A 225,619-nucleotide genomic window follows, 5' to 3' on the forward strand; every position below is an offset into this window, starting at 1 on the left:
CAGAACGAGACCCGCGCCGGGCTCTGGGACGCCTCCGCCTACTGGGGGGCCAACGAGGAGCGGCAGCGCGACTTCCTGCTCAGCAACAACGTGATGAGCGAGCAGTGGGTCTTCGTCCACCGCCGGGACAAGGCCCTGACCTGGCGCAAGCTCGGCGACCTCAAGCCCTACACCCTGGGCGTGATCAAGGGCTATACCTACACGCCCGAGTTCTGGAGCCTGGCCCGCAAGGGCGAGCTCAGAACCGACGGCACGCCGGACGACCTCGCCGGCCTGCGCAAGCTGCTGCTGGGCCGCCTGGACGCCATGCCCATGGAGCGGGGCACTGCCTGCTACCTGCTGCTGAGCCATTTCAGCCCCGAGGAAGCCCGGCAGGTCGACTACCACCCCCGCCTGCTCACCGACAGCTTCACCACCCACGTGATCTTCCCCAAGGGCAGGCCCGCCAGCCCCCAGTTGCTGGAAGACTTCAACCGCGGCCTCAAGCAGCTGCAGGCCAGCGGCGAATACCAGCGCCTGCTGCGCAGCGTCGCCTGCCCGCCGCACTGGCAGGAAAGCCCCGGCCGGCACTGAGCGGGGCAGAAGCCGAGTCCGCACGCGGGCATTGGCACACAGCGTAAGCTTTTCGCACGCGGGACGACCAAGACTCGTCACCGATTCAAAAGGACGCGCTGCCATGCATTTCCACCCCGACCGCGGCCACGGCCGCTCGCTGGCTTCTGAAGTCACGCCCCAGGCCCTCTACGAAGGCCGGCGCGAGTGGCTGCGCCTGATGGCCTCCGGCGTGGCCGGCGCCGCCCTGGCCAGCTGGGCCTCGCGCGAGGCCCTGGCCCAATCCGCCGACAAAGCCCGCCTGACCGCAGCGAAGAGCCGGCTGCCCGGCGCGCAGGTGATGGACAAGCCCACCCGCTACGAAGACGCCACCCGCTACAACAACTTCTACGAGTTCAGCACCGACAAGGCCGAGCCCGCCCAGCTGGCCCACACCCTGCAGACCCGGCCCTGGACCGTCAGCATCGAGGGCGAGGTGGCCAAACCCGGCGTCCACGACATCGACGCCCTGCTCAAGCTGGCGCCCCTGGAGGAACGGCTGTACCGCCTGCGCTGCGTCGAGGGCTGGAGCATGGTGATCCCCTGGATCGGCTATTCCCTGGCCGAGCTGATCCGCAAGGTCGAGCCCACGTCCAAGGCCCGCTACGTCGAGTTCACCAGCCTGGCTGACAAGGCCCAGATGCCAGGCCTGCGCTCCGGCGTGCTGGACTGGCCCTATGTCGAGGGCCTGCGCCTGGACGAGGCCATGCACCCGCTGACCCTGCTCGGCTTCGGCATGTATGGCGAGGTGCTGCCCAAGCAGAACGGTGCGCCCGTGCGCCTGGTCGTGCCATGGAAATACGGCTTCAAGTCCGCCAAGTCCCTGGTGCGCATCCGCTTCGTCGAGAAGCAGCCCGTCAGCTCCTGGACCCGGGCCGCCCAGCAGGAGTACGGCTTCTTCTCCAACGTCAACCCGCAGGTCGACCACCCGCGCTGGAGCCAGGCCAGCGAGCGGCGCATTGGCGAGGACGGCTGGTTCAGCAAGAAGCGGCCCACCCTGATGTTCAACGGCTACGGCGAGCAGGTGGCCTCGATGTACAGCGGCATGGACCTGCGCAAGTTCTTCTGAGGGTCGGCCGTGCCAAGACATTTCCTGCTGCATCCGGCCACCAAGCCCCTTCTGTTCATCACCGGCCTCGGGCCCCTGGCCTGGCTGCTGGCGGCCGCCGTGCAGGACGGGCTGGGCGCCAACCCGGCCGAGGCGATGATCCGCGGCCTGGGCGACTGGAGCTTGCGCCTGCTGTGGCTGACTCTGGCCGTGACACCCCTGCGCGAGGCCCTGGGGCTGCCGGCCCTGGCCCGCTTCCGCCGCATGCTGGGCCTCTTCACCGCCTTCTATGCCAGCCTGCACCTGCTGGCCTATGGCTGGCTGGACATGGGGCTAGACCCGGGCGAGATCGCCCATGACATCGCCAAGAGGCCCTTCATTCTGTTGGGCTTCCTGACCTGGCTGGGCCTGCTGCCACTGGCCGCCACCAGCTTCAACCGGGCCATCAAGGCTCTGGGCGCGGCGCGCTGGCAACGCCTGCATCGCCTGGTCTACGGTCTGGCCCTGCTGGCCCTGCTGCACTTCGTCTGGATGCGCGCGGGCAAGCACAACTTCGCCGAACCGGCGGTCTACGGTCTGCTGCTGGCGGCCCTGCTGGGCTGGCGCGTGGGGCGCCGGTGGCGTCGCCAGACCGCGCTGGCGTGAGGTCCTAGACTCCCGTCAACAAAGGCTGTTGCTCAAAAAAAGGGCGGGGCGGCGATAATCGCGGGTTCGGCCGCTGGCAAGGCGGCTGTCCCCGCCTTGTGGCAACCCCACGCCCCGGCCTCCCAAAGTTCCGCCACCACCCCGCCAAAGAGCGCCCATGAGCTCCAACGCCAACGCGTCCGCTGCCCCCTGCGGTGACCCCGCCGCCGACGGCCACACCGACAGCACGACCGACATCGCCATCCTGGGCGGCGGCCCGGCGGGCTGCTCGGCCGCGTCCTGGCTGGCGCAGCTGGGCCTGCGCGTGGCCGTGGTCGAGCGCCAGAGCCAGCTGTGCGCCTCGCTGCAGGCGCTGCAGTTCCCGCAGGACTGGGTGCTGGGCCATGCGGGCGAGGACCTCGCCGCCCTCGGCCGGCAGTTCGCGCGGCAGCTGCAGGCGCAGACGGGCGTGCAGCTCCTGCTGGACCGCAGCCTGCAGCATGCCGACTGGCAGGCGGGCGCGGGCTGGCGCCTCCAGCTCTCGGACGGCGGCTGCCTCGCGGCCCGCGCCCTGATCCTGGCCACAGGCCTGCGCCCCCTGCGCCCCGAGCCCTTCTTCCCGCCGGGCCGCACGCATGAGCGGGTGCTCGATGCCATCGACCTCACCGCCCGGCGCGAGTCCCTGACGCCGGGCCGCATCCTGCTGCTGGGCGGCGGCGACAACGCGGCCGAGAACGCCCTCTTCCTGCAGGCCCGCGGCCACCAGGTCACGCTGTGGTCGCGCTCGGACTGGCGGGCCCAGCAGATGCTGGTGGACCGCATCCAGGCCCAGCCGTCCATCGTGCAGCGTCCGCGCTGCCCCATGCCTGCCGAGTTGCTGCCGGATGCCTCGGGCGTCACGGTGCGCTCGCGCGAGCACGGCGAGGAGCGCTTCGACCACGTGGCCGCGCTGCTGGGCTACGAGGCCGAGCCTTCGGCCTGGCTGATCATCGGCGACGCCCTGCAGCGGGCCGGCATCACCGCGCCTTCGCATCCCTTCCGCGACGAGCCCCGCTTCGCGCCCCTGGGCCTTTTCGTGGCCGGTGATGCCAGCGGCCGCCAGCATCCCTGCGTGCAGACCGCCCTGGGTGATGGCGTCGTGGCTGCCAAGGCCGCCGAGGCCTTCCTGCGGCCGCTGAAGGAAGGCCAGCCCACGCTGGCCCTGCGGCGCAACAACCGCCAGATCATCCATCTGCAGGGCCTGCGCTTCGGCGCCAACCTGGGCGTGCTGGACTTCGAGCGCGAGGGGCCGCAGCCCATCCAGGTCGACGCCGAGGTCAACCTCGGTGCGCAGATGATCGTCTCGCGCGATGCCGACATCGGCCACGTGCTGGACTACCGCCGCGTGCGCCAGATCATCATCGACGAATGCACGGCCGAGCACACGGACCTGCTGGAGGCCCTGCTGGGCAAGCTCTGCACCCGGCTGATGAAGCTGGCCGGCGTGGTGGGCGTGCGCATCAAGGTGACCAAGCTTGAGATTTTTGAGGATTGCCAGGTGGCGATCAGCGCCGAATGTGGCCAGTGGTGACCCCACGGCCAGGAGTTGACGAGGTTGACATGACGAACGAAACGATGGAACTCGACAGCGCGAGCAGCGCTGATGCCGCCGCCCTGGCTGCGGACAAGAAGCACGCCCACGAGATGAACAAGCTCTCCAAGCGCCTGCACCGCCTGGTGGGCCAGGCCATCGGCGACTTCAACATGATCGAGGACGGCGACAAGGTCATGGTCTGCCTCTCCGGCGGCAAGGACAGCTACGCCCTGCTGGACATCCTGATCAACCTGAAGCAGCGCGCGCCGATCAAGTTCGACATCGTCGCCGTCAACCTGGACCAGAAGCAGCCCGGCTTCCCGGCGGAGGTGCTGCCCACTTACCTCAGCGGAATCGGCGTGGACTTCCATATCGAGACGCAGGACACCTACTCCATCGTCAAGAAGCTGGTGCCCGAGGGCAAGACCACCTGCTCGCTGTGCTCGCGCCTGCGCCGCGGCATCCTGTACCGCGTGGCCAAGGAGCTGGGCGCGACCAAGATCGCCCTGGGCCATCACCGCGATGACATCGTCACCACGCTGATGCTCAACATGTTCTTCGGCAGCCGCATGAAGGGCATGCCCCCGAAGCTGGTCAGCGACGACGGCCAGAACGTGGTGATCCGCCCCCTCGCCTATGTGCGCGAGAGCGACCTCGTCACCTGGGCCGAGCACCGCCAGTTCCCCATCATTCCCTGCAACTTGTGCGGCAGCCAGGAGAACCTGCAGCGCGCCTCGGTGAAGGCCATGCTGCAGGACTGGGACCGGAAGTTCCCGGGCCGGGTCGACAATATGTTCACGGCCATGGGCAATATCGTGACCTCGCACATGATGGACCGGAACCTCTTCCCCTTCCAGACCATCAAGGCCACCGGCGTGCCCGACGCCAACGGCGACATCGCCTTCGACGAGGACGAGAGCTGCGCCGAGCCCAAGCCGGCCACCATCAGCATCGTGCGATGAGCCGCTGCCTGGCCGTGCTGCTGGGCCTGCTGGCGACCCATGCCAGCCAGGGCGCCACGCCGCCGGCGCCCTTCCAGCAGCGCTACGGCGACTGGACTATTGCCTGCGACAACGTCCGCGCCTGCTCGGCACAGGGCTACCGGGTCCTGGGCCCGGACGAGGATGAGGGCCAGAGCGACTCGCAGGTGCAGGCCGGCCTCTGGCTGTCCCGTGACGCCGGCCCGCAAGGCGCCGTGCACCTGCAACTGCACCTCGGCAGTCGGGACGGCCAAGAGGTGCCAGAGGGCAGCCGGGTCGACGTGCGCATCGGTGGGCGCGACTTCAGGCGACTGCCACTGGACGCCGACCTGCCGCCGGCCATCGCCCAGGCCCTGGTCAGGGCCATGGTGGAGGCACCCCGCATGCGACTGTCCGGACGGGGCAGCGAGGCCTCGGTATCCCTGCAAGGCCTCAAGGCCGCGCTGCTGAAGATGGACGACACCCAGGGCCGCGTCGGCACGGTGACGGCCTGGGTGGCCAAGGGGCAGGCCACCGCGGCCCGGGTGCCGCTGGCGCCGCCCCTGCCGGTGCTGGTGCCCGCCGCGATGCCCACCAGGCTGCCCGCCGACGCGGAGCTGGTCTTGAGCCGTCAACTGGTCCGCCACCCGGCCGTGATCCAGGATTGCTACCTGCTTCAGGACGACCCTCCCGAGGCGGACAGGCTGCCGGAGACAGCGATCCACCAGATCCGTCCGAAGGAGTACCTGGTGCTGATGGAGTGCGCCCGTGCGGCCTACCAGACCAGCTACCGGCTCTGGCGTGTGAAGCAGGGCGGCAAGGCGCTCGATGTTGCGCCTGAAGTGCTGCCTGACCTCCAGGAGCCGGCGCTGGACCTGATGAATGCGGAATTCAACGCGGGCAAGCTCAGCACCTGGCACAAGGGTCGCGGCCTGGGTGACTGCGGCGGCAACCGGGAGTGGGTCTGGACCGCCTCCGGCTTTGCGCTGCGCCTGGCCAACGAAGCCCCGGACTGCAATGGCATGGATGGCGGCGGCCCTGGCCTGACGCTATGGCAGGCGGAGGTCCAGCCAGTGCCGAAGCCGGCCAGCCGCCCATGACCTGCCGAACACGCCCGCACCGCAGTCACAAGCCGCAATGAAAACGAGCCCCGCGGGGCTCGTATTTCATGGGACTGTGCCCCGCCTTCAGCGCGGGGGCAGACTCACTCGCTCAGCGGCGAGGTCCAGGCGATGTCGTAGTGGTTCAGCGCCAGGATCTTGGTCTCGACTTCCAGGAAGCGGTTGGCTTCTTCCTGGCCGATGGCCTTGACCATCTTGGGGTGGTACTTGCGCAGCAGCTTCAGCTCGGCCTCGGCCAGGGCCAGGGAGTCCTTGGAGGCCTGCTTGGCCTGGGCGCCGGTCAGCTTGTCGCCCTGGTTCACGGATTCCACGACCATGCGGGTGCGCTGGCGGGCCAGCTCGCCGGCTTCCTTGGAGTAGGCCTCGTAGACGGTGTTGAACTTGGCGGTCTGGGCAGCATCCAGCTTCAGGTTGTGCAGCACCACGGCCTTGCGGTCCGTGCGCAGCTTCTCGCGGACGGCCTGGACGCGCGCGGCATCCGGGCCGGGCGTCGATTCAGCCGCCAGGGTGGGCAGGCTCAGGCACAGGGCCAAGCCCAGCAGGGGCAGCGTACGCAGCAGGGGCTTGCGGACCAACATCAGAACTCTCCTCAACTCAAAACAGAAAAACCCGAGCGAGTGTTTCAGTGGAAACGCTCATCGTCAACATGGTTTTCCTCAGCGCGGCCCCAGGGTGGCGGCCCTGCGACGCAGGCGGCGTCCGGAGCTCGCCCAGCACCTTCACCAAGCTTTGCAATGTGGCTGGGTCATCGCTTGCCCGGCTCCCTAGAATGAAGCCATTCGGCCTGAGCCGAGAGAGGAGCCACCATGGACCGCCGTCACTGGATGTTGGGAGTCACCGCCAGCGCCCTGCTGGGCCTCAGCGCCTGCAGCAGCACCTATGTCGTCAGCGCGGACGTCAGCAGCTTTGGCAGCTGGCCGGAGGGCCGCAAGCCGGCAAGTTATGCCTTCGACCGCCTGCCCTCGCAGCAGCAGGAGTCCGAGCGGCAGGCCGCCCTGGAGGCTGCCGCCGCGGCCGCCCTGGGCAAGGCAGGTTTCAGGCCCGCGACCGATGCCAAGAGTGCCGACGTGCTGGTCTCCATCGGCATGAGTGTCAATGCCAATGACCGCGCGCCCTGGGATGATCCGCTGTGGTGGCGCTGGCACGGCAGCTACGGCGGCTGGCGCTACGGCAGCTACTGGCGCGGCGGCCTGGGCCCCCTGTGGATGGAACCCCGCTACGAACGTGGCGTGGCCCTGCTGCTGCGCGACCGCAGCAGCGGCGAGCCGCTCTATGAGGCCCGCGCCAGCAACGAAGGCATGACCCAGGGTGATTCGCGCCTGCCCGGCGCCCTTTTCGATGCCGCGATGAGCGACTTCCCCAGAACCGAGCCCAAGCCCCACCGCGTCAGCGTCCAGGTCAGCCGCGAGGCCCCCTGAACCCGGGCCGGACCGGGCCCCGCCGACAGCCATAATCGCGGCTTCTTTCCAAGACGCGTCGCGATTTTCGACATGGCACTGAACATCGTCATCATGGCTGCCGGCAAGGGCACCCGCATGAAGTCGGCCCTGCCCAAGGTCCTGCACAAGCTGGCCGGCCGCTCCCTGCTCCAGCACGTGCTGGATTGCACCGAGCCCCTGGCCGCCAGCCAGCGCATCGTCATCACCGGCCACGGTGCGGCCCAGGTGGAATCGGCGGTCGCGGCCAGTGGTGCGGCCTTCGTGCGCCAGGAGCCGCAGCTGGGCACCGGCCACGCCATCCAGCAGACGGTGCCCGTGCTGCCGGAGAGCGGCACCACGCTGATCCTCAATGGTGACGTTCCCCTGATCCGCACCGAGACCGCCCGCCGCCTGGCCGAGGCCTGCGACGGCCGCGCCCTGGTGCTGCTGACCATCGACCTGGCCGACCCCACCGGCTACGGCCGCATCGTGCGCGCGGGCGGCCAGCCCGACGGTGCCGTGCAGGCCATCGTCGAACACAAGGACGCCAGCCCTGAGCAGCGCCTGATCCGCGAGGGCTATACCGGCATGATGGCGGCGCCCACGGCCCTGCTGAAGCGCTGGGTCATGGCCCTGTCCAACAACAATGCCCAGGGCGAGTACTACCTGACCGACATCGTCGCCATGGCCGTGGCCGAAGGCGTGCCGGTGCTGGGCGTCAAGGCACCCAACGAGACCGAGGTCCTGGGCGTCAACAGCCCCCTGCAGCTGGCCGACCTGGAGCGCCGCTACCAGCGCCAGCAGGCTGAAGGCCTGATGGAAGCCGGCGTGCGCCTGGCCGATCCGGCGCGCTTCGACGTGCGCGGCACGTTGCGCTGCGGGCAGGACGTCGAGATCGACGTCAACTGCATCTTCGAAGGCCAGGTCAGCCTGGGCGATGGGGTGCGCATCGGCGCCAATTGCGTGATCCGCAACGCCAGCATCGCGGCCGGCGCCCGCATCCATGAATTCACCCACATCGACGGCGAGTCCGCCGGCGCGAGCGTGGGCGAAGGCGCGCTGATCGGCCCCTTTGCCCGCCTGCGCCCGGGCGCGCAACTGGGCGCCGAGGTGCACATCGGCAATTTCGTCGAGGTCAAGAACTCCACCCTGGCACGCGGCGCCAAGGCCAATCACCTGGCCTACCTGGGCGATGCGACGGTGGGCGAGCGCGTCAACTACGGCGCCGGCTCCATCACCGCCAACTACGACGGCGCCAACAAGCACCGCACCGAGATCGGCAACGACGTGCACGTGGGCTCCAACTGCGTGCTCGTGGCCCCGGTCAAGCTGGGGGCTGGCGCCACCATCGGCGGGGGCTCCACCATCACCAAGGACGTGGCCGAGGGCGAGCTGAGCGTGGCGCGCGGCAAACAGGTGGGCATCAGCGGCTGGCAGCGGCCCGTGAAAAAGCGCTGATCCGGCAACAGTTTGCGTGACAAACTTCATCCGCCTGCCTAGGATGGCGCCATGTCCCCCTCTTCAGGGGGCGCCAAATGCGCCGAGCCTGCCTAGCATTGCGTCAGCAGGTGGAAGAAAGCAGTACCCCATGGCACACACGCATCTTGAGCCTTTGATGACCGAACCGCAGCACGCCGAGGCCGACAGCCTGGCCGAGGCGGAGCGCAGCCAGTTGCTCGCTGGCCTGGATCCCATGCTGGACGCCCAGGCCGAAGCCCTGGCCGACGAGCAGGCCCGGGCCGAGGCCCTGGAGCGCATGGCGCTCTACCATGCCCGCTGCGACGACGCTGCCAAGGCCTGCTGGTATCTCTGCCGCAGTCTGGGCCTGGCGCGCCAGGAACCCGGCGAACCCAATCTGGACCTGCTCTTCGACCTGCTGGGCGCCCTCGCCGACCTGCCGGCCGAGGTGGCAGCTGCCCCGCAACCCGAGACCGTGGGCGATGCCGATGGCCTGGGCGTGTTCGAACTCTGCAACCAGCTGGCCGCGGCCCGCGAACTGACCCAGGAAGCGTGGGAAGAGGCGGAGGCGCAGGCCTTTGTCAGCGCGCCCTGCCCGACCGGCGCTGCGCACGCCCTGCACTGAGCGCTGCAGCTCCGCAGAAAGAAGGCACCGTCAAGCGGTGCCTTTTTTTTCATCAATCCAGGGAATGGCCTTGCCATTCAAGCACTTGGCGTCACTACCGCCAGCTTTTGCACGGACTTGTCCACAGCGGACGGGGACAGCCCCTGGCAGGGGTTCGGCGAAGACAGCGGACCGTCGCCCGGCCTTCAGTGCTGGTGCCGCTGGCGCTCGTGCCCCGCGATCAGGCGGCTGACCCGAGACACCGACAGCCCCAGCTCCTTGGCCAGGCCGGTCATGGACAGGCCGCCCTCGGTGTGGGCGCGGTACAGGGCCTCCTCACGGCTGCCGGCTTCGTGCAGCCAGTCGCGCCAGGGCCGGGATTTCAGTGAAACGCCGCCACGGGCGGACTTGCGCGCAGTGGCCCCCACGCCCTTGAGCTGGCCCTTCAGGCGATCGACAAAGGCGGCGTCGCCCAGGTAGATCTGCTGGCGCAGGTGCTTCCACAGGTCCAGGCCACTGGCCTCGGCGACCAGCTTCTCGTAGCGCTGCGCTGCCTTGCGGCGATCGGCAGCGCCTTGCAGGGGCCGACCCATCACATAGGCATGCAGACCTTGCACATCCAGCCACTCCGGCGCCTCGACCTGCCCGATATGGGCGGCATAGCTGGACCAGGGCCACTGAGCCGGCGAGGCCGCCACGCCGCGGCGCACGCCACCCAGTTCGACATAGCGGCAGGCATCCAGCAGCAGCTGTTCGCGGTCCACCAGCACGGCCTTGAAGCGCCCCTGGAACAGATGCCCCACGGTGCCGTGCCGCCTGTTGCTGCCTTGCGTATAGACGCCGTTGATGTGCCGCATCAGGCGCGAGAGATTGGCCTGGCGGGTGAAGAGCAGGAGCTCGTAGGAGTCGGGCTCCAGGCAGTAGGCCAGCACCTGGGCGTCGAAGCGCTCCATGGCCTGCGCGATCACCGCGAGCAGGGCTCGGCGGTCCGCGTCATCGTGGAACACCACCGCGCCCGCCTCGGCCTTGGAGCTGAGGTGGTAGACGGCGCCCGCAAATTCGATCCGCAGTGGTCTGGCCATGCTGCAACTTAGGCCAGCAGCCCGCAAAACGCAAGTGCCAGGCAAGGCCTGACCCCCATGGAAAGGGGACGCCCCCAGGGAAGCCTGTCTCAGTCATGGGGCCAGGTGTTGCGTCCCCGCCAAGGAGCGGGGCACGCAGGGCCGCTGGGGCTCAGTGCTTGAGCCCGTCGAGCACCTTGAGCACGGCGTCGTCGCCCATGTTGCGGGCATCGGCCAGCTCGCCACCGCTGGTGGCGCTGAGCACCTGCCCGTCGCGGCCCAGCACGGCCACCGCGGGGATGCCCTTCTTCAGCGGCACGCCCATCTGGGCCGCCAGGTCGGTGTTCTTGTCGAAGCGACCGACATTGACCTTGAGCACCACGAAGCGCTTGGCCACCGGCCCGGCCAGCGTGCCGCCGGAGAACTTGCGATCCAGAGCCATGCAATCCCCGCACCAGTTGGCGCCGAAGACCACCAGCACATTGCGCTGCTGGGCATTCGCCTGCGCCAGGGCCTGGTTGAGGTCGGCACGGGCATCGGCCTGCTCGTTGTAGACCTGCGGCTTGGGCGCGTCCTCGGCCAGGGCGGGGACCAGGGCGGCTGCCAGGCCCAGGGCCAGCGCCGTGCTGCGGAAGAAGGTGGCGACGGTGTTCATGGGGCGCAGTGTGCCGCAAGTCATTTCACCCTGCCGGAATGCATGCCGGTCCGGCCCTGGCGGGATCCTGATGCGAGATCATGTACAAAGCAGGGTTTTCAACTTCGTGCCCATCATGGCCTCAACCCTTCTCGCCCTGCTCGACGACATCGCCACCCTGCTGGACGACGTCGCCGTCCTCTCCAAGGCTGCCGCCCAGAAGACCACGGGGGTGCTGGGGGATGACCTCGCGCTCAACGCGCAGCAGGTCAGCGGCATCCGCGCCGAGCGCGAGCTGCCGGTGGTGTGGGCCGTCGCCAAGGGCTCGCTGCGCAACAAGGCCATCCTCGTGCCGGCCGCGCTGGCCATCAGCGCTTTCGTGCCCTGGATCGTCACGCCCCTGCTGATGCTGGGTGGCGCCTACCTGTGCTTCGAGGGCGTCGAGAAGCTGGCGCACAAGTTCCTCCACAAGGCCGAGGAGGAGGCCGAGCATGCCCAGCAGGTCCAGGCCCTCAGCGACCCGGCCGTGGACCTGGTCGCCTTCGAGCAGGACAAGATCAAGGGGGCGATCCGCACCGACTTCATCCTGTCCGCCGAGATCATCGTCATCACCCTGGGCCTGGTCGCCGGCTCGTCGCTGACCACGCAGGTTCTGGTGCTCAGCGGCATCGCGGTGCTGATGACGGTGGGCGTCTACGGCCTCGTGGGGGCCATCGTGAAGCTGGACGACCTGGGCCTCTACCTCAGCCGCAAGGCCGAGTCGTGGAAGCAGTCGCTGGGCGGCCTGCTGCTGGTGGCTGCGCCGCGCCTGATGAAGACCCTGGCCGTGGTCGGCACCGCCGCCATGTTCATGGTCGGTGGCGGCATCCTGGTGCATGGCATGCCGCCGGTGCACCATGCCATCGCTCACCTGGCGCAATCCGTGCCCGGCGCTCCTGTGCTGCCCTGGCTGGTCGCGACCCTGGGCGATGTGCTGGTGGGCATTGCCTGCGGCGCCGCGGTGCTGGCCGTGGTCGAGGGCTTCGGCAAGCTGCGCGGCCGCTGATCAGATGGCGTCGCGCTGGTAGGGCGGCAGGGGCGCGCCGCAGTCGCGGCAGTAGCGCGCCTCGGCCAGATGGCCTTCGCTGAGGCATTGCGGGCAGCTGCGGGTGGTGGGCGTGCCGCTGCGACGCTGGGCCGTCATCTCGGCCGTCACGATGCCCGTGGGCACGGCCAGCACGCCCCAGCCCAGCAGCATCATGGCCGAGGCGATCAGGCGGCCCAGGTCCGTCTTGGGCGTGATGTCGCCGAAGCCCACCGTGGTCATGGTGGTCACGGCCCAGTACATGGCGGTGGGGATGTTGACGAAGCCATGGGCCGGCCCCTCGACCACATACATCACCGTCCCCATGATCAGCACGGCCATGATCACCACCGACAGGAAGACCAGGATCTTGCGCGCACTGGCCTGCAGCGCGCTGCCCAGACTGCGGAACTCGTGCAGGTAGGCGCTGAGCTTGAAGATGCGGAAGATGCGCAGCAGGCGCAGCACGCGAACGTCCACCAGGGCATAGGCCCCGGGCAGGAACAGCGCCAGGTAGGTGGGCAGCACCGCCAGCAGATCGACGACTCCATAGAAGCTGCGCACATAGCGCCAGGGCTGCGGCACGCAGGCCACGCGCAGCAGGTACTCGACGGTGAACAGCGCGGTGAAGAAATACTCGGCGACGTCGAAGGCACGGCCATGGCGCAGGCGCCAGTCGGCGACGCTCTCGGCGATCACCAGGGCCACGCTCAGCAGCACGGCCACGACCAGGGCCACGTCGAAGGCCTTGCCGGCGCGCGTGTCCGCCTCGAAGATGATGGTGTAGCAGCGGGCCCGCCAGCCGCTCAGCGCGGCGGGGCCTTGGGCAGGGGCTGGATGCGTCATCCCGCCAGCCTAGCATCCGCCGCTGCGCCGCGACGAGGGACAATCAAGGCATGAAGACACACACCATCGAAGTCCAGAAGTTCAAGGCCGCCGGCAATGCGCACGGCCTGATCATGCTCAAGGTGGACGCATTGGTCGCTCCCAAGGCCAATGTGGAGGGCATCGAGCCCAGCTCCATCCTGAGCATGACCGAAGCCAATGCCCGCGTGCTGATGTCGCTGCTGAAGGCTCAGATCGCCGAGCTGGACACCAAGAAACCCAAGAGCCGGCACGGCCGCCACGGCTGAGCCCTCACTGAAGCCCCACCATGGAATATCCCAGCTACAACCCCGCCTCCGACTACCTGCCGCTCAGCGACGAGGAGCTGTCGACCCTCGACGACATGCTGAGCAAGCTGTCCAGCGACGCCGCGATGAACATCGAGGCCCTGGACGGCTACCTGACCGCCCTGCTGCTGAGCCCGCAGCCCCTGGCCGGCCTGCCCGGCGCGGCCTGGCTGCCCGAGGTCTGGGGCGGCGATGGCGCCGATGGCATCGCCCCCTTCGTCAGCGGCAAGCAGAAGAAGCGCGTGATGATGCTGGTGCTGCGCCACGTGCACAGCATTGCCGTGCAGCTCAAGAACCGGCCCGACGCCTGGGAGCCGATCTTCAGCATTGCCGTCGATGAGGACGGCACCGAGCTGACCGACGCCGAGGACTGGTGCATCGGCTTCATGCTGGGCGTGGACCTGGCCGCCGACGACTGGGCCACGCGCTTCGAGGACGAGACCCAGGGCGCCCTGCTCTCCCCCATCGCCCTGCTGGGCGGCGACGAGAGCCAGCAGGACCCGCAAGACCTGGCACAGCTGGCCAATGCCCAGCTCAAGGATGCCCTCAGCCGCGAGATCCCCGACGCCGTGCTGGCCCTGGCCGGGCACGGTGGGAACGGCTGACACAGCCCTCGTGCCCATGAAAAAAGGCGACCCGCGGGTCGCCTTTCTCTTGGCCGGGACCGCTTACTGCGCGCGGCCCAGGTGCTGCAGCCAGAAGGCCTCGTACTTGCGATGCCAGCCGGCGGTCTTCACCACGCCGCCCATGCCGTGCTCGCCGTCCGGGTCCAGGAAGAGCTCGACCAGCGACTCCTTGCCCGAGCCCAGCAATGCGCGGTAGACGTTGACCGTGTCCTGGTAGAGCACGTTCGGATCCATCATGCCGTGCACCAGCATCAGCGGCTTGCGCAGGCCACGGGCCATGGGCAGCAGCGAGTACTTGCGCAGCACGGGCTTGCTGCGGTCCACCTTGCCGATGGTGCGGCCGCTGTACCAGCTGTTGTAGTTCTCCCATTCGGTGGGGCCGGCACCGGCGATGCCGGCGGCGAACACATCGGGCTGGGTGTACATCGTGTACTGCGTCTGGAAGCCGCCGAAGCTCCAGCCATTGAGGCCGATGCGCTGGGCGTCCACGCCGAAGTTGGCCTTCATGTGGGCGACCAGGTCCAGCAGGTCCTCGGTCTGGGGCAGGCCGACCTGCTCCCAGTTGGCGTCGGCAAAGCGGCGGCCGTAGTTGGAGTGACCGCGGGTGTCGATGGACACCGTCACATAGCCATGCTTGGCCGCCATGTACATGCCGAACATGTAGCCGGTGGGCTGGAAGCTGTCGGTCTCGATGGTGTGGCGGTCGTTGAGCGGGCCCCCGTAGACATAGACCACGGCCGGGCGGCGGTCGCTGGCCTGCCAGCCCTTGGGCTTGAAGACGTAGGCGCTGAGCACGTCGCCATGGCGGTTCTTGAAGCTGAAGCGCTCGGGGCGCAGCACGTGCACGGCGTCGAAGGCCGGGTCATAGCTCTGCGTCAGCACCTTGGGCGCCCGGGCCTCGCCCTGGCCCGCGATCAGCTTGAGCTCGGGGCGCTGCGACCAGTGCCCGGCGTTGGCCGCCAGCCAGCGCCCGTCGTCGGAGACCACGGCATTGCGGTGGTAGTCGGGCGACTGGCCCAGGGCCTGCATGTGGCCCGTGGCCATGTCCACGCGCCAGAGGTTCATGGCGGCAAGGTCGTCCCGGTTGCTGGCCACGAACATCTGCTTGCTGTCAGGCGTGAAGCCCAGCACGCGGTGGGCCTCGAACTCACCCTGCACCAGGCGCTTGAGCCGCTTGCTGGCGAGCTCGTAGGCATAGGGCTGGCGCCAGTCGTGGTCGGCCAGGACCAGGACCAGGGTCTTGCCGTCCGGCGTGAAGTCCGGGGCCATGACGTTGACCAGCTCGTGGTGCACATCGCCGCGGCGCTCCAGGATCATCTCGGGCTTGGCGCTCTCGTCGGCCTTGCCCAGGTAGACGCGCAGCAGCTCCTTCTCGCGCTCGAAGGTCACGAAGGCGTAGTGACTGCCGTCGCGAGCCCAGGCCACGGGGCTCATCTCGAACCAGACGTCACCGCCCTTGTGGGTGAACACCGGCTGCGGCTGGGCCGTGGGCGCTGCGCCCTCGGCCGCGACCTTGCGGATGTACAGCGCCAGCGGCTGCTCCATGCGCTTGTCGTCCGAGACCTCGCGCTCGACCTTCTTGGCCGTGGCGAAGCGGGTGTTGTAGTCCATGATCTCGACCATGCGGCCGGGCTTGGGCGCCGGGCCCTTGCCGTCGGCGGCCGTCAGCGGCGCCTGGGCCAGCAGGGACATCCAGCGGCCGTTCTCGCTCAGGCGGGTGTCGCTGATGCGGTACTTCTTCTCGGCGTCATCGTCATGGATCAGCTCGCGGTTGAGCACCTGCACGCCGGCGGCGTTGAAGCGGCTGCGCAGCACGCGGGTCTCGTCCTGGTAGATGAAGCCCTGGTCGTCAGGCGTGTAGGCCACCATGCGCAGCGAGCGCTGCGTGCCCAGCAGGGGCTGGACCTTGCCGTCCGCGGCCTGCCAGCGGAACAGACTGCCGCGGTACTGGAAGACCAGCTCCTCGCGATGGTTGGCCCAGACCACCTGGCTGACGCCGGGGTAGAGGTCGCCCGGCTTTAGCTTGTTCTTGGCTTCCTTCTTCTTCAGCTCGTCGCGCAGCTCCCAGAGTTCCTTGTCCTTGTCCTTGTCCTTTTCGGCGGACTTCGCGGCGGCGCTGGCCGCCGAGGCTGCCGGAGTCGCCGCATCGGCCACGGGCTTGCCGCTGCGCTTCGCGGCCAGTGCCTCAGCGGCTTTCTTCTCGGCCTCGGCCTCGGCCTTGTCGGCGGCCTTCTCGGCTTCGTCCTTCGCCTTCTTCTCGGCCAGCTCCTTCTTCAGCTGCTCCAGGGCGCGGGCCTCGAACTGGCCCAGGTCCACGTTCTCGCCGCGCAGATAGGCCTGCTGCAGTTCCTCGCGCTGCTGGCGCTCGTTCCACTCGGTCTGGCGCTGCTGGGCCTTGCGGGCGAAGCGGGCCAGGTCTTCCGGCGCCTCGAAGGCGGCCATGGCGGCCGGCGAGGTCACGCGCAGGGTCTTGCCGGTCTGGGTGTCGTGGATGTAGAGGTCGGTCCCCGGCTCGCCGAAGGGGTTCCACAGATAGGCCAGGTAGCGGCCACTGTGGCTGAACTGGAGCTCGCGCGCCGATTCACCACGGTAGGGCTGGGCGCGGAACAGGCTTTCCAGGCTCAGGGAGGGGGCGGCCACAGGGGTGGTGGCGGTGGCGGCCTGCGTCTGCAGGCTGGTCGCGGCGGCACTGAGGGCCAGCGCAATGGCGCAGGCGACCGAGGCGGGTTTCCAGGCTTTCAAAGGGGATCTCCTCAACGCCTCCGGGCTCTGGAGGCGGCGGGATTCTAGGGAGCGGGACCGGGCTTGGATCAGCCCCGGCAGGGCTGATGCGCTGGACGACGGAATCGAGCCCCCCAAGTGCGGAGCAACAGGGCGGTAAACGCCGGGAATGCGCAGAAATACGGGTTTTGTTCGAAGCCATGATGACAGGGGCTGCGCTACCATCGAAGCACCGATGCGCCAGGGTCAAGCCTTGCGCGAGGCAACCGGGGGCCCATCGTGGCTGTCACGCTCCAGAAGATCATCGCTGCGTTCGGACTGCTCTGCGTGCTGTGGATGGCCGCGCACATGATGCTCGGCGCCCGCCAGCGACAGGCCCTGGAACGCTGGCCCCGCGCCAGCTGGCGCTGGCTGCAGCGCTACTTCCTGTGGCGCTTCAACACCCGCGAACGCCGCCGCCTGGCCCGCGAGGAAGCCCTGGGCGCCATCCAGCGCGCGAAGCGGGCCGCCAATGACGATGGCCTCTGGGAAGGCAACGTCTACCGGCCCAAGAAATTCGAGAAGCCGAACAAGCCGCACTGAAGGCGGCCGGCGTCACAGCAGGCGGTCCACGGCCTGCAGGCCCTCCAGCGCGCCGCAGGCCAGGCCGACATCCAGCCGGCCGGGCACCTGCCACTCGCGGGGGTTGATGCGCAGCAGCCGTCCTTTCAGCCGCTGCAGCACATGCTGGCTGAACATCCGTACCGAGGGCACCGCCGTACCGGCGCCCAGCTCGATCACCAGCGGCCGGCGCGCCGCCGCCAGCTGCGGGGCCACGCGATGGGCCTGCGCGCGCTCGCGGGTGTCCACCCAGGCCTCGTCGCCGAACATCAGCACATTGGGCCGGGCCAGCGCGCCACAGTGCGGGCACAGGGGCCAGGTGTTGCGCAGCTCGCAGCGCTCCTCGTCGACATCGGGCAGGAAGTCGTCCGCCGACCAGACCGAATCCCCGCACGGCCGGCTGCACTGCAGGTGGCGCAGCGAGCCGTGGCATTCCCAGACCTGCGCCTCGTCGACACCCGCCTGCTGGAACTGCCCGTCCACATTGCTGGTGTAGACCACGCCGCCCAGATCGGTCCGCGCCATCCAGCGCTGCAGCAGGGCGAAGCCCTCGTGCGGGACCGTGCGCCGGTACAGCGCCAGGCGATGGCCATAAAAGCCCCAGGCCTGGCGCGGCGCTTCGCTGAAGCGCGCCGGGTTGGCGGCTTCGTAGAAATCGATGCCGCTGCGCGCCAGGGCCGGGTAGGCCTGCCAGAAGCCCTCGCGTCCGCGGAAGTCCGGCAGGCCGGAGTCCACGCCCATGCCGGCGCCGGCGGCGACGACGATCAGGTCGGCCTGCTCGACCAGCTCGGCCGCGTGCTGCAGCAGCGCAGGCTCAAGCACGCTGGAGCACCGGCGCCAGCGCGCGGCCCGTGTGGCTGCCGGAGGCCACCACCGCTTCGGGCGTGCCCGCCACCACGACGCGGCCGCCGCCCGTGCCGCCCTCGGGGCCCAGGTCCAGGATCCAGTCGGCCTCGGCGATCACGTCGAGGTCGTGCTCGATCACCACCACCGAATGCCCGCCCGCCACCAGACGGTGCAGCACGCGGATCAGCTTTTCGACGTCGGCCATGTGCAGGCCCACGGTGGGCTCGTCCAGCACGTACAGCGTGTGCGGCGCCTTCTGGCCGCGCCGCGTGACGTCGTCCCGCACCTTGACCAGCTCGCTGACCAGCTTGATGCGCTGCGCCTCGCCGCCCGACAACGTGGGGCTGGGCTGACCCAGCGTGAGATAGCCCAGGCCCACGTCCTGCAGCAGCTTCAGCGGATGGGCGATGGAGGGCATGGCCGCGAAGAACTCCACAGCCTCGTCCACCTCCATGGCCAGCACGTCGCCGATGCTCTTGCCGCGCCAGCTCACGCCCAGGGTCTCCGGGTTGAAGCGCTGGCCGTGGCATTGGTCGCACAGCACCTTCACATCCGGCAGGAAGCTCATCTCGATGGTCTTCATGCCCTGCCCCTCGCAGCCGGGGCAGCGGCCCTCGCCGGTGTTGAAGCTGAAGCGGCCGGCAGCATAGCCGCGCGCCTTGGACTCCAGGGTCTCGGCGAAGAGCTTGCGGATGGCGTCCCAGAAGCCGATATAGGTGGCCGGGCAGGAGCGCGGGGTCTTGCCGATGGGGGTCTGGTCGACCTCCAGCACGCGGTCCACCTGCTCGTGCCCCGTGACCGACTCGCAGCCGATCCAGCGCGAGGGCGACTTGCGCAGCGGCACAGCCATGGCCATATTGGCCAGCAGCACGTCGCGCGCCAGCGTGGACTTGCCCGAGCCCGAGACCCCCGTCACTGCGACCAGGCGCTGCAGCGGCACGTCCACCGTCACGCCCTGCAGATTGTGCAGGGTCGCGCCCTGCACCACCAGCTTGGGGCCCTCGCCCGTCCAGGGGCGACGCTCCTGCAGCGGGTGGCGCAGGGGATGAGCCAGGAAGCGGCCCGTCAGCGAATCCGCATGCTGCGCCAGCTCGGCCGCCGTGCCCTGGGCGATCACGCGGCCACCGCGCTTGCCGGCGCCCGGGCCGATGTCGATGATGTGGTCGGCGCGGCGGATGGTGTCCTCGTCATGCTCGACCACGACCAGGGTGTTGCCCTTGTCGCCCAGCGTGGCCAGGGCGTCGAGCAGGATCTGGTTGTCCCGCGGGTGCAGGCCGATGGTGGGCTCGTCCAGCACATAGCAGACGCCCTGCAGATGGCTGCCCAGCTGGGCCGCCAGCCGGATGCGCTGCGCCTCGCCGCCGGACAGCGTGGGCGCCGCGCGCTCCAGCGTGAGGTAGCCCAGGCCCACCTGCTCCAGGAACTCCAGGCGGCCGCGGATCTCGCTGACCACGTCGCGGGCGATCTCGGCATCACGCCCGCTCAGGGCAAGACCTGACACCCATTCGCGCGCCTGGCTGACGCTCCAGCTGGCGACCGCCGCAATGCCCTCGCCCTCGAAGGTGACGGCCCGCGCGGTGGGGTTCAGGCGGGCGCCGTGGCAGTCGGGGCAGGCCTCGTCGGCCAGGCCCTCGACCTCCACCTCGGCGTTGAAGCTCTGCTCGCGGCCGCGGTTGTCCTTGTCCTGCTGGGAGTCGTCCAGCAGCTTGCGCTGCTCCTTGCTCAGCGCCAGGCCCGTGCCCACGCAGCTGCTGCACCAGCCGTGCTTGGAGTTGTAGCTGAACAGGCGCGGGTCGAGCTCGGGATAGCTCTCGCCGCAGGTGGGGCAGGCGCGCTTGGTGGAGAACACGCGCACCGCGCCCAGGCCGGCCGTGGAGCTGCCGCTCTTCAACGCGGCCTCCAGCCCGTCCAGCGGGCTCAGCACATGCAGCACGCCCTTGCCGTGATCCAGCGCCTTGAGCAGCAGCTCGCGCAGCGCGCCTTCCTTCTCCGGCGAAACGACGAGATCACCCACCGGCAGCTCCAGCGTGTGCTCCTTGAAGCGGTCCAGCTTGGGCCAGGGCGCCACGGGCAGGAACTCGCCGTCCACGCGCAGATGGCTGTGGCCGCGGCCCTTGGCCCATTTGGCGAGGTCGGTGTAGAGGCCCTTGCGGTTCATCACCAGGGGCGCCAGCAGGCCGATGTGCTGGCCGCGGTAGTCCCGCATCAGCTGCGCGAGGATGGACTCCACGCTCTGCGGCTTCACCGGCGTGCCGTCATGGCGGCAGTGCTGCACGCCCAGCTTCACGTAGAGCAGGCGCAGGAAGTGCCAGACCTCGGTGGTGGTGGCCACCGTGCTCTTGCGGCCGCCGCGCGAGAGGCGCTGCTCGATGGCCACCGTGGGCGGGATGCCCCACACCGCGTCCACCTCCGGCCGCCCTGCCGGCTGCACGATGGAGCGCGCATAGGCATTGAGCGATTCGAGGTAGCGGCGCTGGCCCTCGTTGAAGAGGATGTCGAAGGCCAGGGTGGACTTGCCCGAGCCCGAGACGCCGGTGATCACATTGAACTTGCCACGCGGGATGGCCACGTCGACCGACTTCAGGTTGTGCTCGCGCGCGTTGACGATGCGGATGGCCTCCTCGGCCTGTGCACGCCGGGCACGCACCACGCTCTGCAGCGGGCGGCCCTCCTCCACCTTCATGGCCGGGCGGTCCATGTGCAGCGCGTACTCGCGCAGGGCCTCGGCGGTGTGCGACGTCGGGTGCTCGCGCACCTCCTCGGGCGTGCCCTGGCAGACGAGCAGGCCGCCGTCCTCGCCGCCCTCGGGGCCCAGGTCGATCAGCCAGTCGGCCGCGCGGATGACGTCGAGGTTGTGCTCGATCAGGATCAGCGAATGCCCGGCGCTCAGCAGCTTGCGCAGGGCGCGCATGAGCTTGGCGATGTCGTCGAAGTGCAGGCCGGTGGTGGGCTCGTCGAAGAGGAAGAGCGTGCCCTTCTTCGCGACCGCCTGGCGGCTCTTGCTGGCGCTGGTGGCTGCCTCGGCCAGGAAGCCGGCCAGCTTCAGGCGCTGGGCCTCGCCGCCGGACAGCGTGGGCACGGGCTGGCCCAGGCGCACGTATTCCAGGCCCACGTCGAGGATGGGCTGCAGCTTGAGCAGCACCTCGCGGTCGTAGCGGAACTGGTGCACGGCCTCGCTGACCGTGAGCTCCAGCACCTCGGAAACCGACAGCTCGCGCTCATCACGAATGATCTTCACGTCGAGGATCTCGGCACGGAAGCGGCGGCCGTCGCAGTCCGGGCAGCGCAGGTAGACGTCGGAGAGGAACTGCATCTCGACGTGCTCGAAGCCCGAGCCGCCGCAGGTGGGGCAGCGGCCGTCGCCCGCGTTGAAGCTGAACATGCCCGGACCGTAGCTGCGCTCCTGGGCCATGGGCGTGGCGGCGAAGAGCTTGCGGATCTCGTCGAAGGCGCCCACATAGCTGGCCGGGTTGGAGCGCGCCGTCTTGCCGATGGGGGACTGGTCCACGAAGACCGCGTCAGCCAGCCAGTCCGCGCCCAGCAGGCGGTCATGCGCGCCCGGCGCCTCGGTGGCCTGGCCGAAGTGGCGGGCCAGCGCGGGGTAGAGCACGTCCTGCATCAGCGTGCTCTTGCCCGAGCCCGAGACGCCGGTGACCACCACCATGCGCTGCAGCGGGAACTCCACGCTGACGTTCTTCAGGTTGTGCTCGCGCGCGCCCTCGAGGATGAGCCGCGGCGTCGAAGCATCGACCAGGCGCTTGAGCCCCATGCCCACCTGCTTGCGCGCGCCCAGGTAGGCGCCGGTGAGCGTGTCGGCCGAGCGGATGGCCTCGGGCGTGCCGTCGAAGACGATGCTGCCGCCCTTCTCGCCGGGGCCCGGGCCCATGTCGATGAGGCGGTCGGCGGCCAGCATCACGGCGGGGTCGTGCTCGACCACCACCAGCGTGTTGCCCGCGTCGCGCAGGCGGTGCATGGCCTGCACGATGCGGTTCATGTCCCGCGGGTGCAGGCCGATGCTGGGCTCGTCCAGCACGAACAGCGTGTTGACCAGGGAGGTGCCCAGGGCCGTGGTGAGGTTGATGCGCTGCACCTCGCCGCCGGAGAGCGTGCGGCTCTGGCGGTCCAGGGTGAGGTAGCCCAGGCCCACGTCGCAGAGGTACTTGAGGCGGTTGCGGATCTCCTCCAGCAGCAGCTTCAGGGCCTCGTCCAGCATCGTGGAAGGCAGCTGCAGCTCGTCCATGAAGCGGCGCAGGCGGTGCATGGGCAGCTGCATCAGGTCATGCAGGTGCAGGCCGGGCAGGGACTCCAGCTGCGCGCGGCTCCAGGCCGTGCCGCTGGGCAGGAAGCGCTGCTCGCGCGGCAGGGCGGCATCCGCCAGCGCGGCCGAGCCCACGCGCCACAGCAGGGCCTCGGTCTTGAGGCGCGCGCCGCGGCAGTCCGGGCATTCGGTGTAGCTGCGGTACTTGGACAAGAGCACGCGGATGTGCATCTTGTAGGCCTTGCTCTCCAGGTACTCGAAGAAGCGGTGCACGCCGTACCACTGCTGGTTCCACTTGCCCTTCCAGTTGGGCGAGCCGTTGATGACCCAGTCCTTCTGCGCGGGTGTGAGCTGGCTCCAGGCGGTGTCGCGCGGGATGCCGGCATCGCCCGCATGACGCATGAGGTCGTCCTGGCACTCGGCCCAGGCCGGCGTCTGCAGGGGCTTGATGGCGCCGGCGCGCAGGGTCTTCTTGTCATCGGGGATGACCAGGCCCAGGTCCACGCCGATCACGCGGCCGAAGCCCCGGCAGGTCTCGCAGGCGCCCATGGCCGAGTTGAAGGAGAACAGCGCGGGCTGCGGGTCCTGGTAGCGCAGGTCGCTGTCCGGGCAGTGCAGGCCGGTGGAGTAGCGCCAGATCTCCGGCGCCTGCTCCTCGCTGCCACCCGCATAGACATTGAGACGGCCGCTGCCGCGCTTCAAGGCCAGCTCGATGGCCTCCATGGCGCGCTGGGTGTCGACGCCCTGCATGCGGAAGCGGTCCGCGACCACATCGAGCACCTTGCGATCCCCGAGCTCGCGCTCCGCCTGCACGCGCGTGAAGCCGCTGGCGGCCAGCCACTGCTGCACCTGCTCGGCGCTGGTGTTGGCCGGCAGCTCGACCGGGAAGGTCAGCACCAGGCGGGGATCATCGGCCAGCGTGCGGGCCTTGAGCTCCGCGAAGATGGTCTGGGCCGTGTCATGGCGCACCGGCTGCGCGGTCTGGCGGTCATAGAGCTGTGCCGCGCGTGCGAACAGGAGCTTCAGGTGGTCATTCAGCTCCGTCATCGTGCCGACCGTGGAGCGCGAGGTGCGCACCGGGTTGGTCTGGTCGATGGCGATGGCGGGCGGCACACCCTCGACCTTGTCCACCGCCGGCCGGTCCATGCGGTCCAGGAACTGGCGCGCATAAGCTGAGAACGTTTCCACGTAACGCCGCTGGCCCTCGGCATAGAGGGTGTCGAAGACCAGGCTGGACTTGCCCGAACCGCTGGGGCCCGTCACCACCGTCAGCTCGTGCGTGGCGATGTCCAGATCGAGGTTCTTGAGGTTGTGCTGGCGGGCACCGCGAATCTTGATATGACCGTCGGACATCGTGGCGGGTCTCTGACTGAAGGAGGCGGTCATTCTAGGGAGCGCGATGACATGAATCTGTCAGCAGACGGCGAAGGCCCTGATGGCGCATCCGGCTCCCCCTTCCGGGAGCAATGGATTGCGGTGTATCAAGACCTGGCCCCGTATCGGCCTGTTCAGGAACGTAAATGAAAGCGGCGGGCATTGCGCCGCCGCGAATCCGGGTGCAACATCACGCCCCGAACGAGCCGCAAATCAAGAATGCGGGTTAACCCGTGGCTTGTTCACCTGCTGGTGCGGGGATGTCCATCCTGCCCCCTCAGGGAGGTGCCGACGCGTTGGGCGGCACACGGAAGTCCGGCTCCAGGGCCAGGGGCTCCGCCAGGCACAGCGCGAGGCGAATGGATCTTGGCCAACAGCAGGTGGGCAGTTCATGATGACAACGGGCACGAACAGTATTTCCATGGGCGCCATCGGGGCGGCAGCCGCAAGGGCGCAAGTGCTGCTGGTCGAGGACAACCCCATCAACCAGGTCGTGGCCCTGGAGTTCCTGTCCCTCATGGGCCTGCGCAGCCGCCTGGCCAGCAACGGCCTGGAGGCCGTCGACGCCTGCATGCAGGCCGCCCCCGACCTGGTGCTGATGGACATCCAGATGCCCGGCATGGACGGCCTGGAATGCGCCCGCCGCCTGCGCGAGCTGCAGGCACGCGCCGAGCTGCCGCATTTCCCCATCCTCGCCCTGACCGCCCATGCCCTGGAGAGTGACGTGAAGGCCAGCCTGGCCGCCGGCATGGACGAGCACCTCACCAAGCCCCTGGACTTCACCGCCCTTCGCGGCCGTCTGGACCACTGGCTGGGCCGCCTGCCCGCGCAGTAAGCGCTTCGTCGCGATTCCCCTGCGCCTGCCCCTGGGCTCGCCATAATGCGCGGCCAAGGAGAGGCCATGATCGAGATTCCCAAGCTGAGCAAGCCCGCGGGCGAGGACAAGGCGCCGCGCTGGTTCCACGTGGCCGTGGCCCTGAGCATGCTGCTGAGCGCGGGCGCCGCGCTGGTGTCGGCGCTCAAGACCAGCGCCACCATGCAGGCCCTGGTCGAGCAGAACGCGCGCCTGGTGAAGGCGGGGTCCACCCCCATCCTGCAGTTCTATGCCGCCAACATCAATGCGAGCGACAAGTCGGAGATCCAGCTCGCCGTGGAGAACGCCGGCACCGGCCCGGCGCGCGTGGTCTGGCTGGAAATGCGCTACGACGGCAAGCCGCTCCAGAGCAGCCATGCCCTGCCCGTCGTGGTGGCGCGTGAGCACCGGTTGGAGGTCGACAAGAGCGCCCTGCTGCACACGCGCAGCGGCTCCCTGGCCGGCGACGTGCTGATGGCCGGCAAGCGCCAGATGATCTTCAGCTGGCGCGCCGAGGACGTCCACGACGAAGCCGTCAAGACGCTGTTCGAGACGGTGGACCGGGACCGCACCAAGCTGAGCCTCGCCGCCTGCTATTGCTCCGTCTTCGATGAATGCTGGGAGACCGACTTCGGCCCGGACCTCCCGAAGGCCGTGCAGCGCTGCGAGCGCCAGGGCCATGTGAGCGTCAACGGCGGCTGAGCCTCAGTTCCCTTCGAGGAAGCGACGCACCAGCTCCAGCTGCGCCGGCACATTCAGCGCCGGGGCATGGCCGCAGCCCGCAATGGTGGCCACCGCCGCGCAGGGCCCGCGCACCCGCATGGCTTCGGCGGTCTCGACCAGCAGGAGGTCGGAGTCCTCGCCGCGCAGGCACAGCACGGGCAGGCTGAGGCTGTCCCACTCGGTCCAGCGCTCGTAGTCATCGGGCCGGGTGACGAACTGGCGCACCATGGCCGGGTCGTAGTGCGGCGTCACGCGGCCGTCGGGCAGGCGCCGCAGGGAGGTCTCGGTCAACAGGCGCCACTGCGCGTCGCTCAGCCAGCCATAGGGCTTGTAGACCTGGCGGAAGTACTGCTCCAGCTCGGTGACGGTGTCGAAGGCCTGCGGGTTGCCGGCATAGGCGCGGATGCGCGCGATGGCCGGCGCAGCCAGCGAGGGACCGTTGTCGTTCAGCACCAGTCGCTCGATGCGGCCGCGCAGCGTGGTCGCCGCGGCCAGCGTGCCGATGGCGCCGCCCATGGAGGTGCCCACCCAGTGGAAGCGCGTCAGCTGCAGCTGATCCACGAGTTCGGTGGCCAGCTGCACGTAGAACTCGAGGCAGTACTCGCGGTCCGGGTCGGGGCTCCATTGCGAGAGGCCGCGGCCCAGGGTGTCCGGGCAGATCACGCGGTAGCCGTCGCTGAGGAAGGCGGCCAGCGCGTCCATGTCCCGCCCCGTGCGGGCCAGGCCGTGCCAGGCAATCACCACGGGCGCACCGGCCGGCCCCCAGTCGGTGTAGTGGATCTCGCGGCCGGCGCAGCGCAGGTAGTGGGAGGTGAATCCCGGGGAGGTGACGCTCATGCCTGCTCCTTGCTCAGGGCCGCCAGCGCGCGGCGCGCGGCCCGCAGCCGCAGGCCGCCGACGATGCCGGCCGGGAAGTGATAGACCGCCAGCACGAAAAGCAGGCCCAGCCACAGCAGCCAGCGGTCCGGCGAGACCAGCTGCGCCAGCACGGGCACGCCCTCCACCGCCGTGGCGCCCAGGCGCATCAGGTCCTGCAGATAGGCTTGCGCGCCCATGAAGAGCACGCTGCCCACGACCGCGCCGTAGACGCTGCCCATGCCGCCGATCACGCAGATCAGCAGCACGTCCAGCATCAGCTCCAGGGAGAGCGAGGTGTCCGGCCCGTTGTAGCGCAGCCAGACGGCCAGCATGGCGCCGGCCAGGGTCGCGAACAGCGCCGCCAGCACATTGGCCCAGACACGGTAGACCACGGTCCGGTAGCCGATGGCCTCGGCCCGGAAGTCGTTCTCGCGGATGGCCTGCAGCACGCGGCCGAAGGGCGAGTTGACGATGCGCAGCAGCAGCAGGGTCAGCGCGAGGGTGCAGGCGCACAGCAGGTAGTAGGCCGCGAAGCGCCCGTCGATGCTGGCCCCGAGGAAGGGCTCTTCCAGGAACTCCGTGCCTGGCTGCAGCAGCTCGGGCACCTGGAAGCTGAGGCCGTCCTCGCCGCCGGTGAACTCGGACAGCTGCGAGGCCAGGCCCAGGAAGGCCGAGGCCACGGCCATGGTGATCATCGCGAAGAACAGCGCCTTGACCCGCAGCGAGAACAGCCCGACCAGCAGGGACAAGAGCAGGCTCAGGCCCAGGGCCGCGCCCACGCCCGCAGCCAGCGCCGGCCAGCCCGGCCCCATCTGGTTGCTGGCGATGGCCACGCCATAGGCCCCGATGCCGAAGAACAGCGTATGAGCGAAGCTGACGATGCCCGTGTAGCCCAGCAGCAGGTCGTAGCTGGCCACCAGCACGATGAACACGAGGATCTTGGCCGCCACGTTCAGCGCCTTGATGCCGGGAAAGAGAAAGGGCGTCAGCAGCAGGCCCAGCACGCAGGCCACCAGCAGCGCGGCCAGCAGGCGGCTGCGCGGCAGGTCATGGGAAAGCAGGGCGTGAATGAGGCTCATGCCTGTACTCCGAGTCGATCATCTGCACGGCGCCAACGCAACCATGCGGAGTCCGTGGATCCGGCTTTGCCGGGCCATCGGGCTCGCCCCCTTGAGGGGGCGCGCGAAGCGCGCAGGGGGTGGGTCATCGTGCCCCCACCGGATAGAGCCCCTGAGGCCGCCACATCAGCACCGCCACCATGAGCCCGATGCTGGAGAACAGCGCCGCCTTGGGGAACAGGAAGCCGCAGTAGTTGGCCATCAGCCCCACGGCCAGCGCGCCGACGAAGCAGCCCAGGGTCGAGCCCAGGCCGCCGATGATGATGACGATGAAGATCAGCGTGTTGACCTGCGCCCCGATCTGCGGCGTGACACCCTGCTGGTAAAGCCCCCACATCACCCCGCCCAGACCAGCCAGCGCCGAACCCGCGACGAAGACGGCCACGAAGAGCCGGCGGATGCGGTAGCCCAGGCTCTCCACCATCTCGCGGTCCTGCACGCCGGCGCGGATCAGCAGCCCGAGCTTGGTCCGGTTGAGCACCCACAGCAGGCCCGCGAACACCGCCAGGCCCAGCACCACGGCCAGCAGCCGGAACTTCTCGATGGCGACGTCACCCAGCAGCAGCGAACCGCGCAGACCCTCCGGCACCGGCAGCGGCACCAGCTGCGCGCCCCACAGCAGCTTGATGCATTCCTCGCCGATGATCATGCCGCCCATGGTGATCAGGATCTGCTTGAGATGCATGCCGTAGACCGGCCGCACCAGCACGCGCTCGAAGACCAGGCCCGCCGCGCCGGCCACCGCCATGCCGGCCAGGCTGGCCAGGCCCACGGCCACGAGGTTGGCGGCCAGACTGCTGCCCTCGCCCGTCCAGGCGCTCATGCCGCCCATCACCGTGGTGGCCATGAAGGCGCCCAGGGCGATGAACACGCCGTGGCCGAAGTTCAGCACGTCCATCAGGCCGAAGACCAGGGTCAGGCCCGAGGCGATGATGAAGATGATCAGGCCCATGGCCAGGCCAGCCAGGGTCAGGGTGGCCCAGCTGGAGGCGCTGCCCATCAGCGGCAGGGCCAGGGCCATCAGGCCCAGCAGCAGGACCAGCGGCTGCCAGTCCACGTTCAGGCGCGGGCCGGCCGCGCGCGCGGGCGCACCCGCGGTCGTCATGGGGATGCTCATGCGTCCCTCCTCATTGATGCGCCGCCAGCGACAGCCCCAGCAGCCGCTGCTGCAGGGCCTCGTCGGCGGCCAGGTCGGCCATGCGGCCGGCGTGGACCACGCGGCCGTCGTCCATCACCGCCACGCTGTCACCCAGCTGGCGGGCCATGTGGAAGTTCTGCTCCACCAGCAGCACCGTCGTGCGGCTGCGCTTGAGCGCCTGCAGGGATTCGATCAGGTTCTGCACGATGGCCGGCGCCAGCCCCTTGGAAGGCTCGTCGATCAGCAGCAGGCGGCGCGGCTCGATCAGGGCACGGGCGATGGCCAGCATCTGCTTCTGCCCGCCCGAGAGCTTGCCCGCCGGGTAGTGCCAGAACTTCTTCAGCGCCGGGAAGAGGCCGAAGAGCCAGTCCAGGCGCTCGCCGTCCAGCTGCTCGATGCGGCGGGCCTCGCGGGCCGCCAGCAGCAGGTTCTCCGCCACGCTGAGCGCGCCGAAGATGCCCATGTTCTCGGGCACGTAGGCAATGCTGCGGCGGGCGATCTCCGGCGTGGCCAGCTGCGCGCCGGGGCCGCCGATGGCCTGGCCGTCCAGCAAGACCTGACCCTTGCTCGCCTGCCACAGGCCCATGATGCTGCGCAGCGTGGTGGTCTTGCCGGCGCCGTTGCGGCCCAGCAGCAGGGTCAGCTCGCCCTCGGGCACCACCAGGTCCACGCCATGCAGGATGTGATACGCGCCGATGTGGGTCTGCACCCCGCGCAGTTCGAGCAGGGCCTTCATGCCGCGACCTCCTCGGCACCGTCCGCCACCACCGCTGCGGCCACGCCCAGGTAGGCCTCCTGCACCACCGGCAGGGCCATGACCTCGGCCGGCGCGCCGTCCGCCACCAGGGCGCCCTGGTGCAGCACGATGACGCGGTCCGCCAGCTCGCGCACCACGTCCATCTTGTGCTCGACCAGCAGGATGGTGTGCCGCCCTTCCCGCTTGAGCTCGCGGATCAGGTCCAGCACCACCGGCACCTCGTCCACGCTCATCCCGGCGGTGGGCTCGTCGAACATGAAGACCTTGGGCTGCAGCGCCATCAGCACCGCCACCTCGAGCTTGCGCTGGTCGCCATGCGGCAGGCTGGCGGCCAGGGCGCCCGATTTGGACGCCAGCCGCACCCGCTCCAGCAGCGCCATCGACTCCTCGATCAGCGCCCTGTGATTCACCCACACCGACAGCATCTTCAGGCCCAGGCCCTGGCGCGCCTGCACCGCCAGCCGCACGTTCTCCAGCACCGGCAGGTGCGGGAACAGCTGCGTCAGCTGAAAGGCCCGCCCCAGCCCCTTGCGCGTGCGCAGCGGCGCCGACAGCGCGCTCAGATCCTCGCCATCAAGCAAGACCTGACCCTCACTCGCCGGCAACTGCCCCGAGATCAGGTTGAAATAGGTCGTCTTGCCCGCCCCGTTGGGCCCCACGATGGCCGTCAGCGAGCCCGGCGCGAACGCGCAGGAGACGTGATCGACAGCCACATGCCCGCCGAACCGTATCGTCAGATTCCGAGTTTCAAGCACAAACACAGCTCCAATTCCGAAGTGCACCATCCCCAGCTTCCAGAGCCCGAGGCGTAGCGAGCGGACGCTGGACTAGGCGCGGGGGGGTCCCAAAGACCGGAGCGACCTTGAGGGTCGTGAGGATCTTTGGGAGGACCCGCAACGACGGCCAGCGTTCGCGCAGTAGCCGAGCCGCGAGCGGACGCTGGACTAGGCGCGGGGGGCCCCAAGACCGGAGCGACCTTGAGGGTCGTGAGGATCTTTGGGAGGACCCGCAACGACGGCCAGCGTTCGCGCAGCAGCCGAGCGCAGCGCAGCTGCCGAGCGAGTCAGCGTTTATTGCGCAGGGGGACGTTCATTTCCTCCGGCTTGATCTCCCGCACCAGCTCCGGCACCCCCCACTCAAACGCCTTGTCCACCTTGATGCGGAAGTGGTACATGGACTGCATCGCCTGATGGTCTTCTGGCCTGAAAGTCATGCGGCCCTTGGGCGTCTCGAAGCTCATGCCTTCCATGGCCTTGATCAGCTTGTTGGTGCCGGTCTCGCCGCCCGTCTTCTTGAGGGCTTCCACGAGGGCGATGGCCGCCGTCATGCCGCCCGCAGTGAAGAAGTCCGGCGGCGACTTGAACTGCTTGTAATGGTTGGCCACCAGCCATTCATTGACCGGGTTCTTGGGCATGCCGAAGTAGTAGTAGCTGGCGCCCTCCATGCCGGGGAACTGCTTGTAGGCCACCATGGCCGGCAGGATGTTGCCGCCCGTGGCGATCTCGATGCCGTAGCGCTTCAGGTCCAGGTCGGCGATCTTGAACGGATTGCCGCCGCCGGCCCAGATGATGAAGATCACCTTGCGGCCGGGCTGGTCCTTGAGCTTGTCGATCAGGCGCTGGGCGCCGGCGGTGAAGTCCGTCGTGTTGGTGGGCAGGTACTCCTCGTGCACCAGCCTGGCCTTCTTGATCGCGTCCTTGAAGGCCTTCACGCCGTCGCGGCCGAAGGCGTAGTCCTGGGCCAGGGTGGCGATCACGGTGCCGGGCTTGTCCAGGGCGACCGCGTTGGCGATGGCGTCCTGCGAGCTGTTGCGGCCGGTGCGGAAGATGTACTTGTTCCACTTCTCGCCGGTGATGGCGTCGGCCACCGCGGGCTCCACCAGCAGGATCTTCTTGTACTCCTCGGCCACGGGCAGCAGGGCCAGGGCCACGCCGCTGGACGAGGGGCCGACGGCGATGTCGGCCTTGTCGTCGCCGTAGGCCGCGGCCAGCAGGCTCTTGCCCACGTCGGGCTTGCCCTGGTCGTCCTTCTCGATCACCACCAGCTTCTTCCCGTTGACGGTCATGGTGCCGCCGGTGGCGTAGTCCAGGCCCATCATCAGGCCGGTCTGCGTCTGCTTGCCGTAGGCCTCCAGCGGGCCGGTCTTGGAGTAGACGTGGGCGATGCGGATCTCGTTGCCGGCGGCCTGCGCAGGCAGGGCCAGCAGGGCACAGGCGCCGATCAGGGCAAGGCTCGCCGCACGGCGGTGGATGAGGGGCATGTCGTGTCTCCTGTTGTGGTGCTGCCCGAAGTCTGCGCCCGGGCCTGGCCATCATGGTGCAAGGCCCGTGCCTGACGCAGCCCCGGAGACGCCACAGCCCGCACAAACTCGCGTAAACCCCGAGCGGCAGCCCCCGCAGGGGCCCTGCCCTGCGCCCTACCATCCGGGCCGGCGGCTGCGTCATGGGCCGTGGACCCGCGCCCACCGGGCGCACCCAGGCTGGACCATGACCGATTCATGGACAGCGCTGTTCAATCTTCAAACACAAGACCCTGGCTGTCTGCCTCGCAGACAGCAGGGCCCCAGCGGGAGGCGTGGCGATGAATGCAACGGTGCCGAGGCGTCAGGTCTTGCGTCAGGGGCTGGCCGCCGGACTGGGCCTGGGCGCAGGACTGGGGCTCGGGCTGGGCAGCGCGCAGGCGGCCCCCGCGCGTACCCCCGCATCCCTGGACAGGATGGACCGCTATGCCCGGCAGTGGCTGAAGGACCAGCAGATGCCCGGCCTGGCGCTGGCTCTGCTGCAGGACGGCGAACCCCTCTACGCCCGCGGCCTGGGCTGGGGCGACGTGGGGCACCAGCGCCCCGTCACCGAAGACCTGCGCTTCGACATCTGCTCCCTCTCCAAGCCCCTGCTGTGCTGCGCCGCACAGCTGATGGTGGAGGAGGGGCAGCTGCGCCTGGAGCAGCGCCTGGCCGATCTCATCGAGGACCTGCCCGCGTCCTGGCAGGCCATCACGCTGCAGCAGCTGATGCAGCACACAGCCGGCCTGCCCAAGAACGTCGACTTCAGCGACCCCGAGGTGCAGGCCCTCTTCCCACGCAACTATGGCGAGCAGGAGTGGCTGCCCATCGTCCGGCGCCAGCCCCTGCTGAGCCCGCCCGGGCAGCGCTGCCACTACAGCAACATCGGCTACAACCTGCTGGCCAGCGCCCTCGGCCGCCTGGCGGGCCGCCCCTATGAGCAGGTGCTGGCGCAGCGGCTCTTCGAACCGCTGGGCATGACGAGCGCACGGCTGATGGCGCCCACCCCCGGCTTCGCGGACATGGCCGCCCCCCACCAGCGCCGCCCCGGTGGCATCGTCGACATCGGTGCCGAGCAGCCGCCCGGCGTGCGCAGCTGGATGGCGGCCGGCTGCGGCGGCTTCGAGATGAGCCTGCGGGACATGATCCAGTGGGAGCGCGCGCTGCAGGGCTGGGGCCCCTACAAGCCTTACCGGGCCGTGTTCGAGAAGCTCTGGGCCCAGGGCGTGCCCACCGAGCAGGGTCATGCCTACGGCCTGGGCTGGAACTTCCAGCGCGACCCGGCCGGCCGGCTGCAGGTCTGGCACGAGGGCCAGAGCGAGGGCTTCTCGGTGCGCTTCGAGCGCTTCCCCGAGCAGGGCCGGGCCCTCATCCTGCTGGGCAACCTGGGCGACTTCAAACCCGAGGACCTGGGCCGCGCGCTCCGGGACATGGTGTGGAAGGCTCGCGCGTGAGCCGCCCCATGACCCTTGGCCGCGCCGCCCGGCTTCACTAGAGTCGCCCCATGAGCCTCCTCCACACCCCCCGACTGCGCCTGGAACCCATGGTCCCCGCCCATCGCCTGGGCCTGAACCGCCTGAACAGCGACCCGGTGGTGATGCGCTACCTCAGCGGCCGCCCCGAGACGCAGGAGGAGACCGACGCCGTCATCGAGCGCGTGCAGGCCCGCTGGGCGGCGCACGGCTTCTCGTGGTGGAGCTTCATCGAGCTGGACAGCGGGGAGATCATCGGCGCCGGCTGCATCCAGCACCTGGGCCGCATCGTGGGCGAGCCCCTGGAGATCGGCTGGCGGCTGCGTCAGGACCGCTGGGGCCGCGGCCTGGCCAGCGAGGCCGCGCAGGCCATGGGCGACTTCGCCTTCCGCACCCAGCCCATCGAGCTGCTGGTCTCGGTCTGCCATCCCGACAACGAGAACTCCTGGCGCGTGATGGAGCGGCTCGGCATGCGCGACGTGGGCCTGAGTCGCGCCTATGACATGGACGTGCGCCGCTACGAGATCAGCCGCGCGGAGTGGGCGGTGCGGGCTGCCGCACGGCTCGCGCGCTGAGCCCCATCAGGCGTCCCCGAGCAACGGCAGCTTGTCGTACAGCGAGGCGCGGGACATGCGCAGCAGCTTGGCCGCGGCGAGCTTGTTGCCGCCGGTCGCGCGCAGGGCCGCGCGCAGGGCGGCTCGCTCCAGTTCGGCGATCTGTTCGGAGAGGGGGCGCAGCAGGCGCGGGTCGTCCGGACTGGGCTCGGCCAGCAACGCGGCACCGGGACGATCGCCGGGAGCGGCGGCCACGCTGCGTGCCGCGGCGCCGGCGGCATGCTTCAGATAGGGCGCCAGCTGCGCGGACTGCAGCAGCATCTCGTCCCCCATGAGGCAGGCCTGCTCCAGCACATTGCGCAGCTCGCGGATGTTGCCGGGCCAGTCCTGGCGCATCAGCAGCTCCAGGGCGTCGGGCGCCAGGCTGCGCGAGGCCATGCCGGCGCGGCGGACGATGTCCTCCAGCAGGGCCTCGGCGAGGGCCTCGATGTCGTCCAGGCGCTCGCGCAGGGGCGGCACGCGCAGGGGCAGCACATTGAGGCGGTAGAAGAGGTCGGCGCGGAACTCGCCGCGCGCCACCATGGCCGGCAGGTCGCGGCTGGTGGCGGCGATCACGCGCACGTCGACACGGATCACGGTATTGCTGCCCAGCGGCTCCAGTTCCTGCTCCTGCAGCACGCGCAGCAGCTTGCTCTGCAGCGGCAGGGGCATGTCGCCGATCTCGTCCAGGAACAGCGTGCCGCCGTCCGCCAGCTTGAACTTGCCCTCGCGGCCCTTGCGGTCGGCGCCGGTGTAGGCGCCCGGCGCCACGCCGAAGAACTCGGCCTCCAGCAGGGTCTCGGGCACGGCGGCGATGTTGAGGCTCACCAGCGGCTTGGCCGCGCGCGGCGAGGCCGTGTGGATGGCATGGGCCAGCAGCTCCTTGCCGGTGCCGGTCTCGCCCAGCAGCAGCACGGTGGCGTCGGACAGGGCCGCGCGGCGCGCCTGGCGCTTGATCTCCAGCGCAGGCCCGCTGCTGCCCACGAAGCTGGCGATGCTGTACTTGGGCCGGCGGTTGCGCACCTGCTCGGCGGCCAGCTGGCGGCGGGTCTCGTCCAGCTCCTGCTGCAGGCGGCTGAACTTGGCGATCAGCGGCTGCATGGTGGTCTCGGGATGGTCCAGCAGGACCATGCCCACCGCGCCGATCACCGCGCCGGAATCGTCACGCAGGGGCAGGCGGCTGACCAGAAAGGTGCCGGCCTTGTTGGTCAGCAGGTCCACCAGCATGGGCTGGCCCTGGTCCACCACCTGGGCCATCAGGGTGTTGGGCACCACCTCCTCGACGCGGCGGCCCACGAACTCGGTCTCGTCGCCAAAGCCCAGGGCGGGCAGGAAGCGCTTGTAGCCGTCGGAGATCCAGACGATGCGGTGCTGGCGGTCCACCACCATCATGCCCTCCACCGCCTGGGCGAAGACCTCGAACATGGACTGCGCGGCGAGGCGCAGCACGCCATCGGCGTCTTGGGGCAGAAGGGGCAGGTTCATCGGGTGCGGTACTGCTGCAACGGGACCAGCGGGGGACTGTAGCGCCCGGGCCGGCGCTTGACGGCGCCGGCGGGCACGGGGTTTACCCGGCCGGCCGCTGCGCCAGGGCAAGGCGGGTGCCGGGCGCCCGTTGCACAATGCCGCCCCATGAGTACCGCCGCCCCTTCGGACAACGCCAACCTCTTCAGCGCCCTGCGCGCCGCCTTCCCCGCGGACCTCGACGCCTGCGCCATCGAATGCGCCGACGGCGAGCACCTCCGCTACAGCTGGCGGGACCTGGAGCGTGGCACGGCCATGATGGCCAATCTGCTGGACTCGCTGGACCTGCCGCCCGCCAGCCGCATCGCCGTGCAGACCGAGAAGAGCGTCGAGGCCCTGATGCTCTACCTGGCCGTGCTGCGCGCCGGCCACGTCTACCTGCCGCTCAACACCGCCTACCAGGCCGCGGAGCTCGAGTACTTCATCGGCAACGCGGAGCCGGCCGTGGTGGTCTGCGCCGGGCGGCATTTCGGCTGGGTGTCCAAGCTGGCCTTCCTGGCCGGCACGCAGCGGGTCTTCACCCTCAACGAGGACCGCACCGGCACCCTGCTGGACCGGGCCTCGCAGATGAGCGACGTGCACACGCCGGTGGCCAGGCAGGCCGGCGACCTGGCCGCCATCCTCTACACCAGCGGCACCACCGGCCGCAGCAAGGGCGCCATGCTGAGCCATGGCAACCTGCTCTCCAATGCTCGCGTGCTGCAGCAGGCCTGGGGCTGGCGCACGGGGGATGTGCTGATCCACGCCCTGCCCATCTTCCATGTGCACGGCCTCTTCGTGGCCTCGCACGGCGCCCTGCTCAACGGCAGCAAGATGATCTGGTTCAGCCGCTTCGAGCCGCGCGCCGTGATCCAGCGCCTGCCGGAGGCCACCGTCTTCATGGGCGTGCCCACGCTCTATGTCCGCCTGCTCGCCGAGGCCTCGCTCACGCGCGAGGCCTGTGCCCGCATGCGGCTCTTCATCAGCGGCTCCGCGCCCCTGCTGATCGAGACCTTCCGCGACTGGCAGCAGCGCACCGGCCACACCATCCTGGAACGCTACGGCATGAGCGAGACCATCATGCTGACGTCCAACCCCTGGGAGGGCGGCGAACGCGTCGGCGGCACCGTGGGGCCGGCCCTGCCCGGCGTGGGCCTGCGCATCATCGACGACGCCGGTCGGCCCTGCGCGCCCGGCGAGATCGGCCACATCCAGGTGCGCGGCCCCAACGTCTTCGCCGGCTACTGGCGCATGCCCGAGAAGACGGCCGAGGAGTTCACCCCCGACGGCTGGTTCAAGACCGGTGACGTCGGCCAGCAGGACGCCGCGGGCTATGTGCGCATCGTGGGCCGCAGCAAGGACCTCATCATCACGGGCGGCTACAACGTCTACCCGGCGGAGGTCGAGGGCTTTCTCAACGAGCTGCCCGGCGTACTGGAGTCCGCCGTGGTGGGCGTGCCCCACCCGGACTTCGGCGAGGGCGTGATCGCGATCGTCGTGCCGCGCCCCGGCCGGCCGCCCGAGCCGCAGGCCCTGATCGATGCGCTGAAGGCCCGCATCGCCAACTTCAAGGTACCCAAGGCCGTGTTCGTGCAGTCCGAGCTGCCGCGCAATGCCATGGGCAAGGTGCAGAAGAACCTGCTGCGGGCCCAGCACCAGGCCCTGTTCGGCAAGACCTGACCCCGCGCTGCCGGCGCCAGGCGCTCAGCGCTTCTTGAAGAGCTTGCCCAGGGCCTCGCCAGCCTGGCGCGCGGTCTCGCCGGTGGACTCCAGCGCGCGGTCAAAGAAGAAGGAGGCCTTGAGCCGCTGCTGCAGGGCCTTGGCCACCTGGGCGCCCAGCTCGCCGCCGCTCAGCCCGCCCTCGGCACGGCCGAGATCGCGCAGGTCCATCTCCGGCAGCTTGAGGCTCACCGTCCGCCCCTGCATGAAGGCCGCGCTGGCCTGGGCCTGGGGCCGCAGCAGCTGGAAGCGCTCGACGATGAACTTCTTCGGCGCGGCGCCCGAGGCCGAGGGCTGCGGCGCACCGCTCTGCAGCTGGCGCGCCAGATGGGTCTGCAGCGCCTCGATATTGGTCTGGGTGGCGCCCTTCTCGTAGATCACGTCCGGTGCCTCGATCTCCACGGCGTTGATCAGGATCACCGGCTGCGTCAGCGTGCTGACGTCCACCTGCACCCGCACCCGCCGGACCTGCAGCAGGTGCGGCGTCCTGAAGCCCGGCGGATTGCCGATGACCAGGCCGCGCAGCTCACCGGCACCCGTGCGCGGATCGATGTGCACGCCCTGCAGCTCGATGGGGGCGCCGATCAGGGCGCTGCCCTGCTCCACGATGGCCCGGTGCACCAGGCGGTCCAGATTGCCATGCAGCCACCAAAGGCCTGCCGCGATCGCCAGGGCCAGCAGCACCAGCAGGGCGAAGCCGCCCAGGATCCATTTCTTCAAGCTCATACCTCGCGCGTCGCGGCCCTTGCCTTCACTGGCGCTCATGCTAGCGGGTCGACGGCCTCCAGGCGGGAAGGCAGGGTCTGCAGCGACAGCCAGGGCGCCTCGAGCTGCCAGTCCAGCAGCCAGCCGGCCAGCGCCTCCGCCGGCATGGGCCGCCCGATGCCGTAGCCCTGCATCAGCCGGCAGCCCTGCTGCAGCAGGATGCGGCCATGCTCCAGGGTCTCGACGCCCTCGGCCACCACGTCCATGCGGAAGGCACGGGCCATGCGGATCACGCCCTCGACGATGCCCATGTCATCGGCGTTGCCCAGCATGCCGCGCACGAAGCTCTGGTCGATCTTGAGGGTCTGCACCGGCAGCTTGCGCAGGTAGGTGAGCGAGGAGTAGCCGGTGCCGAAATCGTCCAGCGCGAAGCGCACGCCCAGATCGCCGCAGCGCTTCAGGATGGCGACGGCCGCGTCCATGTCCTCGATCTGCGCCGTCTCCAGCACCTCCAGCTCGAACTGCCGGGGCGGCTGGCCCGGATGGCGCTGCAGGGCCTCGGCCAGCTTGTCGTGGAAATCGGGCTGCTGCAGATGGGCTGCGCTGACGTTCACGCTCACCCGCAGGTCCAGGCCCTGCTCGCGCCAGCGCTGGGCCTGGCTCAGCGCCTCCTCGATCACCCACTCGCCCACGGCCAGCTCCAGGCTGCTGGACTGCAGCTGGGGCAGGAACTCACCCGGCGGCACCAGGCCGCGGCCCGGGCAGTTCCAGCGGATCAGGGCCTCCACGCCCAGCAGGCGGCCGTCCACCAGGTCCACCTTGGGCTGGTAGTGCAGCACGAACTCGCGCGCCTCCAGGGCCTGCTGCAGACGCAGCAGGAACTCGCGGTGGGACTGGGCGCGGCGGTCGCTGACCGGGTCGAAGAGCTGGTAGCGGTTCTTGCCGGCTTCCTTGGCCAGGTACATGGCCTGGTCGGCGTGGCGCATCAGGGTGTCGGCATCGGCGTTGTCATTCGGGAAGAGGCTCACGCCGATGCTCACCGTCACCCGCAGCTCCAGGCCCTCGATGCGCAGGGGCTGCTGGACGGTCTGCAGCAGGCGGTCCAGCACCAGGGTGCAGTCCAGCTCGCTGCTGATGTCGGTGAGCAGGATCACGAATTCGTCGCCGCCCAGCCGGGCCAGGGTGTCCTCGGCGCGCAGCACCTGGGTCATGCGCTGCGTCACCTCGATCAGCAGCCGGTCGCCCACGGCATGGCCATGGGCGTCATTGACGACCTTGAAGCCGTCCAGGTCCAGGAAGCAGACGGCCAGGCTGCTCTCGCTGCGGGCGGCGCGCGCCAGGGCCTGGTGAAGGCGGTCCACCAGCAGGCGGCGGTTGGGCACGCCGGTGAGCGGGTCGAAGTGGGCGATGCGGTGCAGCTCGGCCTCGTGGCTCTTGATCTGGCTGATGTCGGAGAACACGCCGATGTAGTGCTGCACCACGCCCTTGGCGTCGCGCACGCAGGAGATGGTCAGCAGCTCGGCATAGATCTCGCCGTTGCGGCGGCGGTTCCAGATCTCGCCGCGCCAGACGTCGTGCGCGGCGAGGGCGCGCCACATCTCGCGGTAGAACTCGGGGCCCTGGCGGCCCGAAGACAGAATCCGGGGGCTCTGCCCCTGCGCCTCCTCCGCGCTGTAGCCGGTGATGTGGCAGAAGGCGGCGTTGACCTTGGTGATGCGCATCTGGGGGTCCACCATCATGATGCCCTCCAGGCTGCTGTCGAAGACCATGGCGGCCTCCCGCAGCGCCAGCTCCAGCTGCTTGCGCTCGGTGATGTCCGTGTGCGTGCCCGACATCATCAACGGCCGGCCCTCGGCATCGCGGCTGACCACGCGGCCCGAGGTGCGGATCCATCGCCATTCGCCCTCCCTGGTGCGGCAGCGCATTTCCATCTCGTGGGCGTGCGTCTCGCCGGCCAGGTGCTGCTGCACGGAGGCCATCACCTGCGGGAAGTCGTCGGGATGCACCAGCCGGGGCCAGTTCTCCACCGAGACGTCGACCTCGCCCGGCTCGTAGCCCAGCATGGTCTCCCAGCGCGCGCTGACCTGGAACTCGTTGGTCTGCACGTTCCAGTCCCAGTAGCCAAGGTCCGAGCCTTCGAGCACGCGGCTGAGCTGGGCCTCGCGCAGCGCCAGGGCCAGCTCGGCGCGCTTGCGATCGCCGATGTCCTGCACCGTGCCGACCAGGCGGATCACCGCGCCGTCCTCGTCGAGAATCGCCCGCCCGCGGGCGGTGATCCATGTCCGGCTGCCGTCCGTCCTCAGGACTTCGGCGTCCACCTCATAGGGCGTGCCGTCCGAGAGCGCTCGGCGCACCGCCGCCTCGATGGCCGCCCATCCCGGGGGCGTGAAATAGTGGGAGACCTCCGGCACGACGGCAGGCCCCAGTGCCGGGTCCCGCCCGTAGATGCGGAAGACTTCCGGCGACCATTGGTGCTGGTCCCGGGTCACGTCCCAGGACCAGTTGCCCACATGGGCCAGCGCCTGGGCCTCCCGCATGGCGGCGGCCGCCTCGCTCAGGGCCTGCTCACGACGCGCCTCGCCGCTGACGTCCCGCGAGATGCCGAAGAGCCCGCGCACCGCGCCGGCCTCATCGCGCCAGGGCCCCTTGGTCACATGGAAGACCAGGGCCTCGCCCGCCTGGGTGCGCAAGGACTCCTCATGGTTGCTGGTCAGGCCCGAGGCCATGACCGCCTCGTCCCGGGCGCGGATCATGCGGGCGGACTCCGCCGGGAAGATGTCGGCATCCGTGCGCCCCTGGATGGCGTCGCGGGGCAGGCCCACAAAGCCCGCGGCGGCCTCGTTGACCATCAGATAGCGGCCCTGCGCGTCCTTCACGAAGACGGCGTCGGTGGTGCCGTCCACCACCGCGGCCAGCAGCTGACGGTTGGCCGCCATGGCCTGCAGGCTGGCGCGCAGGCGCCCCGCCAGGAGGCTCACGGCCAGGTTGTTGCCCAGCAGGAACATCAGCTGCAGCCCGTCCAGCGCCTGCAGCTGGGCCCAGCCGCCGCGCAGCTTCCACAGGGTCAGCAGGGCGGCCAGCAGGGATGTGAGGGTCGCGAAGAGGCCCGGCCCCAGGCCGCCCAGCATGGCGCTGAGCATCACAGGCAGCATGAAGAGCCCGACCAGAAGCCGCCCGTCCAGCGCGGGGCCCAGGGCCAGGTACGCCCCCATCGCCGACAGGCTCAGCACCAGGGCCAGCAGGTACCAGGGCACCGCGGACTGCGCGCCGGCCCGCATCGCCCAGGAGGTCTCGCGTTCCTGCGCCCCGATCATGGGCACGGTGCGCAGTGCCAGGTACAGCAGGGCGGCCGTCACGAAGACGAAGAAGAAACCCTTGGCTGTGGCGGCGGCGAGACGCTGCGGCTCGTCGACCAGCAGCTCCAGCGCACGGTCCGAGAAGAAGATCCACAGCAGGGCGAAGGCAAGGTAGGCCAGACAGACCAGTCCTGCGTGGCGCGCTTGCACCGGCGACGCCCGGAGCGCACGCCTGAACCATCCCGTCATTGCCTGAAGCCTCCCACCGGTCGGGTCATGACTTGAGAGACCATGGTCTCACGAAGTGGCTGGAACCAGGCAATAGCCGGTGCCCAGGACTGGGCAAGACAGCACGGCGTCAGCGACTTGCGCCTCGGGGCGCCGGTGCCTCAGCCCCGCAGGCGGCAGAGCTGGGCGGCCACCATCTCCGACATGACGAGGGCCACGGCTTCGGCGTCCAGACTGGGATCGTCGAACAGCAGCTCCTGGGCGGCATACAGGGCGTCGATGGCCAGGCGTATGGTCAGCTTGGCCCGGACGGCGTCGGCCCCGGGATGGGCGCTCATGAAGGGCAGCAGCAGCAGGTCCGTCACCTGATCATGCGAGAGGTTGCGCACCGACTGCAGCGAGGGCACGGCCCGCAGCGCCCGCGTCACCCACACGCCGGCCGGCATGCGCTCGGTGAGGGCCAGGGTCTTGAGGAAGAGCTCGGCCACGCTGGCCGCGAACTCCGGCTCCGGCAGCTGGAAGGTGGCCGGCACCGCCCAGGGCATCAGCAGCTCGTTCTGCACCTGCATCAGCCGCGTGCCCAGCTCGTGGAGGATGGCGTACTTGTTCGGAAAGTACTGGTACAGCGCCGGCGGCGAAATGCCCGCCCGCTGACAGACCAGGTTGGTCGACAGCCGCTCGATGCCCACCTCGCCCAGCAGATCCGCACAGGCCGCGAGGATGCGCTCGTAGGTCTCCACCGCCCGGGCCTGGGTGGGGGCCTTCTTCACTTCGAGGTCGGGGGCGGCGGGGCGGGTGGCGGGCATGGGCGGGAGTCTATGCGAGCAGGCGCGCACGCCTGCGCTGAAAAAAGGAAATGGCCCTTGACGGGCCATTTCAAGCCGGCCTGGGCCGGGACGGACCGCAAGCCGGCCGCAAATCAGCGGCCGGCATGAACGCGTCACGCCATGGTCGAGACCCCCAGCTGTGGCAGCTGATGCAACGCGGGCCTGTCGCCCTCGAAGTGCACCGCCGGGCCGCTGGAGAAACCTGCCATGGCCGACACCAAGGCCTGGACCTGGGTGTTGGTCAGCACGTCACCGTTGGCAAAACGTAACTCCTCGACCTGGTTGGCTGCGTTGAGATACCAGTCCTGCAGGGTCAGGCTGTCCGTCGTGCCATTGACCGAGGCCACGAGGTGGTTGCCGCTGCGGCTGAACGTCAGGTCGGCGGCCGACAGGCCTGCGCCCAGCTGGACCACGTCCTTGACCCCTGCCGTGGCGTCGTTCTCCACGATGCGGTCACTGCCATAGCCCCTGTCGAAGACATAGGTGTCAGCGCCCGCACCGCCGGTCAGCAGGTCGTTGCCCAGGCCACCGTTCAGTGTGTCCTGGCCGCTGTCGCCGGTGAGCGAGTCGTTGCCCGCGTCGCCCAGCATGCGGTTGGCATAGCCGGCCAGGGCCTTGAGCGTGTCGTCGCCGGAGCCGCCCGCGACCAGCGCCACCGTCTTGGCACGAATCGCGGTCTGGTCCCAGTTCACGCCGTCGGCAAACTGGATCTGGTTGATCCGCGCTTGCCACCAGGTGTCACTGTTGTAGTAGTTCGTCAAGCTCAGGCTGTCACCCGTCTTGAAGGTGATCACCAGGTGGGCGCCTACACGCTCGAAGCTCTTCAGGTCCGTGCTGGCCAGGTCGGTGAACTTCACCACGTCCCAGCGGCCGCTGCTGCCGTCGTTCTGGTTCAGCACGTCCTGCCCGAAGCCGGAGGCGAAGACGAAGGTGTCCTTGCCGAGACCACCGTCCAGCGTGTCATTGCCGGTGCCGCCCTGGAGCACGTCGTCACCGTCGTCGCCATACAGCGCATCGGCTCCTTCGCCACCATGCAAGGTGTCAGCGCCAAAGCCGCCACCCAGGGTGTCATTGCCTGCCCCTCCGTCCAGCGTGTCGTCGTCATTGCCGCCGAACAGGACGTCATTCCCCTGGTCGCCGGTCAGCAGATCAGAGCCGTTGCCGCCCAGGACGGTGTCGTTGCCATTGCCACCCGACAGCACGTCATTGCCGTCGCGCCCGTCAATGGATTGGTCTTGATCATTGCCCACCATCAGGTCAGGTCGCGAACCACCGATGAGGTTGCCGTCGGCCGCTGAGGCGAAACGCACAGTCCAGCTGCTCAGCTCTTCTGTGAATGCACTGACCTTGGCGGCGTCGGGGATGGCAATCAACTTAGCGTGCAGGTATGCAATGCTGTCCCACCCTTGCAACAACGCCTTCTTTTCGCCAAAGGCGCTGATGAACTCCGTCAGCGCGACGATGCCGTCTACGGGGTACACCTCAATGTAGGCATCAAAGAAGGCTTGCAAACGCGCGTAGTCATAGCGTCCATCCTTCTTGGCAGGATCGACAAGGAAGCTGGCGTACCGGGTCGGCAGCAGCAGTGATTCGTACACGTCCGTCTTGAAGCGCTCGTAGGCCAAGCTGATGTTCGCCACCTGCTCCGCCGACAGGGAGACGCTCATCAGTCCTTCGCTACCGGTCAACGCGGTGAATCGCGGCTGTCCGCCGGCACCACCATAGGTAAACCCCATGAAGCGCTCGACCACGCCAAGCTTGCGCAGGAATTCCTCATATGCCGGGGTGCCTGCGGTGAGTCCTGCCAAGTTGTAGGCGAGCTTGACACCGCGCGAAGCCAGCGCTTCCGCCTGGCTCTTTAGCGGCTGGAGGTCAGACGTCTTGGCCCAGGATTCCAGCAAAGCGTCCAGGCGATCCGCCTGCATCCCCCTAGTGGCCAGCCGGGAGTATTCGCCCAGCAGTCGACCAAGTTCAGGAGACAGGCTCACAGCCTCGTTGAGATCCCGCACCCGTCCGGAACCGCGAAGCGACGGGAGGCGCTTGGCCAGATCCGTAAGAGGAATGCGGTCAGTGAACTTTCGATAGAAAGTATTGACCAGCAAATCCAGGTTGGCCGCCGCACCGTTGGTTTCGCCCGCCACCCCGGCGGCCCCATCAGCTCGAGTGAAGACGCCGGCCGCAGTTTGAATATTGCCGTTGCCTAGATCCACTCGAACTGCCTTGGGATTGACCCCAATCGAAGAAATACCCAAGGAGGCCAGACCGATCAATTCTTCAGCCTGGCTCACGCCATCCTGATTCAAGTCACGCCAGACCTTCAGCTGGGCAAAAGCTGCGTCAAGCGCATCGATCTTCCCATCGCCGTTGTCATCCAGATCACCGAGAGCATCAAAGCCATCTGTGGCGAACTTTCCATCTTTCTTGAGCGTATCAACGCCAAAGAGCTCGCGCCCGGAGTTGATGGCGCCGTCGCCATTGCGATCCAGTGTCAGCCAGCCGTCGTCAGGCAGCACCCAGCCCGTGCCGGTCTTGACTCCGTCACCATCATGATCAAAGAGGACCACGGCGCCCGTCCTGGTGCCGGTGGTTTCAATGCCGTCACCGTCCAGATCCAGCACCAGGGGATCCCTGCGAGGGGGCGTACTGCCGGCAGAGCCAGCTCCTGCGCCGCCCGCGCCTGTACCGCCAGCGGAGCCATGCCCGCCGCCATCGCCACCGGCACCGCTGCCGGCGCCTGCGCCACCCGAGCCACCCGAGCCACCATCGCCGCCGTCGCCGCCCGAGCCGCCGTCGCCGCCCGAGCCGCCACCGCCGTCTGATCCGCCGTCATCAGGAAGCGAAAGATCGCCGTCCGTGTCATACAGATCAGTTTCAACAGCTGTTTCTGGCATCGTCTGAATGTTCTTCTCACCAGGCCGGCGGCCGTACAAATGTTCAAGCGCCCGAACTTGAATAGCTCGCATAGTATCCGGCTGCTTCTGCATTTGCCTCTTATATGCAGCCGCCAGCCCATTCATAAACGAATCATAAGTTTCCGCAGGACCCGGCTTCGAAGCAAACTCCAGGTATATTCTTTCCGCATCGCTATATCTTATATACCCCATTTCACCTGGGGCAGACAAGCCAGAAGTATATTGAAATGCGACAGCCATAGCCTCTCGACTAGCAATCGCATCAGCCAACCCTGCAAGATCCCTATCCGATTCCGCGCGCGTCAATTCAGCCTTCTTGTATCTCCTAAACAGGACGTGTCCAATTTCATGAGAGAAATCAGATAGCAGTCGACCATCGTTCTGATCTGGTCGCATTGAAATTGTAAAATTTCCGCACCCATCTTCACGCGTCTCAGAATATTTACCGGGCTCACCCCAAACCACTCTAATTGGAGCACCCTTCAACTATTCAATCAGCGCACGAATGTACTGCCGCTGATACTCAGTCGTAGCTCCGTCGAGCAGTCTTTGAAGAAACTCAATTGGTGTCTCAATTGCCATTTACATCACCCTCCATGTCAATCCCATAATTAAACTGAAAGCCGCGCAACGTGCCAGTACATAAATAGCCATCTCTTATTGAGTCAATTTCGATAGAAAAGCCCCACGCGCCCATCCCGTCGGGCTTTGATTCAGAAGTACCACATGGAGTTCTGTAGAATTTTTTCTGATGATTACTCAGTATCGAAGTCCACCCCTCCATCTCGCGGTACATTTCATGCAAATGGACGGGAGCATCGGCTTTGTATAGAAAATACATCCGAAAGCCAGAATATTGAGAATACCTTCGGTGCTCGTAAAATACTGCCCGCCAGCTCACTCGATATTTATGCCGCCCCACCTCCACATCACATTCCTGAGAACTAGGAATAGAGCCTTCGGACTTTTCAGGATCGAAGCCACAGTCAACAGGCGACCCGAACAAATCCTCAAAAAACAATCGACTAGGCACGCCTTTTAGATTACCAATCCTTATAAACTCTCTGAGTACAACATTCGGTGCAGAACGGTCCGCATCGCCAGCTGATAAGCAGCTGGATGCGCAAAAAGCAAGCAGTAGACAAAATATATATTTCACAACACCCTCTGATTAATTTGAATCACAAAAAATCTTAAAGAAAGATCTCCCGTATTTTCTTGCAGTAGCAACCGATCGCAGTTGCTGGCCTCCGGTGCCTTGACTAATAGGCGGTATCTGCGCCAGGCCGCCCCCTATTGCCTCCGGCCTGAGCCCATCCACCAGCATCCCGCGGTGCCCTTCCGCTTCCGGATCCAGCACCTCCCTCACCGGCGCCGTATCTGAGCCCACTAGATAGCACCCTGTCGCCATCGCCTCCAAACACGACCAACTCAGCACAAACGGGTAGGTCAAATACACATGCGCTGACGACACCTGCAGCACCCGCTTGTAGTCCGCATAAGGCACTTTGCCGAGGAAGTGCGTGCGCGTCGGGTCCAGCTGGTTCCCCACCTCGGCGAGCATCTTTTCGCGCCAGTGCTTGGCGTCCTTGGGCCGCGCGCCATAGCTGACGTCGTCGCCCCCCACGATCACCACATGCGCATTCCTATGCTCCCGCTGCACCGCCGGCAGCGCCCGCATGAAGGTGTGGAAGCCGCGGTAGGGCTCCAGGTTGCGCGCCACATAGGTGATGACCGGCTTGTCGGGATCGTTGGCACGCAAAACCTCGCCGCTGGGGGTCTTGATGACGGCGTTGGGGTCCGGGCCCAGGTTTTCGGTATCGATACCCTCGTGCGCCACCGTGATCTTGTCCAGATAGGCCGCGGGATGCTGGGCCTTCTGCCAGTGGGTGGGGCTGATGCCGGCATCGCAGTTCTGCAGGTTCAGCAGGTGCAGGGCGTTCCAGCTGCGGATGCGGGCGAGGTCATCGAAGGTGACGGGGAACTCGGGGTCGAAGCCCACGTCGGCATAGGGCCAGGTGGCGCGGTCGAGCTGGTCCAGGCCGTCCAGCGGCGGGGTGTTGTAGAACCACTCGCAGTAGTGCACGAGGCGGGTGTGGGGGAAGACGTCCTTGGCGTAGAGCGTCTCGCCCCAGCCGGGGTGGGCCAGGATCACGTCGGGCGTGAAGCCCTCCTTCTTGAGCTGCAGCAGCACGCGCGCCACGGCCTGGCCGTGCAGCACGGCGTCTTCCATGCGGCGCAGGTAGTGGTGCTGCTCGCGGTGCACGCCGCGATGGGGCTTGTAGCGGATCAGGCGCAGGGCGCCGGCGCCGGTACCGATGTCGGTCAGGCCAGGCAGGCCCGGCGCGGTGTCCCGCCCGATGCCGACGACCTGCCAGCCCGGGCGGCGGGCCCACTCCGCCGCCACATGGCGGAACTGGCCGGGGAAGTTCTGGTGGATGAGCAGGATGCGCATGCGTGAGGCAGACAGGAGGGCCCGCGGGAGGCGGGCCAGGCATAGGAAAAGTGAGGGGGCGTGGGGGCGCGCTCAGCGCTCTCCCAGGCTTTCCTGCACATGCTGCTGCAGCGGACTCAGCAGGTAGTCGATCACGCGGCGCCTGCCGGTCTTGATCTCGGCCGTGAGGTTCATGCCCGGGGCCAGTTTGATGGTCTTGCCGTCCACGTTCAGCTGGTGGCGTTTGAGCACCAGCGTGGCGGGAAAGATGGCGCCGCGCTTCTCGTCGTTGACCGCATCGGCGCTGATGTGCCGCACCTGCGCCTCCACCGTGCCGTAGCGGGTGTAGGGGAAGGTCTCGAGCTTGATCTCGGCCACCTGGCCTTCGCGCACAAAGCCCACGTCCTTGTTCTCCAGCACCACCTCGGCGGTGACTTCCGAGTCGTCCGGCACCAGCACCAGCAAGACCTGCGCAGGCGTCACCACGCCACCGGGCGTGTGCACGGCCAGCTGCTGCACGGTGCCGGCCACGGGCGCGGTGAGCCGCGTCAAGGCATCGCGCTTCTGGGCCTTGACGGCTTCCTCGCCCAGCTCGCGGGTCTTGAGGTCAGCCTGCGCCAGGCGGTCGCGCCAGCTGCGCTCGGTCTCGGCGACGAAGCTCAGCCGGCCGTGCTCGCTCTCCTTCAGCGCGGCTTGCGCCTCCTGCAGCCGGGCCTGCGCAGTGGCCAGGTCCCGCTCCAGCTCGATGCGCTCGCGCGTGCGGTCCTGCCCCGCGTGACTGGACATGAAGCCCTGCGTGGAGAGCTGCTGGTAGTCCTTCTCCCGGGCCTGGGCCAGGGGCAGCGTGGTCTGCAGCTTGGCCACGGTCTGCTCGGCGGTGCGGATCTCGGCCTGGCGGCGCGCGAGCTCGGCCTGCAGCCGCGCCTGCTTGGCGGCGATGTCCGACCAGTCGCTGCGCAGCTGGGTGCGCGCGGCGGCGAGCTCGGCGGTGCTCAGTTCGGGGACCGGGCTGAGCGTGGGCAGCGGCCCGCCGCCCAGCGCCTGTAGCACGGCCTGCGCCCGCAGCTTCTCGGACCACGCAGCGGCGCGCTCCTGGGCCACGCGGCTGGCGTCGGCCGCGGTGAGCGTGGCGTCCAGCTCGATCAGCAGCTGCCCGGCCTGCACCTTGGCGCCGTCCTGCACATGGATGGCCTTGACCACGCTGGTCTCCAGCGGCTGCAGGGTCTTGCTGCGCTGGCTGACGATGATGCGGCCTTGCGCCACGGCCACGATGTCCAGCTGGCCCAGGCAGGCCCACAGCAGGGCGATGAGGAAGAGCCCGCACAGCACCCAGGCCGCGCGGCGCGGCGCGGGGTGCGGGGGCGTCTCCTGCAGGGCCATCGCGGCGGGCAGGAAGGCGCGCTCGTCAGCCAGGCGTTTGGGGCCGGCCAGCTCCTCGCGCATGGCCCAGGCGGCGCGGAAGATGGCGGCGTAGCGGGCGAGCAGTTCGCGCACGGGGTGGCGTGGGGTGTTGTTGGCCTGGGCTGGCGTAGCAGCGTTCACGGTGGTCTCCGGTGCCGTGCTCATGCCGTCCTCCCGGCCGTTTGCAAGGGATGCGGCTGCTCCACGACGGGTGCCTCCTCGGCATCCACCCCGCCCTGCGCCTGCATGCGCCACAGATGCGCGTAAAGCCCTTGGGGGCGCTGCAGCAGCTGCTCATGCGAGCCCATCTCCACGATGCGGCCGCGCTCCATCGCGATGATGCGGTCGGCGTGACGCACCGCGCTGAGCCGGTGGGCGATGATGAAGACCGTGCGCCCCTGGCAGATCTGGCGCATGTTGTGCTGGATGATGGCCTCGCTCTCGTAGTCCAGCGCGCTGGTGGCCTCGTCGAAGATCAGGATGCGCGGCTGCGCAAAGAGCGCCCGCGCGATGGCGATGCGCTGGCGCTGCCCGCCCGAGAGCCCCGCGCCCTGCTCGCCCACCACCGTGTCATAGCCCTCGGGCAGCTCGCTGATGAACTCGTGCGCCCCGGCCAGCTGCGCCGCGCGCATCACCAGTTCCAGCGGTGCAGCCGGGTCGGCGATGGCGATGTTCTCGCGCACGCTGCGGTTGAAGAGCATGTTGTCCTGCAGCACCACGCCCACCTGGCGGCGCAGCTGCGCGGCGTCGATCAGGGCGATGTCCTGCCCGTCCACCAGCACGCGGCCGGCCTCGGGCACATAGAGGCGCTGGATGAGCTTGGTCAGCGTGCTCTTGCCCGAGCCGCTGCGGCCCACGATGCCGATCACCTCACCGGGCTTCACCTCCAGGCTCAGCTCCTGCAGCACCGGCGGCGCGTCGGGCCGGTAGCGGAACGTGACGCGCTCCAGCGCCACGCGCCCCTGCAGGCGCGGCAGCGGGCTGGCGCTGTGCGCCGGGAGTTCGGTGCGGGTGTTGAGGATGTCGCCCAGGCGGGCCATGGAGAGGCCCGTCTGCTGGAACTCGGTCCACATATTGGCCAGGCGCATGATGGGCTGCGCCACGCGGCCCGCGAACATATTGAAGGCGATGAACATGCCCAGGGTCAGTTGGCCGTCCATCACCAGGTGCGCACCCCACCACAGCGTGGCGGCGTTGACCAGCTTGCCGATGAGGTTCACGGCCTCGTTGGCGTACTGGGCCAGAGTCTGGGTGCGGAAGCTCGCGGCCACGTAGGCCGCCAGCTGCTCGTCCCAGCGCCGCGCCATCTGCGGCTCCAGGGCGCTGGCCTTGACCGTCTGGATGCCCGTGATGGTCTCCACCAGCAGGCTCTGGTTCTCCGCGCTGCGGGCGAACTTCTCGTTGAGCCGCGCACGCAGCACCGGCACCACCACCAGGCTTACCGCGGCATACAGCGGCAGCGAGAGCAGCACGATGAGCGTCAGCGTGCCGCTGTAGGCCAGCATCATCGCGATGAAGATCACCGAGAACAGCACGTCCAGCAGCAGGGTCAGCGCATTGCCGGTGAGGAACTGGCGGATGTTCTCCAGCTCGCGCACCCGCGCCACCGAGTCCCCCACGCGGCGGGCCTGGAAGTAGGCCAGCGGCAGGTGCATCAGGTGGCGGAAGAGGCGCGCGCCCAGCTCCACGTCGATGCGGCTCGTGGTGTGGCTGAACACATAGCTGCGCAGCACGGTGAGCGTGCTCTCGAACAGCATGATCACCACCAGGCCGATCACCAGCACGTCCAGCGTCGAGAGGCCCTTGTGCACCAGCACCTTGTCCATCACCACCTGGAAGAACAGCGGGCTCACCAGCGCGAAGAGCTGCAGGAACAGCGACACCAGCAGCACCTCGCCCAGCAGCCGGCGGTGCTTGACGATGCTGGGGACGAACCAGCTGAAGTCGAACTTGGCCAGCGCCCCGGCGAGGCTCGCGCGGCTGCTGATGAGGATGAGCTCGCCGGACCAGGCGGCGGCGAAGTCGGCCAGCGGCTCGATGGTGGGCCGGGCGCCGGCGTCAACGCCCGCACCGGCGGCGCCTTGCGCCGGGTCCATGAACAGCACCCGCTGGCCGTCCGTCTGCGCCAGCACCACCACCCGGCCGTCCTTCATCAGGGCCAGCGCCGGCAGGGGCACCAGGCCCAGCCGCTCGGCGCTGCTGCGGCTCAGCTTGGCGCTCAAGCCGAGGTGCTTGGCGGCCAGCAGCAGGTCCTGCGTGGAGCCCGCCTGATGCTCGCCCAGGCCCAGCTGATGGCGCAGGGCCTGCGGCTCTGCCGGCACCTGGTGCAGGCGGGCGATGATGGCCAGGGCCTGGAGGCAGGCATGCGGCGGCGGAACTTCCCCCCCTGTGGAACTCATATCCAGCAATTTCCTCGCTTTGACGGCAGCTCTTGTGTCAGTTGGCACCGTCTTTGAATTCGATAGCGACGCGCCGCCCTTCAGGGCTGCGTCGCAAAGTCGCAAATTGTTCCAGCCGCTGTTCGCCCTCGCCTCCCACTTTTGGGGGTATCCAGCAATAGAACTCAACAAATCGGCTGAAAACTACCGCCGAATTGATCCAAGTCGAGACAGTACGCAGCCCTCCCCCCGCGCATCCATGCGCATTTGCCCCAGAGCGGAAGTCTTTCTCATTAAATATAGTCATAACTACATTAAGGAGCCACCCCGGCCACCAGGAGACTGCCCATGCCCACGATCCACCGGCGCCTGCAGCGGCGTCAGACCTTGCTGCCCCACGCCCTGTGCCTGGCCATCGGCGCGCTGGCGGCCCAGCAGGCGGGTGCGAAGGCCGCCGAGCCGGCCGAGAGCGCGGACAAGGCCAAGCTGGAGGCGGTGGTGGTCTCCGGCCAGGGCCGGGTGCAGCAGCTGCAGAGCGTGCCCATCCCCATCCAGGTGCTGGGCGCCGAGCAGCTGAAGAAGAGCGGGGCGGCCAATCTGGGCGACATCGCCGCCACGGTGCCAGGTCTTGCCATGGACACCACCCAGGCCACCCAGCCCAGCCTGAGCCTGCGCGGCATCGGCACGCTGGACTTCGGCATCGGCACCGATTCGCCGGTGGGGATGTATGTGGACGGCGTCTATGCCGGCAAGACCGGCGGTGCCCTGCTCAACTTCAACGACGTCAAGCGCATCGAGGTGCTCAAGGGGCCGCAGGGCACGCTCTTCGGCCGCAACAGCGCCGGCGGCGCGATCAGCATCGTGACGAACGAGCCCGAGTTCGAGCGCAAGGGCAGCGCCCTGCTGCGCCTGGGCGAGCGCGGCCAGCGGGATGTGCAGCTGCTGGTGAACGAACCGCTCAACGCCGACCTCGCCCTGCGCGCCACCCTGGTCAGCCAGCGCAGCGACGGCTTCACGCAGGACGCCGGCACGGGCCAGCGCTTTGGTGGCGACCACAGCTGGGGCCTGCGCGCCAGCCTGCTGTGGCAGGGCGAGTCCGCCCGCGCCGTGCTGAGCCTGGAGCAGGAGACGCTGAAGCAGAACGCGCGTCCGGCCATCGGCCTGGTCCCGCTGCAATCGGGCGTGCCGCCCTTTCCTGCCGACCCGACGAGCTATGCCAACCCGCTCACCACGCCCTGGCGCAACGACGTCGCCGACCAGGGCGAATCCCGCGACTACCAGGGCGCCACCCTGCGCCTGAGCTGGCCCCTGGGCGGCTGGCTGGCGGGCGCGGAGCTGCAGTCGCTCACCGCCTGGCGCCACTTCAACAGCCGCAACCGCCAGGACAACGACGGCACCGCCAACCCCGCCCTCTACCTGGCCACCACCAACCGCGAGGGCAACACCAGCTGGCAGCAGGAGTTCCGCCTCAGCGGCAAGAACAGCCTCGTGGACTGGATGGCCGGCCTGAGCTTCTACCGCGAGCAGGCCCGCCAGGGCGCGGACGTGGACAGCAGCACCACCGCCCTGGACACCCTCTCCGGCAATGTTCTGGGCCTGCCGCTGTTCAGCACGGTCAACGGCCTGATCGACGCCGTGGGCATCCCCGGCCTGAACCTGCGCGAGCAGGCCTGGCACGAGCAGATGGACAACCGCGGCGCCTTCCGCGCCGTGGCCGTCTATGGCGACCTGATCTGGACGCTCGCCCCCGCCACCCGCCTCACCACGGGTCTGCGCCTGACGCAGGACCGCAAGACCTTCAGCTGGTCCAACCCGCTGCGCAGCGCGCCGGGGCTGGATGCGCAGCTGGCGGCGCTGGACGCCGCCGGCTTCTTCCCCGGCCTGGTCGCGGCCGGCGCCCTGAGCGAGGAGCAGGCCGCGCAGCTGCAGGGCGCCATGGCGGGCAATGTGCTGATCGCCACCAGCGGCGCCAGCACCGCACCGGTGGAGCGCCGCCAGCGCTGGCATGACGCCAGCCCGCGCCTGGTGCTGGATCACCGCCTGAGCCAGGACCTGATGGTCTACGGATCCTGGAGCAAGGGCTACCAGGCCGGCGGCTTCAACAGCCTGCAGGTCAATTCGGTCTACGAGCCCGAGCATGTGCGCAACATCGAGCTGGGCGCCAAGGGCCGGTGGGCAGACGCGGGCCTGAGCTATGCGGCCTCGCTGTTCCAGTACCGCTTCGACAACCTCCAGACCCTGCAGCTGGTGCCCAACGCCGGCGGCGGCATTCCCGCCTACCAGGTCACGATCAGCGACCAGCAGGCCCACGGCGCCGACCTGGACCTGCGCTGGCAGCCCGCCCGCAGCTGGCAGCTCTTCGCCAATGTGCAGTGGCTGGACCAGACCTACCGCCACGGCCAGAGCAGCCTGGGCCATGCGCTGGACGGCCAGCCCGCGGGCGCGCCCAAGGTCCAGGCCAGCGCCGGCTTCGAACATGGCTGGGCCATGAGCGGCGGCCTGGCGAGCCTGCGCCTGCAGTGGAGCCACCAGAGCGCCACGCGCTGCAGCGAGGAGTCCTATGTGCAGGGCCTGTGCCTGCAGGGCCAGGGCTGGCGCGTGGGCGGCAGCCGGCAGCGCCTGGACGGCCGCCTGGCCTGGGAATCGGCCGATGCCCGCTGGGGCCTGGCCCTGGTCGGCCGCAATCTGCTGGACCGGCGCGAGATCCAGCGGGTCTGGTACGAGGCCACGCCGCTGGGCGCCGCCTACGCCACCCTCGCCCGGCCCCGCAGCCTGGCCCTGGAAGCGCGGGTGAGCTACTGATGGGCAAGACCTGGCCCCACGGCCTGGCGCTGCTGGCCGCGGCCCTGCTGTGCGCCTGCGGGCAGGCGCCGCAGCCGCCCGGCCCCGCTGACGTCGAGCGTGCCGAACGGGCCCGCCCCGCCGACGCCCGCCTGGCCCAGCGCTACGAGCAGGCCTGCGTGCTGTGCCATGCGCGGCCCGACAGCGGCGCCCCGCTGAGCCACCATGCGCCCAGCTGGTCCGCCCGCCTGGAGCGCGGCCTGCCCGCGCTGGTACAAAGCGTGCAGGCCGGCAAGGGCGGCATGCCCGCTGGCGGCCTCTGCGCCGACTGCAGTCCGCAGGACCTCGAATCCCTGACCCGTTTCATGAGTGGCCCCTCGCCATGACTTCACGACGCGATTGCCTCAAGACCGCGGCCGCCCTGGGCGGCGGCCTGGCCCTGCCCGCGCTGGCACAGACGGAGGCGGCTTCCGCGGCCCCCGCGGCCAGCGCCGCTGCTGCACCCCGCCCCCGTGCACCCCAGCGTCCGGCCGTGCCGGCTGCCGGCACGGCGGCCTCCGCCGCGCCTGCCGCCCCTGCCATCCCGCCGCTGGCCGCCCAGCCTGCGCGCGCCTGGCAGAACTGGTCCGGCCTGCAGCGCTGCGAGGCCGCCTGGCTGCTGCCCACGTCCGAGGAGCAGCTGGCCGCCAGCCTGCCCGCGCTCCAGGGCCCGATTCGCTGCGTGGGCGCCGGCCACAGCTTCACCGCCCTGGTGCCCACGCCGGGCACCCTGATCTCCCTGGACCGCCTCAGCGGCATCGTCGAGGTGGACAAGGCCGCGATGACCGTGCGCGTGAAGGCCGGCACCCGGCTGGGCACGCTGGCCCGCGAGCTGGACGCGCAAGGCCTGGCCCTGCACAACCAGCCGGACATCGACGTGCAGACCCTGGCCGGCGCGCTGTCCACCGGCACCCATGGCACCGGCCTCACCCTGCCGGCCCTGCATGCCGAGGTCCAGGCCCTGCGCCTGCTCACGCCCCAGGGCGAACTGAAGGAGGCCAGCCGGCTCAAGGAGCCCGAGCTCTTCGATGCCGCCCGCGTCTCCCTGGGAGCCCTGGGCGTGATCACCGAGTACACCCTGCGCGTGCGGCCCCGCTACATGCTGCGCCGCAAGGTCTGGCTGGAGCGCACCGAATCCCTGCTGGAGCGCGCGCCGACCCTGGCCCGCGAGAGCCGGCATTTCGAGCTCTATGTGCTGCCCTTCACCGGCTACGCGGCCGGCATCACCCACATCGAGGTGCCGCCAGGCGCGCCCGAGCGCCCGCACAGCGCCGACGAAAACGTGCTGGCCGACCTGCAGAAGCTGCGCGACTGGCTGGGCCGCTGGCCGCAGCTGCGGCGCTGGGCCGCCGCCAAGCTCATCGACCCGGCGCAGACCGAGCACGCGCTGGACTGGTCCCACAAGCTGCTGTCCACCGCGCGCCCCACGCGCTTCAACGAGACGGAGTACCACCTGCCGCGCGAGCAGGGCCTGCCCTGCCTGCGGGCCGTGGTGGCGCAGCTCGAGAAGCGCAACGAGGTCTTCTTCCCGCTGGAGTTCCGCTGGGTGCGGGCCGACCACGCCTGGCTGAGCCCCTTCTTCGAGCGCGACAGCTGCTCGGTGGCCGTGCATGCCAAGGCCGGCGAGGCCCATGACTACCTGCTCGGCGAGATCGGCCCGATCTTCCAGCGCCACGGCGGCCGCCCGCACTGGGGCAAGCTGCACACGCTGGGCGCGCGCGAGCTCGCCGCGCTGTATCCGCGCTTCAAGGACTTTCAGCAGCTGCGCGAGCAGCTGGACCCGCGCGGCCGCCTGCTCAACAGCCATCTGCAGCAGATCTTCGCAGGAGCCCCCCGTGCCTGAGACGCCCCCGCCCCAACGCTGGAACCGCCGCTGGAGCCGCCGCCGCTGGCTGGGCACCGGCGCCCTGCTGGCCGCCGGGAGCGCCTGGCTGGCCCGCCCTGCCGACCGCGGCGGCCCCGCCGAGCCCTACTTCCAGGGCCTGTCCCATGCCCTGCAGGCTGAGGGCCTGGCCCAGGCCCGCCTGGTGGTGGACCTGCCCCGGCTGCGCGCCAACCTTGCCCGCATCGGCGCCCATCAGCAGAAGACCGGCATGGCCCTGCGCGCCGTGCTGAAGTCCCTGCCCTGCCTGCCCCTGATGGATGAGGTCGCCAGCGCCTGGGGCAGCCGCAAGGTCATGGCCTTCAACGCCGCCCAGACCGCCGCCTTGCTGCAGGCCCGCCCGGACGCCCAGGTGCTGCTGGGCAAGCCCTTCCCCGTGGCCGCCGCCGCGCAGCTGCTGGACCAGCTGCCGCCGCCGCGCGTCGCCGCCATCGAATGGCTGGTCGACACCGAGGCGCGACTGGCCCAGTACCGCCAGCTCGCGCAGGCCCGGGGTCAGGTCTTGCGCATCAACCTCGAGATCGACGTAGGCCTGCACCGCGGCGGCTTCGAGGACGAAGCCAGCCTGGGACGCGCCCTGGCTAGTTTCAAGTCCTCTCCCGGCCTGCAGTGGCGTGGCTTCATGGGCTATGACGCCCACGTGGCCGCACTGCCGGACGTCGCGGGCATGCGCAGCACGGCCTGGGCGACGGCCCGCCAGCGCTACGAGCGCGCCTGGGCGCTGGCGCAGCAGCTGCTGGGCCCGCAGCGCCGGCAAGACCTGACCCTCAACACCGCCGGCTCGCCCACCTTCCGCCTGCATGACGGCCAGGGCGTGCCCAACGAGGTCTCGGTGGGCTCCGCGGCCGTGCTGCCCTCGGACTTCGACAAGCCCCTGCTGTCCGACCTGCAGCCCGCCCTCTTCATCGCCACGCCCGTGCTCAAGGCCTGGCCGCGCTTTCGCCTGCCCGAGGGCGCGACCTGGCTGAGCCGCGCGGCCCAGGCCTGGGACCGCAACCAGGAACGCGGCTACGCCATCCACGGCGGCCACTGGCTGGCCGACCCGGTCTCCCCGCCGGGGCTGCAGGCCAGCGGGCTCTACGGCCCCAGCTCCAACCAGCAGGTGATGGTGGCCAGCGACTCGGTGGAGCTGCAGGCCGACCAGCTGGTCTTCTGGCGGCCCCGCCAGAGCGAGGCCCTGCTGCTGCAGTTCGGGGACCTGCTGGTCTTCGACGGCCAGCGCATCACCGGCGCCTGGCCCGTCCTGCCCGCCTCCGCCTGATCCCCCGATGGGGTGTGGCGCCGGCGCCGATGACTTCAGTCATGCCTCTCCCGGGCATGCCTAGAATGCGCGCACTTTGCATTCGGCCCCGTCCCGGGGCGGCATGCCAAGACTGGCCGGCGGCACAGCCCGCCGGCAAGACAAGCATTCAACTCAAGAGGGAAAACTCATGAAGAAACTGATGGCCCTGGCCATGGCCGCCGCATTCGCCGCTCCCGCCTTCGCTGGCGACTTCTACGCTGGCGCCGACATCGGCCGCGGCAAGATCGACGGTCACACCGAAGTCATCGGCGGCACCACCGTCACCATGGCCGACTGGAAGGACACGACCTACTCCATCTTCGGCGGCTACCAGCTCAACGAGACCCTCTCGTTCGAACTGGGCTATCGCGGCATGGGCAAGAACACGGTCTCCGTGGGCACCAAGTCCGTTGAAGTGAAGGGCTCGGCCATCCAGGCTTCGATGCTGGCTTCCCTGCCCGTGGGCAATGACTTCAGCGTCTTCGGCCGCCTGGGCGTGAGCTCCTTCAAGGCCAAGGCCAGCTACAACGGCAACAGCAACAGCAGCAGCGAGTCCAAGGCCCTGGTGGGCTTCGGCGTCCGCTACGCCGTGAGCAAGGAAACCAACATCCGCGCCGAATTCCAGAAGCTGGCCTCCGACGCCAGCGCCCTGACCGTGGGCGTGGACTTCAAGTTCTGATGTCCTGAATCAGCATCGCTGATTTGAAAGCCGGGCCTGGTGCCCGGCTTTTTCATTTGACGATCAGCACCGCCACCGGCGACAGCGTCAGCACCTTCTGCGCCACGCTGCCCAGGATCACCGCATCAAGCCCGCGGCGGCCATGCGAGCCCATGATGATGAGGTCCGCCCCGCTGGCCCGTGCCTGCTCCACCACCGCCACCGCCGGGCCGTGTTCGCGCAGGATCAGGCTCTCGAAGGGCACGCCGGCCGCCTCGGCCTGCTGGCGGGCCTGGGCGATGCCCTCGTTCGCCGCCTGCTCCGCGGCCTCCAGGTAGTAGGCCAGGGCCTCGCCGCCGCCTTCCGGGAAGGCCACGAAGGGCACCGGGTCGATGACGCTGACGACCTGCAGGGTGGCGCCGTAGCGGCGCGCCATGTCCACGGCCACGCCGCAGGCCTTGAGGGCGGTGGAGGAACCGTCGGTCGGGAAGAGGATGCGCTGGAACATGGGGAGCTCCTGGATCTGTGCAGAGGGTTCGGGGTGCCGGCCGCAGCGGGCGCGTGCCAGGCCGAGCTTAGCCCTGCCGCGGCTCGCGCCCAAGCAGGCCAGGGCCGCAAGCCCGCTTCGATTGATTCAGCTCAAGCCTGGCCCGGCAGCGGTGCCGCGCGCACGCGCTGCACGCACAGCTGCAGCAGACGGGCATCGCTGCTGGCACGGTGGCGATCAGGGCGCAGCTCCTCGCGCAGGGCGCGCAGGCTGTGGTCCCAGCCGCCCAGTTCCCGCTCGCTGAGCAGGGTGCGCACGTCCTCCAGGCGGAAGGCCGGGTTCAGCTCAGCCTCGTCAAAGAGCCGGGCGACCCAGGGATAGTCATGGGCCCAGCCGTCGCAGTAGACGGTCTGGCCGGCCAGGCGGCGGTTCAGTTCCGCGGCCACCCAGTCCACCGGCCGGCCGTGGCGCTGCAGCAGCTCGCGGCTGATGCCGTGAAGGGTCTCGGCGGCAGGGTCCCAGTGCAGCCAGGCCGGCGCGGGCCGGACCAGGGTGCAGAACAGGGCGCCGGCGGGCTCCACGAAGCCGATCTCGATGGGATAGCTGCCACGGCCGAAGCCGGAGGCTTCCACGTCGAGCACGGTGGGCAGCAGCATGGGCGGGTGGGCAGGAGGGATGGGCACAGTGTAGGCCGCCTGCCGGGCGCGCACAGCGTGTGGAGTCACCGGATCCGGGGGCGCTCGGGGCAAGCCAGGACCCCCGGCCGTGGCGCGGCGGTGTCCAATGGCCTTTTCCCAGCAAGGGCTCAGGCAGGCCCGGCAAGACCATGCACGACTTTCCCCTGACCGGACTGGTCCTCAGCGGAGGCGGTGCCCGTGCGGCCTACCAGGTCGGCGTGCTGCAGACCCTCATGCGGCTGCGGCGCGAGGCCCAGGGCGAGGGCAGCGGCCGCAGCAACCCCTTCGGCGTGATCGTGGGCACCTCGGCCGGTGCCATCAACGGCACGGCCCTGGCCTGCGGGGCGGACCAGTTCGACGGCGCGGTGGAGCGACTCGCCCACGTGTGGCGCCACTTCCGCGCCGAGCAGGTCTACCGCAGCGATTCGCTGGGCGTGGCCGGCAGCGGCGCGCGCTGGCTGACCATGATGTCCTTCGGCTGGGCCATGGCGCGGCTGCGACCGCAGTCCCTGCTCAACAACGACCCGCTGCAGGACCTGCTGCACGAGCTCGTGCCCATGGACCGCCTGCCGGCCATCCTGGGGCGGCGCCACCTGCACGCCCTGGCCGTCACCGCCTCCAGCTACAGCAGCGGCGAGCACGTGACCTTCTATCAAAGCGCCCGGCCCATCGAGCCCTGGGTGCGCTCGCAGCGCCTGGCCGTGCCGGCGCAGCTGAACCACCAGCACCTGCTGGCGAGCGCGGCCATCCCCTTCATCTTCCCGGCCAAGCAGCTGGGCAGCGAGACCGACCGCGGCTGGTTCGGCGACGGCTCCATGCGCCAGAGCGCGCCGCTGTCCCCCGCCATCCACCTGGGCGCCAAGCGCCTGCTGGTGATCGGCGCCGGGCGCATGCACGAGCCGCAGGGCCGCCGGACGCCCGACCAGGGCTATCCCAGCCTGGCCCAGATCGCGGGCCATGCGCTGTCCAGCATCTTCCTGGACGCGCTGGCGGTGGACATCGAACGCATGCAGCGCATCAACCGCACGCTCTCCCTGATGCCCGCCGAGAGCCGCAAGTACAGCCCGCTGCAGCCCATTGAATGCCTGGTGATCTCGCCCAGCCAGCGCCTGGACGACCTCGCTGCGAAGCATGTGGAGGACCTGCCCAAGCCCATCCGCCTGCTGCTGCGGGCCGTGGGCGTGCAGCAAGGCCAGGGCCAGGGCGCGGCCCTGGCCAGCTACCTGCTCTTCGAGGCCCCCTACACCCAGGCCCTGATGGACCTGGGGGAGCAGGACACGCTGGCCCAGAAGGAGCGCGTGCTGGCCTTCTTCGGCTGGGACCAGGCCCCGCAGCGCGCGGGGCAGACGCAGACGCAGACGCAGGCGGCGCTGGCCGCCGGGCGCTGAGTCAGTCCGGCAGCGAGGCGAACAGCGCCTGTGCGCTGCGCCCGACCTGCCGGGTGTCCCACCAGGCATAGGCCCCCACACCGGCCGCACCCGCCAGGGGCACCCAGCGCGCCACGGCGCTGCCCAGGCTGCGCTCGCCCAGCTTGACGCCGATGGCCTGCAGCACCCGCTGCAGCACCGCCTGGCCGGCACGCTCGCCGGCTCGCACGGCCAGGTCGCGCACGGCCTGCGCCGCGGTGTGGCGGAAGAGGCAGTAGAGCATCTGGTCCCGGCCGAGTTCGGCACTGTGGCCGTGCAGGGCGGCCACGTCGGCCACCAGCTGGGACTGGATGCGCCAGACAGCCAGCAGCTCGGGCAGGACCGTCAGCCAGCCCAGGGGCCCGGGAGGCAAGGCCAGGCCGGCCGCGGTGGCGGCGGCCTTGCGCGCCGCAGCCTCGGTCAGCGCGCGGGCCCGGGCCTCGCGCTCGGCCAGCGGGCGCTGCGCCTCGTCCGACGCGGGCTTGCGCGCCACCAGCTCCAGCAGGGCATCCGACCAGGCCCGATGGGCCTCCGGCAGGGCAGGCAGGGTGTTCATGGGGCCATTGTGGCGTCTCCAGCCCCGGCCCGAGGCCTGGCGTGGATTTAGGCGGGAGACTCTATCTACGCGTGCACCCTCTTGGTGTGCCCGGCCTCTTGCGACTAGGCTGAGCCCAACTTGGATACACACGGCCCGTGCCGGCGCGCCAGACCGGTGCGCCGCGGGCCCTCGCCGACCGCCATGCAACGTCGAACCCTCATGAAGCTGGGCCTGGGCAGCGGACTCCTGCTGACCCTGGCCGGCCTCGGCCTGCGCGGCATCGAGCCCGGCCTCCAGACGCCGGCCGACGGCCCCGTCCGCCAGAGCCCCCGCAGCCGCGCGCTGATGGGCGCCATCGCCCTGGCCGTGCTGGACAGCGCCTGGCCTGCCGATGCCACCCAGCGCAGCCGCGCCCTGCAGGCCCATCTGGACCTGGTGGATGGCGCCATCGCCGGCTTCCCGCCGGCCATGCAGGCCGAACTGGGCCAGCTGCTGACGGTGCTCAGCAGCGCCGCCGGCCGCCGCGGCCTGGCGGGCCTCGGCACGGACTGGCCCGAGGCCGCCACGCCCGCCGTGCAGGCGGCCCTGCAGTCGATGCGCGACTCGCGCCTCAGCCTGCGCGAGCAGGCCTACCAGGCCCTGCGCGACCTGCACTGCGCCGTCTTCTTCAGTGCCCCGCAGCACTGGTCCCTGATGGGCTATCCCGGCCCGAAGTCCTTCGAATGAGGCCGCGCCCATGAGCATGTTCCAAGACCCCATCCGCGAGGGGCTGGCCCAGGGCTGGCGTGTGCTGGGCGGCGGCCACGCGCCCCTGCCCGCGCAGCTCGACTGCGACGTCGCCATCGTGGGCAGCGGTGCGGGTGCCGGCATCAGCGCCGAGCTGCTGGTCCAGGCCGGGCTGAAGGTCGTGATCATCGAGGCCGGCCCCCTGCGCTCCAGCAGCGACTTCAAGCAGCGCGAGGCCGATGCCTACACCACGCTCTACCAGGAAGGCGCCGCCCGCAAGACCGCCGACAAGGCCTTCAACATCCTGCAGGGTCGCTGCGTGGGCGGCTCCACCACGGTCAACTGGACCAGCAGCTTCCGCACCCCGGCCGACACCCTGGCCTTCTGGGGCCGCGAGTTCGGCCTCACGGACCTCGGCGAGGCCGCCATGGCGCCCTGGTTCGCCCGGGCCGAGGCCCGGCTCAACGTGCACGACTGGGAAGGCACCCCCAATGCCAACAACAGCGCCCTGGAGCGCGGCCTGCAGGTGCTGAAGCTGGAGGCCAAGCGCATCCCGCGCAATGTGAAGGGCTGCTGGAACCTGGGCTCCTGCGGCCTGGGCTGCCCCACCAACGCCAAGCAGTCCATGCTGCTGACGACGATTCCTGCGGCCCTGGCCGGCGGCGCCACGCTGCTGGTGCAGACCCGCGCCGAGCGCCTGGAATGGTCGGGCGACACGGTGCAGGCCATCGTCTGCCGCCCCGTGGCGCTCAACGACGCCCCCGCCGGCCCCGAGCTGCGCGTGCGGGCCCGGCACTACCTCGTGGCCGGCGGCGCGATCAACTCGCCCGCCCTGCTGCTGCGCTCACAGGCGCCCGACCCCCACCAGCGCCTGGGCCGCCGCACCTTCCTGCACCCGGTGGTGATCTCGGCGGCGATGTTCGACGAAGCCATCGAGGGCTGGGCCGGCGCGCCGCAGAGCGTCTACACCGACCACTACCTGCACACCGACCCCATCGACGGCCCCCTGGGCTTCAAGCTGGAGGTGCCGCCCCTGCACCCGGCCCTGATGGCCTCCACCCTGGTGGGCCTGGGCGAGGGCTATGTGCAGACCCTGAAGCAGTTCCCGCATGCCCAGGCGGTGCTGGCCCTGCTGCGCGACGGCTTCCATCCGGAGTCGCCCGGCGGCCGCGTGCAACTGCGTGGCGACGGCAGCCCGGTGCTGGACTATCCCATCAACGCGACCCTGCTGGACGGTGCCCGCCGCGCCCTGCTGGCGATGGCCGAGCTGCAGTTCGCGGCCGGCGCCCGCACCGTGATGCCTCTGCACGAGCAGGGCCGCTTCGTGAAGAGCTGGGCCGAGGCCCGGGCGCAGATCCAGGCCCTGCCCCTGGGCGCGCAGCAGCTGCGCCTGGTCAGCGCCCACGTCATGGGCGGCTGCGGCATGGCGGCCGACGCCTCGCGCGGCGTGGTGCGCCCGGACGGCCGGCACTGGCAGCTGCGCAATCTCTCGGTGCATGACGGCTCCCTCTTCCCGACCAGCATCGGCGCGAATCCGCAGCTGTCCATCTACGGCCTGGCCACGCGCTTGACGGTGGGACTGGCCCGCGAGCTGGGCGGCCGGGACCTGAGCCACCCGGGCGCCGCCTGACGCCAAATCACAAGCCCCGCGTCGCCAAAGACCAAGCCAGGCGGCCCGCCGCTCCTTAAGCTTCAAGCCCATCTGATCATGAGGGGAAGACGCGATGCGACGCTGGAACGGCTGGGGCGAAGAATCCATCCACGCGACCATTGACGAGGGCGCCCGGGGCTTTCTGGAGGAGGCCCTGGGGTCGGGCGCGCCGCCGCAGGACGCGAGTCTCGCGGCGGCGCTGGCACGGCTGCCGGCCTCGCGCCTGAGCGCCGCGCAGCTGCATGGCGCCCCCGTGCCCCTGAGCATCGAGGCCGAGGACCGCCTGCGCGCCAGCTTCGGCCAGAGCCTGGGGGACTGGCTGCGCCTGCGCTTCGGCCAGATCGGCCCGGTCTGCGACGCCGTGGCCTCGCCGGACGCCGTCGAGCAGGTCCGCCCGCTGCTGGACTGGGCCCGCCAGCAGGGGCTGGTGGTGATCCCCGTGGGCGGCGCCACCAGCGTCGTTGGCCACCTCACGCCGCCGGCCGGCGAACGGCCCGTGCTGATGCTGTCGATGCAGCGCCTGCGCCGCCTGCTGAGCCTGGATGCCGCTTCGCAGCTGGCCCGCTTCGAAGCCGGCGTGCTGGGCCCGGACCTGGAGGCGCAGCTGCGCGCCGAGGGCTGGATGCTGGGGCACTATCCGCAGAGCTTCGAGTACGCCTCGCTGGGCGGCTGGATCGCCACCCGATCCTCGGGCCAGCAGTCGGCCCGCTACGGGCGCATCGAGGCGCTCTTTGCCGGCGGCCGCGTGGAGCTGCCGTCGTCCACGCTGGACATCCCCACCCTGCCCGCCACCGCCGCCGGCCCTGACCTGCGCGAATGGGTGCTGGGCTCGGAAGGCCGCCTGGGCGTGATCACCGAGGCCAGCGTGCGCATCAGCCGCGTGCCCGAGCGCGAGGACTTCGTCGCCTGGTTCCTGCCCAGCTGGGAGCGCGGCCAGGCCGCCGTGCAGGCGCTGGCCCAGGCCCGCCTGGGCCTCTCGATGATGCGCCTGGCCAATGCCACCGAGACCCTCACCACGCTGAAGCTGGCCGGCCACGCTGGCGCGATCGCCTGGCTGGAGCGCTACCTGGCGCTGCGCGGCTGCGCCGAGGGCAAGGTCCTGCTGATGCTGGGCTTCACAGGCGGTGCCGCGCAGGTGCGCGCGATGCAGGCGCTGGCGAGGCCGCTGCTGCGCGCGCAGGGCGGCGTCTCCACCGGCACCCTGCTGGGCCGCAAGTGGGCCGCCAAGCGCTTCCGCGGTGTCTACCTGCGCAATGCGCTGTGGGAGGCCGGCTATGCGGTCGACACCATGGAGACGGCCTGCGACTGGCCGCGCGTCACGCCCATGATGCAGGCCATGGAGCACGCCGGCCGCAGCGCGCTGGCGGGCCATGGCGAGCGCTGCCATGCCTACACGCATCTCTCGCACGTCTACCCGCAGGGCTCCAGCGTCTACAGCACCTTCGTCTTTCGCATCGGGCCGGACTTCGACGGCGCCTGGGCGCGCTGGCAATCGCTCAAGGCGGCGGTCAGCGAGGCCATCGTGCGCGAGGGCGGCACCATCAGCCACCAGCATGGCGTGGGCAAGGACCACGCGCCCTACCTCGGCGCCGAGAAGGGCGCGACGGGCCTGCGCCTGATCGACGGCCTGATCCGCGAGGCGGATCCGGGCGGCCTGCTGGACTCCGGCAATCTGCGGCCCTCGACGGCCCGCGCCCAGCCATGAAGCGCGCCGACAGCTGGGCCGCCCTGCGCCTGCACGAGACCGAGCCGCTGGACCTGCTGGTCATCGGCGGCGGCATCGCCGGGGCCGGCGTGGCGCTGGAGGCCGCGCGCTGCGGCGCCCGCGTGGCCCTGGTCGAGGCGCGGGACTTCGCGGGCGGCACCTCGTCCAAATCGTCCAAGCTCGTGCACGGCGGCCTGCGCTACCTGGCTCAGGGGCAGATCGGCCTGACCCGCGAATCCGTGCGCGAACGCAAGGCCCTGCTGCGCGACATGCCGGGCCTGGTGACGCCTCTGCGCTTCCTGCTGCCGGTGCGCCGCGGGGATCGCAAGGGCCGGCGCATCCTGGGCCTGGGTCTCGCGATGTACGACTTCTTCGCCGGCCGCCGCACGCGCCAGTGGCACGCGCCCGCCGCGGTGCTGGCGCAGGCGCCGCATCTGCAGGAGCAGGACCTCGCGGGCGGCTGGTCCTACCTTGACGCCCAGACCGACGACGCCCGCCTCGTGCTGCGCGTGCTCGCCGAGGCCCGGCTGCACGGCGCGCTGACGCTCAACCACGTGGCCGCCGAGAGCCTCATCGAGGCCGAGGGCCGCGTGCAGGGCGCCTGCCTGCGCGATGCGGCCAGCGGCGAGACCCGCGTGGTGCAGGCCCGCGTGGTCGTCAACGCCACCGGCGCCTGGGCCGACCGCCTGCGCCAGAACCTGGGCGAGGGCCCCAAGCTGCGGCCCCTGCGCGGCAGCCACCTCGTCTTCGAGGCCTGGCGCCTGCCCGTGGCCCAGGCCCTGGCCTTCTTCCATCCGAGGGACGGCCGGCCCGTGTTCGCCCTGCCCTGGGAGGGACGCACCCTGCTGGGTACCACGGACCTGGACCACCGCGACCCGCTGGACCGTGAGCCCGGCATCAGCGCCGCGGAATTCGACTACCTGATGCAGGCGGTGCGTGCCGCCTTCCCCAGCCTCGACCTCGGCCTGGAAGACGTGGTCTCGACGTTCTCAGGCGTGCGGCCGGTGCTGGACTCCGGGGACCAGCGTGACCCGTCCAAGGAAGCGCGCGAGCACCTGATCCTCGCCGAGCGCGGCCTGCTGACCGTCAGCGGCGGCAAGCTCACCACCTTCCGCGCCAGCGCCATCCAGGCGCTGCGCCGCGTGCAGGGCCGGGTGCCCGCCCTGCAGCGCCTGCGCCCCGATGCGCCCCTGCTGCGCACGCCCGGCATCGCCAGCCTGCAGGCCGCGCGTGCGCTGCCGCCGGCCCTGCGCGAGCGCCTGCTGGCCCGCTATGGCGACGCCACCGCCACCCTGCTGGCCGAGGCCCGGCCGGGCGAGCTGCAGGACATCCCGCATGCCCAGTGCTGCCTGGCCGAGCTGCGCTACGCCTGCCGCCACGAGGCCGTGCTGCATCTGGACGACCTGCTGCTGCGCCGCAGCCGCATCGGTCTGCTGCTGCGTGACGGCGGCGCGGCCCTGCTGCACACGCTGAGGCCCCTGGTGCAGGAGACCCTGGGCTGGAACGACGAGCGCTGGGACGACGAGTGCCACCGCTACCGCGACCGCGTGTTGCGCTGCTACGGCATTCCCACAGAATGGCGCCCATGACTGCCGAGACTACCCCCGCCCACCCGGATGAACTGATCCTCAGCCTGGACTGCGGCACGCAGAGCGTGCGCGCCCTGCTCTTCGACCTGCAGGGCCGGCTGCTGGCCAAGTGCCAGCAGTCGCTGGACGATTACGTGAGCCTGCAGGAAGGCTGGCTGGAGCATGACGCCGAGGCCTTCTGGCAGGCCGCGTCCGGTGTCTGCCGCGGCCTGTGGCAGACGCACCCGCAGCTGAAGGCCGCGGTGAAGGGCCTGGTGGTCACCACGCAGCGGGGCAGCCTGGTGCCGGTGGATGCCGGGGGTCAGGCCTTGCGCCCCTTCATCATCTGGCTGGACCAGCGCCGCGCCAGCCGTGCGCGCCCCATGGCGCCATGGTGGCGCCTGGCCTTCAAGGCCGCGCGGGTCGACGGCACCATCGACTACTTCAGCCGCGAGGCCGAGATCAACTGGATCGCCGAGCACGAGCCCGAGGTCGCGCGCCGCACGCACAAGCTGCTGCTGCTCTCGGGCTGGTTCCACTACAAGCTGACCGGGCGCTTCGCCGACTCCGTGGCCTGCCAGGTGGGCTATCTGCCCTTCGACTTCAAGCGCCAGGACTGGGCGGCCAGCTGGGACTGGAAATGGCAGGCCCTGGCCACCACGCCCGAGCAGATGCCCGAGCTGCTGCCGGTGGGCTCCACCATTGGCGGCCTGACCCGCGAGGCCGCCGCCGCCTGCGGCCTGCCCGAGGGCCTGCCGGTGATCGCCGGGGCCGCGGACAAGGCCTGCGAGATCGTCGGTGCCGGCGCCATCACGCCGGACATCGGCGCGCTGAGCTATGGCACCACGGCCACCATCGACATCACGACGCCGCGCTATGTCGAGGCCCTGCCCTTCATCCCGCCCTACCCGGCCCTGCTGCCGGGCCAGTACAACACCGAGGTGCAGATCTTCCGCGGCTACTGGATGGTCAGCTGGTTCAAGGAGCAGTTCGGCCACCCCGAATGCGTGGCGGCCGGCGAGCAGGGCGTGATGCCCGAGGTGCTCTTCGACCAGCTGGTGCGCGCCGTGCCACCCGGCAGCGAGGGCCTGATGCTGCAGCCCTACTGGACGCCGGGCATCCGCCACCCGGGGCCGGATGCGCGCGGGGCGGTGATCGGCTTCTCCGATGTGCACACCCGCGCCCACCTCTACCGCGCCATCCTCGAGGGCCTGGCCTACGCGCTGCGCGAGGGCGCCGAGCGCATCCAGCGCCGCGGCAAGACGGCCATCACCAGCCTGCGGGTCTCGGGCGGGGGCTCGCAGTCCGACGCCGCGCTGCAGCTGACGGCCGACATCTTCAACCTCCCCACCTCGCGCCCGCACACCTACGAGACCTCGGGCCTCGGGGCCGCCATCGCCGGCGCCGTGGGCCTGGGCCTGCACCGCGACCACGCCAGCGCCGTGGCCGCCATGACGCGCCTGGGGCAGACCTTCGAGCCCGTGCCCGCGCACGCCGAGCGCTACGAGGCGCTCTACCAGCGCGTCTACAAGCGCATGTACGAGCCGCTGCGGCCCTTGTACGCCGAGCTGCAGGACATCCTCCACCCGCGCTGAGGCCGGACCGGGCGAAGGGCCGCCGCGCTTGCGGCACACTTCGGCCCATGCCCGACCATTCGGCCCTCGCCTCCGCGGAGTCCCACCCGCTGCAACGCCTGCCTGGCGCCGCCCACGCCCGCGTGGTGGGTGCCTACGCACGCACCGCGGTGGAGACGGCCCAGTCGCTGGGCGTGGACCTGACCGCCCTCGCCCAGGCCTGCGACTGGCCGGCCCTTGCGGCCCAGCCTCTGCAGCTGCCCGAGGCGCTGCCCGTGGACCGCTACATCGCCTTTCTGCACGAGGCCGCGCTGCAGCTGGGCCACCGCCGCTTCGGCCTGGAAGTGGGCCGGCGCATGCAGCTCTCCACCTTCGCCAGCTACGGCCTGGTGCTGTGCGCCTGCCCCGACGTGCGCTCGGCCCTGGTCCAGACCCAGCGTTTCGAGGGCCTGGCCCACGACCTGGGCCGCAGCGAGCTGAGCGTGGAGGGCGACACGGCCGTCTACCGCTGGCACAGCCCCTGGCTGGACCGCCCCGGCGCGGACCAGCTCGTGGAGAGCGTGATGATGGGCATCTACAGCTTCGGCCACTGGCTGGTGGGCCGCCAGCTGCCCCTGAGCCAGCTGCGCTTCGCCCATGTGCCTTCCGAGGCGGACACGGCCGCGTGGTACGGCCAGCTGCTGGGCGTGCCGGTCGAGTTCGGCGCCGCGATCACCGAGGCCCGCTTCCCCGCCGCCCTGCTGGACCTGCCCCTGGCCAATGCCGACGCCAGCATGTTCCCCGCCCTCGCCCAGGCCGCGGAGGCGCGGCTCTCGGCCCGCCTGCGCGAGACCCAGGAGCCCGCCCTGGTCCAGGCCCTGCGCCAGGACATCGCCGCCCAGCTGATGCAGGGTCGCGCCACCCTGGCCCTGCTGGCCGAGAGCCGCCAGCTCTCCGCGCGCAGCCTGCAGCGGCGGCTGGCGGAATCGGGCCACAGCTTCAGCCAGCTGCTGGACGAGGTCCGCAAGGAGCTGGCCCAGCGCTACCTGCGCCAGCCCGAGCTCTCGCTGACCGACGTGGCCTTCCTGCTGGGCTTCAGCGAGCAGAGCAATTTCAACCACGCCTTTAAGCTGTGGTTCGGCGCCTCGCCCGCGGCCTGGCGGGCGCAGCAGCGCTGACGCGCCGGCTCACTCCCGCGACGTTCGCAGCCAGCCGGGGGCCGGGTCCCCGGGCACATGGATGCGTGCCTTGATGTGCTTGAGCTGCGCCACCAGGGTGAAGCTCATCAGCACCAGCAGGCTCCAGGCACTCCACTTGCTGACATGCACCGTGGCCCAAGCGCCCAGCTGGTTGGGGTAGCGCCACAGGCCCAGGAAGGTGCCCAGGTTCTCGGCCAGCCAGATGAAGAAGCCGATCAGCACGAGCGCCAGCGGCAGCGGCATGCGCAGGTCGCGCTGCCAGGGGCGGAAGACTACGGTCGAGCGCGCGTAGAGGCCCAGCGCGCCAGCGGCCAGGTACCAGCGCCAGTCGCCGATGTAGTGCTGGGTGAAGAAGTTCAGGTAGAGCGCGCCCGCCATCGCACCGGCCATCCAGTACGGTGGGTGATGAAGGATGCGCAGGTCGAAGAGCCGCCAGGCCTGGATGATGTAGCTGCCCACCGCGGCATACATGAAACCCGAGAACAGCGGCACGCCGAAGAGCTTGGTGTAGGCCGCTTCCGGATAGCTCCAGGACCCGATGGCCGAGGAGGTCTTGAACAGCTCCAGCGCCAGGCCCAGCAGGTGGAAGGCCGCGATGGCCTTGATCTCGTCCAGCGTCTCCAGGCCCAGGCGCCACAGGCCCCATTGCAGGGCCAGGGCGATGCCCAGCAGCAGGTCGTAGCGCGGCACGCCCAGCACGCCGCCACGGGGCACCAGGAAGACGGCCAGGAAGAAGAGCCCGGCGAAGATGCAGGCCTGGGCTTCCTTGCGGGTGAAGTGCCAGAGTTCAAGGGCCGGCACGCGCCAGCCTTCAGCGCTCATCTGTGCGTGACTCCAGAGCCTTGATCTTCACACCCAGCAGGGAGCGCACCAGCTTGAGCTCGTCCTGCGCCTGGATGTGCATCTCCGGCAGGTTGGGCGCGGTCAGCGTGATGTTGGCGGTGTAGCGCAGCTTCGCCTCGGTCCAGGGGAAACCGCCGCGCTGGACGGAGAAATCGGCAAACTCGGTGTGCACCGAGGCGCCCAGCAGCACATAGGCGGCCGAGGCGTGGCGGTAGTAGTCGCAGAGCTCCGCCTTGCCGCCCTCGACTTCCCAATGGCCCTTGCGCTCCTCCGCCCACAGCGTGACCTCGACGTCGTCGGTGTAGGCATCACAGGCGGTGGAGTCACCGGCATAGATCTGCATCTGGTGACGCATGACCCAGGGAATCAGCCGGGACTGCGCAAACAGCTGCTGGCCATGCACGAACCAGGCCGCGAGCAGGAACAGCGGCCAAAACAGTTTCTTCAAGGGGACCCTCCTCAGGCAATCCGGGGCATGTGCTGTGGATGGCGAGGCCTGCCCATGCCATGGCGGCCACGCTGCGGCCGGCATGGTAGCGGGTCTGTCACCCGATGGGATGGGCAGCGCTCCCCAGCACGCAGGCGGGGGATCTCAAGCCTTAAGCCCCAAACCTCAGGCCTCAGGCAAGGGCAGCGGCCCCAGCCCCTGCGCGCAGCGCGGGCACAGGCAGGCCTGCATGCGCAGCTCGGGCGGCACGCGGGCCAGGGCCTCGGGGCTGATGGGCGCGGTGCGGCACCAGCAGTCGCCCTCGAAGCTGCCGGTGCGGGCCGGCGTGCACTCGTTGTTCCCGCCGCACAGGGGGCAGCGGGTGTTGGGCAGGGGCATCGGGGCTGAGCTCATAGCGGGATCCATCGTGTGGCGCGGCGGCGCAGGCGCTCGTCCAGGGCCTCGCCGTCGAAGCTCACCTCGGCGCGCTGCAGCAGGGCGGGGTCGACACCATCGAAGGCGTTGACGCTGACGACGGCATAGCGGCGCCCCTCGATCTCGCTGACCACCCAGGGCGCGACGCCGCAGCGCGTGCACAGGTGGAAGTCCGCCGTGCGGGTCTCGAAGGCATAAAGGGTCAGGTCTTGCGGATGTTGGACCTGCAGGTCCAGCTGCGCGCCCGGATGGGCCGTCCACACCCCGCCGTGCTTGCAGCAGAAGCTGCAGCCGCAGGCGCGCGCGGGGATGGGCAGGGCGTCATCCGGCCACTGCAGGCGAAAGCGCAGGTTCTGGCAATGGCAGCTGCCGTGGATGAGCATGGCGAGGGCACTCCTGCAGTCGGGCGTCAGGGCTGGACGGGGTGGACATCGGCAGCGGCGCGCGCCGCGGCTGGGGCCGGCCCGGGCATTGGTCGAAGCCGACCTCGGCCTCGTACTGGGCCTCCAGGCGGTCGGCCTCTGCGGCCTCCGCCGGATCCAGGGGACGATAGTAGCGCCCGTAGGCCCAGCCATAGCCCCAGCGGAAGCCGGTGGGCCACAGGGCGCTGCCGCCCATGCGCACGCCTTGGAACATCGTCGCGGCACGGGCTGGGTCGTCCGTGCGCTCCAGCACGCAGGCGCGCAGGGCCTCGTCGGCCTTCAGGCGTTCGGCCTCGGTGCCGCCGCGCCAGTAGGCCCGGTCATGGGCCACGCAGCAGGTGCACCAGTCCTTGCCCGTGCTCGCGGAGCGGTCGGGGTAGAGGCTGCAGCCATCGGTGGTGAAGGGGCGCAGGGTGTTCGGTGAGGCGCAGCCGGCCAGCAGGCTGGACAGCGCCAGCAAGCCCATCAGGCCGCGACGATTTCTCCGTGGAACTTCTGCGCAACTCACGGCTGATCCTCCTCTTCAAAGACTGGGGCCAGGTCTTGCCTGGCCCGCGTGCTTACGGCGGCGGGGTGCGGAGTCTTGCGCAGACAGGGACGCGGGCCAATCACAACAGCTCCAGCACGGCTTGCGGTTCCTGGCCGGTCGACGCCACATGGCGCACCTTGAAACGGCAGCGAGCCTTCGGCAGGCCCTGCGCAGGGATGTCAACGTCCAGGCGCCCATTGGCCTCGGCGTGCAGCTCCAGGTGCGTCAACTGTCCATCCGCCAGCGCGAAGACCAGGGCCTGGTGCCCCGCAGGCACCGCCTCGAAGCGCACGACGCGCCCGCACTGGTTCCGCTTGGCGCCGATGAACCGGCACAAGGCGCTGCGAGGAGTCCCCGCCTTGAGCACGAAGAGGCGGTCCCACCCGAAGCTCGTGAGGACCGCCAAGTCCAGCTCCCGACTGTCGGGCGAGCGGGCGATGCCCCCGATGCGCTCGCTGATCTGCCCCGCCGAGTCGGCCGCCAGGCCGCAACTGGACAAGGCCCCGCAAGCAAGGACCCAGCCTGCCAGGCTGCGGATGCCTCGAGCGTTGCTCATGGCAAAACCTCGTCGAAGCACGCGGCCAGCCGCCGTGCCGCCGCCTCGCTGAGCCCCACGATCTTGTCCGTGGCCTGGAGATCGACGGTCAGGCTCACACGGGGTGTCTGGCGTGCCAGGCCCGGACGCGGCGGGCAGGCGCTCACCGCACGGACGTCGCCGCGCGCCACCCGGCCGCGTCCGCCGCTGTTCTCGCTGGCAAAGAGGTAGACCACGTCCCCCGCGGCGATGTGCTGGCCGCCGTACATGGTCTTCTGCGCCCCAAAGTGCCCGCTGGCAGCGCCAGCGTCCGGCAGCGCTGCCTTGAGCGCATACGCAACCCTCGCGGCTGGCGCGGGGTCAGGTCTTGCGCCGTGCGTGGCCATCAGAAGCTGGACCCCGGCTGCTGCAGGAAGGCCAGCTCCTCTGGCGTCGACTCGCGCCCGAGGATGGCATTGCGATGCGGGTAGCGGCCGAAGCGGTCGATGATGGCCTTGTGGCGCCGCTCGAAGTCGAGATTGCTTGCGGGCGCCCATTGCTCGAAGAGGCGCTCGGCGGTCTCATGGATCCGGCGCGACTCGCTGTGCATGAAGGGCATCAGCAGGAAGTTGCGCTCGTCCGGCGACAGCGCCTCCAGCGCGCCCGCGGCCACGGCCTCCTGCGACAGCGCCAGGGCCAGCGGGTCCTGGGCGAAGGCGCGTGGCGTGCCGCGGAAGATGTTGCGGGAGAACTGGTCCAGCACGATCACCTCGGCGAGGCGACCCTGCGGCGTGTGGCGCCAGTCCTGCAGCTCCGCCTGCGCGGCCCGCTCCAGCAGGGGCAGGAAGCGCTCGCGCAGCTGCGCATCGAAGGCGGGGTCGACGGCCCACCACTGGCGGGGTTCGATCTCCCGGAACCAGAAATCCAGAATCTGCTGAGGCATGTGAGTTCCTGTGAGTGGCGCGACGGTCGGGGCCAGGCCCTGCGGCGGTCCGGCCGTCAGTGACGGGTGTCGAGCAAGGCCAGCAGGACGCTCACCCCGCTCGCCAATGCGGTGAGGGCCAGCAGCACGGCGACAGCGATCAGGACCGGCTCCACCCACCCCTTGCGCGGATAGCCCCGCCCGAAACGTGCCAGCACGCGGGTGGTCTGCGCCTTGCCCGAACCGTAGTACCAGGCCACCAGCAGCGTCAGGCTGGCCAGATTGCACAGCAGGTCCATGGCTCGGTTCCCCACAGCGAACAGGCTCACGAGCAGCAGCAGGCCCATCGCCACCGCCATGCCCACGGCCCACTGGCGGGACTGCGCGGCGCGGGCGTGCTCGCCCATCGCCTCCCAGTTCTTCATGTGCAGGATGGCTCCGAAGACGGGGCTGAAGAACAGGCTCCAGGCGGCCGCGGCGTTGGGATTCCAGAGCCTGGGCGGGCGGGTGGGCGGGGGTGTGGCGCCTTGCTGGGTCGCTTGTGTTGCATCCATTTGCTTCTCCCTCTTGCTTGTCTTCAGGGGGTGGGCGCGGCCACCTCGGTGGGAGGGCTGCGCCGGCGCAGCCGCTGCCAGCCCGCGCCTGCCAACATGGCCAGGGGCAGCACGATGGGCGCCAGGAACCAGACGGCCAGCGCGGCGCAGTAGAAGCCGGCCTCGAAGCCCGGTCTGGCGGAGCCGTGCAGGAAGGTGAAACCGAACAGGAAGCCGTAGACGAAGGGCAGCAGCAAGACCAGCACGACGCCGGCGGCCAGGCCGCCCATCGCTGCACGGCGGTATCGCGAATGCCAGAGCCGCCAGCCCAGCCAGGCCAGGCCCGCAAGCAGGAGCGCCATCAGCAGGAGATACATCAGCCGCCGGCCCCCGACGGTGTGGGCACCAGGCGCTCGGCCACCACCGCAGTGCCGCAGGCCGTGACCATCAGCAGGCTGCCTTGCGGCCCCACGGTCTCGTGGTCCAGCTTCACGCCGACGACGGCATTGCCGCCCAGCTCCATGGCCTGGGTCTGCATCTGCCGCAGGGCCTGGCTGCGGGCCTGCGCGAGCTTGCGCTCGTAGCCTCCCGCGCGGCCGCCGTAGCGGTCCCGGAAATCGGCCACCATGTCCTCGAACAGGTTCGTGCCCAGCACCACCTCGCCGGTGACGATGCCCAGGTAGCGGGTGATGACGGCGCCATCAATACCCGTCGTGGTGGTGGTGATCATGCCCTGCCCTCTCCTGGCCGCTGTCTGCAGCAGCCGTCTCATGTATGGACTGCATGGTAGCGGAAGGCCTTGCCCCGCCGCTCAGGCGGGGCGATGCTCCGTGCCCTCGCCCCAGGTGATGAAGAGCAGGCGGCTGGGTGCGGCGACCTTGGCGGTATGCCAGCAGCCGCGCGGCACGATCACCGCGCCCCGCCCGCTGAGGCGCGTGCGCTGCAGCCCGCCGGCCTGCTCGATGAGCATCTCCACCTCGCCGTCCAGCAGGTAGACGAACTCATCGCCGCCGGGATGGCGCTCCCAGCTGGACCAGTCCTCGCTGCAGCAGAACTCGGAGACCAGCCAGGCCCGGCCCAGCGCGTCCAGCTCCTGCGGGAGCCGGGACCAGAAGGCCGCGCCACCGGGCATGGCCTCGATGGCGCCTCCGGCCCGCAGAAGTGCGTAAAGCTGTTCAGGATCAATGGACATGGGGACGCTCCAGGGGTCAGGTCTTGCCTGATGGGTCTGCGGCGACGCCATGCCCCAGCATCCGCTGGTGCAGGCGCCGCCAGGCCGAGGCACCGGTCTGCTCGATGAGGGAGACGCTTGCCAGCGTGAGCCGCAAGGGCGGGGCCTTCGCGCAGGCGGCGAAGGCCGGCTCGTCATTCCCCGCGGCGACCGGGTTGCGGGGATGGGCCAGTGTCAGGTGGGCCGGATGCATGCGTACCGACTCGTTGCGCAGCACCCAGCGGCGCAGGGCCTGGAAGCCGTCCGCGCCCGCCGTGCAGGGTCGCAGGAGGCCATGCCCCTGGAATCGCTCGGCCGGGCCGAACACCAGGACCAGGGCACCGAAGGGCCAGCAGTCCAGCCGCTCCTGCAGCTGCGGCCAGCCCATCGCCTGGATCTCGTCCTCGCGGCACAGGGTGACATGGGCCGCGATCAGGCCGGCCTGGACCGGGTCGAGCCGCGCGCGCAGCGCATCGAGCGCCGGCCCCTCGGGAGGCGGGACGAAGAGCGTCAGCTGGCGGCGCACACAGGGGGCATCATTCATGGAGATGGGGGGGCTTGGCGATCAACGCAGGCGGCCCACGAAGCCCTCGGCAGCCTGTCGCGCTGGCGCGATACTGCCCGGACTCGCGGTCCGCGTCCACCAAACCCGGCCCTGCCCCGTTGAGGGCTGGGCATGCGGGCCGCGCCCATGAGCCCCAGCCCCGGAGAAGAACCATGAACTACAGAAGACAGCTGCTGCAGGCCAGCCTCGCCACCGCCCTGCTGGGCCCCTTCGCCCGCCCGGCCCTGGCCGACCGCGACGACGGCGACTACAAGATCCTGCAGGCCCGCTACGGCACGGCCGATCGCAATGTGGACGTCACGCCCCGCCTGCGCGAACTGGCCCGCGAGGACCGCCGCGTGCGCATCACCAACGACCTCTTCGGTGTCGACCCCGCACCGGGCCATCGCAAGACCCTGCGCATCATCGCCCAGGGCCCGGACGGCCGCACCCGGACCTTCGACTACGAGGAGTTCAGCCACATCGACGGCAACCAGTTCATCGGCTGGGGCCGCGGCAACTGGGGGCATGACAACTGGAACGGCGGCTGGAACGGCGACCGCCGCGATCCCGAGGTGCCCCGCCGCAACGGCGACGACGGCGACTACCAGATCCTCCAGGCCCGCTACGGCACCTCCGAGCGCAACATGGACGTGACGCCGCGCCTCAGGGAGCTGGCGCGCAGCGACGCCCGCGTGCGCATCACCAACGACCTCTTCGGCGCCGACCCCGACCCTGGTCACCGCAAGACCCTGCGCATCTATGCCCGCGGCCGCGGCGGCGACGTCCGGACCTTCGAGTACGAGGAGTTCAGCCATATCGACGGCAATCAGTTCACCGGCTGGGGCGGCGGCAACTGGGGTGACAGCAACTGGCGCGGCGGCTGGCATGGCCGCGAGGAGCGCGGCAATCTGCGCATCCTGCGCGCCACCTACGGCGCCAGCGGCCGCGACTGGGACATCACCGACCGCCTGCGCAAGCTGGTCCGCAACGGCCAGAGCCTCGAGGTCTACGTGGACAACCAGCTGGGCGGGGGCGACCCCTACCCCGGCCAGCGCAAGATCCTCATCGTCAGCTACAGCTTCGGCAACGGGCCCGCGCAGGAGCTGCGCGTGGAAGAGCGCGAGACGCTGCGCCTGCCCTGATCTGACCCTGTGAAGGCAGTCTCCAAGGGCTGCCTTCCTGTCGTCAGCCCCGCCTGGCCGGCGCCCCCTATTGGCGCCGCAGCCCTCCCATCCTGCCCGCCGCCGGCGTGCGCCCAGGACCCACTTCTGCCGCGAGCCGGTGCCAGGCGGGCCTCTCCCGTGACGGCTTTCACGCGGCCACCGGCCCGGCGCTGACCCCCTTCGCTTGACAACTGACCGCCGGTCATTTCAAATTCACGCATCAACTGACCGCCGGTCATTTACAGATGGAGCAAGCGATGAGCAAGAAGAGCGAGTGGTCCGGCCAATGGGCCCTGGTGACGGGCGCGTCCAGCGGCTTCGGCGTGGATTTCGCCACCCTGCTGGCCGAACAGGGCGTGAACCTGGTGCTGGCGGCGCGTCGCACCGAGCCCATGGAGGCGCTGGCCGCCGAACTGCGGGCCCGGCATGGTGTCGAGGTGGTGGTGGAAGGCGTGGACCTGGCCCAGCCGGGCGCGGGCAGCGCGCTGAAACGCCGCCTGGACGGGCATGGCCTCCCCATCGACATCCTGGTCAACAACGCCGGCTACGGTCTCTATGGCCCCTTGCTGGCGCAGCCCCTGGATCGCACCCTGGACATGCTGCAGCTCAACACGGCCAGCCTCACCGAGCTGACCCACGTCTTTGGCGCCGACATGGCGCGCCGCGGCCACGGCCACATCCTGCTGGTGGCCAGCATCGGCGGCTACCAGGCCACGCCCACCTATGCAGCCTATTCGGCCAGCAAGGCCTATGTGCTGCTCTTCGGCGAGGCGCTCAATGCCGAGCTGGCGCCGCAGGGCGTGAAGGTGAGCGTGCTCTCGCCCGGCATCACCGCCACGAACTTTCTGGCGGTATCCGGCCAGCGGCCGACGCTCTACCAGCGCCTGCTGATGATGAAGTCCCGCCCCGTGGCGGCCACCGGCCTGCGGGCGCTGAAGGCGGGCACACCCAGCGTGGTGCCGGGCCTGGGCAACAAGCTGACGGTCTGGAGCGCCCGCCTGGTGCCGCGCCGCGTGCAGACCTGGATGGCCCAGCGCCTGATGGCCAACTGAGGCCGAGCGCCCGGCTACCATCGGGCCTCCCGCACCGTACCGCCTTCCCTGCAGCAGCATCCCGGCCATGAGCACCCTCCTCCTCCTCGGCAGCACCGGCCTGGTCGGCCAGCAGCTGCTGGCCCTGGCCCTGGCCGACCCCGCCGTGCGCCAGGTCGTGGCACCCACGCGCCGGCCCCTGCCTGCGCAGGAGCGGCTGCTCAACCCGCAGGTCGACTTCGACCAGCTGCCCGCCGACGCGCCCTGGTGGCGGGCCGACGCCGTGCTCTGCGCCCTGGGCACCACCCTGCGCCTGGCCGGCTCGCCCGAGGCCTTCCGGCGCGTGGACCACGACTACGTGCTGGCTGCCTGCCGCCTGGCCCGCGGGGCCGGCACGCCCCGCTGCGGCTTCGTGTCCTCGCTGGGCGCCGATGCGCACAGCCGCGGCCTCTACCTGCGCGTCAAGGGCGAGACGGAACGCGACCTCCAGGCCCTGGGCTTCGAATCGCTCGCCTGCATCCGCCCCTCCTTGCTGGACGGCGGCCCGCGGCCGGACAAGCGCACCGGCGAGGCCCTGGCCCTGGCCCTCAGCCGCGGCCTCATGCCCCTGCTGCCGCGCCGCTGGCGGCCGGTCAGCACGGCGCGCGTGGCGCAGGCTCTCTATGACGCCGTCCGTGAGGGCCGCCCCGGGCTGCACCTCATCCCCTCGGAGGCCCTGCAGCCATGAGCAAGCCCCGGACACCACCGCCGCCCGCCGCCCCGGCCCGCCTGCAGAAGGCGCGCGCCCTGGATGGCGAGGACAAGGCCGTCCGCCGCGCCGACATCCTGGCCGCCGCCCGCGCCCTGTTCATCGCCGACAGCCGCCAGCTGCCCTCCGCCGCCCAGATCGCGCAGGCGGCGGGCCTGGCCAAGGGCACGGTCTACCTGTACTTCAAGACCAAGGAGGAGATCTTCGTCGCCCTCCTGGCCGAGGACTTCGCCGGCCTGCTGCAGGCCGTGCAGGAGGCCTTTGCCGCGCCAGCCTCGCCGGCCCTCGCCCTGGCGCATTTCGTCGACGGCTTCGTGGCCTACCTTGACGCGCGGCCCGAGCTGCTGCGCCTGGACGCCATGGCCTACAGCGTGCTGGAGCAGAACCTCAGCGACGCGCAGCTGCGCCAGTTCAAGATGGACCTGGTGCAGGGCCTGACCCGCGTGGGCGCCACCCTGGAGGCGGCGCTGCAGCTGCCCGCCGGGCGCGGCGTGAGCCTGCTGATGCGCAGCTACGCCCTCACCCGCGGCCTGTGGCAGACCCTGGACTACCCGCCGCAGCTGCGCTCGCTGCTCAGCGAACCTGACTTCGCACCCATCCGCCCCGACTTCCGCCAGGAGCTGCGGGCCGCGCTGGCAGAGTACTGGCGGGGCGCCCTGTCCGCCTGACCGCGGCTCAGTCGACGTTGCCGGCCTGCGAGGAGGAGGCCTCGCGCCGGTCCAGCTGCAGCACCACCATGGCGATCACGACCAGGCGCTCATCGCCCGCCAGCACCTCGATGGTGTGCCGGTCGCGCAGTGTCAAGACCTGACCCTGCGCTCGGGCCAGCAGCCGGCCATGCTGCGCGAGCTCGAAGCTGTAGTCGAAGAAGCTGCCCTTGAGCGCCGCGCCATCGGCCGGGCCGCCCAGCACACGGTACTGGCGCGTCCAGGACAGCAGCTTGCGCTGGATGAGAAAGGGCCCCAGCTCGCCGTCCACCTCCCAGGTCGGCCGCCAGCTGAGCAGCCGGCGCCGCACCTGGGCGACCTCCCGACCGGCCGCCTCGATGCGCCAGGTCGGCGACCACAGGGCGAACTCGCCGCGGGCCTCGTAGGCAAGGCCCCCCGCTTCATCGGTGATGGCGATGCGGCCGCGCAGGGACAGCAAGGTGTTGGCAAGGCTGAGGGTACGGGGCATGGGCGAAGGGGCAGAAGCTGCGCAAGGGTCGAGCCGCGCATCTTCGCAGAGTGGCGAGCGAGCGGCGGCGGGGCTGCGGGCAGGCAGGGACCCCGAGGTCTCTTTGCCGACGCTCCCGTTCACCGGGCCAGATGGCGGCTCAGGAAGTCCCGCAGGCGCGCGCCCACGAGGTCTGCGGCGCTGCCGAAGTCGGCATGCCCGGCGTCCGGAATCACCCACAGCTCGGCGGGAACGCCCAGGCGCCGGGCCTCGGCATGCAGTTGGCGGGACTGCGCCACCGGGACCACGGCATCGCGCTGCCCGTGCACGAGAAACAGGGGCGGTGCATCCGCCCGCAACCAGCGCAGCGGGCTGAGCGCGGACTGATGCGCCGCATCCGGGGCCCGCCCCAGCAGGGCTCGCAGGTTTTCGTGCTGCCCCTGGCTGAAGGCCGACGGAGCCCCGGGCGGTTCCCGCAGCTCATAGCCGCCCCCGTGCAGGATCAGGGCCTGCACGGACTCGTCCTCCCCGGCCCAGGGCGCATCGGCGCTCAGGGGCGTCCGTGGCTGCAGCGCCACCAGCGCCGCCAGATGGGCCCCGGCCGAGCCGCCCAGCAGGGCGAGACGATGGCCGCGACCGCTCCACTGCGCCGCATGGTGGCGCATCCAGCGCAGGGCGCAGCGGATGTCCTCGCCCTGGGCGGGCCAGTGCGCCTGCGGGGCCAGCCGGTAGTCCAGGCTGGCCGCCACCAGGCCCCAGCGGGCCAGGCTGCGGATCAGCGGCGCATAGTCCTGGCGGGAGCCGGCCACCCAGCCGCCGCCGTGCACCAGCAGGATCATGGGGCGCCCGCCCGGCGGGGCTGGCGCCCCGGGCACGGCCAGGTCCAGGTGCAGGGGCTCGACGCCCGCCCGAGGGCAGTACTCGATCCCCTCCTGGACCCGGGGCTCCGGCGTAGCCGCGTCCGCCTGGGCCGGGCGCCCGGCCCCCAGCAGTGCCCACAGCAACGCCCCCAGCAGCACCACACCGCCCAGGGTGCCGCCCAGGGTGCCGCCCCAGGACCCGAACGGGCCGGACCATCGCTGTGGCATGCGGATTGAAGTCACTCCCTCTCCCTGGACAACACGGCGCAGACGCTGCCCGCCTGCGCACGATACACGGCCCCCCGGCTGCCGGTGCATTCGCCTGCTGCGGAGCCTGCCCTGCCAGCTGGCGCTGAGCGGCCCGTCCCACCCGCCCTACGATGCATGCCCACGCCCCTTCACCCTCGGGGGCAGGAGCCAGCCCATGACAACGCTCATCACCCGTGAGCCAGCCCAGGACCTGCAGGGCTACGAAACCACCTTCGTCGCCGCCCAGTCCATCCACCTCGACGCCGCCGCCCGCCAGCACCAGGCCTATCGCGACACACTGGCCAGCAGCGGCATCGAGGTGATCGCCCTGCCCGCCCAGCCCGGCCTGCCGGACAGCCTCTTCGTCGAGGATGTGGTGCTGGCCCTGCCGGAGTGCGTGGTCCTGACCCGCCCCGGCGCCGCCTCACGTCAGGCCGAGGTCGCGCTCTTCGCGGCCGACCTGGCCCGCCACGGCCTGTTCGACGGGCGCCCCGTCCACGTGCTGCAGGCGCCTGCCACCCTGGAGGGCGGCGACGTGCTGCGCCTGGGGCGCACGCTCTATGTCGGCCTGTCCTCGCGCACCAACGCCGCGGGCGTCGCCCAGCTGCGGGACTGGCTCGCCCCCATGGGCTACACAGTGCAGGCCGTGCCGGTGATGGGCTGCCTGCATCTCAAGACCGGCGTCACGGCCCTGGACGAGCACACCGTGCTGGCCCAGCCGGACTGGGTGGACCTGTCCGCCATGCCCGGCCTGACGGTGCTGCACGCCGCGCCCGGCGAGCCCTGGGCGGCCAATGTGCTGAAGATCGGCCCGCGGCTGTTCATGAATGCGGCCAGCCCGCGCACGGCCGAGACCCTGCGCGCCCGCGGTCATGCCGTGCAGTCGATCGACATCGGCGAGTTCATGAAGATGGAGGCCGGTCTCACGTGCATGCACGTGCTGTGGCGGGACTGAGCGGCGGGTGACGGGGCGGCGGAAGACCTACCAGGCCTTGACCGGCTTGCCGACGACGGTGGCAATGCGTGCGGCGGCGATCGACGCATCCACGTCGTACTCGCTGGAACCCACGCGGACATCGGCGAACCATCCCTTCACGTGCAGGTCCACGGACCAATACGCCGGATGGTCGTCGCCCCCCCGGTGGTGCGCAAGCCGGACCTGGCTGATCGCCTCGAAGCTCGCGACCACACGCCCGGCCTTCTTCACAACGTGACGGCGGCGCTCGAAGCACAGGACGCCATCACAGCCCCGGATCAAGAGCTGTTCCTCATCGAACCGCAGGATCTCTAGTGGGGGCTGCGCAGGCTGCTGGGCCGTTTGCGGCGTCAGGGCTCGCGCCAGCTGCGCCAGTCGTGCAAGAAGCCGTTCCATGGTGGACCGCATGGTAGCGCGCCCTCCGGAGAAAGCTCCCGGGAGGCGTCACCTCCGGCAGGCCCTGTGCTGACACCTACACTGCGCGCTCCCGAATCCGAGCCTTCCAGCCCATGCCCGCGGTGCCCCCCTCTGCCGATGCCTCTTCCGCCCTGACACCGCCGTCATTCTGGCAACGCGCGGGCCGCCGCACGGTCCTGCTGCTGGCGGTGGTGGCAGCGGTCGCGGGCCTGCTGGTCTGGGCGATCCCTTCCCCGCCGACGCAGCTCACCATCGCCACGGGTTTCAAGGGCGGCGCCTACGAGCACTTCGGCCAGCGCTATGCCCAGGCCCTCGCCGCCTCCAAGGTGCGGGCCACGCTGCGTCCGACGCAGGGCACGCTGGAGAACCTGGCCCTGCTGAGCCGCGCCGACCACCCCGTGCAGGCGGCCTTCGTGCAGGGCGGCGTCGGCGATGCCGCGGCCTATCCGGGCCTGGTCTCGCTGGGCCGCGTCAACCGCCAGGTGCTGTGGATCTTCCAGCGCCCCGGCCTGCAGCTGCAGCGGCTGCAGGACCTCGCCGGCCTGCGCCTGGCCCTGGGCCCCTCGGGCAGCGGCACCCGCATGCTGGCCGAACGGCTGCTGTCGCTGTACGACCTCGACGACCAGCGCACGCGGCTGCTTCCCCTGGCCGGGGACGAGGCCGCGCAGGCCCTGGTCGACGGTCGCGTGGACGTGGTCTTCATGGCTTTCGCGGCCGACGCTCCGGTGGTCCAGCGCCTGCTGCACCGGCCCGACATCGCACTGATGAGCGTGCCCCAGGCCGAGGCCATCAGCCGCCGCCTGCCCTTCCTGGAGCGCGTGACCCTGCCGCAGGGCGTGGTCGACCTGGCGCGCTCGCTGCCGAAGCAGGACATCGAGCTGCTGTCCACCAGCAACGCCGTGCTGGTGCACGAGGACCTGCATGAGGACCTGGTCCAGGAGCTGGTGGAGGTGCTGCGCCGCGAGCACGGGCAGCCCAGCTGGCTGGACCGTCCCGGCGAGTTCCCCAAGGCCAGCGACCCCGAATACCCGATGTCTGGCGCCGCCCTGCGCTACTACCGCCAGGGCCCCAGCCTGCTGCAACGCCTGCTGCCCTACTGGCTCACCGCCCATGCCGAGCGCCTGCTGGCCCTGCTGGCCGCCAGCGCGGCCTTGCTGCCCCTGCTGAGCCAGGGGCCGCGCCTGTATCGCTGGTATCTGCGCGAGCGCATGCGGGGCCTCTACAAGCGCCTGCGCGGCCTGGAGGCGCAGCTGGACGCCCTGCCCGGCCCCGCGGCGCAGCAGACCCTGCGCCAGGAGCTGGACGCCCTGCACCGGGCCGTGCGCCTGCTGCAGGTGCCCATCCGCCACTCCGACCTGTTCTTCGAGCTGCTGCACGGCATCCAGCTGGTGCGCCGGCGGCTTGACGAGCTGGGCATGGTGGCGCATCCTGCCGCCGCAAGTAACAGTAGGTGACGGTGGCCCATTCAGCGGATTCCATCGCGGTTTTCGCTGGCAATCACCCGGGAGGGCTGCTGCATGTCCTCAGCGGGCCAGGGGCGAGCTAGGATGCCCGGCGAGTGCCGCGGCAGCGCCGCCGCGCCCCTACAGATCACCGCCACGCCAGCCCTTCGCGCCCGGCGCGGCGCCCCGACGGAGACGCCTCATGAAACTGACCCGCCGCCCCCGGCTCCAAGCCCTTGCATCGACCTTTCTGCTGGCCTCGGCCCTGGCCTGCGCGCCCGTGCGTGCCGACATCGTGGTCGGGCAGACCATCGGCGTCACCGGCCAGGCGGCTGCCACGGTCAAGGAGGCGCTCAACGGCGCGCAGCTGTGGATCGAGCACATCAACGCCCAGGGCGGGATCAAGGGCGAGAAGATCCAGCTGCTGACGCTGGACGACGAGTTCGACGTGCAGAAGGCTGCAGCCAACGCGCGCGTGCTCATCGAGCAGAAGAAGGCCGTGGTGCTGTTCATGAACCGCGGCACGCCGCACACCGAGGCCATCCTGCCCCTGCTGCAGCAGCATGGCATCGCGCTGGTCGCCCCCTCCACCGGCGCCATGCTGCTGCACAATCCGGTGCAGCGCTACGTCTTCAATGTGCGCGCGCCCTATCAGCGCGAGGCCGAGAAGGCCATCGAGCATCTGCACTCCACGGGCACCACCCGCATTGCGGTGGTCCATGTGGACGACTCCTTCGGGCGCGATGCCATGGAAGGCGCTTCCAAGGGCTTTGCCAAGACCCGGCTGCAGCCCGTGGCCGTGCTCAAGGCCGATCGCGAGAAGCCCGCCTATGCCAGCCTGGTGCCCGCGCTGGTCAAGGCCGAGGCCCAGGCCGTGCTGTGGGTCGGCTCCAGCCAGGTCGTCGCCGAGGGGGTCAAGGCCCTGCGGGCCGCCGGCTCCAGCGCCCAGGTGGTCACGCTGTCCAACAACGCCTCGGCCGGTTTCGTCAGGCAGCTGGGCGATGCCAGCCGCGGCGTCATCGTGAGCCAGGTCTACCCCGGTGAGCGTGCCGTCAAGTACCCCCTGGTGCAGGAGGCCCTGAAGCTGGCCAAGGCCAAGGGCTACGACGAGCTCACGCCCGCGATGCTGGAGGGCTTTGCCGCGGCCAAGGTGCTGGCCGAGGCCCTGCGCCAGGCCGCGCCGCAGTTCACCCGCGAGAAGGTGCTGGCGGCCCTGGAGGGCCTGCGCCGCTTCGACCTGGGCGGCCTGGAGATCAGCTACGGTCCGGGCGACCACAGCGGCCTGGACTTCGCCGACCTGGCCATCATCGGAGCGGACGGGCGCTTCGTGCGCTGAGGCCGCGGCCCAGGCGTGAACAGAGGCACGGCAGCTGGGCTCACCAACGCCCAGGTGACGCAGCCGTGCGCCCTCTCTTGCCCACGGCCACCACCTGCCCGAAGGCCCCCACGGTGGTGAGATCCCGGTCGTGCCGCGTCCAGGACAGCAGCCCAACGCTGTGATAGCTCACCGGCAGATCCGCCAGCTCCTGTGCGCCGAAGCCCGCAGCCACCGGATGCTGCGCGTCGATGGCCTGGCGCAGGGCCTCGCGGTGGCGCGCCTCGTCCGGATTGAGCAGCAGGGCAAGCGGCAGCAACAGAGCGGGCAGGCCCCAGTTCCACAGCTTGCGCCATGGCGGCCGCCTGCCGCCAGAGCCGCCTGAGCCGGGCGCTGCGCTGCTGTCCGGAGGGGCCATCAGGGCGCTCCGCTCAAGCTCGTCATGCATGGGGCTGGGCCCGGCAGGGTCGGCACGATGCCCGCTGCCGGCGGCACGCAGCACGGCAAGCGATGGCGATGGAGGGGAAGCAGGGAAGCTGGGTCATGACAGGGCCTCGGGCGCCAAGCATACGACTCCAGCACAGGGCGGGCGCCAGGACAGCGCAGGATAGGCGCCTGGGCCCGCCAACCGGCGCATGCCATGCCCCGCGCGCCCACCGGTGTCAGCCGGGATGCGCGCGGGGCCGGGTCAGCGCCTGGCAGCGCGGCCGCGGAGCGCTCGGCCCCTCAGGGCTTGGGCAGGATGACGGTGTCCAGCACGTGGATCACCCCATTGCTGGCCAGCACGTCGGTGGCCGTGATGCCGGCCTTGCGGCCCCGGCCATCGGTGATGGCCAGCGAGCCGTCGACGGTGAAGGTCTGCCCCTGCAGCGTGGTGATGGCGGCGCCCACGGGCACCTCGGCCTTCAGCACGCGCCCCGGCACCACGTGATACGTCAGCACCTGGGTCAGCAGCGCCTTGTTGGCCAGCAGCTGCTCCTTGCTCACGCCCAGCTCGGCCAGCAGCTTGGCAAAGGCGGCGTTCGTGGGGGCGAACACGGTGTAGGGACCGGCGCCGTTGAGCGCGTCCACCAGCCCGGCCGCCGCCACGGCTTCGACCAGGATGCTGAAGTCCGGCAGGGCCTGCGCCGTGGCCACGATCGTCCGGTTGGCCGGCAGCAGGACCTTGTCGATCACATGCACCACGCCGTTGGAGGCCATGACATCCGTGGCCAGGATCCTGGCCTGCCGGTTGCGGCCGTCCGTCACGACCAGGCCGCCAGGCGTGCTGTCGATCTTGAAGATGCCCCCCTGCAGCGTCGTGATGGCCTTGCCCACCGGCACGCTGGCCTTGGGCACCTGCGCGCCCAGCACGTGGTACTGCAGCACCGTGCGCAGGAGCGCCTTGTCGGCGAGCAGCTGCTGCTTAGTCATGCCCAGCTCGGCCAGCAGGGCCGTGAAGGCGTCGTCCGTCGGTGCGAACACCGTGAACGGGCCGGTCGCGGACAGCGTGCCGGCCAGGTCGGCCGCCACGACGGCCTCGGCGAGCACGCTGAAGCGCGGATCGCCCTGGGCAACGCCCACCACCGTGGGCTCCGAATCGTCACTGCCACTGCCGCAGGCGCTGAGCAGGCCGGCAACGCACACCGCGGCGAGCCAACGCCACCAACTGGTTTTACGCATCGTCTTCTCCTTGATCCTGAATGTCCGACGGGACGGAAGGTGCCGGTCTGCCCCTCCCGGACGGATCCGCCGAGGGGGGAAAGACTGGTCAGGCCGCAATTTGAACTGCTCAGTTCATTTTGTCAACACGTCAGTTCTTTCACGAACCAATTGGTTCATTTGCATACAGTCAAGTCTTCGTTGGCATCAGGGTCATAGAATCCGCGGCATGCAACGTCCACGGTTTCGCGATCAGGTGCTTCAGGCCCGGGAGGACGCCATCGTGGCCTCCGTCAACCGGCTGCTGGCCGAGAAAGGCTTCGAGGCCATGACGGTCGACGAGGTCGTGGCCGAGGTGGGCATCGCGAAGGCGAGCCTCTACAAGCACTTCACGTCCAAGGAAGACCTGGCGGCGGCGGCCATGGTGCGCGTGCTGGACCGGGCCCTTGAGGAATGCCGGCGCCTGCAGGCCCTGCCGCTGGACAGCAAGGCCCGGCTGAAGGCGCTCATGCAGTGGACCTATGGCGAGCAGCTGGGCGGCCGCATGCCGGCCCTCCCCGCGCAGAATTCGAGCCTGCGAGCCGCCCTGATGGTCAACCCGGCCTACATGGACCGGCTGAACAGCCTGTCGGAGCTGCTGGGCGAATGGATCGTCGAGGCCCAGAAGGCGGGGCAGCTGGATGTCAGCCTGCCGCCCGAGCTGGTGCTCTACACCGTCTTTGCCCGCGCCTGCGACCCCGTCCTGCCCGTCATGCGCGCCACAGGCGCCCACACCGACGCGCAGATCGTCGACTGGCTGGTGCTGACCTGCCTGCGAGGGCTCGGCGGCTGAGCCGTTTGCAGAGCGCCCTCAGAGGGTCAGGTCTTGAGGGGCTGGTGTGCCGGCCGCTCAGCGCAGCCGCGGCGCGCAGCTCAGGCCGGCGCGCAGGCCCAGCTGTTCCAGGCCGGCGCGGTCGTTGCGCAGGGCCATGCTCTTGACCCGCTCGAAGTCGCTGAGCGAGTTGTCGGCCACACATTCGCAGAAGTCGCGGAACTTGCCGGGCTGGCTGGCGGCCAGGCGGCGCAGGGTGGCGTCCCCCCGGGTGTTCACGCTGCTGGCACAGGCGGACACCAGGGCCTGGCGCATCTCGCCCGGCGTCACCGAAGGGGAGAAGTTCGCCGAGCCGGTCAGGCTGGGCAGGGCCGATGAGGTCCAGCGCAGGTCCAGCTCCGCGCTCTTGGTCGACTCCGGGCAGGGCTGGGACTGATAGGCCGTCTTGCCGCTGCTGTCGGTGCATTTGAACACCTGGGCGGAGGCTGGCACGGCGGCGGCCAGCAGGCAGACCAGGGCCAGGTGACGTGGGCGCGGGAGCAGGGATTGGAGCAGCATGGATGACAGCCAAGACGCCCGGTCATGCCGTGACCAGCTGCGTTTCTGGATGCTGGATTGTGCCGCTGCCGCCACGAGCCGTGCACCGGCGACGGGCCGCTGATGGCGGGACGCGACACTCGCGTCTGCCACCGGCCCCCTCGTCCGGCCCCGCCCGCGCAGCGCCCTTACTTCAGGCTCAGCACCTCGCCAAATCGATCGGCGGCCTCGGTGCCCGCCAGGCGCAGGGACTCGAGCGCCGGCAGACGCAGTCGCGGCAAGACCTCGGCCAGGCCGTCGGCAGGCAGGCCCGTATGACTGAGGTCCAGCCGCTTCAGCCTGGGGAAGGCTTCGGCCGTGAGCAGGACGTCGAGCGCCTGGGTCGTGAGCGGATTGCTGGAGAGGTCCAGCGCCTCGACCACGCGGGCCAGGGGACAGGCCGCCAGCGCCACCAGGTCAGCGGAGGCCAGATCGGCCGAGTTCAGCTGCAGTGACTTCAGCGCCACCAGGCCAGCGCCGCCCAGGGCCTCGCTCACGCCGCCGGCGAGGCGGATGCCGGACAGCTCGAGCGACTCCAGCCGGCCCAGCGACTCGCTGCGCGTGAGCGGGGCCAGGCCTTGCGCAAGGGTCTCGACCCTGTGCAGGCGCAGCCCGCGCAGGCCAGCGATGTAGGGGTGCTCGCACAGGGCGCGAACGGTGAATCCGTGCAGGTCCTCCATGCGGTGCAGGACCAGCATCCCCACGAGGGCCAGGGCCACGCCCCGGTCACGCGCCAGCACGGCGGCATTGTGGTCCAGCCGGCGGATGCGCCAGTCCCACTGCCCCAGCGGTGCGGCGGCACGAGCCACGACGGGCTCGATGGACTCGCCCGTGGGCCAGTGGAAGAGCAGTTCCAGCCAGGCGCCCCAGGCCGCCCTGGAGGCAGGCACCGTGAGCAGCCTCTCCAGAAGGGTCCTGCGGTCATCGGGGGACCAGCGCTTCAGGGCTGCCGCGTCGGCAAAGCCTGCCAGGTATTCGGAGTGCGACAAGACGTCCATGGTGCACGAAACCTCCAGATTGCCAGTCAAGCCTGGGGCAGCGGGCCTGTGCCCCCGCCACCCACCGGGCATGACTTGCGGCCCGTCGAGGGCTGCCTGCCATTGTGGGACCTGCCGGCCAGGCACTGCCGCGGGCAGGGAGATGCGCAGCGGCGGCCGCCTTCTCGCTGGAAGCTGGCCGGCTCCCGGTCATTTGTCTTCGTCCTTCTTGGTCCGGCGCTTCTTGTCCTTGACCGCTGTATCTTTCACGACCTTCTTTTCCTTCTCCGCGTCCTTCCGGGCCCCCTTCTCGGCGCTCTTCAGGGGGCGCTCGCCACTCCCCCGCCCCTCGGCCTTGCGCTCCTTGCCAAGGCTGCGCTTGCGTTCCTTCTCCCCGGAGGCCTTGCGCTTCCCCTCCCGGGCCTTCTTCTCTTTGCCCCCCTCGGGCGGGCCATCCTTGCCGCCGCCGATCAGCTTTCTCGCCGCCTCGTCCTCCTTCTCGAAGTGGGTCAATGCGGCTTCGAGCACGATCAGGTCGCCGTCGGTATAGCGCCGCTGGTGCGGGGCAGGCTCGGCGCCCTCGGCCGCGGCTTCCTTGAGGGTCTTCGCGGGCGTGAGGAAGCCTTCTTCTTGCAGGAGACCGCCCAGCTGCTTCGACAGGCCCATGTTCCGGCTTCGCAGCCACCAGATCCTGTCCTGGACCTTCTGGAGCCGGTCGCCGAGCCCGACCTTTCGACGGGCCTCGGTGACGTCGCCGTGACTGCCGATGTCGACGTCGGACACATTGGTGGCGCGGATGAAGACCTCGAAGGGATCCGACTTGTCCACCCCCGCAATCTCGCCTTCGCCGGAGGCCTTGGCCCCTTTCTCCTCGGGCAGCAGGCCCGCCATGGCGTTGTTCACCGCAGCCTCGAAGGAGCGAAGCGGGGGAATCTTCTCGCTCTTCACGCTGCCGCGGTCGACCGCCGCCCCAGCGCTGATGGCATACACGGCCAGGGGCGGCGCGTCGAGGTTGGCGTCGATGTCGAACTTCTCGGGCATGAAGCGGATGTACTGCTTCGGCGCGCTCTTGTAGCCCTTGGCCAGGCTGCCGATGTAGTCGAGGTCCCCCAGCATCCTGGGATTCATGTAGCTCAGCCCCTCTTCCCGCTTGCCCGTCATCCACGCCTCGATCTGAGGCCTGTAGGTGCTCCACAAGCTGCCCAGACGCTCGTTGACGGCCTGGACCGAGGCCCACCAGCGATCGCGCCAGATCGCCTCGCCCTGCTCGCTGCGAGCTCCCTGGACGTGCCCCTGAGCCAGGGCGGCGAGCGCGCCGCCACCGCTCGGGGCTGAGTGCGCGAGCATTTCCTTGCTCAGGGCCTCCACCTTCACGGTCACTTCCCTGAGCTGGCCGAAGTACACGTCCTGCAGGGCGCTGACCTCCTCGGTCACTTCGAAACTCCGCACCTGCTTCTTGTAGGCCAGCGAATGGGCCTTCACCTCGCCGGCATAGTCCAGCAGCCGGTCGCCGTAGTGGTGCTCGGCATTGAACTGCGCGAAGGCCGGCCAGTCCCGCTCCAGCGCCAGCTTGATGTTGTGCGCCTCGTGGAAGGCCTTGCGGAAGGGCTGGTAGAGCGGCGGGTCCTCCGGCCGCGCCGAGCCCTCGCGCCTGGATGGACGCCAGATCCCGACGTCCTTGCTGATGTCCGCCCTACCCTTCTTGCCGTCCTTGTCCGTCGTCTCTCTGAGGTCGATGCCCATGCGTTGCGCATCGTCCTCGTCCTCCACGAACTCCCGCAGCTTGTTGGGGTCGAGGCGATGGAGGCGGTTGCGGTCGCCGAAGGCCTCCATGTCGATCACGCGCCGGTTCTTGCGCGTCCCGTCGCGACCGTAGTAGCCGAACTCCTTGCTGTTGACGTCGTCCCGCCCGAGCTGGGCCGGCATCGTGCCGCCGCTGCCTGGGGCGCTCGTCGTGGTCGACGCCGTGGCCGCCTTGCGCTGCGCCGGTCCGGCGGCCGCCTTGGCCCCCATCACGTCGGCCTCACGCTCCAGACCGGCGTTGTCGTTGACCGCCGTGCCGGCGACCTGCGTCGTGGCCTTCACCCGTCCCTGGCGCTGCTGCACCAGATGCCAGGCCTCGTGCGGCAGGTGCCGCTCCTGCCCAGGTCCGAGGTGGATGTCATTGCCCTGCGCATAGGCCGACGCGTTGAGCTGAGCAGGCTTGCCCGAGGCCCGATGCACGCGGACGCCCGACATGTCCAGGCCGGACAGCGATTCGATGCCCGCCTTGAGCGAGTCCGGCAGGCCCGTGCGGTTGACGTCCGGCGCGGCCTGGGCCGGCGCCGCCTCGCTGCCATCGGGCTGGCGCTGCGCGGGCACCTGGGGCGATGCATAGCCCTGCACGACGCGCCGCTGCGCCTGCATCTGCGGCGACTGCGCGATGGAGGCCTGCAGCTGGGCGAGCCGTCCATCCGCGACGGCGGCATCGGGCCGCGCGGCGTCGCGCTCGCCGGCCGCGGCGGCGGGCTGGCCGCGCCGATGCCGGTCTGGCGTTTGGGGAATCTTCATCTCGCGTCTCCCGAGGTCGGCATCCAGCCGCCACCAAGCGCGAGCGTATCGACATCGCCTGCCCGCAACCATCAGCAGAATGCTGAGAAACGCCTGGGAGCCGGGCCGCGCGAACGGCCCGGCTTCGCTGAAGCCTGCGCACAGCGGCCGGGCGCCTGGCCCGACATCGCGGATCCGGCCGCGCAGCGCTCCTACACTGCAGGGCGGACGGCCGCCTGGACCGGCGCTTGCGCTCCTGCCTGTCCCGCGCCCCACGCCCATCAGGACCCCGTGAACCTCTACAGCCGAACAGCCGTCATCCTTGCCGCATGCACGGCAAGCCTCGCCGCCTTTGCCGCAAGGCCGACGCCCCTCAAGCAGCTGTTCGTCCTGGTCGCACTCATCCTGCTGGCCGCGATCTTCTTCAGAGGCAGCTGGCAAGCGTTCAGGTCGTGGAAGGTCCGCCGTGTTGCCGCGCTTGTCGTTCCCCTCTTGGCGGCCTGCGCCATCCCTGCCGGCCTCGGACTGGGCCAGGCATGGCGGGCCTGGGCGTTTTCACTGGATCAGCCCATGTATGCCCAAGCCGCCCAGTGGGCCGTGTCGAAGGCGAATGGCGGCAGTGACGTGCTCCTGCAACTGCCCACGGAATTCCAGGATCTCGCGTATGCCGTTCATGTGCAGGACGACCCCCTGTGCGGCACCGTCGTGGACTTCGTGTGGGGCAGCGGCTTTCCCGTCAGACACATCATCCGCCGCACTGTGCCGGCGTCATCGCCAGCCAGCTGCCGCTCCCCGCACGGCCACGCTCACCCGATTGGCGAGCACTGGTACGAGTACGTCCACTGAATGCGCCCTACGTCCATGCAGCGCCGGCAGCGGCCACTCGGGGTTCATTCGCACCCATCGGCACCGGAACGCCATCAATGCAAGGCTCAGCGGAATCAGCCCTTGCCAGCGTGACCTCAAACCACCAGCTGCCCTCGCGTCCGCGCCACGCAGACCGTCACCTCCACGCCTGCCGTGAAGCGGAGGAAGTCGGCCTCCATGCCGTCCGAGAAGATGACGCCGTGCTCCGGCATTCTGGACCGCAACCTCAGCGGCGCAGCGGCCGTCACCTGGCCGTAGACCATGGTGGCTTGCGTGCGTTGCGTGGGAAAGGGCTCGCGCACGGCAAAGGTAAGGTGATCGGTGTCCCAGCTCATGGGCGTGTAAGCCCCGCCCCCCTGAGCGCCGGCCGCCGAGGCCAGCGCCAGGGACCCGGTCATCACGCTCTTGAGCCAGGCCGTGGAGCCCAGCCCGGTCGACACGATGACGCCCGACGACGACTGCTGCTCCTGCCGCTCACCCAGCGCGATGTCGTACAGCGCCGACGTATGGCTGCGCGGCCCGATGAACAGGTCGTTGACGGCCCGCAGGGTCTGCCCATCGGACAAGCGGGCCTCGGCCATGGTGACGGTCTTGGTCGGGCGCCGCTCGCGCGCCACATCGCGCAGCAGGGCATCGAGATGCCCGGGCTCGAAGGGCAGCAGCACGCCGTCCCAGCGCGAGGGCTCGGGATTCACGCCGATCAGCGGCTGCCCCTCCAGGTACTTCATCGTGTTGGCCACCAGGCCATCCTGGCCCAGCGCGATCACGATGTCGTCCGGCGCAAAGACGAAGTTCGGCAGCAGCGATCGATCCAGCACCTGGTGCCGCCCCCAGTCCCGCAAGACGGCGCTGACCCGCTGCAGGCTCTGCGCATAGGCCATGTTCTCCTGGACGTAATCGGTGAAGTCCGCGCCCAGGTGCTCGAGGTAGAAGCGGGCCTGCTGCAGCGTGTGGTACTTAGCGACCAGCTCCTCCAGCCGGGTCTTGCGGGTCACCAGCACCACCTTGCGGTCAGCGGGCGCGTTCACGCTGGCCCCCTTGCGGCTCCGAGCTCGTGTGCCCCAGCAAGGCCTGCAGCAGCTCTGGCGCCATATTGAACTGGCCGATGCGCTCGGCGTTCTCGGCAATGCCGCCGAAGGCCTGCGCAATGAGCTGGGCCGGCTGCATGCCCACGGCGGCCAGGGCCTGCACGACACGCGTGTCGGCCTGGCTCAGCGCACTCATCACGCTGGCGACGCGGTGCGCTTCGGCCTCGGCCAGCGTGCGGCTGTTGGCCGCCTGGCCGGAGACAAAGGCCTTGCGGCTTTCCTCCAGCTCGATGTCTGCCGTCATCTGCTCGGCGCGCAGGCCGTTGTCCTTGCGCATGAGCGCGGCCTTGGCCTCCAGCTTGGTCTCGCTGATCTCGCGGCGCTTGTGCTCGACGGCGATCTCGGTGTCCAGCTCGTTCTGGCGGATGGCGCGTTCCTTCTCGACGGCAGACATGCGGCGCGCATACACGGCGTCATCGGCTGCACGCAGATTGGACTCGCGCGCCTCCGCCTCCAGCGCACGGGCGATGTCGGGCGTGGGCTTCACGCTGAGGATGGACACGCCCAGGATCTCCAGCCCCAGCGCCTGGATCTCGGGCTGCACGCCCAGCTCGCGCTGCGCGGTGCGCGCGATCAGGGCCGAGGAGCGCAGCGCCTGCTTCAGGTCCAGCGCCTGCACAGCCTGCTGCACGATGACCTCGGCCTGCTGCGCCACGCGATCCGCCAGGCGGGCCGGGTCTTCAGAGGCATAGGTCTTGCCGTCCGGCCTCAGCGAGAAATCCATCAGGGCCGCGGTGCGCTGCGGCTCGCTGATGCGGTAGGTCACCTGCCCCTGCACCGTGACGCTCTGGAAGTCCGAGGTCACCAGGTCCAGCATGAAAGGCCGGTCGTGGCTGGCCACGGGCACCGCGACGAGCGTGGTGGTCGGGGCGTAGTAGTAGAAGGACAGGCCCGCACCCTGGCGCGCCAGCTTGCCGCCGCGGAACTGCATCAGGTGCGTGGTGGGTTGGGACTTGATGAAGCGAATGCCGAACATGTGGAACCTCCTTCTCCTATAAGTTGCTCAGTACATCTTGCATAAGGTGTACAGTACAACCTACATTACGGAGCGTCAAGAGGCCAAGCAAAAATGACCCGCAAGATTTCCTCCAGCCACGCAAGCAAGTCGGCAGGCGCTGCAGCCGCCAATGACTTTCCTCGGCCCTTCACCACGGTGGACGTGGTGATCTTCACCGTGCTGAACGACGCTCTGCAGGTGCTGCTGGTGCAGCGCCCCTCGGACGCCGCCGACCCCTTCCCCGGGCACTGGGCCTTGCCCGGCGGCTTCGTCAACGTGAGCCTCGATGACAGCCTGCTGGCCTGTGCGCGCCGCAAGCTGCTGGAAAAGACCGGCGTGGCCTCGCCCTATCTGGAGCAGCTGGGAAGCTGGGGCGGCGCCTCGCGGGACCCGCGCGGCTGGTCCGCCACGCATGCCTACTTCGCGCTCATCCCTGCGCAAGACCTGGCCCTGGCCAAGGGCGCCAATGCGGCGGACGTCGCCTGGTTCCGGGTCGACGAGGTGCTGCAGGCGCCGCAGCTGGCCTTTGACCATGGCGAGATCCTGCAGGCGGCGGTGGAACGCTTGCGCAGCAAGGTCGAGTACACCTCGCTGCCGGCCTTCCTGCTGCCGGAGCCCTTCACGCTGCCGCAGCTGCAGCGCATGTATGAGGTCGTGCTCGGCCGGCCCGTCGACAAGAGCGGCTTTCGCACGCGCATGCTGGCCGCGGACTTCCTGGAAGAGGTGGGCCACATCGAGAGCGAGTCCAACCGGCCGCCGATGGGCTACCGGCTGAAGGATCGATCCGCGCCCGTTTACTTCCCGCGCACCTTCAGCCCACGCCATGGGAGCTGAGCCCGGCATGGGTCTCAAGCCTGACGTCGAATCCTCAAGGAGTTGTTCATGAGCCCACTGCGAGCCCTTCGCGCCGACATCACCACCCTGGCCGTGGATGCCATCGTCAACGCGGCCAACTCATCGCTGCTGGGCGGAGGTGGCGTCGACGGCGCCATCCATCGTGCCGCAGGACCGGAGCTGCTGGAGGCCTGCCGGGCGCTGGCCGGTTGCAAGACGGGGCAGGCCAAGATCACGCCCGGGTTCAGGCTGCCGGCGTCGTACGTGATCCACACCGTGGGCCCGGTCTGGCAAGGGGGTCACAAAGGAGAGGCGGCCCTGCTCGAGAGTTGCTACCTCAGCTGCCTGCGCATCGCCCGAGAGAAGCGCTTGCGTTCGCTGGCCTTCCCGAGCATCAGCACGGGCGCCTATGGCTACCCCATCCAGCAGGCAGCCCGGATTGCCGTGGCCTGCGTCCGTCAGGGCTTGAGTGCCGAGGATGGGCCGCTGGACGTCACCTTCTGCTGCTTCTCTGCGGCGGATCTGGCGATCTACGAAGCGCTGCTCGGCACCGCCCCCCAGGCCGAGAGCGGCCCGCGCTGAGCACGACCCAGGGCACGGCGTCTGAGCACGGGCCCGGGCGAATCGCTCAGGAAATGCCAGGCCGGGCGGGCACCGGGACTCCAAAGAAGAAAGACCCGGAGGCCGGGGCTTTCAGGGCGCGTTGTCAGCCGCACTGCCCCACGTACCCGCAGGCCGTGCAGAAATCGCAGCCGTCCTTGTGGATCATGGTGGCATTGCCGCATTCCGGACAGGGCTTGCCGGCCATGGCGGGGACGGTGGCGCCGCCGCCGCTGAGCTTAGGGGCAGGCGCCTGCAGCAGGCCCATCTCGACCAGGGGCATGCCATGCTCGTCCAGGATGCCCAGCATGGCGTAGCGGTGGATCACCAGGCGAGCCACATAGGCCACGGTGGAGGGCCAGATCTGCTGGCGTCGCTCACCGCTGAGGGTAGGCACCGGCGCCATGAAGTGGCCCAGGGGCTCGCCCACATTGAGCAGCTTGCGCAGCTTCATGCCGATCCAGGCCGGATCCATCACGCGCATGTCCAGGGACAGCAGGCGCGCCATGCCGTCCAGGGCCTTGGGATAGTTGCCCGAGAAGCCCATGGCGCAGGGGCGGGTGATGTGGCCGCCGTCCGGCGTGGGCAGGGTCACCTCCTTGAGCGTGAGGGTGAACTGCTCGCCGGTGGCGGGATTCTCGACGTCCACGGCCCAGGCCAGGGTGCCCATGGTGCTGGTGCGGGGTTCCTCCCGGCTGAACATGGCATCCAGCACGGGCGTGGGGCCGCCTTCCTGCAGAGCGCCCAGCTGCTCGCAGCGCCAGCGGATCACGGCCGCGGTGGCAGCGACCACACCGGGGAAGAGGCGACGCTCGCCGCCCGGCGGCACGGGCATCTCGAAGGAGCGCTCCTCGGCCACGGTGGCCAGCGCGTCCAGCTTGAGACGCAGCCAGGCCGCGTCATTGGTGCGCAGGTCCATGGACAGGGTCTTGGCCACGGCAGACAAGCCGCGCGGCTGCTCGGCGCCGTTGACCCACACCTCGAAGGGCAGGTTCTTGCCGAAGAGGCCAGCATCCGGGCCTTCGGCGGGCAGCTCGCCCACGAAGAGCGCGAAGTCGCCATGCGGGTGGCGGATCATGTAGCTCCAGGCCGGGTTGCCGTTGGGCAGCTCGGGCCGGCTGGGCCAGCGCAGCGAGGCCAGCACCGCATTGGGCAGGCGTTCCAGGCGCAGGCGGCGGTTGGTGCCGTCCTCCTCGGACACGGGCTTGAGCGGCTCCGGCGTGGCCGTGGGCTCCACGCTCAGCACGGAACCGAGCACGCTGTTGGGGCGGTAGGTGGCCAGGCCCTTGAGCCCGCTCTTCCAGGCCTGGGTGTAGAGGTCCTGGAAGTCGGCATAGGGATAGTCGGCCGGCACGTTCACCGTCTTGGAGATGGCCGTGTCCACATAGGGCGCCACCGCGGCGACCATGGAGGCATGGTCCGAGGCGGAGAGCTCCAGCGCGGTCACGAAGGCGTCCGACAGCGGGGCGTCCTTGCCGAAGAGGTGCCGGTACAGGCGCCAGGCATGGTCCTCGACGGCGTATTCCTTGAAGCTGCCATCGGGCATGCGCTTCTTGCGGGTGTAGCTCCAGCTGAAGGCGGGCTCGATGCCGTTGGAGGCGTTGTCCGCGAAAGCCAGGCTGATGGTGCCGGTGGGCGCGATCGACAGCAGGTGCGAATTGCGCAGACCCTGGGCACGGATCTTGTCCTTCAGGCCTTGCGGCAGTCGCGAGGCGAAGTTGCCGCCCGACAGGTACAGGTCCGCATTGAACAGCGGGAAGGCGCCGCGCTCCAAGGCCAGGTCCGCGCTGGCGTCATAGGCAGCATTGCGCATGACCTCGCTGATGCGGCGGGCCATCTCGCGGGCGGCCTCGGTGTCATAGCGCAGATTCAGCATGACGAGGGTATCCCCCAGGCCAGTGAAGCCCAGGCCCACGCGGCGCTTGTTGCTGGCCTCATGGGCCTGCGCGGGCAGGGGCCAGGGCGTCACGTCCAGGACGTTGTCCAGCATGCGCGTGGCCGTGCGGCAGACCTCGGCAAAGCCTTCCTCGTCGAAGCGGGCATCGGGGCCGAAGGCGTCCTGCACGAAGAGCGTGAGGTTCACCGAGCCCAGGCAGCAGCAGCCGTAGGGCGGCAGGGGCTGTTCGGCGCAGGGGTTGGTGGCGTCGATGCGCTCGCAGTAGTAGAGGTTGTTGTCGTTGTTGATGCGGTCCAGGAAGAGCACGCCTGGCTCGGCGTGGTCATAGGTGGACTGCATGACCTGGTCCCACAGCTCGCGGGCGCGCAGCTTGCGGTAGACCCACAGGCCGTCACCGCGCTGGTAGGCACCGGCCTTCTTGAGCTTCTTGCCGGGCTCGGCCTTGTGGGTGAGTTCGACCTCGGCATCGGCCTCCACGGCCTCCATGAAGGCGTCAGTCACGCCGATGGAGATGTTGAAGTTGCGCAGGTCGCCCTGGTCCTTGGCGTGGATGAATTCCTCGATGTCCGGATGGTCGCATCGCAGCACGCCCATCTGGGCGCCACGGCGGGCGCCGGCGGATTCCACGGTCTCGCAGCTGCGGTCGAACACGCGCATGTAGCTCACCGGACCGGAGGCACTGCTCTGGGTGGAGCCCACCCAGGCGCCCTTGGGGCGGATGCGGGAGAAGTCATAGCCCACGCCACCGCCACGGCGCATGGTCTCGGCGGCTTCGGTCAGCGCGGTGTAGATGCCGGGCACACCGTCATCGGCCAGGGCGATGGAGTCGCCCACCGGCTGCACGAAACAATTGATCAGCGTGGCGCTGAGCTCGGTGCCGGCAGCGGAGTTGATGCGGCCGGCCGGCACAAAGCCTCGGCGCTGGGCTTCGAGGAACTTGGCTTCCCACTGGGCGCGGGCCTCGGGCGCCTCGGCCTGGGCCAGGGCTCGGGCCACGCGGGCGCGGAGTTCGTCCAGGGTCTGCTCGTCGCCCTTGGCGTATTTCTCCAGCAGCACCTCGGCGCTGATGTCCTGGGCCGGCAGCGATGCCGCGGCAGCCAGGGGCATGAGAGAGGTGGTGGGCAAGTCGAGGGAGGCCTGGTTGGGCGGGGGCATGGAATCTCTCCGGATTTCTGATCGGTGATCGTTCGAATATGGCAGCGAATGCTCGTCGCAGGGGCTGCCGCGGGTTTTGACCCTGATCACTGAGCATGCATCCGGGCACCGCCCCGGGCAAGCCCCCAAAAATGCTTGTGAGTGGCCACTCGCGCTGGGTGCATTGTCCACCCGGAGCTCATCGAAAACCCCGAGAGCCCGGGGCTTGACGGACACCCCCGCAGGGGTGAGGGCTGCAGGGGCAGGCACAGAGATTGATATACCGGCCCGCCATACCCGGCATGCAGCCACTCCAGGCCTGCAAGCGCGGCGGCCGAGCTTGCGCGGCATCGCCCGCAAGAATCGGGGATCCCCCGAAAGACGCCGAAAGCGCCCGGCCGCAGATCGGCCGCGGGTCGGCCGATCGCCCTCGCCTCAGAAGGGGTTGTAGGACTTCTCGCGCCGGTAGTGGATGTAGCCCACGCTGGCCCCGGTGCGCAGGCCCACGCCGAGGCGGATCGGGGCCAGGGTGACCCCGTTGAGCCGCTGGTAGTTGATGCCGGCGCCGCCGATGTAGTACAGACTGCCCTCGACGCCGGGGAAGCGCTGGAAGATGGCCGCGGTATTGGGCAGGTGGTAGCACAGGGTGAAGACCTTGGACGCATTCGCGCCGAAGTCGAAGCCGATGGAGGGCCCGGCCCAGTAGACACGGGCACCGCCGCCGCCCTTCATGATCAGCTGGCCGTCGCCGTAGCGCAGACCCACGGTCACCGCGGCCCCGGCTTCCTCGCCCTTGATGTAGGCATTGGGCCGGCCCTGCTCCTTGAAGGCCTTCTCGATGACCTTGGCCAGGCCCTCGGTGGTGCTGCCGAAGAACTCGGTGGCGGCCGTCAGGATGGAATCCTCGTCATAGGTGTCTTCCTTCTTGTCAGCGGCCAGGGCCAGGCCCGGCAGCAGCAGGCCGGCCCCCAGCGTGCCCAAGCCCTGCAGGGCCTCGCGGCGCGCCGGGTCTGGCAAGGTTTGCAGGGATGCGTGGTGTCGGTTTCCGCTCATCTAGGCCTCCTCGGCGAATTGGATTGCGCAACAATAGCGCAGACTTTGGCGCCGGGAAAACCATCAGCCGTGCCACACACAAACCGTGACAAAGCACCAGCCCCGGCACTCGCGGCCGGGCAAGGGGCAGACCTACACTGCCGGGCACAAAAGTACAGGAGAGAGGGCACAAGATGTCCGGAGGGATACTGCTTGCCGAGCGACCGTCAGCCACGCGAAGTGCTGCACCGTCGCCCATCCCATTTGCCACCCCACCGCGCGCACGCACCATGAACGCTGACATGCCCAAGCTGGCCCTGGCGCTTGAATATGCAGACATCGCGGCCGGCCTCTACATCGACGGCGGCAGCGATCACGCGGCGCGCCTGCTGGCGGGTGCGGCGGAAAAGCTCCTGGGTGACCTGGGGCGTCTGGTGATGTCCATGCCGGCCAAGGAGGAGGTCCAGCATCTGCTGACCGAGGTGGCACTGAGCCACGAGGCCCCGGTGGAGCTGCCGCGCAGCCACCTGAGCTCGCGCAACCGCCAGCCCTCGCTGGACCGCGTGAGCGAGCTGGGGGCCCTGCTGGACAGCGAGGCTCGCCAGGAGACCAGCGCCCTGCTGCGCGCCTGCTGGTACACCCTGGAATCCCTGGGCCTGGAGGCGGTCGCCCCCGACCGACTCGAGGAAGCCATTGAAATGAGCACGATCTACGCGCCGGATTGAGCCGGGCGCAAGGCACACGGGCCCAGGCCCCTGCTAGCATGGTCTCATTGAAGTGCCACGGTCGGAGACCGCCATGAACAAGCCCCAGGAACGCCGTCAGTTCGCCCGTGTCAGCTTCGACGCGCCGGCCGAGCTGGTCACCGTCGACGCCCGGCTCAGCGTGGGCGTGCTGGACCTTTCGCTCAAGGGCGCACTGCTGAAGCTCTCGGGCACCGACCTCGTCGGCATGGGCGAGCCCTGCCTGCTGTGCGTGCGCCTGGACGGCGGCGACCAGCGCATCGTGATGGGCGCCGAGGTCGCCCACCTCGAAGGCGATCGGGCCGGCCTCATCCTTCGCAGCATCGACATCGAGAGCGTCACCCATCTGCGCCGCCTCATCGAGGTCAACCTGGGCGAGGCCTACCTGCTGGAGCGCGAGCTCAAGGCCCTGCTGGCCACCTGAGCGCGCGCCACGCCATGGCTGCCACGCTCCATGGCTCCTGCCTGTGCCGGGGCGTGCGCTTCGCGCTGGACAGCCCGCCCCTCTTCATCAACCTCTGCCATTGCAGCCTGTGCCGCAAGCTCAGCGGCAGTGCCTTCGGCAGCTTTGTGCATGCCGATGGCCTGGGCTTTCCCTGGCTGGAGGGTCAGGCCCTGGTGCGCAGCTATGAGTCCTCGCCCGGCAACTGGCGCGCCTTCTGCACGCGCTGCGGCAGCCTGATGCCCGTGCTGGAGGACGAGGGTCGCCACGCCATCGTGCCGGCAGGCAGCCTGGACGACGACCCGGGCCTCAGGCCGCTCGTGCACATCCACTGCGCGTCCAAGGCCCCCTGGTACGCGCTGCCCGAGGACGGCCTGCCGCGCTTCGAGGCCTTTCCGCCCCCGGACTTCTGGCCTGCCACCCCAGGCGCGGAGGGCTGAGCGCCGCGTTCACTCCAGGATGAAGCGCCGCAGCCGCTCGAAGGCGGCGGCGGGTTCATCGCGCCACACCCCATGGCCACAGGCCGGGAAGCGGGCCAGCTGCATGCAACGCGAAGGCAGGGCCTCCGCGATCTCCAGCGCATCCTGGAGCGGGCAGACGGGGTCTTCCTCGCCGGCCACCACGAGCACGGGGCAGCGGGCCCGGCTCAGGCCGGGCAGCAGCTGCATGTCCTGCATCTCGCCGCGGATGAAGTGCAGCAGGATGTCCAGCTTCAGCAGCGTGCGCTGCGCGGCCATGGGGTCGGTCTGCGGGGTCGCTGTGTAGAGGTCGCGGCAGGCCTCCCAGTAGGCCGCAAAGGTCAGCGGCGTGGGCTCGGTCCAGAGGCCGCGCACCTTTTCGCGCACGCCCTCACCCCCGCGGCGCACGAAGCCCTCGATCTTGCGGTCCAGGCCCATGTGGTGCGAGGTGCTGGACAGGATCACCTTGCCCGGATGCTCCGGATGACGCTCGATGTAGCGCTGGGCCACGAAGCCGCCGAAACTCTGACCCAGCACGATGGGCTTGACGATGCCCAGGGCGTCGCAGAGCCGGACGATGTCGTCGGCCCAGGTGTCCAGGGTCCATTCGCTGCTGGGGCGGGGGTCGCTGCGGCCATGGCCGCGGTGGTCGTAATAGACGATCTGCGCCACATCGGCCAGGGCACTGAAGGCCGGCTTGAAGGCACTGTGGTCAAAGCCGGGCCCGCCATGCAGCAGGATCAGCGTGGGCTTCTCCCGCATCCAGGCGCCATCGGGCACCAGGCCTTCTCCCTCGATATCCACGAACAGGTGGACACCGGGTTCAATCTCGATTCTCATGCTTCTCCTACTTCTCCGGGGGCGGGAGTCTATGCAAGTTCGACGACATCCGGCGCCCTCTGCACCGCACTTACATCTGCTTGCACTCCCAACCCCAGCCTCTCATGGTTGATCCTGAGCCGCTGCTGTCGCCTGGATGACGCTCGCGCGGCCTTCGCTGACCACAATGCATCCAGGCCCCATCCGGATGACTGCCCCAGAGGAAACCCCGATGAACACGCGTGAAACGAACGCACCGCGCGGACACTACCGCATCTGCCCCCTGTGCGAAGCCTGCTGCGGTTTACAGGTGCAGACGGCCGGCGGCCGTGTCACAGGCATCCGCGGTGCCCAGGACGACCCGTTCAGCCAGGGATTCCTGTGCCCCAAGGGCATCTCGCTGAAAGACCTCCATGAGGACCCCGACCGCCTGCGCCAGCCACTGCTCAAGCGCGATGGCCGCCACGAGCCCGTCAGCTGGGAGCAGGCCTTCGAGGAGATCGAGCGCCGCCTGCGCCCGCTGATCGAGGCCCATGGACCAGACGCCGTGGCCCTCAGCTTCGGCAACCCGGCCGCGCACAAGGTGGGCCTGCTGGCCTACACGCCCCGCCTGGCCCGGGCCCTGGGCACGCGCAATGTCTTCTCGGCCTCCACCCTGGACCAGATGCCCAAGCAGCTCTCCAGCGCGCTGATGTACGGCCACTGGCTCAGCATCCCCGTGCCGGACCTGCCGCGCACGGACCTGCTGGTGGTGCTGGGCGCCAACCCCATGGTCAGCAACGGCAGCCTCTGGACGGTGCCGGACTTCCGCGGCAAGGCCCGGGCCCTGCGCGAGCGTGGCGGCCGGCTGATCGTCATCGACCCACGGCGCACCGAAACCGCGGCGGCGGCCGACGAGCATCTCTTCATCCGCCCCGGCAGCGACGTCTGGCTGTTGTTGGGCCTCGTCCACACCCTGTTCGACGAAGGCCTGGTGCGCAGCAGCCCGCTGGATGCCTGGGTTCAGGGGATTGAGGAGATCCGCTCGGCGGTCAAAGCCTACCCGCCCGAGTCAACAGCCCGGCATTGCGGCATTCCAGCGCCCGAGCAGCGCCGGATCGCCCGACTGCTGGCCACCACGCCGCGGGCCTCGCTCTATGCGCGCATCGGCAGCTGCACGCAGCGCCACGGCACGCTCAACAGCTGGCTGGTCGACGTCGTCAACATCCTGTGCGGTCAGCTGGACCAGCCCGGCGGCGCCATGTTCCCCAAGGCCGCGGCCTTCGCCGTCAACACCCAGGGGCGGCCGGGCAGTGGCCGCGGCGTGAGCCTGGGCCGGCGCAAGAGCCGGGTCAGCGGCGCGCCGGAGGTCTTCGGTGAGCTGCCCATGGTCTGCCTGGCCGAGGAGATCGAGACCCCGGGAGAAGGCCAGGTGCGGGCCCTGATCACGGTGGCCAGCAACCCGGTGCTTTCGGCGCCGAACGGCCCCCGCCTCGCGCAGGCGCTGGACGGCCTCGACTTCATGCTCAGCCTGGACATCTACCTCAACGAGACCACGCGCCACGCCGACCTCATCCTGCCCGCCCCCTCGCCTCTGGAGGACCTGCACTACGACATCGCCTTCGGCCAGCTCTCCTGGCGCAACCATGCGCGCTACAGCGCCCCGGTCTTCGAGCGCCCGGCCGACATGCCCGAGGAATGGGAGACCCTGACCCGGCTCGCCGCCCTGGCCGCTGGCGCGGACTGGCGCCAGCCCGTGGACCAGCTCGACACCGCGGCCCTGCGCCAGGAGCTGCGCCATCAGCTCAAGGACAGCGAGGGCACGCAGAGCGAGGCCCTGCTCGCTGCCCTCGCACCGCGGGTGGGGCCGCAGCGCCTGATCGACCTGGCCCTGCGCAGCGGCCCCTATGGCGACCAGTTCGGCCGCAAGCCGGACGGGCTCACGCTGGACCGCGTGCAGGCCGCGCCCCATGGCATCGACCTCGGCGAGCTGCAGCCCCGGGTGCCCGAGCTGCTGCGCACGCCCTCGGGTTGCATCGAGCTGGCTCCGGCGCCCTTCATGGCGGCGCTCGGCGCACTGGCCGGCGACGCGCCGCCCTCCTGCGCGCCGGACGAGCTGCTGCTGATCGGCCGGCGCGACACGCGCTCGGGCAACAGCTGGATGCACAACCTGCCCGTGCTGGCCAAGGGGCCGGACCGCAGCGCGCTGATCGTCCACCCGGACGATGCCCGCCAGCGCGGCCTGCGCGACGGCGACCGCGCCCTGCTGCGCAATGCGGCGGGCACCAGCCTGGAGGTGCTGCTGCAATGCTCGGACGAGATGATGCCCGGCGTGGCCAGCCTGCCGCACGGCTGGGGCCACGACCTGCCGGGCACCCGCTTGAGCGTGGCCCAGCTGCGCCCGGGCGCCAACCTCAATGCCCTGCTGGATGAGCGGCCGCGAGATCCACTGTCCGGCAACGCCGTGCTCTCGGGCCAGCCCGTGACCCTGAGCGCCCTGCCTGCCTGAGCAAAAAAGAGACCGGCCACTCCGCATGGAGTGCCGGTCGCAAGGCCGGCGTTCGGTGGACTGCGCCGGGGAGGAGAAGATCGGTCCTCAGAACTTGTAGCTGACCCCCACGCTGAGGGTCCGCGGTGCGCCGTAGAAGCCGGTCAGCACGCCCAGGGCGGCGATGTTGTAGCCATCGGTGCGGTAGGCCTTGTTGGTGAGGTTGCTGCCCTGCAGGGAGAAGCTCAGGTGCTCGTCGCGCTCCCAGATCAGGCCAGCGTTGAGCAGGGCGTAGGCGTCCTGGGCGATGGCCTCGCTGAGGTCCGTCGTCGGATAGACCTTGGTGCGGTAGCTCACCCCCACCCGCGAGCGCAGCGTGCCGCTGCCCAGCGCCGTGCGGTTCTCCAGATTGAAGGCGGCCTGGAACTTGGGCGCGTTGGTGAACTTCTTCTGGTCCGCCACGTTCACGCCCTTGTCCAGGTACTCGTCGTAGCGTGCATGCAGGGCGGAGACGTTGCCGCTGAAGGTCCAGCTGCTGCTGGGGCGCCAGACGAATTCCAGCTCGGCACCGTCCACCGTGGCGCGGCCGGCGTTGGTGAAGTCGCCGAAGAATCCGGGCGTGCCATTGGCCTGGGTGTAGGAGGTGAACACCGAGAGCTGCACGTTCTTGTACTTGTTGTGGAAGACGGCGGTGTTGAGCTCCAGACGCCCGCCGTCCAGCACCATCTTGGCGCCGCCCTCGATGGAATCGAGCACCTCGTCCTCGAAGGGCTTGCTGGAGATGGGCACCGCCGCGGTGTTGGCGCGGATGTTGAAGCCGCCCGACTTGAAGCCGCGCGAGGCGCTGGCGTACAGCGAGGTGGCGCTGGAGAGCTTGTAGTCCAGCGAGACCTTGGGCGAGGTGTTGCTGACCTCGCGGGTCTTGTCGAAGTCGGCCAGCGTGGCGATGGGCTTGCTGAAGGTGGCATCGCTGAAGGCCTGGTTCAGCACCACGGCGCGCTTGCTCTCCTTGGTGTAGCGCAGGCCGGCGCTGAGACTGAAGCCCTGCGCCAGGCGCCAGCTCCAGTCGGCATAGGCCGCCTTGCCGCGCGTGTGGACCGTGCCGTTGGTCGTGCCGAAGGAGAGGTTGAAGAAGTTGTTGGAGACCTTGCCGCCCGCCTCGCCATTGAAGAAGTAGACACCCATCACGCCCGAGGAGCCGGCGCCATCGAAGGCCAGCTGGGCCTCGGCGCTGTTCTGGGTGTCCTGGTAGATGGCCAGCACGTCGGCGATCTTGTTGGGCAGGCCGTCGAAGTCGATGCCCGTGCTGGTGTCGTTGCTGCGGTGGGCGGCGATGAACTTGGCCGTCCACTGCGAGTCCACGTTCCAGCTGAGGCTCAGCGAGCTGCCGCCGGTCTCGGTGCGGTTCTGGTTGGGCATGCCGCTGGCGATGTCGTAGCGGCTCTCGCCGGGTGGCGTCTTGGCGGGGTCGAACTTGTTGACGTCCAGGCGCTGGAAGCCGCGCATATTGGATTCGTCATAGGTCTTGTCCGTCGTGAACTGCACGTTGAAGGGCTGGCCGCTGGGATAGAACCCCAGGCTCAGCCGGCCGGCCTTGGTCTTCTGGTTGCTGACCTCGCTGCCATCGGTGAGGTTCTTGCCGTAGCCATCGCGGTTCAGCGTGGCCAGGGCCAGGCGGGCACGGAACTGGCCGTCGCTGCTGGCCCCGCCGACCGAGCCCTTGGCGTCCATCTGGCCGTAGCTGCCGAAGGTCAGGCTGGCGCTGCCCTCGGTCCGGGTGCCCAGGGGGCGAGACACATACTTCACCGCGCCACCGATCGTGTTCTTGCCGTAAAGCGTGCCCTGCGGCCCCCGCAGCACCTCGATGCGCTGGGTGTCGAAGACGTCCAGCAGCGCGCCCTGGGGCCGCGCCACATAGACGTCATCCAGGTAGATGCCCACGCCCGGGTCCACACCCCACAACGGGTCGGCCTGGCCCACGCCGCGGATGAAGGTGGTGATGGTGGAGTTGCTGCCGCGGGCGGCGTAGATGGTCAGGTTGGGCACCTGCGACTGCAGGTCGCCCAGATTCTTGACGTTGAGGCTTTCGAGCGCCCCGGCACCGAAGGCCGTGACCGCGACCGGCACATCCTTCAGCGATTCCTCGCGACGGCGAGCGGTCACCGTCACGGCTTCGAGCTTCTGCGTGTCGGCCGCAGGCGCGGGCTCGTCGGCCGGCGCCGGGCCGGGCTCGGCCCAGGCAGGCGCTCCGGCGGCCAGGGCGGCCAGCAGGGCCAGGGTCAGGGGCGTACGGCGCAGGGCCGCGCCAGGATGGGCGGCGGCGATGGGGGTCAGGCTCATGCGTTGTCTCCGTGATTCTTTGAGGTGTCGACGCGGACGTCGCCCCAAGGGAGTGCAAGTGCCATGCCCGTGGGCGTGCCAGACCCGCCTTCTACGTGCAAACCATGAGAGCGGCGCGCGCAGGCCGGGTCCTCGGCGGCCTGTCAGGCCGGCATCGGGGGATGTTCGAGCGTCTTGCGGCCGCTCAGGGGCGTCCGGGCCTGCGCTTGCTGTCTGATTGGCACACAGCCCGGGGAGCGCTGATGTCCACGGATCGGGCATTGCCTGAAGCCCGGACACCGCTTTCCCACCGCAGCCAGCCCAGCAGGCGCAGCGCCCAGCCGCCCATGCACAGGGCCCACAGCAGGGCCGCCAGGACCAGCGTCACCGCCGGGGCCGTCTGTCCCAGGGCGGCCCATAGCCGCAGGATCACGGCCGTTTGCATCAGAAGAAAGAGCGCCAGCAAGGGGCGGTCCGCCGCCAGCGGCCGGCCCGCATGCGCGCTGCTGACACGGCTGACCTGGGCCATCATCAGGCTGCCCAGGCCCCCTGCCAGCACGGCATGCAGCGGCGCCAGCCCAAGCCCGGCACGTCCAAGCGCCAGCAGCCCCGAGGACAAGGCCGACAGCCCGGCACCCGCAGCCAGCCACAGACCGCCGGCCAGCATCATCGCCATCAACGGCAGCCGGGCCATGCGCCGCCAATGCCAGGCCTGCCTCAGCAGCAGGAGGGCCGCACAGCCCTCAAGCCCCGCTCGCAGCGCCCAGGCCCACGCGGGCAGGGCCGCGGGCGCCAGCACCTGCCAGGCGCCCCCCCAGGCACAGCCCGCCAGCCCGGCCCACAGCAGGGCGCGCTCGGGCGCTGGCAGGCGCCCGGCCACCCGCAGCCAGACCGCGGGTTCGGCAAACATGGGCACCATGCGATGCAGGGCGATCAGGAACACGGGCAGCAGCCCCCACCACAGCACCGCCTGAAGGGCGTAGCGGGCCAGTTCCTCATGCCCCGCCATCAGGCCGGCGCCCATGACGGCCATGCCGCACAGGCCCAGCAGCCAGGCCCCTTGCACGCCGCGCAGGTGCAGCCGGTCCGGCACCTCGCTGGCGGCCAGCAGGCGCCCGGCCTGCCACCAGGAGAGGCCCCAGGACAGCGCCACCAGCATCAGGCCCAGCCCGGTCAGCCGCGCGTCGACATGCACGCCCGGCAGGGCCAGGGCCCAGCCCAGGCCGGCCAGCCACAGCGAGGGCCACACGGCTCGCCCGGCCGGGCCCGGCACGCGCAACCAGCGCGGCCCGGCGGTGAAGAAGAAGCCGGCGATGAACTGCGGCATCGCACCCAGTCCGAAGAGCAGGCCGTGCGCCAGCCCCGGCGACACCGCCCAGGGCAGCGCCCAGGTCCTCCAGCGGGCCAGCAGGACCAGGCACCACCACAGGCCTGACAGGGCCAGCACCAGCAGGCCCAGCTGGAAGAAGGGGCGGTGCGGCTGCGGTGCCGGCGCGGCGGCGCTGCTGCGGCGGTCTGGCATGTCAGGGTCCGGCATGGGGGAGATCTTGCCGCCCTGACGGGCATGGGCGCTTGCTCAACGACAAGTCCCGGCGTCCCTCGTGGGCGCGATGACAGTCATGGTGCTACAATTCATTCCCATACATTCGCTCAAGACCGTTTCTTCAAGGTCTTTGCAGTGGTCTCCGGCGTCAGATCTCACACGATGCCGGCTCGCCCATCAGCCTCCAGCGCCATCACTCGGGATCCGCCGATTCCGTATCCGGGCCCCGCCCGAAGCGCCCGCCCCCAAGCGATCCGCTGGGTGGCTTCAATCACCGGCTTGATCTCTCTTGCGTGTCTGTACGTCCCCCGTGTGTCGCCGCTCGCGCACACGGTTTCCACATATTTTCGGAAAGAAAACACCATGAGCAGCATTCAGAACGGCATCGTCAAGTGGTTCGACGACGGCAAGGGCTTCGGTTTCATCACCCCCGCCGACGGCAGCAAGGACCTCTTCGCCCACCACAGCGAAATCCGCAACGGTGGCGGCTTCCGCAGCCTGGCTGAAGGCCAGCAGGTCGAATTCGAAGTCAAGCAAGGCCCCAAGGGTCTGCAGGCTTCGAACATCAAGCCCCTGTAAAGCACTTCATCCGGGCCTGGGAAGGCCTGGGGTGTCCGTGTGGACGCCCCACTCCAGACGGCAGTGATCTCCGCAGATCACTGCTTCGGGCGCCCCCTCTCACGGGGCGCCCACTCCCGAGCCAGGCCCTGCGCCTGCCCTCGACCTTCATCACCATCCGCGCCAAGACGGCTCTCTGGACCTCCAAGCAGGGACGGCTCCTTCAAGGCGCACACCTCGAGATAACCATGCAAAAGAAAAGCATCGAGGTGGGGCGATTCCTTGTCTCACCTTTCATCAAGACTTCCGACGACGGCGGCTTCTACGCCAGCGTCTCCATCCGCTCCGGCCAGGGTTCGGCCAATCACGATCGCGTGGTGCGCTTCGCCCCGCGCTTCAGCGGGCACCGACAGGCCCTGAACTACGCCTGGTCGCAAGGCCGGGCGTGGGCTGAAGCGATGTAATCGAACAAACGGGGCCACCCCCTACCCGCTTCACCGCCTTGCAGGCCGTGCCAGGCCAGAGGCCTGACCCCTCGGGCAGGAGGCCTGCCCCTTCAGCAGGCACAAACGGCTCGCCGTTTGTGTCCGGCCGCAGCCCCCTCAAGAGGGCACAGCCGCCGGGCCGGCGACGCCGGATCCGCGGCGGTCGCGCGGGGCGTGTGCCGGCTTTGCCGAGCACTCTTTGTGATGGCGCTTCAGAAAAAAAGCCCACCGGCTTGCACCGGTGGGCTTTCTTGTTTGTGGGCTCTGTCAGCGCCCGTGGCCGGCCCTGCTGGCGGGCCGCTCAGGCTGCCTGGGACACCAGCGCCTGCGGCTTGTCGCGGGCAAAGAAGTCAGGGGCCAGCAGGCCCGGTGCGCCGCGGCGGGGCGCATTGCCGATCAGCACGTCAGCCAGGGCATCGGCGATGGGCAGGCCGGGGTGCTGCTCCAGCCACATGAATTCGCCGGCCGGGTTGAGTTCGAGGAAGACATGGCGGCCGTCGGGGGTCAGGATGAGGTCGATCGCGCCGTAGTTGAGGCCGAAGGCGTCCATCAGGGCCAGCAGCTTGGCCTGGATGTCCGCCGGCAGGGTGTGGTGCTGCCAGTCCTGCAGCATGCGCCGGCCCTCGCGGCGCCAGTCGGTCCGTGCGCGCTCGTTGGCCTGGGAGTCGATGGCCGCGGCAAAGACCTGCTCGCCCACGATGGTCACCCGCAGCTCCAGGGCCTTGGGCACCAGGGCCTGGAAGGTCATCGGGCCATGACGGAGGGCATCCAGGTGGTCCAGGTCCTCGGGCTGGATGCGGTTGGTGAACATCACCTTTTCCTGCCCCTGCTCATAGATGGCGAAGGAACTGAGCATCTTGCCCACGATGCCTTGCGGATGTGCCGCGAAGAACTCGCGCACGGCCTGCGGATCGTTGGTGGAGAGGCTGTCCGGGATCTCCAGACCCAGGTGGGCCGCCGTCTTGAGCTGCAGCTGCTTGTGATCGGCGCGGCGCACCTTCTCGTAGCCGTCCAGCTGGAAGCAGTCCAGGCTGTGCAGCAGGCCCAGGACCTGGGCCCGGCTCTCCTTCTGGGCGGCCTCGCGGTAGGCGCCGGGCACGGTGTCCGGGATGCCACCGCCGATGCGCAGGCGGCGGTAGTAGCAGGACTGGAGCTCGGCCATGTCCAGCTGTCCCAGGGGCGTCTTGAGCAGCAGGGTCTGCTGCCGGCTGTCGGCATGCAGGCTCAGCTGCACGGACGAGGGGAAGAGGTCAGTCTCGAAGCACCAGGCCGTGGCACCGCGGGCCATCAGGGCACGGGTGATCAGGGGGGTGCAATGGTGGTCGCGGGAGTGGGTGACGATCAGGACGTTCATGGGATCAGGGCATCAATCTCAAAGATTCCGGCTCAGGGATCAGGCAGCCGGCGCGGCAGCAACAGGGGGCGGGGCATCAGCCAGCAGGGCGGCGGCCAGCGCATCGGCAATGGGCAGGCCCAGCTCGCGCTGGAGCATGCCCCACTCGCCGCAGGCATTGACTTCCAGGAAGACCCAGTCGTCATCCGGGGTGTGGATGAAGTCCGCTGCACCGTAGCGCAAGCCGAGACGGCGCATCAGGGCGAGGAACGGCCGGACCACCGCTGCAGGGAGTTGGGCCGGCTGCCAGGACAGGCCCGCCTGCGGACGCCAGTCGTCCACCCGCCCTGCCCCGGCCTGCGGACGGATGGCGCCGCAGAACAGCTGATCGTCGACCGCGATGACCCGCAGCTCCTCGGCCTTGGGGATGCGCTCCTGGAACAGCGGCGGGCACAGGGCAAGGCCGTGATCGTCCTGCAGGTCGGCGGCCTCGATGACGGTGGTGTAGAGATTGCCGCCACCGCCGCTCATGCCCGGCGCCAGCACCGTCTGCATCTTCATCACCACGCCCTGCGTCTGGCGGGCGTGGAAGGCGCGGACGGCCTCGGGGTCGTTGCTGCAGAGCGTGTCCGGCACGCGCAGGCCGGCCTCGCGGGCCAGGCGCAGCTGCCGCAGCTTGGCCGCGGCGCGCTCCACCTGCGGGAGACCGTTGATCCAGCGAGCCTGCTCCAGGCGGTCCCACAGGGCACGCAGGACATGGCGGCATTCCTGGACGCAGCTAGCCCGGAAGCGTTCATCGACGGCATCGGACAGGGCCGGCGGCTGGAGCTGGCGCAGCCAGACGGCCTGTACGGCGTCCAGGGCGTGCGTGCGCCCCTGCAGGCGCAGGAAGCCGGCGTCCACGCCGCCCTCCAGGCTCAGGCCCAGCTGCCAGTGCAGCGGGAAGCGGTCGCTGTCCACACGCAGAGGCTCGGCGCCACGGCGGCGCAGGGCCTCGGCCACCCAGTCCACGGTCGTGTGGTCGGCGGCGTGGGTCAGCAGGAGTACAAGGGGCGACACATCGAATCCAGACGGTCAAGCAATGCCGCCCCGCTCACCCGGAGACAAACGAGGGCGAAGGGGGCGGACAGGAAAGGCAGGCGCCGGCCCCGGGGCACGGCGCCCGGAGAGGATCAGACCTCGTTGCCGAGGTGATCGTCGCCGTCGGAGGGGTACTTCAGGGTGACGACGATGTCATCCTTGAGCGGGCTGGTGCCGGTGGCAGCGGCCGAGACCGTCTCGGGCAGGTGGTCATCCCCGTCGGAGGGGTACTTCAGGGTGTGCTCGGGCTGGTCCAGAGTCTTGGAGGTGGCAGAGGCGCCACCACCGCTGACGGCGTCCAGTTCCTGGGCTTCCAGGAAGCGGGCGAAGAAAGGCAGTTTTTCGGACATGGTTCATTCCTCCATCGGTTGCTGAAATCAGCGGCCGGCACCGGACCTCCCGATCCGTGCGTGACAGCCGCTGCGCATCATAGGAGCGATGTCACCCATGGATAACCGTTATTCCTCAGTGCCAACCCCGAATTGACACGAACACCGCCCAGGGATTGTGTCGGCATGAAAAAGGGCAGGCCGATGGGCCTGCCCTTGTCATGGTCCTGACACGCCCGGCCAGCGCCGGGACGCACAGGCTGACTCAGCGCTGTGCGCGCAGCTCGGCTGCAGCACCGCCGCCCAGCACCTTGTAGAGCTGAACGCCGGACTGCAGCGCCGCCAGCCGCACCTGCAGCGCGGCCTGCTGCGCGGCGAAGCTGCCGCGCTGGGCATCCAGCAGCTCCAGGCTGCTGGAGGCGCCGTTGGCGAAGCGCAGCTCGACCAGGCGCAGGCGCTCGGCCTCTGCCGCGGCCTGCGCTTCCTGGGCACGCAACTGCTCGGTCAGCGTGCTGCGGGCAGCCAGCGCATCGGCCACCTCGCGGAAGGCCTGCTGGATGGACTTCTCGTACTGCGCCACCGCGATCTCGCGGGCGGCCTGGGTGGCCTTGAGGTTGGCGCTGTTGCGGCCCGCATCGAAGATCGGCATCAGCGCCTGGCTGGCAAAGCTCCAGGCCGTGTTCTTGAACAGGCTCGAGAGCTCCGAGCTGGCGCTGCCGACGCTGGTGCTCAGCGTGATGCTGGGGAAGAAGGCCGCGCGGGCCGCGCCCACATTGGCCTCGGCGGCCACGAGCAGGGCCTCCGACTGCCGCACATCCGGACGCTCCAGCAGCACGCTGGACTTCACGCCCGCGGCCAGCGGCGCCAGGGCCTGGCTGGCCAGCGGCGCAGAGGCCGGCAGATCCTGTGGCAGGGGCTGGCCCAGCAGCAGCACCAGGGCGTTCTCGTCCTGGGCGCGCTGGCGCTGGGCCTGGGCCTGGGCGGCACGGGCCGCTTCCAGCGCCGAGATCGCGCCCTGCAGCTCCAGGCTGGAGGCCGCGCCCTGGTCGAAGCGCAGGCGGGTCAGGCGGTGGCTGTCCTCGCGGCTGACCAGGGTCTTGCGGGCGTAGTCCAGCAGCGCGTCGTCGACCTGCAGCGCATAGTGGGCCGAGGCCACGCCGGCGACGAGGCTCAGCTGGGCGGCACGGGCGCCGTCCTCGCTGGCCAGGTAGCGGGCCTGGGCGGCGTCGCTCTGGTTGCGCAGCTTGCCCCAGAGGTCCAGCTCATAGGCCGTCACCTGCAGGCCGGCCTGGTAGCTGGCGGTGATGGTGTCGTCCTTGGCATTGGGCTGGCGGTTGCTGATGAGGCCGGCGGCCACCGTGGGCCAGCGGTTGGCATCGCTGACGCGGGCCAGGGCCGCAGCCTGATCCACGCTGCGCAGCGCGACGCGCAGGTCGCGGTTGTTGCGCAGGGCGATGTCCACCAGGGCCTGCAGGCGCGCGTCGGCGTAGAAGTCGCGCCAGGCCGGCAGGGTCAGGTCTTGCCCGGCGGGCTGGCCCGCCTGCTCGGCCACCGGCAGCGCCGGCCGTTCATGCCTGGGGGCCAGGTTCATGCAGGCCGACAACGCGGCCAGGGCCACGACGCTGAGGCCGAGGCGCAGTCGAGAAAGTTGTGTCTGATTCATATCGCTTGCTCCGTTGCTTGCGCAACCCCTCGCAGTGCCCCCTGCGACCGAGTGACATCCGAGGATCCGGCTTCGCCGGGTCTGCGGATGTGCCCTCTCGAGGGGGCCGGCGAAGCCGGTAGGGGGTGGGTGCTCCGTCAGTGGCCCTCTGCAGCGTGACCGATACCGTGCGCATGGTGCGCATCGAATGCCTTCTGACGCTCGCTCGGCTTGAACAGCTTGCGCACCACCAGGAAGAACACCGGCACGAAGAGCACCGCGAGCACCGTGGCCGAGATCATCCCGGACATCACGCCCGTGCCGATGGCCCGCTGGCTGGCGGAACCGGCGCCGCTGGCGAACACCAGGGGCAGCACGCCCAGGATGAAGGCCATGGAGGTCATGATGATGGGACGGAAGCGCAGGTGGCAGGCCTCCAGGATCGCATCCACCAGGCTGCGGCCTTCGGCCTGCAGGTCCTTGGCGAACTCGATGATCAGGATGGCGTTCTTCGCCGACAGGCCGATGATGGTGATCAGGCCCACCTTGAAGAAGACGTCGTTGGGCATGCCCCGCATCGTGGCCCCCAGCAGCGCGCCGAACAGGCCCAGGGGCACCACCAGCAGCACGGCAAAGGGAATGGACCAGCTCTCGTACAGCGCGGCCAGGCACAGGAACACGGCCAGCAGCGAGAACAGCAGCAGCACGGTGGCTTGCGAGCCGGAGATCTTCTCCTCGCGCGAGAGGCCCGTCCATTCGTAGCCGATGCCCGGCGGCAGCTGGGCCACCATCTTCTCCAGCTCGGCCATGGCGGCGCCGGTCGAGGCACCGGGCGCGGCATCACCGGCCAGGCGCATCGCGGGGTAGCCGTTGTAGCGCACGGCCTGCATCTGGCCCGTGATCCACTTGGTCGTCGCGAAGCTCGAGAGCGGCACGCTCTGGCCCTTGTTGTTGACCACGTTCAGGCGCAGCAGGTCCTCGGGCTGCATGCGGGCGCCGGCCTCGGCCTGCACCACGACACGCTGCAGGCGGCCGTTGCTGGGGAAGTCGTTCACATAGGCCGAGCCCAGCTGGGTGCCGATGACGGTGCCCAGGTTGTCGAAGCTCACGCCCAGGGCGTTGGCCTTGTCGCGGTCGATGTCCAGCTGCAGCTGGGGCGCGTCTTCCAGGCCGTCCGGGCGCATGCCGGTGATGACCTTGCTCTGGCTGGCCATGCCCATCAGCTGGTTGCGGGCGTTCAGCAGGGCCTCGTGGCCCAGGCCGCCGCGGTCCTGCAGGCGCAGGGCGAAGCCGGTGGCCGTGCCCAGCTCGGGGATGGGCGGGGGCGAGAGCGGGAAGATGAAGGCGTCGCGCACGGCCATGAAGGCACCGAAGGCGCGGCCGGCCACGGCCTGGGCGCTGTGCTCCTTGCCCTTGCGCTCGTCCCAGGGCTTGAGCGGCACGAACACCAGCGCGGCGTTCTGGCCCTGGCCCGAGAAGGAGAAGCCGATCACGCCCACGGTGTTCTGCACCTCGGGCTGCTTGAGCATGAAGTCCTCGACCTGCTTGACGGCGGCCTCGGTGCGGTTGGCCGTGGCGCCCGGCGGCAGCTGCACGTTGACGATCAGGTAGCCCTGGTCTTCATTGGGCAGGAAGGAGGTGGGCATGCGCACATAGAGCAGGCCCACCACGGCGATCACCGCCACGTAGACGAAGAGCATGCGGCCGCTGCGCTTGAGCAGCTTGCCCACCCAGCCTTCGTAGCCCTTGGCCGTGGCCGAGAAGCCGCGATTGAACCAGCCGAAGAAGCCGCTCTTGGAATGCGCCTCGCCCTGCTTGACGGGCCGCAGCAGCGTCGCGCACAGCGCGGGGGTGAGGCTCAGCGCCATGAAGGCTGACAGCAGCATGGACGCCACCATCGCCAGCGAGAACTGACGGTAGATATTGCCCACCGAGCCGGCGAAGAAGGCCATGGGCACGAAGACCGAGACCAGCACCACGGTGATGCCGATGATGGCGCCGGAGATCTGGCTCATCGCCTTCTTGGTGGCTTCCAGGGGCGAGCGCCCCTCCTCGTTCATGATGCGCTCGACGTTCTCGACCACCACGATGGCGTCATCGACCAGGATACCGATAGCCAGCACCATGCCGAACAGCGTCAGCACGTTGATCGAGAAGCCCATCCACAACATGATGGCGAAGGTGCCCAGCAGGGCGATCGGCACCACGATGGTGGGGATGAGGGTGTAGCGCCAGTTCTGCAGGAACAGGAACATCACCAGGAACACGAGGATGATGGCCTCGACCAGGGTCTCGACGACCTGCTCGATGGAGATCTTCACGAACTTCGAGGAGTCGTAGGGGATCTCGTAGACCACGCCTTCGGGGAAGAAGCGCTGCAGCTCGACCATGCGGTCCTTGACAGCCTGCGCGGACGCGAGCGCATTGCCGCTAGGCGAGAGCTGGATGCCGATGCCGGTGCTGGGCTTGCCGTTCAGGCGCGAGTAGGAGCCGTAGCCCTGCCCGCCCAGTTCCACGCGGGCGACGTCCTTCAGGCGCACGGTGGAGCCGTCCGGATTGGCGCGCAGCACGATGGACTTGAACTGCTCCACCGATTCCAGCTGACCCTTGACCACCACGGTGGCCGACATGGTCTGCGTGCTCAGATTGGGCAGCTCACCGATGGAGCCGGCCGGCACCAGCGCGTTCTGTGCGCGGATGGCAACGTTGACCTCGGCCGGGCTGATGTTGAAGGACTGCAGCTTGGCCGGATCCAGCCAGATGCGCATCGCGCGCTCGGTACCGAAGAGCTGGGCCTGGCCGATGCCGGGCAGGCGCTGCAGTTCGGGAATGATGGCGCGCGAGGCGTAGTCGCCCAGCGCGATGGGGTCCATGCTGCCGTTCTTGCTGGACAGGGTCACGAACAGCAGGAAGTTGTTGCGCGCCTTGTCCACGCGCACGCCCTGCTGCACCACCGAAGCGGGCAGGCGCGGCGCGGCACGCGAGATGCGGTTCTGCACCTCGACCTGGGCCAGGTCGATATTGGTGCCGGGCTCGAAGGTCACGGTGATGGCGCCCGTGCCGTTGGCCTGCGAGACGGACTCGATGTAGGCCAGGTTGGGCGAGCCGTTGAGCTCCTGCTCCAGCACGGAGATGACGCTCTCGTCCAGGGTCTGGGCGGAGGCGCCGGGATAGGCGGCGCTGACCACCAGGGAGGGCGGCGCCACCGTGGGGTACTGCGCCACCGGCAGCTTGGTGATGGACACGGCGCCGAACACCAGGATGAACAGTGCGATCACCCAGGCAAAGATCGGCCGGTCGATGAAGAAGCGTGACATGCCTTCTCCTTGGGATCAGTGGGCCGCGGCGGACGCCGAGGAGGCGGGCGCGGACGCCGGGGCGGGAGCAGCAGGCGCGGACGCCGCGCTGGCCGACCACGGCACCGGCGACACCGGCGCGCCCGGTACGAACATCTTCTGGAAGCCGTCGACGATGACCTGCTCACCCGGCTTCAGGCCGTCCAGCACCACCCAGTGGCTGCCCTGGGCGCCGCCCAGCTTGACCGTGCGGGGCTCGGGCTTGTTGCCGGCGCCGACCACCAGGACGGTGTCGCCCTGCGTGCCGCGCTTGACGCCCTGCTGGGGCACCAGCATGCCGGCCGGCATCTCGCCCTGGGCCAGGCGCACGCGCACGTACTGGCCGGGCAGGAGCTGGCCGTCGTCATTGGGCATCTCGGCGCGCAGCAGGACCTGGCCGGAGCCGGGGTCCACGCTCAGGTCGGTGAACAGCAGCTTGCCGGCCTTGGCCGATTCATGGCCGTCGTCCATCACGGCGCGGACCTGGGCGGCCGCGCCGTCCTTGCCGGCGGCGCGCAGCTGGCCCGAGGCCAGGGCGCGGCGCAGGCCCTGCACTTCGTTGGCGCTCTGGGTGAAATTGACGTAGACCTTGTCGGTCTGCTGGATCAGGGCCAGCTGGGTCGCCTCGACGGCGCTGACCAGGGCGCCCTCGGTCACCAGGGCGCGGCCGATGCGGCCGGAGATGGGCGCGCGCACGCTGGCGTACTCCAGGTTCAGGCGGGCGGTCTGCACGGCGGCCTTGGCGGCGGCCACGTCAGCCTCGGCGGCCTTGGCGGCGGCCACGGATGCCAGGTATTCCTGCTGGCTGATGGCCTTGGCCTCCACCAGTGGCTTGTTGCGCTCGGCCTGGGCCGCGGCCTGGCTGACATTGGCCTGGGCCTTGGCCAGCTGGGCATTGGCGCTGTCCAGCGCGGCCTGGTAGGGCGCGGCGTCGATCTGGAACAGGGGCTGCCCTTCCTTCACCAGGCTGCCCTCGGTGAACAGGCGCTTCTGCACCACGCCGTTGACGCGGGCACGGACCTGCGCCGTGCGCAGGGCTTCCACCCGGCCCGGCAGTTCCACCTGCAGGGTCACGGCCTGAGGCTCCACCTTGATCACGCCGACCTGGGGCGGCGGCATGCCGCCCGGGCCGCCCTGGGCGCCGGCCTGGCCGCCCCCGCAGCCCACCAGGGCCGCGGCCAGGGCCACTGCCAGAGGCATCAGGTACAGGGCACGCGCCCGGGGGGAAATCGAAAGATTCGAGGCCGTCACGGCGGCCATCTTGTTCTGGGACATCACGAGCAGTCCTTTCTGAGGCAATCACGGCCCCCAGTGTCGGAGGCAGCAAACACAAAACTGTCAGGAGCGCTGCCGGCACGGCGGGTGCAGGCACGGCCAGAGGCGAAAGCGCAGCATCTTGCTGCAGATCAAGCCTCAAGACCATGACGAAGAAGCCATGGCCATTTCGACAGCAGTGCGGCGCAGTATACATACATTCGTGTATGTATGTTTCATGGCGTGTGATCTACAATCCGCACATCATGGTCCGCAAAACCAAGCAAGAAGCCCTCGAAACCCGCCACCGCCTGCTGGACGCAGCGGAGCAGCTTTTCCATGAGCGCGGCGTTTCCCGCACCTCCTTGCAGGACATCGCCAGCGCCGCCGGCGTCACCCGCGGCGCCGTCTACTGGCACTTCCAGGACAAGGTGGAGCTCTTCACCGCCATGATGGACCGGGCCACCATGCCCCTGGAGGAAGGCCTGCTGCCCCAGGAGGCCTCCAGCCAGCCCATCACCCTCACCGACCTGCGCTGGGGCCTGCTCAACGTCTTCCACAGCTGCAGCCACAGCGAGCGCACGCGCCGCGTCTTCGAGATCGCGATGAAGAAGGTGGAGTTCAGCGGCGAGATGCAGGCGCTGCAAGCCCGCAAGCTGGCCAACCACCGCGCCTGGCGCAGCCAGAACGAGGATTGCTTCCGCGCCGCGCAGGCCACCGGCCAGCTGCCGCAGAGGCTGGACGTCTCGGCCGCCGCCATCGCCCTCGTCGCCCTGGTGGACGGCCTGATCCACCAGTGGATCATGGACCCCGCCGCCTTCGACCTCATGGCCATGGGCGAGGCCGCCATCGACCGCTTCATGGACAGCCTGGGCCAGAGCGGCACCCGGCTGCTGCCTCCCGTCACGGCCGAGGAACGCGCCCGCCTGGGCACCCAGGCCATCTGCCGCCCCACGCAGGACGGCCTGCACATCGCCCCTCCCGGCGCCGAAAAAGCCGTCCGCTGAGCCAGATTCACGCCCGCAATCTCCGGCAGCACATGGGGCCATGCCCCGGATCCCGCCTTGACCCGCGACAATAGCGGGTTGCCCGCGAGGGCTGTTACCTGCCCGCTCCTCGCCAGCCTCTCCAAGAACGCATCCGATGTCCGCCCACGCCACCCTCACCCCACCGAAGCCCGCCAAGCCGCTCAGCGGCTACAAGCCCTTCTGGGCCAAGCGCTTCGGACCGGCCCCCTTCCTGCCCATGAGCCGGCAGGAGATGGAGCAGCTCGGCTGGGATTCCTGCGACATCATCATCGTCACCGGCGACGCCTATGTGGACCACCCCAGCTTCGGCATGGCGGTGATCGGGCGCACGCTGGAGGCGCAGGGCTTTCGCGTGGGCATCATCGCCCAGCCCGAGTGGAACTCGGCCGAGCCGTTCAAGGCCCTGGGCAAGCCCAATCTGTTCTTCGGCGTGGCGGCCGGGAACATGGATTCCATGATCAACCACTACACCGCGGACCGGAAGATCCGCAGTGACGACGCCTACACCCCCGGCGGCGAAGCCGGCAAGCGGCCCGACCGCGCCAGCCTGGTCTACACCCAGCGCTGCCGCGAGGCCTACAAGGACGTGCCCGTGGTGATCGGCGGCATCGAGGCCTCGCTGCGCCGCATCGCCCACTACGACTACTGGCAGGACAAGGTCCGCCGCTCGGTGCTGGTCGACTCCAAGGCCGACCTGCTGGTCTACGGCAATGCCGAGCGCGCCATCGTCGAGATCGCCCATCGCCTGGCGCGGCGCCAGCCCATCGAGTCCATCACCGATGTGCGCGGCACCGCCTTCATGCGCCACCCGGACGATCCGGCCCTCGCCGGCTGGTACGAGCTGGACTCCACGACGGTGGACGCCCCCGGCCGCATCGACGAGATCCTCAACCCCTACGCCACGACCGAGGAAACGGCCGAGGCCAAGGGCGCGAGCTGTGCCAAGAGCGAAGGCACGGCTGACGCGGCCGTCCCGGCCGTCCAGCCCATCCAGATCGTGCGCCGCACCGTCTCGCGCGATGACGGCCGCGCCGTCACCACCCCGCGCGATCGCACCGTGATCCGCCTGCCCGCCTTCGAGCAGGTCAAGAGCGACCCGGTGCTCTACGCCCACGCCAACCGCGTGCTGCACCTGGAGACCAACCCGGGCAACGCCCGCGCCCTCGTGCAGCGCCACGGCGAGCGCGATGTCTGGCTGAACCCGCCGCCCCTGCCCCTCTCGACGCCCGAGATGGACCTGGTCTTCGACCTGCCCTACGCCCGCAGCCCGCACCCGCGCTACGCCGACGAGAACGGCAGCCACGACCACAGCACCAAGATTCCCGCCTGGGAGATGATCCGCTTCAGCGTGAACATCATGCGCGGCTGCTTCGGTGGCTGCACCTTCTGCTCCATCACCGAGCACGAGGGCCGCATCATCCAGAGCCGCTCGGAGGACTCCGTGATCCGCGAGATCGAGGAGATGCGCGACAAGGTCAAGGGCTTCACCGGCATCGTCTCCGACCTCGGCGGCCCGACGGCCAATATGTACCGCATCGGCTGCAAGTCGCCCGAGATCGAGGCAGCCTGCCGCAAGCCCAGCTGCGTCTACCCCGGCATCTGCCAGAACCTCAACACCAACCACGACCCGCTGATCAAGATGTACCGCCGGGCGCGTGCGCTGCCGGGCGTCAAGAAGATCCTGATCGGCTCGGGCCTGCGCTACGACCTGGCCATCCAGAGCCCCGAGTACATCCAGGAGCTGGTCACGCACCATGTGGGCGGCTACCTGAAGATCGCGCCGGAGCACACCGAGTCCGGCCCGCTGTCCAAGATGATGAAGCCGGGCATCGGCACCTACGACCGCTTCAAGCAGCTCTTCGAGGCCGCCAGCGAGGCCGCGGGCAAGAAGCAGTTCCTGATCCCCTACTTCATCGCCGCCCACCCGGGCACCTCCGACGAAGACATGATGAACCTGGCCGTCTGGCTCAAGCGCAATGGCTTCCGCGCCGACCAGGTCCAGACCTTCTATCCCAGCCCGATGGCCACCGCGACGGCCATGTACCACTCCAGCAAGAACCCGCTGAAGAAGGTGACCCGGGACAGCGAGGCCGTGGACATCGTGCGCGGCGAGCGCCGCCGCCGCCTGCACAAGGCCTTCCTGCGCTACCACGACCCCAACAACTGGCCCCTGCTGCGCGAGGCGCTCAAGGAGATGGGCCGGGCCGACCTCATCGGCAATGGCAAGCACCACCTGATCCCGACCTTCCAGCCGGCGACCGATGGCAGCTACCAGAGCGCGCGGCGCAAGAACTCCACGCCGACCTGCGGCAAGACCTCGGTGACCAAGCCCCTGGCCAAGGCAGCGAGCCCGCATGGGGCCTCGCCGCGCGGCGCCGCCGCCTCGGCCCCTCGCAAAGGCCAGATCCTGACCCAGCACACGGGCCTGCCGCCGCGGGTGACCGGCGCCGCCAAGCCCGGCGTGAGTCGCACGACGGGCGTCAAGCCAGCAGCAGCGCCAGGCACCCGGGCCGGCGCCAAGCCGGCCGGCCGCCCCGGCATGCCGTCAGCCCGCCCCGCAGGCAAGAAGCCGCGCTGAGGCGCTGCGCCCCCGGGCCCGGAGATCGCGTCGCGATGAGGGCCGGCTCAGGCCCCAGGCGCCTGGTTCGGCGCGGCGTTCGCCGCCGCCGGTGACTCGGCAGGCGCCGCATCGTGCCCGCCCGTGGGGCCCGCAGCAGGGTCCGCGGCGGGTCCGGCATCGCTTCCTGCGCCACGGCCCTGCGTCCCCGCGCCCCAGGCCCGCCACAGCCCGTAGGCCGTGCGCCCCAGCCTCAGCCAGGGCAGCCAGCGGCGCCAGCGCCTCTGCGCCGAGCGGGCACCCAGACCTGCGAGCAGACCCAGGCCCATCGCGCTCCAGCGGCCGGCGGGCGCCTGGGTCCAGGAGCGCCAGCGTTGCCACAGGCCCAGGCCCAGATCACCAACCGCCAGGGCGGGACGCAGCCGTGCGGCATCAGCGGCCAGCTCGGCACGCAGCTCGGCCTGGCGCAGGCGCAGCTCGAGCTGGCGCTGCTTCAGGGCGAGCCGACGGGCCTCAAACATCGGGACCTCCACGCAGCAGGGCGCGGTCACGCTGGAGCTCGGCCAGGCTCTGCTCGAACAGGCTGCTGGGTGCCGAGAGCCTGGCCAGGGCCCAGCGCCAGGCAGCCCAGGCGCCAAGCCCATAGAGCAGGGCCAGCCCCAGGGCCATCAGCCACTGCCAGGGCGCCGGCAGCACCCACACGAGGGCCAGGCTCAGCAGCCCCAGGGCCACCGCGCCCAGCACCAGGCACATCAGCAGGCCGGCGAGCCCGGAGAACAGGCGCAGCTTCTCCGCTTCCCACTCCGTGCCCAGCAGGGCCAGTCGCAGCTGCAGGCTCTCCAGCACACGGTCCAGGCTGCGGCGCAGCTGGCTCTCGAGGCCGGTGGCAGGGTTCTCGGGTGGGGCGTCCTGGGACATGCGGGCGGCGGGCGCAAGGGGCCCGCAGGATTGGCAACGATGTCATTGTGCGCCGCCCTCGGGCGGGCCCGCCCACAGTGTGGCGCGCAGGACGCAGGAGGCCCCGCCGGAGGCACCGGACAAACCCTGAAGCCGGGCGCGCACAGGGCGGCGTCCCTGGGGCGATCCCCGAGGCCGATCCGCTTTGCAGCCCCCGTGCTTTGCGAGATAGTCCGGGCTATGTGGTCTGTCGACTCCTCGCCGAATGCGGCACAACTCCACGCGCCACGGATGCCGGAAGCGCGGCCTTCGCGTGTAAGCTCAGGCCAGCCGTCGCTGCAAGCTGCCCGACCAGGCTGCTCCACCCATTGCGGGATTCGGGGCTGGCAGCGCAGCGACATCGTTTCCGCCGTACAGGATCCGCTTCATGCCTGAGAACCACAGCCTGGCACCAGCAACCGGCGTCCCCGAGGACGACGATGACCTGCTCGAGTTTCTGGACGGTCCCGAACATCACGACGAACATGAGGCCGGCAATGACCTGCCCCCCTGGCGCATCCTGATCGTCGACGACGACGCCGACGTCCACAAGGCCACCGAGCTGGCCATGCAGGGCCTGCGCGTCGAGGGGGTGCCCCTGAGCTTCCTGCATGCCGACTCGGCCGCCGCTGCGCGTGACATGCTGGCCCGCGAGCCCGACCTGGCCGTGGTGCTGCTGGACGTGGTGATGGAATCCGAGGATGCCGGCCTGCAGCTGGTGCGCTTCATCCGCGACGATCTCAAGCTGCGCGCCGTGCGCATCGTGCTGCGCACGGGCCAGCCGGGCTATGCCCCCGAGATCGAGACCGTCCAGTCCTACGACATCAACGACTACAAGACCAAGTCCGAGCTGACCCGCACCCGCCTCTACACGGTGCTGACGGCCGCGATCCGCTCCTACCGCCAGATCCGCGCGCTGGAGTCCAACCGCAAGGGCCTGGAGCTGATCGTCGAGGCCAGCACCGAGCTGAGCCGCCTGCATGGCATCAACCGTTTCGCCGAGGGCGTGGTCACCCAGCTCTGCGCCTTGCTGGGCATCCTGCCCGAGGGCCTGGTCTGCGCCCACATGAGCAGCGACGAGCGCCAGCCTGCACGCGTCATCGGCGCCGCGGGCCAGTACAGCAGCCTGATCAACTCCCCGCTGAGCGCCGTGAAGGTCAGCCGCATCCGCGAGATGCTGGAGCGCTGCCTGCATGAAAAGCGCAGCCTCTACGAAGACGTCACCTGCCTCTACTTCGGGCTCAGCGAAGGCCGGGCCATGGCGGCCATGGTCGACGTCGGCCGGCCCCTGGAGGAACTGGACCAGCAGCTGCTGCGGGCCTTCTGCTCCAACATCGCCGTGGGCTTCGAGAACGTCGTGCTCTACGGCCAGCTGCTGGACCATGCCTACAACGACCAGCTGCTGCACTTGCCCAACCGCACCCGCTTCATCGAGGTGCTGGAGCAGAACCTCAAGGCCCCCGAGGGCGTGACCCTGGCCCTGATCGACCTCGACGACTTCGCCGAGATCAACGACGCCTTCGGCCACCGCTTCGGCGATCAGGTCCTGCAGGCCGTGGTGCAGCGCATGAGCGACCAGCTCGGCTTCAACACCTCCATGGCCCGCATCTCCTCCGACGCCTTCGGCCTGCTGGGGCCGGAGGGCATGGTCAATGGCGATCGCATCCGCGCGCTGTTCGTCGAGCCCTTCGTGGTCGCCGGCGAGCGGCTGCAGCTGTCCGCCACCACCGGCCTGGTACGGCTGACCGAATCCGAATCCATCGGTTCCGAGCTGCTGCTGGACGCGCAGATCGCGCTCAAGCGTGCCAAGGTGCAGCACCGCGGCTCCTCGCAGTACTTCTCCTCCGCGATGGGCGTCGATGCCCGCGAGCGCTTCAAGCTGCTCAAGGGCCTGCGTGCCAGTTTCGAGGAGCGCCGCCTCTTCGTGGTCTACCAGCCGCAGGTGGACCTGGCCACCGGCCGGCCCATTGCCGCAGAGGCCCTGCTGCGCTGGCGCACGGCCGAGGGTCAGTTCGTGCCCCCGGACCAGTTCATCCCGCTGGCCGAGCAATCGGGCCTGATCATCAGCATCGGCGACTTCGTGCTGCGCACCTCCTGCCACCAGGTGCGCCGCCTGATCGACCAGGGCCACCGCGACTTCCGCATCGCGGTGAACATCTCGCTGGCCCAGTTCCGCCATGCCAGCTTCATCGACACGCTGAAGGCCGCGCTGACCGACGCCGGCATCAAGGGCAGCAGCCTGGAGCTGGAGATCACCGAGTCCATGGCCATGGAGGACATCGCGACCGTGCTGCGTGTGCTGGCCGAGATCCGCGAGACCGGTGCCTCGGTGGCCATCGACGACTTCGGCACCGGCTTCTCCTCGCTGAGCCAGCTGCGCCAGCTCCAGGTGGAGCGCCTCAAGATCGACCGCGCCTTCGTGCGCGAGGCCCAGCATTCCAGCGCCGGCAACACCATCGCACAGATGGTGGTGAACCTGGGCTGCGGCCTCGGCATGCGGGTGATCGCCGAGGGCATCGAGACCGAGGAGCAGCGCCAGCAGCTGCTGGCACTGGGCTGCCACGAGGGCCAGGGCTGGCTCTTCGCCAAGCCCATGCTCTCGGACGACCTCGAGCGCTGGCTGCAGCAGCCGCGCTGACATCGCCCGCCAGCCCTCCCGGGCCGTGAAGCGGCAGCGCCCTCGCGGCGCTGCCGTCCCCGTTCAGCGCCGCGCGATCAGCATGCCCAGCAGCAGGCCCACGCCGGCGGCCACGCCGATGACATGCCAGGGCTTCTCGTGCACGTAGGCGTCGGCGGCCTTCGCCTTCTCGACGGCCGTGGCCTGCAGGTCCTGCAGGCCGCGCCGCGCACGCTCCAGCGTGGCCTGCACCTTGGCGCGCAGCTCGGCTGAGCCTGCGCCCGTCTCGTTGACGGTGGCCCGCAGCAGGGACTCGGCCTCGGCAACCACCGCATGCAGATCCGCCATCAGGCGTTCCTTCTGGCCTTGACTCATTTCGCTCATCGTCGGCTCCTCATGAATCCCGTGGGACTGTGTTTGTACACCCGGTGCCAGGCTTGCGGTAGCCCGATGCCTCGGCGCCGGCAGGGCCTCTTGCTCTGGCTCAAGTCAGGTCCAGACGGTAGCCCACGCCGTAGACCGCGCTGAGGGGCTCCTGCGGCGGGCTCAGCTGGGCCAGCTTGCGGCGGATGTTCTTCACGTGGCTGTCGATGACGCGGTCGCTGACGTCGCGGAAGTCCTCATGCAGCTGCTCCAGCAGCTGGGCCCGGCTGAAGACCCGCCCGGGCTGGCGCAGCAGCAGGCGCAGCAGGCGGAACTCCAGCGGCGTCAGGTGCAGGGCCTGGCCCTGCCAGAAGAGGCGCTGCCCGGCTTCGTCCACCGCATAGCCGCCGTCCAGTGCCTGCGGTCCCGCCGCAGCCAGGCCTGGCAGACGGCCCTGGGCGCGGCGCAGCAGAGCCTTGACCCGCGCCACCGCCTCGCGCGGACTGAAGGGCTTGCAGAGATAGTCATCGGCCCCCAGCTCCAGGCCCAGCAGGCGGTCCAGCTCGTCCACCCGCGCGCTGACCATCAGCACCGGCAGAGCCGAGAACTGGCGCAGTTCCCGGCACAGGCTGAGTCCGTCCAGGCCGGGCAGCATGAGGTCCAGCACCAGCAGGGCCGGCGGCGACTGGCGAAGGAGGGTCAGGGCTTGCGCGCCGTCGCCGAGGATCCGGGTCGCGTAACCCGCGGCCTGCAGATAGTCCGCGAGCAGGGCCGCGATCTTGGCCTCGTCCTCGACGATGAGAATGCGCTGCGGATCCAGTCCCGGCGCGTTCATGCCCGCTCTCCGCCACCGGCCACCAGGGGCAGGCTCAGGCATTGAGCCAGGCCGCCCAGGGCCGAGGCTTCGGCATGGAGGCGGCCGCCGTGGCTCAGCGCCAGCGCGCGCGCGATGCTCAGCCCCAGGCCGCTGCCCCCGCTGGCGCGGCTGCGCGAGGCCTCGGCACGGAACAGGGGGTCGAAGAGCTGGCGCAGCTGCTGCGGCGGCAGGCCCGGCGCGCTGTCCTCGACCACGATCTGCACCTCCTCGCCACGCCGCCGCGCCCGCAGCAGCACGCGCCCCGGCGCATCGGTGTAGCGCAGGCTGTTCTCCAGCAGATTGCCCAGCAGCTGGGCGATGCGTTCGCCGTCCCAGCGTGCCGTGCCCAGCGAATCGTCGAGGTCCAGCTGCAGCTGCAGGCCCTTGGCCCGCAGGCGTTCCTCGACACGCTGGCCCGCCTGGCGCAGCAGGGCCGCCACGTCCACCGGCTCGAACTGGCAGGGCAGGCGGCGCAGGTCGGACATGGCCAGCAGGTGAAAGTCCTCGATCAGCCGGTGCAAGCGTTGCACCTCGTCCTGCAGCGAGGCCAGCGCCGCGGCGCTCCAGGGCCGCACACCATCGGCCAGGGCCTCCAGCTCGCCGCGCAGGATGGCCAGCGGCGTGCGCAGCTCGTGCGAGAGCTGGGCGATCCAGCGCCGGCGCTCGGTCTCCGTCTGCTGGAGAGAGGCGGCCATGGCGTTGAGGTCCCGCATCAGGGCGCCGATCTCGTCGGCCCGGTCTTGGGGCACGCGCACCGCCAGCTCGCCCAAGGCCATGCGACGGGCCGCCTGCTGGGCCTGCTGCAGGGGGCGCAGCCAGCGCCGCGCCAGCAGCAGCGCAAGGCTCAGCGCGACCAGCAGGCTGAGGCCGGCGACGGCCGCGATGCCCAGGGTCTGGCGGCGCAGGAACTGGCCGTCGATGTCATCGGAGACCTCGCTTCGGTCGGCCAGGAACAGGTAGGCCTGCGTCACCCCCTGGCGCTTCAAGGCGCGCCGCTGCCCGGCCTGCTGCAGCGCCTCGGGGCGCCCGGCCAGCCACTGCCCCTGGGCATCCAGCAGGACCAGGCGCTGGCCCAGGCGGGCGGGATCCCGCGGGGGGCGCGGCGGGCGGGGCGGTGGTGGCAGGGCCTGCGGCGGCCGCGGGCGGCGCAGCTGGGCGGGGGGCGCCTGGGCGTCGGGGGGGCCTGCCGGCCGGGCCTCGGGCGCTCGCGCGGCCGGGTCCTCGCCCAGGGGATCGGCGTCCTGCTGGGGCGCCGTGCGCTCCAGCCACTGGTGCATGAAGGCCCGCAGCTCGCGGGGCGGGAGGCCGTCCAGCCGGCCGAGGTCCGCCTCGGCCGCCACCATCAGGCGGTCCAGGACCAGGCCGTCCTGCACGCGCAGGTAGTCGCTGAAGCCGCGCCTCAGGTTCCAGACCTGCAGGGTGGCCATGGCACCGACCGCCAGCAGCACGGTCAGCGCCATCAGCAGGGCCAGCTGGTGCACGAGTCGCAATCGCATGGCCTCATCTTAGGCGGGTGGCCCGGCCGAATTGTGGAGCCCGTCTCCACAGTTTCTCCATGCTCGCTGCCCAATCGGCGCGCAGGCTGGAGGCCTTGCACACCACGGAGGAACGACCATGTCCCCACGCCCTCTCCTGCACGCCGTGCGGTCGGCACTGCTGCCCTTGCTGGCCCTGTGGCCCCTGCTCCCGGCGCAGGCCCAGACAGCGCCCGCCAGCCAGGCGTCCAGCCCGCGGGACGTCCCCCCCGCGCATTGCGGCACGCTGCCGCATCCGCCGCGACCGCCACGGTTGACGGAGCAGCAGCGCGAACGGCATCTGCAGAAGGCCCTGGGCCTGAACGCCGATCAGGCGCATCAGCTCGACGCCCTGCTGAGCCAGGCCCATGAGCAGCACCAGCCCCCCGACGAAGCCCGCCTGGCCCGCCTCCTGAATGCCGAACAGCTCAAGCGCCTGCATGAGCTCCAGCCTCCGCCGCCCCCGGAGCCCCCTGCCCCGCCGCCGCTGCCGGAGGCCCCTGCCTGCCAGGGCTGCGACAAGCCGACACGTTCCGCTCCGCCGGCCCGCCCGGCGGGCTGAACGCCTGCCCCGCGCCGGCCCTCAAGCTCCCCTACCTCGACAGGAGTCCCCCATGTTCAGCCTGCCCCTTGCCTTGCGCCCTCTCACGCTGGCCCTCGTCACCACCCTGCTTGCCGCCTGTGGCGGCGGCAGCCCGGGCACCGTGTCAAGCCCGGACAGCAGCGGCACCGCGGCCCGCGAGCAGGCCGAGGCCCTGCGCAGCCCGCCGCCCAGCCTCGCCAGCGTGGGCGAGCGGCTGTTCAACGAGACCCGGCTCTCGGCCAGCGGTCAGCTGTCTTGCGCCGGCTGCCACGTGGCGGCCCAGGCCCATGCCGACAAGGCCGGCGGCTTCCTGCCCGTCGGCGGGCTGGCCATGGACCAGCAGGGACTGCGCAGCAGCCCCAGCCTGCGCTACCTCAATGGCACGCCGGCCTTCAGCATCGACGACCAGGGGCGTGCCCATGGCGGCCTGTTCTGGGACGGCCGCGCCAATGACCGCGTGGCCCAGGCCCGCGGCCCGCTTTTTGCCGCCAAGGAGATGGCCAACGCTGACGTGGCCAGTTATGTGCGCAGGCTCCGCACGGCCGCGGCCTTCGCCGACCTCCTCGCCGCGAGCGGTCTGCCCGCTTCGGCCAGCGATGCCCAGCTGCTGGACGCCAGCCTGCAGGCCCTCGCCCGCTACCAGCAGCAGGACCCGGCCTTCGCGCCCTTCAGCAGCAAGTTCGACGCGGTACAGGACGGACGGGCCCGCTTCAGCGAGCAGGAAGCGCGCGGCTTCGCAGCCTTCACCGATCCCCGCAAGGGCAATTGCGCGGCCTGCCACAGCGCCAGCCCACCCGCCAATGCGCCGGCCGGCGCCCGGGCGCTGTTCACCAACCATGCCTACTTCGCGCTGGGCGTGCCGCGCAATCGCAGCGCCGCCACCCAGGATCCGGCCTTCCACGACCTGGGACTGTGCGGACCGCAGCGCAGCGACCTCAGTGCGCAGGCCTCGCTCTGCGGCAAGTTCCGCGTCCCCAGCCTGCGCAATGTGGCCCTGACGGCGCCCTACTTCCACAACGCCCGCTTCCAGACGCTGGAGGAGGTGGTAGGCTTCTACGCGACGCGAGACCTGGACCCGGCGCGCTGGTACCCCGTCGTCAATGGGCAGGTGCAGCGCTTCGACGACCTGCCGGCGGTCTACCAGGCCAATGTGCACCGCGGCCCGCCCTTTGACCGGCGGCCAGGCCAGCTGCCGGCCCTGAGCCCGCAGGAGGTCAGCGACATCGTCAGCTTCCTGAAGACACTCAGCGACGGCTTCCAGGTCCCGGCAGGACCGCAGAGCTGAACCCCGGGGCCGGGCGGGGCGGCTCAGCTGGACTTGGTGGCCTTCTCAGCCTTGGCACCCCTGGCGGCAGCTCGCCGCGCGCGCCAGCCCTTCAGGGCCTGGTGCCAGCCCTTGGCCCGCTCCAGCCACTCGCCGAACAGGCGCTCGGCCAGGCACAGGGCCGAAGTCCGCAGGCTGGCCTTGTACAGCAGCAAATGGCCGCGGATCTCGACCCGGTTGGAGGACTGGTGGCTGTGCGAGGGCGAGCTGTAGCCGAGGTCGATGGCGCTGAAGCGCCCCTCGCTGCTCAGGTCCTCGATGGCCAGGTACAGGATGGACGTGCCGATCGAGAAGCGCAGCATGGCCGGATCAGTCAGCACATTGTGCAGATGCAGGGTCTCGCCGTACTGCGTGGCGATCAGTGCCGCCACCGGCACGCCGCCCGACTGCAGCACATAGCAGCGCAGCATTCCCAGGCGGGCCATGGCCGCGAACTTCTCATGCGAGATCAGCACCGCCTTGACCTCGGGCGGCGCCAGGCGCTCGATGGCCGCGGCCAGCTGATCCAGGGACCCGGGCTGGTCGATGCGCAGCAGCTCCAGGGGCGCGTGCTCGCGCAGCAGACGGATCTGGCGCTTGAGGTTGTAGCGGTGCTTGCTGCCGAACTGGGCCAGGTAGGCGTTGAAGTCACCGGGCAGCGGGATCTTGTGGCATTCGCGCCAGCCGTTGAGCACGCAGATGCCGAGGTCGCGCTGGCTGGCCGCCAGCTGGTGCAGACTCTGCTGGCTGAGGCTTTGCTGCGGCAGGGCCGGCAGGGACAGCGCCACCACCCGCGGACGCTCGGCCAGCAGGAAGCGCACCATGCTCTCCAGCACGGCCGGCGATTCCTCGCCCAGCACGCCGCTGCCCATCACGGTGCCCACATGCAGGGAGCCCAGCTTCATCCGCCAGTACCGGACCTGCAGGCCCATGGCCAGGTCGCGGTAGCGGATCGGCGTGAGGGCCAGCAGGCGGCCGTCCGCGGCGTCGCGCACGGTGAGGATCTCGACCTCCGCACGGTCCTGGCTGGTGGCCCGGATGTATTGCAGGAACTCGGGGGACTGGTAGATGGGTTCCGGGCCGCTGCTGGCCGCCATCAGGGCCTGCCATTCACGCAGGAAGACGGGGTCGTGCTCGCGCTCGGTTTCCCACTGGACGCGATAGGGCTGCAGCCGTGCAGTGTCGCTCGCGCCCGGCCGGCGAGGAACGGCCGGCGACGCCGCAGGCGCATCTGTGCGGCACGCCCAGGCGCCCACTTCCGCACTTGAGATGTCGACCTGCTTCAGCACCTTTGCCCCACCCATTGCCATCTTCCGCCCTGCAGCCTCGCTCTTGCGAGCCGGCCGCGCCTCCCCTGTCCTTGAGCCATCGGCCTCGAAGGCCGGCACTGCCGTCGTCACCCAGAAACAAAGTGCAACGCTCTCGCAGTGGCGGCGATGATATGCGCGCCGACCACGCCGGCAGACCCTGCCAACGGCCTGTCCCTCCATTCGAGGGGACCCCACGATGTGCAGGTCCGCACACTTGATGCGGGATTGCGTCGGGGCTGCTTACGAGGAGGCCTTCGAGGGACCTTAGCACCCTGGAGAGAGGCAAACTTTCAAAGAGCTTTCAGCCGCGGAAAAATGAAAAAAGCCGGGCGGGCCCGGCTTTCGTTCGAGGGCAGCAAGCTGCTCAGGCAAGCAGTGCATCGGCCGCCACATAGTCGTAGCCCAGGTCGCGGGCCACGGCTTCGTAAGTGACCTGGCCCTGGGCCACGTTGAGGCCCGCCTTGAGGTGGGCGTTGTCCTTGAGGGCCTGGCGCCAGCCCTTGTCGGCCAGGGCCACGGCGTGGCCGATGGTGGCGTTGTTCAGCGCAAAGGTGGAGGTGCGGGCCACGGCACCGGGCATGTTGGCCACGCAGTAGTGCACCACGCCATCAACAAGGTAGGTGGGCTCGGCATGGGTGGTGGCATGCGAGGTCTCGAAGCAGCCGCCCTGGTCGATGGCCACATCGACCACGACGGCGCCCTTCTTCATGCGGGAGACCATGTCGCGGGTCACCAGCTTGGGGGCCGCGGCGCCGGGGATCAGCACGCCGCCGATGACGAGATCCGCCGCCAGCACGGACTCCTCCACGCTCTGCGCATTGGAGTACAGCGTGGTGATGCGGTTGCCGAAGACCAGGTCCAGCTGGCGCAGGCGGTCCACGCTCTTGTCCAGCACGGTGACGCGGGCGCCCAGGCCCACGGCCATCTGCAGGGCATGCGTGCCGACCACGCCGGCGCCGATGACGGTGACATGCGCCGGGGCCACGCCAGGCACGCCGCCCAGCAGCACGCCCATGCCGCCCTTGCTCTTCTCCAGGTGGGCCGCGCCGGCCTGGATGGACATGCGACCGGCGACCTCGCTCATCGGAGCCAGCAGGGGCAGGCCACCGCCAGGGCCGGTAATGGTTTCGTAGGCGATGCAGATGGCACCGCTCTTGACCAGGGCCGCGGTCTGCTCGGGATCCGGCGCCAGGTGCAGGTAGGTGTAGAGGATCTGGCCTTCGCGCAGCATGGCGCATTCCTGCGGCTGCGGCTCCTTGACCTTGACGATCATGTCGCTCTGGGCGAAGACGGTCGCGGCGTCCGGGGCGATCTGCGCGCCGGCGGCAACGTACTGCTCGTCGCTCAGGCCGATGGCGGCGCCGGCCTGCGTCTGCACCAGCACGCGGTGACCACGGCTGGTCAGCTCGCGCACGCTGGCCGGCGTCAGGCCGACGCGGTACTCATGGTTCTTGATTTCCTTCGGGCATCCGATCTGCATGGCTTGTCTCCTTGGTTGGCCTTGTGAGCCGTGATTCAGAAGCCATGGGTTTTACGACCGCCGCCCGCGCCCCCGCAAGCGCCATTCACCGATCTCGGCCCTTATTAGCCGCGCTTATGGCGCAGCGCAGCATGACCGGCGCGCCCTCTGCCGGCCCTCAGGCCGGTGTCCAGGACTCGATCTGCAGCAGCCCGCTTTCCAGCTGGCGCGCCCGGACCTGCAGGCGCTGCCCGAGCAGCGGCTCCAGCACCTCGTCACGGAAGTCATTGCCGCCCAGGCGGCGCACGGGCAAGACCTGACCCTCATCCAGGCGCAGCACCAGCCCCTGGCGCTCGCTCTTGCTGCCCGCGGCGAGCAGGCGGCGTTCCAGCCGGCCGGTCCAGGTCTGCAGGGGCAGGCTCATGCGGCGCCCTCACAAGCCGCGGGCGTGCAGGCGGCGCACATGCAGCAGCTCGCCGTCCTGCTCCGTGGCCACCAGGGTGACGAGCTGGCCGTTGCTGCGCCGGCCCTTGAGCACATGGATGCTGCGCGCTGGCATCCGGGGTCCCTGCTTGGCCGCCTGCAGCACGTAGCTGCGCCGGCGTACCTGGCGGAGATCCAGGCCGCTTTCCTTCGCCATGGCGCGCAGCACCTTCTCCACCGGCGCGGCGGGCTCCTGCTGGCTGTCACGCAGCTGGGGCAGCGATCGGCCCAGGTTCAGGCCCTCACGCTCCAGCCGCTCGCGACGCAGGCCCCGCACGCCGCGGTCCTGCACCTTGGCGAAGGCCGTCTTGAAGGCGCGGGTCTTGGCCAGGGCGTGGCTGGCAAAGCCCACCGGCTGCAGCGAGGGATCGCCCAGCAGGTAGAACTGCGCCAGGGTCTTGAGGTCCACCGGGTCGAGGTGGGTGCGCTCCCCCGCGAACTTCTGCCGCGCCTCCAGGGCCGCGCGGCCCAGCGAGGCGCCGGCCAGCACGCGCTGCAGAAAGTACTGGCAGATCAGGTCCGCGGAGCCGTTGCCCTCGCTGGGACCGTAGGCGATGGTGGTGCTGCCGAAGAAGCCGGCAGCGCCATCGGCCAGGTAGCTCAGTGCAATGCCCAGATGGCCTCCTGCGTCTTCGGGGTCGTAGAGTTGCGCGCCGTAGCAGCACTCGGCGGCAATCACCGTGCCCGCGCTGATGCGGTCGCGCAGCAGGCTGGCGCGGTGGGCCACCGGGTAGGCGTCTCCCTGCTGGCCGAGGTACTCGGGGCTGGTGTCGCCGCCATGGCAGTTGATGAAATGAACCCGCGGCGCCAGCTCGGCCTTGCTCCAGCGTGGGCCCTGGGGCGGCGCGATCTTCAGTTGCTCGCCCTGCCCGAACAGGTTGCTGAGGCTCAGCCGCGTGGAGGCCTGCCACTCGGCGGCGCTCAGGCCGAAGTAGGCATGGAACTGCTCCCGCGGCAGGGGCTTGGCCCGCGCCGCGGCGCGGATCAGCTGCAGCAGCAGGTCCGGCTTGCTGGCGCCGGGGATGTCCGGCAGGCGGCCCACCACGCGGCTGGGCCCCTGGAAGCGCGCGGGGTCCGTGCTGTAGGGCGCCTCGCAGGCATAGGGCAGGTCGCTGGGCACGGTCTTGTCGGTGTCGCCGTCATCGCCGGTGTAGGCCGGATTGAGCAGGGGCACCAGGGGCAGCACGTCCTGGGCGCCCAGCAGCAGGAAGTAGTGCGGCGCCAGCGTGCCGGCCAGGCCGTCGATGGCGGCCTTGAGGGCCTTCGCATCCGTGCGGGCCACGGGGGCCAGGCCATGGGCCTTCATCGCCGCCGTCTCGTCCACGCTCAGCACCTGGGTGTCGATGCCTCGGCGCCGGTCGGCCGTCACCAGGGTCTTGAGGGCCGCATCGATGCGTTCGAGGCCGGCCTTGCCGTACTTGCTCTTCAACGCGGCGCCGTGACGAAGAATCAGCTTGTCCATTCGATGAACTCCTGGTGAGTCGAAGCGCGCATTGTTGCGGTCGCGTGCCTGTCAGGACAAGGGCCTCTCCCTAGTTCATCCGGCCGCCCCATCCCGACGGGGGGCCGCCGCACGGCCACATGGCGCAGGGCCTGTCACCGGGGCATCAAAGTCGCTGGGCATCATCCAGGCTCCGACGACCCGCCCCGCGCGGTTTGCCACCGACCTTCGCCCTGGAGCCCCCATGAGACTGCAAAAGACCGATCTGGCCCGCCAGATGCTGGGCAGCCCCCGCCGCGACCTGCCGGCCGGCCATCGCATGCTGCTCATCACTGTGGACGGCCGCCGTGACCTGCGCCAGCTGCGCGAGCTGGCCCGCAACATGGGCCTGGACGCCAGCGTCGTCGAAGACCTCTACGGTCGCGGCCTGATCGCACCGATGGAGGCTGATCTGCAGGCACAGCAGGAGGCGCACCGCGCGGCCGAGCGCGAGCGCGCCCATCGCGAGGCCCTGGCCCGTCAGCAGGCCGCGACGCAGCAGGCACGGCAGCTCGCGCGGGCCAAGCTCTACGCCCTGGACCTGGTGGCGCGCATGCTGGTCGGCCAGGACGGCGAGCTGCGGGCCCTGGCCCGCCACATCGACAGCGAGGACGGCCTGCAGCTGTGGATCGAGGCCGCCGCCCAGCAGATCCGCGAGCGCTCCAGCGACGAGCGTGCCGAACGCTTCAAGGCGCGTGTGCAGGAGGAGATGGGCTTGGCGCTGGCCTGAGGGCGCGCGCCAGCCAGCGCAGGGTGCTCAACGCCCCGCTGCCCGGGCCTGTGCGGCACGGTCCTGCAGGGTCTTGAGCTCGCCCGAGCTGCGCAGCGCCTCGAAGGCCGCGGCAAAGCGCTGGAACAGCGCCTCGTTGACCTGGCGGTTGAAGGCGAAATAGCAGCCATAGCCCTTCTGCAGCACGTGAGCCACCATCAGCTGGCCCGCGTCCAGGCCCAGGCGGGCCGCCTGGTGCTGGTAAGGCAGGGACAGGCCCGCGACCATGTCCAGGTGACCGGCGTAGAGCATGCGCGTGGAGGTCTCGCTGCCGGGGGTCTGGTAGATGCTGCGCTCCGGCATGCCGGCCTCGCGCACCATCTTGCCGGCGGGCGAGCCCTTGATCACGCCGATGCGCAGGGCCCGGGCGTCCGGCGCATGGGGGCTGAAGTCCACGCCGCTGCTGCGCAGCGTCATCACCACCAGATCGCAGTCGTCCAGCGGCCCGACCCAGCGGTACAGCGGCTCGCGGGCCGGCGTGCGCACGACGACGTAGAGAAAGCTGTTGGGCAGGTCCTCCACCGTCTTCAGGCCGCGGGCGAAGGGCTGGATGCTGCGCTGCACGCGCAGCCCGCTCTGCGCGGCCACGCGGTCCAGGACCTCGTTGGCCAGGCCGACAAAACGCCCGCGCTCGAGATAGGTGAAGGGCGGCACATCCTCGGTGATGCCCAGGAGATCACCGGCCCGCGCGGCCGGGATCGCGCCAGGCATCAGCGCCGCGGCTGACGCCAGCGCAGCGAGGCTCCGACGCCATGCAGGGACTTCCATCATTGCCTCCCGGACGTCCGCACGCGCCCACGGGGCCGCATTGGGCGTCAGCGGACGCCTGCGGTCAAGCGCGGGACTGCCCCAGTGGCCGGCCCGCGGCACGTGGCGCCTGAGCCCTCAGCCCTGGCGCTTGGCCAGCAGCGCGCGCGCCACGCGCGAGACCGGCGGGCGGCCCAGCTGCTCGGAGATGTAGGCGCCAGCGTCGACCAGCTTGTCCAGATCGATGCCGGTCTCGATGCCCAGGCCATGGAGCAGGAAGACCACGTCCTCGGTGGCCACATTGCCCGTGGCGCCCTTGGCATAGGGGCAGCCGCCCAGGCCCGCCACGCTGCTGTCGAAGGTGTGGATGCCCATCTCCAGGCAGGCGTAGATGTTGGACAGGGCCTGGCCGTAGGTGTCGTGGAAATGGCCACTGACCTCGTGCAGTGGGTAGTGCTTCAGCGCCCGCTCCATCGCAGCCTGCACCCGCCGGGGCGTGCCCACGCCGATGGTGTCGGCCACGCCGAGGTGGTCCACGCCGATGTCCTTCATCAGCTGCACGACGCGCTCGACCTGGTCCGGCGAGATCTCGCCCTCGTAGGGGCAGCCCAGCGCGCAGGACAGGGCGCCGCGCACCTTGAGCCCGGCCGCATGCGCGGCTTCCACCACAGGCGCGAAGCGCTCGATGCTCTCGGCCACGCTGCAGTTGATGTTCTTCTGGCTGAAGGCCTCGGAGGCCGCGCCGAAGACCACGATCTCGTCGGGCTTCGTGGGCAGCGCCGCTTCCAGGCCCTTCATGTTCGGCGTCAGCACGCTGTAGCGCACGCCGGGGCGGCGCTCGATGGCGGCCATCACCGCCGTGTTGTCGCCCATCTGCGGCACCCACTTGGGGCTGACGAAGCTGGTGACCTCGATGTTCTTCAGGCCGGCGTCCTGCAGCATCGAGACCAGACGGGCCTTGTGCTCGGTGGCGACGGGCTGCTTCTCGTTCTGCAGGCCGTCGCGGGGGCCCACATCGACGAGGGTGACACGGTGAGGCAGGGTGCTCATGAAGGACTCCTTTGCAGACTTACTCGGCGGCCTTGAGCTTCAGCAGCTCGGCGCCATCGCCCACCTGGTCGCCCACGGAGAACAGCAGCTCGGCGACCACGCCATCACGCGGGGCGGTGATGGTGTGCTCCATCTTCATGGCCTCCATCACGGCCAGAGGCTGACCCTTGGTGACGGCGTCGCCGGGCTGGGCCAGGAAGGCCACCAGCTTGCCGGGCATGGGGGCCGTCAGGCGGCCGCCCTCGCCCTGCCCTTCGCCGGCATGGGCGATCACGTCGACCTCGGTCAGCAGGGCCGAGCCGGTGTCGGCGAACACCGCCACCTGCTCGCCCTGCTTGTAGGTCTTCACGGTGACGCGCTGCAGGCCCAGGCCTTCGCCCAGCAGCAGCTCGTGCTGCTCGGTGCCCGTGGAGCGCACGGCAAAGGCGATCGACTCACCGCCCACCGTCAGCGCCATGCCGCCCTGGTGATGGCGCGAAAGCAGCACCTCGTGATGCGCGTCGCCCTCCGCCAGGTCGAAGCGGCGGGCCGAGGCGCCGAAGAGGCGCCAGCCGTCGCGGCGGCTCCAGGGGTCGCTGCCCACGGTGGTGGCCTCCTCGGCCAGGGTGTGGGCCACGACGGCCGCGGCAGCCACGCGCAGGGGCAGACCCGGCTGGCCGAAGAGGGCGGCCTTCTCGCGCTCGATCAGCGCGGTGTCCAGGTCCGCACGGGCGAAGGAGGCGGTGGCCGCGCAGCGACGCAGGAAGGCGACGTTGGTCTGGAGGCCGACGATGTGGGTGTCACGCAGGCTGGCATCCAGGCGGGCCAGGGCCTGCTCGCGGGTCTCTCCCCAGACGATGAGCTTGGCCACCATGGAGTCGTAGAAGGGGCTGATCTCGTCGCCCTCGTCCACGCCCGAATCGATGCGGACATCACCACGCTGGAACTTCACATGGGCGGGCCAGCGGGCCACGCCCAGACGGCCGGTGGCGGGCAGGAAGCCGGCCTCCGGGTTCTCGGCGCAGATGCGGGCCTCGATGGCGTGGCCGTGCATGCGCAGCTCGTGCTGCTGGAGCGGCAGGGGCTCGCCCGCAGCCACGCGCAGCTGCCACTCGACCAGGTCCTGCCCGGTGATGGCCTCGGTGACGGGATGCTCCACCTGCAGGCGGGTGTTCATCTCCATGAAATAGAAGCGCCCGTCCTGTTCGGCGATGAACTCGACGGTACCGGCGCCCACATAGCCCACGGCCATGGCGGCGGCCACGGCGGCCTCGCCCATCTCGCGGCGGCGGGCCTCGCTCATGCCGGGGGCCGGCGCCTCTTCCAGCACCTTCTGGTGGCGGCGCTGCACGGAGCAGTCGCGCTCGAAGAGGTAGACGCACTGGCCGTGGGTGTCACCGAAGACCTGGATCTCGATGTGGCGCGGGCGCTGGACATAACGCTCGATCAGCACGGCATCGTCACCGAAGCTGTTGATGGCCTCGCGCTTGCAGGAGGCCAGGGCCGCGTCGAATTCCTCGGCCGCGTGCACCGCGCGCATGCCCTTGCCGCCGCCGCCGGCGCTGGCCTTGATCAGCACGGGATAGCCGATGCGGTCGGCCTCCTTCTTCAGCAGAGCGGGGTCCTGGTCCGCACCGTGGTAACCGGGCACCAGGGGCACGCCGGCCTGCTCCATCAGGCGCTTGGACTCGGCCTTCAGGCCCATGGCCTGGATGGCCGAGGCCGGCGGGCCGATGAACACGAGGCCCGCGGCGGCGCAGGCCTGGGCGAAGTCCTCGTTCTCGGACAGAAAGCCATAGCCCGGATGGATGGCCTCGGCGCCGGTGGCCTTCGCGGCCTCGATGATGCGCTGCCACTGCAGGTAGGAGTCCTTGGGCGCCGGGCCGCCGATCAGCACCGCCTCGTCGCAGGCCTGCACATGGCGGGCGCGCGCATCGGCCTCGGAATAGACCGCCACGGTCTTGACGCCCAGCCGGCGTGCGGTGGCCGCGACGCGGCAGGCGATTTCGCCGCGATTGGCGATGAGGATCTTCTTGAACATGGCGGTGACTCCGGTTTTCTTTTGATCAGCGGGCGGCCGGTAAGCCGCAGTGTGCATCTGAAGGGCTGGATGGCCTCTTGGATCCAAAGACTCAGTTCGAGTGGCAGAACGGCTTGCAAAGCGCTGACTTGAGTCCAGCGGCGCCCGAGGATCCGGCTTTGCCGGGCCTGCGGGCTCAGCCCCTTCGTGGGGCCGGCGAAGCCGGTAGGGGGAGGGTCAAGCCGCGGCGCTGCAGCCGCGCAGGGTGCCGACAGGGGCCGGCTCCGCGGCATTGAGGCGGATCTTGGCTTCCTTGCCGTGGCCCTCGGACAGCTCGGCCTCGGTCGCGCAGTGCATGCCCAGGCGGTCCAGCAGCGCGCGGTCCTTCTCGGCCTGCGGGTTGGAGGTGGTCAGGAGCTTGTCGCCGTAGAACATGCTGTTGGCGCCAGCCAGGAAGCACAGGGCCTGCAGGCTCTCCGGCATCTCCTCGCGGCCGGCCGACAGGCGGACCATGGCGCGCGGCATGATGATGCGGGCCACGGCGATGGTGCGCACGAACTCGAAGGGATCGAGCTGGGCCGTGCCCGACAGCGGCGTGCCCTCGACCTGCACCAGGTTGTTGATGGGCACGGACTCCGGATACGGGTCCAGATTGGCCAGCTGCACCAGCAGGCCGGCACGCTCGCGGCGCGTCTCGCCCAGGCCGACGATGCCGCCGGAGCAGACCTTCAGGCCCTGCGCGCGCACACGCTCCAGCGTGTCCAGGCGGTCCTGGTAGGTGCGGGTGGTGATGATCTGGCCATAGAACTCGGGCGAGGTGTCGAGGTTGTGGTTGTAGTAGTCGAGGCCCGCACTCTTCAGCTTCTCGGCCTGGCCATCCGCCAGCATGCCGGCGGTGAGGCAGGTCTCCAGCCCCAAGGCCTTGACCTCGCTGATCATCTCGCCGATCGCCTCGATGTGGCGCTCCTTGGGCGAGCGCCAGGCGGCGCCCATGCAGAAGCGGGTCGCGCCGTTGGCCTTGGCGGCGCGGGCAGCTTCCATCACCTCCTGCAGTGGGATCAGCTTCTCGGCCTTGAGGCCGGTGTCGAAGTGGGCCGACTGCGGGCAGTAGGCGCAGTCCTCCTCGCAGCCGCCGGTCTTGATGGACAGCAGCGTCGAGAGCTGGATCGCGTTGGCATCGAAGTGCTCGCGGTGCACCTGCTGGGCGCGGAAGAGCAGGTCGTTGAAGGGCAGCTCGAAGAGCGCCGCGACCTCGTTGACCGTCCAGGGCTTGGCGTTGCGGCGCTCGGCGTCGGTGGTGGGCGTCAGCGACTGGATCTGGTTGGTGGTCTGGGTCATGGTCAGGGTTCCTGGACTTGCCGCACAGCCTGCAGCAGGGCCGCTGGCGTCAGCGAGAAATGCGCGGCGACGGCCGCGGGAGAAGGATCGGGAAGGCGGGGCACGTGGCCCCAGCAAGGCGCCCCAAGGCGGGCGGCCAGCGCGGCGACATTGTCGGCCACATGCGGCTGATGCGGATCGGCCGTGTTGGCCACCCAGCCGGCCAGGCGCAGGCCGCGGGCGCGGACGGCCTCGGCCGTCAGCAGCGCGTGGTTGATGCAGCCCAGGCGCAGGCCCACGACCAGCAGCACGGGCAGGGCGAGGTCCACGGCGAGGTCGGCGGTGTCGTAGGCGTCGTTGAGGGGCACGCGGAAGCCGCCCACGCCTTCGACCAGGGCCAGCTCGCCGAGCCGTGCGCTGGCGCGGATGGCAGCCAGCAGCGGTTCGCGGTCCAGCGTCTTGCCTTCGAGACGTGCCGCGATGTGCGGCGCGCAGGGCTCACGGAACTGCACGGGGCCCACCTGCGCGGGCGTCAGGCCCAGGCGTTGGGCGGCGTGCAGCTGCTGCACATCCTCGTTGACCCACTGGCCTTGCGCGTCCTGCACCTGGCCCGCGGCCAGGGACTTCACCGGCACCACGCGCGCACCGGCCTCGGCCAGGGCGTGGGTGAGCCCCGCGGTGATGCAGGTCTTGCCGATCTCGGTGTCGGTGCCGGTGATGAACAGGCCCTGGAAGCGGACGCTCATGCCGCCGCCCTTTCCATGTCGGCCGCTGCAGTTTCGAGCGCGGCCAGCAGGCGATCGACGTCGGCCGCGGTATGCGTCGCGCACAGCGTGATGCGCAGGCGCGCCTCGCCCACGGCGACGGTCGGCGGACGGATGCCGGGCACCCGCAGGCCTTCGCGCTCCAGGCGCGCGGCCAGCTGCATCACCTCGGCGTTGCCGCCCACGATCAGCGGGCGCACGGGTGTCTCGCTGGGCGCCAGGCGCCAGGGCAGGCCGCGGTGGCGCTTGAGCAGGGCCTTGATGCCCTGGGCCAGCTGCTGCTGCAGGGCCTTCAGGTGCTCACGGCGCGCCTGGCCGATCTCGCTCTCGATGAGGTCGAAGCTGGTCAGCAGCGCATGCTCCACGGCGGGCGGCGAGGCGGTCGAGAAGATGTAGTTGCGCGCCGCCTGCAGCAGGTACTCGGTGATGGTCTCGTGAGCGACGACGAAGGCGCCGGCCAGGCCCGCGGCCTTGCCCAGGGTGCCGACGAGGATCAGGCGCTCGCTGCGCAGGTCGAAGTGCTCCAGCGAGCCCCGGCCCTTCGCACCCAGCACGCCGAAGCCATGGGCGTCATCGACGATCAGCCAGGCGTCGAACTCCTCGGCCAGTGCCAGCAGCGCGGGCAGCGGGGCGATGTCGCCGTCCATGCTGAAGACGGCATCGGTGACGATCAGCTTGACCTTGGCCGTGCTGGCCGCCAGCAGGTCGCGCAGGCCGGCGACATCGGCATGGCCGTAGCGCGTGGTCCTGGCGCGGGCCAGGCGCGTGCCGTCGATCAGGGAGGCGTGGTTGAGGCTCTCGGAGAAGATCTCTGCCTCGACGTCGCCCAGCGCCGTCACCACGGCCAGATTGGCCATGTAGCCGGTGCAGAAGCCCAGCGCGCGAGCGTGGGGGATGTGGGGCGAGAACCAGTCGGCCAGGGTGTCGGTCACGCGCTTGTGCGCGACCGAATGGCCGCTGACCAGGGGCGAGGCCCCGCTGCCGCCGCCATAGAGCCGCGCGCCTTCGGCCAGGGCCTCGGCAATGCGCGGATGGGCGGCCAGGCCCAGGTAGTCATTGCTGCAGAACATCAGCAGCTCGCGGGCAATGCCATCGGCGCCGCGCACGGTCTGGTGCGGCGCGGTGGGGCTTTCCGCCTCGCGCAGGAAACGGGTCAGGGACTGCGCTTCAATGGCGCGCAGCTTGGATTGCAGGTGATCAAGCAACATCGGATTCAGGGAAGAGATCGGCCAGGGTGCGACGCACCGCCTCCGCCAGCCAGCGCGCCACGGAGGCGTCGATCAGGTAGGGCGGCATCAGGTAGACCGTGCGGCCAATGGGGCGGATCAGCAGCTCATGCCGCCGCGCGGCCAGGTGGAAGGCCTCGGCAAAGCCCGCAGGCGCCTCCTCCACGTCAAAGGCCAGAATCATGCCCTGCTGGCGCAGATGGGCCACGCGCGCATGCTTCGCCAGCGGGGCAAAGGCCTCGGCCAATTGCGAAGCCTGTTCTGCGTTGTGCTGGAGCTGGCCGGCATCGAAGCGGTCCAGCACGGCGTTGGCCGCGGCGCAGGCAAGCGCATTGCCGGTGTAGGAGTGCGAATGCAGGAAGCCGCGGGTGACGTCCTCGGACCAGAAGGCGCGGTAGATGGCGTCGGTGGTGAGCACCAGCGACAAGGGCAGCGTGCCGGCGGTGATGCCCTTCGAGAGCAGGATGAAGTCAGGCCACCGGGACTGCTCGCCCCCACGCTCGCTCGCAAGCGAGCTGCTCCCCACGGGGGCTTCGCCAGCTTGGGACGGCCCGGCGCTGGCGAGCTCGCCGGCTGTCAGCGTGTGCTGCCACGCAAAGAACTGCCCCGTCCGCCCGCAGCCCACGGCGATCTCGTCGGCGATCAGGTGCACGCCGAATTCGCGGGTCATCGCCCGCACCTGGCGCAGGTAGTGCGGCGAATGCATCACCATGCCGGCCGCGCCCTGCACCAGGGGCTCGAGGATCACGGCGGCGATGTGGGCATGGCGCTCGGCCAGCAGCGTGCGCAGCGCGGTCAGTGCCGCGGCCTCGTTGCCCAGGCGGCTGTCGGGCGAGTCCACGATGTGGGCGCGCATCAGCAGGGGGTCGTAGGCATCGCGGAAGATGGCGACGTCGGTCACGGCCAGCGCACCGATGGTCTCGCCGTGGTAGCCGTTCCTGAGGCACACGAACTCGCGCTTCTCGGCCTGGCCCAGGTTGCGCCAGCTGTGGAAGCTCTGCTTCAGCGCGATCTCCACCGCGCTGGCGCCGTCGCTGCCGAAGAAGACGTGGCCCAGCGCGCCGCCCGTGCGTGCGCTCAGGCGCTCGGCCAGGCGGATGGCGGGCTCATGCGTGCAGCCAGCCAGCATCACGTGCGGCAGGGTGTCCAGCTGCTGCTTGATGGCGGCGTTGATGCCGGCGTCCGCATGACCGAAGAGGTTGACCCACCAGGAGCTGTTGGCGTCGAAGTAGCGCTGGCCGTCGAAGTCGAAGAGCCAGGCCCCCTCGCCACGGGCGATGGGCAGGGGCGGCACGCGCTCGGCGCGCGCCATCTGCGTGCAGGGGTGCCACACCGCGTCGAGGCTGCGGCGTTGCAAGGCGGCGGTGGAGCGGTCGTCAGCCATGGTCCGGGGTCAGGCGAGCCACGACGGCTTGGACTTGTTCAGGAAGCTCTGCACGCCTTCACGGCCCTCGGCGGACGCTCGGATGTCGGCGATGCGGCGCGCGGTGTCGTCGCGCAGCTGCGGCGTGATCTCATGATGGGCGACGTCCTGGACCAGCCGCTTGCAGGCGCGCACGGCGGCCGGGCCGTTGGCGCACAGCGCGTCGACCAGCGACTGCACCTTGGCGTCCAGCGTCTCGGGCGTGGCCAGCTCATGCACCAGACCCAGCCGGTGGGCCTCGGCGGCGCCGAAGCGCTCGGCGGTCACGAAGTAGCGGCGCGAGGCCTGCTCGCCCAGCGCACGCACGACGTACGGGCCGATGGTGGCCGGCAGCAGCCCCAGCTTGGCCTCGGACAGGCAGAAGCCCGCGCCCTCCACCGCCACGACCATGTCGCACACCGAAACCAGACCCACGCCGCCGGCGTAGACATCGCCCTGCACGCGGGCGATCACGGGCACGGGGCAGCTGTAGATCGTCCAGAGCATCTCGGCCAGGCGGCTGGCATCGGCGTGGTTCTCGTCCCAGCTATAGCCTGCCATGGCCTTCATCCAGTTGAGATCGGCCCCGGCGCAGAAGGCCTTGCCCTCGGCGGCGAGCACGATGGCGCGCAGGGCCAGGTCTTGCCCCAGCGTGGCGAAGGCCGCGGTCAGCTCGGCGATGACGCCCTCGTTGAAGGCGTTGCGCACATCGGGGCGGTTGAGGGTGACGCGCGCCACGTGGCCCTCGCGTTCGATCTTGAGCGTGCTCGTCATGGGGTTCTCTCGTCAGTGCTTCCAGACCTTGAGGCCGCGGTGGACCTCCAGGGCGTCGAAGTCGCGGTCCTTGTGCAGCAGGGCGTAGTCGTTCTCGATGCAGAAGGTGGCCAGCAGGACGTCGATGGGGCTGCGCACCGTGTAGCCCTGGGCGCGCAGATTGCGGTAATGGTCGACAGCGGCCATGGCCAGCGCCTCGCCGCCGGTGGTCTCGACGGCCAGGCTCTGCATCAGCAGCGTGGCCTGGCGCAGTTCGCGCGGGTGGCGGAAGCCGCGCAGGACCTCGAACAGCACCAGGTCCGGCACCACGAGGCGCAGCTCGCCCTGCTCCAGCAGCGCGGACAGCTGATCGACGGCCGGGTGCGCGGCACCCGAGAAGAAGTCGATCCAGACGCTGGAATCAACGACGAGCACGGCGCTCCCCCGGAGCCGGTTCGTGGACGGCCAGCGGCGCGGACTCGGGCGCGGCGGCCCAGTCGACGTCATCACCGCCTTCCCACTTGAGCTTGCCGCGCCACTTGAGCAGCTCGCGGTAGGCCGCCTGGCGCGCCAGCAGCTTCAGCCCGGCCTCGACCGCTTCCTTCTTGGTCTTGAAGGGGCCGGCCTGCAGGGCCTTCGCCATCAGCTCGTCATCGATCTCGATATTCGTGCGCATGATGTGTACGTTTTCCTGAAGGAGCACACATTGTATACATCACATGCGGAAGACGCCGAACTTGGCGTCCGGGATGGGCGCGTTCAGCGAGGCGGAAAGACCCAGGGCCAGCACGCGGCGGGTGTCGGCCGGGTCGATGACGCCGTCGTCCCAGAGGCGGGCGCTGGCGTAGTAGGGGTGGCCCTGGTCCTCGTACTGCTGGCGGATGGGGGCCTTGAAGGCCTCTTCCTCGTCGGCGCTCCACTGGCCGCCCTTGGCCTCGATGCCGTCGCGCTTGACCGTGGCCAGCACGCTGGCCGCCTGCTCGCCGCCCATCACCGAAATGCGGGCGTTGGGCCACATCCAGAGGAAGCGGGGCGAGTAGGCGCGGCCGCACATGCCGTAGTTCCCGGCGCCGAACGAGCCGCCGATGATCACGGTGAACTTCGGCACGTTGGCGCAGGCCACGGCCGTCACCATCTTGGCGCCGGCGCGGGCGATGCCCTCGTTCTCGTACTTGCGGCCCACCATGAAGCCCGTGATGTTCTGCAGGAAGACCAGCGGGATCTTGCGCTGGCAGCACAGCTCGATGAAGTGCGCGCCCTTGTTGGCGCTCTCGGCGAAGAGGATGCCGTTGTTGGCCACGATGCCCACGGGCATGCCCTCGATGTGGGCAAAGCCGCAGACCAGGGTGTTGCCGTAGCGGGCCTTGAACTCGTCGAAGGCGGAGCCGTCCACGATGCGGGCGATGACCTCGCGCACGTCGAAGGGCTTGCGGGTGTCCGTGGGGATCACGCCGTGCAGCTCGGCCGGGTCGAACAGCGGGGCCTGGGGCGCCTGCAGACGCAGGGGCTGGGGCTTGGTGCGGTTCAGGCTGGCGACCACGTTGCGGGCCAGGGCCAGGGCGTGGGTGTCGTTTTCGGCCAGGTGGTCGGCCACGCCGGAGAGGCGGGTGTGGACGTCGCCGCCGCCCAGGTCCTCAGCGCTCACCACCTCGCCGGTGGCAGCCTTCACCAGGGGCGGGCCGCCCAGGAAGATGGTGCCCTGGTTCTTGACGATGATGGTCTCGTCGCTCATGGCCGGCACATAGGCGCCGCCGGCGGTGCAGGAGCCCATCACCACGGCGATCTGCGGGATGCCCTGGGCCGAGAGATTGGCCTGGTTGTAGAAGATGCGGCCGAAGTGGTCGCGGTCCGGGAAGACCTCGTCCTGGTTGGGCAGGTTGGCGCCGCCGGAGTCCACCAGGTAGACGCAAGGCAGCTTGTTCTGCTCGGCGATCTCCTGGGCGCGCAGGTGCTTCTTGACGGTGACGGGGTAGTAGGTACCGCCCTTGACCGTGGCGTCATTGCAGACGATCACGCACTCCACGCCGTTGACGCGGCCGATGCCGGCGATCATGCCGCCGCCCGGCGCGGCGTTGTCGTACATATTCAGGCCGGCCAGGGGCGCGATCTCCAGGAAGGGCGTGCCGGGGTCCAGCAGCATCTCCACGCGGTCGCGCGGCAGCAGCTTGCCGCGGGCCGTGTGCTTGGCGCGGGCCGCCTCGCCGCCACCCTCGGCGATCTTGGCCAGGCGGGCGTTGAGGTCGGCGATCAAGGCCTGCATGGCCTCGGCATTGGCCTTGAAATCGGCGGAGCGCGCGTTGAGCTTGCTGTGCAGCACGGACATGGTGTCTCCTGGCGGGCGGGGTGCGGAGCCTGATCTGAGTCAAGCTCAATTCATCATGTGAAACCCATTGAATCGTGTTCGCCGGGTTCGCGAAGCCAAGAGGATACGACAGAGGAACGACCCCCAGCAAGCAAGACTTGAGTTCAACTCAGAATTTCGGGGAGAATGGCCCGCATGAGCTCCCCCGCCCACAGCGCCATCCCCCTCGCCCCCGCGGCGCCGCCTGCCATGCAGCGCCGCGCGCCCGCCGGCGCCAAGGCCGAGCAGCGGGTGCGGGACATCCTGCGCGTGGGCCGCGAGGTCTTCGCCGCCAAGGGCTACGAGCGGGCCACCACCATCGAGATCGCCAAGCGCCTGGGCATCTCCGAGGCCACCGTCTTCACCTACTTCCGCGGCAAGCGCGAGCTGTGCATGCGGGTGATCGCCGACTGGTACGACGAGATCATCGAGGCCATCGAGCAGGGCCTGCCCCGCGAGGCGCCCATCCGCGAGCAGCTGGAGTTCGTGGTCCACACCCATCTGCGGCTGTTCCTGATCCAGGGCACGGGCCTGTGCGAGCTGGTGCTTTCCGAAGGCCGCAAGCGCGAGGCCGACATCACCGGCGGCAGCGAGTTCGGCGAGGCCTTCATCGAGCTGCAGCGCCGCTACACCGCGCCGCTGATGGAGCTGCTCTCGCGCGGCCAGCAGCGCGGGCAGGTGCGTCAGGACATCCCCCTGCGCATGCTGCGCTCCCTGGTCTTCGGCCCCATGGAGCACATGCTGTGGGAGGTGATCATCGCCGGGCGGCAGATCAATGTGGATCAGAGCGCGCGCGACCTCGTCGCCCTGCTGTGGCCCGCCCTGCAGGCGCCGGACGAGGAGCTGCTGCGCCTGCGCGGCCTGAAGGACGCACTGCAGCGCGCCCTCGAACAGGCTTGATCGGCCCCATGAAAAAACGCCCCGGCGGGGCGTCTGTGGGGCGAGGCGGCCGAGGGCTCAGCCTTCGAGCTTGGTGAGGCCCAGCAGCCCCTCGCGGGTGGAGTCGCGCACCTTGGGGCCGATCCACACCTTCATCATCATCGGGAAGAAGGCTTCGCCGGCAATCGGGTCACCCAGGCGCTTGCCATTGAGCGAGAACTCGGTGTTCTTCTCCACCGGGTTGTAGTCGATCACCACGAGGTCGCCCTTGCTGACCTTGCTGCGCTGGCCGAAGACGGCGCCCAGCTGCGAGGTGGCGATCACATTGGCCGAGAACTCCTCGGTCGTCACGTTCTGGCGGATGCGGTCCAGCATGGCATTGGCCAGGTCCTTGGCGGACACGGCACGCAGCATGTAGAACTGGATGCGCTTGGGGCCCTTGACGCCGGTGGCGCCATCCATGGTCGTCTGCTTGCTGGGCAGGTAGAAGGCCACGACGGTGGAACGCGTCGAGAGAATGCTGGACGCCGCCACGCCGTTGAGCACCAGGGTCTGGTTGCCCACGGCGGCGGTGGCCGGGAATTCGAAGCCTTCGAACTTGACATCGCTCGCCTGTGCGGCACCGGCCAGCAGGAGCAGGCCCATCGCGAGGGGTCGCAGGTATTGCAGCATCTTGTCTCCTTGACATGCGGCAGCGCCACATCGGGAAGGTACTGCCAGGGCGCGGATTATGAAGAAGTGCGCCTCGACGCGCAGCAGGCCGGGGCGGCAAGATTGCGCAAGACGCCGCGATTCGGCAGTCCTCTCTAGCCGGATCGCTGTGCATTTCACGCCAAGGCTGGCAGCATCCGCCCCATTCCCCCGTGTTGCCGCTCGACGCCGATTCCCCCGGCGTCTGCGGCCGCATGCTTTCCAAACCCGGCTTTCAGGACCACCCATGAAGAAGTACACCCTGGCCCTCCTCGCTGCCCTGGCCCCCATGGGCTCTGCGCTGGCCACCGAAAACGGCCAGCTGCGCGCGCTGCTGGGCGCCCCCAGCTACGAGCTCGCCACGCCCCAGTTCCCCGGCTGGTACGGCCAGCTCTGGCTGCAGCACTACAGCGCCCGCCGCCTCAAGGGCGACGACGGCCAGGCCCTGCAGACGCAGGCCGCCACCCCGCTGGGCACGCTGCCGGTGCAGATCCAGGGCGAGATCGAGGCCGATGTCTTCGTGGCCCGCGGCACCTGGGTCACCGAGAAGCTGGTGGCCGACGGCCGCCTGGGCTTCTCCGCCACCCTGCCCCTGGTGCGCCAGCGCAATGACATCCACCTGAGCGCCACCCTGCCCGCCGGCGCGCCGGCCGGTGCCGCCGCCGCCGTGCAGAACCTGCTGGACCAGCAGGGCGCCCAACGCTCCGGCAGCAAGAGCGGCCAGGGCGACCTGGACCTCGCCGGCTTCGTGGACTGGCAGCAGGACGACAGCCGCCTGGTCCTGGGCCTCAGCGTGGTCGCCCCCACCGGCGCCTACGACGCCCAGCGGGCCGTGAACCCCGGTGCCGGCAAGTTCTGGACGGTGCGCCCGCTGGTGCTGGCGTCCAAGGTCTGGGAGAACGGCCTGGAGCTGGGCCTGCGCGCCACCTATTCGGTCAACACCCGCAACACCGACACCGAGGTGCGCTCCGGCCAGTACCTGCATGCCGACTACGCCGCCATGTACCGCGTCAACGACGCCTGGCGCCTGGGCCTGCAGGGCTATCTGGTCGAGCAGACCACGAACGACAACGGCCCCGGCGTGGCCGCCGGCGGCAACAAGGCCCGCGTGCGCGCCCTGGGCCCCATGCTGGCCTACGTGTCCGAAGACGGCGTGTGGTCGGCCGACGTGAAGGTGCTGAAGGAATTCGCCGTGCGCAACCGCCCCCAGGGCACGACCACCTGGGTGCGCCTGAACCTGCGACTGGACTGAACCCCGGGCGCGCGCCACTGAGGCGCCGTGAACGAAAAAAGGCCGGGCATCTGCCCGGCCTTTTGCTTGGGAGAGCCGCGAAACCGCGGCCGCCCTCAGCAGGATCAATAGAAGGTGTACTCGGCGCTCAGGCGCAGCATGCGGCCCTGCACGTCCTCGCGGTCCGGCGGAATGATGCCGCCAACACCGAAGCCGCGGTAGTCCACCGGCGGACGGGTGTCGAGCAGGTTGCGGACGTTGGCACTCAGGCGCAGCGCCTTGATGGGGCTGTAGCTGATGTTGTAGTCCACGCGCGAGTAGGCGCCATAGCGGCACTGGTCTTCAGCCAGGCCCTTGGTCTTGGCGCAGTCCGCCACGGTCCATGCGGCCGAGTTGAAGTCGCTGTTGAGGGCCGTGCTGTTCTGGTAGTGGAAGCTCAGCTGCTGAGCCACCTTGCCCAGGCTGTGCGACAGCGCCAGCTTGGACTTCCAGCGCGGGTAGGTGTAGCGGCCCGCCAGGTTGTCGCCGTAGCCACCGTTCGTGCCCAGCAGCGGGCTCCAGTTCTTCAGCTGGATCAGGTAGGTCAGGTCCAGGTCCAGGCCCAGGGTGCCGATGTCGGTCGAGCGCTGCGCCTTGAAGCCCAGGTCGATGCCCGAGGTCTTGGTGCGGAACAGGTTCTCGAAGCTGGCCACCACCGAGGACAGACGGCCGGCGGTCACGCCGTACTTGGCCTGCGCTGCGGCGTCGAAGATGGGATCGTTGGCCAGGCTGTCGCGGTTGACGATGCCGGGCGCCAGGGTGTCCTCGACGTTCAGCAGGTCATTGGTGGACTTGCGGCCGATCTCGTCCTTGCGAACGATGTGCCAGTAGTCGACGGTCACCGACACGTCCTTGGCCGGCGAGAAGGCCATGCCCAGGGTGCGGCTGACCGAGGTCTCGGGCTTCAGGTCCGGGTTGTGGGCCACGATGCTGGCGACGCCGCGCGAGCACTCGCCCACCACGTTGTCAGCCTTGGCGATCAGCAGCTGCTTGTTCGGATCGCTGTTGGGCAGCTTGGCGGCATCGGCCTTCAGGTCGCGGGCGTAGTCCGTGGCGGCCTTGCAGCGCTTCGGGTCGTTGACGCCGTTGTTGAAGGCGAACTTGGTCGAGGGGGCGCTCTCGGTCAGGTTCGGGGCGCGGAAGCCGCTTTCGATCGTGCCGCGGAACAGCAGGTCACGCATCGGCTGGAAGCGGGCGCTCAGCTTGGGCGAGAAGTGGGCCGAGATGCCGGGGAACTTGTCCACGCGGCCGGCGGCCTGCAGCTCCAGGGACTTGAACACCGGGATGTTCGCCTCGCCGAAGAAGGCCGAGAAGCTGCGCGAGGCATTGGCGCTGACCGAGCCGTAGCCGACGATGTCGCCGTTCTGCAGGCCACCGGTCGGGGTGATCTTCATTTCCTCGCGGCGCACTTCGGCACCGGCGGCGAAGCCGATCGGGCCGGCCGGCAGGTTGCCCACTTCACCCGACACGCGGGCGTCGGCGAAGTACTGCGTGATGCGGGCGTCGTAGCCGAACACCGGGAAGAGCTTGTTCAGCACTTCGGCGCTGTTCTGCTGGCCGATCTTGTAGCCGTTGGGCTTGTTGAAGAAGTCAGCATCCAGCACCGGCTTGGTGTAGTCACCGATGACTTCCTTGAAGCCCTTCACGCTGAAGGAGCCGCGCTGGTCCGAACGGGTCTTGCCACCCATGGCGCCGACGGCGGTCTCCCAGTCGTAGTTGCCCGTCGTGCCCTTCAGGCCGGCCAGCACGCGGTACTGGTCGGTGGTGGAGCGCTTGCTGGCGTCGGAGTCGACGAAGCGATAGCGGAATTCGGCCTCGGCACCCGTGTTGTTCAGCGGGTGGCCGGCGGGCAGGCCGCGGTCACGGTAGCTCAACAGGCCGTTGGTGCTGGGATCCCCCCACACCGTGGCGCCCAGGGCCGAGCCATAGGCCGGGTGCGCGCTCTGGTAGCTGGTCTTGTTGCGGGCGAACACGGCCTCGGCGAAGCCTTGCAGGTCCGCGTTGAACTGGTACTTGCCAGAAACGATGCCCGTCACGCGGTCCGACGAGGGCTGGGCCTCGAAGCGCTCGTAGCGGTTGTACTGGCACAGGCCGTTGATGATGCTGGACTCGGCGCAGCCAGTCACCGGCACCAGGCCCAGCTTGCCGTTGGGCAGCTTGGACATCACGTTGCCCGGATAGGAATAGCTCGAGGGGGTGCCGTAGCCGCTGGAGTACTTGCCGTAGGCCGGGTTCACGTCGTCCAGCACCTCGTTCCACATCACCGTCTCGCGGGTGTAGACGTCGACGTTGGCCAGCACGTTGAAGCGGTCCTTGGCCAGATCGCCAAAGCCGGCGGTCAGGGTGACGGCCTTGTTGTCGAAGCGCTGGTTCTGCAGCGAGGTCTCGGACGTGACCTTGCCGATCAGACCCTGGAAGTCGCGGCGGGTGATGATGTTGATCACACCGGCCACGGCATCCGAACCGTACAGCGAGGAGCCGCCGCTGCGCAGGATTTCCACGCGCTCCACGGCTTCCACCGGCAGGGTGTCGATGTTGGTGAAGACCTGGTTGTAGTCGGCCAGCGGGTAGGAGGCCACGCGGCGGAAGTTCAGCAGGATCAGGGTGGACTGCTTGCCCAGGTTGCGCAGCGAGGCCGAGCTGGCGCCGCCGGCGAAGTTGTTGCTGCCACCGAGGTCGCTGAGGCTGCCGGTGCTGGCGGCGAGCTGACCGATCAGCTCACGGACGGTGCCGGCACCGCTCTTGGCGATGTCCTCACGACGCACCACTTGCACCGGAGACGAACCCTCGGCATCCACACGCTTGATGTGGCTGCCGATGATTTCAACCCGTTCCAGCTGTTGCGGCTCAGCGGCGCTGGCTGCACCACAGCTCAGGCTGCTGGCGATGGCAATGCTGGTCAGGGCCAGCTTGCCCTGACGATCGATATAGCGAGACATGGGAAACCCTCTGTTCAACGAGCCCCTCACTGCGGCGAGGGGCGTTCTTGGTGTTGCGCCCGCCGGAACCGCAAAGGGCCCCCACAGCTGAGCGAGGGGCAATTGTTTCACCAGCTTTACAAACAACGCAGCACATCGGCACAAAGAGCCGCATTTCGATGCGTGTTAGCTACAGGCAAACCCTGTGCTTCACAGTACGAACATCAAATCAAGGGCAAACCCTGATTCCTCAGGGCGGCGCGCTCAGCCAGCAGCGGGTGGGTAGCCCGCCTCGCTCAGCAGGGCGGCCAGGCGGGCGTCGTCCAGACGGCTCTGAACCTGCACCGTGCGGGCCTCGCGCTGGAACTCCAGGCGGACCTCGGGATCGGCGGCCTTCAGGGCCTCGGTGATGGCGGCCACGCAATGGCCGCAGCTCATGTCGGGAAGGTGGAAGCTGCTCATGATGGGTTCCTCACGGGTTCGATGACGGCCGCAGCTTAATCATTCCCATCATGGCAAGGTCAAGCCGCTGGCGGCTTTCCTCACTGCCCGAACGGGCATCGTCGGGCGCTTGACCTTACCATCAGGTGAAGCTTGAGACTGCAGCCATGAACACATCCGCCACCCTGAGCCTGCCCGTCACGGGCATGAGCTGCGCGTCCTGCGTCAAACGTGTTGAGCGCCTGCTGGGACAGGTGCCCGGCGTCAGCGCCGTCACGGTCAATCTGGCCACCGAACAGGCCGACCTCAGCGGCCAGCCCAGTCTGCAGGACCTGGCCCAGGCCCTGCGCAAGGGGGGCTACGGCCTGCGCGAGAGGCAATGGCAGCTGCACATCACGGGCATGACCTGCGCGTCCTGCGTCGGCCGCATCGAGAAGGTGCTGCGCAAGCTGCCGGGGGTGCTGGAGGCCAGCGTCAACCTGGCGACAGAGACCGCCAGCGTGCGTGCCCTGTCCAACACCGACAGCGACGCCCTCATCGCCGCCATCACCCAGGCCGGCTATGGGGCCCGCCTGCTGGACGACGGCAGCGAGCCGGCGGGCGAGGAGCCACAAAGCCTCTGGCAGTCCCTGCAGGAGGGGCGGCTGGGCCTGGTCCTCGCCGTGCTGCTGAGCCTGCCCCTGGTCCTGCCCATGGTGGGCATGCTCTGGGGCGCCCACTGGATGCTCAACGGCTGGATCCAGCTGGTCCTGGCCACGCCGGTGCAGTTCCTGATGGGCGCGCGCTTCTATCGCAAGGGCTGGGCCGCACTGAAGGCCGGCAGCGGCACCATGGACCTGCTGGTCGCCCTGGGCACCAGCGCAGCCTACGGACTCTCGGTCTACGAGCTGCTGCGCCACGGCCCCATGAGCATGTCGCTGTACTTCGAATCCGCTGCCGTGGTCATCACGCTCGTGCTGCTGGGCAAGCACCTGGAGGCCCGCGCCAAGCACCGCACCACCGAGGCCATCCGCGCCCTGCGCCAGCTGCGCCCCGAGACCGCCCGCAAGCGCCGCGCCGACGGCAGCGAGCAGGAGCTGCCCGTGGCCGCCCTGATGCTGGGCGACCGCGTGGTGGTGCGGCCGGGCGAGCGCATCCCGGTCGACGGCACCGTGCTGGAAGGCGCCAGTCATGTGGATGAGTCCCTGATCACGGGCGAGAGCCTGCCCGTGCCGAGGGGCGTGGGCGAGGCCGTCATCGGCGGCGCCGTCAATGGCGAGGGCCTGCTGCTGCTGGAGGTGCGTGCGCTGGGTGCGGAGTCGACGCTGTCGCGCATCGTGCGCCTGGTTGAATCGGCGCAGGCGGGCAAGGCGCCCATCCAGCGTCTGGTCGACCAGGTCAGCGCCGTCTTCGTGCCGGTGGTGGTGGTCCTGGCCGTCCTGACCCTGCTGGCCTGGGGCTTCGGCACCGGCGACTGGGAACGCGCCCTGCTGCATGCCGTGGCGGTGCTGGTCATCGCCTGCCCCTGCGCCCTGGGCCTGGCGACGCCTGCCGCGCTGATGGCCGGCACCGGCGTGGCGGCACGCCGCGGCCTGCTGATCAAGGACGCAGAGGCGCTGGAGCTGGCCCGCAAGCTGCAGGTCGTCGCCTTCGACAAGACCGGCACGCTCACCGAAGGTCACCCCAGGCTGCTGGACCTGCAGGCCAGCCCCCTCATCGACGACACCGGCCTGCTGCGCCTGGCGGCCATCCTGCAGCAGGGCAGCGAGCACCCGCTGGCCAAGGCGGTGCTGGCCTCGTGGCAGGCACGCCCGGAAGGCGGGGGTCAGGTCTTGCCAAAGCCCACCGATTTCCGTGCCGTGGCCGGCCGCGGGCTGGAGGCCATGCTCGAGAACGAGCGCTTGATGCTCGGCAGCAGCCGCTACATGCAGGAGCTGGGCGTGGACCTCGGCGCCCTGCAGGACCGCGCGCAGGCCCTGCAGTCGCAGGGGCGGACCCTCTCCTGGCTGGCTCGCCGCACGGAGGCGGCTGCGGCGCCCGAGCTGCTGGGCCTGCTGGCCTTCGGCGACCCGGTCAAGCCGAGCTCCCGCGAGGCCATCGCGCAGCTGCGCCGGCTGGGGGTGCGCACCGTGCTGCTGAGCGGAGACAACCGCGGTGCCGCCGAAGCCGTGGGGCGCGAGCTGGGCCTGGACGAAGTGCACGCCGAGGTGCTGCCTGAGCACAAGGCCCAGCAGGTGACCGCGCTCAAGGCCGGTGGCCAGTGCGTGGCCATGGTGGGCGACGGCATCAACGACGCGCCGGCGCTGGCCGCCGCCGACGTGGGCCTGGCCATGGGCAGCGGCACCGACGTCGCCATGCACGCCGCCGGCATCACCCTGATGCGCTCGGATCCGCGTCTGGTGGCCGAGGCCATTGCCCTGTCGCGGCGCACCGTGGCCAAGATCCGCCAGAACCTCTTCTGGGCCTTTGCCTACAACGTCGTGGGCATCCCGCTGGCGGCACTGGGCCTGCTCAGCCCCGTGATCGCGGGCGCGGCCATGGCGCTGTCCAGTGTCACCGTGATCAGCAATGCGCTGCTGCTGCAGCGCTGGAGGCCGCGCGAATGAACGGACTGCTCAACATCGGCGAAGCCGCGGCCCGCTCTGGCGTGTCGGCCAAGATGCTGCGCCATTACGAGAGCCTGGGGCTGCTGGGCGAGGTCTCGCGCACCGACGCCGGCTACCGCCAGTACAGCGAGCGCGAGGTCCACATCCTGCGCTTCATCCGCCGCGGGCGGGACCTCGGCTTCTCCATGGCCGAGATCGCCGAGCTGCTGAAGCTGTGGCAGGACCGGCGCCGTGCCAGCAGCCAGGTCAAGAAGATCGCGCAGGCCCACATCGCCGACCTGGACCGCCGACTGGCAGAGATGCAGGCCATGCGCCAGACCCTGCTGCAGCTGACCCAGTGCTGCCATGGGGACGAGCGCCCCGACTGCCCCATCCTGGACGGCCTGGCAGGAGGGCCGGCCGCCGAGTGAAGCGGCCGGGGGCAGCCGCTGACTCAGGCCGCCAGCGCCGCCAGCAGGGTGTTCTTGAGATCCTGCCGTCCCAGGCGCGCCGGGCGTGAGCCGTCGGGCACGCCGATGTCGAAGCGGAAGTCCTCGTCCACCAGCTCGATCCAGCGGCGCAGGCCGTAGCGCTCCCGCAGGCGGGCGGCGAAGTCGGTCATGCCGGACGCGTCGGCGGGAATGCCAGAGACCAGCGCATTCCAGCCCGGATCGGCGCCGGCAAGCAGCTCACGCGCCTGGTCCAGGTTGGCCAGGCAATCACAGGCCAGGCCGGCCTGGCCCAGCAGGCGGGCGCTCTCGACGCGGCTGGGCTCATGCGGATCCAGGACCAGCACCCGCAGGGCCCGGTCCAGGCGGCGGCGCGGCAGGCGTTCGTCCTCGACGCTCTCGGGCTCGGCGTCGAGATGTCCCAGGTGCAGTGTCAGGTCCACCGTGCCGGCGTGCTGACCTTCGCGCCGCTCCAGGGCCCAGCCTCGCGCCCGGGCCAGCAGGCGCAGCAGCTGCCAGTGGAGCTCGTCCTCGCTGGCCGCCTGGCCCACGCCCGACAGGCGCAACACCTGGCGCGACTCGTCGAGGGCCGCCACACCGAGGCGCACATCGCGCCCGCCCGACAGACCATGGCCCAGCATCAGGTCCAGGGCGTGCTGCAGAAGACCGGCGTCCAGCGACTGGACCAGGGCGGGCCCAGCCTGCAGCTCGGCCTGCAACCCGGCCTTCTGCCAGGCCGGTTGCCACTGCTGCAGGGCCTGGGCGGCCGCGGCCTGCAGGTCCACGGGCTCGGCTGCTGCCGGCCGGGTGCCCCGCAAGGCATGGACCAGGGCCTGCATCTCCAGGCCCAGCTGCTCCAGCTCGGTGCCTGCCTGCAGGACGAGCCCCGGATCACCGGCCGCGGCCTGGAGCCGCAGGGCATGGCGGGCCAGCCATTCGCCCAGGCTGCTCAGCAGAAGGGCCGGCACTTCGAGGCTCAGGGGGCCGGCCAGGAGGGCGGAGGCGGGTGTCGGCTTCATCGGGGGCTCCTTCAGGTCACAGGTGATTCACTGGTTGCTGGCGGCCAGCACCTCGGGGAGGTCGGTCAGGCCGGCCAGCACCTTCTCGATGCCGTCCTGGCGCAGGGTGCGCATGCCCGACTGCAGGGCCAGCTGGAACATCTCGGCGGCCGGGGCGCGGCGCCGCACCAGGATGCGCAGCGCGTCGTCGGCCACCAGCAGCTCGTGGATGCCCAGGCGCCCGCGGTAGCCCGTGCCGCCGCAGGCATCGCAGCCATGGTGGCGGTACTGCATCAGCTGGCCGCCGACGCCGAAGCGATCGCGCCAATGGGCCAGCAGGGCATCGGGAGACAGGCCCGGCGGGGGCGTCTGCAGGTAGAGCTGGGCCAGGGAGTGCGCGGCCCGCTCGTCCAGGGGCTCCACCACGCGGCAGTCGCGGCACAGGCGGCGCACCAGGCGCTGGGCCAGCACGGCCAGCAGCGAGTCCGAGAACATGAAGGGGTCCAGGCCGATCTCCAGCAGCCGCGTCACACTCTCGGGCGCCGAGTTGGTGTGCAGGGTGGACATCACCAGGTGGCCGGTCAGCGAGGCCTCGATGGCGATGCGCGCGGTCTCCTCGTCGCGCATCTCGCCGATCATGATCACGTCCGGATCGGCCCGCAGAAAGGTGCGCATGGCCGCCGCGAAGGTCCAGCCGATGCGGGCATTGACCTGCACCTGGCGCAGGCCCTCCTGGGTGATCTCGATGGGGTCCTCGGCCGTCCAGATCTTGCGCTTGTCCTCGTTGAGCTCGCGCATCACCGAGTGCAGGGTGGTGGTCTTGCCGCAGCCCGTGGGGCCGCAGATCAGCAGCAGGCCGTAGGACTTGCTCATCACCCGCCGCAGCCCCTCCAGATTGCTCAGGGAGAGCCCGATCTCGTCCAGCGGCAGCGGCTTCATGCCGCCCAGCAGGCGCAGCACCACGTCTTCCAGGCCGGTGTTGGTGGGCACCGTCACCAGGCGCAGCTCGACGGGCGGACCGCCGAAGCGGCTGAAGTCGATCTTGCCGTCCTGGGGGCGGCGGTGCTCGGAGATGTCCAGGTCCGCCATGATCTTCAGGCGGGCGACCAGCGCGAAGCGCACGCGGCTGGGCAGCTCCAGATAGCGCAGCAGGTCACCGTCGATGCGCAGGCGGATGCGCACGGGGCGCGGCGCATCGGAGGCTTCGATGTGGATGTCCGAGGCGCCCAGCTCGATGGCATCGGCGATGAGGCGGTTGACCAGGCGCACCAGCGTGTTGTCCGACTCGGCCACCACGCCCACCTCGGTGTCGCCCGACACGTTCTCGGCCTCCGCCAGCTGCTGGGCCAGCTCGCGGATGGTGGCGGCCTGGGCGGCCGGCGCGATGGCCCTGTCCGGCATCTCGCCCGATGATTTGGCGATGCCGGCCAGGTCCTGCTGGTAGGCCCGGGCAATGGCGGGGAGCAGGGTGCCAGGCCGCGCCAGCACCGGCTTCACATGCAGCTCGGAGACGAAGCGCAGCACCTCCAGCAGGTGCTGGTCCCAGGGGTCCGCCACGGCGACCACCAGCACGTCGGCCCGCACCATCAGCGGGCAGACCGACTCTCGCAGCGCGATCATGCGCGGGATCTGGGCCAGGGCATCGGGCTCGGGCCGCACGCAGCCCAGGTCCACGGTGGGCACGCCCTGCCAGGCGGCCAGCATCTGGCGCAGCTGGGCCGGGGTCAGCACGCCGTCCTTGACCAGCTGCTCGCCGAGGGGCACATGGGGCACGGCGCCCAGCTGCCGGCCCAGGGCCCGCTGCAGCTGCGGGCGGCTCAGCAGACCGGCCTCGATCAAGGCCTCGCCCAGGCGCGCGGCGCGGGCCACGGGGCCGCCCTGCATCTGCTGCCAGAGCTGGTCCAGATCGGTGTGGACCTGTGTGCTGGTCCGGGCGCCGCCGGGCGAGGCGGCATGGGCCAGGGCGTCCAGAGCGGCGGGGACGGTGTCGTGCTCGTACTGCAAATTCGTGCTCATGCAACAAAGTGTGAACGCACGGGCGCACGTCGCACAATGTGCAAATTGCGCCGGCGCCACGACTCGCTGCACTAGCCTCGCAGTTCTTGAGCAATGTCAATCGAGGCGGACCGCCCCCGGAGCGGGCCTCAGGCCAGGCGGCCGCTCTGGAAGTCGCGCACCGCCTGCATGAGCTCCGCCTCGGTGTTCATCACGAAGGGGCCGTACTGCGCGATGGGCTCGCCCAGGGGCCGGCCGGCGATCAGCAACAGCCGCGCGCCCTCCTCGCCCGCCTGCAGGCGCACGCCGTCGCTGCCCGGCGTGTTGGCCATGATGGCCATGCGCTGCTGCGGCACGGTGCAGCCGCTGTCGAAGCGCACGGCGCCGCGGTAGACGTAGACAAACGCGTTGTGGCTGTCCGGCAGGGCGTGCTCGAAGCGGGCGCCGGGCGGCAGGTGCACGTCCAGATAGACGGGCTCGGTGTGCTCGCGCTGTACCGCGCCCGCCACGCCGCGGTGCTCGCCGGCGATGACGCGCACCACCACGCCCTCGCCTTCCCACTGCGGGATCTCGCTGCTCGGGATGTCGCGGTACCAGGGCTCGCAGAGCTTGTTGCGGCCCGGCAGGTTGAGCCACAGCTGGAAGCCCTCCATGCGGCCCGCTTCCTGCTCCGGCAGCTCGGAATGGATCACCCCGCGACCCGCCGTCATCCACTGCACGCCGCCGCTCTGCAGCAGGCCCTCGTGGCCGGCCGAATCGCGATGGCGCATGCGGCCTTCCAGCATGTAGGTGATGGTCTCGAAGCCGCGGTGCGGGTGGTCGGGGAAGCCGGCGATGTAGTCGTCGGCCTGGTCGGAGCCGAAGGCGTCCAGCATCAGGAAGGGGTCCAGGCGCTGCTGCAGGGGGTGGGTCAGCACCCGGGTCAGCTTGACGCCCGCGCCATCGCTGGTGGGCTGGCCGGTGACCAGGCGTTCGACCTGGCGCGGCTGGTTCAAGGTCTGCTGCAGGGTTTGCAGGCTGGCTTGCATGAGGACTCTCCTTTCGATGCGGGCCGCGGCTCAGGGGCCGCGGCGCCGGGGCCAGTGGGCCCAGGCGACGGCAAGGAGGCAGCTGATCATCAGCACGCTGAACTCCATGCCGCCCTCTCCCGGGCCAACGACGTACCAGCCCAGGGGGTAGTGAAACACCACGATCCCGGTCAGGAGCACCACCACGTGGGCTGCGCAGGCCGGCACCACCAGGCGGCCCGCCAGCATCAGCAGGCTCGCGGCCGTCTGGGTCAGCAGCACCGCCCAGGCCAGGGCCCCGCCGAAGGGGAAGCCCAGCGAGGACAGGTACTCGCCGAAACGCGGAATGTTCTCCGCGTGAAAGTAACCGTGCAGCGGGTGCATCAGGATGACGAGCGCCACCGCCCATCGCACCAGCGTCACGCTCACCTGAGCCTGTGTGGGCTCGCTTCTGATCCAGGCTGCCAGCATCTTGCGCTCCTCCTCGCGGACCTCGGGGCCCCGTTGAAATGCGCGCGATGGTGACATGCCCCGCGTCAGCAGACCGCCTTCGCAGGCCAGGACTTACCCTCAGGCAGGCTGGGCCTCTGCCTGGAACAGGGCGGCGATCTGCTCACGGGCGCCGGCCAGGCCGCGGGCCTCGGCTTCGGGACCCATGGCCAGGCCCTCGGCGTAGATGAAGTGCAGGTCCGTCATGCCCAGGAAGCCCAGCACGGTCTTCAGGTAGGGCACCATGGTGTCGGCCGGCTGGTCGCGGTAGATGCCGCCGCGGGTCAGCACGATGTAGACCTTCTTGCCCGACAGCAGGCCCTCGGGGCCGTTGGCGGTGTAGCGGAAGGTGACGCCGGCCTTGGCGATGGCGTCGATCCAGTGCTTCAGCTGCGTGGGGATGCCGAAGTTGATCATGGGCACGGCCAGCACCAGCACGTCCTGGGCCTTGACCTGCTCGATCAGGGCCATGTCCTGGGCCACGCGGGCGGCCTGGGCCTCGCTGCGCTGCTCGACCGGGGTGAACAGGGCCTGGAGTGTGGCTTCGTCGAGCTCGGGCAGGGACTGCTGGCCCAGGTCCAGCACATTCAGCTGGGCAGCGGGCTGGTGCTCGCGCAGGGCCGCGACCAGCTCATTGGCCAGGCGGGTGGAGTGGGAGCCCTGGCCGTTGTCTTGCAGGCGGCGGGCGCTGGTGTTGATTTGCAGAATGTTCATACCGGGCTCCTTGGTCGCCGCGGCGCGGCGTGTTGATGGCATGGCTGAACTTTATTGATCGCACAGGAGCACCGGAAGATCGCGAAATGGATAAGATTGTTCCACCAAAGGAACAATCCCGATGAGCCTGGAAGCCGACGACCTGCTGCTCTTTGCCCGCGTGATGGAGGCCGGCAGCTTCAGCCGGGCGGCTGAGCGCCTGCATCTGCCCAAGTCCACGGTGTCGCGCCGCATGGCCGCGCTGGAGGAGCGCCTGGGGGAGAAACTGCTGCAGCGCTCCACCCGGCGGCTGGCGCTCACCGAGTTCGGCCAGGGCGTGCTGGAGCATGCGCGGGTGGTGGCCTCGGAGGTCGACGGCGCGCTGGCGCTGGCCCTGCACCGCCAGCAACGGCCGCGCGGGCGGCTCAAGGTGTCCATGCCCGGGGACTTCGCCCAGCAGGCCCTGCCCGACATGCTCGCCCGCTTCGTGCGCGACAACCCCGAGGTGCAGCTGGAGCTGGACCTCTCACCCCGGCGCGTGGACCTGATCGCCGAGGGCTTCGACCTGGCCATCCGCATGGGCACGCTGCCCGAAGACTCGCAGCTGGCCGCGCGGCGCCTGGCCCTCATCGGCACCGGGCTCTATGCCTCGCCGGGCTATCTGGCGCTGCATGGCGAGCCGCAGCTGCCCGAGGCACTCAGCAGCATGCACGGGCTGATGATCCTCAGCCGCCATGGCGACGCCCAGCCCTGGAAGCTGCGCCGAGGCGAGGACCCGACGCGGGAGCACTGGGAAGGCCTGCCGCAGCTCAAGACCCTGGTCAACGCGCCCGACATGCTGCTGCGCATGGCCTGCGCCGACGTGGGCATCACCGCCGTGGGCTCGCACTTTGCGCAGCCCTTCGTGGACCGGGGCGAACTGGTGCGGGTGCTGCCCGACTGGGAGCTGCCGCCGGTGCCCTGCTGGGCCGTCTTCCCGGAGCGCCGCCTGATGCCGCTGCGCACCCGGGCCTTCCTGGACGCCATGGTGGAGGTGCTCAGCCGCTGCCCCAAGGCGGTGGCCGGCTGAGGCGCCGGCCGAGCCGGCTCAGTCCAGCTTGAAGCCGATCTCCACGGTGGCTTCGCGCTGCTTGGGGATGGGCGCGAACTTCCATTGCTGGACCGCCGCGATGGCGCTGGAGGCCAGGCGCTTGTTGGCGTTGCCCAGGCTCTCGACCTTGGTGGTCGTGCCATCCGGCTTGACCTGGAAGCGCACCATCACCGAACCACTGCGGATATTGCTGGCCAGCTGGCGGGGGATGTCGGGGTCGACCTTCTGGATCAGGCGCAGGGCCACCTCTTCCTCCGGCTCGGGCGCGGGCGCGGCGCGGGTGGGCTCGGTGGCCGGCGGTGCAGGCGGTGTGGCCGGGGCTGCGGCCACCAGCTCGGGCTTGGGCGCCGGCGCCTCGGGCTCACGGCTGGCAGCGAGCTGCTGCTCCTGGCTGGCCGCCGGGGCGGGCGCGGAAGCTGCCGCCTGAGCGGTCGGCGCCGCGGCGGCGGGCGTCGGGGCCGGCGCCGTGGCGACGGCGGGCTTGGGTGCCGGCGCCTTGGCGGCCGGCGCCGGCTTGGGTGCCGGGGCCGGCGCCTCAGGCTTGGCGGAATGCGTGGCGTGGAACTTGATCCATTGCAGGACCTTGTCGGCGTCCCGCTTGGCACGGTCGGAGTCGCTGATGCCCGAGGCGGACCCCGCCTTGCCGGCCGGCTCGGCCGTCTGGGCAGACGCAGGAACGCTGAACAGCAACTGGCAGGCCAGCGCCAACGCGGTGGCGGAATACAGCTTGGTGGACATGCTCATTGCAACCCTAAGACCCCTGGCACGGCGTCGTGCCATCCCACGAACGGCGGCACCTCTGTGGGTGCGTCCGCTGTTCTGATTCAACAAAGCAGGCGGTCTCTAGCGCCTATGACTTTCAGTAACAAGTGTCTCGCACCGGTCTGCAAGCGGCACTGCGGGATTCCCCCGAGCCGGCGTGCAGATCGCACGCTTGCTTCTATACTCGCGGCTTGCTCCGGGGAGCCCTGATGCGCCAAGGCGATGGCTTTGGCGTCGGGCTGAGACGTGGTGGAAGCCATGGACCCGCTGAACTTGATCCGGTTCGTACCGGCGTAAGAAGAGCCTGCCAGCCCGTGCTTCCTGCCGGGGCTGCGGGCCCTGGACCCAGGGCCGCCATCCACCCTCGATGGCGTACCGCGGCATCCATGGCCCCACCCCCTGAACGCCTCGCTGGCGCCCTCGCGCCCCGACCCGTCCTGCTCGGCCTCCGGACCTCACCTGGAGACCGCGCATGAACAGCATCACCGACCCCGGCCTGGACGCCGACAGCCCCCTGGCTCAATCCCTGAGCCAGTCCCTGCAACTCACGCGCGAGCCCCTGCCGGCCTCGCGCAAGATCCACCTGCCTGGCCAGCTCCATCCGGACCTGCGCGTGCCGCTGCGCGAGATCGCGCTGACCAATGGCGAGCGCATCAGCGTCTACGATCCCTCCGGCCCCTACACCGATCCCGGCGCCGCCATCGACGTCAAGAAAGGCCTGCCCACGCCGCGTGCAGCCTGGGTCGAGGCACGCGGAGACACGCAGGCCTACGAGGGCCGCCCCCTCCAGCTGATCGACGACGGCCTGCGCGACCAGGAACAGCAGCTGCGCCTGCGCGAGCTCAGCGCCGGGCTGCAGCGTCAGCCGCGCCGGGCCAAGGCGGGCGCGAACGTCAGCCAGATGCACTACGCGCGTCGCGGCCTCATCACGCCCGAGATGGAGTTCGTGGCCATCCGCGAGAACCAGCGCCTCGAATGGATGCGCGAGTACGAGGCCGACGCCGAGCGCCAGCAGCGCCTGGCCGGCAACCCCTTCGGGGCCAGCATCCCGGACGTCATCACGCCGGAATTCGTGCGCGACGAGATCGCCCGCGGCCGCGCCATCATCCCCGCCAACATCAACCACCCGGAGCTGGAGCCGATGATCATCGGCCGCAACTTCCTGGTGAAGGTCAACGCCAACATCGGCAACTCGGCGGTCAGCTCCTCCATCGAGGAAGAGGTCGAGAAGCTGGTCTGGGCCACGCGCTGGGGCGCGGACACGGTCATGGACCTCAGCACCGGCCGCAACATCCACACCACCCGCGACTGGATCATCCGCAACAGCCCCGTGCCCATCGGCACCGTGCCGATCTACCAGGCGCTGGAGAAGGTCGGCGGCGTGGCCGAGGAGCTGACCTGGGAGCTCTTCCGCGACACGCTGATCGAGCAGGCCGAGCAGGGGGTGGACTACTTCACCATCCACGCCGGCGTGCGCCTGCCCTTCGTGCCGATGACGGTCAAGCGCCGCACGGGCATCGTCTCGCGCGGGGGCTCCATCCTGGCCAAGTGGTGCATCGCGCATCACCGCGAGAACTTCCTCTACACGCACTTCGAGGAGATCTGCGAAATCATGAAGGCCTACGACGTCAGCTTCTCGCTGGGCGACGGCCTTCGCCCCGGCTCGCTGGCGGACGCCAATGACGAGGCCCAGTTCGCCGAGCTGCGCACCCTGGGCGAGCTGACCAAGATCGCCTGGAAGCACGAGGTCCAGACCATGATCGAAGGCCCCGGCCATGTGCCCATGCACATGATCCAGGCCAACATGACCGAGCAGCTCAAGCACTGCGATGAAGCGCCCTTCTACACCCTGGGCCCGCTGACCACCGACATCGCCCCCGGCTACGACCACATCACCAGCGGCATCGGCGCCGCGATGATCGGCTGGTTCGGCTGCGCCATGCTGTGCTACGTGACGCCCAAGGAGCACCTGGGCCTGCCCGACCGCGAGGACGTCAAGCAGGGCCTGATGGCCTACAAGATCGCCGCCCACGCGGCCGACATCGCCAAGGGCCACCCCGGCGCGCGGGCCCGCGACGATGCGCTCTCCAAGGCCCGCTTCGAGTTCCGCTGGGAAGACCAGTTCAACCTCGGCCTGGACCCCGAGACGGCGCGCGAATTCCATGACGAGACCCTGCCCAAGGACAGCGCCAAGGTCGCCCACTTCTGCTCCATGTGCGGCCCCAAGTTCTGCTCCATGAAGATCACGCAGGACGTGCGCGACTACTCGGCCAAGCTGGAGCAGGAGGCCGGCATGCAGGCCAAGAGCGAGGAGTTCAAGGCCCAGGGCGGCGAGCTCTACATCCCCATCCAGAAGGCCTGAGGCCGCACCGGGAGCACGCATGAGCGCCACCATCGCCATCGCGGGCGCCGGCCTGGCCGGGCGCCTCTTCGCCTGGGCCCTCGCCCGGGCCGGCCACCGCGTGCAGGTCTTCGACGCAAGACCTGGCCCCGAGCCCCTGTTCGACGGCCAGGGTGCGGCCGCCTTCACCGCCGCCGGCATGCTGAGCCCGCTGGCCGAACTGGAGAAGGCCGAGCCGGCCATCGCGGCGGCGGGCTGGCGCTCCCTGGCGCTGTGGCCTGCCGTCGTTCGCCAGCTGGCCGCGCGCCAGCCGGTGGGCCTGCAGCTGAACGGCAGCCTGCTGCTCGCCCAGCGCAGCGACGCCGGCGCCGCGCAACGGGTGCTGGATCGCCTGCAGCAGCCCGGCCTGGAGGCCTTCCCGCAGCCCCAGCCGCTGGATCCCCAGGCCCTGGCCGCGCTGGAGCCCGCCCTGCGGCGCAGCCCGGGCCTGCTGGCCTGGCTGCTGCCGGGCGAGGGCCTGGTCCATCCGCTGGAGGCCATGGCCGCGCTGCACGCCGATGCGCCCGATGGCGCCTGGCACTGGTCGCAGCCGGTGGCCCGTTGCGAGCCCGGCTGGCTGCAGCTGGCCGACCACCGCCGCATCGATGCAGACTGGGTCATCGACTGCCGCGGCCTGGGCGCCCAGGCCCAGCTGCCGGCGCTGCGCGGCGTGCGTGGCGAGGTCATCGCCCTGGACGCTGCAGGCCACGGCCTGACGCGGCCGGTGCGCCTGCTGCATCCGCGCCACCGCGTCTACCTCGTGCCACGCACCGCCGACCAGCTGCTGATCGGCGCGACCGAGGTCGAGAGCGAGGACCGCAGCCCGGTGAGCCTGCAAAGCGCCGTCGAGCTGATGGCCGCGGCCCACAGCGTGATGCCGCAACTGTGCGAAGCCCGCATCGTGCGCCTGGACCGCAACCTGCGCCCCGCCTTCCCCGACCACCAGCCCCACCTGCACCACGAGCCCGGCCTGCTGCGCCTCAACGGCCTGTACCGCCACGGCTGGCTGCTGGCGCCCGCGCTGGTCGACCAACTGCTGAAGGGCAGCGGCCTCGGCGCGCTGCCGCACATGTCATGAACACTGCCAACAGTCCCCGCATCGACCACTACGCCACCACCGTGCCCAGCAGCCTGCGCGTGCACCTGGACGGCCAGGCCATGGACGTTCCCGAAGGCTGCAGCCTGGCCCAGCTCCTGAGCCTGCTGGGCCAGTCGCCCGAGGCCGTGGCGACCGCCGTCAACGGCCAGCACATCCCGCGCGAGGCGCGTGCCGGGCACGCGCTGGAGGCGGGCGACCAGATCCTGCTGTTCCGCCCCATCGTGGGCGGTTGAGGACATGCCCATGGACGATCTGCTCCACATCGACGGCCGCGCCCTGCGCAGCCGCTTCTTCATCGGCTCCGCGGGCTATCCCAGCCCGCAGGTGCTGGGCGAGGCCATCCGCGCCTCGCAAAGCCAGGTGCTCACGGTCGGGCTCAAGCGCAGCCTGCAGGGCGCGGGCGACAACGGCGTCGTGGCCCTGGCCCTGCAGGCCATCCAGGCCCAGGGCGGCCACCTGCTGCCCAACACCGCCGGCTGCCGCAGCGCCCGCGAAGCGGTGACGCTCGCGCAGATGGCCCGCGAACTCTATGGCACGGCCTGGATCAAGCTGGAGGTGACCGGCGACGAGCACACCCTGCAACCCGATCCCTTCGAGCTGCTCAGCGCCGCCGAGCAGCTGGTGCGCCAGGGCTTCACCGTCTTCCCCTACTGCACCGAGGACCTGGTGCTGTGCCGGCGCCTGCTGGACGCCGGCTGCGAGGTCCTGATGCCCTGGGGTGCGCCCATCGGCTCGGGCCAGGGCCTGCTGCACCGCCATGGTCTGCGCACGCTGCGCGAGCGACTGCCGGACGCCGTGCTGATCGTCGACGCCGGCCTGGGCGCGCCGTCGCATGCGGCCGAGGCGCTGGAGCTGGGCTTCGACGCCGTGCTGCTGAACTCGGCCGTGGCCCAGGCCCGCGACCCGGTGCGCATGGCCGCAGCCTTCCGCGACGCCGTCAGCGCCGGCCGGTCGGCCTGGCGCGCCGGGCTGATGGCGCCGCAGGACTTCGCCGTGGCCAGCACGCCGGTGGGCGACCACGCCTTCCTGCTCGGATGACACCCATGGCCCATCCCCTGCCCCACCCCTGCCTGCCCTCGCCCTGGTTCGAGGCACCGGACCCCGCGCTGGCGTGTCTGCCTGCCTGGCATGAGGACCCGGCGCCTCCCGTCGTCTGGAGCATCGCGGGCCATGACAGCGGCGGCGCGGCCGGCATCAGCGCCGACGCCCGCGCCGCCGCCGCGCTGGGCGTGCACCTGTGCCCCGTGCTGGCCGCCGTCACGGCGCAGAACTCCCTGGGCGTGCAGGCCGTGCTTGCGCTGCCGGGCGCCCAGATCCGTGCGCAGCTCGCGGCGCTGAGGCAAGACCTGACCCCGAGGGTGATCAAGACCGGCCTGCTGGGCAGCGTGGACGCCGTCGAGGCCCTGCTGGAGGTGCTGGCCCAGCTGCGCGCGCAGGGCCAGCGCGTGGACCTGGTCGTCGACCCGGTGCTGGGCGCCAGCGCCGGCGGGGCGGCCTTCTGCGACGAGGCCCTGCTGCAGACCCTGCGCGAGCGCCTGCTGCCCGCCGCCACGCTGATCACCCCCAACCGCCGCGAGGCCCTGCGACTGCTGCAGCACCTGCCCGGCGCCGAGGCGCGCGCCGGCCTGGACGTGCCCGCGCTTGCCGCCGCGCTGCGCCATCACCTGGCCCCGCAGGCCGGCGTGTGCATCACCGGCGGCGACGACGCCCTGCCCGTGCCCGGTGCGCAAGACCTGGCCCTGGACTGGCTGGACCTGCCCGACCAGGGCAGCGGCCCCGCCCTGCGCGGCTGGCTGGCCCTGCCCCGCCTGCGGCAGGCGCCGCTGCATCACCATGGCAGCGGCTGCACCTTCGCCAGCGCCGCCGCGGCTGCCCTGGCCCGCGGCTTCCCGGTGGGCGACGCCCTGGTGCTGGCCAAGATGTGCAGCTGGCACGGCCTGCGCCAGGGCCATGCCGCCGGCGCGGGCCCCGGCCCGCTGCGCCCGACGCCGGACTTCATCCACAACCCCGAGGCCCTGCCCGTGATGGGCTTCGGCGACGAAACCCGGCCCGACGCCACCACGCTGGCGCGCTGGACGGCCGTGCTCTCGGGCACGGCCGGTGCAGCGGACGTGGGCACAGGGCTCTACGGCATCGTGGACGACGAGCAAGGGCTGGCCACGGTGGCGGGCGCCGGCCTCGCGCATCTGCAGCTGCGCAGCAAGGCCGCGCCGGACCAGGACAGCGCCGCGCTGCGCCGGCGCATCGCCACCGCCGTGCAGTGCATGCGCGACCATCCCGGCACCCGCTTCTGGGTCAACGACCACTGGCAGCTGGCCCTCGAGCTGGGCGCCGGCGGCATCCACCTGGGCCAGGAAGACTGGGCCTGCCTGGACGCCGCCCAGCGCCGGCGCATCCTGGACAGCGGCACCGCCCTGGGCCTCTCCAGCCACAGCCTGTGGGAGCTGGCCCGGGCCCGCGGCCTGGCGCCCGCCTACATCGCCTGCGGCCCCGTCTGGGCGACGACGACCAAGCGCATGCCCTGGCTGGCTCAGGGCCTGAGCCAGCTGGCCTGGTGGGCGCGCATGGCCGGGCGGCCGGTGGTGGCGATCGGGGGCGTGCTGGCGCCGGCGCAGGTCGAGGCGGCCGCCCGTGCGGGTGCGTCCGCCGTGTGCCTGGTGCGCGGGCTCGCTCCAGAGCGCCTGGAGGCCTACCGCGCGGCCTGGCGGGCCGGTCGCCGGGACGTCAGCGGCTGAGTCCCCGGGCCTCGATGGCCCAGACCGCCTCGACGCGGCCGGCACGGTGCGCCACGATCGCATCGTGCAGGTTCAGCGTGGGATCGCAGTGCCCCGGCACCAGCAGGACCTGCTCGCCCAGGCGCGGCTTGGCGCCGCCGGGCGTGCGGCACTGCAGGATGCCGTGCTCGTCATTGGCCGAGACATAGTCCCAGCGCTCGCTGGGGCTGCCGGCCTCCCAGACCCAGGGCATGCCCGACTCGGCAGACAGCGACTTGAGCCCGGCATCCAGCACCGCGCGGTCGCCCGTGCCCTCGCTCATCACCCTGCTGGCCAGCAGCAGGCTGTGCTCGAAGCGCAGGCCGTCGTCGGCCGTCTCGTTGCGGCCGTAGTCCGCATCCATGAAGACATAGGAGCCGGGCTGCAGCTCGGTGTAGAGACCCAGGCCCAGGTCGAAGGCGGCGCTGCCGGTGCCGCCGCCGGTGACGGTCTCGCAGGCAATGCCCTCGCCCAGCAGGTCCTGCACCACGAGGCGAGCGCGCTCGGTGGCGCGCAGCACGGCCTCGCGGCGGGCCTCCGCGCCGCGCACATGCTGCAGGCCGCCCTGGTAGGCCTGCAGGCCCTTGAAGCACAGCTGGCCGGCGTACTGCGCGATCACCTCGACCAGGCGCAGCACCGCCGGCGCGTCGGCCACGCCGCAGCGGTCCTGGCCGATATTGATCTCGACCAGCAGCTCCAGCCGACTGCCGGCCTGCTCGCAGGCCTGGGCCAGCTGCTCCACCTGCTGCTCGTGGTCCACGCAGACGCTCATGCGCGCATGGCCGGCCAGCGCGGCCAGCAGCCGGGCCTTGGCCTCGCCCATGAGCTCGTTGCTGACGAGGATGTCCGGGATGCCCGCCGCCACGAAGGGGATGGCCTCGCTGACCTTCTGGCAGCAGATGCCCACCGCGCCCGCCTGCATCTGGGCCTGGGCGATGGCCACGCACTTGTGCGCCTTGGCATGCGGGCGCAGGGCCAGGCCTGCAGAGTCGGCCGCGGCCTGCATCTGGCGCACATTGCGCTCGAAGGCGTCCAGGTCCAGCAGCAGGGCCGGGCTGTCCACGGCACTCAGCAGATCACCGGGCCTGGCGGCCGGCGGCAGCAGCGAAGAGAGGAGGTCGGACGGTTTCATCGCGCCATTGTGACCCAGCCTGCTAGCGCTTCAAGCCCGCGCCCGCATCCCCAAGTCGTACAGGTTGACGGGATGAAAGCCCCGCGCAAAGCCCCTGTTCATCCACAAAAAGTGGGATGCTCAGCCTTCACAGCGGCGAAACACTGCCGGCTCAACCTTGCTTCACTGAGGAGAGCGCCATGGCCCAGACCCGTCTCTATTCGCACCAGCAGCTGATGAACGACCCCACGCTCTTCATGGGGCAGGTGCCGCTCATCGCCCACGGGGATTCCTGGTTTTCCTTCGGGGACTTCTTCCCGACCAAGACGCGTTCCCTGCTGGACTTCTTCCAGTTCGGCCGTGACGCCGGCATCGTGAACTACGCCATGCCGGGGCAGAAGCTCAAGGACTACCCCGAGCCGCAGCGCTATGCCAAGTTCCACCTGGCCATGACCTTGCGCGGCATGCCGCGCTGGGGCGCGCTGCTGCTCTCGGGCGGCGGCAACGACATGATCGCCTGGCTGCGCCGCGGCCCGGGCACCGACCTCAGCCAGCGCCTGCTGCGCGCACCGGCCGAGTGGCTGCCTGAGCATTTCGGGCCGCTGCGCTATGTCTCGGAGCATGGCTGGAGCAATCTCTGCGCCGAGCTGCTGCAGGCCTACACCGAGCTGGACACCCTGCGCGACCAGTGCGCCAACCCCCAGGCCTCCATGGTCACCCATGTCTACGACTACATGGTCCCGCGCTTCGCCTACGCCGCCGGAGGGCTGGCCGGACCCTGGTGCGCGCCCAGCCTGCAGACCTTCCAGATTCCCGCCGAGGCCTGGGCGCCGATCATGCGCGTCCTGGTGGACTGGAACCACAGCTTCCTCACGCACACCGTGCAGAACTGCATCGGCAACTTCGTGGTGCTGGACACGCGCGGCGTCAGCCAGCCCGCGGAGGCCGGCAGCACCGGCCGCAGCGGCGACTGGCAGAACGAGATCCACCTGACGCCCGAGGGCTACGACAAGCTGGCCCGCCGCAGCTGCAATGACACCCTGGCCAGCCTGGTGGCGGGCTACGAGATCTGAGGCGCCGCTGCGAGGGGGCAGGCGCAGCGCGCAGCTCGCGCGGCCGCGATCGCCCGGCGCAGGCTGGCGGGCATACTGCGCGCTCGCCACCGTGGGCCCCTCGGCCCGTCACGGTGAAGCCCCTGCCGCCCGCCCTGCCCGCCGATGTCCACCCTTGCCCTGCTGCTCGTCCTGGCCGCCGCCCTGTGCCATGCCCTCTGGAACCTGGTCGCCAAGCGCCAGGGCGGGGGCAGCGAGCTGGTGCTGATCAGCGCGATCCTGGTCAGCGTGGTCTGGGCGCCGCTGGCCGTCTGGCAGGGCTGGGACACGCTGCCGACGCTGGGCCGGGTGGAGTGGGGCGCCCTGGTCGCCAGCACCGTGCTGCACCTGGTCTATTTCCGCTGCCTGCTGCATGGCTACCAGGTCTCGGACCTCACCGTGGTCTACCCCGTGGCGCGCGGCAGCGGCCCCCTGCTGAGCACGGCCGGCGCCGTGCTGGTGCTGGGCGAGCGCCTCAGCCTGGCCGGCGGCCTGGGCGCGCTGATGGTGGTGGGCGGCGTCTTCCTGATCGCCGGCGGCCCGGCCCTGTGGCGCCAGGCCCATGACGCCGCGCGCCGCGAGCGCACGCTGCGCGGCCTGCGCTGGGGCGCGCTGACGGGGGTCTGCATTGCCGGCTACACCCTGCTGGACGGCTATTCGGTCAAGGTGCTGATGATCTCGCCCATCGTGCTGGACTACGTCGCCAACGTGCTGCGCGTCCCGATGATGCTGCCGGTGGCCCTGCGCGACCCGGCGGCTTTCAAGGCGGCCTGGCGCCGGCTGTGGAAGGCCGGCCTGGCCATCGCCGTCCTGAGCCCCGCGAGCTATGTGATGGTGCTGTACGCCATGCGCATCGCCCCGCTGAGCCATGTGGCGCCGGCACGCGAGCTGTCCATGCTGTTCGCGGCCCTGGCCGGCGGCAGCCTGCTGGGCGAGGGCGACCGCCTGCTGCGCCTGCTGGGCGCGGCCTGCATCGCCCTGGGCGTGATGGGGCTGGCGCTGGCCTGAGTCCCGCGCAGGCCCGGCAGCCGGCTGGAACTCAGGGCGAGGCGAAGTCCTGCGTCCAGGTCAGGCGGCCCGTGCCGCCGTTGGCGCGCAGGCAGGCGAGGCCCATGTCCTTGAAGCGGGCATTCATGAGGTTGCGGCAGTGGCCCTCGCTGCCCATCCAGGCCTGCACCACCGATTCCACCGTGGGCTGGCCGGCGGCGATGTTCTCGCCCCAGGACGTCCAGCGGTAGCCCGCCTCGCTGATGCGCTGGCCGGCATTGCTGCCGTCCGAGCCGGTGTGGTCGAAGAAGTTGTGGTCCACCATGTCCTGCGAATGGCGGCGGGCGGCGTCGGTGAGGGCGGCGCTCCAGCGCAGGGCCGTGACCGGCGGCATGGCCTGGCTGCCGCACACGGCCCCGCGCTGGCGCTGCTCGTTCACCAGGCGCAGCGCCGTGGCCTGGAAGTCGGGCAGGCCGCAATCGGCAGCGGTGGGGCCGGGCGTGGGGGTGGGGGCCGGCGAGGGGATCGGCGTGGGCGTGGGCGTGGGCGTGGGCGTGGGCGTGGGCGTAGGCGTAGGCGTAGGCGCCGGTGCTGGTGCTGGTGCTAGTGCGGGCGCAGGGCTCGGTGCAGGCGCGCTGGCGGAGCCGCCACCCCCGCAGGCCTGCAGCAGCAAGGTGGCGCCCAGCAGGCAGGAGGCGGCAAGGGTCGGGCGCTTGAGGGCGGGCATGGGCGGGGCAATTCGTCGTGACAGGCGGCGCATTGTGCGGGGCCGGCCGGCGCCCGGGGCACCGGCGCAACATCTGCACACGCTCGCTCGCAGCTTGTTGCCGCGCCCGGCCCCGGCCCGGCAGCGCCGCAAGCGGTGAAGTCCCCAGGCGTCAAGGCGGCGGCCGGGTGCTAGGCTGCCAGCCTTCTCCGCCCGGTCCCCTTCCATGATTCCCATGCCTCCGCCCGGCACGGTCCTGCCGCCCATTCCTCCCACCGCTCCGCGTCTGGCCGACGACGGCCTGGAGCAGGGCCGCAACTACTGGGTCTGCGACGACATCCTCCCCAATGCCGCCGAGATCCGCGAGCGCTGCCTGCGCCACCAGGGCTGGCACTACGGCTTCCCGCATGCGAAGGAGAGCTGGCCGGGCATGCGCTTCCATGGCGCGCTGGACGCCGCCGAGCTGGCGCAGATCGAAAGCCGCGTGCGCGAGCTCACCGGCGCCCGTCGCCTGTGGGTGGGCACCGCGCCCAACGGCGCCACGCTGGACTTCAACGTCGCGCAGCTGGTGGGCGAGAAGGAATGCGGCGCCCGCCCCCACACCGACCGCCGCGACCTCTGCACCTACGCCGCCGTGCTCTACCTGCATCCCGATCCGCCGGCCGACAGTGGCACCAGCTTCTACCGCCTGCGCTATCCCAACGGCGCCATGGGCGGCAACCTGGTGGGCGCGCCGCACAAGAACCTGGTCGACGCCCTCAATGTGCGCAGCCTGCCGCCACAGGCCTGGTACGAGGAGCGCCGCGTGGACAACCGCTTCAACCGCCTGCTGGTCTACAAGGCCGCCCTGGTCCACAGCGCGACCCGCTACTTCGGCGAGGCCCTCGAGGACAAGCGCCTGACCGCCGTCTTCTTCTGGCTCGCGGAGCATTGAGCGCACCGGGGCACGGACTTCTTCACGCTCTGCGCGCCCCTGCAGCACCCACCTTGCCCGCCGGGCTTGCCAGTGCCCGGGCGCTGGGCTAGCGTTCGTCAACGCCCCGGAATGCCACCATGAAAAAGATACTGATCGTCGATGACCAGCACGAGATCCGCGAGCTGCTGCGCATGACGCTGGAGCTCGCGCAGAGCTTCAGCATCAGCGAGGCCGGCACGGCGGCCGAGGCGCTGGAGCGGGTCCGCCTCGACGGCCCCGAGCTGGTCTTGATGGATGTCATGCTGCCGGGCGGCATGAGCGGCCTGGAGGCCTGCCGCCTGATCAAGCAGATGCCCGAGGCGCGCCCGACCCCCAAGGTGATCATCGTCAGCGCCCGCCCCTTCGAGGACCTGCGCGCGGAGTTCGAGGCCTCGGGCGCCGACCTCTTCATCGCCAAGCCCTTCGGGCCCATGCAGCTGGTGCAGGGCATCAGCAAGCTCTACAGCCAGCCCCCCGGCTGAGCTGCTGCGCGGGCCTGCCGGCCGGCATTGCCCGCACCACACCGCCTCTTCACGGCCTGCCGCAGCGCAGGCCTGTCTCTTTCAAGCGCTCCCTGCGCCTTGCTCATTCCACGCCATGCCCGTTCTACTCCATCGCCACGCCCTCATTGCCCACAGCCTGCTGGTGGCGGGCGCCTTCAGCCTCAGCCCTGTCCTGGCCGCGGTGGCTGACGCGGCCGCCTCGCACCCACCCTCGCCCTCGACCGCTCCCGCCACCCAGGCCGCCGCCAGCCTTGCCCGGCGGGCCATCGTCCACAGCGACTACGCCCACTGGCGCAGCGTGCAGGGCGCCGCCCTCTCGCGCGACGGCCGCTTCGCCGCCTATGCCCTCGTGGGCCAGGAGAGCGACGGCGAGCTGGTGGTGCGGCGCCTGGCGGACGGCCAGGAATGGCGCGTGCCGCGCGGCCTGCAGCCGCAGTTCAGCGCCGACGGCCGCTTCCTCGCCTTCGCCCAGGCCCCCACGCGCGCCGCGCAGGACCAGGCCAGGAAGGACAAGAAGAAGGGCGACGACGCCCCCAAGCCGGGCGCCGGCTGGATGGACCTGGCCAGCGGCCAGTTCGAGACCGTGGACCGCGTCAAGCGCTTCGCCTTCGCCGAGGACGGCGGCACCCGTCTGGCACTGTGGCTGGAGCCCCCCGCCAAGCTCGACAAGCAGGCCGACAAGAAGGCGGCCGGCAGCGGCGCCAGGACCGATCAGGTCATGCAGGACAGCGACCAGACGGCGCCCAACGAGCACGGCTTCTTCGGCGCCAGCCATGCCAGCGCCGAAGCCGGCAAGAAGAAGGAAACGGGCAGCCCCTTGCTGCTGGTGAATCCGGCGGACGGCCAGCGCCAGCGCCTGGAGGACGTCAGCGGCTTCGCCTGGAGCCGTGACGGCCGCTGGCTGGCCTTTGCGGTCAGCACGGCCCCCGCCAAGGACAGCAAGGACAGCAAGCCGGCTGCGCCCACGCGCGACGGCGCCTACCTGCTGCCCGCCGAAGGTGGCGAACCCCGGCTGCTGCTGGGCGGCGCCGGCGTGTACAAGCAGCTGCAGTTCGACGAGGCCGGGCAGCAGCTGGCCTTCGTCAGCAACCGCGATCACCTCAGCCAGCATCCCGAGGCCAAGGACACCAAGGACGCCGGCAAGGACGCTGGCAAGGACGAGGCCAAGCCCCCCGCCACGCCCTTCAAGCTCTACCTCTGGCAGGCCGCCGGCAAGCCCGGCGCCGTGGAGCTGCTGGCCGCCGGCAGCCCGGGCCTGCGCGAGGGCTACGCGCCCAGCGAGCATGCCAGCCTGCGCTTCAGCAAGGATGGCCAGCGCCTCTTCCTGGGCACCGCCGCCCTGCCCAAGGAGGCGGCGAAGGACGCGCCCGAGCCGCTGAAGGTGGACCTCTGGCACTGGAAGGACCCCGAGCTGCAGTCCATGCAGAAGGTCCGCGCCGAGAAGGAGAAGCTGCGCAGCTACCGCGCCGTCATCCACCTGGGCGAGCCAGCCGGCCCGCGCTTCGTGCAGCTGGCCACGCCCGAGCTGCCCGAAGTCGTGGTCAATGACAACGCCGACTTCGCGCTGGGCTTCGACGAGCAGCCCTACCGCGCCCTGCAGTCCTGGGACGATCTGTACCGCGACGCCTACGCCGTGAACCTGCAGGACGGCAGCACGCGCCTGCTGGCCCGCAAGCTGCGCGGCATGCCCCTGCTCTCGCCCGGCGGCCGCTATGTGACGGCCTTCCTGCCCGAGCGCAAGCAGTGGATGGCCTGGCGCACGCGCGACGGCAGCGAGCGCGCCCTGACGGCGGCCATCAAGGGCGAGCACTTCGAGAACGTGGAGCGCGACGTCGTCGAGCCCGCCGGCGCCTACGGCCAGGTCGGCTGGATGGACGAGGACCGCGCCGTGGTGCTCAATGCGCAATACCACCTCTGGTCCGTGGACCCCGAGAGCCTGCAGGCCCGGCGCCTGACGGGCGGCCTGGCCCAGCCCCGGATCCAGCTGCGTCTGCAGCGCGTGGACGAGGACGCCGCCGACCGCGAAGAGCGGCATCACAAGCCCCTGCCCGCCGGCCCCTGGATCCTGCTGGGTACCGACGAGCAGGACAAGTCCACCGCCTTCTACCGCCTGGACCCGGCCACCGGCAGCGCGCCCGAGCGCCTGCTGCACAAGCCGCAGCTGCTGGGCGGCCTGGTGAAGGCCCGCAATGCCGAGGTCTGGCTGCACACCGCCCAGGACTTCCGCACCTTCCCCGACCTCTGGCTCAGCCAGGGCCCACTGGGGCAGCAGGGCCAGCCCCAGCGCCTGTCCGACGCCAACCCGCAGCAGGCCGAGCTGCGCTGGGGCACGCAGGAGATCATCGGCTACACCTCGGCCAAGGGCCGCAAGCTGCGCGCCCTGCTGGCCAGGCCCGATGACTTCGACCCGAAGAAGAAGTACCCGCTGATGGTCTACATCTACGAGAAGATGACGGACAACCTGCACCGCTACGTGCCGCCGGCACCAGGGCAGAACATCAACGTCAGCCGCTACGTCAGCAATGGCTACCTGGTGCTGCGGCCGGACATCGTCTACACCATCGGCCACCCGGGCCAGAGTGCGATGGACACGGTGATTCCCGCCATCCAGCAGCTGGTGAAGCAGGGCTTCGTGGACGAGAAGCGCATCGGCATCCAGGGCCATAGCTGGGGCGCCTACCAGATCAACTACCTGCTGACGCGCACGACGATGTTCCGCGCCGCGGAGGCCGGCGCGTCGATGGCCAATATGGTCAGCGGCTACGGCGGCATCCGCTGGGGCACGGGCAAGAGCCGGGCCTTCCAGTACGAGCAGCAGCAGAGCCGCATCGGCGCCACGCCCTGGCAGCGGCCCGATCTGTACGTGGAGAACTCGCCCATCTTCCGCATCGACCGCGTCACCACGCCCTACCTCACCGTGCACAACGACGAGGACGATGCCGTGCCCTACTACCAGGCCATCGAGTTCTTCACCGCCTTGCGCCGCCTGGGCAAGGAGGCCTACTGGTTCAACTACAACGGCGAGAAGCACGGCCTGCGGGACCGCGACGCCCTCAAGCACTTCACCGTGCACATGGGCGAATTCTTCGACCACCACCTGCTGAACGCGCCCCGCCCCGCCTGGATGGACCAGCCCGTGCCCTATCTGGAGCGCGGCAAGCGCGACGTGATGCCGCTGTTCAGGCCGGCCGGCGTGAAGTCCCCTGAACGGGCGCCGGTGATCGAGGACCCGACGGCGCCGCCGCAGCAGCCGCTGCAGACGCGTTGAGCGCCGCCAGCCGCCGCGGCGGCCCCGTCAGTGGGCCGCCTGCGCCGGCTGCTGCCGTGCCAGGGTCTCGAAGAAGCTCTCGCTCATGGTGCCGGCGCTGAGCCGGTGCACCAGGGCCATCATGAAGCGGCGCTTGGCCGCGAGGGTCAGGTCTTGCTCGGACCAGGCCTTGACCCGGCCGGCGTAGCCCGGTGTCATCAGCCAGCCGAAGACCTCGGCCTTGTCCTCCTCGGGACCGTACTGCGCATAGCGGCTGACCAGGCCGGGCGCCGGGTGGCCCAGGTTGTGGAAGACGCCGCCATAGGCCGTGGCGCCGCCCTGACCGTAGTCCAGGCCCTCGGGATTGAGGGCCAGCCAGGCGGGGTCGCGGTAGTAGAAGTCGCCGAAGAGCCGCTCCTCGACCAGGTGGTAGAGCTCGTGGTGCACCCGCAGCTCCATGCCGGCGGCGCACAGCGGGTTGCCATTGTCGGCATAGACCACGGCCGAGCGGTCCGGTGCCGGCATGGCCAGGCGCATCTGGGTGTCACCCACGACCAGGTCCTTGACCAGGCCCACCTCCTGCAGTCCGGCGCGCTGGAAGAAGCCGGGCTGGTAGCGCTCCAGGGCCGGCAGCACCACGGCCAGCAGGCGGCGCAGGCGGGCCAGATCAGCGGCCTGGGGGCTGAACTGCTGGGTCTGCGCATGCGCCCAGGGGCCGTCCCAGTTCACCCGCAAGCCCAGGGCCTGCAGGCGCTGGACGGCATGGGCCTGCAGCGCGTCCAGGCCCGCGCCGGCGGGCAGGGGCAGCTCGTAGCGGAACTCCGAGGGGCACTCCATGGCCAGGCTGTCCGGGCCCTGCGCGGGACGGCCGGGCGCCCCGCCCGTCCCCGGGCCCAGCGCGGCGCAGGCGCCCAGGCCCAGCATCAGCCCGGCCAGCCCGGCGCGGATTCCCATGCGCACGCTGGCGCTCCCCATTCGATGCAGCATCTCGTCGTCCTGTCTGTCCTGGTGTCGGTCGGTGCGGGTCAGCGCCGCATGGTAGCGGCCTGCGCATGGGATGATGGCGTCGCGGCGCGACTGCCGCACGCCCTTCATGCCCCGTCACGCCCGGTTCCCGCTGGCCCCCCACCATGCTCGACACCATCGAACTCCAGACCCAGGCCGAGCCCCGTGCCAGCCTCATCGTGCTGCACGGCCTGGGCGCCAGCGGCGACGACTTCGTGCCCGTCTGCCAGGCCATGGACCTGCGCAGCGTCGGCGGCCTGCGGGTGCTGCTGCCCCAGGCGCCGGAGCGGCCGGTGTCCATCAATGGCGGCTACCGCATGCCGGCCTGGTACGACATCGGCCTGGATGCCAGCGGCCAGCGGGTGGAGGACGAACGCGGCCTGCGTGAGTCGCAGCGCGCGATCGAGGCCCTGATCGCACAGGAGGTCGAGCGCGGCATCCCGGCGTCTCGCATCGTGCTGATGGGCTTCTCGCAGGGCGCCGCCATGACCCTGATGACCGGCCTGCGCCATGCCCAGCGCCTGGCGGGGCTGGTGGCGCTCTCGGGCTATCTGCCCCTGGCGGGCACGACCGAAGCCGAGCGCCACGCGGCCAATGCCGACGTGCCCCTGTTCCTGGCCCATGGGGACAGCGACGAGGTCGTGCTGCCCGCCCGCGGCCTGGCCAGCAGGGCCGAGCTGGAGCGCCTGGGCTTTGCCGTGCAATGGCACGGCTACCCCATGGGCCATGAGGTCAGCATGGAGGAGATCGCCGACGTGGCCGGCTTCATCCGCCAGTGCCTGGCCTGAGGGTCGCCAGCCGCCGCTTCAGAAGCTCAGCACGAAGCAGGCCCCGCCCTCCGCGCGGCGCTGCAGGCGCACGCTGCCGCCCATGCCGTGCACCAGCTGGCGCACCACCGCCAGGCCGATGCCGCGCGCGCCGCTGCCGGGCTCGCGCTCGCGGGTGCTGAAGAAGGGCAGGAAAATGTCCCGCTCCAGGCCGGGCGGCACGCCAGGGCCGTTGTCCCGTACCTCCAGGCTCAGCCGCCCGCCGCGGCCCAGCCGCGCCTGCACCCAGGCCTGGGGCTGCGCCAGCGCCTGCGTGGCCTGCTCGGCATTGCGCAGCAGGTTCAGCAGGGCCTGCTCCAGCTGGCCCGCGTCCGCCTGCAGCAGCAGGCCCGGTGAGTCGAGCTCGAAGTGCAGCGCCCCGCCGCGGGCCTGCCAGCGCGCGGACTGCAGCGCGGCCAGGCGCTCGAACAGGGCCTGCAGGGGCACGGGCTCCAGGCGGGGCGCCGGCCAGTCGCTGATGTGGCGGTAGTCGGCCACGAAGCGGGACAGGGCCTCGGCACGGCGCGCGATGGCCTCCAGCGCCACGGCCAGGTCGGCGGCGTCCTCGCCAACCGGCGCGCCCGCCTCCGCCTGCAGCTCCTGCGCGCTGCGCGCCAGCGAGGCGATGGGGGTCAGCGAGTTCATGATCTCGTGCGTCAGCACCTGCACCAGCTGGCGCCAGGCGCGCAGGGTCTCGGCCTCCAGCGCCGACTCCAGCGGCAGCAGGGCCAGCAGCCAGCCCGGCCGGCCTTCGCGCACCCAGGGCCGCGAGGCCAGCAGGCAGCGCTCCTCACCGCGTTCGGCGTCCACGCGCAGCCAGCTGCGCTGGCGGCTGGCGGGCTCGGCCTGCTCGCGCAGCTGGTCCAGCAGGGCTGCCGCGTCGCGTGCACCGCCGGGCGCCAGCCAGCGCCGCGCAGCACCGTTCAGGGCCTCGGGCTGCCCGCCCTCCTGGCACAGCCACAGGGCGACGGGCGCCTGGTCCAGCAGGGACTCGCTCAGCGCTGCGGCGCGTTCGCGGTGCCGCAGGACAGCCTCGGCGCCCTCGCCGGCCCGGCCTCGCCGGCCCAGTACGCGGGCTTCACGCCACAGAGGCAAGACCTGACCCCACATGAGGGCCAGCACCAGCAGCAGGCCCAGCGCCGCCGCCACGCGGGCCCGCTGGCCGTCCACCCAACCCCACGCCCCGCCCCACGCCCAGGCGGCGGCCAGCGCCAGCGCGAGCAGGGGCAGCAGCCGCCAGGCGGTGCGGCGCATCAAGGCGTCGAGGTCCGGGCCTTCAGAGTCCATGCTTCTCCAGCCGGCGGTACAGCGCCGCGCGCGAAACGCCCAGGCGCCGCGCCGCCTCGCTGATATTGCCCTGGGCCTCGCGCAGGGCCTCGTCCAGGGCGGCGCGTTCGCGCTCGGCCAGGGTCAGGCCCGGGGCCGACGCAGGTGTGGCGGCCAGGGCCTGCAGCTGGAAATCGCCGGGCTCGAACTGCGGCCCCGGCGCCAGGATCACGGCGCGCTCGCAGGCCTGGCGCAGGTCGCGCACATTGCCAGGCCAGTCATGCGCCTGCAGAGCCTGCAGGGCCGCCGCCGCCAGCGGCCGGGGCGCGCGGCCGTGCTCGGCGGCATAGCGGGCCAGGAAATGCGTGGCGAGCTGCGGGATGTCCTCGCGCCGCGCGCGCAGCGGCGGCACACGCAGCACGATGGTGTTGAGGCGGTACAGCAGGTCGGGGCGGAAGCGCTGGGGGTCGAAGAGCGCCGTCTCGTCCAGATTGGTCGCGCTGATGATGCGGGCCTGCAGCGGCAGGGGCGCATCGGCACCCAGCGGCGTGAACTCGCGCCGCTCCAGCACCGCCAGCAGGCGGGCCTGGCCGGCCATGGAGAGGTTGCCGATCTCGTCCAGCAGCAGGGTGCCGCCGGCCGCCGACAGGAAGCGGCCCGGGCGGTCCTGGCGAGCGTCGGTGTAGCTGCCACGGCGGTGGCCGAAGAGCTCGCTCTCCAGCAGGGTGTCGGGCAGGGAACCGAGATCCACCGCCAGCAGAGGCCCGCCGCTGCGCTTCGAGCGCGCATGCAGCTCGCGCGCCACCAGCTCCTTGCCCGCGCCCATCTCGCCCAGCACCAGCACGTGGGCGTCCGTGGCGGCCACGGCGGCGATCAGGCGACGCAGCTCCTGCATGGGCGGCGACTGGCCAAGCAAGGCGCTGGCCGGCTCATCGTCCAGCGCCTCGGCGGCCGGCTGGCGCAGGGCCAGGGCGGCGGCCACCGCGGCCAGCAGGCGCGGGTGGTCCCAGGGCTTGGTGATGAAGTCCAGCGCGCCCGCCTTGAGGGCCTGCACCGCCAGCTCCACGCCCGCATGGGCCGTCATCACGATCACCTGGGGCGCGCCGGGACGCTGGCGCAGCTGCTGCAGCAGGGTCAGGCCTTGCGCGCCGTCACTGTGGCCGGGCAGGAAGTTCATGTCCAGCAGCAGCAGGTCCGGCCGCCATTGCGCCAGCGCCGCGTCCAGCTCGGCCGGGCGCTGCAGGCAGCGCACCTCGCCGAAGCGGCGCTGCAGCAGCAGGCGCGCGGCCACGCCGACGTCGGGGTCGTCGTCGAGCACGAGCAGGCGGGCCGGGTTCTTCAGCATGGGCGCGACCATACCAGCCCGGCCGGCGAGGCGGCCAGCCCGTGTCCGGATCCGGACAGGGCCTGGCCCCGGCTGTGCCGCGGCCGGACAGGCCCGGTGCTGCCGGCCCCCTCGGCACGGGGCTCGCGCCGCTGGCATGCGGCTTGCGTTGTCCGGCGCATGACTGTCCCACCGACCCTTCATCTGCAGGCGCTGTCCGGCGCCGGCATGGACCGCGCCCTGCCGCCCAGCCACTGGAAGCGCTGGCGCCGTGCCGCCTGGCTGCTGCTGCCCGCCAGCGCCGCCCTGGCCTGGGCGCTGGCGCCGGAGGGCTTGCGCGTGCCGGCCGAGGGTCTGCAGCTGGCGACCGTGCAGCAGGGCCCCTTCCGCGATGACATCGCCCTGCGCGCCCAGGTGCAGCCGCAGCACCAGCTGATGATCGACGCCACCGAGGGCGGGCGCGTCGAGGCTGTGCTCGTGAGGGATGGCCAGGCCGTGAGCGCGGGGCAGCCGCTGGTGCAGCTGTCCAGCCCGCAGCGGGAGCAGGAGGTGCTGGCGCGCACGGCCGAGGTGGCGCAGCAGCTGGCCAATCTCTCGACCCTGCGCGCCGCGCAGGCCGGCGCACAGGCGCAGTGGCGGCGCGAGCTGGCCCAGCGGCGCCACGAGCTGGCCCTGGCCGGCGAGGAGGCCGAGCGCCAGCAGGTGCTGGCGGCGCAGGGATTTGTCTCGCCCCTGGCAGAGCGCAACGCGCGCCGCCAGGCCGAGCTGCAACGCCAGCTGCTGCTGCAGGCCGAGCAGGACAGCCAGGCCGAGCTGCAGGTGCGGGCCCAGACCGTCAGCGAGATGGAGCGTGCGGTGCAGGGCCTCTCCGCCGGCCTCACCCTGGTCCGCCAGGCCGCGGAGCGCCTGACGGTGCGTGCGCCGGCCGATGGCCAGCTCAGCGGCTTCAGCCTGCAGCCGGGGAGCGTGATCCGCGCCGGGGAGCGCCTGGGCCGCATCGACGACCTCCGCAGCTGGCTGCTGAGCGCCGAGGTCGACGAGTTCTACGACGCCCGCATCCAGCCCGGCCTGACCGGGCAGCTGCTGCAGGGAGGCAAGACCTGGCCCCTGCTGCTGCGCGAGCGCCAGGCCACCGTGCAGCAGGGCCGCTTCAAGGTGGAGCTGGCCTTTGCCGGCAATGCGCCCGAGGGCCTGCGGCCAGGTCAGGGCTTCGAGCTCAGCCTGCGCCTGGGCGCACCGGCGCAGGCGCTCTGGCTGCCTACCGGTGCCTATCTGGCCGACGGCGGCGGTGCCAGCGTCTATGTGCTGGACCCCGACGGCCGCCATGCTCGCCGCCGCCCCGTGCAGCTGGGCCGGCGCAGCAGCGCACAGGTGGAGGTACTGGGGGGACTGCGCGCCGGCGAGCAGGTGCTGGTGGGCCCCACCGCCGCCTACGAGGGCCATGCCGTGCTGCGCCTGGCCGGCCCCGCCACGGGCGGCACGCCGCAGCCATTACATTGATCCACGGAGACCGCGATGATCCATTTGAAATCCCTCAGCAAGCACCACCGCAGCGGCGACATCGAGACCACGGCACTGGACCGCGTCGACCTGCAGATCGAGGCCGGCGAGTACCTGGCGATCACCGGCCCCTCGGGCTGCGGCAAGACCACGCTGCTGTCCCTGCTGGGCCTGCTGGACCGCCCCAGCGCCGGCGAGTACTGGTTCGAGGGCCGCGAGCTCTCGCGCTGCACGGAGCGCGAGCTGGCGGGCCTGCGCCGGGGCCAGATCGGCTTCGTGTTCCAGAGCTTCAACCTGATCGACGAGCTCAGCGTCGAGGAGAACGTGGGCCTGGCCCTGGACCACGCCGGCCTGCCCCGGCGCGAGCAGCGCCAGCGCGTGGCCGCGGTGCTGGACCGCCTGGGCCTGGCCCACCGCGCCGGGCACAGGCCCTCGCAGCTCTCGGGGGGGCAGCAGCAGCGCGTGGCCATCGCCCGGGCCATCGTGCGGCGCCCCAGCCTGCTGCTGGCCGATGAGCCCACCGGCAACCTGGACAGCGCCCAGGGCCAGGAGGTCATGCGCCTGCTGCGCGAGCTCAACGAGGAGGGCACGACGCTGGTGATGGTCACCCACTCCTCCGCCCATGCCGCCCTGGCCCCGCGCAGCGTGCGCCTGCTGGACGGCCGCGTGCTGGTCGACGCCCTGGCGGCCTGAGGAGTCACGCATGAGCTTCCTCGACCTCCGCGTGGCGCGGCGCCAGATGGCGGCCGCCCCCCTGCACACCCTGGCCAGCCTGGGCGGCCTGGCGCTGGCGCTGGCGGCCTGCCTGCTGCTGGCCACCCTGATTGCCGAGCGCCTGCTGCCGGACCGGCTGCTGCAGGACCCCGACCGCATCGTGCTGATCGATTTCAAGGGCAATATGCCCGGCCGCCAGGAGGACTGGTTCCTGCGCACGCCCTTTGCCTTCCATGACGCCCTGCAGCAGGCGCATGCCCCGCTGACGGACCTGGGCCGCTACACCGAGGTCCGCCGCACCCTGCGGCTCAACGAGCGCGGCCCGCTCGACGAAGGCCGCGAGGTACGGGTCGCCGCCATGGACCCCGCCCTGGCCCGGCTCTTCGCGCTGCGCTCGGTGCAGGGCGACGCGCTGGCGGCGCTGTCGCGGCCGGACCGCGTCGCCGTCACGGAAGCCTTTGCCCGCCGCAGCTTTGGCCGCGCCGAGGTGCTGGATCAGCCGGTGAGCCTGGGCCGGCACACGCTCACCATCGGTGCGGTGGTGGCCTCGCCTTCGCCGCGGCATCCGGTGCAGGCGGAGCTGATGGTCAATTTCGACAGTCCGGCCGCGGGCCTGAGCCAGGAGCTCAAGACCGCCTGGTTCTTCATGAACGGCCAGGTCTGGGGCCGGCTCGCGCCCGGCGCCAGCGCGGCGCAGGTCGGAACGCTGGCGCAGTCCCTGCTGGACCGCAGCCCGGTGATCGCCCAGCTGCCGCCGGACTGGGTGGCCGACGGGCGCAAGGCCGCCTTCATGCGCGCCCTGCCGCTGAGCGAACGGGCCTTCGAGGGCCGTGTCGGCCAGACGCAGCGGCAGGTGCTGACAGCCCTGATGGGGGCCGCTGTGCTGCTGTGCGTGCTGGCCCTGGTCAATGCCGTCAACCTGGGCGGCGTGCGCATGCTGCAGCGCCAGCGCGAGATCGCCATCCGCAAGAGCCTGGGCGCCAGCCCGGCCTCGCTGCTGGGCCTGAGCCTGGCCGAGGCCGGCCTGCAGGCCCTGCTGGCGGGTGGCCTGGGGCTGCTGCTGGCCTGGCTGCTGGCGCCGTGGATGGCCGATGCGCTGGAGCTGCCGGTGCCGGAGATCGCCTCCTGGCCGGGCCTGCTGCTATGCGGCGGCCTGGTCGGACTGAGCACCCTGGCCATCGCCGCCTACCCCGCCTGGCTGACCTGGCGGCTGCGCAGCGCCGAGGCCCTGCAGGGTCGCCTGGCCGGCGAGGGCCGCTCGGGCCCCTGGCTGCGCCGGCTGTTCGGCGGCCTGCAGTTCGGCAGCGCCCTGCTGGTCCTGGCCCTGTCCCTCACGGTCTGGGGCCAGAACCACCACGTCCTGGGGCGCGAGCTGGGCTACCAGCCAGAGGGGCTGCTGGCCCTGACCCTGCCGGCCGGCACCACCCGGACGCAGCAGCAAGCCCTGCGCCAGTCCCTGACCCAGCTGCCTGGCGTCCAGGGCACGGCCTGGACGGAATGGATCCTGGGTTCCGGTCGCGAGGTGCAGGAAGCCCTGCTGGAGCGCCCGCCCCAGCAGGCCGCGGTGCGCGTCCAGCCGGTCGATGCGGACTTCTTCGAGCTCTACCAGGTGCGGCCGCTGGCAGGCCGCCTTGAGCCCGCCTCGACGGCCGAGCAGCGCCTGGTGATCGACAGCCTGGCCGCGCAGGCCCTGGGCTGGGCGGCGCCACAGGACGCCATCGGGCAGCGGGTCCAGGAACAGGCCCGCGGCCTGGGCCAGCTGCCGCAGTACAGCCGCGTCGTGGCCGTGGTCCCTCACCTGGCGTTGGAGAACACGCGGGAGGCGCGCCTGCCTCAAGCCTTCCGCCTGCAGGCACCGCCGGAGCAGGCGGGTGAGCGCGAGGCCGGCGTGCTCAGCATCCGCACGGGGGCGCCCCTGGACGAGGCCTCGCTGAAAGCCGTCTGGTCGCGCCACTTTCCCCAGCAGCCTCTGCCGCTGGAGCGCCTCGCCGACACCCTCATGGAGCCCTACACGCAGGACCTGCGCCTGGGCCGCCTGGTGGCGCTGTGCGCCGTGCTGGCCCTGGCCATCGCGGGCTTCGGCATCTACGCGCTGTCGGCCCATCTGGTGCAGCGCCATGCCCGCGAGATCGTGCTGCGCAAGCTGCATGGCGCCGGCCCCTGGCAGGCCCTGGGCCGGCTGGGCCGGGAGATGGCCCTGCTGCTGCTGGCCGGCTCGACGCTCGGCGTGCCCCTGTCCTGGATGCTGGGCCAGCTCTACCTGGGCGGCTTTGCCGACCGCGCGGCCCTGGGCGCATGGCCGCAGGTGCTGGCCCTCGCCGGCCTGCTGGCGGTGGCGGCGCTGGCCTGCCTGCGTCATGCCCGGCAGGCGATGGCCCTGAAGCCCATCGCCGCCCTGCGCGGCTGACAACGGGCCGCCGAGCGCTCAGCGCTGTGCCAGCAGGGCGCGGCAGCGCTCCTCGTGCTGGCTGATCTCCTCCAGCGTCACCTCGATGTCCTCCAGCTGCTGCTCCAGCTGGCGGCGGTGCTGGGCCAGCACTTCGAGAAAGGCCTTGAGCTGGGGGGCGGTGTCGGCGCCGGCGGCGTCGTACATGTCCACCAGCTGCTTGATCTCCTGCAGCGAAAGGCCCAGGCGCTTGCCGCGCAGGGTCAGCTTGAGGCGCGTGCGGTCGCGGTGGGTGTAGACGCGGTTGCGGCCCTCGCGAGCGGGGCTCAGCAGGCCCATGTCCTCGTAGAAGCGGATGGCGCGGGGGGTGATGTCGAACTCCGCCGCCAGCTCGGTGATGGTGAACAGGCGGGAGCCGCTGTCCATGGAGGCATCCGCGGCGGCATCGGCCGCGTCCTCGGTCCCCGCGAGGGCTTTTGCTGGGGAACTCAGGTCGGACGAGGGGCTCATGGCTACACTGCGCTGAATGACGTTTACGTTAACGTTAGTCTAAGCCCTTGCAGTCCATGGCCAATCCACGCGAATCCGAGCTGAGCTATCCCTGGGGCGAGTCCCTCCCTGAATCCGGCGGTCTGCTGCCGCTGGAGCCGGGCCTGGCCTGGGTGCGCATGGGCCTGCCCTTTGCGCTGGACCACATCAACCTCTGGCTGCTGCGCGACGAGATCGACGGCCGCCGCGGCTGGACCCTGGTGGACTGCGGCGTGGCCAATGACGCCACGCGCGGCCTGTGGGAGCAGGTGCTGAGCGAGGGCCTGCAGGGCGAGCCCCTGCTGCGGGTGCTGGTCACGCATTTCCACCCCGACCACCTGGGCCTGGCCGCCTGGCTCACCGAGCGCTTCAGCACGCCCGAGCAGCCCTGCCGCCTGTGGATGAGCGCGCCGGACTACCACCTCGCCCGCATCGCCAGCAGCTCCACCGTGGGCATGGGCGGCGAGGCGGCAGCGGCCTTCTTCGCCAGCCACGGCCTGACCGACCCCGAAGCCCAGGCCAAGATCCGCGGCCGGGCCAGCTACTACCCCAGCATGGTGCCGGCCGTGCCTGCCAGCTACCGGCGCCTGATGCCTGGCCAGACGGTGACGATCGGCGGCGCGCGCTGGCGCTGCATCGGCGGCTACGGCCATGCGCCGGAGCACCTGAGCTTCTTCCGCGAGGACGGCCCGCCGGTGCTGATCTCGGGCGACATGCTGCTGCCGCGCATCTCCACCAACGTCAGCGTGGTGGATGTGGAGCCGGAGGCCAATCCCCTGCAGCTCTATCTGGATTCGCTGGCGACCCTGCTGGACCTGCCACCCGACACCCTGGTGCTGCCCTCGCATGGCCGCCCCTTCCGCGGCGTGCAGGCGCGCGTGGCCCAGCTGCAGGAGCATCACCAGGAGCGCCTGGACGAGGTGCTGCAGGCCTGCACGGAGCGCCCCTGCCATGCGGCGGAGCTGCTGCCCCTGCTCTTCAAGCGCCCGCTGGACCTGCACCAGACCACCTTCGCGATGGGCGAGTCCATTGCCCATCTCAACGCCCTGTGGCTGCAGGGCCGGCTGCGGCGCGAGCGCGGCAGCGACGGCGTGCTGCGCTTCAGCGCCTGAGCCGCGCCCGCAAGACCTGCCCCCAGAAAAGAAAAACCGCCGACGCTTGCGCGCCGGCGGAGTCCTTTTTGTTGTCGATCGGGCCGGGCGGAACCCTGGCTCGAAGACCCTTTGCTGATCCCAGTCGAATCAGCTGGGATCCCCTGAACACAGCCCGGGCAGAGCGGCCGCGATGGTGGCGGGTCCTGACTCTGCTGGTGGCAGCCCTGTTCCTCTCAGGGCTGCCGGGACCGTGTCGTGATGACAGCTTGTAGACCAGAGTGTGCGTTTGGCGGTCCAGCGGCGCCTATCCTCCTTAAGGGGGAGATCGGTATCGGGCCGGTATCACTCGCTGAAATCGGGCAGGGCAGCACGGCGCAATTGCTGCCGAGCCTGCTCGTAATCGGGCAGCACGGCGCCCACCACGGCCCAGAAGCGCGGGCTGTGGTTCATCTCGTGCAGATGGGCCAGCTCATGCACCACGACGTAGTCGATGGTGGCGGGCTCGAAATGGATCAGCCGCCAGTTGAGGCGCACCGAGCCGTCGATGCTGGCACTGCCCCAGCGGGTCTGGGCCGAGGACAGGCGCAGGCGGCTGATGCGCACGCCCATCTGGGCCGCGAAATGCGCACAGCGCTGGGTGAAGAGGCTGCGCGCCTGGGCCTGCAGCCAGCTCAGCACGGCGTCGCGGATCTGTGCCGGCGCGGCCTCCTGGGGCAGGCCCAGGTAGAGGGTCTGGCGCGGCACGCTGGCCAGGCTGGGCTGGGGATCTGCCAGGCCGGAATCCAGGCGGGCCTTGAGCGGCAGGCGGGCGGCCGAAGGGTCCAGCACGATGATGAGATCCTGACCCAGATAGGGCACCACGCAGCCGTCGGCCCAGCGGATCTGGGCGGCCGCCAGGCGCTCGCTGCGGTCCTGCTGCTCCTGCAGCTTGCGCAGGATCCAGCCTGCCTTGTGCTGCAGGGCGCGTTCGATCTCGCCCACGGGCACCCACTTGGGCGCGCTGACCCGCAGGCCGGCCTCGCTGATGGTGAAGCCGATGCTGCGGCGCCGCGCCCGGCGCAGCTCATAGGCGACCTGCGCCGTGCCCAGTTGCACGCTGCGTGCGGGCGCGGTGGGGATGGCGGGCGCAGGAGGCGGGGACTGCAAGGGCGAAGGCGGCATGCTGGAGCGGCGCGGCGGCCTGCGCACGGGCGGCGCCGGCTCCTGGGGCGCCGACGCTGAAGGCGGCTCAGGCTCCCGCTCGAACAGCGAGAGCTGGACGTACTGAAAGAGGCCAGCCAGGCGATGCAGCATGGCCGCCAAGTTTACGGGCGGAACGCCGGCCCGGCGAGTGCCATCAGGGCGCCGGGGTCGGGTCTTGATAGGCCTCGGGATCCAGGCGGCGCATCTCCGACTCGATCCAGTCCTCGACCTGCTTCATCAGTTCGACAGGCTCGCGTCCCACCGAGGGGATGGGCTGGCCGATGGAGATGTCCACCACGCCGGGGCGCAGCAGGAAGCTCTTGCGCGGCCAGCAGCGGGCCGAGGTGGCGGCGATGGGCACGACCGGCACGCCGGTGGCCACGGCCAGGCGGGTGCCGCCGCTCTTGTACTCGCCCTTCTGGCCACGGGCGATGCGGGTGCCCTCGGGGAACATGATCACCCAGTTGCCCAGCTCGGCCATGCGCTTGCCCTGCTTGAGCACCTTGGCCCAGGCCTCGGAGCGGCGACCGCGGTCGATGTGGATCATGTCCATGGCTGCCATGGCCCAGCCGAAGAAGGGCACGTAGAGCAGCTCGCGCTTGAACACATAGGCCATGGGGTGGGTCATGATGGCCGGGTAGGCGAAGGTCTCCCAGGTGCTCTGGTGCTTGGACAGCAGGATCACCGCGCTGCGGCGGTCGGCACGGCTGGGCAGGTGCTCCATGCCCTGCACGCGGTACTTCACGCCGCAGATCACCTTGGCGCCCCAGATGGCCAGTGCCAGCCAGCGCGCGCAGGTCCAGTAGACCTTGTCACCCCGCACGAACAGGGACAGCAGGACCGCGAACAGGGCCCAGGGGATGACGGTGACGATCAGGAAGAGGACAAAGATCAGCGAGCGGATCGCCGACAGCAGCAGGCTCAATTCAAGTCTCCGGGGACGGTGTTGGGGGACAGCTGCTCACCGCGGGCATCGGCCCGCGCGCGCCGTTCTTCTTGGATCAGGTGATCGGCGAAGCTCGCCAGGGTGTCATGCAGCCGTGCGCCCGGCACCTGGGCCAGCTGGGTCTGGATCTGGCCTTCGTCAGCCAGGCCCAGGCGCTCGCCGCGCAGCAGGTGGGGGATGCAGCCGGCAGCCTGCGCCGTCTGCAGGTCCTTGAGGCTGGCGCCCACCATGTGCACCTGGGCCAGGTCCACATTGAAGCGCTCGGCGATCTGGGTCACCAGGCCCGGCAGGGGCTTGCGGCAGGTGCAGCCCTCATCGGGCGCATGGGGGCAGAAGAAGACGGCGTCCAGGCGGCCGCCCTTCTCCGCCAGCAGCTGGTTGAGGCGCAGGTGCACGGCGTTGAGCGAGGCCATGTCCAGCAGGCCGCGGCCGATGCCGGGCTGGTTGGTGGCCATCACCGTGTGCCAGCCCGCATGGTTGAGCCGCGCCACCGCCTCCAGGGCCCCGGGCAGGGGCTCGAGCTCGTCGACCGACTTGACGTGGTCGTCGCGGAAGCGGTTGATCGTCCCGTCTCGCCCCAGGATGACGAGTTTCATGCTGTGGCTGTGGTCGGAACGGGCGGGCATGGCGTGCTCCTCAGGAAGCCAGACGGGAGAGGTCGGCCACGCGGTTCATGGCCCCGTGCAGGCGGTTCAGCAATGCCTGGCGGTTGGCGCGCAGGGCGGCATCCTCGGCATTGACCATCACGCCGTCGAAGAAGGCATCGACCGGGCCTTTCAGCGCGGCCAGGGCCTTCAGCGAGCCGGCGTAGTCGTGCTGCTCGAACAGGGTGTCGGCCTGCGGCTGGACCTCGGCCAGCGCGGCGGCCAGGGCCTGCTCGGCGGGCTCCGTCAGCAGGGCGGCGTCCACGGCCGTGGGCAGCTCACCCTCGATCTTCTTGAGGATGTTGCTGACGCGCTTGTTGGCGGCGGCCAGCGAGGCGGCCTCGGGCAACGCGGCGAAGGCGCGCACGGCCTCCAGGCGGCGGGGCACGTCGCCCAGGCGGCTGGGGTTCAGGGCCAGCACGGCGTCCACTTCCTGGGCGCTGTAGCCCTGGTCGCGCAGCGAGACGGCCACGCGGTCCGCGAAGAAGCCCAGCAGGGCCTCGCGCGGGTTGGTGATCAGCTCGCCAAAGGCCGGCACGGCGGTGTCGATCAGCGCGGGCAGATCCAGCGGCAGGTTCTTCTCGACCAGGATGCGGATCACACCCAGCGCATGGCGGCGCAGCGCGAAGGGGTCCTTGTCGCCCGTGGGCAGCTGACCGATGCCGAAGAGGCCCACCAGGGTCTCGAGCTTGTCGGCCAGGGCCAGCACGGTGCCGGTGTGGTTGCGCGGCAGGGCGTCGCCGGCGAAGCGCGGCTTGTAGTGGTCCTCGATGGCGATGGCCACGCCGTCACGCAGGCCCTCGTGGCGCGCGTAGTAGGCGCCCATGATGCCCTGCAGCTCGGGGAACTCGCCGACCATGTCGGTCAGCAGGTCCGCCTTGGCGAGCATCGCGGCCTGCTGCACCTTGCTGTCCAGCACCTCGAACTCGTCGCGGGCCTCGACCGTGTAAGGCACGGTGGCCATGCGCAGCATGTTGACGAGGCCGTGGGCGATGGCGCGCACGCGCTCGGCGCGGTCGCCCTGGCTGCCCAGCTTGCCGTGGTAGACCACCTTGGCAAGACCTGGCACCCGCTCGGCCAGGGTCTTCTTGCGGTCCTGGTCGTAGAAGAACTTGGCGTCCGACAGACGCGGGCGCACCACGCGCTCGTTGCCGCCGATCACCGCGCTGGCGTCGGCCGGGCGGATGTTGGAGACGACGAGGAACTTGTGCGTCAGCTTGCCCGCGGCATCCAGCAGCGGGAAGTACTTCTGATTGGCCTTCATCGTCAGGATGAGGCATTCCTGCGGCACGGCCAGGAACTCGGGCTCGAACTGGCAGGTGAGCACATTGGGGCGCTCGACCAGCGCGCAGACCTCGTCCAGCAGGGCCTCGTCCTCGATGGGCTTGAGGCCTTCCTTGGCCGCAGCAGCATTGAGCTGGGCCAGGATCTCGGCCCGGCGCTCGGTGAAGCTGGCAATGACGGCGCCCTGCTCGCGCAGTTGTTGGCCATAGCTGTCGGCGCTCTCGATGGACAGCCGCGGCTGCGCGGCCTCGAAGCGGTGGCCCAGCGTCTCGCGGCCGGACTGCAGGCCCAGCGTGGCCACGGGCACGACGGTCGAGCCATGCAGCGCAAGCAGGCCGTGGGCCGGGCGCACGAAGTTGACGCTGCTCCAGCCGTCGGCCAGCTGGTAGCTCATCACCTTGGGGATGGGCAGCTTGGCCAGGGCCTCGTCCAGGGCTTTCTGCAGGCCTTCGGCCAGGGTGGCGCCGGCGACCATGGAGTCCAGGAACAGCGCTTCGGCCTTGCCGTCCGGCAGGCGCTTGAGCTGGGGCACGACGCTGGCGTCGGCGCCCAGGCTGGCCAGCTTCTTCAGCAGGGCCGGCGTGGGCTGGCCATCGGCGGCCAGGGCCACGGCGACGGGCATGAGCTTTTGCTGGACGGCGCGGTCGGCGGCCTTGGCGGCCACGCCCGTCACGTGCACGGCCAGGCGGCGCGGCGAGGCGAAGGGCGTGACGGCGGCATCAGCGCCTGCCAGGCCCTGGGCCTTCAGGCTGTCCGCCAGCACGGTGGCGAAGGACTCGCCCAGCTTCTTGAGCGCCTTGGGCGGCAGCTCTTCGACAAACAGTTCGACGAGGAGGTTCTGCGGAGTGCTCATACGGTTCAGGCCGCCTTCTTTGCGTTCTTTTCAGCTTGCTTGGCGAGGTTCGCCAGCACTTCCTCGCTCCAGGCCTTGGGCGCCATGGGGAAGCCCAGGCGGGCCCGGCTGTCCACATAGGCCTGCGCCACGGCACGGGCCAGGTTGCGGATGCGGCCGATGTAGGCAGCGCGCTCCGTCACCGAGATCGCGCCGCGGGCGTCCAGCAGGTTGAAGGTGTGGCCGGCCTTGAGCAGCTGCTCGTAGGCCGGCAGCGCCAGCTGCTGCGTCATCAGGTGCTGGGACTGCTTCTCATGCGCGGCGAAGGCCTGCAGCAGGAAGTCGACGTCGCTGTGCTCGAAGTTGTAGGTCGACTGCTCGACCTCGTTCTGGTGGAAGACGTCCCCGTACTTGATGTCCGGGGCACCATTCTTGCCCTCGACATAGACCAGGTCGTACACCGACTCCTTGCCCTGCAGATACATGGCCAGGCGCTCCAGGCCGTAGGTGATCTCGCCGGTAATGGGCTTGCAGTCGATGCCGCCGACCTGCTGGAAGTAGGTGAACTGCGTCACCTCCATGCCATTGAGCCAGACCTCCCAGCCCAGGCCCCAGCAGCCGAGGGTGGGGTTCTCCCAGTCGTCCTCGACGAAGCGGACGTCGTTCTTCTTCAGGTCGAAGCCCAGGGCCTCCAGAGAGCCGAGGTACAGCTCCAGGATGTTGGCCGGTGCGGGCTTCAGGACCACCTGGAACTGGTAGTAGTGCTGCAGGCGGTTGGGGTTCTCGCCGTAGCGGCCGTCCTTGGGACGGCGGCTGGGCTGCACATACGCCGCATTCCAGGGCTCTGGGCCCAGGGCGCGCAGGAAGGTGGCGGTGTGGCTGGTGCCGGCGCCGACCTCCATGTCATAGGGCTGCAGCAGGGCGCAGCCTTGGGCGGACCAGTATTCCTGAAGTTTCAGAATGATTTGCTGGAAGCTCAGCATGGTGGTGTACGGCGGTAAGGCCCGTTTGCAGCCGCGACGGCGGCACGGGCGTTGAAGGAAGCGGCCCATTCTACGGGTGCCCATGGCGGGCACCGGCCGCGGTGGATCAAGCGCGCCGCGCAGGCCGGCGCAGAGCCAGCACGGCGGCAAGGGCCAGGACCCAGGCGGGCCACAGCCCCAGAGCGGCCAGCCAGCGCGCATAGGGCGTGGCGCCGGTCCGGCCCTGGACCTGCACCTCCAGCACGCCCGGCACCTCGGCGGGCAGGCGGGCGGTCACGCGGCCTTGGTGGTCGATGGCGGCGGTGGCGCCGGTGTTGGTGGAACGCACCAGGGGGCGCTGGAACTCCAGCGAGCGCATCTGCGAGAACTGCAGGTGCTGGTCCTGCACCATGCGCGGGCCGAACCAGGCCAGGTTGCTGACATTGGCCAGCACCGTGGCGGCCTCGGGGCCCACGAGGCTCTGGGCGAAGTCCTCGCCGAAGAGGTCCTCGTAGCAGATCAGGGGGCGGATGCGCTGCCCGCCCAGCACCAGGGCGCGCTGGTGCGTGCCCGTGGCCTGGTCGTCCAGGGGAATGCGCAGGGCCTGCACGAACCAGTGGAAGCCGGGCGGGATGAACTCGCCGAAGGGCAGCAGGTGGCGCTTGCCGTAGCTGTAGGCATTGCCATCCGGCTGGACCGGCGCGCCGACGGCCACCAGGGAGTTGATGAAGCCGGTCCTGTCGTCCCCCAGGAAGCTGCCCAGCAGCAGCGGGCGCTCCTTGCCGATGGCAGCGATGCGCTGCACCACCTCGGGCTCCAGGTAGGCCAGGGGCAGGGGCACGACGGATTCCGGCGTCAGCACCAGCTGGCCGCGGGCACTCTCGGCCTGCCTGAGCAGGGCATCGAGGTTGCGGTCCCAGAGCTCGCGATCGAATTTCTGGTCCTGGGCCACATCGGGCTGCAGGAGCGACAGGTGGATCTCGCCGCTGGCCTGGGTAAAGGAAGACGGCAGCAGGGCCGGCAGCCCGGCCAGCAGCAGCACCGCCACCAGCGGAGCCCAGGCCCGCGCCAGCGTCAGCGCCGCCAGGGCCGCTGCCAGGCCTGCCGCCAGGGCCGTGATGCCGTAGACGCCGATCCAGGGTGCCCAGCCCGCCAGCGGACCGACGGCATGCGCGTAGCCACTGGCGATCCAGGGAAAGCCGGTCAGCCATTGCGCCCGGGCCAGCTCGGCCATCAGCCACAGCGCCGCGAACAGGCCCACCCGGGCGGCCGCCCCGGGCCGACGCCAGCGGGCAAAGGCCCACAAGGAGCCAGCGTAGTAGAGGGAGAGAAAGGCCGCGAGCAGCAGCACCGCCGCGACGGCGAAAGGCGCCGCCAGATGGCCGTAGTCATGCAGGCTGATGTAGAGCCACCACAGGCCGCTGGCCAGCCAGCCCAGGCCGAAGAAGAAGCCGGCCCAGGCCGCGCGGCGCGGCGAAGCGTCCCAGGCCAGGGCCACCAGCAGGGCGAGGGCCAGGGGCTGCAGCCACCAGGCCTCGGTGGGGGCGAAGGCGGCCGTCTGCAGCGCGCCGGCCCCCACGGCCAGCAGCAGCACGGCGCCCGGCACCAGCCGCTCCGTCCAGCGGGCCAGGCGCGTCACAGGCCTCATGCAGCCGGCTCGGCCGGCGTCGCGGCGGGCAGCCGGGTGACCTTGAACCAGCGCACCGAACCGCCCCGCGTCAGCATCACGCTGAAGCTCAGGCCGCCCAGCTCCACCACCTCGCCGCGGCGCGGCACACGGCCGTGCTCGTGGGCCAGCAGGCCGCCGATGGTGTCGAAGTCCTCGCTGGCCAGGTGCAGGCCGAAGGCCTCGTTGACGGCTTCGATGTGGGTGTCGCCGGCGACGCGCTGGCTGCCGTCGGCCAGGGTGTAGATGCCGGCGTCACTGGCTTCGTCCACATCGAACTCGTCCTCGATTTCGCCGACGATCTCTTCCAGCACATCCTCGATGGTGATCAGGCCGGCCGTGTTGCCGAACTCGTCGATCACGATGGCCAGATGGCTGCGGTTCGCGCGGAAGTCGCGCAGCAGCTCGTTCAGGCCCTTGCTTTCCGGCACGAAGACGGCCGGTCGCAGCAGGGTGCGCAGATTGAGCTCGGGCGCCCGCTGCAGCTTGAGCAGGTCCTTGGCCATGAGGATGCCGATGATGTTGTCGCGCTGGCCCTCGTAGACCGGGAAGCGCGAGTGGCCGGTGCCGATCACCATGGCCAGCAGCTCGTCGTAGCTCGCATCGATGGAGAGCAGGTCCATGCGCGGCGCGGCCACCATGACGTCGCCCGCGCTGAGCTCGGCCATGCGCAGCACGCCTTCCAGCATCTGGCGCGACTCGGGGGCGATCAGGGCGCGCTCTTCGGCGTCCGCCAGGGTCTCGATCAGCTCGCGGGTGGAGTCCGGCCCGGGGTGGAGGAATTCCAGCAGGCGTTCGAGCAGATTTCTCTTGGCCGCGGGCGATTCCGCTCCGGGCCTCGTACCCCCACTCTTGGCATGGGGGTATCGACTAGGCTGTGGTTCAGACACAGGCACTCGTGTCGTAGTTGGGGGACGCAAAGAATAACCGATTGACTTTGACAGGGACTTGAAAGACAGTCGGCCGCCTCCATTTGTTGGGGCCTCTGTCTATTTTTCTCCGGGCGGCTGCCGTCGCCTGCGCCAGCCATGTCTCAAGGTAACTCCCCTGGTTTGATCCCCGCCACCATCCTCACCGGCTTCCTGGGCTCGGGCAAGACCACCCTGCTCAAGCGCGTGCTGTCGGAGGCCCATGGGCAGAAGATCGCCGTGATCGAGAACGAGTTCGGCGAGGAGAACATCGACAACGACATCCTGCTCACCGAGACCAAGGAGCAGATCATCCAGATGAGCAACGGCTGCGTCTGCTGCACCATCCGCGAGGACCTGCGCACGACGCTGTCGGACCTGGCGGCCAAGCGCCGCAAGGGCGAGGTCGAGTTCGACCGGGTGGTCATCGAGACCACCGGCCTGGCCGACCCCGGCCCTGTCGCCCAGACCTTCTTCATGGACGACGAGATCGCCGAGAGCTACCTGCTGGACTCCGTCCTGACCCTGGTGGACGCCAAGCATGCCGAGGAGCAGCTCAACACCCGCCAGGAGGCGCGCCGCCAGATCGGCTTCGCGGACCAGATCTTCCTGTCCAAGACCGACCTCTGCGACCCGGCCGCCGTGGACGCCCTGGCCCACCGCATCAAGCACATGAACCCGCGCGCACCGCAGCAGCGCGTGCATTTCGGCGAGGTGGAGCTGGCCCGCGTCTTCGACCTGCGCGGCTTCAATCTGAATGCCAAGCTGGAGATCGACCCTGACTTCCTCAAGGCCGACGACCACGACCACCACCATCATCACCATGATCACGACCATGAGCATGGCGAGCACTGCGACCATCCGCACCACCACGCCCATGACGATGACGTGAAGTCCTTCGTCTACCGCGCCGAGAAGCCCTTCAACCCGGCCAAGCTGGAAGAGTTCCTGGGCGCCATCGTGCAGGTCTACGGTCCCAAGATGCTGCGCTACAAGGGCGTGCTCTACATGAAGGGCACCGACAAGAAGGTGATCTTCCAGGGCGTGCACCAGCTGATGGGCTCGGATCTGGGCCCGCGCTGGATGCCCGGCGAGAAGAAGCAGAGCAAGATGGTCTTCATTGGCATCGACCTGCCCAAGGAGATCCTGCTGCAGGGACTGGAAGGCTGTCTCGCCTAGTGACACACTCTGTCAGTTGGGTGCCACTCCCTATGGCTACAATCCGCGGCGCCCAAAACTGACAGAAGCGCTGGCTCAGGGGATGACCTCCCGTCACCCCCTGGCACCGGCCCTGATCCCCCAGGGGATCGCCCTGCCCCACAAAGGCAGGACAGCAGGATTGGCAAAAGTTTGGCGAAGCTGGTCCCCAGAACTGGTCCCGTTGGCGAAGTGCCCTTTGAAGCAGGTATAAACACCCTGCGAGGAGACTGAAAGTGAGCAAGACCCAGGCCCCGAAATCCACCGCTGCCCCGGCTCCGGCCGCTGCGCGGTCGGCACCCAAGGCCAGCAAATCTGCCGCCAAGGCCAGTGCCGCCCCTTCCGGCGATGCCGACACCGTGGTGACGGAGGCTCCGGCCGCCGCCAGCCGCTTTGCCGATCGCTTCGCCCCCCCCAAGCCGCCTGCGCGGTCCTCGAGTAGTCCCTTGATTGAAACGCCCCGCCCTGCCGTGAAAGCCGACCCCAAGCTCGCGAACGCCTGGAAATCCAAGCCTGGCAACGAACTGACCGACGCCGAAGTCCTGGCCATGCCGGACAGCGAGTACATGAATGACAAGCAGATTGAGTTCTTCCGCGCCAAGCTGAACGAACTCAAGGAGAGCCTGCTCTCCAATGCCGGCGAAACCACCGAGCATCTGCGCGAAGACACCTCCATCGTCCCCGATCCGGCCGACCGCGCCACCATCGAGGAAGAGCACGCCCTGGAACTGCGCACCCGTGACCGCGAGCGCAAGCTGCTGAAGAAGATCATGCAGTCGCTGCAGCGCCTGGACAGCGGCGAGTACGGCTATTGCGACGAGACCGGCGAGCCCATCGGCCTCGGCCGCCTGATCGCCCGCCCGACGGCCACGCTGTCGCTGGAAGCCCAGCAGCGCCGCGAGCTGAAACAGAAGATGTTCGGCGACTGAGTCGCCGCGACCCGCCCTTGCCGGCCCCCCGTCCCAGCCCATCAGGAACCGCATGACCGACCCCAAGGACAGCGAGAGCTTCTTCCGCAAGGTCGCGCGCTTTGTCGCCAACCCGACCACCGACTGGGCTGAGATCAATTCGCGCCAGGACGACCCGCAGGCCGACGCCGCCAAGGCCGAGCTGCGGGCCATGGTGGAGCGCAAGCGGCGCAATGACTTCGTCCGCAAGCGCGAGCTGGACATGCTGCGCCGCATCCGCCGCGAGGGCCTCTCGCCCGAGCAGCTGGCCGCCCTGGGCGCCTCCTCGTCACGCATGGACGAGGTTGAGCGCATGAACAGCGACATGGGCCAGCGGGTGGACCTGCAGGTCAAGGCCAAGATCGACGAGATCGAGCAGCAGATGGTGGGCGAGAGCTTCGCCCGTGCGCCCTCGCCGCCCTCTTCCGGCTTCTTCGAGACCAGCACCCGGGCGGCGGCCTTCGCGCCGACCATGCCCGCAGTCCCCAACACCGAGATTCCCAGAGGCGGCGCCGCCCCTGCGGCCGCCTCGCCCGCGCCCACCTCGGCCGCACCGGCGCCTGGCCGCGAGCGGCCCAGCAATACGCCGGTCCCCGCGGCCGCCGTGGTCGACACCAAGCTCCCGCCGCCCGCCGAGGGCGCGCCCAGCGAGCTGCCCGAGCTGATGCCCATGAACCCGGGCCTCAGCTTCCGCATGACGGAGAGCGCGGCCATCGAGGTGAACGAGGTCGTGCACGACGCCGAGCTGGACGAAGCCGTGATCGCCTTCGCCAACGCGGACAACGAAAGCTGCGAGCGCAGCCTCACGGAGCTCACCCAACCCGGCGGCAGCCGCAATCTGCATGCCGAGACCTGGCTGGTGCTCTTCGACTTCTACCGCGCCACCGGCCAGCAGAGCAAGTTCGAGGCCCTGGCGCTGGAGTACGCGCAGCAGTTCGGGCTGTCGGCGCCGCAGTGGTTCTCCATGCCCAAGATGGTGGCCGAGCAGCAGCGCAAGGTGCGCCCGCCCAAGGGCAGCCCCGGCGCCGTCTGCTGGTCCGCCCCGGCCTACCTCGACGCCGAGGCCGTGCAGCAGATGCGCTCGCGCTGCGAGTCCTCGCCCATGCCCTGGGTGCTGGACTGGAAGGACCTCCAGCAACTGGACACCGAAGGCTGCGCCAAGCTGCAGTCCGTGTTCAAGGACTGGTCCAAGCAGGCGCTGGACATCCGCTGGCTGGCCGGCGACCAGTTCCTGCAGGTGATCAAGGACATGGCGCCCGTGGGCGTCCGCGATGTCGATCCGGCCCTCTGGATGCTGCGCATGGAAGCGCTGCGCCTGGTCAACCGGCCAGACCAGTTCGACGAAGCTGCCATCGACTACTGCGTCACCTACGAGGTCTCGCCGCCGTCCTGGGAGAAGGCCAAGTGCCTGGTGCGGGTCAGCGGCAACAGCCTGTCCACGCAGGGCCCCACCTCCACCACGCAGCAGCAGGCCCTGGACGCGCAGAGCACCTTCCTCGAGACCAGCCTGGGCGAACAGACCAAGCTGGGCCAGGCCGTGCAGCTGGAGCTCAGCGGCCAACTGCATGGCGACATCAGCGAGACGCTCAATCTGATGAGCAGCGAGCTGGGCGCGGCCTCATTGATCGAGGTGTCCTGCCCGGCCCTGATCCGCCTGGACTTCCTGGCCGCCGGCGACCTGCTCAACTGGGTGCTCAGCCGCCGCAGCGAGAACCGCAACGTCGTCTTCAAGGACACCCACCGCCTGGTGGCCCTGTTCTTCGGTGCGATGGGCATCAACGAGCACGCGCGGGTCAAAGTCAGAACGGTCTGATTGACCACCCCCTACGGCCTTCGGCCGCCCCCTCAAGGGGGCACGCCTGGCGGCCCGGCAAAGCCGGATCCGCAGGCGTCGTGCGGGGCGAGCACCGGCTGCGCCGAGTGCTCTTGGTTTGGAGCCGTGCAGGGGTAGGGGCCCTGGGGCTCTATCAGCACCGGCTGCGCCGAGTGCTCTTGGTTTGGATCTGTGCAGGGGCGTGGGCCCTGGGGCTCCATCAGCACCGGCTGCGCCGAGTGCTCTTGGTTTGGAGCCGTGCAGGGGTAGGGGCCCTGGGGGCTCTATCAGCACCGGCTGCGCCGAGTGCTCTTGGTTTGGAGCCGTGCAGGGGCGAGGAGGGCGCTTCGCACAGCGGGACTGGCTCCTGAGCCGGGATGCGCCGCCCTAGCCCTTCCTCTGCGCTCAGGCACTGACGGGCCTCGAGGCATCGGCTTGAAAATGCCCTTCCCGCCCTCAGCTGGAATGGCTATGACTGCATCCGCTTCCCAAGATCCGGTGTTCCATGGGACCACCATCGTCAGCGTGCGCCGCAACGGCCAGGTCGCCATCGGGGGTGACGGCCAGGTGACGCTGGGCCATATCGTCGTGAAGGCGAGCGCGCGCAAGGTGCGCAAGCTCTACAAGGAGCGCGTGCTGGCCGGCTTTGCCGGCGCCACGGCCGATGCCTTCACGCTGTTCGAACGCTTCGAGTCCAAGCTGGAGAAGCACCAGGGGCACCTGGTGCGGGCCGCCGTGGAGCTCACGCGGGACTGGCGCACGGACCGCGTGCTGCGCCGCCTGGAGGCCATGCTGGCCGTGGCGGACGCCGAGACCTCGCTGATCATCACCGGCAATGGCGACGTGCTGGAGCCCGAGATGGGCATCGTGGCCATCGGCTCCGGCGGGGCCTATGCGCAGGCCGCCGCGCGCGCCCTGCTGCAGCACAGCGAGCTGGGCGCGGCGGACATCGTCAAGCGATCCCTGGAGATCGCCGGTGACCTCTGCATCTACACCAACCAGACCCACACCCTCGAGACGCTGGACGGCGTCGCCCGCGCCTGAGCGCACGCCATCGCACCGAACGAGGACGCCCATGTCCATGACTCCGCAAGAAATCGTTTCCGAACTCGACCGCCACATCGTGGGCCAGCAGGAGGCCAAGCGCGCCGTGGCCATCGCCATGCGCAACCGCTGGCGCCGCCAGCAGGTCGAGGAGAAGCTGCGTGGCGAGATCACGCCCAAGAACATCCTGATGATCGGCCCCACCGGCGTGGGCAAGACCGAGATCGCCCGCCGCCTGGCCAAGCTCAGCGACGCGCCCTTCATCAAGGTCGAGGCCACCAAGTTCACCGAGGTGGGCTATGTGGGCAAGGACGTGGACAGCATCGTGCGCGACCTGGTCGAGATCGCCGTCAAGCAGGAGCGCGAGCTGCAGATGCGCCGCCTGCGCACCCGCGCCGAGGACGCCGCCGAGGAGCGCATCCTCGACGCGCTCGTGCCACCGCCCCGCTCCGCCAGCGGCAGCGAGTTCGGCTTCACTGCCACGCCCAGCGCCCCGGCGCCGGACAACACCGCCCGCCAGGTCATGCGCAAGCGCCTGCGCGAAGGTCAGCTGGACGACAAGGAAATCGAGCTGGAACTGGCCGAGCCCAAGCCCAGCATGGAGATCCTCGGCCCCCAGGGCATGGAGGAGATGACCGAGCAGCTGAAGGGCCTGTTCTCGCAGATGGGCGCCGGCAGGAAGCGCAGCCGCAAGCTCAGGATCGGCGAGGCCATGAAGCTGCTGGTCGAGGAGGAAGCGGCCAAGCTGGTCAACGAGGAAGAGATCCGCGCCGCGGCCCTGCTCAATGCGCAGGAGAACGGCATCGTCTTCATCGACGAGATCGACAAGGTGACCAGCCGCTCCGAGGGCAGTGGCGCCGAGGTCTCGCGCCAGGGTGTGCAGCGTGACCTCCTGCCCCTCGTGGAAGGCAGCACCGTCTCCACCAAGTACGGCATGGTCAAGACCGACCACATGCTCTTCATCGCCTCGGGCGCCTTCCACCTGGCCAAGCCCAGCGATCTCATCCCCGAGCTGCAGGGCCGCTTCCCCATCCGCGTGGAATTGAGCTCGCTGAGCGTGGATGACTTCGAAGCCATCCTCTCCAGCACCCACGCCAGCCTGGTCAAGCAGTACCAGGCCCTGCTGGCCACCGAGGGCGTGACGCTGGAGCTGCTGCCCGACGGCATCCGCCGCCTCGCCCAGATCGCCTGCGAGGTCAACGAGCGCACCGAGAACATCGGCGCGCGCCGCCTGGCCACGGTGATGGAGCGCCTGCTGGATCCGATCAGCTTCGACGCGCCGAACATGGGCGGGCAGACCGTGCGCATCGACGCCGCGGCCGTGGACGAGCGCCTGGCGGCGCTGGCAGCCAACGAGGACCTGTCGCGCTTCATCCTCTGAGGCCGGCTGCTTGACGGACATCAAGACAGCAAGACCTGGCACGGCTTAGGCTTGCCGGATGCCGCATCGCATCAGCACCCGCAGCTGGGGCCTCTCCCGGCCCAGCCAGCTCAACACCGCCGCCACGCACGCGGAGCAGCGCTGGCGCTGGCCGGTGCTGATCGCCCTGCTGTGCACCATTCCGGCCTTCTACATCGAGCTGATCGAGAGCCTGCCCACGCCGCTGGCCATCGCCATCTACCTGGTTGCGGCGGGCCTCGTGGGCCTGTCGCTGTGGCGCGTGGGGCGGCTGTGCTCGCATCCGCAGCAGTACTGGCGCAGCAATATGCTGGACCTGGTGCTGATGGCCGGCCTGCTGGCCTCCGCGCTGCTGCCGCCCAGCGCCGAGTCGGGCCTGGCGCTGGCGGGGCGGCTCTTCGTCTCGCTGCTGACCCTGCTGAGGATGGTCTGGGCCATCAAGAGCTGGGTCACGCGCGGCGGCCTGGGCTACCTCCTGCTGCTGGCCCTGATGGTGCTGCTGTTCTGCGGCGTGGGCTTCTGGGTGCTGGAGCCGCGCGTCAAGACGCCGGCCGACGGCATGTGGCTGGCCTTCACCACCGCCGCCACCGTGGGCTATGGCGACATCGTGCCCACCACGGCTGCCGCCAAGATCTTCTCGGTCTTCGTGGTGCTGCTGGGCTATGCGGTGCTCTCCCTGGTCACCGCCGCCATCGCGGCCATGTGGGTGGAAAGCACCGAACGGGAGGTCGAGAAGGACATCCTGCGCGACCTGCACGCCCAGCTGCGCTCCGTGCATGAGGAGCTCGGCGCCGTGCGCGAGGAGCTCCGCCAGCTCAAGCGTCCCGACTAGGCGCGCCGCGCGTCCCCACGCCCCACGCCCGGCGCTTCTCACGCCACGGCCACGGCTGCGCCGGTGCAGCCTGTCCGCCCGCCGCGCCACTCTGTCTGAATCCCCGTGCCCCGCCGGGGTCGCCTCGCTACGCTGCGCGCCAGATTCATGAGGAGGCGGCATGCTGAGCATTCAAGAGCTGGTCAAGACATTCGGAGACCACCGGGCCATCGATGGCCTCAACCTGGAACTGGGCGCCGGCCTGGTGGGCCTGGTCGGCCATAACGGTGCGGGCAAGACCACGCTGATGCAGATGCTGGCCACGCTCAGCCGGCCCAGCCAGGGGCGCATCCTGCTGGACGGCCAGGACATCGTCGCCCGCCCCGAGCTGATGCGCCGCCGCCTGGGCTATCTGCCGCAGGACTTCGGCGTCTACCCGCAGCTGACGGCGCGCGAATTCCTGCAGTACTTCGCCGCGCTCAAGGGCGTGCGCGATGGCCGCCGCATCCAGCAACTGCTGGAGCTGGTCAACCTTCACGAGCAGGCCGACCGCATGGCCGCCGGCTTCTCGGGCGGCATGCGCCAGCGCCTGGGCATCGCGCAGGCCCTGCTCAACGACCCGGACGTGCTGATCGTCGATGAGCCCACCGCCGGCCTGGACCCCGAGGAGCGCCTGCGATTCCGCCAGCTGCTGTCCGAGCTGGGCTTCTCGCGCCTGGTGATCGTCTCCACCCACATCGTCTCGGACATCGAGAACATGGCCACCCACCTGGCCATCCTGCGCCGCGGCCGCCTGCTGGCCTTCAGCAGCCCCGAGGCCCTGATGGCACGGGCCGAGGGTCAGGTCTGGACCGCCCTGCTGGAGCCCGGCCACTACGAATCCCTGCGCCAGCAGGTGCACGTGCTGCAGGCCCAGCGCCAGGGTGGCCTGATCCAGGTCCGCATGGCCCACACGGAACGCCCCTGCGCCGAGGCCCAGGCCGCCCTGCCCAGCCTCGAGGAGGCTCTGATGGCACAGCGTTATGCGGACACGCAGGGCCTGGGGATGGCCGCATGAGCGCCCGCCACGGCATCGTCGGCGGGACGCTCGGCCTCGTGCTCACGCTCGCGCGCCACGAGTGGGTGCTGCGCGCGCGCCGCAGCTCCAGCCTGCTCATCCTCGGGCTGGTGATCGCCGCCAGCTGGCTCATGATTCCCGACAACACCGGCGAGGTGACCCTGTTCGCCGTCAATGACCAGCGCATGCTCTATGACAGCCACACGCTGTCGGTCGGCGGCGGCATGATGGGCAACCTGCTCTTCGGCCTGCTGGGCTTCTTCCTGGTCCGCGGGCGCACGCAGCAGGACCTGCAGCATGGGGCGGCCGCCCTGCTGGCGACGGCGCCGGCACCGGCCTTCGGGCTGCTGCTGAGCCGATGGCTCGGTGCCGTGGCCTTCCTGATGACGCTGGCCGGCGTCGACCTCCTCACGGTGATGCTGCTGCAGCTGATGCACGGCGAGGCCCCGCTGCAGCTGGGCCCCTACCTGGCCATGTGGCTGCTGGGCATGGGCCCGCCGCTGCTGCTGTGTGCCAGCGTGGCCCTGCTGTGCGATGCCTGGGCCCCCCTGATGCGACGCCGGGGCGACCTGTTCTTCTTCGCCTGCTGGGTGGGCCAGTTCGCGGCCCTGCCCTTCACCCTCGACAAGGACGCCCAGGGGCTGCATCCGATACTGGCGCTGGACCTGTCGGGCATGTCGGCGCTCGCCCTGCGCCTGGGCCAGCTGATGGGCACGAACAGTGTGAGCATCGGCGTCTCGAGCTTCGACCCCGCGCTGGGCGTCGGCCAGCTGCCCGAGGGCGTGTGGTCCTGGCCGCTGGTCGCCCTGCGTCTGGCCTCGGCCGGGCTGGCCCTGCTGCCCCTGCTGCCGGCCCTCTGGCTGTTCCACCGCTACGACCCGGACCGCGTCCGGCCCGCGGCGGCCAAGACGGGCTCACGCTGGCGCACGGCGCTGGTCAACGCCCAGCAGCCCTTGGCTCGCCTGGCGGGCCGCCTGCTGCCGCTGTGCGCGCGGGTGCCCGGTTGGCCCGGTCAGGTGCTGGCCCAGGTCTGCCTGGCCCTGGTCGGCCAGCCTTGGGCGCTGCTGGCCCTGCCCCTGATGATGGTCCTGGGCCTCAGCCTTCCCCTGGCTTCGCTCGGGCCGGTGGTGCTGGTCTCCACGGCCTGCTGGGGCGTGATGGTCTGCGGCCTGGGCGCGCAGGACCACCAGGCACGCACGCTGGCGCTGGCCGCCGTGGCGCCGGGCGGCCCCGAGCGCAGGCGCCTGACCCCCTTTGCCAGCGCGGCGCTGCTGGGGCTGCTGTTCCATGCGCCGGTCCTGGTGCGCTGGGGGATGCAGGCGCCCCTGCAGGCGCTGGCTCTGCTCAGCGGCCTGCTGCTGCTGAGCAGCCTCAGCGCCCTGCTGGGTCACTGGACCGCCGGTTCGCGCACCTTCCTGGCCCTGTTCCTGTTCTGGCTCTATGCCGCCACCCAGGCCTCGATCTTTCCCTGGCTTGACCTGATGGGCTTCAATGGCCGCGCTCTGCCGCTGACGGCCGGCGTCTATGCCCTGGTCGGTCTGACAGGCCTCGGGCTGCTGGCCCTGCGGCGCGGCCGGGCCTAGCCCCGCCGGGCCGGTGCGGCGCTCAGAGCGCCAGGCGATGCGCCTGCAGCGCCAGGATGCCGTCGAAGAGCAGGCTCTCGACCAGCTCGTGGCGCACCTCCAGGGCCGGCGCCACCTTCCAGCCCGCGCCGCCCGTCATCAGGGTCAGGGGCTCATGGCCGGCACGCTGACCCAGGTGGCGGTGCATGCGCTCGATGGCGCCGGTGATGGCATAGGTGCCACCGCTGGTCAGGGCGTCCGAGGTGTTGGTGGGGAAGGCGCGCACCTCGCCGGTGGGCACGCGCAGGCCGGCCGTGCCGCTCTCCAGCGCGCGCAGCATGATGCCGTGGCCGGGCAGGATGAGGCCGCCGAGGAAGTGGCCCTCGGCGTCGACGGCATCCACCGTCACGGCCGTGCCCACCATCACCACCAGCACGGCCCGCGGTGCGCCGCGCTGCATCACGTGGGAGCGGGCCCCGACCAGGGCCACGAAGCGGTCTGCGCCCAGGCGCCCCGGGTGGTCGTAGCCGTTGATGATGCCGCCGGCCTGGTGCGTGGAATGGACCCAGCGCGATTCCAGGTCCCAGGACTCCATCTGCTCGATCTGCTCCTCGACCCGGTGCCGCACGGCATCGCCGGCCACATTGCAGCCCAGCATGCTGCGGGGCGCGGGCAGGCGCCGCCATTCGTCCTCCGCGAGGCGCTCGATGTTCTCCAGGAACACGGCGCCATGGGCCAGCACCACCGCGCCCGGCTGGGGCGATGCGTAGAGCGCCCACTTGAGGCGGGTGTTGCCGATGTCGATGGCCAGAAAGCTCATGGGAGGGAGGCTGCGCTGGAAACAGCGGGAGCCTACCAGCGTTCCCGACGCGGCCGTAGCGGAAATGCCTCAGATCCCGCCAGGGAATGCTACCGGTGCGGGCGCGTCTGAATCATCATCGGCACGCGGGCGGCACCCGACGCCCGTGCAAACCAACAAGATTCAGTGGAGACGCCCATGAAGCACCTGTCGATTGCGACGCGCCTGTGGCTGCCGGTAATCGCGCTCACCGTGGTCACCGTGCTGATGACGGCCGGCGCGGCCCTGCGCACCTCCCACCTGCTGCAGGAGGCCATGAAAGCCCAGCAGGACCAGCAGCTCAAGCTGAGCCATTCGCTGCGCTGGCGGGGCATGACCGAGACCAATGCGACGCGAGTGATCCTGGGCCTGGCCGCTCCCGACGACTCGGTGAGCAAGCTGGCCAAGCCCATGATCGAGGCCACCACCCAGCAGATCAGCGGTTTGCAGAAGCAGCTGGAGGAGCTGGCCAGTTCCGACGAGGAGAAGCGCGCCATGCAGCGCATCGCCGAGCAGCGCCAGGCCTACATCGGCCTGCGCAATGAAGTCGGCAAGCTCAAGGCCGCCGGTGACGCCGATGGCGTGCGCAGCGGCCTGGGCCGCATCCAGCAGGCCGTGGACAGCTACCTCGAAGCCCAGCAGGCCTTCGTGCAGATCCAGGCCGACAAGGCCCAGGCCATGCAGCAGCGGGCGGGCGACGAGCGCATGCGCACGGTGTGGAGCGTGGCCGCACTGATGGGCGTCATCGTGCTGGCCCTGGGGCTGGGCACCTGGTCCCTGGTGCGCTCCATCGCGAACCCGCTCAAGGCCCTGGTGGGCGAGGCCGAGCGCATCGGCAATGGCGACCTCAGCGGCCGCCTGGACAGCAGCCGCCAGGACGAGATCGGCGAGGTGCAGCGCGCCCTCTCCCGCATGAAGGAGGCGCTGAACCGCATCGTCAGCGAGGTGCGTGAGAGCACCGAGAACATCCAGACGGCCAGCGCCGAGATCGCCTCGGGCAATCTGGACCTGAGTCATCGCACGGAGCAGACGGCCTCCAACCTGCAGCAGGCCGCCGGCGCCACCGGTCAGCTGACCGGCACCGTCAGCCACAGCGCCGACAGCGCGGCCACGGCCAACCAGCTGGCGGGCAGCGCGGCCGAGGTGGCCCAGCGCGGCGGCGCCGTCGTGGGGCAGGTGGTCAGCACCATGGAGGAGATCAACGCCAGCTCGCGCCGCATCAGCGACATCATCGGCGTGATCGATGGCATCGCCTTCCAGACCAACATCCTCGCGCTCAATGCGGCCGTGGAGGCGGCGCGCGCCGGCGAGCAGGGCCGCGGCTTCGCCGTGGTGGCCGCCGAGGTGCGCAGCCTGGCCCAGCGCAGCGCCGAGGCAGCCAAGGAGATCAAGAGCCTGATCGGTGCCAGCGTGGAGCGGGTCGAGGTGGGCTCGCGCCTGGTGCAGCAGGCCGGCAGCACCATGGACGAGATCGTGGCCAGCGTGAACCGGGTCAGCGACATCATCGGCGAGATCTCGGCCAGCACGGTGGAGCAGCGCGACGGCATCGGCGCCGTCAACCAGGCCGTCACCCAGCTGGACCAGGCCACCCAGCAGAACGCCGCGCTGGTGGAGCAGAGTGCGGCGGCCGCCGAGTCGCTGAAGGAGCAGGCCAGCCGCCTGGCGGAACTGGTCAGCGGCTTCCGCCTGGCCGGCAGCGGCCGCTGACCTCACGCAGGGCGCCCGCTCGCCCCGCCGGTCTGTGGCAGATTGCCCACCGGCCGGGCCGGCATGGGGTCCGCACGGGCGGCGGGTCATGTCAGGCCGAAGGCAGGCATGCACAATGGACCCGGCACGGGCGCCGTCGCGCGCCCGGCGAATTCGCAGCAGGGAGCGGCGATGAGAAGCCCACAGGGCCCGGGCCTGGCAACGACACGACCCCCCGATCTCTCCGGGCGCTGGCATGGCGTCTGGCAGCTGCTGTCGCGCCTGGAGTCCAACGAGGGCCTCGTGCCCCAGGCCTTCGCCCGCCGCCGCGAGCATGTGCTGCGAGTAATGGCCTGGCTGACCATCCTCGGTTCGCTGCCCTGGGCCGCCCACTTCCTCTTCATTGGCAGGCCCTGGGTGGCCGCCATGCCGGGCATGGCCGTCGCCGGCTCCGCCTTCACGCTGCTGCTGCTGAAGCACAGGCTGCCGCGCACGGCCTCGGTGTTCTACTGCTTCTGCGCCTGGCTGGTGGTGCTGGCCCTGAGCCTGCTGGCGGACCTGCCCTCAGGCGGCGTGCCGCGCAGCACCCAGCTCTACCTGATCCCGCTCTTCGTCTGCAGCTACTTCCTGCTGCAGTACCGGCCGGGCTGGCTGCTGAGCGTGATGTCCGTGCTGATCCTCGGCGCCTTTGTCGCGCTGCAGACCTTCGAGCTGCGCTTCGTGGAGACGCCCACGGTGCCGCTGCAGACACGCCAGGTCGGCGTGGGCCTGGTCGCCGTGCTGACGGCCCTGCTGATCTATGCCTGCATCGTCACCATGCTGCGCGACGCGCGCCAGGCCTCGGCCCAGGAGCTGGACTTCGCGCGGGGCATCGCGGCCGGCGAGATCGAGCCCTTCTTCCAGGCCCAGTGCAATGCCGAGGGCGAGCTGATCGGCGCCGAGGTGCTGATGCGCTGGCGCCATCCCAAGCGCGGGCTGGTGTCGCCCGCCGAATTCGTGCCCATTGCCGAAGCCACCGGGCTGATCGAGCCGGCCGGGCAGCGCCTGCTGGAACAGGTCTGCCGCCTGCTGGTCGCCTGGCAGGACGGCGGACCGCTGCATGGGATCCCCATCTCCATCAATGTCAGCTCCATCCAGCTGCAGTCCGAGAGCGCCACCGAGAAGCTCATCGCCACCGTGCCGCCTGCCCTGGCCCAGGCCGGGCTGCTGAAGTTCGAGCTGACCGAGTCCGCCTACTCCGACAACTTCGAGCAGCTCCAGGAGCGCATGCAGCGCATGCGCGAGCGCGGCATCCGCCTGGCCCTGGACGACTTCGGCACCGGCTTCTCCTCGCTGAGCCGCCTGCGCGGCCTGCCCCTGGACCAGCTCAAGGTCGACCAATCCTTCGTGCATGACCTGCCCGACGACGCCGACGCCTGCCGCATCGCCGAGACCATCGTGCACCTGGGCCTGGACATGGGCCTGGAGGTGGTGGCCGAGGGCGTGGAGAACGTGCGCCAGCTGGACTGCCTGCGCAGCATGGGCTGCATGGGCTACCAGGGCCACTGGTTCTCGCGGCCGGTCTCCGCCGCCCGCTTCATGGCCCTGGCCGAGAAGTGGCAGCTGCGCGAGCCCGGCCAGCAGCGCTTCATGCAGACGGCGCCCGCCTCGCTGCAGAGCCTGTGACCGTGCCGCCTCCCCGCCTTGCCTCCCTCGCCGGCCCAGCCTCGCCGGAACGCGAAGGATTGACGTTTACGTAAACGTCAAGTCGCACCTAGAATCGGGCCCTTGTTGCTGATAGAACCGGGCCCATGCCGTCACCCCGGCCGGCCCAGCAGGAGACCCGCGATGACCGACTTGTCCGCCGAATTCAAGGCCCTCGCCGACTACCGTCCCACCCACAAGGTGCGTTTCGTGACGGCCGCCAGCCTCTTCGATGGCCACGATGCCGCGATCAACATCATGCGCCGCATCCTGCAGGGCATGGGTGCCGAGGTGATCCACCTGGGCCACAACCGCTCGGTGGACGAGGTCGTCACCGCCGCGCTGCAGGAAGATGCCCAGGGCATCGCCATCTCCTCCTACCAGGGCGGGCACGTCGAGTATTTCAAGTACATGGTGCAGCTGCTGAAGGAGCGCGGCGGCGAGCACATCCAGGTCTATGGCGGCGGCGGCGGCGTGATCGTGCCGGCCGAGATCCGCGACCTGGCCGAGCACGGCGTGCGCATCTTCAGCCCCGAGGACGGGCAGCGCATGGGCCTGCAAGGCATGATCGGCGAGATGGTGATGCGCTGCGACAAGGACATCAGCGCCTTCGCCCCCACCGACATCGCCGCCATCCAGGGCCAGACCGAAGGCGCCTGGCGCGCCCTGGCCCAGCTCATGACGGCCCTGGAGAACGAGAAGGCGGACGCCGGCCTCGTCCAGGCCCTGCGCGAGCAGGCGGCTGGCCTCAAGACCCCCGTGCTGGGCATCACCGGCACCGGCGGCGCCGGCAAGTCCAGCCTGACCGACGAGCTCATCCGCCGCCTGCGCCTGGACCAGGACGACCGCCTGCGCGTGGCGCTCATCTCCATCGACCCCTCGCGCCGCAAGAGCGGCGGCGCCCTGCTGGGCGACCGCATCCGCATGAACGCCATCTCGCCGTGGAGCCAGGGCTCGCGCGTGTTCATGCGCTCGCTGGCCACGCGGGACTTCGGCAGCGAGATCAGCAAGGCCCTGCCCGATGTGATCGCGGCGGCCAAGGTGGCCGGCTTCGACCTGGTCATCGTCGAGACCTCGGGCATCGGCCAGGGTGACGCCGCCATCGTCCCGCACGTGGACATCCCCATGTACGTGATGACGCCCGAGTTCGGCGCGGCCAGCCAGCTCGAGAAGATCGACATGCTGGACTTCGCCGAGTTCGTCGCCATCAACAAGTTCGACCGCAAGGGCGCGGCCGATGCCTGGCGCGACGTCGCCAAGCAGGTCCAGCGCAACCGGTCAGCCTGGGGCAAGAAGGCCGAGGACATGCCCGTCTTCGGCACCATGGCCAGCCGCTTCAACGACGACGGCGTGACCGCCCTGTTCCAGGCCCTCAAGCCGCGTCTGGCCGAGCTGGGCCTGCAGCTGGCCGAGGGCCGCCTGCCCCTGGTCAGCACTCGCTTCAGCACCCACCAGACGCCCATCGTGCCGCCGGCCCGCGTGCGCTACCTGGCCGAGATCAGCGACAGCGTGCGCGGCTACAAGAAGCGCGCCCGCCAGCAGGCCCAGCTCGCCCGCGAGATCCAGCAGCTGCACGGCGCCAGCCGCATGCTGCTGGAGGCCAATCCGGAGAAGCAGAACGCCCGCGGCGCGCTGGCTGAGCTGGCCACCGCGCGCGAGGCGCGCCAGGACGCCGACGCCCGCCAGCTGCTGGCCCAGTGGCCCGACATGCAGAAGGCCTACGCCGGCGACGAATACGTGGTCAAGATCCGCGACAAGGAAATCCGCACCAGCCTCGTCTCGACCAGCCTTTCGGGCACCAAGATCAAGAAGGTCGTGCTGCCGCACTACGAGTGCCAGGGCGAGCTGCTCAAGTGGCTGATGCTGGAGAACGTGCCCGGCTCCTTCCCCTACACCGCCGGCGTCTTCGCCTTCAAGCGCGAGGGCGAGGACCCCACCCGCATGTTCGCCGGCGAGGGCGATGCCTTCCGCACCAACCGCCGCTTCAAGCTGGTCTCGGAGGGCATGCCCGCCAAGCGCCTGTCCACGGCCTTCGACTCGGTCACGCTCTACGGCGCCGACCCCGCCCCGCGGCCGGACATCTACGGCAAGGTGGGCAACTCCGGCGTCAGCATCGCGACGCTGGACGACATGAAGGTGCTGTACGACGGCTTCGACCTCTGCAGCCCCACCACCAGCGTGTCCATGACCATCAACGGCCCGGCGCCGTCCATTCTGGCCATGTTCATGAACACGGCCATCGACCAGCAGATCGCCAAGTTCAAGGCGGACAACGGCCGAGACCCGACCGCCGACGAGACGGCCAAGATCAAGGCCTGGGTGCTGGCCAACGTGCGCGGCACCGTGCAGGCCGACATCCTGAAGGAAGACCAGGGCCAGAACACCTGCATCTTCTCGACCGAGTTCTCGCTGAAGGTGATGGGCGACATCGCCGAGTACTTCGTGCACCACAACGTGCGCAACTTCTACTCGGTGTCGATCTCCGGCTATCACATCGCCGAGGCCGGCGCGAACCCCATCTCGCAGCTGGCGCTGACGCTCTCCAACGGCTTCACCTTCGTCGAAGCCTACCTGGCGCGCGGCATGCACATCGACGACTTCGCGCCCAACCTGAGCTTCTTCTTCAGCAACGGCATGGACCCCGAGTACACCGTGCTGGGCCGTGTGGCGCGCCGCATCTGGGCCGTGGCCATGCGTGACAAGTACGGCGCCAACGAGCGCAGCCAGAAGCTCAAGTACCACATCCAGACCTCCGGCCGCTCGCTGCATGCGCAGGAAATCGCCTTCAACGACATCCGCACCACGCTGCAGGCGCTGATCGCGATCTACGACAACTGCAACTCGCTGCACACCAACGCCTACGACGAGGCCATCACCACGCCCACGGAAGAGAGCGTGCGCCGTGCCATGGCCATCCAGCTGATCATCAACCGCGAGTGGGGCCTGGCCAAGAACGAGAACCCCTCGCAGGGCGCCTTCATCATCGAGGAGCTGACCGAGCTGGTCGAGGAAGCCGTGCTGGCCGAGTTCGAGAAGATCGCCGAGCGCGGCGGCGTGCTGGGCGCGATGGAGACGGGCTACCAGCGCAGCAAGATCCAGGAGGAGTCGCTGCACTACGAGATGCTCAAGCACACCGGCGAGTACCCCATCATCGGCGTCAACACCTTCCGCAACCCGCATGGCGAGCCGGTGCCCGAGCACATCGAGCTGGCCCGCTCGACGGACGAGGAAAAGCAGAGCCAGCTCTCGCGCCTGGCCGCCTTCCATGAGCGCCATGCCGCGCAGTCGCCCGCCATGCTGCAACGCCTGCAGCAGGCCGTGATCGACAACAAGAACGTCTTCGAGGTGCTGATGGACGCCGTGCGCGTCTGCTCGCTGGGCCAGATCACCTCGGCGCTGTTCGAGGTGGGGGGCCAGTACCGCCGCAGCATGTAAGCCCGGCCTCGCCGGCACGCCAGGAGGCCTCCCGCGTGGAGGCCTTTTTTCATGCCTGCCTCGTTCATCGCAGACGCACCTGAGCTGGACTTGATATTTCTCAAAACCACACTCACCATGGCCCCCGAACCTTGAGCATTGTCTAGTAGACGGCCCCAGGCCGCGCCCATCCCGGAGGGAACAAAGGGAGTTGAACAAGATGGAAAGCCTTAGGAGTTTGAGGATTGGCCCGCGCCTGGGCCTGGCTTTTGGTGTGGTGCTGGTGCTGATGCTGCTGCTGGGCATCCTGGGCTGGCAGAGCAGCCACCGCATGGGGGAACAGGCCCGCGCGCTGCATCAGCAGCGCATGCTGCCCATCCAGCAGATCGGTGCCATCGACGCCCTGATGCTGCGCAACCGCGTCCTGGTGATGGAGATGCTGCGCGATCCGCAGCCGGCCAAGGTCGAGGCCCTGGACCAGCAGCTGCGCGCCAATGTGGCCGAGGTCACCGAGACGTGGAAGCGCTACACCCAGGGTCCGCTGGGTGCCGAGGAGAAGGCGCTGGCTGATCGCTTTGCCGAGACACGGGGGGCCTACGTCAAGCAGGGGCTGCTGGCGGCGCGGGACCTGCTCAAGCAAGGGGAAAGCGCCAGTGCCGAGCTGATCTACGGTCAGAAGATCCAGCCGCTGGGCGTGCAGGCCAAGGCCGCCATCGACCAGCTCATCGCCTTGCAGAGCAAGGAGGCGCAGGCCAGCTTTGACGAGCTGGAACGGCTGGAGGCACGCGTCAAGCTGTGGTCCGTGCTGCTGTCGGCCGCAGCGACCCTGCTGACAGGCGTCGCGGCCCTGTGCTGCACGCGATCCATCGTCCAGCCCCTGCACCAGGCCGTGCAGCTGGCCCGCAGGGTGGCGGACGGCGACCTGCGCGAGCAGGTGCACACGCGCGGCCGCGACGAAGCCCATGAGCTGCTGGAAGCGCTCAACACCATGTCGGCCAGCCTGTCGACCATGGTGCAGCGGGTGCGCGAGAGCAGCGACACCATCGCCACCGGCTCCTCCGAGATCGCCACCGGCACGGCCGACCTCAGCCAGCGCACCGAGGAGCAGGCCAGCAACCTCCAGCAGACGGCGGCCTCCATGGAGCAGCTGGCCGGCACCGTCACCAACAATGCAGACACCGCCTCGCAGGCCGATCGCCTGGCGCGCGAGGCCTCCTCGGCCGCGGGCCAGGGCGGCGCGCTGGTGGGTCAGGTGGTGAACACCATGCAGGGCATCGCCGACTCCTCGCGCCGCATCGCCGACATCATCGGCACCATCGACGGCATCGCTTTCCAGACCAACATCCTGGCCCTCAACGCGGCCGTGGAGGCGGCCCGGGCCGGCGAGCAGGGCCGCGGCTTCGCCGTGGTGGCTGGCGAGGTGCGGGCCCTGGCCCAGCGCTCGGCGCAGGCGGCACGCGAGATCAAGAGCCTCATCAGCCAGAGCGTCGAGCAGGTCGACCATGGCAACCGCCTGGTCGAGGAGGCGGGGCAGTCCATGAGCAGCATCGTCTCCCAGGTGCAGCGGGTGAGCGACCTGATCGGCGAGATCGCCACGGCCAGCCAGGAGCAGTCACGCGGCATCGCCCAGGTGGGCTCGGCGGTGACGCAGCTGGACCAGGTCACGCAGCAGAACGCGGCCCTGGTCGAGCAGAGCACGGCGGCGGCGGAAAGCCTGCAGCACCAGGCCTCGCGCCTGGCGGAGATGGTCAGCGCCTTCCGGACCAGCCACTGAGCTCGCCCCAGGCAAGACCTGACCCCGCCGCGCGTCGATTCACAGCTGGAAGCGCTGCACGCATTCGACCAGCCGCCCGGACTGCCGTGACAGGCTCTCGGCCGCCGCGGCGCTCTGCTCCACGAGCGCGGCGTTCTGCTGCGTCATGCCGTCGAGCTGCGCCACCGCGCCGTTGATCTGGGTGATGCCCTGCGACTGCTCGCTGTTGGCATGGCTCAGGCGGTCGATCAGGTCGCGCAGGCGCTGCATCTGCGCCACCAGCTCGCCCATGGTCTGGCCCGCCTCGCCGACCAGGGCATTGCCGCGTTCCACGCGTGCCATGCTGTCCTGGATCAGATGGGCGATCTCCTTGGCCGCGCCGGCACTGCGCTGGGCCAGGGCCCGCACCTCGCTGGCCACCACGGCGAAGCCGCGGCCCTGTTCGCCCGCCCGGGCCGCCTCCACGGCCGCGTTGAGGGCCAGGATGTTGGTCTGGAAGGCAATGCTGTCGATCACACCGATGATCTCGCCGATGCGCTCGCTGGCGCCATGGATGCCCTGCATGGTCTGCACCACCCGCTGCACGGTGCCGCCGCCGCGTTCGGCCACCTGATGCACCTCGCGCGCCATGCTCGCGGCCTGGCCGGCGGTCTCGGCGTTGTCGCGCATGGTGCTGCTGAGCTGCTCCAGCGCGGACGCCGTGCGCTCCAGGTTGGACGCCTGGTTCTCGGTGCGGTGGCTGAGGTCGGCATTGCCCGTGGCGATCTCGCCGATGCCCTGGGCCATGTCGTCGGCACTGGCCCGCACATGACTGACCAGTGAGGAGAGGTTCTGGTTCATCTGGCTCAGGGCCTGCAGCAGTTGCACCGTCTCCCGCGGGCCCTCGACCTGGATGCGCGAGGAGAGGATGCCCTGGGCCACGGCCTCAGCCACGCTGACGGCCCGGCGGATGGGCTCGCAGATGCGCCGCCCCATGAGGCGACCGAAGAGCAGCAGCAGGGCCATCGCCAGCACGGTCAGCAGCGCCTGGCTGCCGATCAGACGCCGGCCGGTGGCGTCGAACTCCGCCACCGAGCTCTCGGCGAAGCGGTTGGCGGCCTGCACCGTCACGTCCACGCCGGCGCGGTGCTCCAGGTACTGGGCATGGGCGCGGGCCAGGGCGGCCTTGCGCTGCTCGGCGTCCACGTCCGCCGGCAAGGCCAGCAGCTGCTGGGCGCTGTCAAAGAAGCGCTCAGCGGCCTGGTGCTGCGCGCCCATCAGCTGCACCTCCAGCCCATGCGGCGGATTGGCCTTCCAGTAGGCGATGCGGGCGTCGTACTCCGTGCGCAGCCGGCCGAGCTCGGCCGTCGCCTGCTCGCGGCTCAGCAGGCCTTCCTGGGCCTGTGAAAGCACCAGGCGCAGCTCGATCAGGTACAGCGGCGGCGGCAGGATGTCGGCGGCGACGTCCTTGGCGTCGAAGGTCTGGCGGGCAATGGCCTCGCTGTGCCGCACGCCCCATAGCGAGGCGCCCAGCAGGATGGCCATGGTCAGCAGCGCGGACACGCTCAGCGCGGTCAGCATGCGCGTGATGGTGTTCAGCATGGGAGCCCCCTTCCAGACGTCCAAGCGTCCAAGGACTGTCATGGCTCCCTGCCGGCTGCCATGCGGGCGGGCACGTCGGTACCGCCTCGTGGCTTCCTCAAGACCTGTCGGCCTCTGCCTTCTGAGTGTCTATTGGCTGCTTGCCAGGCCCGGCCGTCAAGCCCCGGACCGACGGCTCCCGACGCGGGCGGGCCTCTCAGGCGGCGGGCAGCGGGCTGGCGTCCTCTCCCGCATCGGCAGGGCCGGCAATGGGGATCCACACGCTGAAGCAGCTGCCCTCGCCCTGGCGGGACTCCACCTCGATCCGCCCGCCATGCTTCTTCACGATGGAGAAGGACAGCGACAGGCCGAGCCCGGTGCCCCGCCCCACGGGTTTGGTCGTGAAGAAGGGTTCAAAGATGCGGCGCAGGGTGGCCTCGCTCATGCCGGAACCGGTGTCCTGCACGCTGACGCACACCCAGTCGCCCTCCTGGCGCGTGGACAGGGTGATGACGCCGCGCCCCGTGATGGCGTGGGCCGCGTTCACGATCAGGTTCATGAAGACCTGGTTCAGCTGGGCGGCGCGGCAGCGCACCGTGGGGATGGCCTGGTAGTGCTTGACGACGTCCGCCTTGTACTTGACCTCGTTCATCACCACGTTGAGCGTGGAGTCCAGGCCCGCGTTCAGGTCCGCGTCCTGCCAGTCGGACTGGTCCACGCGCGAGAAGTCCTTGAGGTCCTGGACGATCTTCTTCACACGGGTCAGGCCCTCGTCGCTCTCATCCAGCAGCTGGGGCAGGTCCTCCTTGAGGAAGTCCATGTCCAGCGCCACGCGCTGCTGCTCGATCGCCTGCCTCAGCTCGGGCGGCAGCTGGCTGCGGTCAACCTGCTCGTAGTGGTCGAGCAGCATGAACATGCCCTCGACATAGCGCCGCAGCGTCCCGACATTGGAGCTGACGAAGCCGATGGGGTTGTTGATCTCGTGCGCGACACCCGCCGCCAGCTGGCCGATGGACGCCATCTTCTCGGACTGCAGCAGCTGGTTCTGCGCCTCCTCGAGTCGGGCATTGGTTTCCTTCATGCGCTCGAAGTTCTGCTGCAGCTCGGCCTGCACGCGACGCACCTCGGTGCGGTCCTGCAGCAGCCACCAGGTGCCGGCCTGGGTGTTCTGAGGATCGGCCACATAGGCGATCATCTGCACCCAGATCCGATTGCCCCGCAGCGTGCACATCTCCATCTCATGCAGCAGGGACTCGCCGCGGGACAGCAGGGGATAGGCCACAGCCCCCAGCGAGTCGTAGGACTCCTTGCTCGTGAAGAGCTCGACGCTGTCATGGTCCAGCGGGCTTTCGCTGCCGAACTCGAACATCTCGGCGAACTTCTTGTTGGCGCGGGTGATGCGCTGGCGCGAGGTGGTGATGATGCCCACCGAGGCATTCTCGAGAAAGGCCTCGAGCTCATGGTGCATGCCCAGCAGCTCGGCGGTACGCTCCGCCACCAGCTCCTCCAGCTCCTGGCGATGCCGGCGCACCTGCTCCTCGGCCTGGCGCCGCGCCGTGACATCCTGCAGGGTCTCGATGGCGCCCACCACACGACCCTGGGCGTCGGTCAGCGGGGCCGCGGTCAGGTACAGCCAACGCCCATGCTCGCCCATCTGGGGGAAGAAGCGCTCCGCCTCGAAGGCGCCCGGGATCAGCAGCGAGGCCTGGCAGCGCTCGCCCTCGGCGGTCTGGGCCGTTTCGGACACCGTCCCGTCGATGATGAGATCGGCCAGCAGGGGGCGCGGCCATTTGTAGAAGGCCTGCCAGGGCTCCTTGTCGCCCATCAGCAGGTCCACCATCTCGATGCCGGTGAGCTTGGTGCACGCGGCATTCCATTGCGTGACCCGGTGCTCGGCGTTCAGCACGAAGGTGGCCACCGGGCTGTTCTCGATGATCTGGTGCAGGACCCGGCCTACGTCCAGCAGGCTGCTCTGCACGTGGCGCATGTCGCTGAGGTCCTGGCAGGTGATGACTGCCAGGACCTGCTCGTCCAGCCGCACCTGGCGGGCATGGAGCTCCAGGTAGCGGATGGCCCCGCTGGCCGTGACGGCCTCCGCCTCCGCCGACGGCAGCTCCCCGAGCTCGTGCAGGCAGCGCTGGCCATAGTCGAACAGCGCGGCCCGGGTCTGCTCACTGGCCCAGGCATCGAAGCGCATGCCCTGCAGGGTCTCCAGATCAAAGCCCAGCAGCCGCTGCATGCTGGCATTGGCATGCAGGACCTGTTCGCCTGCATGCACCAGCGTCGGCGTGCTGACCGCTTCCAGCGCCGCAACGAACAGTGGCGGCAGCACATCACTCACAACTGGACCTCGCCGGGGTCCTCCAGCAGGAAGGAGCCGTCCGGTCCCCAGTTCACCTTGGTCAGCCCGGGCTCCAGCCGTTCCAGCCGGCGCAGCTCCACCTCCTGGGCGCTGAGCTTTCCCTGCTGCTCGCGGACCAGATCCGCCAGTCGCTGATTCTCAAGGGCGAGCTCGCGCAGGCGCAGGATCTGGCTAAGCCCGCACAGCAGCTCATGGTCATTCCAGGGCTTGGCGATGAAGCGCATGATGCCGACGTCGTTGATCGCCGCCATCAGACCGTTCAGGTCGGCGTAGCCGGAGAGGATGACTCGCGCGCAGTCCGGCTGCAACTCGCGCAGGGACTTGAGGAAATCAACACCCGTCATCTGCGGCATCCGGTAGTCCGAGACCACCAGGGCATAGGGCACCGACCGCGCCCGGCGCAAGGCCTCGGCGGGATCGGTGAAGGCCTCCAGGGCATAGGGCTGCAGCTGCGCGTCCTGCAGCCCCAGCCGCAGGAGTCGTTGCAGGGCCCGCAGGATATGGGGCTCGTCATCCACCAGGAGAATCTTTTCAGCCATGAGACCTCTCCTCACACTGCTTGCTGAACACCCTGTCCGGCCACCGGGCCCGAAGGCGTGGCCGGGTCGAGGCGCACATGGAGCTGCAGCTTGACGCCCTCACGCCTCGCATACTCCCGCACCTGCTTGACCACCCGCGCGTCGAAGACGTAGCCACGGGCCAGGAGCAAGGCCCCCTGCGGACTGGTCAGATCCCGCGAGAGCACCATGCCCTCGACCAGGTCCTGGGCCAGGATCAGGCGGTCCTGCGGCCCCTGCTCGGCCAGGCTCTGAAGCGCGACGCCAAGGGCCTCGACGACGACCTTGGCATAGCGGACATCGGCGCCGCCCTTCACCATGGACAGCGCTTCCTCCGCGCTGTAGCGGCGCTCGGCCAGGCGTCCGCTCTGCAGGCCGTGGTAGTCCACCGCGGCCGCGAGGACCTGCGCCGCCAGGGACAGCTGCTCGCCCGCGAGCCCGTCCGGAAAGCCCTTGCCGTCCAGGCGCTCGTGCTGGGCACGCACGAGGCGCGCGGCCCGCTGCAGCTGGGCCAGCGGCATCAGCGCCGACTCCGCATGCAGGGGATGACGCCTGAAAAGCTGCAGCTCCTCGCCCCGCATCAGGGACATGGGCTTGCGCAGCAGTGCATCGGGAAAGCCCAGCTTGCCCACCTCGTGCAGCAGGCCGGCGATGTGCAGGTCCTGTTCGGCCAGAGGGCCCAGGCCCAGCTGGTGGGCGGTCGCCCTGGCCAGGGCCGCGACCTGGCGCGAGTAGCCGGCCATGCTGCCATCGCGCAGCTCCGTCAGGCCCGCGAACACATTGATGGACAGCAGGAAGTTGCTCTGCAGCTCGGCATAAGCCTGCTCCAGCATGCCGTTGATCTGCTCGATCTCCTGGGTGCGTGCCTTGACGCGCGCCTCCAGGCCGGCGTTGAGGGCCTGCAGTTCCTGGTTCTGGACCTGCGTCAAGGCCTGCAGGCGCAGGTTCTCCTGCTCCAGGCGCCGACGCCGCAGCCCGTCCTCGACGACCATGAGCATGTTCTGGTCGTCCCAGGGCTTGGCGATGTAGCGGTGGATCTCGCCGCGGTTGATCGCTGCGATGGTGGAGCTCACGTCCGCATAGCCCGTCAGCAGGATGCGGATCACCTCGGGCCAGCGCAGCCGGACCTGCTCCAGGAATTGCGCGCCGTCCATCTCGGGCATGCGCATGTCCGACACGACCAGGTCCACCGGCTCGCGGGCCAGCGTGTCCAGCCCCGCCTGCCCGCCTTCGGCCAGCAGGACCTTGTAGCCCTTGGGTCGCAGCAGCCGCCGAAGCGAGCTGAGGATGGCCGGCTCGTCATCGACACACAGGACCACGGCCACCGCAGCCTCGGTGGTGCTGGCAGGCGGCTCGGGGCGCGCGGCGGGGAGTTCGCTCATCGATGCCATGGCAGACCCATCATCCGGCCTGTGCCGGGCCTTGCTCGTCCGGCCCGTCAGGCTGCTCGATGGGCAGTATCACGCGAAAGCGCGTGCCGGCCCCCAGCTGGCTGTCAACAAGGATCTGACCATGGTGCTTTTTCACGATGCCATAGGACAGCGACAGCCCCAGCCCCGTGCCCTGGCCGATGGGCTTGGTCGTGAAGAAGGGGTCGAAGATCCTGTTGAGGTTTTCTGGAGAGATGCCCGAGCCGTTGTCGGCGATCTCCACCCAGACCTGCGACCCGTCCCTGCCGCTGCGAATGGTGATGCAGCCCTGCTCACCGCTGATGGCATGCGAGGCATTGATCAGCAGGTTCATGAAGACCTGGTTCAACTCCGACGGCAGGCACAGGATCTCGGGAATCTCGCCGTAGTCCTTGACGACCTTGGCCTTGTACTTGATCTCGTTGTTGACGATGTTGAGCGTCGATTCCAGACCGTGGTGCAGGTCCGCCAGGGCCCATTCCTGGCTGTTGTCGACGCGGGAGAAGTCCTTGAGGTCCTGCACGATCTTGCGAACGCGGCTGATGCCCTCCCTGGACTCCGCCATGAGGGTCGGAATGTCCTCCTTGAGGTAGTCCAGCTCGACCTTCTGCCGCAAGGCCGAGAGCTCAGCGCCGACCTTCGTGCCCGCCAGCAGGGGTTCCGCCGCCTCATAGGCCGCCAGCATCTCGAACAGGTCGGCCAGGTAGCGTTCCAGCGTGCCGAAGTTCGAGAAGATGTAGCCGATCGGGTTGTTGATCTCATGCGCCACGCCCGCTGCCAGCTGCCCGATGGAGGCCAGCTTCTCGGACTGCACCAGCTTCTCCTGCGCCTCACTGAGCCGCGCATTGAGCTGCTTCAGCTCCTGGTTGCTGCGCAGCAGTGCCTGCACCTCCTGCGCCGGCAGTGCACCGGCAGGGCCTTGTTCATGTGCGTTCATGGAGACCCCTCGCCAGGAAAGAAGGCCTGGCACAAGACAGCGTGCTCCGACTCCACGTCGGCAAAAAGGCGGAACCACTGCGGCTCCTCCATGTCCAGGCGGCGCCAGCTGTGCAGGGCCAGGGAGGGGACCGACTCGTCCGCCCGCCCCTCCAGGCCCAGCCCGTGGGCCACGCAATCGGCCACGTGCACCAAGTCCGCCAGCGGTGCGCTGCCGTCCTCGGGCGGCTGGTGATGCAGGGCCACGCTGTCCACCAGCGCGGGTGCCAGCAACCACTGCTCGGCCAGCGCGCCGCCAACGACGGCATGGTCCTGGCCCAGGCAGGCGTGCTCAGCCTCGACAAGGCGGGTTCCCTCGTCAGCCTGCCAGCGCAGCGCCTGGGCGTACTCCTCCGGGGCCAGGCTGGCCAGGGCCACGCGCCCCAGGTCATGCAGCAGGCCGCCGGCAAAGGCCAGGCCGCTGTCCTGCCCCCCTGCACGAGCCAGGGCCTCCGCGCACAGAGCGCAGGCCAGCGAATGACGCCAATAGGCCCCCAGGTCGAAGGACGGGCATCGCCCGAGGTCGAAGCTGCGGGCCAGGCCCGCCGCGAGGGCCAGGTTGCGGACGGAGCGCCAGCCGATGATGGCCACGGCGTCCGAGATCAGCGTCACGCGCCGGGGCAGGCCATAGAACGGTGAGTTCGCCAGCCTCAGGACTTTGGCCACGATGGCCTGGTCCAGCGAGATCTGCTGGGTGAGCTGCTCGATGCTCAGGTCCTCGTCGGCCAGCGAGACCAGCAGCTGCATCGCCACGGCATTGGGCGTCGGCAGGTCCCGGATCCGGCGGACCATGACGGCGGCATCGGTCGCGCTCATGGTGACGCCCCCTCCCCCGCCTGCGCCCTGAAGCGCTGCAGGAGGAAGTACAGGGGGTTCACCCGCTCCTCCTTCAAGGCATGGCGAAACAGATGCTCCAGCTGGCGTTGCGCTTCGCTGCGGTGCTCGCTGGCGGCGTCGGGTCGGGCGGCCAGGGCAGGCGCCGGATGCTCGTTCATAGGTACTCCCTTTCGTGTTCCACGGGCATCAGCACCAGCAGGCGGCCCCGCTGTGTCGGCTGCGCTTCCCAGCCGGCCCACAGGGAACGGCACAGGGCCCGGTAGCCATGCCCGTCGATGTGGACCAGGGTGCTGGCATCCCCGGATTCGCTCCACAGCGCGCGCAGGCCGTCGGGCAGCACCTCGTCCAGGAAACGGCCGACGGGCGCCGGCTGGTGCTTGAACAACTGCTCCGATGCCTCGTTGGCATAGCTGATCATGCCGCTCGGGTCCGCCCCGATGATGGGCAGGGGCACGCGCTCCAGCAGCTCGCGCATCACCTGCAGGCTGACTTCCTCGCGGCTGATGCGCTCATGCTGGGACTGCAGCAGCTGCTGGAGCCGGCGGTTGACCTGAGCCAGCTCCTGGTTGGCCTCCGTCACTGCCGAGTCCAGGCGCCTGTTCTCGTCCGCCAGCTCCTTGCTGCGGAAGGCCTCCTGCACATGCGCCCTCAGCCGCTCATCGTCCCAGGGCTTGGTCAGGAACTTGTAGATGGCGCCCTCGTTGATCGCGTCCGTGATGGACTGCAGCTCCGTGTAGCCGGACAGCACCATGCGCACCGTGCCGGGATAGAGCTCTTTGGCGCGCCGCAGGAACTCGACCCCCGTCATGCCCGGCATGCGCTGGTCGGAGAGGATCACGTCGACCTCGTGCTCGGCCAGGCACTGCAGGCCTTCGCTGCCGCTGTTGGCGGTGAGGATCTGGTAGCCGTCGCGGCGCAGCAGGCGCCTCAGTGCGGCGACGATGTTCTCCTCGTCGTCCACCAGCAGCAGGGTGCGCCTGCGTTCGGCGGCGAACAGATGCCTCGGCAGCTGCTGCTCCGCGCGCAGCTGGGCCTCGAAGGCCACGGCATCCACGCCCGGGCTGAAGAGGAAGCCCTGCATCTGGTCGCACTTGTTGGCCATCAGCA

195 protein-coding genes, 1 pseudogene and 1 riboswitch (2 of these 197 cut by a window edge) are annotated in these 225,619 nt (G+C 70.0%); of the genes and pseudogenes, 86 read left to right on the forward strand and 110 right to left on the reverse strand.

The window, feature by feature from the left end; translation table 11 throughout:
- The 7 genes and pseudogenes from O9Y01_RS04510 to O9Y01_RS04540 all read left to right on the forward strand — a co-directional run.
- Positions 1-573 carry the 3' portion of a substrate-binding periplasmic protein gene (locus O9Y01_RS04510; RefSeq protein WP_269630281.1) on the forward strand. 156 nt of this gene lie to the left of the window's left edge, so the window shows 573 of its 729 coding nt (coding positions 157-729); its start codon lies off the left edge, out of view; its stop codon occupies positions 571-573.
- Between the two features lie 103 nt (positions 574-676).
- The gene (gene msrP, locus O9Y01_RS04515; RefSeq protein ID WP_269630282.1) at positions 677-1,660 is read left to right on the forward strand and encodes a protein-methionine-sulfoxide reductase catalytic subunit MsrP; all 984 of its coding nucleotides are present in this window, start codon (positions 677-679) and stop codon (positions 1,658-1,660) included.
- Positions 1,661-1,669: 9 nt separating this feature from the next.
- On the forward strand, positions 1,670-2,284 hold the full coding sequence (locus tag O9Y01_RS04520) for a sulfite oxidase heme-binding subunit YedZ (RefSeq protein ID WP_269630283.1): 615 nt from the start codon (positions 1,670-1,672) through the stop codon (positions 2,282-2,284).
- 157 nt (positions 2,285-2,441) lie between these two features.
- Positions 2,442-3,059, forward strand: a pseudogene (locus O9Y01_RS04525) (FAD-dependent oxidoreductase); the annotation flags it as partial.
- Positions 3,060-3,464: 405 nt separating this feature from the next.
- Positions 3,465-3,833, forward strand: a complete 369-nt coding sequence (locus O9Y01_RS04530) for a dihydroneopterin aldolase (RefSeq protein ID WP_269630547.1) — start codon at positions 3,465-3,467, stop codon at positions 3,831-3,833.
- A 29-nt stretch (positions 3,834-3,862) separates the two neighbouring features.
- Positions 3,863-4,798 carry a tRNA 2-thiocytidine(32) synthetase TtcA gene (ttcA, locus tag O9Y01_RS04535; protein ID WP_442952708.1) on the forward strand — a complete coding sequence of 312 codons (936 nt, stop codon included), beginning with the start codon at positions 3,863-3,865 and terminating at the stop codon, positions 4,796-4,798.
- The gene (locus O9Y01_RS04540) at positions 4,795-5,895 is read left to right on the forward strand and encodes a DUF1176 domain-containing protein (RefSeq protein WP_269630284.1); all 1,101 of its coding nucleotides are present in this window, start codon (positions 4,795-4,797) and stop codon (positions 5,893-5,895) included. The genes ttcA and O9Y01_RS04540 overlap by 4 nt, the downstream gene beginning before the upstream one ends.
- 104 nt (positions 5,896-5,999) lie before the next feature.
- Here the strand turns inward: O9Y01_RS04540 and O9Y01_RS04545 are convergent, their stop codons facing one another.
- Positions 6,000-6,494, reverse strand: a complete 495-nt coding sequence (locus O9Y01_RS04545; RefSeq protein ID WP_269630285.1) for a hypothetical protein — start codon at positions 6,492-6,494, stop codon at positions 6,000-6,002.
- Between the two features lie 228 nt (positions 6,495-6,722).
- On the opposite strand from O9Y01_RS04545, the gene O9Y01_RS04550 reads away from it, so the two are divergent.
- From O9Y01_RS04550 to O9Y01_RS04560, 3 genes are all read left to right on the forward strand, one after another.
- Positions 6,723-7,334, forward strand: a complete 612-nt coding sequence (locus O9Y01_RS04550; RefSeq protein WP_269630286.1) for a DUF4136 domain-containing protein — start codon at positions 6,723-6,725, stop codon at positions 7,332-7,334.
- 72 nt (positions 7,335-7,406) lie between these two features.
- On the forward strand, positions 7,407-8,792 hold the full coding sequence (gene glmU, locus O9Y01_RS04555) for a bifunctional UDP-N-acetylglucosamine diphosphorylase/glucosamine-1-phosphate N-acetyltransferase GlmU (RefSeq protein WP_269630287.1): 1,386 nt from the start codon (positions 7,407-7,409) through the stop codon (positions 8,790-8,792).
- Positions 8,793-8,949: 157 nt separating this feature from the next.
- Positions 8,950-9,417, forward strand: a complete 468-nt coding sequence (locus tag O9Y01_RS04560) for a hypothetical protein (protein WP_269630288.1) — start codon at positions 8,950-8,952, stop codon at positions 9,415-9,417.
- A gap of 185 nt (positions 9,418-9,602) precedes the next feature.
- Here the strand turns inward: O9Y01_RS04560 and O9Y01_RS04565 are convergent, their stop codons facing one another.
- Positions 9,603-10,478, reverse strand: a complete 876-nt coding sequence (locus tag O9Y01_RS04565) for a transposase (protein ID WP_269630289.1) — start codon at positions 10,476-10,478, stop codon at positions 9,603-9,605.
- A gap of 151 nt (positions 10,479-10,629) precedes the next feature.
- Positions 10,630-11,112: a thioredoxin family protein gene (locus tag O9Y01_RS04570; protein ID WP_269630290.1), complete on the reverse strand. Its 483-nt coding sequence runs from the start codon at positions 11,110-11,112 to the stop codon at positions 10,630-10,632.
- A gap of 115 nt (positions 11,113-11,227) precedes the next feature.
- Between O9Y01_RS04570 and O9Y01_RS04575 the strand changes: the two genes are divergently transcribed.
- Positions 11,228-12,136 carry a DUF808 domain-containing protein gene (locus O9Y01_RS04575; RefSeq protein ID WP_269630292.1) on the forward strand — a complete coding sequence of 303 codons (909 nt, stop codon included), beginning with the start codon at positions 11,228-11,230 and terminating at the stop codon, positions 12,134-12,136.
- Here the strand turns inward: O9Y01_RS04575 and O9Y01_RS04580 are convergent, their stop codons facing one another.
- Positions 12,137-13,000 (reverse strand): ion transporter, encoded by an 864-nt coding sequence (locus O9Y01_RS04580; RefSeq protein WP_269630293.1) that lies wholly within the window; start codon positions 12,998-13,000, stop codon positions 12,137-12,139. It abuts the gene before it with no gap.
- Positions 13,001-13,050: 50 nt separating this feature from the next.
- On the opposite strand from O9Y01_RS04580, the gene O9Y01_RS04585 reads away from it, so the two are divergent.
- The gene (locus O9Y01_RS04585; protein ID WP_269630294.1) at positions 13,051-13,287 is read left to right on the forward strand and encodes a hypothetical protein; all 237 of its coding nucleotides are present in this window, start codon (positions 13,051-13,053) and stop codon (positions 13,285-13,287) included.
- Between the two features lie 20 nt (positions 13,288-13,307).
- Entirely contained in the window at positions 13,308-13,931 is a 624-nt protein-coding gene (locus tag O9Y01_RS04590) for a UPF0149 family protein (protein ID WP_269630295.1), read from the forward strand.
- Between the two features lie 63 nt (positions 13,932-13,994).
- On the opposite strand, the gene O9Y01_RS04595 is transcribed toward O9Y01_RS04590, so the two are convergent.
- On the reverse strand, positions 13,995-16,694 hold the full coding sequence (locus O9Y01_RS04595) for a S9 family peptidase (RefSeq protein ID WP_269630296.1): 2,700 nt from the start codon (positions 16,692-16,694) through the stop codon (positions 13,995-13,997).
- Positions 16,695-16,952: 258 nt separating this feature from the next.
- On the opposite strand from O9Y01_RS04595, the gene O9Y01_RS04600 reads away from it, so the two are divergent.
- Positions 16,953-17,255 carry a hypothetical protein gene (locus O9Y01_RS04600; protein WP_269630297.1) on the forward strand — a complete coding sequence of 101 codons (303 nt, stop codon included), beginning with the start codon at positions 16,953-16,955 and terminating at the stop codon, positions 17,253-17,255.
- Positions 17,256-17,267: 12 nt separating this feature from the next.
- On the opposite strand, the gene O9Y01_RS04605 is transcribed toward O9Y01_RS04600, so the two are convergent.
- On the reverse strand, positions 17,268-18,095 hold the full coding sequence (locus O9Y01_RS04605) for an SIR2 family NAD-dependent protein deacylase (RefSeq protein WP_269630298.1): 828 nt from the start codon (positions 18,093-18,095) through the stop codon (positions 17,268-17,270).
- On the reverse strand, positions 18,088-23,730 hold the full coding sequence (uvrA, locus tag O9Y01_RS04610; RefSeq protein WP_269630299.1) for an excinuclease ABC subunit UvrA: 5,643 nt from the start codon (positions 23,728-23,730) through the stop codon (positions 18,088-18,090). The genes O9Y01_RS04605 and uvrA overlap by 8 nt, the downstream gene beginning before the upstream one ends.
- A gap of 412 nt (positions 23,731-24,142) precedes the next feature.
- On the opposite strand from uvrA, the gene O9Y01_RS04615 reads away from it, so the two are divergent.
- Together O9Y01_RS04615 and O9Y01_RS04620 are read left to right on the forward strand one after the other, a co-directional pair.
- Positions 24,143-24,586 carry a response regulator gene (locus tag O9Y01_RS04615; RefSeq protein ID WP_269630300.1) on the forward strand — a complete coding sequence of 148 codons (444 nt, stop codon included), beginning with the start codon at positions 24,143-24,145 and terminating at the stop codon, positions 24,584-24,586.
- Positions 24,587-24,652: 66 nt separating this feature from the next.
- Positions 24,653-25,306, forward strand: a complete 654-nt coding sequence (locus tag O9Y01_RS04620; protein WP_269630301.1) for a hypothetical protein — start codon at positions 24,653-24,655, stop codon at positions 25,304-25,306.
- 3 nt (positions 25,307-25,309) lie between these two features.
- On the opposite strand, the gene O9Y01_RS04625 is transcribed toward O9Y01_RS04620, so the two are convergent.
- The 6 genes from O9Y01_RS04625 to O9Y01_RS04650 all read right to left on the reverse strand — a co-directional run bounded on the left by O9Y01_RS04625 (position 25,310) and on the right by O9Y01_RS04650 (position 31,458).
- The gene (locus O9Y01_RS04625; protein WP_269630302.1) at positions 25,310-26,164 is read right to left on the reverse strand and encodes an alpha/beta fold hydrolase; all 855 of its coding nucleotides are present in this window, start codon (positions 26,162-26,164) and stop codon (positions 25,310-25,312) included.
- Positions 26,161-27,264 carry a branched-chain amino acid ABC transporter permease gene (locus O9Y01_RS04630; RefSeq protein WP_269630303.1) on the reverse strand — a complete coding sequence of 368 codons (1,104 nt, stop codon included), beginning with the start codon at positions 27,262-27,264 and terminating at the stop codon, positions 26,161-26,163. Before O9Y01_RS04630 ends, O9Y01_RS04625 begins: the two co-directional genes overlap by 4 nt.
- A 124-nt stretch (positions 27,265-27,388) precedes the next feature.
- Positions 27,389-28,324, reverse strand: a complete 936-nt coding sequence (locus O9Y01_RS04635; RefSeq protein WP_442952716.1) for a branched-chain amino acid ABC transporter permease — start codon at positions 28,322-28,324, stop codon at positions 27,389-27,391.
- Between the two features lie 106 nt (positions 28,325-28,430).
- Positions 28,431-29,177: an ABC transporter ATP-binding protein gene (locus O9Y01_RS04640; RefSeq protein WP_269630304.1), complete on the reverse strand. Its 747-nt coding sequence runs from the start codon at positions 29,175-29,177 to the stop codon at positions 28,431-28,433.
- A complete protein-coding gene (locus tag O9Y01_RS04645; RefSeq protein ID WP_269630305.1) occupies positions 29,174-29,953 on the reverse strand; it encodes an ABC transporter ATP-binding protein in 780 nt (259 codons plus the stop codon). The genes O9Y01_RS04640 and O9Y01_RS04645 overlap by 4 nt, the downstream gene beginning before the upstream one ends.
- 308 nt (positions 29,954-30,261) lie before the next feature.
- Positions 30,262-31,458 carry a substrate-binding domain-containing protein gene (locus O9Y01_RS04650; protein ID WP_269630306.1) on the reverse strand — a complete coding sequence of 399 codons (1,197 nt, stop codon included), beginning with the start codon at positions 31,456-31,458 and terminating at the stop codon, positions 30,262-30,264.
- A 320-nt stretch (positions 31,459-31,778) separates the two neighbouring features.
- Between O9Y01_RS04650 and O9Y01_RS04655 the strand changes: the two genes are divergently transcribed.
- Positions 31,779-32,933, forward strand: coding sequence for a serine hydrolase domain-containing protein (locus O9Y01_RS04655; protein ID WP_269630307.1), 1,155 nt, complete (start codon positions 31,779-31,781; stop codon positions 32,931-32,933).
- Positions 32,934-32,983: 50 nt separating this feature from the next.
- Positions 32,984-33,526 carry a GNAT family N-acetyltransferase gene (locus tag O9Y01_RS04660; protein WP_269630308.1) on the forward strand — a complete coding sequence of 181 codons (543 nt, stop codon included), beginning with the start codon at positions 32,984-32,986 and terminating at the stop codon, positions 33,524-33,526.
- Positions 33,527-33,532: 6 nt separating this feature from the next.
- On the opposite strand, the gene O9Y01_RS04665 is transcribed toward O9Y01_RS04660, so the two are convergent.
- A complete protein-coding gene (locus tag O9Y01_RS04665) occupies positions 33,533-35,029 on the reverse strand; it encodes a sigma-54 interaction domain-containing protein (protein ID WP_269630309.1) in 1,497 nt (498 codons plus the stop codon).
- A gap of 147 nt (positions 35,030-35,176) precedes the next feature.
- On the opposite strand from O9Y01_RS04665, the gene O9Y01_RS04670 reads away from it, so the two are divergent.
- A complete protein-coding gene (locus O9Y01_RS04670) occupies positions 35,177-36,727 on the forward strand; it encodes a malonate--CoA ligase (protein WP_269630310.1) in 1,551 nt (516 codons plus the stop codon).
- Between the two features lie 24 nt (positions 36,728-36,751).
- Here O9Y01_RS04670 and O9Y01_RS04675 read toward each other — a convergent pair whose 3' ends face one another.
- The 8 genes from O9Y01_RS04675 to O9Y01_RS04710 all read right to left on the reverse strand — a co-directional run bounded on the left by O9Y01_RS04675 (position 36,752) and on the right by O9Y01_RS04710 (position 50,968).
- Positions 36,752-37,492: a hypothetical protein gene (locus tag O9Y01_RS04675; RefSeq protein ID WP_269630311.1), complete on the reverse strand. Its 741-nt coding sequence runs from the start codon at positions 37,490-37,492 to the stop codon at positions 36,752-36,754.
- Positions 37,493-37,527: 35 nt separating this feature from the next.
- On the reverse strand, positions 37,528-40,977 hold the full coding sequence (locus O9Y01_RS04680) for an EAL domain-containing protein (protein WP_269630312.1): 3,450 nt from the start codon (positions 40,975-40,977) through the stop codon (positions 37,528-37,530).
- A gap of 179 nt (positions 40,978-41,156) precedes the next feature.
- Complete coding sequence (locus tag O9Y01_RS04685) at positions 41,157-41,801, reverse strand: TetR/AcrR family transcriptional regulator (RefSeq protein ID WP_269630313.1); 645 nt, start codon at positions 41,799-41,801, stop codon at positions 41,157-41,159.
- Between the two features lie 134 nt (positions 41,802-41,935).
- A complete protein-coding gene (locus tag O9Y01_RS04690) occupies positions 41,936-44,806 on the reverse strand; it encodes a calcium-binding protein (protein WP_269630314.1) in 2,871 nt (956 codons plus the stop codon).
- 499 nt (positions 44,807-45,305) lie between these two features.
- Complete coding sequence (locus O9Y01_RS04695; protein ID WP_269630315.1) at positions 45,306-45,893, reverse strand: hypothetical protein; 588 nt, start codon at positions 45,891-45,893, stop codon at positions 45,306-45,308.
- Positions 45,894-45,905: 12 nt separating this feature from the next.
- Entirely contained in the window at positions 45,906-47,189 is a 1,284-nt protein-coding gene (locus O9Y01_RS04700) for a glycosyltransferase family 4 protein (protein WP_269630316.1), read from the reverse strand.
- 72 nt (positions 47,190-47,261) lie between these two features.
- Entirely contained in the window at positions 47,262-48,734 is a 1,473-nt protein-coding gene (locus O9Y01_RS04705) for an HlyD family type I secretion periplasmic adaptor subunit (RefSeq protein ID WP_269630317.1), read from the reverse strand.
- Complete coding sequence (locus tag O9Y01_RS04710) at positions 48,731-50,968, reverse strand: type I secretion system permease/ATPase (protein WP_269630318.1); 2,238 nt, start codon at positions 50,966-50,968, stop codon at positions 48,731-48,733. The genes O9Y01_RS04705 and O9Y01_RS04710 overlap by 4 nt, the downstream gene beginning before the upstream one ends.
- Positions 50,969-51,295: 327 nt before the next feature.
- On the opposite strand from O9Y01_RS04710, the gene O9Y01_RS04715 reads away from it, so the two are divergent.
- The 5 genes from O9Y01_RS04715 (at position 51,296) to O9Y01_RS04735 (ending at position 57,610) form a co-directional block, all read left to right on the forward strand.
- Positions 51,296-53,749 (forward strand): TonB-dependent receptor, encoded by a 2,454-nt coding sequence (locus O9Y01_RS04715; RefSeq protein ID WP_269630319.1) that lies wholly within the window; start codon positions 51,296-51,298, stop codon positions 53,747-53,749.
- On the forward strand, positions 53,749-54,114 hold the full coding sequence (locus O9Y01_RS04720) for a c-type cytochrome (RefSeq protein ID WP_269630320.1): 366 nt from the start codon (positions 53,749-53,751) through the stop codon (positions 54,112-54,114). The genes O9Y01_RS04715 and O9Y01_RS04720 overlap by 1 nt, the downstream gene beginning before the upstream one ends.
- The gene (locus O9Y01_RS04725; protein WP_269630321.1) at positions 54,111-55,610 is read left to right on the forward strand and encodes a D-arabinono-1,4-lactone oxidase; all 1,500 of its coding nucleotides are present in this window, start codon (positions 54,111-54,113) and stop codon (positions 55,608-55,610) included. Before O9Y01_RS04720 ends, O9Y01_RS04725 begins: the two co-directional genes overlap by 4 nt.
- Positions 55,603-56,910 (forward strand): alanine racemase, encoded by a 1,308-nt coding sequence (locus O9Y01_RS04730; protein ID WP_269630322.1) that lies wholly within the window; start codon positions 55,603-55,605, stop codon positions 56,908-56,910. Before O9Y01_RS04725 ends, O9Y01_RS04730 begins: the two co-directional genes overlap by 8 nt.
- Before the next feature lie 169 nt (positions 56,911-57,079).
- On the forward strand, positions 57,080-57,610 hold the full coding sequence (locus O9Y01_RS04735; RefSeq protein WP_269630324.1) for an outer membrane beta-barrel protein: 531 nt from the start codon (positions 57,080-57,082) through the stop codon (positions 57,608-57,610).
- 52 nt (positions 57,611-57,662) lie between these two features.
- On the opposite strand, the gene O9Y01_RS04740 is transcribed toward O9Y01_RS04735, so the two are convergent.
- Entirely contained in the window at positions 57,663-58,097 is a 435-nt protein-coding gene (locus O9Y01_RS04740; protein WP_269630325.1) for a universal stress protein, read from the reverse strand.
- A 131-nt stretch (positions 58,098-58,228) separates the two neighbouring features.
- Positions 58,229-58,732: a 3'-5' exonuclease gene (locus O9Y01_RS04745; RefSeq protein WP_269630326.1), complete on the reverse strand. Its 504-nt coding sequence runs from the start codon at positions 58,730-58,732 to the stop codon at positions 58,229-58,231.
- Between the two features lie 170 nt (positions 58,733-58,902).
- Here O9Y01_RS04745 and O9Y01_RS04750 point away from each other — a divergent pair, with 170 nt between their 5' ends.
- Positions 58,903-60,141 carry a patatin-like phospholipase family protein gene (locus tag O9Y01_RS04750; protein WP_269630327.1) on the forward strand — a complete coding sequence of 413 codons (1,239 nt, stop codon included), beginning with the start codon at positions 58,903-58,905 and terminating at the stop codon, positions 60,139-60,141.
- Between the two features lies 1 nt (position 60,142).
- On the opposite strand, the gene O9Y01_RS04755 is transcribed toward O9Y01_RS04750, so the two are convergent.
- Entirely contained in the window at positions 60,143-60,715 is a 573-nt protein-coding gene (locus O9Y01_RS04755) for an EcsC family protein (RefSeq protein WP_269630328.1), read from the reverse strand.
- A gap of 183 nt (positions 60,716-60,898) precedes the next feature.
- On the opposite strand from O9Y01_RS04755, the gene O9Y01_RS04760 reads away from it, so the two are divergent.
- From O9Y01_RS04760 to O9Y01_RS04785, 6 genes are all read left to right on the forward strand, one after another.
- Entirely contained in the window at positions 60,899-61,423 is a 525-nt protein-coding gene (locus O9Y01_RS04760; RefSeq protein WP_269630329.1) for a hypothetical protein, read from the forward strand.
- A gap of 10 nt (positions 61,424-61,433) precedes the next feature.
- Positions 61,434-63,053, forward strand: coding sequence for a GMC family oxidoreductase (locus O9Y01_RS04765; RefSeq protein ID WP_269630330.1), 1,620 nt, complete (start codon positions 61,434-61,436; stop codon positions 63,051-63,053).
- A gap of 94 nt (positions 63,054-63,147) precedes the next feature.
- Entirely contained in the window at positions 63,148-64,779 is a 1,632-nt protein-coding gene (locus O9Y01_RS04770) for an FAD-binding oxidoreductase (RefSeq protein ID WP_269630331.1), read from the forward strand.
- Positions 64,776-66,368: a glycerol-3-phosphate dehydrogenase/oxidase gene (locus O9Y01_RS04775; protein WP_269630332.1), complete on the forward strand. Its 1,593-nt coding sequence runs from the start codon at positions 64,776-64,778 to the stop codon at positions 66,366-66,368. Before O9Y01_RS04770 ends, O9Y01_RS04775 begins: the two co-directional genes overlap by 4 nt.
- Positions 66,365-67,942, forward strand: a complete 1,578-nt coding sequence (locus O9Y01_RS04780) for an FGGY-family carbohydrate kinase (RefSeq protein WP_269630333.1) — start codon at positions 66,365-66,367, stop codon at positions 67,940-67,942. Before O9Y01_RS04775 ends, O9Y01_RS04780 begins: the two co-directional genes overlap by 4 nt.
- Before the next feature lie 47 nt (positions 67,943-67,989).
- Positions 67,990-69,078: an AraC family transcriptional regulator gene (locus O9Y01_RS04785; protein ID WP_269630334.1), complete on the forward strand. Its 1,089-nt coding sequence runs from the start codon at positions 67,990-67,992 to the stop codon at positions 69,076-69,078.
- A 9-nt stretch (positions 69,079-69,087) separates the two neighbouring features.
- On the opposite strand, the gene O9Y01_RS04790 is transcribed toward O9Y01_RS04785, so the two are convergent.
- From O9Y01_RS04790 to O9Y01_RS04850, 13 genes are all read right to left on the reverse strand, one after another.
- Positions 69,088-69,921 (reverse strand): DUF817 domain-containing protein, encoded by an 834-nt coding sequence (locus O9Y01_RS04790; protein ID WP_269630335.1) that lies wholly within the window; start codon positions 69,919-69,921, stop codon positions 69,088-69,090.
- Positions 69,911-70,390, reverse strand: coding sequence for a hypothetical protein (locus O9Y01_RS04795; RefSeq protein WP_269630336.1), 480 nt, complete (start codon positions 70,388-70,390; stop codon positions 69,911-69,913). The genes O9Y01_RS04790 and O9Y01_RS04795 overlap by 11 nt, the downstream gene beginning before the upstream one ends.
- A 165-nt stretch (positions 70,391-70,555) precedes the next feature.
- Positions 70,556-70,783 carry a cysteine-rich CWC family protein gene (locus O9Y01_RS04800; protein ID WP_269630337.1) on the reverse strand — a complete coding sequence of 76 codons (228 nt, stop codon included), beginning with the start codon at positions 70,781-70,783 and terminating at the stop codon, positions 70,556-70,558.
- Entirely contained in the window at positions 70,780-71,187 is a 408-nt protein-coding gene (locus O9Y01_RS04805; RefSeq protein WP_269630338.1) for a GFA family protein, read from the reverse strand. Before O9Y01_RS04805 ends, O9Y01_RS04800 begins: the two co-directional genes overlap by 4 nt.
- A complete protein-coding gene (locus tag O9Y01_RS04810) occupies positions 71,126-71,692 on the reverse strand; it encodes a hypothetical protein (RefSeq protein WP_269630339.1) in 567 nt (188 codons plus the stop codon). Before O9Y01_RS04810 ends, O9Y01_RS04805 begins: the two co-directional genes overlap by 62 nt.
- 142 nt (positions 71,693-71,834) lie before the next feature.
- Entirely contained in the window at positions 71,835-72,311 is a 477-nt protein-coding gene (locus tag O9Y01_RS04815; RefSeq protein WP_269630340.1) for a hypothetical protein, read from the reverse strand.
- Positions 72,308-72,676 carry a hypothetical protein gene (locus tag O9Y01_RS04820; protein WP_269630341.1) on the reverse strand — a complete coding sequence of 123 codons (369 nt, stop codon included), beginning with the start codon at positions 72,674-72,676 and terminating at the stop codon, positions 72,308-72,310. The genes O9Y01_RS04815 and O9Y01_RS04820 overlap by 4 nt, the downstream gene beginning before the upstream one ends.
- The gene (locus O9Y01_RS04825) at positions 72,676-73,212 is read right to left on the reverse strand and encodes a DUF924 family protein (RefSeq protein ID WP_269630342.1); all 537 of its coding nucleotides are present in this window, start codon (positions 73,210-73,212) and stop codon (positions 72,676-72,678) included. The genes O9Y01_RS04820 and O9Y01_RS04825 overlap by 1 nt, the downstream gene beginning before the upstream one ends.
- A gap of 56 nt (positions 73,213-73,268) precedes the next feature.
- Complete coding sequence (locus O9Y01_RS04830) at positions 73,269-73,745, reverse strand: hypothetical protein (RefSeq protein WP_269630343.1); 477 nt, start codon at positions 73,743-73,745, stop codon at positions 73,269-73,271.
- Between the two features lie 23 nt (positions 73,746-73,768).
- Positions 73,769-74,086, reverse strand: a complete 318-nt coding sequence (locus O9Y01_RS04835; RefSeq protein WP_269630344.1) for a hypothetical protein — start codon at positions 74,084-74,086, stop codon at positions 73,769-73,771.
- A gap of 14 nt (positions 74,087-74,100) precedes the next feature.
- Positions 74,101-74,454, reverse strand: a complete 354-nt coding sequence (locus O9Y01_RS04840; protein WP_269630345.1) for a heavy metal-binding domain-containing protein — start codon at positions 74,452-74,454, stop codon at positions 74,101-74,103.
- A gap of 81 nt (positions 74,455-74,535) precedes the next feature.
- The gene (locus O9Y01_RS04845) at positions 74,536-74,916 is read right to left on the reverse strand and encodes a cupin domain-containing protein (protein ID WP_269630346.1); all 381 of its coding nucleotides are present in this window, start codon (positions 74,914-74,916) and stop codon (positions 74,536-74,538) included.
- 16 nt (positions 74,917-74,932) lie between these two features.
- On the reverse strand, positions 74,933-75,478 hold the full coding sequence (locus O9Y01_RS04850; protein WP_269630347.1) for a hypothetical protein: 546 nt from the start codon (positions 75,476-75,478) through the stop codon (positions 74,933-74,935).
- A gap of 173 nt (positions 75,479-75,651) precedes the next feature.
- Here O9Y01_RS04850 and O9Y01_RS04855 point away from each other — a divergent pair, with 173 nt between their 5' ends.
- From O9Y01_RS04855 to O9Y01_RS04870, 4 genes are all read left to right on the forward strand, one after another.
- The gene (locus O9Y01_RS04855) at positions 75,652-76,623 is read left to right on the forward strand and encodes a hypothetical protein (RefSeq protein WP_269630348.1); all 972 of its coding nucleotides are present in this window, start codon (positions 75,652-75,654) and stop codon (positions 76,621-76,623) included.
- Positions 76,624-76,901: 278 nt separating this feature from the next.
- Positions 76,902-77,696 (forward strand): SDR family NAD(P)-dependent oxidoreductase, encoded by a 795-nt coding sequence (locus tag O9Y01_RS04860; protein WP_269630349.1) that lies wholly within the window; start codon positions 76,902-76,904, stop codon positions 77,694-77,696.
- 67 nt (positions 77,697-77,763) lie between these two features.
- Positions 77,764-78,402, forward strand: coding sequence for an NAD-dependent dehydratase (locus O9Y01_RS04865; RefSeq protein WP_269630350.1), 639 nt, complete (start codon positions 77,764-77,766; stop codon positions 78,400-78,402).
- Positions 78,399-79,091: a TetR/AcrR family transcriptional regulator gene (locus O9Y01_RS04870; RefSeq protein WP_269630351.1), complete on the forward strand. Its 693-nt coding sequence runs from the start codon at positions 78,399-78,401 to the stop codon at positions 79,089-79,091. Before O9Y01_RS04865 ends, O9Y01_RS04870 begins: the two co-directional genes overlap by 4 nt.
- A gap of 7 nt (positions 79,092-79,098) precedes the next feature.
- Here O9Y01_RS04870 and O9Y01_RS04875 read toward each other — a convergent pair whose 3' ends face one another.
- Both O9Y01_RS04875 and O9Y01_RS04880 read right to left on the reverse strand, forming a co-directional pair.
- Positions 79,099-79,599, reverse strand: a complete 501-nt coding sequence (locus O9Y01_RS04875) for an LURP-one-related/scramblase family protein (RefSeq protein WP_269630353.1) — start codon at positions 79,597-79,599, stop codon at positions 79,099-79,101.
- A gap of 119 nt (positions 79,600-79,718) precedes the next feature.
- Positions 79,719-80,666: an alpha/beta hydrolase gene (locus tag O9Y01_RS04880; RefSeq protein ID WP_269630354.1), complete on the reverse strand. Its 948-nt coding sequence runs from the start codon at positions 80,664-80,666 to the stop codon at positions 79,719-79,721.
- Between the two features lie 196 nt (positions 80,667-80,862).
- On the opposite strand from O9Y01_RS04880, the gene O9Y01_RS04885 reads away from it, so the two are divergent.
- A complete protein-coding gene (locus O9Y01_RS04885) occupies positions 80,863-81,642 on the forward strand; it encodes a dimethylarginine dimethylaminohydrolase family protein (RefSeq protein ID WP_269630356.1) in 780 nt (259 codons plus the stop codon).
- A 27-nt stretch (positions 81,643-81,669) separates the two neighbouring features.
- On the opposite strand, the gene O9Y01_RS04890 is transcribed toward O9Y01_RS04885, so the two are convergent.
- Positions 81,670-82,059: a hypothetical protein gene (locus tag O9Y01_RS04890; protein WP_269630357.1), complete on the reverse strand. Its 390-nt coding sequence runs from the start codon at positions 82,057-82,059 to the stop codon at positions 81,670-81,672.
- 113 nt (positions 82,060-82,172) lie between these two features.
- Between O9Y01_RS04890 and O9Y01_RS04895 the strand changes: the two genes are divergently transcribed.
- Both O9Y01_RS04895 and O9Y01_RS04900 read left to right on the forward strand, forming a co-directional pair.
- Positions 82,173-83,534, forward strand: a complete 1,362-nt coding sequence (locus O9Y01_RS04895) for a TAXI family TRAP transporter solute-binding subunit (protein ID WP_269630358.1) — start codon at positions 82,173-82,175, stop codon at positions 83,532-83,534.
- 190 nt (positions 83,535-83,724) lie between these two features.
- Entirely contained in the window at positions 83,725-84,858 is a 1,134-nt protein-coding gene (locus tag O9Y01_RS04900; RefSeq protein ID WP_269630359.1) for an ABC transporter substrate-binding protein, read from the forward strand.
- A 40-nt stretch (positions 84,859-84,898) separates the two neighbouring features.
- On the opposite strand, the gene O9Y01_RS04905 is transcribed toward O9Y01_RS04900, so the two are convergent.
- Positions 84,899-85,255 (reverse strand): hypothetical protein, encoded by a 357-nt coding sequence (locus O9Y01_RS04905; protein ID WP_269630360.1) that lies wholly within the window; start codon positions 85,253-85,255, stop codon positions 84,899-84,901.
- A gap of 308 nt (positions 85,256-85,563) precedes the next feature.
- Entirely contained in the window at positions 85,564-86,499 is a 936-nt protein-coding gene (locus tag O9Y01_RS04910; RefSeq protein WP_269630361.1) for a fasciclin domain-containing protein, read from the reverse strand.
- Positions 86,500-86,707: 208 nt separating this feature from the next.
- On the opposite strand from O9Y01_RS04910, the gene O9Y01_RS04915 reads away from it, so the two are divergent.
- Complete coding sequence (locus tag O9Y01_RS04915; RefSeq protein ID WP_269630362.1) at positions 86,708-87,310, forward strand: TetR/AcrR family transcriptional regulator; 603 nt, start codon at positions 86,708-86,710, stop codon at positions 87,308-87,310.
- Positions 87,311-87,367: 57 nt separating this feature from the next.
- Here O9Y01_RS04915 and O9Y01_RS04920 read toward each other — a convergent pair whose 3' ends face one another.
- The 3 genes from O9Y01_RS04920 to O9Y01_RS04930 form a co-directional block, all read right to left on the reverse strand.
- Positions 87,368-87,847 carry a DUF4124 domain-containing protein gene (locus tag O9Y01_RS04920; protein ID WP_269630363.1) on the reverse strand — a complete coding sequence of 160 codons (480 nt, stop codon included), beginning with the start codon at positions 87,845-87,847 and terminating at the stop codon, positions 87,368-87,370.
- A 167-nt stretch (positions 87,848-88,014) separates the two neighbouring features.
- Complete coding sequence (locus tag O9Y01_RS04925; protein ID WP_269630364.1) at positions 88,015-88,863, reverse strand: hypothetical protein; 849 nt, start codon at positions 88,861-88,863, stop codon at positions 88,015-88,017.
- 189 nt (positions 88,864-89,052) lie between these two features.
- Positions 89,053-91,392 carry an eCIS core domain-containing protein gene (locus O9Y01_RS04930; protein WP_269630365.1) on the reverse strand — a complete coding sequence of 780 codons (2,340 nt, stop codon included), beginning with the start codon at positions 91,390-91,392 and terminating at the stop codon, positions 89,053-89,055.
- A gap of 270 nt (positions 91,393-91,662) precedes the next feature.
- Here O9Y01_RS04930 and O9Y01_RS04935 point away from each other — a divergent pair, with 270 nt between their 5' ends.
- A complete protein-coding gene (locus O9Y01_RS04935; RefSeq protein ID WP_269630366.1) occupies positions 91,663-92,217 on the forward strand; it encodes a hypothetical protein in 555 nt (184 codons plus the stop codon).
- 116 nt (positions 92,218-92,333) lie between these two features.
- Here the strand turns inward: O9Y01_RS04935 and O9Y01_RS04940 are convergent, their stop codons facing one another.
- Both O9Y01_RS04940 and O9Y01_RS04945 read right to left on the reverse strand, forming a co-directional pair.
- Complete coding sequence (locus tag O9Y01_RS04940; protein WP_269630367.1) at positions 92,334-93,266, reverse strand: sugar kinase; 933 nt, start codon at positions 93,264-93,266, stop codon at positions 92,334-92,336.
- Positions 93,250-94,302 (reverse strand): SPFH domain-containing protein, encoded by a 1,053-nt coding sequence (locus O9Y01_RS04945; RefSeq protein WP_269630368.1) that lies wholly within the window; start codon positions 94,300-94,302, stop codon positions 93,250-93,252. The genes O9Y01_RS04940 and O9Y01_RS04945 overlap by 17 nt, the downstream gene beginning before the upstream one ends.
- Positions 94,303-94,395: 93 nt before the next feature.
- On the opposite strand from O9Y01_RS04945, the gene O9Y01_RS04950 reads away from it, so the two are divergent.
- On the forward strand, positions 94,396-95,157 hold the full coding sequence (locus O9Y01_RS04950) for an NUDIX hydrolase (protein WP_269630369.1): 762 nt from the start codon (positions 94,396-94,398) through the stop codon (positions 95,155-95,157).
- Positions 95,158-95,205: 48 nt separating this feature from the next.
- On the forward strand, positions 95,206-95,739 hold the full coding sequence (locus O9Y01_RS04955) for an O-acetyl-ADP-ribose deacetylase (RefSeq protein ID WP_269630370.1): 534 nt from the start codon (positions 95,206-95,208) through the stop codon (positions 95,737-95,739).
- Between the two features lie 124 nt (positions 95,740-95,863).
- Here the strand turns inward: O9Y01_RS04955 and O9Y01_RS04960 are convergent, their stop codons facing one another.
- Positions 95,864-98,761: an adenosylcobalamin-dependent ribonucleoside-diphosphate reductase gene (locus O9Y01_RS04960; RefSeq protein ID WP_269630550.1), complete on the reverse strand. Its 2,898-nt coding sequence runs from the start codon at positions 98,759-98,761 to the stop codon at positions 95,864-95,866.
- A gap of 462 nt (positions 98,762-99,223) precedes the next feature.
- On the reverse strand, positions 99,224-99,841 hold the full coding sequence (locus tag O9Y01_RS04965) for a DUF1134 domain-containing protein (protein WP_269630371.1): 618 nt from the start codon (positions 99,839-99,841) through the stop codon (positions 99,224-99,226).
- Between the two features lie 269 nt (positions 99,842-100,110).
- Here O9Y01_RS04965 and O9Y01_RS04970 point away from each other — a divergent pair, with 269 nt between their 5' ends.
- The 3 genes from O9Y01_RS04970 to O9Y01_RS04980 all read left to right on the forward strand — a co-directional run bounded on the left by O9Y01_RS04970 (position 100,111) and on the right by O9Y01_RS04980 (position 101,445).
- Complete coding sequence (locus O9Y01_RS04970) at positions 100,111-100,545, forward strand: hypothetical protein (RefSeq protein ID WP_269630372.1); 435 nt, start codon at positions 100,111-100,113, stop codon at positions 100,543-100,545.
- Between the two features lie 73 nt (positions 100,546-100,618).
- Positions 100,619-100,987 carry a PilZ domain-containing protein gene (locus O9Y01_RS04975; protein ID WP_269630373.1) on the forward strand — a complete coding sequence of 123 codons (369 nt, stop codon included), beginning with the start codon at positions 100,619-100,621 and terminating at the stop codon, positions 100,985-100,987.
- Between the two features lie 14 nt (positions 100,988-101,001).
- Positions 101,002-101,445 (forward strand): GFA family protein, encoded by a 444-nt coding sequence (locus tag O9Y01_RS04980; protein ID WP_269630374.1) that lies wholly within the window; start codon positions 101,002-101,004, stop codon positions 101,443-101,445.
- A gap of 9 nt (positions 101,446-101,454) precedes the next feature.
- Here the strand turns inward: O9Y01_RS04980 and O9Y01_RS04985 are convergent, their stop codons facing one another.
- Positions 101,455-102,303 (reverse strand): alpha/beta fold hydrolase, encoded by an 849-nt coding sequence (locus O9Y01_RS04985; RefSeq protein WP_269630375.1) that lies wholly within the window; start codon positions 102,301-102,303, stop codon positions 101,455-101,457.
- Positions 102,304-102,514: 211 nt separating this feature from the next.
- On the opposite strand from O9Y01_RS04985, the gene O9Y01_RS04990 reads away from it, so the two are divergent.
- On the forward strand, positions 102,515-104,770 hold the full coding sequence (locus O9Y01_RS04990) for a molybdopterin-dependent oxidoreductase (RefSeq protein WP_269630376.1): 2,256 nt from the start codon (positions 102,515-102,517) through the stop codon (positions 104,768-104,770).
- Positions 104,771-104,857: 87 nt separating this feature from the next.
- Here O9Y01_RS04990 and O9Y01_RS04995 read toward each other — a convergent pair whose 3' ends face one another.
- Positions 104,858-107,089 (reverse strand): TonB-dependent receptor, encoded by a 2,232-nt coding sequence (locus O9Y01_RS04995; protein ID WP_269630378.1) that lies wholly within the window; start codon positions 107,087-107,089, stop codon positions 104,858-104,860.
- A 184-nt stretch (positions 107,090-107,273) separates the two neighbouring features.
- Positions 107,274-108,605: an NnrS family protein gene (locus tag O9Y01_RS05000; protein WP_269630380.1), complete on the reverse strand. Its 1,332-nt coding sequence runs from the start codon at positions 108,603-108,605 to the stop codon at positions 107,274-107,276.
- A 378-nt stretch (positions 108,606-108,983) separates the two neighbouring features.
- On the opposite strand from O9Y01_RS05000, the gene O9Y01_RS05005 reads away from it, so the two are divergent.
- Together O9Y01_RS05005 and O9Y01_RS05010 are read left to right on the forward strand one after the other, a co-directional pair.
- Complete coding sequence (locus tag O9Y01_RS05005) at positions 108,984-109,190, forward strand: cold-shock protein (RefSeq protein WP_269630551.1); 207 nt, start codon at positions 108,984-108,986, stop codon at positions 109,188-109,190.
- Between the two features lie 227 nt (positions 109,191-109,417).
- A complete protein-coding gene (locus O9Y01_RS05010; protein ID WP_269630381.1) occupies positions 109,418-109,633 on the forward strand; it encodes a hypothetical protein in 216 nt (71 codons plus the stop codon).
- A 322-nt stretch (positions 109,634-109,955) separates the two neighbouring features.
- Here the strand turns inward: O9Y01_RS05010 and O9Y01_RS05015 are convergent, their stop codons facing one another.
- The 6 genes from O9Y01_RS05015 to O9Y01_RS05040 form a co-directional block, all read right to left on the reverse strand.
- Positions 109,956-111,008 (reverse strand): MvdC/MvdD family ATP grasp protein, encoded by a 1,053-nt coding sequence (locus O9Y01_RS05015; protein WP_269630383.1) that lies wholly within the window; start codon positions 111,006-111,008, stop codon positions 109,956-109,958.
- A gap of 39 nt (positions 111,009-111,047) precedes the next feature.
- Positions 111,048-112,046: an MvdC/MvdD family ATP grasp protein gene (locus O9Y01_RS05020; protein WP_269630384.1), complete on the reverse strand. Its 999-nt coding sequence runs from the start codon at positions 112,044-112,046 to the stop codon at positions 111,048-111,050.
- 113 nt (positions 112,047-112,159) lie between these two features.
- Entirely contained in the window at positions 112,160-112,417 is a 258-nt protein-coding gene (locus O9Y01_RS05025; RefSeq protein WP_269630385.1) for a microviridin/marinostatin family tricyclic proteinase inhibitor, read from the reverse strand.
- A gap of 244 nt (positions 112,418-112,661) precedes the next feature.
- The gene (locus O9Y01_RS05030; protein ID WP_269630386.1) at positions 112,662-114,059 is read right to left on the reverse strand and encodes an efflux transporter outer membrane subunit; all 1,398 of its coding nucleotides are present in this window, start codon (positions 114,057-114,059) and stop codon (positions 112,662-112,664) included.
- Between the two features lie 137 nt (positions 114,060-114,196).
- Complete coding sequence (locus O9Y01_RS05035) at positions 114,197-117,355, reverse strand: efflux RND transporter permease subunit (protein ID WP_269630388.1); 3,159 nt, start codon at positions 117,353-117,355, stop codon at positions 114,197-114,199.
- Positions 117,356-117,370: 15 nt separating this feature from the next.
- Complete coding sequence (locus O9Y01_RS05040; RefSeq protein WP_269630390.1) at positions 117,371-118,648, reverse strand: efflux RND transporter periplasmic adaptor subunit; 1,278 nt, start codon at positions 118,646-118,648, stop codon at positions 117,371-117,373.
- 245 nt (positions 118,649-118,893) lie between these two features.
- Here O9Y01_RS05040 and O9Y01_RS05045 point away from each other — a divergent pair, with 245 nt between their 5' ends.
- Together O9Y01_RS05045 and O9Y01_RS05050 are read left to right on the forward strand one after the other, a co-directional pair.
- A complete protein-coding gene (locus O9Y01_RS05045) occupies positions 118,894-119,634 on the forward strand; it encodes a TetR family transcriptional regulator (protein WP_269630392.1) in 741 nt (246 codons plus the stop codon).
- Between the two features lie 136 nt (positions 119,635-119,770).
- Positions 119,771-122,233: a YgiQ family radical SAM protein gene (locus tag O9Y01_RS05050; protein WP_269630394.1), complete on the forward strand. Its 2,463-nt coding sequence runs from the start codon at positions 119,771-119,773 to the stop codon at positions 122,231-122,233.
- A 47-nt stretch (positions 122,234-122,280) separates the two neighbouring features.
- Here the strand turns inward: O9Y01_RS05050 and O9Y01_RS05055 are convergent, their stop codons facing one another.
- Both O9Y01_RS05055 and O9Y01_RS05060 read right to left on the reverse strand, forming a co-directional pair.
- Positions 122,281-122,733, reverse strand: coding sequence for a hypothetical protein (locus O9Y01_RS05055; RefSeq protein ID WP_269630396.1), 453 nt, complete (start codon positions 122,731-122,733; stop codon positions 122,281-122,283).
- Entirely contained in the window at positions 122,726-123,130 is a 405-nt protein-coding gene (locus tag O9Y01_RS05060; protein WP_269630398.1) for a phage holin family protein, read from the reverse strand. The genes O9Y01_RS05055 and O9Y01_RS05060 overlap by 8 nt, the downstream gene beginning before the upstream one ends.
- A 406-nt stretch (positions 123,131-123,536) precedes the next feature.
- On the opposite strand from O9Y01_RS05060, the gene O9Y01_RS05065 reads away from it, so the two are divergent.
- On the forward strand, positions 123,537-125,786 hold the full coding sequence (locus tag O9Y01_RS05065) for a putative bifunctional diguanylate cyclase/phosphodiesterase (RefSeq protein ID WP_269630400.1): 2,250 nt from the start codon (positions 123,537-123,539) through the stop codon (positions 125,784-125,786).
- Between the two features lie 63 nt (positions 125,787-125,849).
- Here the strand turns inward: O9Y01_RS05065 and O9Y01_RS05070 are convergent, their stop codons facing one another.
- From O9Y01_RS05070 to O9Y01_RS05080, 3 genes are all read right to left on the reverse strand, one after another.
- A complete protein-coding gene (locus tag O9Y01_RS05070; RefSeq protein WP_269630402.1) occupies positions 125,850-126,149 on the reverse strand; it encodes a DUF883 family protein in 300 nt (99 codons plus the stop codon).
- A 100-nt stretch (positions 126,150-126,249) separates the two neighbouring features.
- Positions 126,250-126,963, reverse strand: a complete 714-nt coding sequence (locus tag O9Y01_RS05075; RefSeq protein ID WP_269630403.1) for a response regulator — start codon at positions 126,961-126,963, stop codon at positions 126,250-126,252.
- The gene (locus tag O9Y01_RS05080) at positions 126,960-128,480 is read right to left on the reverse strand and encodes an ATP-binding protein (protein WP_269630404.1); all 1,521 of its coding nucleotides are present in this window, start codon (positions 128,478-128,480) and stop codon (positions 126,960-126,962) included. Before O9Y01_RS05080 ends, O9Y01_RS05075 begins: the two co-directional genes overlap by 4 nt.
- Positions 128,481-128,598: 118 nt before the next feature.
- On the opposite strand from O9Y01_RS05080, the gene O9Y01_RS05085 reads away from it, so the two are divergent.
- On the forward strand, positions 128,599-129,060 hold the full coding sequence (locus O9Y01_RS05085; protein WP_269630405.1) for a hypothetical protein: 462 nt from the start codon (positions 128,599-128,601) through the stop codon (positions 129,058-129,060).
- Positions 129,061-129,112: 52 nt separating this feature from the next.
- Positions 129,113-130,366, forward strand: coding sequence for a cytochrome-c peroxidase (locus O9Y01_RS05090; RefSeq protein ID WP_269630406.1), 1,254 nt, complete (start codon positions 129,113-129,115; stop codon positions 130,364-130,366).
- A 23-nt stretch (positions 130,367-130,389) separates the two neighbouring features.
- Here the strand turns inward: O9Y01_RS05090 and O9Y01_RS05095 are convergent, their stop codons facing one another.
- From O9Y01_RS05095 to O9Y01_RS05110, 4 genes are all read right to left on the reverse strand, one after another.
- A complete protein-coding gene (locus tag O9Y01_RS05095; protein ID WP_269630407.1) occupies positions 130,390-131,688 on the reverse strand; it encodes a GNAT family N-acetyltransferase in 1,299 nt (432 codons plus the stop codon).
- Positions 131,689-132,058: 370 nt separating this feature from the next.
- A complete protein-coding gene (gene ald / locus O9Y01_RS05100) occupies positions 132,059-133,174 on the reverse strand; it encodes an alanine dehydrogenase (protein ID WP_269630408.1) in 1,116 nt (371 codons plus the stop codon).
- Between the two features lie 157 nt (positions 133,175-133,331).
- Positions 133,332-133,577, reverse strand: coding sequence for a hypothetical protein (locus O9Y01_RS05105; RefSeq protein ID WP_269630409.1), 246 nt, complete (start codon positions 133,575-133,577; stop codon positions 133,332-133,334).
- A gap of 9 nt (positions 133,578-133,586) precedes the next feature.
- Positions 133,587-135,098, reverse strand: coding sequence for a C25 family cysteine peptidase (locus O9Y01_RS05110; protein WP_269630410.1), 1,512 nt, complete (start codon positions 135,096-135,098; stop codon positions 133,587-133,589).
- A 223-nt stretch (positions 135,099-135,321) separates the two neighbouring features.
- Between O9Y01_RS05110 and O9Y01_RS05115 the strand changes: the two genes are divergently transcribed.
- Complete coding sequence (locus O9Y01_RS05115) at positions 135,322-135,846, forward strand: hypothetical protein (protein WP_269630411.1); 525 nt, start codon at positions 135,322-135,324, stop codon at positions 135,844-135,846.
- Positions 135,847-135,873: 27 nt separating this feature from the next.
- Here the strand turns inward: O9Y01_RS05115 and O9Y01_RS05120 are convergent, their stop codons facing one another.
- From O9Y01_RS05120 to O9Y01_RS05170, 11 genes are all read right to left on the reverse strand, one after another.
- Positions 135,874-136,596: a substrate-binding periplasmic protein gene (locus O9Y01_RS05120; RefSeq protein ID WP_269630413.1), complete on the reverse strand. Its 723-nt coding sequence runs from the start codon at positions 136,594-136,596 to the stop codon at positions 135,874-135,876.
- Between the two features lie 174 nt (positions 136,597-136,770).
- On the reverse strand, positions 136,771-137,682 hold the full coding sequence (locus O9Y01_RS05125; protein ID WP_269630414.1) for a hydroxymethylglutaryl-CoA lyase: 912 nt from the start codon (positions 137,680-137,682) through the stop codon (positions 136,771-136,773).
- Positions 137,683-137,701: 19 nt separating this feature from the next.
- Complete coding sequence (locus O9Y01_RS05130; RefSeq protein ID WP_269630415.1) at positions 137,702-139,702, reverse strand: acetyl/propionyl/methylcrotonyl-CoA carboxylase subunit alpha; 2,001 nt, start codon at positions 139,700-139,702, stop codon at positions 137,702-137,704.
- Positions 139,703-139,918: 216 nt separating this feature from the next.
- On the reverse strand, positions 139,919-141,019 hold the full coding sequence (bioB, locus tag O9Y01_RS05135; protein WP_269630416.1) for a biotin synthase BioB: 1,101 nt from the start codon (positions 141,017-141,019) through the stop codon (positions 139,919-139,921).
- 2 nt (positions 141,020-141,021) lie between these two features.
- Positions 141,022-141,744, reverse strand: a complete 723-nt coding sequence (bioD, locus tag O9Y01_RS05140) for a dethiobiotin synthase (RefSeq protein WP_269630417.1) — start codon at positions 141,742-141,744, stop codon at positions 141,022-141,024.
- Positions 141,741-142,970 (reverse strand): 8-amino-7-oxononanoate synthase, encoded by a 1,230-nt coding sequence (locus O9Y01_RS05145; RefSeq protein ID WP_269630418.1) that lies wholly within the window; start codon positions 142,968-142,970, stop codon positions 141,741-141,743. Before O9Y01_RS05145 ends, bioD begins: the two co-directional genes overlap by 4 nt.
- Complete coding sequence (locus O9Y01_RS05150; RefSeq protein ID WP_269630419.1) at positions 142,960-144,372, reverse strand: aminotransferase class III-fold pyridoxal phosphate-dependent enzyme; 1,413 nt, start codon at positions 144,370-144,372, stop codon at positions 142,960-142,962. The genes O9Y01_RS05145 and O9Y01_RS05150 overlap by 11 nt, the downstream gene beginning before the upstream one ends.
- 9 nt (positions 144,373-144,381) lie before the next feature.
- A complete protein-coding gene (locus O9Y01_RS05155; RefSeq protein WP_269630420.1) occupies positions 144,382-145,164 on the reverse strand; it encodes an enoyl-CoA hydratase/isomerase family protein in 783 nt (260 codons plus the stop codon).
- A gap of 12 nt (positions 145,165-145,176) precedes the next feature.
- Positions 145,177-145,578 (reverse strand): type II toxin-antitoxin system VapC family toxin, encoded by a 402-nt coding sequence (vapC, locus tag O9Y01_RS05160; protein ID WP_269630421.1) that lies wholly within the window; start codon positions 145,576-145,578, stop codon positions 145,177-145,179.
- Positions 145,565-145,819, reverse strand: coding sequence for a type II toxin-antitoxin system VapB family antitoxin (locus O9Y01_RS05165; RefSeq protein ID WP_269630422.1), 255 nt, complete (start codon positions 145,817-145,819; stop codon positions 145,565-145,567). Before O9Y01_RS05165 ends, vapC begins: the two co-directional genes overlap by 14 nt.
- Positions 145,820-145,858: 39 nt before the next feature.
- On the reverse strand, positions 145,859-147,466 hold the full coding sequence (locus tag O9Y01_RS05170) for a carboxyl transferase domain-containing protein (RefSeq protein ID WP_269630423.1): 1,608 nt from the start codon (positions 147,464-147,466) through the stop codon (positions 145,859-145,861).
- Positions 147,467-147,640: 174 nt separating this feature from the next.
- On the opposite strand from O9Y01_RS05170, the gene O9Y01_RS05175 reads away from it, so the two are divergent.
- Positions 147,641-148,384 carry a TetR/AcrR family transcriptional regulator gene (locus O9Y01_RS05175; RefSeq protein WP_269630424.1) on the forward strand — a complete coding sequence of 248 codons (744 nt, stop codon included), beginning with the start codon at positions 147,641-147,643 and terminating at the stop codon, positions 148,382-148,384.
- 57 nt (positions 148,385-148,441) lie between these two features.
- Here the strand turns inward: O9Y01_RS05175 and O9Y01_RS05180 are convergent, their stop codons facing one another.
- Positions 148,442-149,035: a chalcone isomerase family protein gene (locus O9Y01_RS05180; RefSeq protein WP_269630425.1), complete on the reverse strand. Its 594-nt coding sequence runs from the start codon at positions 149,033-149,035 to the stop codon at positions 148,442-148,444.
- A gap of 265 nt (positions 149,036-149,300) precedes the next feature.
- Between O9Y01_RS05180 and O9Y01_RS05185 the strand changes: the two genes are divergently transcribed.
- Positions 149,301-150,305: a SphA family protein gene (locus O9Y01_RS05185; RefSeq protein WP_269630426.1), complete on the forward strand. Its 1,005-nt coding sequence runs from the start codon at positions 149,301-149,303 to the stop codon at positions 150,303-150,305.
- Positions 150,306-150,409: 104 nt separating this feature from the next.
- Here the strand turns inward: O9Y01_RS05185 and O9Y01_RS05190 are convergent, their stop codons facing one another.
- Together O9Y01_RS05190 and O9Y01_RS05195 are read right to left on the reverse strand one after the other, a co-directional pair.
- Positions 150,410-153,262, reverse strand: a complete 2,853-nt coding sequence (locus O9Y01_RS05190) for a TonB-dependent receptor domain-containing protein (protein ID WP_269630427.1) — start codon at positions 153,260-153,262, stop codon at positions 150,410-150,412.
- 243 nt (positions 153,263-153,505) lie between these two features.
- Positions 153,506-153,703, reverse strand: coding sequence for a heavy-metal-associated domain-containing protein (locus O9Y01_RS05195; RefSeq protein ID WP_183105683.1), 198 nt, complete (start codon positions 153,701-153,703; stop codon positions 153,506-153,508).
- A 146-nt stretch (positions 153,704-153,849) separates the two neighbouring features.
- On the opposite strand from O9Y01_RS05195, the gene O9Y01_RS05200 reads away from it, so the two are divergent.
- Positions 153,850-156,267, forward strand: coding sequence for a heavy metal translocating P-type ATPase (locus O9Y01_RS05200; protein ID WP_269630428.1), 2,418 nt, complete (start codon positions 153,850-153,852; stop codon positions 156,265-156,267).
- Positions 156,264-156,677, forward strand: coding sequence for a Cu(I)-responsive transcriptional regulator (gene cueR, locus O9Y01_RS05205; RefSeq protein WP_183105681.1), 414 nt, complete (start codon positions 156,264-156,266; stop codon positions 156,675-156,677). Before O9Y01_RS05200 ends, cueR begins: the two co-directional genes overlap by 4 nt.
- A gap of 23 nt (positions 156,678-156,700) precedes the next feature.
- Here cueR and O9Y01_RS05210 read toward each other — a convergent pair whose 3' ends face one another.
- The 5 genes from O9Y01_RS05210 to O9Y01_RS05230 all read right to left on the reverse strand — a co-directional run bounded on the left by O9Y01_RS05210 (position 156,701) and on the right by O9Y01_RS05230 (position 161,898).
- A complete protein-coding gene (locus tag O9Y01_RS05210; protein ID WP_269630429.1) occupies positions 156,701-157,714 on the reverse strand; it encodes a hypothetical protein in 1,014 nt (337 codons plus the stop codon).
- 27 nt (positions 157,715-157,741) lie between these two features.
- Positions 157,742-159,709: a GspE/PulE family protein gene (locus tag O9Y01_RS05215; protein WP_269630430.1), complete on the reverse strand. Its 1,968-nt coding sequence runs from the start codon at positions 159,707-159,709 to the stop codon at positions 157,742-157,744.
- Between the two features lie 128 nt (positions 159,710-159,837).
- Positions 159,838-160,704 carry a pirin family protein gene (locus O9Y01_RS05220; RefSeq protein WP_269630552.1) on the reverse strand — a complete coding sequence of 289 codons (867 nt, stop codon included), beginning with the start codon at positions 160,702-160,704 and terminating at the stop codon, positions 159,838-159,840.
- A gap of 42 nt (positions 160,705-160,746) precedes the next feature.
- Positions 160,747-161,166: a DoxX family protein gene (locus O9Y01_RS05225; protein ID WP_269630431.1), complete on the reverse strand. Its 420-nt coding sequence runs from the start codon at positions 161,164-161,166 to the stop codon at positions 160,747-160,749.
- Positions 161,167-161,265: 99 nt separating this feature from the next.
- The gene (locus O9Y01_RS05230) at positions 161,266-161,898 is read right to left on the reverse strand and encodes an FMN-dependent NADH-azoreductase (protein ID WP_269630432.1); all 633 of its coding nucleotides are present in this window, start codon (positions 161,896-161,898) and stop codon (positions 161,266-161,268) included.
- Between the two features lie 121 nt (positions 161,899-162,019).
- Here O9Y01_RS05230 and O9Y01_RS05235 point away from each other — a divergent pair, with 121 nt between their 5' ends.
- Positions 162,020-162,946 carry a LysR family transcriptional regulator gene (locus tag O9Y01_RS05235; RefSeq protein ID WP_269630433.1) on the forward strand — a complete coding sequence of 309 codons (927 nt, stop codon included), beginning with the start codon at positions 162,020-162,022 and terminating at the stop codon, positions 162,944-162,946.
- An 18-nt stretch (positions 162,947-162,964) separates the two neighbouring features.
- Here O9Y01_RS05235 and O9Y01_RS05240 read toward each other — a convergent pair whose 3' ends face one another.
- Positions 162,965-163,705, reverse strand: a complete 741-nt coding sequence (locus O9Y01_RS05240; RefSeq protein WP_269630434.1) for an energy transducer TonB — start codon at positions 163,703-163,705, stop codon at positions 162,965-162,967.
- A gap of 211 nt (positions 163,706-163,916) precedes the next feature.
- Positions 163,917-164,046, forward strand: a riboswitch (TPP riboswitch).
- A 155-nt stretch (positions 164,047-164,201) separates the two neighbouring features.
- On the opposite strand from O9Y01_RS05240, the gene thiC reads away from it, so the two are divergent.
- From thiC to O9Y01_RS05265, 5 genes are read left to right on the forward strand one after another with little or no spacing between them, the layout of a single operon-like run.
- Complete coding sequence (gene thiC / locus O9Y01_RS05245; RefSeq protein ID WP_269630435.1) at positions 164,202-166,091, forward strand: phosphomethylpyrimidine synthase ThiC; 1,890 nt, start codon at positions 164,202-164,204, stop codon at positions 166,089-166,091.
- A 19-nt stretch (positions 166,092-166,110) separates the two neighbouring features.
- Positions 166,111-167,187 carry an FAD-dependent oxidoreductase gene (locus tag O9Y01_RS05250; RefSeq protein ID WP_269630436.1) on the forward strand — a complete coding sequence of 359 codons (1,077 nt, stop codon included), beginning with the start codon at positions 166,111-166,113 and terminating at the stop codon, positions 167,185-167,187.
- Positions 167,184-167,441: a sulfur carrier protein ThiS gene (gene thiS / locus O9Y01_RS05255; RefSeq protein ID WP_269630437.1), complete on the forward strand. Its 258-nt coding sequence runs from the start codon at positions 167,184-167,186 to the stop codon at positions 167,439-167,441. Before O9Y01_RS05250 ends, thiS begins: the two co-directional genes overlap by 4 nt.
- Before the next feature lie 4 nt (positions 167,442-167,445).
- Entirely contained in the window at positions 167,446-168,246 is an 801-nt protein-coding gene (locus tag O9Y01_RS05260; protein WP_269630438.1) for a thiazole synthase, read from the forward strand.
- A 5-nt stretch (positions 168,247-168,251) separates the two neighbouring features.
- Positions 168,252-169,943, forward strand: coding sequence for a bifunctional hydroxymethylpyrimidine kinase/phosphomethylpyrimidine kinase (locus O9Y01_RS05265; protein ID WP_269630439.1), 1,692 nt, complete (start codon positions 168,252-168,254; stop codon positions 169,941-169,943).
- Here the strand turns inward: O9Y01_RS05265 and O9Y01_RS05270 are convergent.
- Positions 169,933-171,093 carry a DSD1 family PLP-dependent enzyme gene (locus O9Y01_RS05270; RefSeq protein ID WP_269630440.1) on the reverse strand — a complete coding sequence of 387 codons (1,161 nt, stop codon included), beginning with the start codon at positions 171,091-171,093 and terminating at the stop codon, positions 169,933-169,935. The two genes, O9Y01_RS05265 and O9Y01_RS05270, sit on opposite strands and share 11 nt — an antisense overlap.
- A 179-nt stretch (positions 171,094-171,272) precedes the next feature.
- On the opposite strand from O9Y01_RS05270, the gene O9Y01_RS05275 reads away from it, so the two are divergent.
- Positions 171,273-172,145, forward strand: coding sequence for a hypothetical protein (locus O9Y01_RS05275; RefSeq protein WP_269630441.1), 873 nt, complete (start codon positions 171,273-171,275; stop codon positions 172,143-172,145).
- 144 nt (positions 172,146-172,289) lie between these two features.
- Positions 172,290-173,171: a DMT family transporter gene (locus O9Y01_RS05280; RefSeq protein ID WP_269630442.1), complete on the forward strand. Its 882-nt coding sequence runs from the start codon at positions 172,290-172,292 to the stop codon at positions 173,169-173,171.
- Between the two features lie 31 nt (positions 173,172-173,202).
- Here the strand turns inward: O9Y01_RS05280 and O9Y01_RS05285 are convergent, their stop codons facing one another.
- Positions 173,203-173,877, reverse strand: a complete 675-nt coding sequence (locus O9Y01_RS05285; RefSeq protein ID WP_269630443.1) for a CAP domain-containing protein — start codon at positions 173,875-173,877, stop codon at positions 173,203-173,205.
- Positions 173,878-174,091: 214 nt separating this feature from the next.
- Between O9Y01_RS05285 and O9Y01_RS05290 the strand changes: the two genes are divergently transcribed.
- From O9Y01_RS05290 to O9Y01_RS05300, 3 genes are all read left to right on the forward strand, one after another.
- Positions 174,092-174,790, forward strand: coding sequence for a DUF6445 family protein (locus O9Y01_RS05290; protein WP_269630444.1), 699 nt, complete (start codon positions 174,092-174,094; stop codon positions 174,788-174,790).
- Between the two features lie 119 nt (positions 174,791-174,909).
- Positions 174,910-175,293, forward strand: coding sequence for a response regulator (locus O9Y01_RS05295; protein ID WP_269630445.1), 384 nt, complete (start codon positions 174,910-174,912; stop codon positions 175,291-175,293).
- A gap of 115 nt (positions 175,294-175,408) precedes the next feature.
- Positions 175,409-178,582 (forward strand): S9 family peptidase, encoded by a 3,174-nt coding sequence (locus tag O9Y01_RS05300; protein WP_269630446.1) that lies wholly within the window; start codon positions 175,409-175,411, stop codon positions 178,580-178,582.
- Between the two features lie 27 nt (positions 178,583-178,609).
- Here the strand turns inward: O9Y01_RS05300 and O9Y01_RS05305 are convergent, their stop codons facing one another.
- The gene (locus O9Y01_RS05305) at positions 178,610-179,548 is read right to left on the reverse strand and encodes a hypothetical protein (RefSeq protein WP_269630447.1); all 939 of its coding nucleotides are present in this window, start codon (positions 179,546-179,548) and stop codon (positions 178,610-178,612) included.
- Between the two features lie 143 nt (positions 179,549-179,691).
- Here O9Y01_RS05305 and O9Y01_RS05310 point away from each other — a divergent pair, with 143 nt between their 5' ends.
- Entirely contained in the window at positions 179,692-180,354 is a 663-nt protein-coding gene (locus tag O9Y01_RS05310; protein WP_269630448.1) for an alpha/beta hydrolase, read from the forward strand.
- Positions 180,355-180,372: 18 nt separating this feature from the next.
- Here O9Y01_RS05310 and O9Y01_RS05315 read toward each other — a convergent pair whose 3' ends face one another.
- Both O9Y01_RS05315 and O9Y01_RS05320 read right to left on the reverse strand, forming a co-directional pair.
- A complete protein-coding gene (locus O9Y01_RS05315; RefSeq protein ID WP_269630449.1) occupies positions 180,373-181,659 on the reverse strand; it encodes a sensor histidine kinase in 1,287 nt (428 codons plus the stop codon).
- Complete coding sequence (locus tag O9Y01_RS05320; protein ID WP_269630450.1) at positions 181,649-182,983, reverse strand: sigma-54-dependent transcriptional regulator; 1,335 nt, start codon at positions 182,981-182,983, stop codon at positions 181,649-181,651. The genes O9Y01_RS05315 and O9Y01_RS05320 overlap by 11 nt, the downstream gene beginning before the upstream one ends.
- 159 nt (positions 182,984-183,142) lie before the next feature.
- On the opposite strand from O9Y01_RS05320, the gene O9Y01_RS05325 reads away from it, so the two are divergent.
- The 3 genes from O9Y01_RS05325 to O9Y01_RS05335 are packed head-to-tail and all read left to right on the forward strand — an operon-like array spanning position 183,143 to position 187,583.
- Positions 183,143-184,462, forward strand: a complete 1,320-nt coding sequence (locus O9Y01_RS05325) for an efflux RND transporter periplasmic adaptor subunit (RefSeq protein WP_269630451.1) — start codon at positions 183,143-183,145, stop codon at positions 184,460-184,462.
- Between the two features lie 15 nt (positions 184,463-184,477).
- Complete coding sequence (locus O9Y01_RS05330; RefSeq protein WP_269630452.1) at positions 184,478-185,155, forward strand: ABC transporter ATP-binding protein; 678 nt, start codon at positions 184,478-184,480, stop codon at positions 185,153-185,155.
- 10 nt (positions 185,156-185,165) lie between these two features.
- Positions 185,166-187,583, forward strand: a complete 2,418-nt coding sequence (locus O9Y01_RS05335; protein ID WP_269630453.1) for an FtsX-like permease family protein — start codon at positions 185,166-185,168, stop codon at positions 187,581-187,583.
- 18 nt (positions 187,584-187,601) lie between these two features.
- Here the strand turns inward: O9Y01_RS05335 and O9Y01_RS05340 are convergent, their stop codons facing one another.
- Positions 187,602-187,988, reverse strand: coding sequence for a MerR family transcriptional regulator (locus O9Y01_RS05340; RefSeq protein ID WP_269630553.1), 387 nt, complete (start codon positions 187,986-187,988; stop codon positions 187,602-187,604).
- Between the two features lie 140 nt (positions 187,989-188,128).
- On the opposite strand from O9Y01_RS05340, the gene O9Y01_RS05345 reads away from it, so the two are divergent.
- Complete coding sequence (locus tag O9Y01_RS05345) at positions 188,129-189,202, forward strand: MBL fold metallo-hydrolase (RefSeq protein WP_269630454.1); 1,074 nt, start codon at positions 188,129-188,131, stop codon at positions 189,200-189,202.
- A 324-nt stretch (positions 189,203-189,526) separates the two neighbouring features.
- On the opposite strand, the gene O9Y01_RS05350 is transcribed toward O9Y01_RS05345, so the two are convergent.
- The 7 genes from O9Y01_RS05350 to O9Y01_RS05380 all read right to left on the reverse strand — a co-directional run bounded on the left by O9Y01_RS05350 (position 189,527) and on the right by O9Y01_RS05380 (position 197,590).
- A complete protein-coding gene (locus tag O9Y01_RS05350) occupies positions 189,527-190,477 on the reverse strand; it encodes a M48 family metallopeptidase (protein WP_269630455.1) in 951 nt (316 codons plus the stop codon).
- Positions 190,478-190,520: 43 nt separating this feature from the next.
- The gene (locus tag O9Y01_RS05355) at positions 190,521-191,291 is read right to left on the reverse strand and encodes a lysophospholipid acyltransferase family protein (RefSeq protein WP_442952709.1); all 771 of its coding nucleotides are present in this window, start codon (positions 191,289-191,291) and stop codon (positions 190,521-190,523) included.
- Positions 191,288-191,938 carry a D-glycero-beta-D-manno-heptose 1,7-bisphosphate 7-phosphatase gene (gene gmhB / locus O9Y01_RS05360; RefSeq protein WP_269630456.1) on the reverse strand — a complete coding sequence of 217 codons (651 nt, stop codon included), beginning with the start codon at positions 191,936-191,938 and terminating at the stop codon, positions 191,288-191,290. Before gmhB ends, O9Y01_RS05355 begins: the two co-directional genes overlap by 4 nt.
- A gap of 10 nt (positions 191,939-191,948) precedes the next feature.
- The gene (gene glyS / locus O9Y01_RS05365; protein WP_269630457.1) at positions 191,949-194,093 is read right to left on the reverse strand and encodes a glycine--tRNA ligase subunit beta; all 2,145 of its coding nucleotides are present in this window, start codon (positions 194,091-194,093) and stop codon (positions 191,949-191,951) included.
- Positions 194,094-194,098: 5 nt separating this feature from the next.
- Positions 194,099-195,055 carry a glycine--tRNA ligase subunit alpha gene (gene glyQ, locus O9Y01_RS05370; protein WP_269630458.1) on the reverse strand — a complete coding sequence of 319 codons (957 nt, stop codon included), beginning with the start codon at positions 195,053-195,055 and terminating at the stop codon, positions 194,099-194,101.
- A 106-nt stretch (positions 195,056-195,161) separates the two neighbouring features.
- Positions 195,162-196,682 carry an apolipoprotein N-acyltransferase gene (lnt, locus tag O9Y01_RS05375; RefSeq protein WP_269630459.1) on the reverse strand — a complete coding sequence of 507 codons (1,521 nt, stop codon included), beginning with the start codon at positions 196,680-196,682 and terminating at the stop codon, positions 195,162-195,164.
- Positions 196,679-197,590, reverse strand: coding sequence for an HlyC/CorC family transporter (locus O9Y01_RS05380; protein ID WP_442952710.1), 912 nt, complete (start codon positions 197,588-197,590; stop codon positions 196,679-196,681). Before O9Y01_RS05380 ends, lnt begins: the two co-directional genes overlap by 4 nt.
- A 138-nt stretch (positions 197,591-197,728) precedes the next feature.
- Here O9Y01_RS05380 and O9Y01_RS05385 point away from each other — a divergent pair, with 138 nt between their 5' ends.
- The 8 genes from O9Y01_RS05385 (at position 197,729) to O9Y01_RS05420 (ending at position 207,459) form a co-directional block, all read left to right on the forward strand.
- Positions 197,729-198,787 carry a CobW family GTP-binding protein gene (locus O9Y01_RS05385; RefSeq protein ID WP_269630460.1) on the forward strand — a complete coding sequence of 353 codons (1,059 nt, stop codon included), beginning with the start codon at positions 197,729-197,731 and terminating at the stop codon, positions 198,785-198,787.
- 254 nt (positions 198,788-199,041) lie between these two features.
- The gene (dksA, locus tag O9Y01_RS05390; protein WP_269630461.1) at positions 199,042-199,734 is read left to right on the forward strand and encodes an RNA polymerase-binding protein DksA; all 693 of its coding nucleotides are present in this window, start codon (positions 199,042-199,044) and stop codon (positions 199,732-199,734) included.
- A 52-nt stretch (positions 199,735-199,786) separates the two neighbouring features.
- Positions 199,787-201,565: an STAS domain-containing protein gene (locus O9Y01_RS05395; RefSeq protein WP_269630462.1), complete on the forward strand. Its 1,779-nt coding sequence runs from the start codon at positions 199,787-199,789 to the stop codon at positions 201,563-201,565.
- Positions 201,566-202,030: 465 nt separating this feature from the next.
- The gene (gene hslV / locus O9Y01_RS05400; protein ID WP_269630463.1) at positions 202,031-202,609 is read left to right on the forward strand and encodes an ATP-dependent protease subunit HslV; all 579 of its coding nucleotides are present in this window, start codon (positions 202,031-202,033) and stop codon (positions 202,607-202,609) included.
- 37 nt (positions 202,610-202,646) lie between these two features.
- Entirely contained in the window at positions 202,647-203,990 is a 1,344-nt protein-coding gene (hslU, locus tag O9Y01_RS05405; protein WP_269630464.1) for an ATP-dependent protease ATPase subunit HslU, read from the forward strand.
- A gap of 58 nt (positions 203,991-204,048) precedes the next feature.
- A complete protein-coding gene (locus O9Y01_RS05410; RefSeq protein WP_269630465.1) occupies positions 204,049-204,840 on the forward strand; it encodes a potassium channel family protein in 792 nt (263 codons plus the stop codon).
- Positions 204,841-205,000: 160 nt separating this feature from the next.
- Positions 205,001-205,876: an ABC transporter ATP-binding protein gene (locus O9Y01_RS05415; RefSeq protein ID WP_269630466.1), complete on the forward strand. Its 876-nt coding sequence runs from the start codon at positions 205,001-205,003 to the stop codon at positions 205,874-205,876.
- Complete coding sequence (locus O9Y01_RS05420; RefSeq protein ID WP_269630467.1) at positions 205,873-207,459, forward strand: hypothetical protein; 1,587 nt, start codon at positions 205,873-205,875, stop codon at positions 207,457-207,459. Before O9Y01_RS05415 ends, O9Y01_RS05420 begins: the two co-directional genes overlap by 4 nt.
- Before the next feature lie 22 nt (positions 207,460-207,481).
- Here O9Y01_RS05420 and O9Y01_RS05425 read toward each other — a convergent pair whose 3' ends face one another.
- The gene (locus O9Y01_RS05425) at positions 207,482-208,258 is read right to left on the reverse strand and encodes a type III pantothenate kinase (protein ID WP_269630468.1); all 777 of its coding nucleotides are present in this window, start codon (positions 208,256-208,258) and stop codon (positions 207,482-207,484) included.
- A gap of 177 nt (positions 208,259-208,435) precedes the next feature.
- On the opposite strand from O9Y01_RS05425, the gene O9Y01_RS05430 reads away from it, so the two are divergent.
- The 4 genes from O9Y01_RS05430 (at position 208,436) to O9Y01_RS05445 (ending at position 216,833) form a co-directional block, all read left to right on the forward strand.
- Positions 208,436-209,983, forward strand: a complete 1,548-nt coding sequence (locus tag O9Y01_RS05430) for a methyl-accepting chemotaxis protein (RefSeq protein WP_269630469.1) — start codon at positions 208,436-208,438, stop codon at positions 209,981-209,983.
- A gap of 171 nt (positions 209,984-210,154) precedes the next feature.
- On the forward strand, positions 210,155-211,627 hold the full coding sequence (locus tag O9Y01_RS05435; RefSeq protein ID WP_269630470.1) for an EAL domain-containing protein: 1,473 nt from the start codon (positions 210,155-210,157) through the stop codon (positions 211,625-211,627).
- Positions 211,628-211,789: 162 nt separating this feature from the next.
- Positions 211,790-215,080 carry a fused isobutyryl-CoA mutase/GTPase IcmF gene (icmF, locus tag O9Y01_RS05440; protein WP_269630471.1) on the forward strand — a complete coding sequence of 1,097 codons (3,291 nt, stop codon included), beginning with the start codon at positions 211,790-211,792 and terminating at the stop codon, positions 215,078-215,080.
- Positions 215,081-215,297: 217 nt separating this feature from the next.
- Positions 215,298-216,833, forward strand: coding sequence for a methyl-accepting chemotaxis protein (locus O9Y01_RS05445; RefSeq protein WP_269630472.1), 1,536 nt, complete (start codon positions 215,298-215,300; stop codon positions 216,831-216,833).
- 39 nt (positions 216,834-216,872) lie between these two features.
- Here the strand turns inward: O9Y01_RS05445 and O9Y01_RS05450 are convergent, their stop codons facing one another.
- From O9Y01_RS05450 to O9Y01_RS05485, 8 genes are all read right to left on the reverse strand, one after another.
- Entirely contained in the window at positions 216,873-218,393 is a 1,521-nt protein-coding gene (locus O9Y01_RS05450; protein ID WP_269630473.1) for a methyl-accepting chemotaxis protein, read from the reverse strand.
- 196 nt (positions 218,394-218,589) lie between these two features.
- On the reverse strand, positions 218,590-220,704 hold the full coding sequence (locus O9Y01_RS05455) for an ATP-binding protein (protein ID WP_269630474.1): 2,115 nt from the start codon (positions 220,702-220,704) through the stop codon (positions 218,590-218,592).
- A 5-nt stretch (positions 220,705-220,709) separates the two neighbouring features.
- A complete protein-coding gene (locus tag O9Y01_RS05460) occupies positions 220,710-221,273 on the reverse strand; it encodes a response regulator (RefSeq protein ID WP_269630475.1) in 564 nt (187 codons plus the stop codon).
- 11 nt (positions 221,274-221,284) lie between these two features.
- Positions 221,285-222,682, reverse strand: coding sequence for an HD domain-containing phosphohydrolase (locus tag O9Y01_RS05465; RefSeq protein WP_269630476.1), 1,398 nt, complete (start codon positions 222,680-222,682; stop codon positions 221,285-221,287).
- 10 nt (positions 222,683-222,692) lie between these two features.
- Positions 222,693-223,637, reverse strand: a complete 945-nt coding sequence (locus O9Y01_RS05470; RefSeq protein ID WP_269630477.1) for an ATP-binding protein — start codon at positions 223,635-223,637, stop codon at positions 222,693-222,695.
- Positions 223,634-224,491 carry an HDOD domain-containing protein gene (locus tag O9Y01_RS05475; RefSeq protein ID WP_269630478.1) on the reverse strand — a complete coding sequence of 286 codons (858 nt, stop codon included), beginning with the start codon at positions 224,489-224,491 and terminating at the stop codon, positions 223,634-223,636. The genes O9Y01_RS05470 and O9Y01_RS05475 overlap by 4 nt, the downstream gene beginning before the upstream one ends.
- Entirely contained in the window at positions 224,488-224,670 is a 183-nt protein-coding gene (locus O9Y01_RS05480; RefSeq protein ID WP_269630479.1) for a hypothetical protein, read from the reverse strand. Before O9Y01_RS05480 ends, O9Y01_RS05475 begins: the two co-directional genes overlap by 4 nt.
- A protein-coding gene (locus tag O9Y01_RS05485; RefSeq protein WP_269630480.1) for an EAL domain-containing protein crosses the window boundary here: on the reverse strand, positions 224,667-225,619 show its 3' portion. The gene runs 2,557 nt beyond the window's last position; the window shows 953 of its 3,510 coding nt (coding positions 2,558-3,510); the start codon falls outside the window, past its right edge; the stop codon is at positions 224,667-224,669. The genes O9Y01_RS05480 and O9Y01_RS05485 overlap by 4 nt, the downstream gene beginning before the upstream one ends.

Origin of the sequence: Pelomonas sp. BJYL3, from assembly GCF_027257975.1 — a bacterium.
GTDB lineage: Bacteria > Pseudomonadota > Gammaproteobacteria > Burkholderiales > Burkholderiaceae_C > Roseateles_B > Roseateles_B flavus.

Bases quoted from the DNA above. Each gene is read 5' to 3' on its own strand.
- O9Y01_RS04790 (WP_269630335.1), bottom strand. From the start codon at position 69,921: ATGAGCGCTGAAGGCTGGCGCGTGCCGGCCCTTGAACTCTGGCACTTC.
- O9Y01_RS05000 (WP_269630380.1), bottom strand. From the start codon at position 108,605: ATGCCGGACCCTGACATGCCAGACCGCCGCAGCAGCGCCGCCGCGCCG.
- O9Y01_RS04635 (WP_442952716.1), bottom strand. From the start codon at position 28,324: ATGGCCCTGGCCCTGCCGCTGATGGGCAGCGCCTCCAGCTGGGCCACC.
- O9Y01_RS05250 (WP_269630436.1), top strand. From the start codon at position 166,111: ATGAGCGCCACCATCGCCATCGCGGGCGCCGGCCTGGCCGGGCGCCTC.
- O9Y01_RS04700 (WP_269630316.1), bottom strand. From the start codon at position 47,189: ATGCGCATCCTGCTCATCCACCAGAACTTCCCCGGCCAGTTCCGCCAT.
- uvrA (WP_269630299.1), bottom strand. From the start codon at position 23,730: ATGTCCGACGGTCATATCAAGATTCGCGGTGCCCGCCAGCACAACCTC.
- O9Y01_RS04655 (WP_269630307.1), top strand. From the start codon at position 31,779: ATGAATGCAACGGTGCCGAGGCGTCAGGTCTTGCGTCAGGGGCTGGCC.
- O9Y01_RS04685 (WP_269630313.1), bottom strand. From the start codon at position 41,801: ATGCCCGCCACCCGCCCCGCCGCCCCCGACCTCGAAGTGAAGAAGGCC.
- O9Y01_RS04950 (WP_269630369.1), top strand. From the start codon at position 94,396: ATGACCCGCAAGATTTCCTCCAGCCACGCAAGCAAGTCGGCAGGCGCT.
- O9Y01_RS04785 (WP_269630334.1), top strand. From the start codon at position 67,990: ATGCCCGACCATTCGGCCCTCGCCTCCGCGGAGTCCCACCCGCTGCAA.
- O9Y01_RS04810 (WP_269630339.1), bottom strand. From the start codon at position 71,692: ATGGGCTTGCTGGCGCTGTCCAGCCTGCTGGCCGGCTGCGCCTCACCG.
- O9Y01_RS04780 (WP_269630333.1), top strand. From the start codon at position 66,365: ATGACTGCCGAGACTACCCCCGCCCACCCGGATGAACTGATCCTCAGC.
- O9Y01_RS04975 (WP_269630373.1), top strand. From the start codon at position 100,619: ATGAACAAGCCCCAGGAACGCCGTCAGTTCGCCCGTGTCAGCTTCGAC.
- O9Y01_RS04745 (WP_269630326.1), bottom strand. From the start codon at position 58,732: ATGCTGCTGCCCACCGTGCTCGACGTGGAAGCCTCCGGCTTCGGCCGT.
- O9Y01_RS05295 (WP_269630445.1), top strand. From the start codon at position 174,910: ATGAAAAAGATACTGATCGTCGATGACCAGCACGAGATCCGCGAGCTG.
- O9Y01_RS04815 (WP_269630340.1), bottom strand. From the start codon at position 72,311: ATGAGCAACGCTCGAGGCATCCGCAGCCTGGCAGGCTGGGTCCTTGCT.
- O9Y01_RS05015 (WP_269630383.1), bottom strand. From the start codon at position 111,008: ATGAACGTCCTGATCGTCACCCACTCCCGCGACCACCATTGCACCCCC.
- O9Y01_RS05125 (WP_269630414.1), bottom strand. From the start codon at position 137,682: ATGAGCACCCTGCCTCACCGTGTCACCCTCGTCGATGTGGGCCCCCGC.
- O9Y01_RS05060 (WP_269630398.1), bottom strand. From the start codon at position 123,130: ATGTCCCAGGACGCCCCACCCGAGAACCCTGCCACCGGCCTCGAGAGC.
- O9Y01_RS05435 (WP_269630470.1), top strand. From the start codon at position 210,155: ATGAGAAGCCCACAGGGCCCGGGCCTGGCAACGACACGACCCCCCGAT.
- O9Y01_RS04750 (WP_269630327.1), top strand. From the start codon at position 58,903: ATGCACGACTTTCCCCTGACCGGACTGGTCCTCAGCGGAGGCGGTGCC.
- O9Y01_RS04985 (WP_269630375.1), bottom strand. From the start codon at position 102,303: ATGAGAATCGAGATTGAACCCGGTGTCCACCTGTTCGTGGATATCGAG.
- O9Y01_RS04760 (WP_269630329.1), top strand. From the start codon at position 60,899: ATGCAACGTCGAACCCTCATGAAGCTGGGCCTGGGCAGCGGACTCCTG.
- O9Y01_RS04865 (WP_269630350.1), top strand. From the start codon at position 77,764: ATGAGCACCCTCCTCCTCCTCGGCAGCACCGGCCTGGTCGGCCAGCAG.
- O9Y01_RS05475 (WP_269630478.1), bottom strand. From the start codon at position 224,491: ATGAGCGCGACCGATGCCGCCGTCATGGTCCGCCGGATCCGGGACCTG.
- O9Y01_RS04650 (WP_269630306.1), bottom strand. From the start codon at position 31,458: ATGCCCCTCATCCACCGCCGTGCGGCGAGCCTTGCCCTGATCGGCGCC.
- O9Y01_RS04825 (WP_269630342.1), bottom strand. From the start codon at position 73,212: ATGCCTCAGCAGATTCTGGATTTCTGGTTCCGGGAGATCGAACCCCGC.
- O9Y01_RS05315 (WP_269630449.1), bottom strand. From the start codon at position 181,659: ATGGACTCTGAAGGCCCGGACCTCGACGCCTTGATGCGCCGCACCGCC.
- O9Y01_RS04925 (WP_269630364.1), bottom strand. From the start codon at position 88,863: ATGGACGTCTTGTCGCACTCCGAATACCTGGCAGGCTTTGCCGACGCG.
- O9Y01_RS05395 (WP_269630462.1), top strand. From the start codon at position 199,787: ATGACCGACCCCAAGGACAGCGAGAGCTTCTTCCGCAAGGTCGCGCGC.
- O9Y01_RS05050 (WP_269630394.1), top strand. From the start codon at position 119,771: ATGTCCGCCCACGCCACCCTCACCCCACCGAAGCCCGCCAAGCCGCTC.
- O9Y01_RS05300 (WP_269630446.1), top strand. From the start codon at position 175,409: ATGCCCGTTCTACTCCATCGCCACGCCCTCATTGCCCACAGCCTGCTG.
- lnt (WP_269630459.1), bottom strand. From the start codon at position 196,682: ATGAGGCCTGTGACGCGCCTGGCCCGCTGGACGGAGCGGCTGGTGCCG.
- O9Y01_RS04835 (WP_269630344.1), bottom strand. From the start codon at position 74,086: ATGGCGCTCCTGCTTGCGGGCCTGGCCTGGCTGGGCTGGCGGCTCTGG.
- O9Y01_RS05085 (WP_269630405.1), top strand. From the start codon at position 128,599: ATGTCCCCACGCCCTCTCCTGCACGCCGTGCGGTCGGCACTGCTGCCC.
- O9Y01_RS04715 (WP_269630319.1), top strand. From the start codon at position 51,296: ATGCCCACGATCCACCGGCGCCTGCAGCGGCGTCAGACCTTGCTGCCC.
- O9Y01_RS05090 (WP_269630406.1), top strand. From the start codon at position 129,113: ATGTTCAGCCTGCCCCTTGCCTTGCGCCCTCTCACGCTGGCCCTCGTC.
- O9Y01_RS05065 (WP_269630400.1), top strand. From the start codon at position 123,537: ATGCCTGAGAACCACAGCCTGGCACCAGCAACCGGCGTCCCCGAGGAC.
- O9Y01_RS04915 (WP_269630362.1), top strand. From the start codon at position 86,708: ATGCAACGTCCACGGTTTCGCGATCAGGTGCTTCAGGCCCGGGAGGAC.
- O9Y01_RS04980 (WP_269630374.1), top strand. From the start codon at position 101,002: ATGGCTGCCACGCTCCATGGCTCCTGCCTGTGCCGGGGCGTGCGCTTC.
- glyS (WP_269630457.1), bottom strand. From the start codon at position 194,093: ATGAGCACTCCGCAGAACCTCCTCGTCGAACTGTTTGTCGAAGAGCTG.
- O9Y01_RS04995 (WP_269630378.1), bottom strand. From the start codon at position 107,089: ATGAGCCTGACCCCCATCGCCGCCGCCCATCCTGGCGCGGCCCTGCGC.
- O9Y01_RS04570 (WP_269630290.1), bottom strand. From the start codon at position 11,112: ATGAACACCGTCGCCACCTTCTTCCGCAGCACGGCGCTGGCCCTGGGC.
- O9Y01_RS04540 (WP_269630284.1), top strand. From the start codon at position 4,795: ATGAGCCGCTGCCTGGCCGTGCTGCTGGGCCTGCTGGCGACCCATGCC.
- O9Y01_RS05075 (WP_269630403.1), bottom strand. From the start codon at position 126,963: ATGAACGCGCCGGGACTGGATCCGCAGCGCATTCTCATCGTCGAGGAC.
- O9Y01_RS04550 (WP_269630286.1), top strand. From the start codon at position 6,723: ATGGACCGCCGTCACTGGATGTTGGGAGTCACCGCCAGCGCCCTGCTG.
- O9Y01_RS05235 (WP_269630433.1), top strand. From the start codon at position 162,020: ATGAGCCTGGAAGCCGACGACCTGCTGCTCTTTGCCCGCGTGATGGAG.
- O9Y01_RS05030 (WP_269630386.1), bottom strand. From the start codon at position 114,059: ATGAATCAGACACAACTTTCTCGACTGCGCCTCGGCCTCAGCGTCGTG.
- cueR (WP_183105681.1), top strand. From the start codon at position 156,264: ATGAACGGACTGCTCAACATCGGCGAAGCCGCGGCCCGCTCTGGCGTG.
- O9Y01_RS04660 (WP_269630308.1), top strand. From the start codon at position 32,984: ATGAGCCTCCTCCACACCCCCCGACTGCGCCTGGAACCCATGGTCCCC.
- O9Y01_RS05150 (WP_269630419.1), bottom strand. From the start codon at position 144,372: ATGGCTGACGACCGCTCCACCGCCGCCTTGCAACGCCGCAGCCTCGAC.
- O9Y01_RS05040 (WP_269630390.1), bottom strand. From the start codon at position 118,648: ATGTCCCAGAACAAGATGGCCGCCGTGACGGCCTCGAATCTTTCGATT.
- O9Y01_RS05480 (WP_269630479.1), bottom strand. From the start codon at position 224,670: ATGAACGAGCATCCGGCGCCTGCCCTGGCCGCCCGACCCGACGCCGCC.
- O9Y01_RS04705 (WP_269630317.1), bottom strand. From the start codon at position 48,734: ATGAGCACGGCACCGGAGACCACCGTGAACGCTGCTACGCCAGCCCAG.
- O9Y01_RS04855 (WP_269630348.1), top strand. From the start codon at position 75,652: ATGAACTACAGAAGACAGCTGCTGCAGGCCAGCCTCGCCACCGCCCTG.
- O9Y01_RS04665 (WP_269630309.1), bottom strand. From the start codon at position 35,029: ATGAACCTGCCCCTTCTGCCCCAAGACGCCGATGGCGTGCTGCGCCTC.
- O9Y01_RS04545 (WP_269630285.1), bottom strand. From the start codon at position 6,494: ATGTTGGTCCGCAAGCCCCTGCTGCGTACGCTGCCCCTGCTGGGCTTG.
- O9Y01_RS04720 (WP_269630320.1), top strand. From the start codon at position 53,749: ATGGGCAAGACCTGGCCCCACGGCCTGGCGCTGCTGGCCGCGGCCCTG.
- O9Y01_RS04920 (WP_269630363.1), bottom strand. From the start codon at position 87,847: ATGCTGCTCCAATCCCTGCTCCCGCGCCCACGTCACCTGGCCCTGGTC.
- O9Y01_RS04565 (WP_269630289.1), bottom strand. From the start codon at position 10,478: ATGGCCAGACCACTGCGGATCGAATTTGCGGGCGCCGTCTACCACCTC.
- O9Y01_RS04740 (WP_269630325.1), bottom strand. From the start codon at position 58,097: ATGTTCCAGCGCATCCTCTTCCCGACCGACGGTTCCTCCACCGCCCTC.
- O9Y01_RS05305 (WP_269630447.1), bottom strand. From the start codon at position 179,548: ATGCTGCATCGAATGGGGAGCGCCAGCGTGCGCATGGGAATCCGCGCC.
- O9Y01_RS04845 (WP_269630346.1), bottom strand. From the start codon at position 74,916: ATGTCCATTGATCCTGAACAGCTTTACGCACTTCTGCGGGCCGGAGGC.
- O9Y01_RS05450 (WP_269630473.1), bottom strand. From the start codon at position 218,393: ATGCTGAACACCATCACGCGCATGCTGACCGCGCTGAGCGTGTCCGCG.
- O9Y01_RS04990 (WP_269630376.1), top strand. From the start codon at position 102,515: ATGAACACGCGTGAAACGAACGCACCGCGCGGACACTACCGCATCTGC.
- O9Y01_RS05350 (WP_269630455.1), bottom strand. From the start codon at position 190,477: ATGCTGCATCGCCTGGCTGGCCTCTTTCAGTACGTCCAGCTCTCGCTG.
- hslV (WP_269630463.1), top strand. From the start codon at position 202,031: ATGGCTATGACTGCATCCGCTTCCCAAGATCCGGTGTTCCATGGGACC.
- O9Y01_RS04965 (WP_269630371.1), bottom strand. From the start codon at position 99,841: ATGAGCGGAAACCGACACCACGCATCCCTGCAAACCTTGCCAGACCCG.
- hslU (WP_269630464.1), top strand. From the start codon at position 202,647: ATGACTCCGCAAGAAATCGTTTCCGAACTCGACCGCCACATCGTGGGC.
- O9Y01_RS04805 (WP_269630338.1), bottom strand. From the start codon at position 71,187: ATGCTCATCCACGGCAGCTGCCATTGCCAGAACCTGCGCTTTCGCCTG.
- O9Y01_RS04900 (WP_269630359.1), top strand. From the start codon at position 83,725: ATGAAACTGACCCGCCGCCCCCGGCTCCAAGCCCTTGCATCGACCTTT.
- O9Y01_RS04590 (WP_269630295.1), top strand. From the start codon at position 13,308: ATGGAATATCCCAGCTACAACCCCGCCTCCGACTACCTGCCGCTCAGC.
- O9Y01_RS04840 (WP_269630345.1), bottom strand. From the start codon at position 74,454: ATGATCACCACCACCACGACGGGTATTGATGGCGCCGTCATCACCCGC.
- O9Y01_RS04885 (WP_269630356.1), top strand. From the start codon at position 80,863: ATGACAACGCTCATCACCCGTGAGCCAGCCCAGGACCTGCAGGGCTAC.
- O9Y01_RS05240 (WP_269630434.1), bottom strand. From the start codon at position 163,705: ATGTCCACCAAGCTGTATTCCGCCACCGCGTTGGCGCTGGCCTGCCAG.
- O9Y01_RS04880 (WP_269630354.1), bottom strand. From the start codon at position 80,666: ATGCCACAGCGATGGTCCGGCCCGTTCGGGTCCTGGGGCGGCACCCTG.
- O9Y01_RS04890 (WP_269630357.1), bottom strand. From the start codon at position 82,059: ATGGAACGGCTTCTTGCACGACTGGCGCAGCTGGCGCGAGCCCTGACG.
- O9Y01_RS04690 (WP_269630314.1), bottom strand. From the start codon at position 44,806: ATGCAGAAGCAGCCGGATACTATGCGAGCTATTCAAGTTCGGGCGCTT.
- O9Y01_RS05420 (WP_269630467.1), top strand. From the start codon at position 205,873: ATGAGCGCCCGCCACGGCATCGTCGGCGGGACGCTCGGCCTCGTGCTC.
- O9Y01_RS05415 (WP_269630466.1), top strand. From the start codon at position 205,001: ATGCTGAGCATTCAAGAGCTGGTCAAGACATTCGGAGACCACCGGGCC.
- thiS (WP_269630437.1), top strand. From the start codon at position 167,184: ATGAACACTGCCAACAGTCCCCGCATCGACCACTACGCCACCACCGTG.
- O9Y01_RS05320 (WP_269630450.1), bottom strand. From the start codon at position 182,983: ATGCTGAAGAACCCGGCCCGCCTGCTCGTGCTCGACGACGACCCCGAC.
- O9Y01_RS05095 (WP_269630407.1), bottom strand. From the start codon at position 131,688: ATGGGTGGGGCAAAGGTGCTGAAGCAGGTCGACATCTCAAGTGCGGAA.
- O9Y01_RS04945 (WP_269630368.1), bottom strand. From the start codon at position 94,302: ATGTTCGGCATTCGCTTCATCAAGTCCCAACCCACCACGCACCTGATG.
- O9Y01_RS05035 (WP_269630388.1), bottom strand. From the start codon at position 117,355: ATGTCACGCTTCTTCATCGACCGGCCGATCTTTGCCTGGGTGATCGCA.
- O9Y01_RS05260 (WP_269630438.1), top strand. From the start codon at position 167,446: ATGCCCATGGACGATCTGCTCCACATCGACGGCCGCGCCCTGCGCAGC.
- O9Y01_RS05070 (WP_269630402.1), bottom strand. From the start codon at position 126,149: ATGAGCGAAATGAGTCAAGGCCAGAAGGAACGCCTGATGGCGGATCTG.
- bioB (WP_269630416.1), bottom strand. From the start codon at position 141,019: ATGACCCAGACCACCAACCAGATCCAGTCGCTGACGCCCACCACCGAC.
- O9Y01_RS04775 (WP_269630332.1), top strand. From the start codon at position 64,776: ATGAAGCGCGCCGACAGCTGGGCCGCCCTGCGCCTGCACGAGACCGAG.
- O9Y01_RS05180 (WP_269630425.1), bottom strand. From the start codon at position 149,035: ATGCTGCAATACCTGCGACCCCTCGCGATGGGCCTGCTCCTGCTGGCC.
- O9Y01_RS05195 (WP_183105683.1), bottom strand. From the start codon at position 153,703: ATGAGCAGCTTCCACCTTCCCGACATGAGCTGCGGCCATTGCGTGGCC.
- O9Y01_RS05410 (WP_269630465.1), top strand. From the start codon at position 204,049: ATGCCGCATCGCATCAGCACCCGCAGCTGGGGCCTCTCCCGGCCCAGC.
- O9Y01_RS04625 (WP_269630302.1), bottom strand. From the start codon at position 26,164: ATGAGCGTCACCTCCCCGGGATTCACCTCCCACTACCTGCGCTGCGCC.
- O9Y01_RS05210 (WP_269630429.1), bottom strand. From the start codon at position 157,714: ATGAAGCCGACACCCGCCTCCGCCCTCCTGGCCGGCCCCCTGAGCCTC.
- O9Y01_RS05105 (WP_269630409.1), bottom strand. From the start codon at position 133,577: ATGAGCCTGCCCCTGCAGACCTGGACCGGCCGGCTGGAACGCCGCCTG.
- O9Y01_RS04930 (WP_269630365.1), bottom strand. From the start codon at position 91,392: ATGAAGATTCCCCAAACGCCAGACCGGCATCGGCGCGGCCAGCCCGCC.
- O9Y01_RS05115 (WP_269630411.1), top strand. From the start codon at position 135,322: ATGAGACTGCAAAAGACCGATCTGGCCCGCCAGATGCTGGGCAGCCCC.
- O9Y01_RS05430 (WP_269630469.1), top strand. From the start codon at position 208,436: ATGAAGCACCTGTCGATTGCGACGCGCCTGTGGCTGCCGGTAATCGCG.
- O9Y01_RS04755 (WP_269630328.1), bottom strand. From the start codon at position 60,715: ATGAACACCCTGCCTGCCCTGCCGGAGGCCCATCGGGCCTGGTCGGAT.
- O9Y01_RS05110 (WP_269630410.1), bottom strand. From the start codon at position 135,098: ATGGACAAGCTGATTCTTCGTCACGGCGCCGCGTTGAAGAGCAAGTAC.
- O9Y01_RS05200 (WP_269630428.1), top strand. From the start codon at position 153,850: ATGAACACATCCGCCACCCTGAGCCTGCCCGTCACGGGCATGAGCTGC.
- O9Y01_RS04895 (WP_269630358.1), top strand. From the start codon at position 82,173: ATGCCCGCGGTGCCCCCCTCTGCCGATGCCTCTTCCGCCCTGACACCG.
- O9Y01_RS05055 (WP_269630396.1), bottom strand. From the start codon at position 122,733: ATGTTTGAGGCCCGTCGGCTCGCCCTGAAGCAGCGCCAGCTCGAGCTG.
- O9Y01_RS05155 (WP_269630420.1), bottom strand. From the start codon at position 145,164: ATGACGAGCACGCTCAAGATCGAACGCGAGGGCCACGTGGCGCGCGTC.
- O9Y01_RS04800 (WP_269630337.1), bottom strand. From the start codon at position 70,783: ATGAGCTCAGCCCCGATGCCCCTGCCCAACACCCGCTGCCCCCTGTGC.
- O9Y01_RS04860 (WP_269630349.1), top strand. From the start codon at position 76,902: ATGAGCAAGAAGAGCGAGTGGTCCGGCCAATGGGCCCTGGTGACGGGC.
- O9Y01_RS05145 (WP_269630418.1), bottom strand. From the start codon at position 142,970: ATGTTGCTTGATCACCTGCAATCCAAGCTGCGCGCCATTGAAGCGCAG.
- O9Y01_RS05325 (WP_269630451.1), top strand. From the start codon at position 183,143: ATGACTGTCCCACCGACCCTTCATCTGCAGGCGCTGTCCGGCGCCGGC.
- O9Y01_RS05425 (WP_269630468.1), bottom strand. From the start codon at position 208,258: ATGAGCTTTCTGGCCATCGACATCGGCAACACCCGCCTCAAGTGGGCG.
- O9Y01_RS04725 (WP_269630321.1), top strand. From the start codon at position 54,111: ATGACTTCACGACGCGATTGCCTCAAGACCGCGGCCGCCCTGGGCGGC.
- bioD (WP_269630417.1), bottom strand. From the start codon at position 141,744: ATGAGCGTCCGCTTCCAGGGCCTGTTCATCACCGGCACCGACACCGAG.
- icmF (WP_269630471.1), top strand. From the start codon at position 211,790: ATGACCGACTTGTCCGCCGAATTCAAGGCCCTCGCCGACTACCGTCCC.
- O9Y01_RS05215 (WP_269630430.1), bottom strand. From the start codon at position 159,709: ATGAGCACGAATTTGCAGTACGAGCACGACACCGTCCCCGCCGCTCTG.
- O9Y01_RS05275 (WP_269630441.1), top strand. From the start codon at position 171,273: ATGGCCCAGACCCGTCTCTATTCGCACCAGCAGCTGATGAACGACCCC.
- O9Y01_RS04875 (WP_269630353.1), bottom strand. From the start codon at position 79,599: ATGCCCCGTACCCTCAGCCTTGCCAACACCTTGCTGTCCCTGCGCGGC.
- O9Y01_RS05460 (WP_269630475.1), bottom strand. From the start codon at position 221,273: ATGGCTGAAAAGATTCTCCTGGTGGATGACGAGCCCCATATCCTGCGG.
- O9Y01_RS04560 (WP_269630288.1), top strand. From the start codon at position 8,950: ATGACCGAACCGCAGCACGCCGAGGCCGACAGCCTGGCCGAGGCGGAG.
- O9Y01_RS04615 (WP_269630300.1), top strand. From the start codon at position 24,143: ATGATGACAACGGGCACGAACAGTATTTCCATGGGCGCCATCGGGGCG.
- O9Y01_RS04630 (WP_269630303.1), bottom strand. From the start codon at position 27,264: ATGAGCCTCATTCACGCCCTGCTTTCCCATGACCTGCCGCGCAGCCGC.
- O9Y01_RS04955 (WP_269630370.1), top strand. From the start codon at position 95,206: ATGAGCCCACTGCGAGCCCTTCGCGCCGACATCACCACCCTGGCCGTG.
- O9Y01_RS05330 (WP_269630452.1), top strand. From the start codon at position 184,478: ATGATCCATTTGAAATCCCTCAGCAAGCACCACCGCAGCGGCGACATC.
- O9Y01_RS05120 (WP_269630413.1), bottom strand. From the start codon at position 136,596: ATGCCTGGCGCGATCCCGGCCGCGCGGGCCGGTGATCTCCTGGGCATC.
- O9Y01_RS04910 (WP_269630361.1), bottom strand. From the start codon at position 86,499: ATGCGTAAAACCAGTTGGTGGCGTTGGCTCGCCGCGGTGTGCGTTGCC.
- O9Y01_RS05045 (WP_269630392.1), top strand. From the start codon at position 118,894: ATGGTCCGCAAAACCAAGCAAGAAGCCCTCGAAACCCGCCACCGCCTG.
- O9Y01_RS04710 (WP_269630318.1), bottom strand. From the start codon at position 50,968: ATGAGTTCCACAGGGGGGGAAGTTCCGCCGCCGCATGCCTGCCTCCAG.
- ttcA (WP_442952708.1), top strand. From the start codon at position 3,863: ATGACGAACGAAACGATGGAACTCGACAGCGCGAGCAGCGCTGATGCC.
- O9Y01_RS05230 (WP_269630432.1), bottom strand. From the start codon at position 161,898: ATGAACATTCTGCAAATCAACACCAGCGCCCGCCGCCTGCAAGACAAC.
- O9Y01_RS04960 (WP_269630550.1), bottom strand. From the start codon at position 98,761: ATGCCCCTGGCTGCCGCGGCATCGCTGCCGGCCCAGGACATCAGCGCC.
- O9Y01_RS05470 (WP_269630477.1), bottom strand. From the start codon at position 223,637: ATGAACGCACATGAACAAGGCCCTGCCGGTGCACTGCCGGCGCAGGAG.
- O9Y01_RS05265 (WP_269630439.1), top strand. From the start codon at position 168,252: ATGGCCCATCCCCTGCCCCACCCCTGCCTGCCCTCGCCCTGGTTCGAG.
- msrP (WP_269630282.1), top strand. From the start codon at position 677: ATGCATTTCCACCCCGACCGCGGCCACGGCCGCTCGCTGGCTTCTGAA.
- O9Y01_RS05280 (WP_269630442.1), top strand. From the start codon at position 172,290: ATGTCCACCCTTGCCCTGCTGCTCGTCCTGGCCGCCGCCCTGTGCCAT.
- O9Y01_RS05080 (WP_269630404.1), bottom strand. From the start codon at position 128,480: ATGCGATTGCGACTCGTGCACCAGCTGGCCCTGCTGATGGCGCTGACC.
- O9Y01_RS04675 (WP_269630311.1), bottom strand. From the start codon at position 37,492: ATGAGCTTGAAGAAATGGATCCTGGGCGGCTTCGCCCTGCTGGTGCTG.
- O9Y01_RS05285 (WP_269630443.1), bottom strand. From the start codon at position 173,877: ATGCCCGCCCTCAAGCGCCCGACCCTTGCCGCCTCCTGCCTGCTGGGC.
- O9Y01_RS05130 (WP_269630415.1), bottom strand. From the start codon at position 139,702: ATGTTCAAGAAGATCCTCATCGCCAATCGCGGCGAAATCGCCTGCCGC.
- O9Y01_RS05025 (WP_269630385.1), bottom strand. From the start codon at position 112,417: ATGTCCGAAAAACTGCCTTTCTTCGCCCGCTTCCTGGAAGCCCAGGAA.
- O9Y01_RS04585 (WP_269630294.1), top strand. From the start codon at position 13,051: ATGAAGACACACACCATCGAAGTCCAGAAGTTCAAGGCCGCCGGCAAT.
- O9Y01_RS04640 (WP_269630304.1), bottom strand. From the start codon at position 29,177: ATGAAGGCCCTGCTCGAACTGCGCGGGGTGCAGACCCACATCGGCGCG.
- O9Y01_RS04765 (WP_269630330.1), top strand. From the start codon at position 61,434: ATGAGCATGTTCCAAGACCCCATCCGCGAGGGGCTGGCCCAGGGCTGG.
- O9Y01_RS04970 (WP_269630372.1), top strand. From the start codon at position 100,111: ATGAACGCTGACATGCCCAAGCTGGCCCTGGCGCTTGAATATGCAGAC.
- O9Y01_RS04580 (WP_269630293.1), bottom strand. From the start codon at position 13,000: ATGACGCATCCAGCCCCTGCCCAAGGCCCCGCCGCGCTGAGCGGCTGG.
- glyQ (WP_269630458.1), bottom strand. From the start codon at position 195,055: ATGCTGAGCTTCCAGCAAATCATTCTGAAACTTCAGGAATACTGGTCC.
- O9Y01_RS05345 (WP_269630454.1), top strand. From the start codon at position 188,129: ATGGCCAATCCACGCGAATCCGAGCTGAGCTATCCCTGGGGCGAGTCC.
- O9Y01_RS05175 (WP_269630424.1), top strand. From the start codon at position 147,641: ATGAGCTCCCCCGCCCACAGCGCCATCCCCCTCGCCCCCGCGGCGCCG.
- O9Y01_RS04770 (WP_269630331.1), top strand. From the start codon at position 63,148: ATGCGACGCTGGAACGGCTGGGGCGAAGAATCCATCCACGCGACCATT.
- O9Y01_RS05335 (WP_269630453.1), top strand. From the start codon at position 185,166: ATGAGCTTCCTCGACCTCCGCGTGGCGCGGCGCCAGATGGCGGCCGCC.
- O9Y01_RS05385 (WP_269630460.1), top strand. From the start codon at position 197,729: ATGTCTCAAGGTAACTCCCCTGGTTTGATCCCCGCCACCATCCTCACC.
- O9Y01_RS05310 (WP_269630448.1), top strand. From the start codon at position 179,692: ATGCTCGACACCATCGAACTCCAGACCCAGGCCGAGCCCCGTGCCAGC.
- O9Y01_RS05170 (WP_269630423.1), bottom strand. From the start codon at position 147,466: ATGTCCGTGCTGCACAGCAAGCTCAACGCGCGCTCCGCCGATTTCAAG.
- O9Y01_RS05340 (WP_269630553.1), bottom strand. From the start codon at position 187,988: ATGGACAGCGGCTCCCGCCTGTTCACCATCACCGAGCTGGCGGCGGAG.
- O9Y01_RS04575 (WP_269630292.1), top strand. From the start codon at position 11,228: ATGGCCTCAACCCTTCTCGCCCTGCTCGACGACATCGCCACCCTGCTG.
- O9Y01_RS05185 (WP_269630426.1), top strand. From the start codon at position 149,301: ATGAAGAAGTACACCCTGGCCCTCCTCGCTGCCCTGGCCCCCATGGGC.
- O9Y01_RS05270 (WP_269630440.1), bottom strand. From the start codon at position 171,093: ATGAAACCGTCCGACCTCCTCTCTTCGCTGCTGCCGCCGGCCGCCAGG.
- O9Y01_RS04820 (WP_269630341.1), bottom strand. From the start codon at position 72,676: ATGGCCACGCACGGCGCAAGACCTGACCCCGCGCCAGCCGCGAGGGTT.
- O9Y01_RS05290 (WP_269630444.1), top strand. From the start codon at position 174,092: ATGCCTCCGCCCGGCACGGTCCTGCCGCCCATTCCTCCCACCGCTCCG.
- gmhB (WP_269630456.1), bottom strand. From the start codon at position 191,938: ATGCCCGCCCGTTCCGACCACAGCCACAGCATGAAACTCGTCATCCTG.
- thiC (WP_269630435.1), top strand. From the start codon at position 164,202: ATGAACAGCATCACCGACCCCGGCCTGGACGCCGACAGCCCCCTGGCT.
- O9Y01_RS04830 (WP_269630343.1), bottom strand. From the start codon at position 73,745: ATGGATGCAACACAAGCGACCCAGCAAGGCGCCACACCCCCGCCCACC.
- O9Y01_RS04670 (WP_269630310.1), top strand. From the start codon at position 35,177: ATGAGTACCGCCGCCCCTTCGGACAACGCCAACCTCTTCAGCGCCCTG.
- O9Y01_RS04850 (WP_269630347.1), bottom strand. From the start codon at position 75,478: ATGAATGATGCCCCCTGTGTGCGCCGCCAGCTGACGCTCTTCGTCCCG.
- O9Y01_RS04735 (WP_269630324.1), top strand. From the start codon at position 57,080: ATGAAGAAACTGATGGCCCTGGCCATGGCCGCCGCATTCGCCGCTCCC.
- O9Y01_RS05190 (WP_269630427.1), bottom strand. From the start codon at position 153,262: ATGTCTCGCTATATCGATCGTCAGGGCAAGCTGGCCCTGACCAGCATT.
- O9Y01_RS05465 (WP_269630476.1), bottom strand. From the start codon at position 222,682: ATGGCATCGATGAGCGAACTCCCCGCCGCGCGCCCCGAGCCGCCTGCC.
- ald (WP_269630408.1), bottom strand. From the start codon at position 133,174: ATGCAGATCGGATGCCCGAAGGAAATCAAGAACCATGAGTACCGCGTC.
- O9Y01_RS04870 (WP_269630351.1), top strand. From the start codon at position 78,399: ATGAGCAAGCCCCGGACACCACCGCCGCCCGCCGCCCCGGCCCGCCTG.
- O9Y01_RS05010 (WP_269630381.1), top strand. From the start codon at position 109,418: ATGCAAAAGAAAAGCATCGAGGTGGGGCGATTCCTTGTCTCACCTTTC.
- O9Y01_RS04620 (WP_269630301.1), top strand. From the start codon at position 24,653: ATGATCGAGATTCCCAAGCTGAGCAAGCCCGCGGGCGAGGACAAGGCG.
- glmU (WP_269630287.1), top strand. From the start codon at position 7,407: ATGGCACTGAACATCGTCATCATGGCTGCCGGCAAGGGCACCCGCATG.
- O9Y01_RS05225 (WP_269630431.1), bottom strand. From the start codon at position 161,166: ATGCTGGCAGCCTGGATCAGAAGCGAGCCCACACAGGCTCAGGTGAGC.
- O9Y01_RS04905 (WP_269630360.1), bottom strand. From the start codon at position 85,255: ATGGCCCCTCCGGACAGCAGCGCAGCGCCCGGCTCAGGCGGCTCTGGC.
- O9Y01_RS05165 (WP_269630422.1), bottom strand. From the start codon at position 145,819: ATGCGCACGAATATCGAGATCGATGACGAGCTGATGGCGAAGGCCCTG.